The following is a 224,582-nucleotide window of genomic DNA, read 5'->3' as shown; positions in this document are numbered from 1 at the left end:
GTGGAGGGAACGCGGGGAAGTGAAACATCTCAGTACCCGCAGGAAGAGAAAACAACTGTGATTCCGGGAGTAGTGGCGAGCGAAACTGGATGAGGCTAAACCGTATGTGTGTGAGACCCGGCAGGGGTTGCATGTACGGGGTTGTGGGAGTTCTCTTGTCCGGTCTGCCGGCCGGTCGGCGAGTCAGAAATTGTTGATGTAGGCGAAGGGTATGCGAAAGGCCCGGCGTAGAGGGTAAGACCCCCGTAGCTGAAATGTCAGCAACTTGTTTGAGGACCACCCGAGTAGCATGGGGCCCGAGAAATCCTGTGTGAATCTGGCGGGACCACCCGTCAAGCCTAAATATTCCCTGGTGACCGATAGCGGATAGTACCGTGAGGGAATGGTGAAAAGTACCGCGGGAGCGGAGTGAAAGAGTACCTGAAACCGTGTGCCTACAAGCCGTGGGAGCGTCGCGTGCCAAGCTTGCTTGGTGCGTCGTGACTGCGTGCCTTTTGAAGAATGAGCCTGCGAGTTTGCGGCATGTTGCGAGGTTAACCCGTGTGGGGGAGCCGTAGCGAAAGCGAGTCCGAAGAGGGCGGTCTGAGTAGCGTGTTCAAGACCCGAAGCGGAGTGATCTAGCCATGGGCAGGGTGAAGCGGAGGTAAGACTTCGTGGAGGCCCGAACCCACCAGGGTTGAAAACCTGGGGGATGACCTGTGGTTAGGGGTGAAAGGCCAATCAAACTCCGTGATAGCTGGTTCTCCCCGAAATGCATTTAGGTGCAGCGTCGTGTGTTTCTTGCCGGAGGTAGAGCACTGGATAGGCGATGGGCCCTACCGGGTTACTGACCTTAGCCAAACTCCGAATGCCGGTAAGTGAGAGCGCGGCAGTGAGACTGTGGGGGATAAGCTCCATGGTCGAGAGGGAAACAGCCCAGAGCATCGACTAAGGCCCCTAAGCGTGTGCTAAGTGGGAAAGGATGTGGAGTCGCAGAGACAACCAGGAGGTTGGCTTAGAAGCAGCCATCCTTGAAAGAGTGCGTAATAGCTCACTGGTCAAGTGATTCCGCGCCGACAATGTAGCGGGGCTCAAGCACACCGCCGACGTCGTGTCACTCCAACGTGAAGGGCTAACGCCTGTTGGGGTGGGTAGGGGAGCGTCGTGTGCCGGGTGAAGCAGCACCGGAAGGTAGTTGTGGACGGTATGCGAGTGAGAATGCAGGCATGAGTAGCGATACATGCGTGAGAAACGTGTGCGCCGATTGACTAAGGGTTCCTGGGTCAAGCTGATCTGCCCAGGGTAAGTCGGGTCCTAAGGCGAGGCCGACAGGCGTAGTCGATGGATAACCGGTTGATATTCCGGTACCCGTGGCAGTGCGCCAGCGCTGAATCAGGTGATGCTAAGCCCGTGAAACCCCCGGTCGGATTCTTCGGAAAACGGCTGGTGTGGTGGAGCCGGCGGTCCGAGTCTGTAGTAGGTGAGTGATGGGGTGACGCAGGAAGGTAGTCCAGCCCGGGCGGTGGTTGTCCCGGGGTAAGGGTGTAGGGCGTCATGCAGGTAAATCCGCATGGCACGAAGCCTGAGACCTGATGCCGAGCCGATTGTGGTGAAGTGGATGATCCTATGCTGTCGAGAAAAGCCTCTAGCGAGTGCTGTTGCGGCCCGTACCCTAAACCGACTCAGGTGGTCTGGTAGAGAATACCGAGGCGTTCGGGTGAACTATGGTTAAGGAACTCGGCAAAATGCCCCCGTAACTTCGGGAGAAGGGGGGCCACGGCCGGTGAAGAGTCTTGCACTCGGAGCTGGTGGTGGCCGCAGAGACCAGCGAGAAGCGACTGTTTACTAAAAACACAGGTCCGTGCGAAGCCGTAAGGCGATGTATACGGACTGACGCCTGCCCGGTGCTGGAACGTTAAGGGGACCGGTTAGTCACATTTCGGTGTGGCGAAGCTGAGAACTTAAGCGCCAGTAAACGGCGGTGGTAACTATAACCATCCTAAGGTAGCGAAATTCCTTGTCGGGTAAGTTCCGACCTGCACGAATGGCGTAACGACTTCTTGACTGTCTCAACCATAGGCCCGGTGAAATTGCACTACGAGTAAAGATGCTCGTTTCGCGCAGCAGGACGGAAAGACCCCGGGACCTTTACTACAGCTTGATATTGGTGTTCGGTTCGGTTTGTGTAGGATAGGTGGGAGACTGTGAAGCATTCGCGCCAGCGGGTGTGGAGTCGTTGTTGAAATACCACTCTGATCGTGCTGGATGTCTAACCTGGGTCCGTGATCCGGATCAGGGACAGTGTCTGGTGGGTAGTTTAACTGGGGCGGTTGCCTCCTAAAATGTAACGGAGGCGCCCAAAGGTTCCCTCAGCCTGGTTGGTCATCAGGTGGTGAGTGTAAGTGCACAAGGGAGCTTGACTGTGAGACTGACGGGTCGAGCAGGGACGAAAGTCGGGACTAGTGATCCGGCGGTGGCTTGTGGAAGCGCCGTCGCTCAACGGATAAAAGGTACCCCGGGGATAACAGGCTGATCTTCCCCAAGAGTCCATATCGACGGGATGGTTTGGCACCTCGATGTCGGCTCGTCGCATCCTGGGGCTGGAGTCGGTCCCAAGGGTTGGGCTGTTCGCCCATTAAAGCGGTACGCGAGCTGGGTTTAGAACGTCGTGAGACAGTTCGGTCCCTATCCGCTGCGCGCGTAGGAGTCTTGAGAAGGGCTGTCCCTAGTACGAGAGGACCGGGACGGACGGACCTCTGGTGTGCCAGTTGTTCTGCCAAGAGCATGGCTGGTTGGCTACGTTCGGGAGGGATAACCGCTGAAAGCATCTAAGCGGGAAGCCTGCTTCGAGATGAGGACTCCCACCCCCTGTGTGGGGTTAAGGCTCCCGGGAGATGACCGGGTTGATAGGCCGGATATGGAAGACCCGTGAGGGTTGGAGTTGACCGGTACTAATAAGCCGAGGGCTTGACCACACATGCTTCGCGTCCACTGTGCAGTATCTGAAACAACAACCCCCGCACCCCGCACCAAGGGGTTGTCGGCCGGTTGTTAAGTGAAGAGTGCGCTGACACAACACAGAGAACACAGAGTTTTCCCCCACCCGTGTGTGGGGGTGTGTTTCGGTGGTCATAGCGTGAGGGAAACGCCCGGTCACATTCCGAACCCGGAAGCTAAGCCTTACTGCGCCGATGGTACTGCATGCGGGAGCGTGTGGGAGAGTAGGACACCGCCGAACTACCAGTAGAAGAAGCCCCGTTGGAATGGGAACACCACCCACACCAACGGGGCTTCTCTGCGTACGGAGCCCCTTGTCGGGCTGTCGTGCATGGGTGGCAGCGGGAGGGGCAAACGGAGGGTCTGGGAGTGCACAAGGCGGGGTCGGCGAGGGGCGCCGGCCCCGCTGCTTCGTGGCCCAGGTGCAGCGCAATTCGCTATTGCCGGGTGGGGGCGCTGAGGCAGTATCAGGCCATGACGTACAAGATCCGGGCAGTTCGGGCCGAGGACTGGCAGCAGCTGCGTGAGCTCCGGCTGGCGGGGCTCGCGGATCCTGCGGCGTCCGTCGCCTTCAACGAGACGTACGAGAACGCTGCCGGGCAGAGCGACGAGTTCTGGCTTCGTCGTGCCGCGCAGGGAACGCAAGGCACTTTGGCGGAGACGTTCATCGCGGAGGACGAAGAGGCCGGTGGCCGCTGGGTGGGCAGTGCGGCCGTGCTCGACGAAGGCGAGAGCGCGCATGTCGTGGGCGTCTACGTGCGGCCGGAGCACAGGGGGACCGGGCTGGCGGAGGGGCTGCTGCGGGCTGTGGAGGATTGGGCCGGTGAACGTCCGCGTGTGACGCGGATGCTGCTGCATGTCCACGAGCACAATCCGCGGGCGGAGGCCTTCTACCGGCGGATCGGGTATGTGCGTACCGGAGGGTTCGTCAGCGATCCGAAGGCGCCTGTGCTGAAGGAGTACGAGATGGTGCTGCAGCTGCCCGGTCGGCCCCGGCCAGGGCGCTGAAGGAGCCCTCCTAGAGGGGGAGTTGGAGAACCGCGGTGAGTGGTGGGCCGAGCCGGCCGGGGGATGACCGTGCGGCCACGCGGCGGCCGTGCTCGACCACGCTCTGGGCCAGCGCGTTGAGGATCGGCATCAGTTCGGGGTCTTCGCCCACTACATAGAGCGTGCCCGTTTCGTCGATGAAGGATTCCAGTGCGACGCGGTCGGCGCGTGCCGCCGTGCACGCGTTGCGTACGTGGAGCTGGGACAGCGGGGAGAGGGCGCGGCGCACGAGTTCGGTGGCGTGCCTGCGGCGTTCGGGGTGGCCCGTGAGTGTGGCCTCGAGCTCGCCGGCGGCTCCGGGCGACGCCTTGGGGTGGGTGCGGAGCGTCTGGACAGGGTCTGCCGGGGTGGTCTTGGCGATGGCCCAGCGGTGCACTTCGCGGAACGGGCGGTCGTCCAGGGCGGCCGCGTGGAGCCAGCAGCGCAGGAGTGTCTCCGCGGCGGAGTGCATCTCGGCGTCGATGGGACGGGACGAGCGCAGCGGTGCGAGCAGGGCCGCGGCGCGTGACGCGGCCGTGGCACGGTCGGCGCAGCCGTGGTGCGGGGACCAGCGCAGACGGTCGGGGGTGTCGCAGAGCTGGCCCGGGTCGAAGAGGTGGACGGGCCCGAGTTTGGCCCTGGCGTCCTTGGTCGCTGCCCACAGCGCGGTGTCGGACGTGGCGACGAGGACGGCGCCGGGAGCGTCCTGAATGCGGGCCTGCGGGACCGCCGTTTCCTCGTCGCCCGCCTGGGAGCCGGGGACGACAGGGTCGGTGCCCGCGTCGACGGGGCCGGCGGGCACCGGTTCGGCTACTCGTTCGACGGCCGGTGCGCTAATGGGAGCGGACGGGGCGGCCGGGTCTGCCGACTCCTCCTCGACGGGGGGAGCTTGAGCGGGCAGCGGCCGTACGTCCGTGCCGGAGGGCGCGGCCTCCTGAGTCCGGTGTGAGCGGCGGGCCGCGCGAACCGCGCGGGCGCGGGTGACGGTGCCGACCGCGAAGACGGTGAGGACGGCGAGAATGAGCAGCTGTCCGATGAACAGGCCCCAGAAGAGCCCGTATCCGGACAGGTGGGAGGGGTCCACACCGGGCCAGGCGGCTGCGAGGTCCCGGGGGTCGGCCGCAAGGTCCCGTATGGCCATGGGTGTACGGGTGAAGGAGACCCCTTCGGGCCAGGAGCCGTGAGCGAGGAGCCCGGCGAGGCCGGTGGCCGTCCAGATGAGGACGGTGGTGCCGAGGAGCAGCGCGAGCCCGCCGAGGAGCAGGCCGTCCGGGATGCCGCCTCCGCCGGTGCCGCCGCGGACCGGGCCCCGGCGAGGAGGGCGGGACGGACCGCCGTACGGGTGCCGCCGCCAGCTCTCGGGCCGTCCGCCGTCGTGGGGCCTGCCGTCGGTGTAGCCGCGTCCGCCTTCGTCGTCGTAGGCCGAGCCGTGGTGGTCGTATCCGTACGACATGGCTAGGCGACGGTGGAGTTGGAGGACGGTGACTGTTCGACGGCGAGGGCGCGCGCCTCCGCCTCGGCCTCCAGGTCGGCCTCCAGCGAGGCGTCGAAGTCCTCCGGCCCGGCCGAAGCCTCGGTCATCGCGCGGTCGGTGAAGACCAGCGGCCGTTCCGCCTCTGTCACCAGGTGCTTGACGACCTGGACGTTGCCGTTGACGTCCCACACGGCGATGCCCGGCGAGAGGGTCGGGATGATCTCGACGGCCCATCGGGGCAGGCCGAGGACCTTGCCCGTGGCGCGGGCCTCGTCGGCCTTCTGTGCGTAAATGGTCCGTGTAGAGGCCATCTTGAGGATCGCGGCGGCCTCGCGGGCGGCGGCCCCGTCGACCACGTCGGAGAGGTGGTGGACCACTGCCACGAACGAAAGGCCCAGCCGGCGGCCGAACTTGAGCAGACGCTGGAACAGCTGCGCGACGAACGGGCTGTTGATGATGTGCCAGGCCTCTTCGACCAGGAAGATGCGCTTCCTGCGGTCCGGACGGATCCAGGTGTGTTCCAGCCAGACGCCGACGATGGCCATCAGGATCGGCATGGCGATGGAATTGCGGTCGATGTGGGAGAGGTCGAAGACGATCAGCGGGGCGTCGAGGTCGATGCCGACGGTCGTCGGGCCGTCGAACATGCCGCGCAGGTCGCCGTCGACGAGGCGGTCCAGGACGAGAGCGACGTCAAGTCCCCAGGCCCGCACGTCGTCCAGCTCCACGTTCATCGCTTCCGCCGACTCCGGCTTGGGATGGCGGAGCCGCTCGACGATGTCGGTCAGGACGGGCTGGCGGTCGGCCGTGGTGGCGTTGACATAGCTGTGCGCCACCTTCAGCGCGAAGCCCGAGCGCTCGTCCAGGCCGTGGCCCAGGGCGACTTCGATGATCGTACGGAGCAGGGCGAGCTGCCCGGTCGTGGTGATGGACGGGTCCAGCGGGTTGAGGCGGATGCCCTGGTCCAGCGCGGCGGTCGGGTCGAGGCGGATGGGGGTGATGCCCATCTCCTCGGCGATGAGGTTCCATTCGCCGACGCCGTCCTCGCCCTGTGCGTCGAGCACGACGACCTGGCGGTCACGGAAGCGGAGCTGACGCAGCACGTACGTCTTCTCCAGCGCCGACTTGCCGTTGCCCGATTCGCCGAGGACGAGCCAGTGCGGGGCCGGGAGTTGCTGGCCGTAGAGCTGGAAGGGGTCGTATATGTAGCCCTTGCCGCTGTAGACCTCGCGGCCGATGATGACGCCGGAGTCGCCCAGACCGGGGGCGGCGGTGGGCAGATAGACGGCCTGTGCCTGGCCCGTGGAGGTGCGCACGGGCAGTCGCGTCGTCTCCGTCTTGCCGAAGAGGAAGCTCGTGAACGCGTCGGTGATCGCTGTCAGTGGATCGTGCGAGGCCATGGGAGATCTTTCAGCCCCTTCCGCGGCGGATGCCGGTTGCCGACGTCGAGAGGGCCGTCCGAGCCGCCGGCGTCCCCGTCGTCCGTCCGGTCATTGCCGCCGGCAGCGCGGACGCCGCTGTACGGGCGGAGGGCCCTGTGCCTGAGGAAGCACCGTCGATCGGGGTACGCGGGAGGCCCGCAGGGCTGTGGCCCCGGCTGCGGTCCCGGCTATGGCTTCCGCTGTGGCTCCCGTCCAGGTGGCCGGGGCGGGTCGTCCGGCGGTCCGGACGACTGCCGTGCGGGCAGCGGCCGTTGATCATGTCGCGCGTCCTCCTCAGCGGCGGATGCCGGTTGCGAACGGCAGCGTGTTGACGAACGCCCGGTGATGCTCCCTGTCGCACCACTCCAGCTTCAAGTAGCTCTTTCCGGCCGACGCGCGGATCGTGCGCTTGTCACGGGCGAGCGAATCAGCGGAGCGCGAGGAGACCGTGATGTAGCCGACGAGGTTGACGCCTGCCGCACCGGACGCCAGATCCTCGCCGCGCTGGTCGACACGGCCGTGTGCGGCGACGTCGCGCGGATCGATCGTGCGGTTCATCTTCGCCTGCCGGCTCGCCTCGGCGTCGTCGTTGGTCTTCTCGGTCAGCATTCGCTCGATGGCCAGTTCCGTCGGCTCCAGATCCATCGCCACCGAGACCGTACGGATCACGTCCGGGGTGTGAACGAGCAGCGGTGCAAGGAAGTTGACGCCGACGGGCGTCATCGGCCACTCCTTCACCCACGCCGTGGAATGGCACCACGGTGCACGTGTCGAGGATTCCCGCGTCTTCGCCTGAAGATACGTCGGTTCCATCGCGTCCAGCTCGGCAGGCCAGGCGTTGCGCTTCGACATCGCCTGCAGGTGGTCGATGGGGTGATCCGGGTCGTACATCGAGTGGATCAGCGACGCAAGACGGGCCTGGCCGAGCGGCTGACGGACGCGGATGTCCGCCTCCGTCAACCGGGCGCAGATGTCGGTCAGTTCGCGGGCCATGATGATCGCGAGGCCCTCGTCCTTGGTCAGCCTGCGCCCCGAACGGCCCGCGGAGCGCTGCGCCGCCTTCGCGATCGTCGCGCCCTCGGCGGCCAGTTCACGCCCGTAGTGCATGCAGGCGACGAGATACGCCCGGTGCTGCTCGCTGGACGTCGAGACCATCGACTGGAGCTGGTCGTAGGAGTCACGCAGCCAGGCCGAGGAGCGCTCGTCGCCCCGCTGCTCGACGTCCTTGGCGTGTGCGTCCGGGTCGGCGGGCAGCGTACGGGCCAGGATCTGCAGGCGGGTGACGAAGCCGTCGCCGTTCGCCACGTGCTTGAGGAGCGTGCCGAAGCGGTCGACGAGGGCCTCCTGGTCCTCGCTGTCGCGGAGCCCCACGCCGGGCCCCTCGATCTCGATGCACGCCGTGACGGTGCGGCGGTCGGCGTGCAGCAGCACCGCCAGCTCGTCCGGACCGAAGGGCGCCGTGAGCCAGTTGATGCGCCCGACGCCGGGCGGCGGGCCGATCTCCACCTCGCGGCCGTCCAGCCCGATGCCGGCCTCCGCGGCGTCCGAGCGGTACGTGGCGCCGCCCTTGCGCAGCATCCTGCGGTACGAGCGGTTGATCTCGAACCACTTGTAGAACGTACGGCCCTTGTACGGCACGTAGATCGCGGCCAGCGACAGCATCGGGAAACCGACCAGGGCGGGGATGCGGAACGCGAGCACGGGGATGAGCAGGCCGCTCATCATGCCGAGGAACGCGCCCGCGATGATCAGGCCGATCTCACCGGTCTCCCGGTTCTTGCCGATCGCCGCGTTGGGCCGCGCCCGGCCGATCATGTACGTGCGGCGTGGAGCGGCGGCAGTGTGGGACGCCGTCGTCACCTGCGGTCACCTCCGGTACGGTTCCCGCCGCCGTTGCCGGCCGGGCGGGATGGTGCGGAACGGTCGTACGTACGGGGCGCGGGCGGCGCCTTGGGACGCGGGGCGTCGCCGCCGCCTCCGCCGCCACGGGAGCTGTGCGCGGCGACACCGCCGGAGACCTGGCCCGCCGGCTGCTGCCTGGCGCCGCCGCCCTCGCCGCCGGACCCGGACTGGCCGCCGCCTCCGCGGGCGCTGTGCGTGTTGATGCCCTGGCGTACGAGCGCGGCCGGCGAGGAGACGACCGCCGCGGCCGAGCGGGAGGCGGGATCGCGGGAGGCGTTGCGGTGGCCAACGATCTCGTCGCCGAAGCCGGGGACGAAGCGGTAGATCATGGCGCTCGCGAAGATGGCCAGGATGATGATGGAGAGGCCGGAGACGATCGCGGAAAAGGCGTCCGGACCGTCCGACGAGGAGAGCGCCCCCGCCAGCCCGAGCACGATGACGATCACTGGTTTGACGAGGATGACCGCGATCATGATGCCCGCCCAGCGGCGGACGTGGCCCCACATGTTCTTGTCGACCAGGCCCGCGTACACGGCCGTGCCGAGCAGCGCGCCCACGTACAACAGGGCGGCCCTGACGACGAGTTCGAGATAAAGGACGCCTGCGGCGAGCACCGAGATGAGCGAGACGACGATCAGCATGATCGGGCCGCCGCCGATGTCGTCGCCGTTCTTGAGCGCTTCGGAGAACGTGCCGAAGAACTTGTCCGTCTGATCGGACGTGCCCGCCGCGACCACGTCGGTCACCGCGTCGGTCGCCGAGACGACGGTGTGGAGGATCAGCGGTGTGAAAGCCGACGCGATGACGGTCAGCCAGAGGAAGCCGATCGCCTCGGTGACGGCCTCGACGAACGGCACGCCGCGGATCGCGCGCTTGGCGACGGCGAGCAGCCAGATCGTGAGCGTGAGGATCGTCGACGCGGCGAAGACCACGGCGTACTGGCGCAGGAACTCGGGGTTCGTGAAGTCGATGTTCGTCGTCTTGTTGACGAGATCGGAGAGCTCGTCGACGGTCCAGGCGGCGGCTTTGGCGCAGCCCTTGGCGAGGGACGAGAGCGGGTCGAGGGTGCTCGCGGCGTCCGGGGCGCCGCCGCCCCCGCCTCCGCTGCTGCCGCCTCCGCCTTCGTCGTTGGCGTCCTCGCAGACTTCCCTTACGGGGCCGCTGACGGTGGAGCAGGGATCTTCTTCGCTGGGCGGATCCGGTGCTGCGCTCGCGCGGGATGCCAGCAGGATGAGGGCAGCCGGCAAGGTCGCCGCGAGACCTGTCAGTTGAAGCATCCGGTGGCTACGACTAGCGCGCATAGGTGAAGCCTCCGAACTCGTCGACCGCCTTGCTGATCTCCTCGGCCCCTGAGATCGGGCTGTCACCGTTCACGGGAGTCGGGCCGTTCTTCTGCCGGGAGTCGACGACCTTCCAGTCGCCGTCCGTCCACTTCAACTTGAACGTGACGGTGAACCAACTGTTCTTCACCGGCTTGGTCGAGTCCTCCCCGGCGACACCGAAGAGCCCCGAGCACCAGACGGCAACGGTGGCCGCATCTTCGTCGAAGCTCCTCACCGTTGTGCCTGCGGGCATCGTCCGGTTCACGAAGGTCGACCCTGACGGTGCCTTGCCTTCGTCGTCGATGCCGATCTTCTTGTTCAACTCCTCGCTGTAATCCGCGTCGAAGCCCTTTTGCAGCTTGCTCAGTGAGGAGGGGGCGCTGACAGCCTCGACGATCTCGTGACGGTCGTCCTTGCTGAACATCCCGTCACCACCCAGCGCCACCGCGTAGTTCGCCGCCGCGCTCTCCGCGCCCTGTTCGGACTGCGGGAAGCCGGAAGCGATGCCGCCCTTGCCGCCCTCGACCGGCTTCTGCCCCGTCGGCGCCGTCGGCTGCGCCTCGCCGCCCTGCTTGCCGCCGGCGCCGTCGTCCCCGCTGTCACCGCCCTGGTTGGCGAAGGCGATCGCCGCGATCAGCAGGACCACGACACCGACGACGGTGACGACGCTGCGTCCTGGGCGTGCGGGCGGTCTTCCGCCGCCCTCACTGCCCGGGAGCCGTGTGCGGGTCGTGGTGAGGCCGGCCGGGCCGCGGCCGTGGCCTCCGGCCGCGCCCTCGTCGCCCGTACGGTCGCGCTCGCCGTACCCCTCGCCGCCGATGCTCATCCCGGACGTGCCCCCTCGAACCTCATACTCAGTCAACTGTCGTCATTGCATTGTCTCCTCAAACGAAGGTAGCTGTGTCACTGGCCGTACGGGGGGCCTGTGGACAACGGGTGACTGACCGTCTTGCCATGCGGTACGCCTGACGCCCCGTGCATCTCACCAGTCACGTCCGCCTCGTGGCCTCCCCGTCTGCCCCAGGGGCGCATCCCGGGGCGTACGGAGGCGCAGGGGTCCCCATGCGGATACGTGACCGAGTAGTTGTACTCATGTGCACCGCCGTGCCGCCCGGCACCCTGTGCGGGACAGGCAGGAGGTGGAGGAGATGACGAGCAAGGTCGACAGGGCGCGCGTCGACAAACTGCTCACGGAGCAGGACCCGTTCGAGCAGGGGCGCCTCTGACACGGCTTCCGGGCTTCCTCGCCCGCCCCCGCACGGGGCAGCGGTAAGGCGCCAAGTAGATTATGGGGCTGTTGAGTTGGGACGTGCGGAGGTCAGGCGGCCTCGCGCCGTCGACGGGGACGATCAACCACCGGAAGAGAAGTGAACAACGTGTCGCAGCCGCCTCCGCCCGGGCACGGCTTGCCGCCCTCCTACGGTCCGCCTCAGCCGAGCGGCCCTCAGCCGAGCGGTCCTCCGCCTTCGCCGTACGGGTACGGGTACGGGCAGGCGCCCGTACCTCCGCCGCAGGCCGGTCACACCGGAACCGCCGGACACGCCGGTCCGCACGGGGCGCCGCAGCAGCCGTACCCCGCTCAGCAGCCGCACCCCCCGCAGCAGCCGTACGGGCCGTACCCCTACGGACCGCAGCCTCCGGGGCCGGGATGGGGACCGCCGCCTCCGAAGAAGAGCAACGCGGGCAAGGTCGTCGCGATTGTCCTGGGGTCCCTCGTGGTGCTCGGCGGGCTCGCTCAGATCGTCAAGTACAGCGCCTCGGGCAACCGCGGCCCGGATGCCTCGGCGGCGAAGTACGAAGTGAGCATGCCCAGGACGCTGTTGGACGGGAAGTACAAGCTCACCCAGGACATGAGCGACGAGGCCGGCACCCGGAACACGGACCTCGCGGCCGGCGACGAGCAGTACGTGGGGATGTACAGCGGCGGCTCCGGGAAGGAGCAACTCCTCTACTCAGGACTCAACTCCGAGGCCACCGGTGGGGAAGGGTCCGACGACAAGCTCCTGGACGGAATGAGCCAGGCGTCGGGGACGGATGTGGCTGTGCCGCGTCGCGAGATCGTTCCCGCGGGCGGGGACGAACCGCTCACCTGTGAGGTCATCACCAAGTCGCGGGGCGGCGAGGAGCTCACCATCGCCACCTGCGCCTGGAGCGACCCCGGTTCGGTCGCGAGTGTCGCCGACAACAGCCCGGAAACCCTCAGCTCCGACCCGGACGAGGTCGACCTGGAGGCCCTTGCCGGTCAGGTGGACACGATCCGGGACGAGGTGCGTTCGCCTGCCGGGTGAGCCGGTACGGCGGGGGCAGCGGCGCGGGCGACGGCGTGGGGCACGGCGCGGGCGGCGGCGCGTTTCTCAGTCGTCCGCGGCTCTCAGTCCGCAGAGCCCAGGTGTACGCGGCCGGTTGCGTCGACGGACCAGCCCGGGTTGTGGCAGACCTCCCAGATGACGCCGTTGGGGTCCGCGAAGTGGCCGTGGTAGCCGTCGAACACGGGGACTGGCTCGGGTGACTTGACCAGGCGCGCCCCTGCGGCGACGGCGGCGTTCACCACCTCGTCGACGGCTTCCCGGCTTCCCACGTTGTGGGACAGCGTCACGCCCGAAGTGCTGAGCTCGGAGACGGCGCCCGCCACGTCCTCGCGGAACTTCTCAGCGACGAAGAATCCCAGCACCAGCCCCGGACCTGTCTGGAAGAAGACGATCTCGCCCGGCACGTCCGCCAGCGGCTGCCAGCCGAGTCCGTCCCGGTAGAAGGAGCGGGAGGCGTCGAGGTCCGGCGTCGCGAGCGTGATGAAGTGAGTGCGCTGGTCCATGCGGTGAGTTTGGCACGGTTGTGGCGGTGATCCGCCGATGTCGCCCGTGACCTCACCACTGAGGTGGCACAGTACGGCGGACAGGCTCACGGGGCCGGTGTCGACCGCACACAGCACGCACCGCACGCACCACACAGCACACAACGCCCGTACGTGACACCGGACCTGACGCCTAGCCTGACGCGGGACCCGGCACTTTGGCCTGACACCGGATCCGACACGGGCCTGCCGGCCTGGCGGTGAACTCCCCGGTTCCGGTGGCGCGTTGCTCATCCACAGGCTGTGGATATCGTCGGGCGCGCTCAGCCCGGGAAGTCACACATGGCCCGCAGGGATTCGTGGCGCGTCCCGGGGCGTGCCGTCCCCTCCACGATCACCACTTCCTGGCCGTCCTCCAGATGGACGGTGATCTCGTCGTTGAGCGGAAGGTTGCGTGCGGCGAGCGAGCCGGTGCTGAACCAGAAACCGTCATCGAGCCATACGCCCCACACCGGCCGGCAGTGCGGACGGCCGCCCGGACGAGTGGTGGCGATCCAGTAGTTGTGTGCGGCCGCCAGGCGCTGCAGGGCCCACTGCCACGGCAGGAGATCTCCCGGGGGAGCGGGCACACCGAACATGACCGGCGGTGACGCCTCAGGTACCGGCAGAGCATTCATGACAGGTCATCTCCTTCGTCCCCCGGCGAGTTCGGCCGCGGCCCCGGTCGCCGACCGCCGACCGCCGGCTTCCGGCCGCGGGCTTCCGGCCGCCGGCATCCGGCAGCCCGTATCCGGCCGCCGCCCGCAGACCCTCGGCCTCGTCCCGGGCCGGCCGCCTGCTAGAAGCCGACCCGCTCCAGCCAGAAGTCCAACAGCCGTGCGTCGCCCAGCACTTCGACCTCGCCGCTGCCGGGCGGCCGACGGCGGAAGAGGACGAGAAGCAGCTCCGAGAGGGGCCCGCGTACGGCGGTCGTGGCCTTCTCGTGGGCCCGCAGCCAGCTGAACCCCCCGCCTTCGAGACGCACGAGCCACTCGGCCGCGTCCGAATCCGGGGTGTCGGTCGCATGGAGGTGGAGCGTGTCACCGGAGCGGTCCGCGAGGCTGCGCAGCCCGGGCAGCTGTGCCATGGCCTCGGGGCTGGAGGTGAGTTCGAGGAACTCGTCCACGCAGTCGGCCGCCAGGCCGTGCGGCGCCTCGAATCCGGAGCCCTTGGCCAGGGCGGCGTCCGCGCGGTGCACGAGGGTCTCGTGCGTCCTGCGCCGTGCCCAGAAGGACGCACGGTGCTCGCCGGTGAGCGTCCAAGCACGCGAATCCTCGCCGGCTACCCGCAGTTCGTCCGAGACGAGCTGTGCGCTCTCGGAGAGCCATGCGCTGAGCGCTTCCGTGAAGGCCTCGGGGGCGACGGCCGCCTCCGGGAGGTCGGCCGGCCCACCGTAGCCGGGGACGTTCTCGGCGCGGATGAACGAGGTGGCCCTCTTCCGTACGACCTCCGCGGCACGGCGGTGGCCGTTGCCCAGGTGCACTGCCAGGTCCCGCAGGGTCCAGTCCGGACACGTGGGTACGCGGGTGTCGAGCTTGACGCCCTTGAGGGTGTCCCGGAAGAGGCGGGTCTGCTCGATGATCTCGGCGCAGTAGCGGTCGAAGACGAGGGCGTTGGTCATGCCCGAAGCCTATGAGCAGTCAGGACGGGGAGCGCCCGCGCCCATGGCGAAGCGGCTTCGGACTCGTCATCCCGCAGGACCGTCACGCACGCGCGCCCCGCTTCGCCCGCGTGACCGCGACGACCGTCGTGACCGCGACGACAGCCGTCATCGCGACTGCCGTCGTCACCGCGCGAACGCCGTCGTCACCGCTTCCGTGCCAGGGTGACGCCGTCGCGCATCGGCAGCATGACCGACTGCACGCGGCTGTCGGCCGTGATCGTGTCGTTGATCTGCCGGATGGCCCGGTCCGCGGCGTCCTGCGCCGAAGGGTCGACGACGCGGCCGCCGCGCAGGACGTTGTCCAGAACGATCAGACCGCCCTGGCGCATCCGCGGAACGAGCTCCTCGTAGTACGTCGGGTAGCCGGTCTTGTCGGCGTCGATGAAGGCGAAGTCGACGGCCTGCTCCGTGGGAAGAGCGCGCAGAGTCTCCTCCGCGGGGGCGATGCGCAGGTCGACGCGGTCCGTCAGACCGGCGCGGTCCCAGTAGCGGCGGGCGACGGAGGTCCACTCCTCGGAGACGTCGCACGCGAGCAGGCGGCCGTCCTCGCGCAGCCCGCGCGCGATGCAGATGGACGAGTAGCCGGTGAAGACGCCGATCTCCACGGCGAAGGAGGCCTGGGTGAGCCGCACGAGCATCGTGAGCAACTCGCCCTCGTCGTGCGAGATCTGCATCGTCGTGCCCGGCTCCAGCTGATGCGTCTCCTCGACGAGGTCGCGGAGGATGTCGTCGGCGGGCGAGGCGTGGGCGAGCAGATAGTCCTCGAGGGCGGGGTTGATGATGTCCATGCGTTTCCGGGATCCGTCCTACGTGGCGTGAAGGCGTGAAGGCTTGAAGCGGCCCGAGGGCCCAAGTGGCTCCGGCACAGCGGAGATCGGCTCACCGGGCTGGACGGACCTGACCGGACCGGACACGACACCGTGCACCGGGCCCCGCACCTGACCGGCACCGGCACGTACGGGCAGCCACCGGCAGGCGCGCCGGGCCGGCCCCGCGGTGGTGCGGGCCCGGGTGACCGAAGTCACCCGAAGTCCCCCCGTGGGTAGGGCTATACGGCCATCCCGTAGACGATGGTGAAGAGCGTGCCGAGCGATCCGATGATGAAGACGCCGGTGAGACCGGCGACGATGAGCCCCTTCCCCTGCTCGGCGCTGAAGGTGTCGCGGAGGGCCGTCGCGCCGATGCGCTGCTTGGCCGCGCCCCAGATGGCGATGCCCAGACAGAGGAGGATGGCTATGGCCATCACGACCTCGATCATGATCCGGGCCTCGTTGCCGAGCGACCCGAACGGGCCCCAGTCGGGCGCGATTCCGCCGATGATGGTGGTGATATCGCCCTTGTCGGCCGCCAGAAACATGGTGAACTCACCGCCCCATGTCGGAGATTGAACGTGCACTCGGGGAATGAAAGTCGAGTGAGGATGCGGCGCGCCTGTCGGGCACGCCCAATCGGATTCTGTCATGAGTCGGACGGGATGGGCAGTGAACCACGCCCGCATGAGGGATGGTTGAGTGGTGCGGATGCGTGGTGCGGGACGTAGGAAAGTCTGGCTGCTGGGTGTCGGAGGCGGGTTAGGGCTGCTCGCCGGCTTCGTGGCGCTCCTCGTCGTCGGTACGTATGTGGCGGCTGCGCACCTGGGTGCCGGCGGAAGAGCCGTGGGGCTGGCCAAGGGCGCGGTGCCGACGGCGTATCAGAACCTGGTGCAGAAGTGGGGCGCGCTGTGCCCGGCGTTGAATCCGGCGCTTCTCGCGGCTCAGCTCTACCAGGAGAGCGGCTGGCGGCCGGACGCGCAGAGCGGGGCGCAGGCGCAGGGCATCGCCCAGTTCATTCCCGGGACTTGGGCGACACACGGCATAGACGGCGACGGTGACGGCGACCGCGACGTGTGGGACCCGAAGGACGCGATCCCCTCCGCCGCGAGCTACGACTGCAAGCTGGCCTCCTATGTGAAGGACGCGCCGGGCGACCCCACCGAGAACATGCTGGCCGCCTACAACGCGGGCGCCTACGCGGTGATCAAGTACGGCGGGGTGCCGCCGTACCGCGAGACGAAGAACTACGTGTCGACCATCAGGAAGATGGAGCAGAGCTTCGCCTCCACCAAGGGCCGCGTCGATCCGTCCAAGCGGGCCGCGGGTGCCATCCACTACGCGCAGCAGAAGCTCGGAACGCCGTATCTGTGGGGCGGGAACGGCACTCCTGAGCAGGGCGGCCGGTTCGACTGCTCGGGTCTGACCCTGGCCGCGTACAGGAGCGTCGGCGTCCAGCTGCCGCGTGTCGCCAACGACCAGTGGAACAGCGGCCCGCACCCGGGGCGTGACGAACTGCTCCCCGGCGACCTGGTGTTCTTCGGCACCGACATGAACAACTCACGTTCCATCGACCACGTGGGGATCTATGTCGGCGGCGGCCACATGATCAACGCCCCCTACACCGGGGCCAAGATCCGCTTCGACCCGATCGACACACCGAACTACTTCGGCGCGACGAGGCCGACTGCCGACGGGTGACTGCCGACGGGTGCCGGGTCGACAAGTGCCGGGTGACGCGGAACACGTGAACCAACGCGGATGACGGTACGTCACACCCTCGGACAGGTGTGCTGCGGGTGGAACCCGGCAAAGCCGCGAAGTGGAAGTGCAGAAACGTGTAATCATTGCGGGACGGTGAGTAGTCGGTATCCCCTGAGCTGGGAGAACCGGTCACCCTTCGATAACGTCCGGGTGATCGTTCGGTAAGTCCCGGAACGGGCCGGACACCAACTGGCGTTTCCTGTACGGCGGAAGGACACTTCCCGCTTCCGCGGCATTCACGGTCACGGGCCCCGGGGTCACCGGCCCTGGGGGAGCACGGGTTCACGGGGGCCGGCAGCGGCAAGCGATCACGAACAGAGCAGAGCGAGGTCAGCATCACGATGGCAGTTTGGGACGACCCGGACGTCGATCTGCTCTACGAGATCAACGGCCTCGCCGAGTCCGCCCCGACCTGGGCCGACCGGACCATGCAGTACGTCGGCGAGTACGGCATCGTCGCCGGGCTCGTACTGCTCGGGCTCCTCGCGTGGTGGCGCGTGGTCCGCCGCAAGGAGACCCGTGAGGAGGCGGTCACGGCTTCCGCGGGTCTGATGTGGGCGCCGGCGGCCGCAGCGATCGCCGTGCTGGTGAACATCCCGATCAGGGCGATCGTCGAGCGGCCGCGTCCGTTCACCGAGCACAAGGGCCTCGAAGTGCTCATCCAGGGCAAAGGCGACTACTCGTTCGTCAGTGACCATGCGACGCTCGCAATGGCGCTGGCCGTGGGCATCTTCATGGTCCACCGCCGGTACGGGCTGCTGGGCATCGTGCTCGCCGTGCTCGCCGGCGTCAGCCGCGTCTACATGGGCGTTCACTATCCGACGGACGTGATCGGAGGGCTCGCCCTCGGCGCGGCCGTGGCGTTGCTGCTGGCCCCCGTGGCCATGTGGGCCCTCACGCCGCTGATGCGTTCGCTCGCGAACTCCCCGCGTACGGGCGCCGTGGTGTGGGCGGGGCCGGCCAGGCGCGTGGGGCGTGAGGAACGCGGCGACGCCGCTTCGCAACCGCGGGAGGAGGCGGGGGCTCAGGCGTCCGACGGCTCCCGTGCGCATGCGCCGGCAAGTGAGCAGGACGACCGCGACGACCGCGATCTGGCGGCGTGAGCGGGCGAGTACGGGAATGAGCGCCCTGGGCCCGGCGGGCGCAGAGAGTTCACCGGACTCACCGGACTCACCGGACTCACCGGACTCGGCGGGTTCAGCTCGCTCGGCGGGATCGGTCCGATCCGAGCGAAGCGCCTTACGGCCCGTCGGGATTCAGTCTGATCCTTCGAAGCCGTCGGCCCGTTCAGAGGGAGCCGCGGACGCCCCCGGGGTCCGCGCCGTCGATGTCGGCGCCGTCCGTGCCGTCCGTGCCGTCCACGTCCGCTCCGCGGTCCCGTTCGTGCCTCTCGGAGTGGGCCGTCGCGTCCGCGCGTGACATCTCTCTCGCCCGCCGGGCGGGACCGAGCCAGCCGCACGTGCAGCGGGCGTGGCTGAACGCGCCGCGATCCACGGTCGACGAGCGGTGTCCGCCCTGGTCATCGCTCTCGTCGTGTCCGGTTCGATGTCGCACCCGCCAACCGTATCCGTCCCCGTGACGGGCGCCCCCGGCCTGTCGTTAAGGGATCGAATCCCGGAAACAGAACGCTTGTTGGGGGCCGGCAGACCATGGTGGCGCACTGGCTGGGGGCATTCCTCCCAGCTCCTCCCCCACGCGGGCCGCGAGGCCCAGGGGGAGGGTGCGGGCGCGTCCGCGTCACCGTCGCCGCCGCCCTGGCCGTCGTTACGGCGCTGATGCTGGCCACGGGGTGTTCGGAGGACGGCACGACGGCGGCGGGCGACCGGAACCAGGACGGTTCGTCCGCAGGCCCGGGGTCGAACGCGTCGCAGGACGGACGGCGGGGAGTGCACGGAACGGCCGGTGTGTCCGGTTCGTCCGGCACCTTCGGACGGAGCGGTCCGGGCGCGCTCCCCGCGCCTGCCGATCCGCGGAAGGCCGTGCGGGAGGCCGCCGCCGCGCTCGCCGAGTCCGGCACGTCACGGACCCGTACGTCCATGTCGATGGCGAGCGGCGGCACCCGTATCGCCATCGAGGGCGAGGGCGGCTTCGACTACCGCGAGGGCAAGGGCGCCCTCACCGTGCGGCTCCCGGAGGGGACTTCGGGCGCGCGGCCGGGTGAGCGCCGCACGGTCACGGAACTCGTCGTGCCCGGCGCGCTCTACATGAAGAACCGGGGCGCGGGTGTGCCCGCCGGGAAGTGGGTGCGGGTGGACACGGAATCGCTCGCCGACGGGAATCTGATCACCGCGGGCGCGACCGACCCGGTGAGTGCGGCGGAACTGCTGCGCGGCGCACGGAAGGTGACGTACGAAGGCACCGCGAGGACCGCGGGCGGCACGGTCGTACGGCGCTACCGCGGCACGCTCGACCTGACGGCCGCGGCGCGGGCCGCGTCGCAGCACCGGCGCGGGCAGCTGGAGTCTGCGGCCCGCGGTTTCTCCGAGGTGGCCGTCCCGTTTGACGCGCAGATCGATGGGCAGGGGCGCCTCCGGAAGGTTCGGCACCAGTTCACCTTTGCGGGCGGTGCGCCGAGCGGTCCGGACGGGACGAGGTCCGGCACCGGCGGTGGCGCCGCGGCCGGCGCCGTGGGCGGCGGCGGGCACGGAGGTGACGCCGGTGACGACCATGGCGGAGTCGCTGTCGCGTCCACCACGTGGTTCTACGGCTACGGCGCACCCGTGGAGGTCGTGATGCCCGAACCGGATGACATCTACGCGGGAGAGATCGCGCCGTTCTAGGCGTCTTGGACCGGGTTCGCACAGCACGTTCCGGCTGCGGTGACGGGTGCGAAATGGTTCGGAATTGCCATGTGCGGAGGGTGCGCCTGTCCCTACTGTGGGGATACACGAGGAGGTGGTGCGTGTGCCTGGCAGCGTTCCCGGTGTGCCCGGTCGTGGTTCGCGGGGTTCTGTGGTCCAGGATCACGTGGCCCTCGCCGAGATCGAGCTGTGCGGCGAGCTGATGATCGCGGCTTCCGCCGCGGAGGAGGCCGGTGAGGAGCGGTTGAGCCTCGCGCGTATCGACGAGGTGCTCGGCACGGTTCCCGGCGAGGTGGACGAGACCGCCTGGCAGTCGGTGCCGCGGCCGGTGCCGCGGTGCTCCGCGTCCTCCAGACCCGCGCAGGCCGCCCGGTCCACGCATGCGTCGGGGCATCGGAGTTGAGCGGCAGCGGCCTCCGAGGCCCGCGTTCCACCGTGTGTTGAGTCACCGGGATAGGTGTGCCGTCCCGGTGACGGCAGATTCTCCGTCAACGAACGTCAGCAGACGCCTCGCCCATGGAGGCCTCGTGCCTGCGGACGCCTTGTGCTCTACGTGCGCAGCAGACGGGCTATGGCGGCCGTGGCCTCTTCCACCTTGTCGTCCATCTCCGCGCCGCCCTCCTTGGCGGCGTGGGCGACGCAGTGCCGCAGATGCTCTTCGAGCAGCCGCAGGGCGAAGGACTGCAGTGCCTTCGTCGAGGCTGAGACCTGGGTGAGGACGTCGATGCAGTAGACGTCCTCCTCGACCATGCGCTGCAGGCCCCGCACCTGGCCCTCGATGCGGCGGAGGCGCTTGAGGTGCGCGTCCTTGTCCTTGCTGTAGCCGTGTTCGCCGGTGGCCGCGTGCGCGGCGCAGTGGTCGTCCGCACTGCCGTTGCCGCTGCCGGCGGCGCTCGGGATGCCGGAGGCGCCGGTGGTCGTCATGGGTCCTCCGTGGGGTCGTCCGGCGGTCCTGTGAGGGCGTCCGGGAAAGGCCGCCGATGGCCTGAAATGTACGGTGACGGGGCCCTGGCTCGCGTCCTCACCGGGCCGTCTCACCTGCGTAAAATATACCCCTCGTGGGTATATGATAGCGGATTCGGGGAGGGCGGTTCAGGGCACAGTCAGCTATGGGCGACACTGTCTGAGGCCGCCTCGCTGTGGCCGGATGATGCACTTAGCATCAGCGAGACCGTTTCCGATGCACCCCGAGGAACTCCAGTGCGCTTTCGTCTGACCCCCAGGGAGACGAGCTTCTACGACATGTTCGCGGCCTCCGCGGACAACATCGTCACGGGCTCAAAGCTCCTCATGGAACTGCTCGGGGCGGAGTCCTCCGCTCGCGCCGAAATCGCCGAGCGTATGCGGGCCGCGGAACACGCGGGCGACGACGCCACGCACGCGATCTTCCACCAGCTCAACTCCTCCTTCATCACGCCCTTCGACCGGGAGGACATCTACAAGCTGGCCTCCTCGCTCGACGACATCATGGACTACATGGAAGAGGCCGTCGATCTTGTCGTCCTCTACGAGATCGAGGATCTGCCCAGGGGCATCGAGCAGCAGATCGAGGTTCTCGCGCGGGCCGCCGAGCTGACCGCCGAGGCCATGCCGCACCTGCGCACGATGGACAACCTCACCGAGTACTGGATCGAGGTCAACCGGCTGGAGAACCAGGCGGACCAGATCCACCGCAAGCTGCTCGCGTACCTCTTCAACGGCAAGTACGACGCGATGGACGTGATGAAGCTCAAGCAGGTCGTGGACGTGCTGGAGGAGGCCGCGGACGCTTTCGAGCACGTGGCGAACACGGTCGAGACCATCGCGGTCAAGGAGTCCTGACCCCCTGTGGACACGTTCGCTCTGGTCGTGACCATCGGGGTCGCGCTCTTCTTCACGTACACCAACGGCTTCCACGACTCGGCGAACGCCATCGCCACATCCGTCTCCACGCGTGCCCTGACGCCGCGCGCCGCGCTGGCCATGGCCGCCGTGATGAACCTCGCGGGCGCCTTCCTCGGCAGCGGGGTCGCGGAGACGGTGAGCAAGGGCCTGATCGAGACGCCCACCGGGCAGAACGGGATGGCGATCCTCTTCGCCGCCCTGGCCGGCGCCATCGTGTGGAACCTGATCACCTGGTACTTCGGGCTTCCGTCCTCCTCCTCCCACGCGCTCTTCGGCGGCATGGTCGGTGCCGCGCTGGCCGGCGGCACGGCGGTCATCTGGACCGGCGTCGTCGAGAAGGTCGTACTGCCGATGTTCATCTCGCCGCTGGTCGGGATGGGAGCCGGCTATCTGGTGATGTGCGCGATCCTCTGGATGTTCCGGCGTTCCAATCCGCACCGGGCGAAGCGTGGATTCCGTATAGCGCAGACGGTCTCCGCGGCGGGCATGGCACTCGGCCACGGTCTGCAGGACGCGCAGAAGACGATGGGCATCGTTGTGATGGCCCTGACCATCGCGGACGTCCAGGAGGACAAAGGCATCCCGCTGTGGGTCAAGATCGCCTGCGCGACGATGCTTTCGCTCGGTACGTACGCCGGCGGCTGGCGCATCATGCGGACGCTGGGGCGCCGGATCATCGAACTCGACCCGCCGCAGGGCTTCGCCGGGGAGACCACGGCGGCGTCCGTGATGTACACGGCGTCGTTCATCTTCGACGCGCCGATCTCGACGACGCACGTCATCACCTCGGCGATCATGGGTGTCGGGGCGACGAAACGTGTCTCCGCGGTGCGTTGGGGCGTCGCGAGGGGCATCGTCATGGGGTGGTTCATCACGATGCCCGCCGCGGCCCTCGTGGCGGGCCTCTGTTACGGGGTCATCCTGCTCTTCTTCGGCTGACGCGCCGCTTCCGCGGCTCACGTGCCGCCGCGGCGCGTGAAACATGTGCGGGCTCGCCCCCGGTGGTGTCGGGGGCGAGCCCGCCGCCTTGCGGTGGCACCGCCATGCAGCACCGCGAGGCTGTATGAACGGCAGCCGGTCTGCCGGAGACGGTTCAGCCGAAGCGGCCGGAGATGTAGTCCTCCGTCGCCTGGACCGAGGGGTTGGAGAAGATCCGCTCGGTGTCGTCGATCTCGATGAGCTTGCCGGGCTCGCCGACCGCCGCGAGGTTGAAGAAGGCCGTACGGTCCGAAACCCGCGCCGCCTGCTGCATGTTGTGAGTGACGATGACGATCGTGAACTTCGACTTCAGGTCCGCGATGAGGTCCTCGATCGCCAGCGTCGAGATGGGGTCGAGCGCCGAGCAGGGCTCGTCCATCAGCAGCACCTGCGGCTCCACGGCTATGGCGCGGGCGATGCACAGGCGCTGCTGCTGACCGCCGGAGAGGCCCGAACCGGGCTTGTTCAGGCGGTCCTTGACCTCGTTCCAGAGGTTGGCGCCCTTGAGGGAACGCTCGACGGTCTCGTCCAGCTCCCGCTTCTTCTTCTGGCCGTTCAGGCGCAGGCCGGCGGCGACGTTGTCGTAGATGGACATCGTCGGGAAGGGGTTGGGGCGCTGGAAGACCATGCCGATCGTGCGGCGTACGGACACGGGGTCGACCTGCGGGCCGTACAGATCCTCGGAGTCCAGCATCACCTTGCCGTCGACGCGGCCGCCGGGGGTGACCTCGTGCATGCGGTTGAGGGTGCGCAGGAAGGTGGACTTGCCGCAGCCGGAGGGGCCGATGAAGGCCGTGACGGAGCGGGGTTCGACGCTCATGGAGATGTCGTCGATGGCCCGGTGCGAGCCGTAGAAGGCTGTCAGGCCGCTGACGTCGATGCGCTTGGCCATGGTGTCAGTCGCTTTCTGAGTGCGGGGAGTACGAGAAGTTCGGGGCGTTCGCGCGTACGGGCACGGATGCGCGCACGGGTGCGGACGCGGACGCGGGCGCGGTCGCAGGCGTTGGTGCGGACGCGGCGGGGGGCATCAACGGCCTCCCGCCTTGGGCGCCTTCCAGCGGGCGATGCCGCGTGCCAGCAGGTTGAGCAGCATCACGAAGGCGATGAGCGTGAGCGCTCCGGCCCAGGCCCGGTCGATGCTCGCCGCGTTGCCGAGCTTGTACTGGTTCCAGACGTACAGCGGCAGGGACTCCTGCGCGCCCGAGAACGGGTTCGGGTTGATGAGCGTGTTGCCGAAGACGAGCAGCATGACGGGCGCGGTCTCGCCCGTGATGCGCGCGACCGCGAGCATCACGCCGGTCGTGATGCCGCCGATGGACGTGGGGATCACGACCTTGAGGATCGTGAGCCACTTCGGCACGCCGAGCGCCAGTGACGCCTCGCGCAGCTCGTTCGGTACGAGCTTGAGCATCTCCTCGGTGGAACGTACGACGACCGGCATCATCAGGATCGCCAGTGCCATCGCGCCGGCGAATCCGGACGGGCCGAAGCCGAGCCCCAGGTTCCAGAAGGCGAGGACGAACAGGCCCGCGACGATGGACGGGATGCCCGTCATGACGTCCACGAAGAACGTGACGGCGCGGGCGAGGCGGCCACGCCCGTACTCGACGAGGTAGACCGCGGTGAGCAGGCCGACGGGTGCCGCGATGAGCGTGGCGATGCCGACCTGTTCGAGGGTGCCGAGCAGGGCGTGGTAGACGCCGCCGCCCTCCTCGAGGTTGGTCATCCCGCCCATGGAGTGGGAGAGGAAGTATCCGTCCAGGAGCTTCGCGCCGCGGCTGATCGTCGTCCACGCGAGGGAGACCAGCGGTACGACGGCGACGGCGAAGCAGACCCAGATGACGCTGGTGGCCACCTTGTCGCGCGCCTGCCGGCGGTCCTCGACGAGTGCGGTCACCCCGTAGGTGATCGCGACGAACAACAGGGCGCCGATCAGGCCCCATTGGATGCGGCTCTGCCAGCCCGCGGCGTTGCCGATTCCGATGCCGAGCCCGGCCGAGACCAGGGCGACGGCGATGGGGGACCAGCGGGGCAGACGGCGGCGCGCAAGGGCCGGAGAGGACGGCGGCGGGTCGGTGACCTGCGGCTTTTCCAGGACTGTATTGCTCATGCGTTGGCCCCCGAGTACTCCTTGCGGCGCGCGATGATCCAGCGGGCCGCGCCGTTGACGAGCAGGGTGATGACGAAGAGGACGAGGCCGGAGGCGATCAGTGCGTCACGGCCGAAGTCGTCCGCCTCGTTGAACTTCGCGGCGATGTTCTGCGCGAAGGTCCCGCTCCCGGGGTCGAGGATGTGCCAGGTGAAGAGGAATCCGGGGGAGAGGACGGTGGCCACGGCCATCGTCTCGCCCAGCGCACGCCCGAGGCCGAGCATCGAGGCGGAGATGATGCCGGAGCGGCCGAAGGGGAGCACCGAGGTGCGGATGGTCTCCCAGCGGGTCGCGCCCAGGGCGAGAGCCGCCTCCTCGTACATCTTCGGTGCCTGCAGGAAGACTTCGCGGGAGACGTTGGTGATGATCGGCAGGATCATGATCGCGAGCAGGATGCCGACCGTGAAGATCGAGCGGGCCGGGCTGCCCGGGTTCGACATCTCGAACACCGTCGTCCAGCCGAAGAACTGGTCGAGCCAGCGTGTGAGCCCGTCGAGGTACGGGACGAGGAAGAGCGCGCCCCAGAGGCCGTAGATGATCGAGGGCACGGCGGCCAGCAGGTCGATCACGTAGCCGAGCGGGGAGGCGATCTTGCGGGGTGCGTAGTGCGAGATGAACAGGGCGATGCCGACCGCGACGGGCACCGCGATGACCATCGCGATGACCGAGCTGACGACGGTGCCGAACGCGAGGATGCCGATGCCGAAGGCCGGCGGGTCGCCCTGCGGGTTCCATTCGAAGGCGGTCAGGAAGTTGACCGAGTTCTGGGACACGGCGATCGACGCGCGGTAGGCGAGGAACCCGGCTATCGCGGCCATGATCACGAGCAGCGTGATGCCGGAGCCGCGGGAGAGGCCGCGGAAGATCCTGTCGCCGGGACGTACTGCGTTGCCCTTGATGGGGGCGGGGGCCGGGCCGCCCGCGCCCGCGCCGCTGCCGTCGGCCGGTGGGCCGGTGGGCGGCGGTGCCTTCTCGGATGTGCTGGTGGTGTCCATGATGTCTCCGGTCTGGTCGGGGACGGTTCCCCTGGCGGCGGTGCACCGGATGGGTTGCTGGTGTCGGGTGGGTTTCTGTCAGCCGGCCTGCGGGCCGGTGGCCCTGTGGCCCCGGTCCGTACGGCCGGCCGGCCGTACGGGTGGGAGACGGACGGACGTGGCGCGGGGCCGGCCCGGCGGGCCGGGCCGGCCGTTCACGCGTCGTGCGCCGTGGCCGTCGCTGTGGCCTTGGCTGCGGTGGTCAGGACAGCTCCGGGATGGTGCTGCGGACCTTCTTCGCGACCTCTTCGGGCAGCGGGGCGTAGCCGAGCTTCGAGAGCTCCTTCTGGCCGTCCTCGCTGGCGGTGTAGGTCAGGAAGGACTTGGTGGCGTCGAGCGTCTTGCTCTTGTTGCCCTTGTCGCAGGCGATCTCGTAGGTGACGAGGATGATCGGGTAGGCCCCCTCGGCCTTGGTGTCGTAGTTCAGGTCGAGGGCCAGGTCCTTGCCCTTGCCGGCGACCTTGGCGTCGGCGATGGCCTTGGAGGCGTTCTCCGAGGTGGGGTCGACGGGCTCGCCGGCGCCGGTGTCGATCTTGACGCTGTCGAGGTTGTTCGCGGTGGCGTAGGACAGCTCGAAGTAGCCGATGGCGCCCTCGGTCTGCTTCACCTGCTGCGCGATTCCGGCGGAGCCGGACGCACCCTGGCCGCCCTTGGCGGGCCAGGACTTCTCGTCCGGGTACTTCCAGTCGTCCTTGGCGGCGGTGCCCAGGTACTTGCCCAGGTTCTGCGTCGTGCCCGACTCGTCGGAGCGGTGGAAGGCCTGGACGTCGGTGCTGGGCAGCTTCGCGTCAGGGTTGAGCTTCTTGATCTCCGGGTCGTTCCACTTCTTGATCTTCCCGTCGAAGATCTTGGCGACCGTGGACGCGTCCAGGGCGAGGTCCTTCACGCCCGGGAGGTTGTACGAGATCGCGATGGGGCCGCCGAGCATGGGCAGGTTGATGCCCTGGCCGCCCTTGCAGATCTTCTTGGACTTGGCGACCTCTTCCGGCTTCAACGCGGAGTCGGAGCCTGCGAAGGCGGTGGTGCCCTGCAGCCACTCCTCGATACCGCCGCCGGAGCCGATGTCCTTGTAGTTGATCTGCGTCTTCTTGCAGGCCGTCTGGTAGTTCTTCACCCAGGCGTCCACGGCGTTCTTCTGGGCCGAGGAGCCGGACGCGAGCAGCTTGCCCTCGCCGTCGCACTTGATGTTCTTGGCCGCCTGCTGGGCGTCCTTGCTGGTGTTGGTGTCCGAGCCGCAGGCGGTGAGTACCAGGGCGCCGGAGACCGCGACGGCGCCGAGAGCGAGGGCGCGCAGTCGGTTCGTGCGCTGAAGCATCACTTCGTTCGGTTCCTTCCTGGAGCCCGCCGTTGGGGGCGGCGCGCGAGGCTTGATTTGTGGTGCTTGTCGGCTTTCGAGAGGGCGCAGGTTCGCGCTCCGTAAGGCTGAAATTAGACAGATCAGGTGAAGCGGCCCACGAAGGTGAATGAACGCACGGTGAACCTCGGCGGTCGGCCCAGTGGCACTGTGCGCGGCGGTGACGTGGCCCGTACGCGCTGCTTCCGCACCGTACGGGCAGGTGGCCGCCCATGCCGTGACGTGCGGCGGCGGTGGCTTGAACCCTCGATCCCCGGTCCGGATGCGGGGCCGCGGGCCGCTCGCCGCCCTGTCGGATTCCACCGGCGCGTGGCAACATCCGCTGGGTCGGCGGTGGTTGACCGGAGCCGACGGTGGCAGAACTGATTCGAAGGGGTCGTATCCGAGGGCCCGGACCGGCGGTGCCGGGGCCCGGCCGGCGGATACGTCCGGCACGCACGGGCACAAGGCACACACGCACGGGCACGAGGCACGAGGCACGAGGCACGACGGAGAATCCCGGAGACGGACTACGGCGAGGGGGCCACGTGGGCGGGACGGGGAAGCGCCGGATGCTGGTGGCGGCCTGCACGCTGGGGCTGCTGGCGGGGCCCGCGGCGGGCAGCGCGTACGCGGATCCGGCGGACCCGGGCGACGGCGGGATGCGCGGCCTGGAGCAGGTGGGCAAGGAGATCGACCGCCTGCACGAGGCGGCCGAGTCGGCGACGGACGCCTACAACGGCGCCCAGGAGCGGGCCGAGAAGCAGCAGAAGGCCGTCGACGAGCTCACTGAGAAGATCGACTCTCTGCGTGAGAAGCGGGGCAAGTACACGAAGACGGCCGGAGCCCTGGCGCGTGCCCAGTACCGCAGCGGCGGAATGCCCGACGAGGCCCATCTCATACTGCGCAAGACCCCCGAGGCGTTCATGCACGACGCGGTGATCATGCGCAAGGGGCAGCAGGCCACCAAGGGTGTCATCACGACGCTCGCCGCGACCGAGTCCCGCCTCGACGAGTACGCCGCGGAGTCCTCGAAGAAGCTGCGCAAGCTGGAGGCGAACAAGAAGCGCAAGGCGGCCGCGAAGAAGAAGATCGAGAAGGATCTCGAGCGTGCCGAGGACCTCGAATCGCAGCTCGCGGAGAAGGAGTTGGAGCGGCTCCGCGAGCTGGAGGACGAGGCGGCGAGCGCGCGGCAGGCGAAATGGCTGGAGTCCGGGGTGCTGGACGAGATCTCCGGCAAGGCCTCCAAGGCCGGCAAGAAGGCCATCGGCTACGCCACGAACCAGATCGGCAAGGACTACGAGTGGGGCGCCGAGGGCCCGCGTACGTTCGACTGCTCCGGGCTGACGCTGCGGGCCTGGCAGGCGGCGGGCGAGGAGATACCGCGGACCTCGCAGGAGCAGTGGAAGCAGCTCGAGCACGTGCCGATCAGGAAGATGCGCCCAGGCGACTTGATCATCTACAAGCGTGACGCAAGCCACGTCGGGATGTACGTGGGCGGCGGAGAGATGGTCCACGCACCCCGTACGGGCCGCCAGATCACGGTCGCGGGAGCGGGCTCCCTGCTGATCAAGGGCGTCGTCCGCCCGGACGAATAGGGGCGAAGCGGCCGGAGGCCGCAGGCATATGACAGGGGCGGATGGCCCTCAGCCATTCCGTACGTGCGTACGGGGGCGCTAGGGTCCCCTGGACAGCCCGGTCGTGCAGGCGCGCAGGACCATCGCCGCCGCACCGGGCCTGGTGGTGTGCCGGCTGGCTCACGACCGCGCCCTCGGGGGGAGGGAAGGAACGCACATATGCCCGTAGGCGTGCCACGCGAGGACGCTGTGTCCGCGCGGCGCCGCGCGTCGGTGCCTCAGCAGAGTGACGGATCGCACGAGCGGTCCGGGGGGAACGTGAAGAGTGGCCTGACGTTGCTCGTCATCGAGGACAGCCTCGCCGGGGGCCGGAGCGTGCCGGAGATGCTCGACGCGGCGAGCGGATACCTGCCCGGTGACGCACATTCCGGTACGTCCGGCGAGCGCATCAAGGTCCGTACGGCCCGGAATCTGACCGAGGCCGAGCGCCTCCTGACCGATGACGTTCAGTGCATCCTGCTCGACCTGGCGCTGACCGGTGCCGTCTCCGGGGTCGTCACCGGTGCGGGTTCGGGTGGCGCTTCTGGTGCCGCTTCCGGCGTCGGCGGGGCACCGGCGGGGGCGGAGGCCGCCGAGGCCTCCGCGTCTGCCGCGTCCGCGGGTTCCGGCGCGTCCGCCGGTGCCGCTGCGGCCGCCGGTTCCGGCGGTTCCGGCCAGGGCACCGCTTTGCCGGGGCTCGACGCCGGAGGCGGCGCGGCCACCGGCGAGCTGGAGATCCTTCGCCACGTGCTGCGGCTGGCGCCCCGGCACGCCGTGATCGCGCTGACGGACGGAGCCGACGCGGAGCTCGCCGCCGAGGCCGTACGGGTCGGCGCCCAGGACTACCTCTTCCGCGACGAGCTCGACGGGCGGCTGCTCAGCAGGGCCATCCGTTACGCCGTCGAACGCAAACGCGCGGACCTCGCCCAGCAGCAGCTCACCGAGTCCCGGCTGCGCGCCCAGGAGAACGCCCGGCTGGAGCGCGGGCTGCTCCCCACGCCGCTGCTGGCCGGCAGCGAGCTCCACTTCGCCGCCCGCTACCGCCCTGGCCGCTCCCGCGCACTGCTCGGCGGGGACTTCTACGACACGGTCCGTACCGCGGACGGCACCGTTCACGCGATGATCGGCGACGTGTCGGGGCACGGCCCGGACGAGGCCGCTCTCGGCGTCGAACTGCGCATCGCGTGGCGTGCGCTGACCTTCGCGGGCCTCTGCGGCGACGAACTCCTCGGAACGCTGCAGAGGGTGCTCGACAACGAGCGGGCCAGCGATGAGATCTTCGCCACACTGTGCACGGTCGAGATCGCCCCCGACGGCCGCAGTGCCGGAGTCTGCCTGGCCGGGCACCCCTCGCCGCTGGTCGCCGGAGCGGGCGGCTCGGTGCCGCGGCTGCTCCCGTACGACTACAGCGGCCCGGCGCTCGGTGTCGTACCGAACGCGCGCTGGCCGCGCCGTCAGGTCGAACTCGGCCGTGCCTGGAGCCTGTTGATGTACACGGACGGGCTGATCGAGGGGCACGTCGGCGAGGGCCGGCAGCGCCTCGGCCAGGACGGGATGATCGACATCGTGACCGGGCGGATGGCGCAGGGCATGGACGGCGAGCGGCTGCTGGACGCGACGATGGAGGACGTGCGGCGGCTGAACGGCGGCGAACTCGCCGACGACGTGGCCGTGTTGCTGCTCGACCGGAGGTGACGCGGGCGGGCGGGTGTGTGTGCCCGGCCCGGGGGTGCGCTCAGCGGGCCCGTCCCGTGCGCGCGCTCAGCGGCCGTTGAACGGTCCGTACGGGCCGTCGCTGCTGCTGCCGCCCCACTTCGGACCGCCGCCCATGACCTGCTTGAGCGCGGGACGCACGTCGACGATGTAGACGATCGTGGCGATCGCGCCCGCGATCTGCAGGAAGACGATCTGGAAGTAGTTCGCGGGGAGGGTCAGGCCGAGGATGATCAGCCAGAACACCTTGGTCTGCTTGCCGGCGGCCGTGTAGGCGTCCGTCCGGCGCATCGCACCGTCGATGAACGCGAACACCGCCATCGCCAGCAGGACCAAGGTGATGATGAGAAACAGCGGCCCTAGGGGTCCCTGCGACATGTCGTCCACATCCCTGTGAGTCCGTGATCACTGCCGGGGCCTCGCAGCCCCGCCGGCGGCCTGCTGTGGTGCCGCTCGTCAGCCCACCGTACCCGTTCGCCGGACCGGGAATCCGGGCCCGGCGAACGTCTGGACAGAGGACCCGGCCGGGGCCCGGCGGGACCCGGCCAGGAGGGACGACTGCCGTTTCCGGTTCAGGAGCCGGACTTCGGGGGCGTCTTCTTGCCTCCGTTGGACTGCGCGGTGCCCGGCTTCGTGGAGTTGGACTTCGCGGTGCTCGTCCTGGCGGTGGTCGTCTTGCGGGCGGTGCTCTTCTTGGCGGCGGACGCGGAGCCCGCGGAGCCCTGGCCGGTCTGCGTCGTGCCGCCGGCCGTGCTCGCCGTACCGCTCGTGCTGCCGGGGCCGCTTGTGCTGCCGGTGCCGCTCGTGCCCGCCTTGCCGGACTGCGTGCCGCCGCGCGGCTGGGCCGGCGGCTCGGCGACCTTGACCGGCTCACGCTCGACGGTCACCTCGGGGGTGCCCGCGTCCTCGCCGCGCCAGTTCTTCACGGCGCCACGGCCGCGGTCGGCCAGCTCGTCGTACGCCTCGCGGGCCTTGACCGCGTACTCGGCGGCGACGCCCACGCTCTGCAGCGCCAGGTGCTGTGCCTGCTCGCGCAGCTTCTTGATGTCGGTGTCGATGCTGCCCAGGGTCTCGCTGACCTTCGCCTGCGTCTCCTTGGCCTGCTTGGTGAAGCGCGCCTGTACTTCCTTGGGGTCGGTCGCGCGTACGGCCGCGATGCGCTCCGGGGCCTCTTCGCGGATCTTGTCGATCACTCCGGCGGCGAAGTAGAGCGGCTTGGGGTCGGTGAGGGTGCTGCGGATGTCGTTCGTGCTGGGCATGAGAGGTCTCTCCCTGGTGGACTGACTGCTATCGGGCGTCGGCCTCTGTGGCCTCGGCTTCGTCCTGTTCGGCGTCCTTGGCGTGCTCGGCGGTCCGGGCGTCCTTGGCGTGCTTCGTGGTCTTGACGGCCTGGACGCGACCCTTGTCCTTGGCGGGCCCGGTGCCCTCGGCGGCGGTGCCGGACTCGTCCGGCTGCGCCGCCGCGTTCTCCTTGCGGAAGGACTCGTAGATCTGCAGCAGCGCCTGCTTCTGGCCCTCGTTGATCGACGGATCGGCGAGGATCGCGGCCGGCACCTGCAGCAGGTCGTCCCGCTCCCGCTCGTCGAGGATTCCGGCCTGCACATACAGCGTCTCGGCCGAGATCCGCAGGGCCTTGGCCAGCTGCTGCAGGATGTCGGCGCTCGGCTTGCGCAGACCGCGCTCGATCTGGCTCAGGTACGGGTTGGACACCCCCGCGGCGTCCGCGAGCTGCCGCAGCGAGAGCTTGGCGTTGCGCCGCTGCTCGCGCAGGAACTCGCCGACATTGCCGACGTTCAGGGAAGCCATGGCTCAACCATGCCTCGTCTTGCTAACTATTGCAAGCGCCCTGCTTGCAAGTGTGTTTCCCCAGGGTTACGTCTGCTCCTGTGGATTGCACGTAGTTGTCGTGTTCGCAGGGCAGCTGTCGTGCCATCGCGTGACGGGAACGGCCTGGAACGGCCGTCCAGTTGTGGCTACTGAGCTTCGCCGACCCGTTGGGGAGAGACCTGTGCTGCCTGCCGCGGTGTGCCGCCGAGAGCGAGCGCTGCGGCGACTGCCGAGACGGCGGCGAGGGTGAGGAAGAGTGCCGGGTAGCCGCCGAGGGGGCCGGCGAGGGCGGCGCCGGTGAAGGGGGCGAGGCCGGTGGCGATGGTGACGGGGGCGGTGAGGATGCCGCTGAGTTTGCCGTAGTGCTGGGCGCCCCAGCGGTCGGTGACGGCGGTGGCCTGGAGGAGGGTGAGGTTGCCGCGGACCATGCCGACGCCGATGGCGAGGGCGATCAGGAGCGTCACGGGTCCGGGGACGACGGCGAGGGCCGCGGTGGTGACGCCGCCGGTCGCGATGAGGACGCTGGTGCGGGTGGTGACGCCGGTGCGGCGCGCGAAGGGTGCATAGAAGATGCGGCCCAGGGTCTGGCCGAGGCCGCCGAGTCCGAGTGCCCAGGCTGCCTGTGTGGAGGTGGCGCCGCGTTCGTTCAGCAGGGGGACGGTGCCGATCACGACGGCGAAGGAGGAGAGCGCGGAGAGCGTCAGCGCGATGGCCAGGAGCACGAAGGGCCGGGTGCGTGCGACCGGCCTCTTGGGCCTGGCTCCTGTGTCGGGTTGTCGAGCCGCGTTGGGGGAGTCGGGTGCGGGTGGCCATGGGGCTCGCAGGGCGAGCGTGTGGGCGGGGATGGTGATCGCGGCGAGGATCACGGCCAGGGTGACGTAGGTGGCGCGCCAGCTCATGTGCTCGATGAGTGCGGCAGTGATCGGTGCGAAGACGGTGCTGGCCAGTCCGCCGGCGAGGGTGAGGATCGTCAGGCCGCGGACGCGGTGACCGCCCCACCAGCGTGTGACGGCGGCGAAGGCGGGCGGGTAGAGCGTTCCGGCCATGGCCGCTCCCGCACATAGCCAGGCCCCGGCGAATACAAGGAAGTTGGGGGCTGCGGCGATGGCCAGGACGGATGCCGTGCCCAGGAGCGATCCGGCGGTCATCACCGCGCGTGGGCCGCGGCTGTCCAGTACGCGTCCCACGGGGATTCCCACGAGGGCGCTGACGAGGAGGGCGCCGGAGAAGGCGCCCGTTGCTGCGGTGCCCGACCATCCGGTCTCGGCTGTCAGGTGGGGCAGGAGGACGGGGAAGGCGTAGTAGAGAACGCCCCAGCTGGTGATCTGGGTGGCGCACAGGGCGGGCAGGACGAGGCGGGGTCGCGGCCGGTCCCCCGTACCGGTCGCGACCTCATCGGTGTGGGGGCGCGTCATCCGCACGTCAGCAGCAGCCTCCGGTGGTGGCGGCAGGGACGGTTTCCGTTTCCGGCTGGGCATGGGACTCGGCGCAGCAGGTGCTGCCCTGCTGCTTGGTGAGGGAGTCGGTGTCGGCCTTGACGGCGTAGACCTCCCAGGGCTCCTTGCCGGGCCCGTGGACCCAGACCTTGTCCTGGAGGGCGTAGCAGCAGGTCGTGTCGTTCTCCTCTTGTGTTGCCAGGCCCGCTTCGCTCAGGCGGGCGGTGGCGGCGTTCACCGCCTCGGAGGAGCCGACTTCGACTCCCAGGTGGTCCATGCGGGTCTCCTCACCGGCCTCGCCCTCGATGAGGACGAGTTTGAGCGGCGGCTCCGCGATGGCGAAGTTGGCGTATCCGTCGCGGAGTTTCGCCGGCTCGGTCCCGAAGAGCCGGGTGTAGAAGGCGATGGACGCCTCAAGGTCAGGGACTCGGAGTGCGAGTTGCAGGCGTGACATGGTGCGCCTCCTCAAGGGGTGGTGTTCAGCAGCCGCCGGATGCGGTTGGGGCTCGGGAGCCTCCGGGTTGCCCGGTGTCCGGAGCGGCGCAGCATCCGCCGCCGTCACCGTCGGCTTCTTCCTGCTGGGTTTCGGGTTCGTCGAAGAGTCCGGCGCCGCCGCACACTCCGGTCTCCGGCAGCGTCAGCTCGACTCGCTCGGCGGCTTCCTGGTCTCCGGCGAGCGCCGCTGCGATGGAGCGCACCTGTTCGTAGCCGGTCATGGCGAGGAAGGTGCGTGCGCGGCCGTAGCTCTTCATCCCCGCCAGGTAGAGGTGCGGCTCCGGGTGCGCCAGCTCCTTCTCGCCATGGGGGTAGACGGTGCCGCAGGAGTGGACGTTCGGGTCGATCAACGGGGCCAGTTGCACAGGGGCTTGGAGCCGCTCGTCCAAGCCGAGACGCACCTCGTCGAGGAAGGACAGGTCGGGGCGGAGACCGGTCAGCACGATGACCTCGTCGACGGGTTCCAGGCGGCGGCCGTCCTCGGCGACAAGCACCAGCCGCCCGTCCGCACCCCGGTCCACCGTGCTCGTGCGGAATCCGGTGACGGTCTCGGCGTATCCGTCGTCGACTGTTGCTTTGGCGCGCAGTCCGAGCGCACCGCGGGCGGGCAGTTCGTCGGCCTCGCCGCCGCCGAAGGTGCTCTCGCTGACACCTCGCCGCAGTACCCAGGAGGTGCGGGTGCCCGGGTGTTGCTTCGCGAGATCGGCGAGACCGGCAAGGGCGGTGAAGGCCGAGGTTCCGGAGCCGATCACGGCCGTGCGCCTGCCCGCGTAGCGGTCCCGTACGGCGGGGTTCTTGAGATCCGGGACGCGGTAGGCGATCCGGTCAGCCGCGGCGCGCTCGCCGAGAGCGGGAAGGCCGTCCGCGCCGAGCGGGCTCGGAGTCGACCACGTACCGGAGGCGTCGATGACGGCCCGTGCCGTCACGCGTTCCTCGACGCCCTCGGCTGTGAGGAGGTGGACGGTGAAGGGCTGCTCCTCCCGGCCGGCGTCGACCACGCGGTCCCGCCCGCTGCGCGAGACACCGGTGACGCGGCATCCGTAACGGACGCGGTCTCCCAGGGCGTCCGCCAGCGGCTGGAGGTAGAGCTCGGTCCAGTCAGCACCGGAGGGGTAGGCGGTTCCGTCGGGGCGGACCCACCCGGTGGGAGCGAGGAGCTTCTCGGCTGCCGGGTCGACGACTTCCGCCCAGGGGGAGAACAGTCGCACATGGCTCCACTCCCGCACGGCCGTACCGGCACTGGGGCCGGCCTCCAGGACCAGCGGATTCTGGTCCCGCGCGACCAGGTGGGCAGCGGCAGCCAGGCCGACCGGGCCGGCTCCGATCACCACGGTGGGCAGTGCGGCGGTGGGCTCGTTCACGGCGACTCTCCTACTTGCTTCGACGTTCGTCTATGGCTTGCACTGTCACCATCCCATCTGCTTCGATGAGTGTCAACATAGACATTCATCTAACCAAGGACTGGTGATGGAGTACTCCGACGTGGTGATCATCGGTGGTGGGCAGTCAGGCCTGGCCGCCGCGCATGCTCTGCGGCAGCGCGGACTGCGGCCGCTCGTGCTGGAGGGATCCGGGCAGCCGGCCGGGTCCTGGCCGCGCTACTACGACAGCCTCACCCTCTTCTCCCCGGCGCGGTACAGCTCGCTGCCCGGCCTGCCCTTCGGTGGGAATCCGGACCGCTACCCGCACCGGGACGAGGTCGTCGCGTACCTCCTGCGCTACGCCGACCGGTTGGACGCGGAGATCCGGACCAGGCAGCGAGTCAGAAGCGTCCGCCGTGACGGCGAGGGATTCGCAGTCGCAGTCGAGGACGGAACGGAGTTGGGCGCGCGGGCCGTCGTGGCCGCCACAGGCAGTTTCGGCCGCCCCTACCGCCCTGACCTGGCCGGGCTGGATTCATTCACCGGCACCGTGCTGCATGTCGCGGACTACCACGCCCCAGAGCCCTTCGCTGGTCAGCGCGTTGTCGTCGTCGGCGCCGGCAACTCCGCCGTGCAGGTCGGGACCGAACTCGCCGCCCATGCGCACGTCACTCTTGCCGGCAGGGCTCCGGTCCGCTGGGCAAAGCAGCGTCCCTTCGGCGGCCGTGACCTGCACTTCTGGCTCTCTGTCAGCGGCCTGGACACCGCGCCTCTGGGGCGCTTCGTACGCACCCCGCCCACGCAGATGGTCATCGACGACGGCCGCTACCGAGCCGCTCTCGCCCGCGGCGCACCGGACGTGCGCCCGATGTTCACGGGCATCGAAGGCTCCAAGATCACCTGGAGCGACGGCAGCGTCGAAGACGTCGACGCTCTCGTGTTCGCCACCGGCTACCGTCCGGACCTCGGCTACCTCGCGCCCTTCGGCGCCCTGGACCGGCGCGGTCTCCCCCTGCGCCGCGGGGATGTCTCGCCGGCCGGTCCCGCACTCGCGTACGTGGGCCTGGAGTGGCAGCGCAGCCTCTCCTCGGCCTCCCTGCGAGGAGTCGGGCGCGACGCGGATCGCGTGGCCCGGCGCCTGTCCGCGCATCTGGCCAGTACGTAGAGGCCGAGCGCCAGCCTGTTCGATGTATGTCAAAATAGACGTATGTCGAAAGCGAAGGCGTTGCCGCTGATGGAGACGGACGTTGCGGCGTGCTGCCCGCCGCTGGACGAACGGGCGTTGACCCCTGAGGAAGCGGAACGGGCCGCCGCGATGTTCAAGGCGCTCGGCGACCCGGTGCGGCTGCGTCTCTTCTCCCAGATCGCCTCCCACCCCGGAGGTGAGGCGTGCGTGTGCGACATCTCCGACGTCGGGGTCTCGCAGCCCACCGTCAGCCACCACCTGAAGAAGCTGCGCGAGGCGGGGCTTCTGACCTCGGAGCGGCGCGGCACGTGGGTCTACTACCGCGTCGCGCCGAGCGTGATGGCTTCGATGGCGCGCAGCTTCTCCGTCTCCGGATGACGACAGCCGAGGCGGCAAGACGACAGCCATGACAGCCAAGGCGGCCCGTCCACACGGCTGTTGACGGTCACCGGCCCACGACGACGAAAGGGCGGGACCCGCTTACCGGGTCCCGCCCGTTTCGCGCTGTGTGCGCCGGCCCGCCGCGCTCTCGCGACGTCAGTTCTTGCCGGGCTTCGGTTTCGCCGTGCCGGGTGCGGAGTCGACGGCGTCGCAGCTGGGGACGGTGTTGGGCGGCGCGCAGTTCGTCGGGTGGTTCTTGAAGACGGCGCTCTTGATGAGCTTCACCTCGGGCGTCTGTTTCGTGGAGCTTCCGGCCTTGCCCTGCTGACGCTCGGTGCTGCCGGAAGGGCTGATGACGACGCCGAAGAGGCGGCCGTCGTTGTTGATGCCGCCGCCCTGGGTGGGACCGCCGTTCGCCGTGTTGCGCGTGACGGTGCTCTTGTAGAGCGTCGTCAGCTCGTGCGCCCCGATGAAGATGCCGCCGCCGGACGTCTCGACGATGTTGCCTCTGACGGATGTGGAGTTCAGGCGCAGCGGGCCGGTCTGGATCCCGGAGCCGCTGCTGCTGCTCATGGTCATGATGCCGCCGCCGAGGCCGCCCCTGCCTTCGCCGACGTTGTTGCCGGCAACGGAGACCCCGTCCAGCTTGGTGTTGCCCGAGTTTGCGAGGCCTCCGGCCCAGGACGCGGCCGTGTTCTCGTTCAGGGCGCCGCCCCGCATCGTCATCGTCCCGCTGGTGGCCACGGCGCCGCCGACGTCACTGGTGTTGTCCCTGACGCGGGTGTTCCTCAGCGTGAGGGTGCCCACGTTGTTCCAGATCCCGCCGCCGAGGAATTCGGACCGGTTGTTCCTCACCGTCGAGTCGGTCAGTGTCAGCCGGCCGCGGTCGTTGAGGAGACCCCCTCCCGCTGCGGCGAAACCGTTGCCGGATGCGTCGCCGCCGCGGACGGTGAGCGAGTCCAGGCTGAGGTTGCCCGTCTGCGTCACGTGGAAGATGCGGAAGGCCCCGGTGGCGTTGGGAGCGCGCTGAATGATGGTGCCGTCTCCGGTGATCCGCACCTTGCCGGTGATCTCGGGAAGGCCGTCGTCGGTGTTGTCGGCCGCGGTGAGGCTGTACGTGCAGCGGGGCGCGAGGGCGATGCTGCCGCCGCCGGTGTTCGCGTTGTTGATCGCCGTCTTCAGCGCGGCGACGTCGTTGCAGGGTACGCGGGTGGGCGCCTGCGCATGTGCTTGCCCGGCGGGCAGGAGAGTCAGGCACAGGCCGAGGCCCGTGACGGCGGTGAGGCATACGCGTCTGAGCGTGTCAGTCATGCGGCTTCCCTTGGCTATGGGGAGGGGGACGGACAGGAAGACGGGACAAACCTCGTGACGCCCGGTCAGCGAGCAGTCGTCGTCGCCGAGCGCCACTGATCGACAGTCCGAGATCTATCCGAGGCAGGCATCGGGCGCATGTGGGGATCGACTGTCTGGCCGTCCCTGCCCGAAGCCGTATCCGGGTCGGCCGGAGCGCTTCCATGGCTCCCGGCCCCGCGGCCGTGCACGGCCGAAGCCGAGGGCGCCTGAGGGTGCATGAGGGGCCTGAGGGTGCCTGGCAACGGCTGACCCGACCGGGGCCGCTGAGTGGCGGGTGCCGGCCGTCCATACACTGGTGTGTGCTGCTCGTTGCGGGGCTGGACCAGGGGGAAGGCCTCATCAGTTGGAGGTCGGAGGGGCCATCGATCACGTGTCCGCAGCTGAGGCTGCCCGGTCCCGGTCCCGGTCCCGGTCCCGGTCCCGGTCCCGGTCATGAACGGCCTCGAGGACATCGCGCTGCTGGCCGCCGCAGGACTCCTCGCCGGGGTCGTCGGGTCGGCGGGCGGCATCACCTCCTTGCTCTCCTATCCCGCCCTTCTGGCCGTGGGCCTTCCCGCCCTCTCGGCGAACGTGACCAACCTCGTCGCCGGGGTCGCCTGCTGGCCCGGGGCCGCTCTCGCCTCACAACCCGAACTGGCGGGCCAGGGACGGTCGTTGCGCCGCTGGGTGCCGATGTCAGCCGTGGGCGGGGCGCTGGGCTCGGTGCTGTTGCTGTCCACTCCGCCCGGCACGTTCGCCCGCGTCGTGCCGTTCCTGGTGGCCGCCGGTTCGCTCGCCCTGGTCGCCCAGCCCTGGCTCGTACGTGACCCCGCGAAGGACCAGCGTGGTCGCACATCCGGGGCACGGGGTGCGGTTCTCCCGCTGGGGCTGATGGCGGTGTCCGTGTACGGCGGCTACTTCGGGGCCGGGTCCGGCGTGATGACCCTCGCTCTCCTGCTGATCACGGCTGAGCCCCACATGGCCACTGCCAATGCCCTGAAGAACATGCTCATCGGTGCCCTGGCACTCGTCTCGGCGCTCGTCGTCGCCGCGTTCGGCCCCGTCGACTGGACGGCGGTACTGCCGCTGGGGCTCGGCATGTTCACCGGCTCGACGCTCGGCCCGCGGATCGCCCGCCGGCTGCCGGCCGCCGTGCTGCGCTGGCTGGTCGCACTGGTCGGTATCGGCCTGGCAGTCCAGTTGTGGATCAATCCGGGTGAATGACGCCGACCGGCAGCACGCTGACGAAGGGCGCCGGGTGCGCCGAGCGTGGCGGTCGTCGGCGTCATCAGGCAGATGCCGCGTCGGACGGCGTGAACTTCCGCCGCCAGGCGAGCGATACGTACACCAGGGCCACCAGGACCGGGACCTCGATGAGGGGGCCGACGACGCCGGAGAGTGCCTGGCCCGAGGTGACGCCGAAGGTGGCGACGGCCACGGCGATGGCGAGCTCGAAGTTGTTGCCCGCCGCGGTGAAGGCCAGGGTCGCGGTGCGGTCGTAGGGGATGCCGAGGGTCCTGCCGAGGGCGAAGGAGCCGAACCACATCAGCGCGAAGTACACGAGCAGCGGCAAGGCGATACGGGCGACGTCCAGGGGCTGTGAGGTGATCGTCCTACCCTGGAGGGCGAACAGGATGACGATCGTGAACAGCAAGCCGTACAGGGCGAACGGTCCTATCTTCGGCAGGAAACTGCCCTCGTAACGTTCGCGGCCCAGTTTCTTCTCGCCGGTTCGGCGGGTGAGGAACCCGGCCAGCAGCGGAATGCCGAGGAAGATGACGACGTTCCAGGCGATCTTCCACATGGAGATGTCCAGCTGCCCGCCGCCTCCGAGGCCGAGCCAGCCGGGCAGCAGGTCCAGGTAGAGCCAGCCGAGCAGGCCGAAGGCCAGGACCTGGAAGAGGGAGTTGAGGGCGACGAGGACGGCTGCGGCTTCGCGGTCGCCGCAGGCCAGGTCGTTCCAGATGATGACCATCGCGATGCAGCGTGCGAGACCGACGATGATCAGGCCGGTGCGGTACTCGGGCAGGTCCGGCAGGAAGACCCAGGCCAGCGCGAACATCACGGCTGGCCCCAGGAGCCAGTTGACGACCAGCGAGGAGACCATGAGCTTCCGGTCGCCGGTGACCGCGTCCAGCTTGTCGTAGCGGACCTTGGCCAGCACGGGATACATCATCACCAGCAGACCCACGGCGATGGGCAGCGAGATCCCGCCGACTTCGACCTTGCTGAGCATGCTGTTCAGGCCGGGGACGGCGCGTCCGAGACCGAGCCCGAGAGCCATCGCGATCACGATCCACACCGCCAGGAAGCGGTCCAGGGTGGAGAGTCCGGCGACGACCCCGGGCGCAGGCACCGGGGTCGTGGAGGTGGTCGCTTCGGTGCGGGTCACGGACAGGCCCTCTTCTTGTCGGCGGCGGTCGTCGCACGGGCAGTGGCGGCGAGGTCGGAGAAGGAGCCGGCCACGGCCTCGATGACCTCGGGCCGCAGCTTGTAGTAGGTGAAGCGGCCGCACGGCTCTGTATCCACGACCCCGGCGTCCCGCAGCACCTTCAAGTGGTTGGAGAGGTTGGTCTGACGGGCGCCGGTCTCCTCCACCAGGTGCGTCGTACAGAGGGTCTCGTGGGCCAGCAGGGTCACGATGCGAAGCCTGAGGGGGTCCGCAAGAACCCGGATCAGCTCAGTGTCGACTGACGTCAGCATGCGCTGATACTGTCACATCAGTCAGCGCTGACACCAGCGGTCGCTGATTCGCAGATCTCGCGAAGGCGGTCCGATGGCGCCCTGCACCACAGAGGGAAGGACCCGATGGCCACCACACCCGTCGCATCCGTGCTGTTCGTCTGCGTCCACAACGCCGGACGCTCTCAGATGGCGGCCGGCTTCCTCTCCCACCTCGCAGGTGGCCAGGTGGAAGTGAGGTCGGCGGGATCGCTGCCCGCCGAGCAGGTCAACCCCGCCGCCGTCGAAGTCATGAATGAGGTGGGCATCGACATCTCCGGCAGCGCACCCAAGCTCCTCACCACCGACGCGGTACAGGCCTCCGACTACGTCATCACCATGGGCTGCGGCGACGCCTGCCCGGTCTTTCCCGGCAGGAAGTACCTGGACTGGGAGTTCGACGACCCGGCCGGCAAGGGCGTCGAAGACGTCCGGCGCATCCGGGACCAGATCAAGGACCGCGTCGAGTCACTCGTCGCCGGTATCCGTCAGGAGGGCCACTCGGGCCGAGCCGACCCGTAGGCCGGCTCGACGCCGCGACGGCCTGGAGCCGGGGTCTGCCGGGAACCGGGGCTGTTCGGCCGTAGGCCAAGTGAGGCCGCTGCGGCCGCGGTTACGGATGAGACGTCATCGCATCAATCCGGCTGACCGGCGTGGTTGCCGGGTGCCGGTGATGCGCCGTTTCACTCTCCAGCGTCGAGGGAGTCGCAGTGATGAAGATCATTTTGCGGTCCGGGGCCGTGACCGCCGCGGTCGGTGTGGGACTGTCCCTTGCGGTCCTGCCGGCGGGTCCGGCCAACGCCGCCGGGGGGACCCACGTGCGGTGCAACGACATCACCGGCCTGGTGAACGCGATCAACCAGGCCAACGCCAATGCCAACGGCGGTCGCATCATCCTCGCGCCCCGCTGCACCTACACCCTTACCGCGCCCGAGAACGCCGACGACGGGCTTCCGGAGATCACCGGGAACGTGACCGTCTCCGGCCGTGACACCACCATCCGGCGCGGCCCGGACGCGACGCAGGACTTCCGCATCCTCCACGTCGCGTCCGGCGGCACCCTCACCCTGAACTCGCTCAAGATCAGCGGCGGCAGCCTGGGTACCGGCCTCTCCGGTGGCGGTGTCTCGAACAACAGCGGAACGCTGAACCTGAACCGCACGGTCGTCAAGGGGAACACCGCCGACACGGGAGGCGGCGTCTTCAGCTTCGGCGGCCGGCTCAACCTCGTTCGCAGCACCGTCGAGGGCAACACGGCGAACAGCTTCGGGGGCGGCGTCGTCAACGACGGCGTCGGCACGATGACGATGAAGGACGGTGCCCTGCTCAGGAACCGGGCGGTCACCAGCAACGGCGGCGGTCTGGAGAACATCCTGGGCACCGCGTCCCTGGAGTCCGTCTCGGTCAGAGGGAACACCGCCGTTGTGGGTGGCGGCATCCGTAACACGAACGGCTCCACCCTGCGCCTGAAGTCGACCACCGTCCGCGACAACGTCGCGGTGTCGGGCGCGGGTATTTCGAACAACTCCCTGCTCGGCAGCAGCACCGTCACGCTGGTACGGAGCCTGGTGACCCGCAACACGGCGATCGGCGCCGGGGGCGGCATCCTCAACGAGCCGGGCGGCCAGGTCACGCTCAAGGCCAGCAGGGTCATCCGCAACTTCCCGGACAACTGCAGCCCTGAGGGCAGCGTCCCCGGATGCACCGACCCCGCCGGCACCGTCACCCCGCCGGACTCGGAGTTCACCCCGCCCGCCGACGACATCAAGCCCCGCAAGTGAGCCGTCTCCCGGGCTGAGGCCCACGAGCCACACGCCGGTGTACGACGCACAAGGGCGGGACCCGCTCCCCGGGTCCCGCCCTTGTGCACGTCGCGGTCGCGGGAGCCCACCCCTGTCCATGTCCCGGGAGCTGCGCCATCATGGGCGGCAGCCATGATCACCGTTTGTTCGAAGCACTGATGACGACCTGCCAGGACCCGCCCTCCGCACAGCCCGTCACCGGGCCTCCGCGCGCCCTGTCGGCCGCGACGTTCGTGAGCAGCTTCGACCGTTTCGTGATCAGCCCGATGCTGGTTCTGATCGCTTCCGGGCTGGGTGTGCCGCTCTCGACGGTCGTCGTCACCGCGAGCGGCTACTTCCTGGCGTACGGGCTGTCGCAGCCGCTGTGGGGAGTGCTCTCCGACCGCTTCGGGCGGGTCCGCGTCATACGCGCGACGCTGCTGGCCGCCGCACTGGCCGGAGCGGTCTCCGCGGCCGCCCCCGGCCTGGTGTCGCTGGCGGCGTCGCGGATCGTCGCGGGCGCCTTCTTCGGTGCCGTGGTGCCGACGTCGCTGACGTACGTGGGTGACACCGTCACCGCCGGGCGGCGTCAGCGGGCGCTGTCGGACCTGATGGCCGCGATGGCGACGGGCACCGCCCTGGCCACGGCCTTCGGCGGCGTGCTGGCTCATCTGCTCGACTGGCGTGCGGTGTTCGCCACGTCTGCGGCGTGCGCGGCGCTGTGCGCGTTCGCGATGCGCGCGCTGCCGGAACCGCCGCGCGCACCCGTCGCCGGAGTGGGCCGGCACCTGGGTACGGTGCTGCGCGACCGCTGGGCCCTGCTGGTGTTCGGGCTGGCGTTCGTGGAGGGCGCCGTGCTGCTCGGGACGATGACCCTGCTCGCCGCCGCGCTGCAGGCGAACGGGGTCAGCGCGGCGGTCGCCGGCCTGGCCACGGCCGCCTTCGGGGTCGGAGTGCTGGGCTTCTCGCTGCTGGTGAAGAGGCTGGCCGGACGGATGCCGGTGTGGTCGCTGATCGCCGTGGGCGGCGCGCAGATCTGCCTGGGCTACGGAATCGTCGCCGGCCGGATCGGTCTGGCCACGGTCGTGGTCACGGCGCTGCTGCTCGGCGGCGGCTGGTCGTTCATGCATTCGTCGCTGCAGACGTGGGCGACTTCGGTGGCGCCGCAGGCACGCGGCACGGCGGTCGCCTTCTTCGCTGCCGCGCTGTTCATCGGCAGTTCGGTCGCGGTGACCGCCGCCGGGCCGTTGGCCCAGCACGACCGGTTCGCGCTGCTGTTCGGCATCGCCTGTGCGCTGTCGGTTCCGCTGACCCTCACCGCCGTACTGTGCCGGCGCCGCTGGCCGGGAGCGACGTCATGATGGACGGCGTGACCGCAGAGCAGACAGAACCACCGGTCGTGATCGAGGCGCTGACGGCCGCACACGCCGATGAGGTCCTCGCGATCTACCAGGCCGGTATCGACGAGGGGAACGCGACCTTCGAGACGGCCGCTCCCGCCTGGGAGGTCTTCGACGCCGCGAAGCTCGCCGAGCACCGGTTCGTCGCCCTGGACCCGGAGGGCGGCGGGGCCGGGACCGGGAGCGCCCGTACCGGCGGGAGCGGGCGGGTGCTCGGCTGGATCGCCGTCGCCCCCGTCTCGCCCCGTGCCGTCTACGCGGGCGTGGTCGAGCACTCGGTGTACGTGCATCCCGGGGCGCGTGGCCGGGGAGTCGCCCGTGCCCTGCTCGACGCGCTGATCGCCTCGACGGAGGCCGCGGGGATCTGGACGATCCAGGCCGGCGTCTTCCCCGAGAACACGGCCAGCATCGCCGTCCATCTGCGCGCGGGCTTCCGTGCCGTCGGCGTCAGCGAACGCGTGGGCCGCCACCACGGCACCTGGCGCGACGTACAGCTCCTGGAGCGCCGCAGCCCCGTCGTCGGCTGACCGCGGACGCCCCGCGCCGGCTGCTGGCCTCCCCGCGCACCCGGCGCCAAGTGCCGCCCACCTCGCGCCGGATGCCGTACGGGCCACCGGTGGCGGTCCCGTACCGGCATCCGCGTCAGTAGGAGCGCACGGCGATGGTCATGCCCGCACCGCGGAGACGGCCCACGAGAGCGTCCCCGATGCCGGTGGCCGGAGTGAGCACTCCGCCGCCGCCCTCGACGTGCGGCAGCCCGGCCCGGTCCAGTACGAGGGCGAGGGCCGACTCGCCGAGCATCACGGCGGTGGCGTTGTATCCGGGGTCGCCCTGTGCCCTGAAGCGGGCGGCGTAGCGGGCACCTGTCGTCGTGACGGCGAAGGTGTCGAACGTGAAGTGCCCCCTCTCGCGTGTACGGCGGCCGGGGCCCTCACCCGGCTCCGGCAGGGCCTTGTCCATCAGAGGGCGGGTCGGACGCAGCGCCAGCCCCGTGAAGAGGGCGCCCATCACCCCGGCCGCCCCGACCGCGACCAGCGGCGAGACCAGCGGGGAGCCGAGGCGCATGGCCTCGCGGTAGCGGAAGCGGGCGCCGTAGGCGTGGCCTCGCAGCGCGGCGCTGCGGCGGACGATCCGGGTGTTGAAGGGGGCCATCGGGAAGGGGGCGAGGACACCGCGCAGCGGCGTACCGGACTTGGCGGCGCGGGCCATGAACAGGTCGTCCTGGCGGCCGAGTTCGGGCTCGGCCGTGCGGTCGGGGCTGAGCGTGTACGGGTCCATGGCGAGGCGGCGGGCGTCCCGGTCCCGCTTCATGACGTCGATCTGCTGCCGCACCGAGTCGATCGTGCCGCCGCTCACTCCGCCGCTGACCGCGGTGAGGACCGCGGTGGTGTCGGTGAGTTCGCCGTTGCCGTCCGCACGGACCTTCTCGTGCAGGAGGTGGACGTTGACGTCGGACGGGACCGAGTCGAATCCGCAGGCATGGACGATGCGCGCGCCCGCGGAGGCGGCGGCCTCGTGGTGCGCGTCGATGCTCTCGCGGACGAACAAGGCCTCACCGCACAGGTCGACGTAGTCGGTGCCCGCCCTCGCGCAGATGCCGACCAGGTCGCGGCCGTAACTCGCGTACGGGCCGACGGTGGTGATGACCACGTGTGCCGCTCCCGCCATCTTCTCCAGCGCGGAGCGGTCGTGCGCCTCGGCGACGAACAGGGGCCAGTCGCGGGCGCGTTCACCCAGGCTCTCCCGTACCGCCGTGAGCTTCTCCTCGCTGCGTCCGGCCAGCGCGATCCGGGTTCCTTCGGGGGCCGTCCGGGCGAGATGGTGAGCGACGAGCGAGCCGACGAAGCCGGTCGCACCGTAGACGGTGACGTCGATGTCGCGTGCACCGCGACGGGGAGTGCTGTCGGTGGTTTCCCTGGCGTCCGTCATGGGCGGGTCCTTCCGGGCCGGGCGGTGGGCGTGGGCGAGTGCCCGCTCCCGGGAACGCCGTCGGGGCCACTCTCGCCTCCGGTACTCCGGCTCCGCGGGTACGGACGTACTCACGGGTAAACCTATCCGTGCGGGAGGCCCGCGCGCCCGGCGCCCTGCCGCACCGCGGCGCTCACCGCTCCGACCGCGTTCACCGCTCCCGTCGCTCTGAGCGCTGTCACACGGGTGCTCGGCCGGCACCTTCCTTGCCTTCCGCCCGCTCCGCAGCGGCGGAGGAACGGGCGGGCGTGGCCCGGAGCGTGAGCGCGACCAGCGCGGACGCCGCGAATCCGCCGGCGAGGTAGGCCGCGACCCAGTACCACTCGCCGCCGCCGAAGGCGACGAGGGCCGTCGCGATGAACGGCGTGAAGCCACCGCCCACGGCGCTGGCCACCTGGTATCCGAGTCCGGCGCCGCTGTAGCGGTACTCGGCGCCGAACAGCTCCGTGAACAGCGGCTGCTGGACGCTGACGATCAGGTCGTGGGCGATGTTGACGAGCAGCACGGAGGTGACGGCCAGCAGGACGGTGGAGCCGGACTCCATCGACATGAAGTACGGGACGGCGCCCAGCACCCCGATCAGCGCGCCCGTCATGAAGACCGGCTTTCGCCCGTACCGGTCCGAGAGCCACGCGAAGGCCGGGATGGTGACGATGCCGATCCCGCCGACGAGCAGCCCGATGTTGAGCATGAAGCCGGAGTCGAAGCCGTGCTTGTCGGTGGCGTACGAGAGCGCGAACGTCGTGACGACGTACATCGACACCAGCTCGCCCAGGCGCATGCCGATGATCTGGAGGAAGGCGGCAGGCTGTTTGCGCAGGGCCTTCACCACGGGGAGCCTCGTGCGCTTCTGCGGCTGCTGCGCTTCGACCTCCTCCTTGAAAACCTCGCTCTCGGGGACGCCGGCACGAATCCACAGGGCGAGTACGACGAGCAGTGCGCTGATCAGGAACGGGACCCGCCAGCCCCAGTCCTGGAAGCCGTTCTCGCCGACGGCGGACTCCATCAGCGCCACGGCGCCTGTCGCGAGGATCAGGCCCACCGAGTAACCGACCTGCACGCCCGAGCTGTAGAAGGCCTTGAGCTTCGACGGCGCGGACTCGACCGCCATGAGCGCGGCGCCGCCCCACTCGCCCCCGACCGCGAACCCCTGGAGGGCGCGGAGGATCACCAGGAGCAGCGGCGCCCACCAGCCGATGCTGTCGTACGTGGGCAGCGCGCCGATGAGGGCCGTGGAGACGCCCATCAGCAGGACCGTCCACACGAGCATCCGCTTGCGGCCCAGCTTGTCCCCGAAGTGCCCGAAGACGAGACCGCCCAGCGGGCGGCAGACGAATCCGATGCCGAAGGTCGCGAAGGCCGCCAGCGTGCCCGCGAGAGGGCTGACGCCGGGGAAGAAGGCCTCGTTGAAGACGATCGCGGCGACGATTCCGTAGAGCAGGAAGTCGTACCACTCGACGACGGCCCCGATGGAGCTGCCGATCGCGGCTCGCGTCTGCTTCCGCGGCGCCTGCTGCTCTGGTGTGGCTGGCATGAGACCTCGGTCCTCGCTCTGTGCGCTAAGTGCACGGATGTGCGTGACTTGAACGGCATGGTGTACGCGCCGGGCGGCCGGGGTCAATACGTCGTTCCGGATGAGCTGACGGGTCTCACGTTCCGGACGTCGCCGCGACACCTGTGCCGCGCCGTGGCGACCGCGTCCGCTACGGTGGCGCCATGCGTACGTACGTGCGTATCGCGCACAGTCACTCGGTACAACCGTGGAGAGGGCGGAACCCATGAGAGCAGCGGCATTGACGGCGCCCGGACGGGTCGAGATCGTCGGCGTGCCCGAGCCGGTCTGCGGACCCCACGACGTCATCGTCCGCATGACCGCCGTGGGGCTGTGCGGCACCGATGTCGCCGTGGTCCGTGGCGCCCGCCCGGCGCCGCGGCTGCCGTGGGTGCTGGGACATGAGGGCGTCGGCGAGATCGTCGAGGCCGGCGAAGCAGTCCATGGCGGGCGGGCGGTCGGAGAACGCGTCGCCATAGAACCCAACTACTGCTGTGGCGGCTGCGCGGCCTGCGACGGGGGATTCACCTCGGGCTGCGCCGGCCGCGTGGCCGTCGGTCTCGCCGTGCCCGGAGTGCTGGCGGAGTACGTCCGCGTGCCCGCCGAGTTCGCCCACCCGGCGGCCGCGCAAGTACCGACCCGCGATCTGGTGTGCGCCGAGCCGCTGGCCGTGGCGCGCACGGCCGTACGGCGTTCCGGTGCCGCCCCGGGCGACACCTGCCTGGTGGTGGGCGCCGGCTCGCAGGGCCTGTTCGTGTGCGCGAGTCTCGACGCCGCCGGGATCACCCCGTATGTGCTGGAGCCGCACGACGGGCGCCGGGCGCTGGCGGTCTCGATGGGTGCCGTGCCCCTGGAGCCCGCGGGGAGCGAGCCCGCGGGGAGCGAGGCCGAGCAGCCGGTGCGGGCCGCCCACGTCTTCGAAACCGCGGGGGTGCCGGCGGCCCTGACCTCGGCGCTACGGCACGCGGCGCCCGGCGGGAAGATCACGGTCATCGGGATGAGTGGTGCGCCCCTGGAGCTGACGCCGCACGAACTGGTCAGCAGGCAGCTCACCCTGACCGGCTCGCTGATCTACGACCACCCGCACGACTTCGCCGGGACGGTTGCGGTGATGGAGGCGGGTGCGATGGCGCCGCACCGTGTGCTGGGTGCGGAGTTCGCATTCGAGGACGCGGCCGCGGCGTTCGACGCCGTCGCGACGACGCCGGGCAAGTGCTGGATCAGCTTCGGGGGAGGGGGCGGACCGGTGACGCCCGCCCCCGTCAGCGCGCCACCGCGCTGACCAGGTCCGCCTCGATGAGCCGTACGGTGCGCAGGATCATCGGGATGTAGTCGCGTTCGACGAGCTCCGGTGTCGTACGCCCCGCGTGGACCGAGACGTTCGCGGCCGCCACGACCTGCCCCCCGCGGTCGCGGACGGGCGCCGCCGCGCCCCGCAGCCCTTCCTCCAGCTCCGAGTCGACCAGCGACCAGCCCTGCTTGCGCACCCTGTCGATCTCGTCGCGCAGGGTCCGCGTGCTGCGGATGGTGTGGTCGGTCCTGGCCTCCAGCTTCAGCCGCGCGAAGCGTTCGTCCAGTTCGGCGTCCGGCAGTCCGGCCAGCAGAACGCGGCCCATCGACGTCGTATAGGCGTCGAACCGCGTGCCGACGCTGATCTTCACCGCCATCAGCCGGGTGCTCTGGACGAGCGAGACGTAGACGATCTCCTCGCCGTCGAGCACGGCCAGCGCCGCTGTCTCGTTGAGCTCGCGGGCCAGCGACTGAAGATGCGGCTGTGCGATCTCGGGCAGCGACATGCTGGAGAGGTACGCATAGCCCAACTCCAGGGTGCGCGGGGTGAGTTCGAAGGCGCGGCCGTCGCTGGCGACGTAACCGAGGTCGGCGAGGGTGAGGAGCAGCCGCCGGGCGGTCGCGCGGTCGAGGCCCGTCTGGCGCGCGACCTCGGTGAGAGTCTGCGAGCGGCGTTGCGCGGTGAACGAGCGCATCACCGACAGCGCCCGTGCCACGGACTGGACGAAGTGCGGTCCGTACTCCTCGCGGCCCTTCAGCACCGGTTCCGACAAAGCCTCACTACCTCCCGTACGGGCCCGGCCCGCCGATTCCGCGCGCTTGTGCGCATCACGCACAGCCTACAGGGCAGCGCGGGCGCGGCGCCACGTGGGCCCATTGCACGGGGGTGGGACCCGGAGTCGATGGTTCGCGGAGTTGTCTGCACACCGATTGACGCGTCCGGGAGGTCGCTCGTAGCGTGCGCGATGTGCATCCAGGTGCGGCATACGAACAATCTGAAGCGTGAACCAGCGAACCATCCCCTGGTCCGGAGACCTCCGCCGTGGGAAGGAGCACAAGTGAGCCCGTCACCGTCACCGCAGCCCAGCAGCCCCCGACCGCACCCCCGTCCCCGTGCGCGCAAGGGCGTCGCGACGGTCTGCCTCTCCGGAATGCTGGAGGACAAGCTGCGAGCGGTGGCCGCGGCCGGGTTCGACGGTGTGGAGATCTTCGAGAACGACCTCGTCGTATCGGCCATGACGCCGGAGAGCGTCCGCGCGCTCTGCGCGGACCTCGGCCTGACCATCGACCTCTACCAGCCCTTCCGCGACTTCGAGGCCGTCCCCGACGGCCTGCACGCCGCCAATCTCCGCCGCGCGGAGCGGAAGTTCGACCTGATGGAGCGTCTGGGCGCCGGCACCGTGCTCGTGTGCTCCACGCTCTCGCCCCACGCCGTCGACGACGACGGACTGGCCGCGCAGCAGCTGCGCGCCCTCGCGGACCGTGCGGACGCGCGCGGCATACGCGTCGCCTACGAAGCCCTCGCCTGGGGGCGCTTCGTGAACAGCTGGGAACACTCCTGGCAGATCGTCCGCCGGGCCGACCATCCCGCGCTCGGGCTCTGCCTGGACAGCTTCCACGTGCTCTCCCGCGACCCGGCCCCCACGGGCGTCGACACGGTGGACGCCGCCAAGCTCTTCTTCCTCCAGCTGGCCGACGCGCCCCGGCTCGACATGGACGTACTGCAGTGGAGCAGGCACCACCGGCTCTTCCCGGGCCAGGGCTCCTTCGATCTGCCGGACTTCCTCGCCCAGGTGCTGGCCGCCGGGTACGAGGGGCCGCTGTCGCTGGAGGTGTTCAACGACGTCTTCCGCCAGACCGATCCGGGTCCCGCCGCGGTCGACGCCATGCGTTCGCTCGTCGCGCTCGAAGAGGCCGTCTCCGAGCGGGAGTACGGATACGGGGCCGCAGGACGGGCCCGCCCGCGCGTCGAGCTGGCCGCGCCGCCGCCCGCCCCCGGACTCCTCGGCCACGCGTTCGTCGAACTGACCGTGGACGACGAGTCGGCACCGCAGATCACCTCGGCACTGTCCGCACTCGGATTCGCGCACACGGGACGCCACCGCTCCAAGCCCGTGGAGCTCTGGCAGCAGGGCGGGAGCAACGTCGTACTGAACCGGGACGGAAACACCACGGGAACGGACGGCACCGGCACGGCGGAAGTCGTGGCCCTGGCGGTCGAGAGCCGGGACCCCGGACAGTCCGCGCGGCGCGCCGAAGCGCTCCTGGCCACGCCCCTGCCCCGCAGGCGCGGCCCGGAGGAGGCCGAGCTCACCGCGGTCGCCGCCCCGGACGGCACCCAGCTGTTCTTCTGCCCGGGCGGCGAGGCGCGCGGTCCGGACTGGCGGGCTGACTTCGCGCCCGTCGCGGCCGGGGAAGGCGTAGCCGCCGATCCCGGCCCCCCGCGCCCAGGCCGCCTCGGGCGCATCGACCACGTCGCGCTGGCGCAGCCGAACGACCAGTTCGCCGGTTCGATGACCTTCTACCAGTCCGTACTCGACCTGCGCGAAAGGGACTTCGCCGAGTACGGTGCGCCCTTCGGCCTGGTCCGCAGCCGTACGGTCGGCAACGTGTCCGGCGAACTCCGGATAGCCATGCACGGGGCGCTGCTGCGCCGCGGAGGCTGGGCGCCCTCGGTGCCGGACCCGGAACACATCGCGTTCGCCACCGACGACGTATTCGCCGCGGCTCGGGACGCGCTGGAGCGCGGCCTGGAGATCCTCCCCATCACGGACAACTACTACGACGACCTCGACGCGCGCTACGCGCCGGAGCCGCGGCTCCTGGAGACGATGCGCGGGCTGAACATCCTCTACGACCGCGACGAGCACGGGGAGTTCTTCCACTTCTGCACCGGCCTCCTCGGCTCGCGCGTCTTCTTCGAGGTGGTCCAGCGGGTGGGCGGCTACCGCGGCGACGGTGCGGTCAACGCACCCGTACGGATGGCCGCGCACCGGCAGGCCCGGCACGTGCCGGAGCAAGCAGCGTCCGCGTGACCGGGGACCGTGTCCCGGACCACACCCTCCGCCCGCCAGGCCCTCTTCCCCGCCGGGCAGGACCGGCGCAGGCTGAGGCCATGCAGAAGACCACGACGGCCACCACCGGAGCCGAGGGGCGGGCCCGCCTCGCCCTCGCGCAGGCCGAGTTCGAGCCCGATGTCGTCTACCTCAACACCGCTGCGCTGGGCCTCCCGCCGCGGCGGTCCCTGGACGCGCTGCAGTCGGCGCTGGCGGAATGGCGCGAGGGCAGGGCGAACCCGGCGGCCTACGACGCCCCGCTCGCAGCGGCACGTGCGAGCTACGCCGGGCTCGTCGGCGTCGACCCGTCGTGCGTCGCGGTCGGCAGCCAGGTCAGCGCCTTCGTGGGCCTGGTCGCCGCCTCGCTGCCCGGCGAGAGTGAAGTGCTCACCGCTGCCGGGGAGTTCACAAGCGTCGTCTTCCCCTTCCACGCCCAGGCTCCCCGGGGCGTACGGGTGCGGGAGGTGCCGCTCGACTCCCTCGCCGAGGCGGTGACGCCCCGTACGTCGCTGGTGGCGGTGGCGGCCGTGCAGTCCGCGGACGGGCGCTTGGCCGACCTCGACGCGCTCACGGCCGCGTGTGAGGCGAACGGGGCGCGCGTGCTGCTCGACACGACCCAGGCCGTCGGCTGGCTGCCCGTCGATGCGAGCCGCTACGCCTACACCGTCGACGGCGGTTACAAGTGGCTGCTGGCCCCGAGAGGCACGTGCTTCTTCACCGTGCGGCCCGAGCACGCGGACGGTCTCGTCCCGCACTCCGCCGGCTGGTTCGCCGGCGAGGAACGCTGGGAGAGCCTCTACGGCGCGCCCCTGCGGCTCGCGAAGGACGCCCGGCGCTTCGACACCTCCCCGGTGTGGCACGCGTGGGTCGGCCAGGCGCCGTCCCTGGATCTGCTCACCGGCATCGGTACGGACGTACTGCACGGGCACGCTCTCGGCCTCGCGAACCGCTTCCGCGCCGCCGTCGGGCTGCCGGAGGGCGACTCCGCGATCGTCAGCGTGGCCGTCGCCGCGGACACTCCCCGGGAGCTGGAGCGCGCGGGTGTCGTCGGCAGCACGCGGGCGGGGCGGCTGCGGCTCGCGTTCCACCTCTACAACACGGAGGCCGACGCGGACCGCGCCGCCGAGGCCGTCGCCGGAAGGCTGACCGGGGAGGAGCGCTGACCGGGGAGCAGTGAGGCGGCCACGGCCGCCGGCGTGCGGCGGTCAGCCGGCCTTCTTGACCGTGATGGAGCCGTTGGTCGTGGTCAGGTCGAGCTCGTGGTCGCCGGACGGGTCGTCGCGCAGGCCGATGTGCTTGTCCCCGTTGCTCGTCCGCGCCGACACCTTGTAGCGGCCGTCCGGCGCCGTGACGGAGACCGCGCCGTTCGAGGTCTTCGCCCGTACGTCCTGCGGGGTGCTCAGATCGAGGTCGATCGCGCCGTTGGAGGTCTCGGCGCGGATGCTCTCGCCCTTCAGACCGCGTCCGTTGATGCGGCCGTTGGTCGTGCGTACCTCGACGGTGCCGTCCACGTCGTCGAGGTCGACCGCCCCGGAGTTCGTGGTCACGTCCACCTTGCCCGCACCGGAGACGCTGATCCCGCCCGACGAGGTGCCGCCGCTCACGGAGACCCTCGGCGGCAGGTCGACGGTGTAGCTCACCGAGCAGTCGTCACCGCAGCCGCGGAGCACGAGCACGCCGTTCTCGACGTCGTACGTGCGCTTCGCCGGCTTGTCCCCGTCGTACTCGATGCTCCGGTGAACGGCGGTCTTCGTGACCGTCTGCTTGCTGCGCAGCCGGACGGCGCCCGAACTGCTGTCCAGGCGCACGGAGTCGACCTTCTCCGACAGCTCCGCGCGGTCCTCGAACGTCTCTCCCGGGACCAGCCCGCACGCGCCGAGCGTGCCGAGGGCGGTCCCGGTCGCGGCGAACGCCGCGAGGAGGCGGAAGTGCCTGCGCATGGTGTTCTCCCCGTTCCGCTGGAATCCGCCGACACCGCACCCGCACCGCACTGCCGTGCGAGGTGACGAGCATTCAGGTACCGGCATTCTCTGGTCGATGCCCGAAGAGGCTATGGCACCCGCGACGGCGCAGCCATGAGGCAAACCCCCGGGTCCTCCCCCGGACTCCGTCTGGGAGGTGCCCCCGGGCTGCCGCCCTCCGGAGGCTTCAGCCGGCAGCGATAAGCGCCGTCTCCGGCCCGCGGCGGGGGCAGGCTCGTCACATGGGACTCGGATTCGGCGGCGACGTCGCCACGTACTACGCACGGTTCCGCCGCGGCTATCCGGCCGGGGTGCTCGAAGACCTGCGGGAGACCTTCCAGTTGACGCCGGACGACACGGTCCTCGACCTGGGGTGCGGCACAGGGCAGCTCGCCGTGCCTCTCGCCTCCCGTGTCCGCCACGTCGTCGGCATGGATCCCGAGCCGGACATGCTGCGCCTCGCCGCGGAGACGTCCGCGCGGCACGGCGTGACCAACGCGTCCTGGGTCCTCGGCTCGGACACCGACGTCCCCGCGCTCGGGGCGCTGCTGCACGGCCGTCCCCTGGCGATGACGGTGATCGGACAGGCCCTGCACTGGATGCGGCACGAGGTCCTCTTCGCGGAGCTCTCCGGTCTGCTCCGTCCGGGCGGCGGAGTCGCGGTGCTTGCGAACGGCACCCCGGCCTGGCTGCACGACACCGACTGGTCGCGTGCCCTGCGCGGCTGCCTGGAGGAGTACTTCGGTACGGAGCTGAAGGCCTCGTGCGGCACGGCGGGCGAGGACCGTGAGCGGTACGCGCGGGCTCTCGCAGCCGCGGGATTCGGCGAAGTGCGCCACAGGGAGGTCTCCTACGCGGAGGAGCTGACGTTCGAGGAGCTCTTCGGCGGGGTCTGCTCCGCCGTGCCCGAGGACATGCTTCCCGCTCCGGCGGAACGGCCCGCGTTCGCCGAGCGCATCCGGCAGGCGCTGCCCCACGGCACCTTCACCGAGCAGGTGCGCGTATCGGTGCTGACAGGGAGGACCGCCCGCGCCCGCCACTGACAGAGGCTCTGGCGGCCTGCTTCGGGGCGGTGCTTGACCTTGTCCTTGGGGGAAGCCGCAGCATCAGGCGGACCGGGCGAGGTGCCCGGTGTGAGGGAGGGGAGCGGACATGGGAGAGAGCGCCGGGGCGGCGGGTACGGGCGCGGGGCTGGGGCTGCTGACGATCGGGGCGTTCGCGAGGGCGTCCCGGCTGTCGCCGAAGGCGCTGCGTCTCTACGACGAGCTCGGGCTGCTGCCCCCTGCCCGCGTCGATCCGGAGACCGGCTACCGCCTCTACGCACCCGGGCAGCTGGAGCACGCCCGGCTGGTGGCGTGGCTGCGCCGCCTCGGCATGCCGCTGGCCCGCATCCGTGAACTGGACGGACTGGACGGGCCCGCGGCCGCGCGCGAGATCCGGGCCTGGTGGGCGCACTTCGAGAACGACGTGGCCACCCGGCGCGACATGGCCGCCTTCCTCATCGACCACTTGTCACGGAAGGACGCCACGATGCCGCACAACGACAGACCGCTCGCGATCCGCTACGCCGCACTGACCGACGCCGGGCTCGTACGGGAGGGCAACCAGGACGCGGCGTACGCCGGTTCGCGTCTGCTCGCCGTGGCGGACGGATTCGGCGGCAGCGGCGGCCCCGCCAGCGCGGCCGCGGTCGACACGCTCAAGCAGCTGGAGGAGGGAGACCTTCCGGCGGCGGACCTGCTCAACGTCCTCGACGACACCATCGCGCGCGCCGACAGCGCGGTCGGCGACGTCGTCGCCTCGTCGGCGGACGGCAGCGAGGCCGGCACCACGCTCACCGCGATGCTGTGGACGGGGTCGCAGCTCGCACTCGTGCACATCGGCGACACGCGCGCGTACCTCCTGCGGGACGGCGGCTTCTTCCAGATCACCCACGACCACACCCTCGTGCGTTCGATGGTGGACGAGGGCCGGATCAGCGAGGAGGAGGCCGCCTCGCACCCGAAGCGCGCGCTGCTGATGAGGGCGCTCATGGGGCGGCGGGACGACAGGCCGGACGTGCGGCTGCAGAACGTGCTGGCAGGCGACCGCTATCTGCTCTGCTCGGACGGGCTGACGTCGGTCGTGCCGGAGGAACAGGTGCGGGGCGTGGTCGCCGGGACCGCCGGGCCGGAGGAGACCGCCCGGGAACTGGTCGGGCTGGCGCACCGGTCGGGCGGGCCCGACAACGTCAGCTGTGTCGTCGCGGATGTGGTGGAGGAGCCGCGGTAGGTCTTCGGACGCGGAACGGACGCGAACCGGTGCGGGTCCGGCTTCGAGAGCGGACGCGCACCGGTCGGTCGGCACCGGTCCGCAGCGGGCTCGCACCGGGCACCCGTACCGGACCCGCACCAGGCGCACCGGGCCCGGTGCCCTGTCACCCCGGAGCCGATGACCGGCGGCTACGCGCTCTCGCCGAACAGCTCCAGCAGCTCCTTCTTCTCGAACATCCGCGCGGTCTCGACCGCCGACGGCTCGCCCGCCCGCGGGTCCGCTCCGGCCGCCAGGAGCACACGTACGACCTCGTCCTCGCCCTTGAAGACGGCGCCCGCGATCGGCACCTGGCCGCGGTCGTTGGGCTTGCCGGGGTCGGCACCGCGGTCGAGCAGGGCCCGAACGGCGTCCGCGTGGCCGTGATAGGCCGCGAGCATGATGAGGGAGTCTCCGCTGTCGTTGGTGAGGTTCACGGGGACACCCGCGTCGACGTAGGCCGCGATCGTGTCCGTGTCGCCGTGCCGTGCCAGCCCGAAGATCTTCTGGGCGAGCTCCATCACCTCGGGGTCGTGTGCCGGCTCGTTGCTCGCGGGCATCGGGGCGTCGGTCATCGCGTCCTCCTCGTGCTGCTGCGCCGGGCGGCCGGGGAGTGTGCGCCCGGCACGGTGCCACTGCTTCCCACCTTACGTACGCTTCACCGCATGCCCGTCTCCGCGCCCCGCACCCTTCCCGTCGTGGCGGCGCTCGTCGCGGCCGTGGTCTGGGCGGTGTGGACCTTCCTCGTGCGCGGCGACGTGGAGACCTCACCCGGACGTCAGGCCGCCGGGTGGGCGCTGACGGTGGTGGGCTGCGTGGCGCTGCTGTGGCGGCACAGGTGGCCGGTGCCCGTGGCGGTCCTTGTCCTGGCCTGTGCCGGGGTCTACTTCCCCCTCAGCGGTGAGGACGTGCCGCTGCTGGTGCTGGCCTTCGGCGTGGCCCTGTACACCGTCGCCGCCGAGGGCCGTCTCGTCGCCGCCGTGACGATCGCGCTGGTGACCCTGCTGGCCGTGGCCTACGGCGAACTGGGCCTGTCCGGCCGGGCCCGGCACGTCGACGACTCGGCCCTGTTCCTGCTCGTCGGCTGGTTCGTGGGGCTGGTCGCAGCCGGGTACGCGCACCGCACGCGGCAGGCGTATCTGCACGAGGCGGAGCAGCGGGCCCTGGCCGCCGAGCGGGAGAAGGACGTACGCGCGCGGCAGTCGGCGGCCGAGGAACGGCTGCGTATCGCAAGGGAGTTGCACGACGCGCTGGGCCACAGCATCTCGCTGATCAACGTGCAGGCGAACGCGGCTCTGCACCGGCAGGCCAAGGACCCTTCCCGTACGGGGGAGTTGGTGGAGGCCATGGAGTCCGTGCGGGACGCCGGACGGGACGCCCTGCGCGAACTGCGCGCCACACTGGGGGTGTTGAGACAGGTCGACGAAGCCGCCCCGAGGTCGCCCGCGATGCCCGCGGGGCGGGAGGGGCTGTCGCCCGCGGACGTCGAAGGGCTGGCCGGGGGTGCGAGGAGAGCGGGCATCGACGTACGCGTGGAGGTGGACGTACGCGCTGAACTGCCGCCGCAGGTGGGGACGGGCGCGTACCGCATCGTGCAGGAGTCGCTGACGAACGTCGTGCGGCACGCGAGGGCCCGCACCGTACGGGTACGCGTGTGGGACGAGGACGCAGGTGAGGACGGGCGCGAGAGTGAGGGGGAGCCGGCCGTACTGCGGGTACGGATCGAGGACGACGGTCAGGGGGCCGCGCCCGGAGCGACGCCAGGGGCGACGGACGCCGGAGACGGCGGAGACGGCGGAGACGCCGGAGACGGCGGCGCAGGCGGTCGCACCAGCGGAGGCAGCGGAAGCGCCGGAGACGCCGGGGAAGGCAGCGGCATCAGCGGCATGGCGGAACGGGCGCGTGCGCTCGGCGGGACGCTGACGGCGCGGAACGCATACGCCCCGCCCGGCGGCGCGGGTGCCGGTGCGCCGGGTGCGGCCACCGGCTTCGTCGTCGAGGCGAGGCTGCCGCTGCGCGACTTCGGGGAGGGCATGTGATCCGCGTACTCCTCGCGGACGACCAGACGCTCGTGCGCGCGGGCTTCCGTTCGATCCTCGTCGACGAGGACGACATCGACGTCGTCGGAGAGGCCGCCGACGGAGCCGAAGCGGTGCGTCTCGCAAGGGAGTTGAGGCCCGACGTCGTCCTGATGGACATCCGCATGCCGGACCGGGACGGTCTCGAGGCCACGAGGGACATCGCCGGCGACGAACGTCTGGCGGCCGTGCGCGTGGTGATCCTCACGACCTTCGACGTCGACGACTACGTCTACGGGGCGCTGCGCGCCGGGGCCTCCGGCTTCCTCGTCAAGGACACCGAGCCCGAGGAGCTGCTGCACGCGGTGCGGGTCGTCGCCCGGGGCGACGCGCTCATCGCGCCCTCGGTCACGCGCCGTCTGATCTCGGAGTTCGCGGGCCGTGTGCAGCGCCCGGAGCCGGGGCCGCGGCTGAACGCGCTCACGGAGCGCGAGCGCGAGGTCATGGCGCTGGTCGGGGCGGGCCTGACGAACGACGAGATCGCCCGGCGGCTCGTGCTCAGCCCTGCCACTGCCAAGACCCACGTCAGCAGGCTGATGACGAAGCTGGACGTACGGGACAGGGCCCAACTGGTCATCCTCGCCTACGAGTCGGGCATGATCACGCCCGGCTGGCTGGACTGAGCCCGGCGGCACCGGGGCGGTCCGGGCGGTCCCGGCCCGGTCCGGGCCCCCGCCCCGGCTGCGGAGGTCCGGCGGCCGTCTCAGGGTGCTCGTCAGGGTCGCCCTCGGGGACCTCTCGGGGCCGCTCGCAACCGGTGGGGTAGGCCCGCCGCTGCCGGAGCAACCAGCGCGGTACTCCAGGTCACAGCCGTGGGCCGACGCCGGGGCGGTCTCCTCGCGCGCACGCTTTCCGACGTGAACAACGCCGGATCCTCTCCCATGGAGCGTGCAGTGTGATGCACCGTACGGACACGGGGCCGCCGCACGGCCCCACCGACCACGACGACACGTCTCCCGAAGGCACATCCCGCGACGGCACGTCCCGCCACGACGGAAGGGGCGTCTTCGCACGCGTCGCCGGGCTCTCCGCGCGCCGCCGCTGGTGGGCGCTGCTGCTCTGGATCGCGGTTCTCGCCGGCACGCAGATGCTTGCCGGAGCCGTCGGCGACTCCTACCGCAACGACTTCTCCCTCCCCGGCACCGACGCCGACCGTGCCCTGAAGGTGATGCAGGAACACGGCTCCGCGCAGGCGGGCGACAGCGTGCAGATCGTGCTGCACGACGAGGGCGGAGGGGGCGTACGGGCCACCGCCGTACGGGAGCGCGTCGAACCGATGCTGAAGGAGGCCGCCACGCTGGAGGGCGTCTCGCAGATCAGGAGCCCCTACCAGGACCCGTCGGCGGTCTCGCGGGACGGTGCGACCGCCTATGCGACGGTCGTCCTCGACAGCAAGGCGGAGCACATTCCGACCGAGCACACCAAGCGCATCCTGGAGGTGGCGAAGAGCGTCGAAGGGGACGGTCTCCAGGCGGAGTTGGGCGGTGAGGCGGCCCGTGCCGCGGAGGAGTCCGAGGGCGGCGCGGCCGAAGGCGCCGGAATGCTGGGCGCGTTGGTGATCCTGGTCTTCCTCTTCGGGTCGCTCGTCGCGGCGAGCGTTCCCGTGCTGACGGCGGTCTTCGCGGTGGGCACGGCGCTCGGGCTGATCGTCACCGCCTCGCACGCCTTCACGATCGCCGACTTCACTCCGTACGTCATGATGCTCGTCGGGCTCGGCGTGGGCATCGACTACGCGCTGCTGATCTTCTCCCGGTACAGGTTCGAGCTGCTGCGCGGGGCCGACCGTGAGCGCGCGAACCGTATCGCGATGGACGCCGCGGGCCGCACCGTCTTCTTCGCCGGCTGCACGGTGATCATCGCGCTGCTGGGGCTCGTGGTGCTGGGGCTGGGGTCGTTGCAGGGGGTGGCCCTGGCGGTGGCGCTGACCGTACTGGTGACGATGCTCGCGTCGCTGACGCTGCTGCCGGCGCTGCTCGCCGTCGCGGGCCGCCGCATCGAACGCAACGTCGCCCGGCGGGCGGCCCGGCGGCAGGCGCGACCCGCCGGAGCGCCCGGCGAACGTGCCCCCGTCGACCCCGTCGACCCCGTCGACCCCGCCGATCCTGTCGACCCCGCCGATTCCGTACCCCCCGCCGGCTCCCAGGCGGCGTATCTCCCGGAAGGCGCACGCTGGCGCCGCTGGGCTGCCGCAGTGCAGCGCAGGCCCTGGGCGTCCCTGCTGGTCTCGGTGGTGGCGCTCGGCGCACTCGCCGCACCGGCGCTCGACATCCGGCTGGGCTTCGCGGACTCGGGCACCGACCCGGAGACCAAGTCGAGCCGCGCCGCGTACGACCTCCTCGCCGACGGCTTCGGGCCGGGCTTCAACGGCCCTCTCGTCATCGTGGCCGAGAGCGGCGACGGCGAAGGGGACGGTACGGCCGCCGACGCCGCGGCCGCGCTGCGCGCCGAGGTCTCCCGTACTCCCGGCGTCGCGGGTACGACCCCGCCCCTCCCCGCGCGGGACTCCGGAGCCGCAACCGTTCTCGCCTTCCCGGACTCGGCGCCCCAGGACGAGGCCACCTCGCGGCTGGTGACCTCGCTGCGTCAGGACGTACTGCCACCGCTGGAGGAGCGGACCGGCGCCGCCTTCCACATCGGCGGCCCGACGGCGGCGTCCGAGGACTTCGCCTCGACGGTCGCGGACCGCATGCCGCTCTTCGTCGCCGTGGTCGTGGGCCTGTCGGCACTGCTGCTGATGGCCGTCTTCCGGTCCCTGCTGATCCCGCTGAAGGCGGCGGTGCTGAACCTGCTGAGCATCGGGGCGTCGCTCGGCGTGATCACGCTCGTCTTCCAGCACGGCTGGTTCGGCGCGCAGCCGGGGCCGGTGGAGGCGTTCATCCCCGTGATGATCTTCGCGATCGTCTTCGGGCTCTCGATGGACTACGAGGTCTTCCTGCTCTCCCGTATCCACGAGGAGTGGGTACGTACGAAGGACCCCGCGCTCGCGGTACGCGAAGGGCTCGCCCACACCGGCAAGGTGATCACAGCTGCGGGCGCCATCATGATCGTCGTCTTCGCGGCGTTCGTACTGAGCCCGGACCGCATGCTGCAGCAGTTCGGCCTGGGCCTGGCGGTGGCGATCCTGCTGGACGCCGTCGTGATCCGGTGCCTGGTCGTGCCCGCGGTGATGCAGCTGCTCGGGCGCGGCGCCTGGTGGCTCCCGGCACCCCTGCGCAAGGTGCTGCCGAAGGTCGAACTGGAACATCACGAGCGCGAAGCCTGACCCGGTGAAGCCGGTACGGACGGGCCCGGCGGCGGCCACGGTGGCGCCGCGCCGCCCCGTTCGTACCGGCTCACACGTGCGCGCGCGGGTCCACGATCACGAGGATGCCCCGCAGGGAGTCGGTGACGTGCTCCGCGCCCGCCTCACGGAGCTGCTCCTCCTTGCGCTCGTCGCGCGCGTAGCCGAGAAAGGCCACCCCGGCGGCGCGTGCCGCCTCCAGGTCGCGTGGCGCGTCCCCGATCATCAGCGCCTCCTGTGCGGGCGTGCCCGTGGACTTCAGGGCGCGCAGCAGACAGTCGGGGTCGGGCTTGAGGCGCAGTGAGCCGCCTTCGGCGTCGCGCCCGTGGATACGTCCCGCGAACAGCTCCTCCGTCCGGCGCGTCTCCAGGTAACGCTCCACCGCCTGCTGCGAGTTGTTCGTCGTGACGGCGAGCTGGCGTCCGGTGGCGGCGAGCGTACGTACGAGGGCGTCCGCGTAGGCGGTGGGGAAGGCGTGGGGAGCCGCCTCGACCTCCTCCTCGGTCAGCGCACGCTCGATGTCCCGCGCGACACCGCGCTCGACGAGATCCGGCTGGTCGAAGGCGGCCCGCAGTATCTCCAGCGGATCACCGGTCTGCGGCAGCCGGCCGCTGCCGGTGTCCGCGGCGGCGAGCTGCCGCAGCCGCTTCGCGATGTCGGACGAGGGGCGTGCCTGGAAGAGGTGGCAGACGGGTCCGTCGAAGTCGAAGAGCACAGCCTTCGCGGCTTCGATGAGTTCGCGCATTTCACTCCTCGTACCAGGTCCGCGGCGGGGCACCGTCCCCTGCCTACCGGCGGGACACCCCAATATCCCCCGCGCGGGCCACGGCGTACAGCGGTGATCGGGCCCCGGAACGGCCGGAACGGTCCGCGAGGTCAGCTCGTCGGGCAGTACGCCCTGTATGCGTCCTTGATCTCGGTGGTGCCGGGCACGGACGACACCCCCAGGCACTCGCCGGCGTCCGCGAGCACGCTCCCGACGGCCTCCGCGCTCTCGTCCAGCTGCTTCTCCCGCTCCTCGGGAGCCGCACACTTGCGGATCTTGATGGCGTGCCGCATGACGTCTGTGTAGACGGACTGGGTGCGCTTGTACGCGAGATAGCGGGGCAGATCGTCCGCCAGGCCCGCCGAGGCCCCGGGGAGCACCTTCTCCATGGTGGTCTTCCACCTCTCCGTCACCTTCCGCCGCTGGTCGTCGGGGTAGCGCATCAGGTGAAGGTGGGTGGCCAGGTCGTAGAGCGGGTCGCCGAGCGTGGCCAGCTCCCAGTCGATCGTCCAGAGCCGGTTCTCGTTGTCGACGATGAAGTTCGCACGGTGCAGGTCGCCGTGGAGCAGGCAGAACGGACGAGCCGTCAGTCCGGCCGCCTCGTGCACGAGATGCGAGTCCGGTGCGACGGCCCTGCCGCGGATGCCCAGCCGGCGGAAGAGCTCGCCGAACTCCGGCTCTCTCTGCTCGTAGACCTCTTCACGGGTGAAGCGGATCAGGCTCTGGAGGAACTGCGCGCTGTCCTTGAGCCCGTCTGTCCTGGTGCTGATCTGCCACTGCAGAACGGTCCCGGGCAGCACCTGCCCCAGGGCCGAGAAGACCTCCATGATCTGGTCCACGACGGCCGGTGTCACGGAACTCCCGGCAGACGAGCGCCGGTTGAGCGGATCTCCTTCGATGAAGTCGAGGATGACCGGGCCGGGAGAGCCGACACGCTGCACCGGGGGGACGCGCGGCACGAGCCCGTGAAGCCGCAGCAGCAACTCCTCCTCGGAGGTGAAGGAACGCCGGTCGAACCAGAGGACGTCCTCCCGTGGCTGCCCCACCTTGAGTCTGGACACGCCGCCCTTCGCGCCGTCCGGGCTCACCACATACCACTCGCGGTGATGTCCCTGCAGCGGGCCGTCGATGGTCCCGGTGCTTGCGGCCTGCTGATACGTGTGGGACGTCATCGGTTGCGCGACTTTCCTGTACGGGCAGTTCCGGCGTGGGTGGAGGAACCTTAGCGGCCGGGAGGCAGGTTTCTCGCGCGGAGACGCCGAATCGCCACACCCTCATCACCCGTAACGGCCGTCAGACGGGTCCAGCGGTGTGGCGATCGTGTCCCACAGCGAATCGAACCATTCCTGACAGTGCTTCATGAATGCGACGTCCTGCTTGTCCTGCCTGTCCGGAGCGCCGGAGAAGTGGAAGAGGGAGCTCTCGAAGCCGAGGACGTCGAACATGTCCAGCCTCTCTCCCCGGTAACTCACTTCGTCACGCACCACGTGGTAATAGCCCATGAGCGCTTCGGTGCCGTTGAGGATGTAGAGCTTCTGCAGGGGAGTTGCGGCCACCGTCCGGATCTCGCAGGAGACCTCAGGAATCTCGTAGCGGTCGCGGAACGTACTGAGGCTCATGCGCAGCGCCGTCGCCCATGTCCTCTGCAGCTCGTGCAGGCGGTCCAGCGGGCGGCGGTCATCGGGATCGTCGACGAGCCTGGGCAGGGCAAGGTATGCCTCCGGGCTGGGAATGATCACCCGCATCGTGATGGAGCGGGGGGCCAGATTGCCGTCGACGATCGAGCGGTGCGGCCGGGCGAGGGCGTTGTTGAGCGTCTCCGTCGTGAGGGAGTACGTGTCGATCGTGACGTCCTCGGCGCGGAAGGCCTCGTAGAGACGCTCGGCAAGCTCGGTGCCCGCAGGCTTCGGTGCCTCGTGGGAGGCGCCCGCCCGTGCGACGGTCGGCGGTGCGCCGCGGCCGGTGTCGGTGAGGAGGCCGTGGCGCTTGAGCTCGTGGAGGGCCTGGCGGACCGCGGTGCGGTTGACGCCGAACTCGCCGGCCAGGTCCTTCTGCGTGGGAATGCGGCTGCCCGCGGGCAGTTCGCCGGAGTCGATTCGCTCACGTAGCGCTGCGGCGACCACTTCGTGCGGGGGCCGTGCGCCTTTCGCGGGGCTCGTCCTGTTCACACCAAGACGGTACAACTTCGGGCCAAGCACCGGGAGTTGTTGGTCAACTGTTTTCAATCTCCGGCCAAGTGGGAAGACTTCGAATAAGTTGGCGGACAACTTCGCACAGATGGTGGACAAGTTCGGCAGGTATCGCCAAGTGGGCGTGGCTGCCCGCCAACACAGAGCGCTCCGGTTCCCGCCTGTCCAACGACGTACGGGCCCGTGCTCGACGAAGGGGGAATGCCATGCCTGTGTTCGCTCTCGCTCTCGCGGCCGCCGTGATCGGACTCGAGCGACTGGTGGAGTGGCAGTTCGGTGCCCTCGGGGTCATCGGCTGCGTACTGCTCAGCGTCGGTGTGAAGGCGAAGAACATCACCTGCAGCTGTATCGGCGCCGTCGTCCTGACGATGCTGATCGTCTGACCACGCGGCGCGCGGTTCCAACCCACGCCATCCGCGCGCCGCGTGCCCGTCTCCGGTGTCCTGCGTGACGGCCGGCTGCCCTGTGTGGCGCCTCCGCGCGTCAGAAGATGTCCGGGCACCAGGCCCGGCGCGGCGTGCGGAAGAGGGTGTCGGCCAGTTCGGCGGCACCCTCGCTGCGCTCCTCGGCCCGTCCCAGGGCCGCGAGCCGCACCGCGGACTCGTCGCCGAGGAAGAGGGTGCCCAACTCGGCGATGTCCAGGGCGAGATCGGCACTGTCCCCGGTGGTCTTGCAGGCGGCGCCGTCCGGCCCGGCCTCCAGGCGGTAGCGGCCGCCGGCGAGCCCCGCGGGGTCGTGCAGATCGAGCACGAGCGCACGGTCGACGGAGTAGCGGCGGCCCTCCAGCATGCGCGGCACGTCCAGGGGGCGCAGCCACAGGAAGTCCGCGAGGGTGTCGAGCCTGGCCGCGCGCGGGTCGGGCAGCAGCAGTGGCAGCACGTCGTCGGGGGCCCGGTGTCCGGAACGTACGCGGACGATCCAGTCGATCGAGAGCACGAAGTGCCACAGGGCGCGCTCCGCGGCGGGCGTGAGGGCGGTGAGGCACTGCACCTCGGCGGTGTTCTGCGGAAGCTTGGATTCCCAGCGCTCGCGCACGGTCCACGACACGAAGCCCTGCGGCTCGCCCCGCCCGTCACGGTGGACGGCGTGGAAGGGCGGGCTGAACTCGTCTCCCGGGAAACGGCGCTGGCCCGTGTGGATGCGCCACCAGCGGTCGGGACGGTCGATGACGCCCTGGGAGTGCGGCAGGGCGCGGTGACGCTCGTGCAGCGTGGGCCCGACGGTGCGGATCTCCTCGTCGTCCGCGAGATCCACCCGCCCGCCGTCAGCGGGGCCGGAGTGGCGTTTGTCGAGCCCCGCGCGGGCGATGTCGACCTCCCACTCCGCGGTCCAGGCGGCGGGGCCGAAGCCGTAGCGCCCGTAGATCGGGTACTCCGCGGAGATCAGTGAGGCGAAGGCGTCGCCGCGCTCCTTCGCGGCCGTGAGCGCGCTGCCCATCATGCGCGTGAGCAGGCCGCGGCGCCGGTGGGTCGGGGAGACGGTGACGTTCGTGACCGCGCAGGACGGAAGGGCCGCGCCGCCGGGAACCGTCATCTCCTGCGCGAAGGTACGGAAGGTGCCCACGCACCTGCCTCCGTCGAACGCGCCCTGCGTACGGTCCATATCGATGTCGGGGGTGCGGACGGCCACCTCCTCCTCGGACACGGTCCCGCCGCGCAGGAAGCCGACGTTGACCGCGCGGAACCAGCCGGGCAGCTCGTCGCGGGAGGTGAGGGTGCGGATCTCCAGGGCCATGCAGGTCACGTTATGCGGGGGCGCCGGAGCACCGCACCTGGATTACGTCCCCGCCCGGCGCCCCGCCCCGAGGCCGGGCCTCAGAACGCCGCGCGCACCTCGCCGACCCGCTGACCGCCGCCCAGCAGGGGCGAGTCGGCGATACGGGCCAGCACCGGGGAGTCGACCCCGAGCAGTTCGAGCGTGCGGGCCAGCACAGGTCCCACGGCGCGGTTGCCGCCGTCGTGGATCTTGAATGCGAGGGCGCGGCCGTCCGCCAGTGCGGCCCCCTGTACGGACTCAGCTCCCACCTTCGCGACCGCTCCCGACACCTCGCTCATCAGCCATGTGTCGATGCGCCGCGTCCCCGCCACGTACTCGGGGTGCTCGCGCATGGCTGCGGCGACCCTGCCCTCCGGGCTGTCCGCGGGTGCGAGCGCGAGGGCGCGGAAGACGCGGGCCAGCCCCGCCGGGGTGATCGCCATCAGGGGAGCGCCGCAGCCGTCCGTACCGACGTGGGTGACGGGGTCGCCGGAGAGGGATTCGAGGGTCTCCGCGACCAGTTGCTGCAGCGGGTGCGACGGTTCGAGGTAGGTCTCCTGCGGCCAGCCGTTCGCCGCGCAGGTGGCGAGCATCGCGGAGTGCTTGCCGGAGCAGTTCATGGCGACGCGGCTGCGGGCCGCCTCCTCGGAGCCCGCGCCGGCGACGGCGCGTGCCGCCTCGGCCTGGTCGAGGGGGAGTTCGGGCGGGCACTGCAGAAGTTCCTCGGTCAGCCCGTGCTCGGCGAGCATCTTCCGTACGAGGTCCTGATGGAACGGTTCTCCTGAGTGGCTCGCGGTGGCCAGGGCCAGCCGGGGCCCGGAGAGATCCAGCCCGGCGCGGAGCATGGCGGCGGCCTGCACCGGCTTGTTGGCCGAGCGTGGGAAGAAGGGGGCTTCCGGTTCGCCCATCGACAGCTCGGTGCTGCCGTCCGCGGCGAGCACCACGAGCGAGCCGCGGTGTTGTCCCTCGACGAAACCGGAGCGTACGACTTCGGCCAGCACCGGGGGTGTCCCGTACGGCATGGGCAGGGGCCTTTCAGTTCACCACCCCCGCCCATGGCGCAGCCCGGAGCCCCTCGCAGGGCCCGGCCGCACACAGGTCAGGGGAGCAGGTCGTCGACTTGCGCTTCGCCCTCACGGTACCTGCGTGCGATTTCCCTGCTGCACCCGTCCGCCGTGCGCTGCGTCACCTGCCGCCGCTGCGAGACGTGCTGCTCGTAGCCGACGAGGCGGGCCATCGCCTCCTGCAGCTCCTCGTCCGTACGTGCGGTGAGGTCGCTCAGCTCGACCTGCGCCAGCATCCCCTCGGCCAGGGAGCGGTATTCGTCGCTCTGCGGCGTGCCCAGTGTGACGTGGCGGGCGGAGCTGCGGTGGTTGGAGGGGCCGTCGGCCAGGATCTGCGGGAGCAGGTCGAGCAGCGGCGAGCCGGGGGCGCTGCGCCGGGCGAGTTCGGCACGGAGGATGTCGATGCGCCCCTGGAGGAGCCGCCGTACGTAGCTGAGTTCGCCTTCTTCCTGCTTGGCGTCGCGCAGGAGCGTGCGCAGTTCGGGCAGCCGCAGCCCGTGCAGGTCGGGGACTTCGCCGTCGCCCTCGCCGTCGCCTGCGCGGGTCGCCGCGGTCGGGGCCGGGCCGGTACGGGCGGCCGGCAGATCCCCGGGGGTACCTCCCCCTGGGCCTTGCGGCCCGGGTGGACCCCCAGGGCCGAGAGGCCCAGGGGGAGTACGGGCGGCGCCGGTAGCGCTCATGGAAGGTGTCCCCTTCTTCCTTATTGCCGCAATGGCGTTGAGAGCAGCGGTACGTACCGCGTGTACGCATCGTGCCACTGCGGAGCGTTCCTGCGCAGCGATGTCGCACCCATCCGGACCATATGAACTCCCCCTGGGCCTTTCGGCCCTGGGGGAGATACCGCGGCCGGGCCGCACGGCATGATGGCTGCCATGCGAGCTGTGGTGCAGAGAGTGAACGGCGCGAGCGTCGTCGTGGCCGGGGAGACCGTCGGGGAGATCACCGGCGAGGGGCTGTGCGTACTGGTCGGCGTCACGCACGACGACACTGCGGCCAAGGCGGCCCAACTCGCCCGCAAACTCTGGTCGGTGCGGATCCTGGAGGGTGAGAAGTCCTGTTCGGACGTGGCCGCGCCGCTGCTCGTCATCAGCCAGTTCACGCTCTACGGGGACGCGCGCAAGGGCCGCCGCCCCACGTGGAACGCCGCCGCACCCGGGCCGGTGGCGGAACCTCTCGTGGATGAAGTGGTCGCACAGCTCCGCCAGTTGGGTGCCGAGGTCGCGACGGGCAGGTTCGGCGAGCAGATGAAGGTGTCCCTGACGAACGACGGCCCGTTCACGGTCCTGCTCGAGGTCTGAAGGGCATGGTCCGACGCATCCCCTGGTGGACCCGGTCCGAAGGGCCGGGTCCCGGGGGCCGGCCGTCGACGGGCGCCGACGGCCCGCCGGCTCCCCGGGATTCCGGCGGAAGGCCCCCGGGGATTCCGGACGAACGGAGGCGGCTCAGGGCTTCGGTTCGCCGGGGTAGTAACCGAAGGACCAGAGGTTGCCCTCGGGATCGCTGATGGTGAACTCCCGGTTCCCGTAGTCCTGATCGGACAGTTCGCGCGTGAAGGTCACGCCCGCGGCCTTCACCCGCTCGTACAGGCCGTCGACGTCGTTCGTGACGACGTAGGCACCGAACGTGCCCGGAGGTCTGCTCCACTCGGTGTCCGGCTTGTATGAGCCGAGCATGATCCCGCCGCCCTCGGGCCAGTCGAGCTGGCAGTGGGCGACCTGGCCGCCGTCCTCGTACACGGCTGTGCGGAGGAAGCCGATCTTCTCCACCAGGAAGTCGATCAGCGCGTGCGCGTCGTGCGCCTGAAGGACCGGCCAGACGGTCGGTGCGGGGGCCGGGGCCTTGCCCGCGCCGGTGCCGGTGTGCGTCGTGTTCGTCTCGGAGTCGCTCATGTGTCCCACTCTTCGCCGTTGCGGTGTCCTCCCGCTTGGATATTCCGGCGCTCTTCGGCGATCCACCCGCTCGGGCTCAGGTCTGTGTAGTGCTGGAAGTCGCGGACCAGGTGCGAATGGTCGTAGAACCCGCACCGCGCGGCGATCTCCGAGAGGTCCAGCGCGGCCTCTCCCGCCGCCCGCCCGGCGGCGGGCTCCTCCGCGACCGCCGAGGCCACCTCCTGCCGGGCCCGCTCGAACCGCATCAGCCGGCTGACCTGTTTCGGCCCGGCACCCACCTCGCGTCGGAAGAGAGTGGTCAACTGCCGTCGGCTCAGCGCCACATGACGCGCCATGGCGTCCAGCGACCCGGCCCCCCGGTGGCAGGCCATCCACCGCCAGGCCTCGGCGACTTCGGGCCGCACCTCCGCGCGACGCCCGCTGTCCTCCGCCTTCTGCCGCAGGTAGCCGGTCAGGATGGCGAATCGCCCGTCCCAGCTCCCGCTCTCGCGCAGCCGCTCGTGGACCTCCACCGCCGGCCGGCCGAGGATGGAAGCGCCGTCCCCGGCCGACTGCCTCAACTCGGCCGTCGGCATGCCGAACAGCGCCCGTGCCGCCAGCGGGTGCACGGCCAGCTGCACCCCGGTCTGGCGGGAGGGCTGGACGATGTACGCGGGCCGCTGATGCAGCCCGCCGACGATGATCTCCTCGCGATAGGCCTGCGCCCCGAGCGCCTGATCCGGGGTGTCACCGCCCACGACCGGACCCTCGAGGGAAAAGATCAACGTGAGCCAGGGAGCGGGCAGCCCCCGGTGCAGCTGGGGAGCGGCGTCCTCCGAGCGGTATCCGACGGTCGACGCCACCATGGCACCCAGCGTCCGCGGCGCCCGTACGAACTCGTACGGGGCCGCGGTGGGCGGCCCGGCCGCCCGCTCGCTGCCCTCCGCGAAGGCCATGTGTCCAGCCTACGCAGGCCGGGCGGGGTTCACACCGTGCCCGTCAGGGGGCGACCACGACCTCCTGGGCCGCCGCCGTCGCCTCGTCCCCGACCGTGAGCGCCGCGTCCACGGGGACGTTCCGCTTCACCAGAGCCATGGCGATCGGGCCGAGCTCGTGGTGCCGGGCGGAGGTGGTGACGAAGCCGAGCTTGCGCCCGTCCGGTCCGTCGTCGGCGAGCCGTACGGCGTCGCCGTGCACGGGCAGGCGCACCTCGCTGCCGTCGAGGTGGAGGAAGACGAGGCGGCGTGGCGGCTTGCCGAGGTTGTTCACGCGGGCGACCGTCTCCTGGCCCCGGTAGCAGCCCTTGTCGAGGTGGACCGCGGTGCCCAGCCACCCCAGCTCGTGCGGGATCGTGCGGTGATCGGTCTCCATGCCGAGCCGGGGCCGGTGGCCCTCGACGCGCAGCGCCTCGTACGCGAGCAGGCCGATCGCCGGAGGCCCGGACTCCGCGAAGGACTTCAGGGCGGGGCGGGGCAGGAAGAGGTCGCGGCCGTGCGCCGTCTCCCGTACGACGGTCCCTTCGGGAGTCTCGGCGATGGAACCGGCCGGGAGGTGTACGACCGCGAACTCGTCCGTGCGGTCGGCGATCTCGACGCGGTAGAAGAACCGCATGCTCTCCAGATAGGCGATCACCGCGCCCTGCTTGCCGGGCTCGGTGTGCATCCACACCGTCTCCCCGTCGTCGACGAGGTAGAGGGCGTGCTCGATGTGCCCGTGCGCGGAGAGGATCAGGGCCTCCGTGGCGTGCCCCGGCGGGAGTTCGCTGACGTGCTGCGTCAGCAGCAGATGCAGCCAGGACAGCCGGTCCGCGCCGGAGACGGTGACGACCCCGCGGTGGGAGAGGTCGACGAAACCGTCGCCCTCGGACAACGACCGCTGCTCCCGGAAGAGATCGCCGTAGTGGGCGGCGACGCCTTCGTCCTGGCCCTCGGCGGCGACGGCGCCGGGCAGCGAGAGGAGGGGGGAGTTCATGCGGCATCACCGGGCTGCACGAGAAGGGGGCGGATGGGGCTGTCGAAGCACATACGACCAGACTACGACGGGCTCGAGCCGCCGTTCGAGGAGCGCTCCCCCGGCTCCGGCTCCCCCGCCTCCGCTTCCCGCTCCTCCGGTGACGGTGCCTGCTGCGCCTGGTGTTCCTGGTGCCCCTGGCGGGCCTGCGCGGTGCAGCCGGCGCAGCGGCCGAAGATGGCGAAGTGCTTCATGTCGGTGTCGAAGCCGAAGGCCGCGAGGAGGCTCTCGGTGAACGGTTCGGCCACCGACAGGTCCGCCTCGATCACCTCCGTGCAGTCCCGGCAGACGAGATGCATGTGGTGGTGCCGGTCGGCGAGGTGGTACGTCGGCGCCCCGTGGCCCAGGTGGGCGTGCGAGACGAGGCCCAGCTCCTCCAGCAGCTCCAGGGTCCGGTACACGGTGGAGATGTTCACGCCGCCCGCCGTGCGGCGCACCTCGGCGAGGATGTCGTCCGGCGTGGAGTGTTCGAGCTTGTCGACCGCTTCCAGCACGAGCTGGCGCTGCGGAGTCAGGCGGTATCCGCGCGCTCTCAGGTCGCTCTGCCAGTCGGTCGTCACCACATCGACAGTGTAGAACCGCGGCTCACTTGAAGAACGCGATGCCGTCGTCCGGCAGATCGCCCTGGTCCTGCTCGCTCAGGCTCTTCGCGACCTCGCGCAGATCGACGGCCTTCTTCAGCTGCGCCGACATGTACGGCTGCAGCGGCACCCCGGGGGCGGCGCGCTCGCCGACCCACATCAGGTCGCCGTTCACATAGCCGTACAGGCGCTTGCCTCCGCTGTACTCGGCGGCGGACGCCGTGCGCGCGATGGCGTCGGTGGCGAGGTCGATCTGCGGCTTCTGGTCGGCCAGCTCGCCGTACCAGACCTCGGCGACTCCCTGGTCGCGGATCATGACGACCTCGACCTTGCGCCCGGAGTCGATGCGCCAGTAGCCGGTCTCGGTCTCCAGCGGGCGGACCTTCGCGCCCTCGTCGTCGAGCTGCCAGCTGTGTGACACGTACTCCAGGAAGTCACGGCCGTCGTGGCTGAACGTGACCTCCTGCCCGAAGTTGCACTTGCCGGTGCCCGGTCCGTCCTCTCCCCCAGCTACCGCTGGGAGGGCGGCGACGCCCGCGCCCTGCCAGTTGCCGAGCAGGAAGGCGAGGGGGACGAGGTCCGGGTGCAGGTCGGACGGGATCTCGATCATGGGAACTCAGTCGGTCGGTGGGGACGGTTGGCCGGGTGGGGCGCGGGGCGCCGGCTCAGCGCTGGCCCTGGTAGAGCTTCTTGAAGGCGAGGCCGGCGAAGGCCGCGGTGCCGACGCAGACCAGGACCATCAGAGCGGTGAAGAATGCCTCAAGCACGGGGATGTGCTCCTCGGATGTCGCGGCGAGTGCCGTTGACTTGCGTATGACGTACGGGACCGAGTCTAGTCGCCGCACCGGGCGCCCCCGTACACGGCCCGGGACGGCGGTGCGGGGAGCGTGCGGGTCAGTAGACGAGCGCCTGTACGCCCTCGCCCATGATCTCGCTGACGAAGACCTGCGCGCCCGCGATGCGGACCCCCTCCAGGACGTCCTTCTCCTCGATGCCGCGGCGGGCCGCGCACTGCGTGCACAGGGTGATCCGCCCCTCCCCGAGGACGCCGGAGATCAGCTCCGGCAGCGGCGCGGCGTGCGGCAGTTCGAACTCGGCGGCGCGGCCGGGCAGCGCGAACCACGCCGACTCCCCGGTGAGCCAGAGTGAGACCTCGACGCCGCTGGCGGCGGCCACCGCGGCGACGGTGAACGCCTGTGAGCAGCGCTCCGGCGCGTCCGTGCCCGCCGTCACCTTGATCACGAGCTTCTTGCCTGCTGTCGCTGTTCCGGGTGCCATGCGGCAACCCTATGCCGGGCCGCGCACGCCGCGAGGCCGCGCTCCGGGCTGGTACGCCCGGGGCACGGCCTCACATGCGCTGCGCGGCTCACGGGCCGCGTCCGTCACACGGCGATGGCGACCTCCGCCAGACCGCCGTCCTGCGCGACGACGGTACGGTCCGCGCTGCCGCCCGGCACGAGCGCCCGTACGGTCCAGGTGCCCTCGGCCGCGTAGAAGCGGAACTGTCCTGTGGCGGACGTGGGGACCTCCGCCGTGAACTCGCCGCCGGCGTCCAGGAGCCGCACGTATCCGGTGACTGGCTCGCCGTCGCGGGTCACGCTGCCCTGGATCGTCGTCTCACCGGGCTTGATGGTGGAGGCGTCGGGGCCGCCTGCCTGTGCTCCGCACATGGAACTTCCCTTCGGTTCTGTTCAGGTCGGGTCCGGGCCCGGGGGGACGCCCCCTGGCTTCGCCGGGGGACCCCCACCCGGGTCCCTGGGCCCAGGGGGAGGTCAGTCTTCGGTGCCGACGGCGACGGGGACGCCGACCAGCGAGCCGTACTCGGTCCACGAGCCGTCGTAGTTCTTGACGTTCTCCTGGCCCAGCAGCTCGTGCAGGACGAACCAGCTGTGGGCGCTGCGCTCACCGATGCGGCAGTAGGCGATGGTGTCCTTGCCCAGGTCGACACCCTCGCCCTCGTACAGCTCCTTCAGCTCCTCGTCGGACTTGAAGGTGCCGTCGTCGTTGGCCGACTTCGACCACGGGATGTTGCGGGCGCTGGGCACGTGACCCGGGCGCTGCGACTGCTCCTGCGGAAGGTGGGCCGGGGCGAGCAGCTTGCCGCTGAACTCGTCGGGCGAGCGCACGTCCACCAGGTTCTTGGTGCCGATCGCGTCGACGACCTCGTCGCGGAACGCCCGGATGGAGGTGTCCTGCGGCTTGGCCTTGTAGTCCGTCCTCGCGCGGCTGGGCACCTCGGCGACCAGGTCGCGGGAGTCGAGCTCCCACTTCTTGCGGCCGCCGTCGAGCAGCTTCACGTCCTGGTGGCCGTAGAGCTTGAAGTACCAGTAGGCGTACGCGGCGAACCAGTTGTTGTTGCCGCCGTAGAGCACGACGGTGTCGTCGTTGGAGATGCCCCTCTCGGAGAGCAGCTTCTCGAAGCCCTCCTGGTCGACGAAGTCGCGGCGGACCGGGTCCTGCAGGTCCTGCTTCCAGTCGATGCGCACGGCGTTCTTGATGTGGTTCTTGTCATAGGCCGAGGTGTCCTCGTCGACCTCGACGATCACCGTCTTCGGGTCGTCGATGCGGTCCTGGACCCAGTCGGCGTCTACGAGGACGTCACTGCGGCTCATGGTTTCTCCTCCGGGCAGATAGCGGATGAAGCTCGGCGTGGGGTGCGGTGTGGGGGAGTGGAGTGCGGATGCGCACGTACCTCGGGGACCGGCCGCCGGGCGCACGCGCGCCGGGGCCGTGCGGCAGCCCTACTGGTAGCCGGCACGTGGGGCGGCGGCGGGGACGGAGCCGTGCGGGCGGGGCGTCGTCCGCACGGGCTGCCCGGACTCAGGCGGGGCCTGGCGGGCCGGCAGCCGTCAGGAGGGAATGCGACAGAGCATCGCGGCGACGCGGCAGAGGTCGACTGCACGCCGTTTCGTGAGGTCCGCCTGTCGCTTCATGAGGACGATCGTAAGGACGGCGGAGGCCTTGTGTCACCGCGAATCCACATCGTGAGACGTGTCCGACCGCGATTTGGGACGCCGGGTCCTTCCGCCGTGGCGGCGGGGGCCGGTGCGGGCCACCCGGGGAGCACCTCCGGCATGGTCCGCGGACGCCGCCGTCTCGTGGAGTGGGACGGGAGGTCCCCCTGTCGGTCCTGGTGGCGCAAAGGAACGGCCCCGGTGAGGCCGTGACTCCACCGGGACCTCCTCCGCACGTCACTTGCTCAGCTTGACGTCCTTGCCGCGCACGGACAGCTCGATGCCCTCCGGGGTGGGCTCGACCTTCTCCAGCTCGATGCCGTCGGGGAGTCCCGCTATCTTCCTGGAGAAGTCGATCCTGCCCCTTATCGCGTCCTCGAGGCCGGGGATGTTCCCGCCGGGCACCTTGTCGGCGCGCACCCTCACCGTGTCGCCGCCGACGACGCTCACCGAACTGGTCACGCTGCGCTCGAAGGTCTGGCCGAGCACCGTGACGCTGCCGCTCACCTTGAGCCGCCCCTTGCCGCTGCCGTCCTGGCCGCCCCAGCCGACGTCCACGCCCTCCAGGGCCGCCTTCGTCAGGTCGTCGTACGAGACGAGTGCCGTGCCTCGGGCGCTGTTCGCGACGCCCGAGGAGTAGTCGTCGTTCAGACGCACGTCCTGCAGCCGCGCGCTGATGCGGCTGACCTTCAGTTCGCCGCCCGGCGCCTCGGCCTTCATGCCGCTCATGTCGGCATCGATCTGGCTCAGTTCCTTACCGGCGACCTGGGTGAGGAAGGGGAAACCCTTGATGTCGATGGAGGTCTTCCCGGCGGAGGCGATGCCCTGCGCGCTCTTGATCTCGTCGGCGGCCTTGTCCTCGGCCAGCTTGACCGCCAGCCGGTCGGCGGCCACGAACAGCACCGCGAGGACGAAGAGGACGATGAGCCCTCTGCGTAGTGCGCGCATCTGCGATTACTCCCATGCTCCCGGGCTGCGGTGCTGTGCTGGGGGTCCCCCCAGGTCCGGGGGGCCGAGGGTGTGGGTCCCCCCAGGTCCGGGGGGCCGAGGGTGTGGGTCCCCCCAGGTCCGGGGGGCCGAGGGTGGGGGTCCCCCCAGGCCCGCAGGGGCCGAGGGGGAAGGTCTCCCGGACTTCAGCGAGCCTAACCCGGCGGCACTCAAACGAAGGCTCTGCCGAACAGATACACGGCTGGTGCCGCCAGGGTCAGCGGCAGCGCCACGCCCGCAGTCATGTGCACGAAGCGCGACGGGTAGTCGTAGCTCGCCACCCGCAGACCGAGCAGCGCACACCCGCCCGTGATCAGGCCCAGCACGCTGCCGGCGGCCGCGGGCGCGGTCGCGGCGCCGGCACCTCCGAGAACGGTGAGCTGTCCGGCCGCCACTCCCGCTCCCGCCGCGGCGAGAAGCGCGACGGCGGGGGAGACGAACGGCGGCAGGGGCAGCGCACGGGCGAGCGCGGCGACGGCGACGGCGACCGCGCCGACTGTCACCGCGTCGGCGGTCGCCGCATCGAGGGAGGCGAGGAAGCCCGCGGCGACGACGGTGAGGGCCGTCGCCGTGAACGCGGCCGTCAGGGCGTAGAGGCGCTCGTCCGGGCCGGATCCGTTACGCAGATGGAGCGTGAGCGTCAGTACGCACCACGCGCCGAGCGTGCCGATGATCACGGCGGGCGCGCGGCCCTCGTCGGCGAGCAGCAGGGACACGTCCGTGGCCACCCCCGCGAGGAAGGCGAGCGCGATGCCCTGCCGCGCCGGCCACATCCCGTTCAGCCGGAACCAGCCCGCTGCCGTCACCGCCTGGAGCAGCGCCACGGCCACGGCGAGTGCCGCACCGCCGACCTGTGCCGTACCGGCCACCAGCAGCGCGAGCGCGCCGGTGACGGTTGCGGGGAGCAGGCCGGGCGCGATGAGCGGCGAGCCCTTGGCGCGGGTGGGGGCTGCGTCCGGGCGGGCGGCGCCGCCCGCCCCCTGGGCCCTCGCGGCCCCGGGGGTCCCGCCGGTCGCCGCAGGCGGGACGGCGGGGGCCGGCAGCGGCCGGGACCGGGAGTGCTGCTGGTGCTGCGGCTGCTGCTGGTGCTGCGGCTGCTGTTGGGGCTGTGGCTGTGGCTGTGCGCCCGGGCGGGTGCGGGAGTGCTCGCTCATGCGCTGCCTCCTGCGAACGGCGGGAGCACCTCGACCGTGCCGCCGTCGCTGAGCCGCACATCGTCGTGCGCGCGCTTGCCGACGGGGTCGCCGTCGACGAGGAACGAGCAGCGCAGCAGCACCCGCGCGAAGTCCGGGCGTTCGGTGTGACGTTCGCGTGCGCTCTCCAGCGCGTCGGCGAGGGTCCCCGCCTCGTACTGCTCCTCGGCCGTCCCGGCCGCGGCCTTGGCCGCCGCCCAGTAACGGATCGTGCCACTCGCCATCGTGGTCCTGCCCTCTCAGCCTGTCCGTCCCGCGCCGCACCCCTGGCCTGGACGGCCTGACGGTCCGTCCGGCCGCCTCGGCGTGCCCGGCACCGCCTTGCCCTTCCCGGCCGAGCAGCGCCTTGCCCTGCCCGGCTGTGCCGGACCGTCCCGCTGCCGGGGCCGTCGGCCGTACATGCGGATCGCGCGGTGTTGCGCGACCCATCATGCCGGGCCGTCGGGCGGCGCCGGCCACCGATCGCCCACCCAGCTCCCGATCCGGTGCAGCAGCGCGGGCCCGGCCGCGTTCTCCGCGTGGCCGAAGCCCTCGACGAGCCACAGGTCGGTGCAGTCCGGATCGCCCGCGGCGGCGAGCGAGTGCGGGTGGTCGACGGGGAAGTACGGGTCCTGGTCGCCGTGCACGACGAGCAGCGGGGTCGGCGCCAGCAGCGGCGCCGCGGCGACGGGGGAGAGCGGTACCGGATCCCAGTCGCGCGGGTGGATGCGGGTGCGCAGGCCGTACCGGGAGACGAGCCGCCCCACCGGGCGCTGGATGACCCAGTGCAGCCGCCGCATCGGTGCGGTGCCGCGGTAGTACCAGCGTGCGGGGGCGCTGACGGCCACCACGGCGTCGGAGTGGTCCGCGTGGGTACGGGCCGGGCCGGCCGCATCCCCGATGCCCGGGGAGCGGCCGATGTCTCCGGGCCTGCCGATGTCATCGGACCCGGAGATGCCCATGGCGCCACCGAGGTGCCCCGTGCCGGGATGTGCGTCCGTGCGCCCCTCGTGCGCCTCGGGACGGTGGAGCGCCCCGTGCCGGACGACGACGGAGCCGCCCATGGAGAAGCCGACGGTCGCCACCCGCGCGTGCCCGAGGGAGCGCGCCCAGCCCACCGCCGCCGCGAGATCCAGGACCTCCAGATCGCCGACCGTCGAGTGACCGCCGGAGCCGCCGTGCCCGCGGAAGGAGAAGGTGATCACGGCTCCGTACTGCACGAACACCTGCACGGCCCGGCGCAGAGCGGGTCTGTCCACCGAGCCGCTGAATCCGTGCGCCAGCACGATGGCTCCCGGGGCCTGCTTTCTCCCGCCGCCCTCGTACGGGTCGTACGCGGCCTCGATCGGCACCCCGTCCGAGGCCCGCAGCACCGTCCTCTCCCTGGGGCCCGGCCGGCCGGGCCGCGCGCCGCCGTCCCCGCTCACGGTGGTGGCGTCGGCAGCTGAGCGACCGAACTCACACTCCGCATCGTCACCCATGTCGGCTATTCTGCTCGGAGTGAAGGATCCGGGCAGCGTGGCCCCCGGGTCCTTTTGTGCTTTCAGGAGCACTGTGCCTCCGGGAGCGCCGGGCTTTCCGGAGTACCGGGTTCAGCCGGGCTTTCCCGGGCGCAGTGTGCTTTCAGGAGGCATCCGTACGAAGCAGTGCCGTCCCGTACCGAAGTCCCCGAGGGGACCGAGGAAGGAACTGACGTGAGCTCGCTACTCCTGCTGACGAACGCCCTCCAGCCGTCCACCGAAGTGCTCCCCGCGCTCGGGCTGCTCCTGCACAACGTGCGCGTGGCACCCGCCGAGGGGCCCACCCTTGTGAACACCCCCGGCGCGGACGCCATCCTCATCGACGGACGCCGCGACCTGCCGCAGGTGCGCTCGCTGTGCCGGCTGCTGAACCAGACCGGCCCCGGCTGTCCCCTCATCCTCGTCGTCACCGAGGGCGGCCTCGCCGCCGTCACCGCCGACTGGGGCATCGACGACGTGCTGCTGGAGAGCGCCGGCCCCGCGGAGGTCGAGGCGCGGCTGCGTCTTGCCACCGGCCGGATGCAGAGCGGCGCGGACGACGAACCGACCGAGATCCGCAACGGCGACCTCTCCGTCGACGAGGCCACCTACAGCGCGAAGCTGAAGGGCCGGGTTCTGGACCTGACCTTCAAGGAGTTCGAGCTGCTGAAGTACCTGGCCCAGCACCCCGGCCGCGTCTTCACGCGCGCCCAGCTGCTCCAGGAGGTCTGGGGCTACGACTACTTCGGCGGCACCCGCACCGTGGACGTGCACGTACGGCGGCTGCGCGCGAAGCTCGGCCCCGAGCACGAGTCGCTGATCGGCACCGTGCGCAACGTCGGCTACCGCTTCGTCTCGCCGGAGAAGGAGAAGTCGGCCGAGGAGAAGCGGGCGAAGGCGGACGCACGCGCCGTCACCGACGCCGCCACCCGTCTCGTACGGGAGGCCGCGGGCGAATCAGCCGGCGGGACCGCGGGCTGAGGACGGCGGGCCGGGGCGGCGGGCTGCCGCCCCGCCCGAGGCCGCACGAGGGCTGCGCGAGGCGGCGGTGCGAAGGCCCACGGGGCGGGCTGCGCCCGTAACCCCTGGGCCCCTCAAATGCAGTACGCATCCCGCGTAGACTGCGCGGGTGGCCAGGGTGACGCGGGACGATGTGGCAAGGCTGGCGGGTACGTCGACCGCGGTCGTCAGCTATGTGATCAACAACGGGCCGAGGCCCGTCGCGCCGGCCACGCGCGAACGCGTGCTCGCCGCCATCAAGGAGCTGGGCTACCGGCCCGACCGGGTCGCCCAGGCCATGGCCTCGCGCCGTACCGACCTCATAGGCCTGATCGTTCCCGACGCCAGGCAGCCCTTCTTCGCGGAGCTCGCACACGCTGTCGAGCAGGCGGCCGCGGAGCGCGGGAAGATGGTCCTCGTCGGCAACTCCGACTACCTCGACGAGCGCGAGGTGCACTATCTGCGGGCCTTCCTCGGGATGCGCGTCTCCGGTCTGATCCTCATCAGCCAGGGCCCGAGCGAGCACGCCGCCGTGGAGATCGACGCCTGGGACGCCCGCGTCGTGCTGCTCCACCGCCGTCCCGAGGCCATCGACGACGTCGCGGTCGTGCTGGACGACGTCGGGGGCGCGCAGCTGGCCACCCGTCACCTGCTGGAGCACGGCCACGAGTACGTCGCCTGCCTCGGCGGCATCGACTCGACGCCCGAGTCCGGCGACCCGGTGACCGACCACGTGGAGGGCTGGTCCCGCGCGATGGGGGAGGCCGGGCGTCCCGTGGAGGGCCGCCTCTTCCAGGCCCCGTACAACCGGTACGACACCTACCGGCTGGCGCTCGAGATCCTGGGCGGTCCGGACCGTCCCACCGCCGTCTTCTGCGCCACCGACGACCAGGCGTTCGGCGTGCTGCGCGCGGCTCGCGAACTGGGTCTCGACGTACCGCAGGATCTGGCCGTCGCGGGCTTCGACGACGTGAAGGAGGCGGGCCTGACGGACCCGCCGCTCACGACCGTCGGCTCCGACCGCGAGGGGATGGCGAAGGCGGCGGTCGACCTGGTGCTCGACGACGGTCTGCGGGTCGCCGGCTCCCGGCGGCAGCGTGTACGGCAGTTCCCGGCGGGGCTCGTCGTGCGGCGCTCGTGCGGGTGCGGGAGCCCGCCGAAGCGTTAGGGCGTGTCCGCCAGGTCCCACCCGGTCCCCGGTCCGGGTGGGGTCCCCGGGGACCCTGCCTGGGGGAGTGCCCCCGGCGCGCACCAGACCTCGACGCCCCCGGTCCGCGGCCGGAGCGACGCCACGTCGAGACACCCGCAGGTGGTCCTGGCGCCCCCGGGGCCTTGCCCGGCCTGTGTGACCGGCCTGACACGTCGCCCGCCCGCACACGATGCGAGGCTTGGGTCCATGGTGGCCATGAAGGTGCTGATCGTCGACGACGAGCCCGCCGTCCGTGACGCGCTGCGCCGCAGCCTCACCTTCGAGGGGTACGGGACCGAACTCGCCGAGGACGGATTCGAGGCGCTGGAGAAGACCGCGTCGTACGAGCCTGACCTGATCCTGCTCGACGTGCTCATGCCGGGCATGGACGGGCTGACCGTAGCCCGCCGGCTGCGCGACTCGGGCAGGCGGCTGCCGATCCTGATGCTGACCGCCCGTGACACGGTCGGTGACCGCGTCACGGGCCTGGACGCGGGCGCCGACGACTACCTCGTGAAGCCGTTCGAGCTGGACGAGCTCCTGGCCCGCATACGGGCGCTGCTGCGGCGCACCTCGTACGCGCAGGAGCAGGCGGGCGCGGGGCACGGCACCGGCGGGAACGCCGCCCAGGGCGCGGGTGCGGCCGCGGCGGGAGGCCCCGGCACGGACTCCCTCGCCTTCGGCGACCTGCGCATGGACCTCGGGACGATGGAGGTGACCAGGGGCGCGCGCACGGTGGAGCTGAGCCGTACCGAGTACATGCTGCTGGAGATGTTCCTCTCGCACCCGCGCCAGGTCCTCACGCGCGAGCAGATCCTCAAGGCCGTCTGGGGCTTCGACTTCGAGCCGTCGTCCAACTCCCTGGACGTGTACGTGATGTATCTGCGCCGCAAGACCGAGGCGGGCGGTGAGACGCGCCTCGTGCAAACGGTGCGCGGCGTGGGCTACGTGCTCAAGGACGACGGGGCGTGAAGCTGCCGCGGATGCCGGGGTCGCGGCGCCGCGACCCGCTGGAGGCGAGGGCCGGGCGCGCGGAGACCCCGCGGGGGAGAAGGCGCCTGCGGGCGCCCGCGCTGCGCTCACGGCTGGCCATGCTGGCGGCCGTGACGGTGGCGCTGGCGGTGGCGGCGTGCGCGACGGCCTGCTGGTTCCTCGTACGGGCACAGCTGATCGGTTCGCTGGACGAGTCGCTGCGCAACAACAGCCGCGTCGACCCCAGCTTCGTCGTGGGGCAGCTCAGCTCGGGCCAGTGCTCGCCGGCGGACGAACGCGCCCCGAACCCCTTCGACGCGACGGTCCAGGTCGTCGACCGGGACGGCAAGAGCTGCGTGATCGTCGGCAGCAGGCTGGGGGTCTCGCCGAGCGACGAACGCGTGGCCGAGCACCGCCAGGACGAAGCGGTGCACACCTCACGCAGCGAGGACGGCTCCGGCACCGACTACCGGGTGCTGACCACGCCCGTCGAGGGCACGGACCTCGCCGTGTCGGTGGCACGGCCGCTCACCGAGACCGACAGGTCGCTGCGGAACCTCGCCCTGATCCTGGCGCTGGTCGGCGGTACGGGCGTGCTCGCGGCGGCGGGCGCGGGCGTGGTGCTCGCGCGGGCGGGGCTGCGGCCCGTCGACCGGCTCACCGGCGCCGTCGAGCACATCGCCCGTACGGAGGACCTCGGCGTGAGCATCCCCGCCGAGGGGGACGACGAGATCGCCCGCCTCTCCCGTTCGTTCAATTCCATGACCGAGGCGCTGGCCTCCTCCCGTGAGCTCCAGAAGCAGCTGATCGCCGACGCGGGGCACGAGCTGCGTACGCCGCTGACCTCGCTGCGTACGAACATCGAACTGCTCGTGCGCAGCGAGGAGACGGGGCGCTCGCTGCCGGGGGAGGACCGGCGGGCGCTGCTGGAGTCCGTCAGGGCGCAGATGAGCGAACTCTCCGCGCTCGTCGGGGACTTGCAGGAGCTGTCACGCGAGATGCCGCCGACCGGCGGGCCGCTCGCGGGCATCGCGCTGCACGACATCACCGAGCGGGCGGCGGAACGGGTGCGGCTGCGCAGCGGCGGGATCACGGTCGTGGTGCGGGCCGAACCCTGGTACGTGCGGGGTGAGCCGGCAGCACTGGAGCGTTCCGTGGTCAACCTCCTGGACAACGCGGTGAAGTTCAGCCCGGAGGGCGGCGTGGTCGAGGCGGTACTCCACGGCGGGGTCCTGCGGGTGCGCGATCGGGGGCCGGGCGTCGATGAGGAGGAACTGCCGTACGTCTTCGACCGGTTCTGGCGCTCACCGTCCGCGCGGAGGCTTCCGGGGTCGGGGCTGGGGCTGTCCATCGTGGCCCGTACGGTGCGGCAGTCGGGCGGCGAGGTGGCCCTGGAGCAGGCGGACGGCGGGGGCACGGTGGCGGTGCTGAGCCTGCCGGGTTCGCCGGAGCCGGAGCCGGAACGGTCCCCGGGTTCGGAGCCGGAGCCGGGGGCCGGGGACTGGGACCAGCGCGGGGCCGGGGACGGGCAGCGGACCGGGCCGGGTGGCGACACGGAACCCGGCCGGGGGAGAGAGGCTTGACTTCAACTTAACTTCATGTTTGAGCCTGGGGTCAGCTGCCGCCGCAGCCGCACGCCGCACAGCGTGCGCATCACCGCTGAGTCCGAGGAGAGAGACCCCATGAGCCCCATGACCACTGCGAACATGACAAGCACGGCAAGCATGACCGGCACGGCACCGGGCAGGCCGGACCTTCTGCGCCTCGCCGTCATCATCGGCAGCGTCCGGGAGGGCCGGTTCGGGCCGGTCGTCTCGGAATGGTTCGCCCAAGAGGCACGGAATCACGGCGCCTACGACGTCGACGTCATCGATCTCGCCGAGGCCGAACACGAACTCCCCGTCGCCTTCCCGGAGTTCGACAAGCCGCTGCCGCCCGCCGTGAAGGCCGTGCACAGCGCCCTCTCGCGGCGCCTGGAGGCCGCCGACGCCTTCGTGGTCGTCACCCCCGAGTACAACCACAGTTTCCCCGCTCCGCTGAAGAACACCATCGACTGGTTCCACGCCGAGTGGCAGGCCAAGCCCGCGGGATTCGTCTCGTACGGCGGAATGGCCGGCGGGCAGCGGGCCGTCGAGCATCTGCGGCAGGTCTTCGCCGAACTGCACGCCGTCACGGTCCGGGACACGCTCAGCTTCCACATGGCCTGGGAGCGCTTCGACGAGAGCGGCCGTCCCCGCGACGAGGGGAGCACCGCCGCCGCCGAGGGGATGCTGCGTCAACTGGAGTGGTGGGGCAGCGCGCTGCGTGAGGCGCGCGCGAAGTCCCCGTACGGTTCGGCTGTTTGAGACCTGTCCGTACCCGGCCGCCGTCGCGAACCACGGGCACTCGGCGCCTTGTTCGCGACGGGCGGGGAGGTGGAGCGCGCCCCGCGTCTCGTAAGGTCGTGTCCCATGAGCGACGTGGTGGTTGTGGACGAGGCGTCGGCCGAGGTCGTACGGGACGTGCAGTTGCTGATCGACGAGTCGGCCCGTACGGACGGGCAGTCCCCCCTCTCCGAGCAGGGCCGGCTCCAGCTCCGCGGCGGCCGGCGGCCCGGTGTACGGCATCTTCTGCTGCGCAGGGACGGCGAGCTCGTCGGCTACGCACAGCTCGAGGACACCGAACCCGTCGAGCCGCCCACCGGTGAGCTGGCCGTGCACCCTTCGCACCGCGGGCGCGGCTACGGACGGCAGCTCGGGCAGGCGCTGCTGAAGGAGTCCGGCAAGCGGCTGCGTGTGTGGGCGCACGGCGGCCACCCCGCGGCCCGGCACCTCGCGCAGGTGCTCGGGCTCAGCCTCTTCCGCGAACTGCGCCAGATGCGGCGGCCGTTGACGGAGAGCCAGGCTCCGCCGCTGCCCGAGCCGGTGCTTCCGGAGGGCGTGACCGTACGTACGTTCCGTCCCGGTGAGGACGACGCGGCCTGGCTGGCGCTGAACGCCTCCTCCTTCGCGCACCATCCCGAGCAGGGCAGCCTCGCTCAGCGCGACCTGGACGACAGGAAAGGGGAGCCCTGGTTCGACCCGTCGGGGTTCTTCCTCGCGGAGCGGGAGGGAAGGCTCGTCGGCTTCCACTGGACGAAGGTGCACAGCGCGGAGCAGCTCGGCGAGGTGTACGTGCTCGGTGTCGCCCCCGAGGCGCAGGGCAGCGGTCTGGGCAAGGCCCTCACAGCGATCGGCCTGCGCCACCTGGAGCTGGACCGCGGGCTGCCCACGGCGATGCTCTATGTCGACGCGGACAACTTCGCGGCGGTGAGCGTCTACGAGCGGCTGGGCTTCGCGACGTACGAGACGGACCTGATGTACCGCACGGAGAGCTGACGCGGCATCCGTCCGGCGTCCTCCGCCTGCGGCGTCCGGCTGTGCCCGTCCCGTGGGCGGTCCTCGGCGGGGCGGGACCCGCACCCCGGCCCTGCCCCGGACCCGTAGCCCTGCCCCGGACCCGTACTACGGAAGACGTGCCGGTGGTCCGCCGCTCGCCCGGTGGCCATGTGTGCGTAACCGCTGATTAAGACGAGCTTGTGAGCATCACGGAATGCAACTCCCCGCTCGTCGCTTCCGTGCCCCTGGCGCCGTCACCCGCGCGGGGAACAATGGGGCCATGAGCGAGCCCACCTCGCGTGCCGCATCCGCATCCCCCGTCCCCTTCGATCCCCATTTCGATCACCATCACGACGCCGACGACGAGACCCGGCACGACGTCGCCCGGCACGACGTCGCGTACGCCGCACCCCCGGGGGGACCCGCCGACCGCTCCGGCGGCGGCACGGTGCCCGACCTGGACCCGGACCTCGACTCCGACCCCGACATCGCGGCCGATGCGCTCTCCTCGGAAGGCGCACCGGACGATCTTCCCCTGGACCGCTTCCTCGACCGTGAGCGCAGCTGGCTCGCCTTCAACGAGCGCGTGCTGGAGCTCGCCGAGGACGAGGACGTGCCGCTGCTGGAGCGCGCCAACTTCCTCGCGATCTTCGCCGGCAACCTGGACGAGTTCTTCATGGTCCGCGTCGCCGGCCTCAAGCGCCGCATCGCGACCGGCGTCGCCACACGCTCCGCCTCGGGGCTGCAGCCGCGCGAGGCGCTGGAGCAGATCTGGACGCGCTCGCGCGAACTGATGGCGCGGCACGCGGACTGCTACCAGCGGGACATCTCCCCGGCACTCGCCGCGGAGGACCTGCACCTGATCCGCTGGGACGGGCTGACCGAGAAGGAGCAGGCCCGGCTCTTCACGCTCTTCCGGCAGCGGATCTATCCGGTGCTGACGCCGCTGGCGGTCGACCCGGCCCACCCCTTCCCGTACATCTCGGGGCTCTCGCTCAACCTCGCCGTCGTCGTGCGCAACCCGGTCAGCGGGCACCAGCACTTCGCACGTGTGAAGGTTCCGCCGCTGCTGGCCCGCTTCCTGGAGGCCTCGCCGCACAGGTACGTCCCCGTCGAGGACGTCATCGCCGCGCACCTGGAGGAGCTGTTCCCGGGCATGGAGGTGCTGGGGCACCACATGTTCCGGGTGACGCGCAACGAGGACCTGGAGGTCGAGGAGGACGACGTCGAGAACCTCCTCCAGGCCCTGGAGAAGGAGCTGCTGCGCCGCCGCTTCGGCCCTCCGGTGCGACTGGAGGTCGAGGAGTCGATCGACCCGTACGTACTGGATCTGCTGGTGCGCGAGCTGAACGTCTCCGAGGCCGAGGTCTATCCGCTGCCGGGCCCGCTGGACCTGACGGGGCTGTCCGGGATCGTCCCCGCCATGGACCGGCCGGACCTTAAGTACCCGAAGTTCGTGGCGGGCACGCAGCGCGGGCTTGCGCAGGTGGAGTCGGCCCAGCCGCCGGACATCTTCGCCGCGCTGCGCGAGCGAGACGTACTCCTGCACCACCCCTACGACTCCTTCTCCACCTCCGTGCAGGCGTTCCTGGAGCAGGCGGCGGCGGACCCCGACGTACTCGCGATCAAGCAGACGCTCTACCGCACCTCCGGCGACTCACCGATCGTGGACGCCCTCATAGACGCCGCCGAGTCGGGCAAGCAGGTGCTGGTGCTCGTCGAGATCAAGGCACGCTTCGACGAGCAGGCCAACATCAAGTGGGCGCGGAAGCTGGAGGAGTCCGGGTGCCACGTGGTGCACGGGCTCGTAGGGCTCAAGACGCACGGCAAGTTCTCGCTGGTGGTGCGGCAGGAGGGCGAGACGCTGGTCCGCTACGCGCACGTCGGCACCGGCAACTACCACCCGAAGACGGCACGGCTGTACGAGGACCTGGGGCTGCTCACCGCCGACCAGCAGGTCGGCGCGGACCTCTCCGACCTCTTCAACCGGCTCTCCGGCTACTCGCGGCGCGAGTCCTACCGGCGGCTGCTCGTCGCCCCCACGTCGCTGCGGGACGGACTGGTCTCGCGCATCCACCGGGAGATCCGCCGCCACCGGGCGGGAGAGCCGGCGTACGTGCGTTTCAAGCTCAACTCGATGGTCGACGAGACCGTCATCGACGCGCTCTACCGGGCCTCGCGCGCCGGAGTGCCCGTCGACCTGTGGGTGCGCGGAATCTGCGCGCTGCGGCCGGGAGTCGAGGGACTGAGCGAGACGGTGCGGGTGCGCAGCATCCTCGGACGCTTCCTGGAACACTCACGGATCTTCGCGTTCGCGAACGGAGGCGATCCGGAGGTCTGGCTCGGCAGCGCCGACATGATGCACCGCAATCTGGACCGCCGCATCGAAGCGCTCGTGCGCGTGCCGGACCCCGCACACCGGGCGTCGCTGACGAGGCTGCTGGAGACCGGAATGGCCGACGACACCGCCTCCTGGCACCTCGGCCCGGACGGCGGGTGGACGCGGCACGCACACGACGCGGAGGGGCAGCCGCTGCGCAACATCCAGGAGTCGCTGATCGAGGGCCGCAGGCGGCGGCGCGGGCCTGCGCCCGGCTGAGGGGCCGGACTGAAGGCGGGACGGGCGGGTCCGGCGGAGCGGACGGGACAGGCCGGCGGTGCCGGAAGGACGAGCAGACGGGCGGACGAGCAGGCGGACGGACAGGCAGGCGGGCGGGCGGACGGGCAGGTTTCGGAGTTTCGGAGTTTCGTTTCGGAGTTCGGAGTCACGGATTTGCGGAGTGACGGGGGTGATGGGGGTGACGGAGCCGTGAGGGGACAAGCGGGCGGGCTCGCCGGGCCCACCGGTCCCGCCGTGCCGGCGGCCGCGCTGGAGACGGCGGACGCCGCGGAGGTGCTCAGCGGGTGTCTGCACGCCTGGGCTGCCGACTTCCTACGCAGCCTGCGCATGCACGAGGAGAGCGCGGGCAGCGCACAGACCGCGCCGGCGGCGGCCGAGGCGGTACGTCAGCTGCGCGCTGCGTCCCGGCGTATCGGCTCGGCCCTCCTCACGTACCGTCCGCTCGTGGACGCCGCCTGGGCGGACGAGCTGAGCGGCGAGCTGCGCCGGCTCTCCGGCACGCTGGCCCGCGAATACCGCTGCGGCGCGCGTCAGGCCCGGCTGCTCGCGGCGCTGCACCGGCTCGCGGTGGAGGGCGTGGGCGGCGACCGTGCGGCGGCGCTGCTGGAACGGCAGCACACGCTGGCCCGCAGCAGAGCGCATTCGGCCGCGCTGGAGACTCTGGTCTCCTCCCGCTTCCACGCCGTCGCGGACGCGGTGGCCGTACTGGCCTACGAGGTCCCGTTCGCGGCTGACGCGCCACGGGGGCGGGCCGGTGCGGTGCTCGTACCACTGGCGGAACGGGCGCGGGAGCGTCTCGTGGGCGCCGTCGAGGCGCTGCCCCGTACCGGGCGGATTCCGGCGGCGCCGACGGCGCCGGAGGGGCGGGGCGGCCACGACGCGCAGAGCAGGCAGGACGCGGCCTGGTTCGAGGTGCGGATACTGCTGCGGCACCACCGGTACGCGCAGGAGGTGCTGTACGCGGCGGGGGCGCCGCCCGCGGGCGCCGGTCCGGACGTGGTCCGGACGGACGCCGGCCGGGGCGCGGGGTCCGGCGCGGGGCCCGGCGGTGAGGGAGGCGGCGAAGGCGGCGTCGGCACGCGGGAGGCGGACGGTCCTGCGCAGCGGCTCGCGGCGGCGAGCACCGCGCTCGACCGGCACCGCGACGCGGTGGAGGCGGCCGAGGCCGCGGCCACGGCGGCCCGCACGCCCCGTATCGCACCCGCCACGGCGTACGCGCTCGGTGTGCTGCACGCCGGGCAGCGCCAGGAGGCGGAGGCGGCCCGCCAGGAGTTCCGCAAGCTGTGGCAGCAGGTGGAGAGTGGCAAGCGCGAAACAGCAGGACAGGCCCTCTGAGCTGGTGAGAGAGCTTGGTTGAGTCTCATGTTGTCAACTTTCCTTGGGTTGAGGTATATAAGAAAGCACAGGGCATCGCACGGAAGTGCAATCCATGGAAGGAGATGACCGTGATGCTCATGCGCACCGACCCGTTCCGGGACTTCGACCGCCTCACCCAGCAGGTCTTCGGGACGCGGGCACGGCCCGCGGGCATGCCGATCGAGGCCTACCGCTCCGGCGACGAATTCGTGATCCACTTCGATCTGCCGGGGGTCGCCCCCGAGAGCATCGATCTGGACGTGGAGAGGAACGTGCTCACCGTCCACGCGGAGCGCCGCTCGCCCGCTCCCGAGGGTGCGGAGCTGATTGCCGCGGAGCGTCCCGCGGGCCAGTTCAGCCGCCAGCTCTTCCTCGGTGAAACCCTGGATGCCGACCGGATCGACGCCGCGTACGACGCAGGCGTCCTGACCGTCCGCATCCCGGTGGCCGAGAAGGCGAAGCCCCGCAAGATCGAGATCAGCGGAGGTGGGGGCTCCCCTCAGCAGGTAGGGGAAGGGTCCGACCGGCAGCTCACCGGCTGACAGCCGGGCCGACGACTCCGTGGCAGAGCCGGGGCGCTCTGTGACATTCCCCTCTGCCGCACATCGGGTGGCCGCTCTCCGGGCACTACGGAGGGCGGCCACTCAGGCCAGCCTCATGAAAGGAAAGGGACGGACAGGTATGCAGTGGAACGAACTCGTGACCCGGGTCCGTGAGTACGGCCGCTACGCGACGGACGCGGAGACGAAGCAGGTCATCCGAGTTGTTCTCTCGGCCCTCGGCGGCCACCTGACGAACGGCGTCCGCGAGCGCGTCGCCGGGCGGCTGCCCGCGACGGCCGCCGAGACGCTGAGGTACCAGCTGCCCGCGACGAAGCCGCTGACGGCCGCCGAGTTCGTCGAGACCGTCGCGCGCCGTCTCGACGGGGCTACGTCCGCCACCGCTCGCTGGGACGTCAGCTCGGTGCTGGCGGTGCTGGCAGAGGTGTGCGGCGACGACCTGACAGACCAGGTTCTCGCCGATCTCCCGGAGGGCTACGCACTGCTCTTCGGACGTGGGCAGCTGCTGCACGCGGCCTGAGGGGCCCGGTGGGGAGCCGGGCCGGAGCGTGGCTGACGGATGACAGGTGACAGGTGACGGCTGACAGATTTCGCCATCTGTTATCTGTCAGCCGTCATCCGATATCCGTCATCCGATATCGCCTACTCGTCAGCCGTCAGCCGTCAGCCGTCCCCTGTCAGCGTCAACCGCCGCCCCGCGGGGCGAGCGCATCCCAGCTCACGGTGACCTCGCCCTGACGCCAGCGGTGCGGTCCTCCCGTCACGGGCCAGGTACCCGACAGTGCCCGCACCGCCGTCATCCAGCGCTGCCGCGCGCTCAGCGCGCCGTACGGCGCCGCCGTCGCCCAGGCCCGGTCGAAGTCGCGGAGGAACGCGTGCACCGGCTCTCCCGGGACGTTGCGGTGGATCAGCGCCTTCGGCAGCCGCTCCGCCAGGTCGGACGGCGCCGTGAGCGACCCCAGCCGGGCGGCGAAGGTGACCGTACGGGGCCCCTCGGGTCCCAGCGCCACCCACACATGGCGGCGTCCGATCTCGTCGCAGGTGCCGTCGACCAGCAGCCCGTCCGGTGCTGCGAGCCGCCCGCACAGGCGGGCCCATACCGCGGCGACCTCCGCCTCGTCGTACTGGCGCAGCACGTTGGCGGCGCGGATCAGTACGGGCCGCACACCGCCCGGCAGCGGCACCTCGAAGCCGCCGTGCAGGAAGGTCAGTCCGTCACGTTCGTACGGGAGCGCGGACGCGACCCGCTCGGGGTCGATCTCGACACCGGCCACGCACACGTCCGTACGGACCTTCCGCAGCCGCTGCAGCAGTTCGACGGCCGTCCAGGGCGCGGCCCCGAAGCCGAGATCGACGGCCAGCGGGGACCGGGCGTCCCACCCGGGACGGTCCCTGTCCCACCCGGGACGGTCCTGCCCGGGCTGCGGGCCCCGGGGGAGCGAGCGGCGCAACGCCGGCGCGTGTACGGCGGCTATCCAGCGGTCCATGCGCCGCAGCCGGTTGGGGCCGGTGGTCCCGCGCGTCACGTTGCCCACGGGCCGGGAACGCGGCGCGTTCGCAGCAGGGCGGAAGGGGGAACCGGTGGCCATGCCACGAGCGTAGGGCCCGCCGAGTCCCGGAATGCCCGCCCCGGAATCCCGCCCGCCCTCGGAGGCGCCCAGGTCCTCCGGGCCGTTGTCACGATTCGGCAAAGCCGAAATGGGAACCAGGCCCTCCGGTGTTCACGGTTGTGGGGCGTCAGTCTCCGCGCAGGTATGTCCGAAGCCGGAATCCCCGCAGCGGATACGTGCCCGCGTCGCAAACCGACCGCGGCGTCCATGGCAGTTCGTGGCAGCCATGGCACTCCCGCACCCCACCTGCACCGCGGCAGGCACTCCACACGAGGAGGCAATCGCCCGTGAGCCAGTACATGGCGCGGCTCGGCCAGCTCCGCACCCTCCCCCGGGGTCTGGGCGTACCACCCGGCCGACGGTCCAGGGGAAGGCCCGGGCGGGACCCCGTGCCGCAGCAGCGGCCGCGGCTGAGGCTCGGCCCCGCGCGCCGGCCCCGCAGGGTGGCCATGCTGAGCGTGCACACCTCCCCGCTGCACCAGCCGGGGACCGGGGACGCGGGCGGGATGAACGTCTACATCGTCGAGCTCGCCAAGCAGCTCGCCGCCCACGGCACCCAGGTGGAGATCTTCACGCGCGCCACGGCCGCGGCGCTCCCGCCCAGCGTCGAGCTGGCCCCCGGTGTGCTCGTACGGCACATCGACGCGGGCCCCTACGAGGGCCTGGCGAAGGAGGAACTGCCCGCGCAGCTCTGCGCGTTCACACACGGTGTGATGCAGGCCTGGGCCGGACACCGGCCGGGCCACTACGACCTGGTGCACTCCCACTACTGGCTCTCCGGGCACGTCGGCTGGCTCGCCGCCCAGCGCTGGGGCGTGCCGCTCGTCAACGCCATGCACACCATGGCCAAGGTGAAGAACGCCGCCCTCGCCGACGGGGACTCACCGGAGCCGCCCGCCCGGGTCATCGGTGAGACGCAGATAGTGCGCGCCGCCGACAGGCTCATAGCCAACACGGCGGAGGAGGCGGACGAACTGGTACGGCACTACGAGGCGGATCCGGCCCGCACCGTCGTGGTACACCCGGGCGTCAATCTGGAGCGTTTCCGGCCGGCCGACGGGCGTGCCGCGGCCCGGGCCCGGCTCGGGCTGCCGCAGGACGCCCTGATCCCGCTCTTCGCGGGACGGATTCAGCCGCTGAAGGCGCCCGACATCCTGCTTCGCGCGGCGGCGCTGCTCGTCGGTGAGGACCCGTCGCTGCGGGGCCGTCTGCTGGTCCCGGTCGTGGGCGGGCCGAGCGGGAGCGGACTCGCCAAGCCGGAGCGGCTGCACAAACTGGCCGCGAAACTGGGCATCTCGGACATGGTGCGCTTCCATCCACCGGTGGGGCAGGAGGAGTTGGCGGACTGGTACCGGGCCGCGAGCGTCCTCGTCATGCCGTCCTACAGCGAGTCGTTCGGGCTGGTCGCCGTCGAGGCCCAGGCGTGCGGCACGCCGGTCATCGCGGCCGCCGTGGGCGGACTGCCCGTCGCGGTCCGGGACGAGGTCAGCGGCTTCCTCGTGGACGGCCACGAGCCGCGGGCGTACGCGCGTGCGCTGCGTCGCTTCGTCACCGGCGGACCGGCGGAGGGCTCCCACGGCCCGGCCGACCGGATGGGAGAGGCCGCGGCGCGGCACGCAGCCGGGTTCGGCTGGGACGCAGCCGCGGCAGGCACCCTCGACGTCTACGCCGACGCGATGCACGACCAGCGCCGTCGCCTACGATCGGCCCATGGCTGACCCTGAGGCCCCGGAAGGCACGCCGCGCGCCGACCCGGTGCGCCGAGCGCGGAGCACCGTCGAACAGGCCCTGCGCGAGGCCGAGTTGGAGTGGGAGAGCCCCGCCGAAGGCACGTACGTCGTCACGCTTCCCGGCACCCGCAAGCTCTCCACGACCTGCTCGCTCGCCGTCGGGCGCCACTCGCTCTCCGTCAACGCCTTCGTCGTCCGCTGCCCCGACGAGAACCACGCGGCCGTGCACCGCTGGCTCCTGGAACGCAACACCCGCCTGTACGGGGTGAGTTACGCCCTGGACAAGCTCGGCGACGTCTATCTGGCCGGCCGCCTCCCGCTGGCCGCCGTCACCGCCGAGGAGGTGGACCGGCTGCTGGGAGTGGTGCTGGAGAACGCCGACGGCTCCTTCAACACCCTGCTGGAGATGGGCTTCGCATCGGCGATCCGACGCGAGTACGAGTGGCGCACGTCGCGCGGCGAGTCGACCCGCAACCTCGACGCGTTCACGCATCTGACGGGAGGCACCCCGGGCGGCGGCGGCAAGCGAGCCTGACGTCCGTCGTCCGGAGTGCCCCCGGGAGACACGCGAGGATCACCGGTGCACCGGGATCAGCCGATCAGGGGAGACCGGCCGATCAGGGGAGATCAGCGGATCAGAGACCTCTCCCGTGTCCTGCTCCGAGCCCTCGACCTCGAAGGTGACAGGGATGTTGGTCTGCTTCCCGTCCACCTCCGCCTCCAGGTCGCCCGTCCTGACCGACTCGTTCTGGGTCTGCATGTCGACCGCGCCGGCGTGGTTCTCGACCTCGTGCGCGGCGTTGTCGCCCGGTCCCTGCTCACTGACGACGCGGCCGTCGTGCATGACGTAGTAGACGTTGACGGTGACGGGGCGTCCGGAGGCCAGGGCCGCCTTCACGGCCGTGGACTCCGCCGGCGCCGCGGAGGAACGGGCGGGCTTCGAAGACGCCTGAGACGAGGTGGAGTCGGCTTCGGTCGCGGGACCCGTAGATGCGCGCTCCCCCAGAGGTGTGAGCGGCCCACGTGCACGGTTGTACGCGCACGGCCGGCACCTCAGGGGGAGCGCTCGGGGGGCGGGGAGGGACCTTCGTCAGCCTCCCAGCCCCCAGTCCGCGGTGATGTGCTTGGTGGAGCAGATGGTGTCGAGGAAGTGCTCGCCTGCCTTTCCGCAGCCCTCGTCCGGCTTCACGGGGGTGCCGTGCGGCATGCCGTCCACGCTGTAGTCGCGTACGACGACGGCCCCGTCGCCGTTCTGGTAGTCGGATCGGGTGGTGCCGCCCTGCAACTCCTCGGTGGCGTCGGCCTCCTGGTCGGCTCCGAGCGCGTCCGTCCACTGCTTGACGGACTCGTCGGCGTTCTTCGGCACCACGGTCGTGTCACCCGTGCCGTGCCAGACGGACACCGCCGGCCGGGCGCCCGAGTGGTCCGGGGCGGCCTCCCTCACCAGATCGCCCCACTCGGCCGCCGACTTGGAGACACCCGGATTCATGCAGGTGAACGCCTCGGCGACACTGGCGGCGCAGCCGTGCGGCAGGCCCGCGACGACCGCGCCGCCCTTGAACACGTCCGGGTATGCGGCGAGCATCGACGCCGTCATGGCACCGCCCGCCGAGAGGCCGGTGATGAAGACGCGCGAGGGGTCGGCGTCGAGATCGGCGACCGTACGGTCCACCATCTGCTTCACCGACAGGGCCTCGCCCTTCTCCCGGCCGACGTCGCCGGACTGGAACCAGTTGAAGCACTTGTTGACGTTGTTGGCCTGTTCCTGCTGCGGCGCGACGACGGAGAAGCCCCCGGCGTCCGCGGCCTGCTGCCAGCCGGCTCCCTCGAAGTACGTGGCCGCGTCCTGCGTGCAGCCGTGCAGCACGAGGACCACGGGGCTCTTGGCGGGCAGCCCGTCCGGGGCGTAGCGGTACATGCTGAGCGCTCCGGGGTTGGAGCCGAAGTCGCCGACCTTCTCAAGACCGGCCGCCGCCGCCTCGTCGCCGGCGGCCTCCGAGCCTCCCGAACCTTTCGCACTTTTTGCGGCTTCTCCGGGTTTCATCTCTCCCGCGTCCACCGCCTGAGCCACCGGGACCGCGGCCAGGGACGTCTCCCCGGTGACGGCGGTGAGTCCCGCGGTGGTGAGCGCGGTCATCGCGACGGTCGCGGTCAGTAACAGAGCGGCTTTCGAGCACGGTGCCTTCATGGCGCTCCTTCTGTGGGGGTGTCCCGTCGGGGACGCATCGAGCGTTACGCCGAACGGTAGAAGCCCTGAAGGCGCCGTCCGAACGTGTCGTACGTCCAGCGGTCGCCGGGCGCGAGTGTGGCGCCACCACATTGGGCGGCCACACGCACCGGCCTAGCGTTGCCGCATGACCGAGCAGCTGACACCGGGCCCGGGCCCCGCCGGGCCGCACTCCGTCGCCCTCGACCTGACCGGGCGCACCGCGCTGGTCACCGGTGCCGCGAGCGGCATCGGCCGCGCCTGTGCCCTGAGACTGGCGGCGGCGGGGGCGAAGGTCCGGGCGGCCGACCGCGACGCCGAGGGGCTCCGTGCCCTGCAGGACGCCGAGTCGGGCGGCGGGGCGCAGCCGTACCCCCTCGACCTCACCGACCCGGACGGGCTGGACGCCGCCGAGGAGGCGGCGGCCGGGGCCGACATCCTCGTCAACGGCGCGGGCGCCCAACTGGTCCGTCCCATCGAGGAGTTCCCGCCCGCGGACTTCCGCAGGCTGCTCACGCTGATGCTGGAGGCGCCCTTCCGGCTGGTGCGCGGCGCGCTCCCGCACATGTACGAGCAGGGCTGGGGCCGGATCGTGAACATCTCCTCCGTGCACGGGCTGCGCGCCTCGCCGTACAAGTCGGCCTACGTCTCGGCCAAGCACGGCCTGGAGGGCCTCTCGAAGGTCACCGCGCTGGAGGGCGCCGAGCACGGCGTCACGTCCAACTGCGTCAGCCCCGCCTACGTACGTACGCCCCTGGTGGAACGGCAGATCGCCGACCAGGCCGCCGCCCACGGCATCTCCGCCGACCGGGTCGTCTCGGAGATCCTGCTGGCTCATTCCGCGCTCAAGCGGCTGCTGGAGCCGGAGGAGGTCGCCGAGTCCGTCGCCTATCTGTGCACACCGGAGGCGTCGTTCATCACCGGTGCGTCGCTTCCCCTCGACGGCGCGTGGACCGCCCACTGACCGGTCCCCGTGGGCGTCGTCCCACCGGGCCGCCTCGCGCGGGCGGGTGCCGGCGGCCCCGTACGGACGCTCGCCCGTGGCCCCGTACGCATGCGCGCCGGCGGACCCGTACGCCCGTGCGCCGGTCAGCCTCCCCCACGGCTGCGCGTGGGGTGGGGTCTCCCCGGCGAAGCCAGGGGAAGTACCCCCGCCATCCGCCCCTGGCGTCACGCACCCCACCGCGGGTAAGCCTGTGACCATGCCCGAAGCCCGCCCGTCCCACGCCGCCTACCTGGACCTCCTCGCCCGCCGTGCGCCCGCCGAGGAGTACGACGAACCCCTGGTCCGCGCCCGCGAGGCCGGGGCATCGCCCGGCGAGCTCGCCGCCCTGGAGAGCGGCAAGCTGCAGGCGCTGCGCATCCGGGCCGAGCTTGAGGGACGGCGGCGGCGCGAGGCCGAGCTGACGGCGCTCATCGAGACCGTCCACGACCTGGCGGGGCTGCGCGACCTCGACGACGTGCTCCGCGCCATCGTGCAGCGGGCGAGGTCGCTCCTGGGCACCGAGGTCGCGTACATGACCCTCACCGACCACGAGCGCGGCGACACCTACATGCGCGTCACCGAGGGCTCGGTCTCGGCCCGCTTCCAGCAGGTGCGTCTCGGCATGGGCGAGGGGCTCGGCGGACTCGTGGCGCAGACCGCACGCCCGTACGTGACCGACAACTACCCGGCGGACGAGCGCTTCCGGCACACGGGCGCCATCGACGCGGCCGTCGGCGAGGAGGGCCTGATCGCCATCCTCGGTGTGCCGCTGCTGCTCGGCGGACGCGACGTCATCGGCGTCCTGTACGCGGCCGACCGCCGCGCACGCGTCTTCGAGCGCGAACAGATCGCGTTGCTCGGCTCGTTCGCGGCACACGCGGCCGTCGCGATCGACACCGCGCGGCTGCTCTCCGAGACCCGCGACGCCATGGCGGAGCTGGAGACCGCCAACGAGACGATGGAACGCGCGAGCGACGTCCACGACCGGCTCACCGAACTTGTGCTGCGCGGCGGCGACGTGACGGACGTCGCCGCCGCGGTCTCCGAAGTGCTCGCCGGCCGCGTCGAGTTCGTCGAACCGGCGACCGCGTCCGCCCGTCCCGCCGTGGAGCGCTCACGCAGCGCCGGATACGCCATGCGCGACGGCGGCACCTGGGTCACCGCCGTCTCCGCGGGCGGCGAACTGCTGGGCGCCCTGGTGCTGCACGGACATCCCGCCCTCGACCCCGTCGACCAGCGCACCTTCGAGCGTGCCGCGATGGTCACGTCCCTGCTGCTGCTCGCACGCCGATCCGCGGGTGAGGCGGAACAGCGCGTGCGCGGCGAACTGCTCGACGACCTCCTGGACTCCACGAGCCACGACCCGCGTCTGCTGCGCGACCGCGCGGCACGGCTCCAGGCGGACCTAGACGCACCCCACGTACTGCTCAGCGCCCGCCTCGAAGGGCACCCCGAGTGGGAGAAGAACGCCGGCGGGGAGAAGGAGGAGAGCCTGGGAAGGCAGCGCCTGTGGGCCGCCGCCTCCCATCTGGCCGCGACCCGCCACGGGCTGGCCGCCGCCAGGGACGGCGGCATCGTGCTCCTGCTGCCGCTGCCCGCCGGCGGCACCCCCTCGGGCACCGCCCAGGACATCGCCCCGCAGCTCGGGCACTCGGCGGGCGCACCCGTCACGGTCGGCGCCTCGGCCCCGGTCCCGGCACCCGCCGCCGTGTCCGGGGCCGTGGCCGCGGCGTACCCGGAGGCGCGGCGCTGCGTGGACGCGCTGCGGCTCCTCGGACGCTCCGGACAGGGCGCCGCCGCCGAGGACTTCGGCTTCATCGGCATGCTGCTCACCGACAGCCGTGACGTCGGCAGCTTCGTACGCCGCACACTCGGGCCCGTACTCGACTACGACGCACGCCGCGGCACCGACCTCGTGGCCACCATGGACGCCTACTTCGCGTGCGGCATGAGCCCCGCACGCGCCAAGGACGAGCTGCACGTGCACGTCAACACCGTCGCCCAGCGCCTGGAGCGTGTGGCCAGGCTGCTGGGCGACGACTGGCAGTCCCCGGAGCGCGCCCTCGAGACGCAGCTCGCGCTACGGCTGAACCGGCTCGCGGGAGCGGTCGGAGGCTGAGCCCGCCCCGGGCGCGGTGCCGGCCGCCGCGCCCGCCGCCGGGGTGTGTTCGACGGCGTCGTCCTGGCCGATCTTCGTCAGGTCCTGCCGGCTGGTCTCCTTCGCGCAGACGATGGCGATCACCGTGAGCAGCACCGCCGCGATCACGTACAGAGCGATCGGTGTCGAGTTGCCGTAGTCCGCGAGCAGCGCGGTGGCGATCAGCGGCGCCGGCGCACCGGCCGCCACGGACGAGAACTGCGCGCCGATGGATGCACCGGAGTAGCGCAGCCTCGTGGCGAACAGCTCCGAGAAGAAGGCCGCCTGCGGGCCGTACATCGCACCGTGCAGCACCAGACCGACCATCACCGCGAGCACGATCGCACCGAAGCTCTTGGTGTCCAGCAGCTGGAAGAACGGGAAGACCCACAGGCCGGTGCCGACGGCTCCCAGCAGATAGACGGGACGCCGCCCCACCCGGTCGGAGAGCGCACCCCACATGGGGATCACGGCGAAGTGCACCGCCGAGGAGATCAGCACGGCGTTGAGCGCGGTCTGCTGGGACAGTCCCAGCTCCTTGGTGGCGTAGACGAGGATGAAGGCGGTGATGACGTAGAAGGTGATGTTCTCCGCCATCCGCGCACCCATGGCGATGAGCACGTCCTTCCAGTGGAAGCGCAGCACCGCGACCAGCGGCATCTTCTCCACCTGCTTGTCCCCGCCCGTCATCGCGGCCTCCGCTTTGCGGGCCTCGGCGCGTTCGCGGGCCTCCTTGAAGACCGGCGACTCGTCGACGGCCAGCCGGATCCAGAGCCCCACTCCGACCAGCACGCCCGACAGCAGGAACGGCACGCGCCAGCCCCAGCTCACGAACGCCGCCTCCGACAGCAGCGCCGTCATCACCGCCAGCACGGCCACGCCCAGCAACTGCCCGGCGGGCGCGCCCGTCTGCGGCCACGAGGCCCAGTAGCCGCGGCGCTTCGCGTCCCCGTGCTCGGAGACCAGCAGCACCGCGCCGCCCCATTCGCCGCCGAGTGCGAAGCCCTGCACCAGGCGCAGCACCGTCAGCAGTACGGGCGCGAGCGTGCCGATCGCGGCATGGCTGGGCAGCAGCCCGATCGCGAAGGTCGCACCGCCCATCATCAGGAGGCTGAGCACCAGCAGCTTCTTGCGGCCTATCCGGTCGCCGTAGTGCCCGAAGACCAGCGCCCCGATGGGGCGTGCGGCGAAGCCGACCGCGAGGGTGAGGAACGCCAGCAGGGTGCCGACCAGCGGGTCGGAGCTCGGGAAGAAGACCTTGTCGAAGACGATTGCTGCGGCCGAGCCGTAGAGGAAGAAGTCGTACCACTCGATGGTCGTACCGACGAGGCTCGCGGCGACGACGCGCTTCAGCGACGAGGACGGCGGGGGCGACGAGGACGACGGTGCCGGCGAGGCCGGCGACGAGGACGCGGACGAGGGCGTCGGGCTCTTGTCAGCTGCGGGATTCTCGGGGGTCATGGCGTGACCGTAGGGACGAACCGGCCGCCGACACATGTGCGCGGGAGCCACACCGCGTCGGCCGGATATCGCCTCCGAACACACCGGCGGACACACCCAGTAGGGTGCTCCGCATGGCCGACGCACCGTACAAGCTGATCCTCCTCCGGCACGGAGAGAGCGATTGGAACGCGAAGAACCTGTTCACCGGCTGGGTGGACGTGAACCTCACCGAGAAGGGCGAGAAGGAGGCGGTCCGCGGCGGCGAGTTGATCAAGGACGCCGGGCTGCTGCCCGACGTGCTGCACACCTCGGTGCAGAAGCGGGCGATCCGCACCGCACAGCTCGCACTGGAGTCCGCCGACCGGCTGTGGATCCCGGTCCGCCGCTCCTGGCGGCTCAACGAACGGCACTACGGAGCCCTGCAGGGCAAGGACAAGGCGCAGATCCGTGACGAGTTCGGCGAGGAGCAGTTCATGCTCTGGCGCCGTTCGTACGACACCCCGCCGCCCGAACTGCCCGACGGCTCCGAGTTCTCGCAGAGCGACGACCCGCGCTACGCGGCCGTCCCGAGCGAGCTGCGCCCGCGCACCGAGTGCCTCAAGGACGTCGTGGCGCGCATGCTGCCGTACTGGTTCGACGGCATCATCCCCGACCTCCTGGCCGGGCGCACCGTCCTGGTCGCCGCGCACGGCAACTCCCTGCGCGCCCTCGTGAAGCACCTCGACGGCGTCTCCGACGACGAGATCGCGGGCCTGAACATCCCCACCGGCATCCCCCTCAGCTACGAGCTGGACGCGGACTTCCACCCGGTGACGCGGGGCGGCACGTACCTCGACCCGGAGGCGGCGAAGGCCGCGATCGAGGCCGTGAAGAACCAGGGCAAGAAGTAGCGGTACGGGCACGCCCCCGTGCCCGTCCCGTACCGCAGAGCGCAGAGCTGAGGGCCCTGCCCCGTCGAACCGGGCAGGGCCCTCGGCGTCTGCCCTCACTGGGGTGGCAGCCGGGTGCAGCCTCGGCAGGACGTGGACCGAGACCGCGGCGGACACCGCCTCAGCCGCAGGCGCCGCCGCACTGACACGGCCCGCCGGACTGGCATCCGCAGCCGCAGCCGGGCCCGCACCCGCACGCCCCCAGTACGTGCAGGGACGGCCGGTCCTCGGACTGCGCGGGGGACAGGGCCCGATCGCTGTGATCAGCCATGACTTCCCTCCTTTTCCCTCCCCGGTCTCCTGCCCACACTCGGACCGGTTCCATGGGCGCATCAAGGGCGCGTCGTTGCACATGGCGCATCACGCGCGCAGTCTGCGGGCTTTCCGTGACCGGCCCGCCCGCTATCCCGCAGGATCGGGCGCTCCGGCGCTCCGGTGCTCGGTCGGCCGGTCGCTGAGGCGCGCTCAGGCGCCTTCGACCGGTGCCGTGCCGTCGCCGGCCGCCGCCGTCGCCGGGTCCATCTCGTCGGCGTAGTCCCCGGTGACCAGGTAGACCACTCGGCGCGCCACCGATACGGCGTGGTCCGCGAAGCGCTCGTAGTAACGGCCGAGCAGCGTCACGTCCACGGCCGTCTCGATGCCGTGGTGCCAGCGGTCGTCCATGAGGTGCTGGAAGAGCGTGCGGTGCAGGTCGTCCATCGCGTCGTCGTCCTGTTCCAGCTGCAGCGCCAGATCGACGTCCTTGGTGATGATGACCTCGGCGGCCTTCGCCATCAGCCGCTGCGCGAGCTGTCCCATCTCCAGCAGCGTCGCCTGCAGGTCCTTCGGCACGGCCGAGTCCGGGAAGCGCAGCCGCGCCACCTTCGCGACGTGCTGTGCCAGGTCGCCGGAGCGTTCCAGATCGGCGCTCATCCGCAGCGAGGTGACGACTATCCGCAGGTCGGTGGCGACGGGCTGCTGCCGCGCCAGAAGCTGGATCGCACGGGCCTCCAGGTCGCGCTGGATGTCGTCGACCTTCTCGTCCGCGGCGATGACGCTCTCTGCCAGCTTCAGATCCGCGTCCAGCATCGCCGTCGTGGCGCGGCCGATCGCAGAGCCGACGAACCGGGCCATGTCGACCAGGCTGTCGCTGATCGAGTCCAGCTCCTCGTGGTACGCGTCACGCATGGCTGTCCTTCCCTCGCATGTTTCTCTCGACAGAGGGCCCTGAGGCCGGGCCTGGGCCCTCCACGCTCCCACGCTCCGTCCGGAATGCGTCCGTCGCCGACCTCACGGGTGAACCGGCCGGGGCCTGAAGGTGAACTCTGGGAGACGAGTGTTCGAGGTCTCCTGCTTCCCCTGGGGCGCTGTCGGCGAGCGCGCATAGCCTGGAGACATGAACGTGAACGCGGCGGTCGCCGCAGCGGCAGCGATCGCCGGAGTGCTGACCGGTGTGATCGCGATGCTGGCGTTCCGCTGGAGCGAGCGCGACCAGGCCCGTCCCACGCGCTCGTCGCTGCACACCGAGGCCGTCCTTCCGCCCGGCGTGGACACCGTGCTCTCCGTGCTGCGCTCCTCCGCCGTCGTCCTCGACGAGGCGGACGAAGTGGTCAAGGCCAGCTCCGCCGCGTACGCGCTGGGGCTCGTCCGCGGCGGCACCCTCGCGGTGGGGCCGATGCTGAAGATGGCCCGCGACACCAGGCGGGACGGCGAGATACGGCAGGTCGACCTGGACCTCCCACGCCGGGGCACGGGCCGGGGAGACGCCCTCGCGGTCTCCGCGCGCGTCGCCCCCCTCGGCTCGCGGCTGGTGCTGCTGCTGGTCGAGGACATGACGGAGGCCCGCCGCATCGAAGCCGTACGGCGCGACTTCGTCGCCAACGTCAGCCACGAGCTCAAGACCCCCGTCGGCGCGCTCTCCCTGCTCTCCGAGGCGGTCCTGGACGCGGCGGACGACCCGGAGGCGGTCGAGCGCTTCGCGGGGCGCATGCAGTACGAGTCGACGCGGCTGACGAGCCTCGTCCAGGAGCTGATCGACCTCTCCCGCGTGCAGAACGACGACCCCATGGGGGACTCCGAGCGGGTCGGCGTCGACGAGCTGATGGCCGAGGCGATAGACCGCTGCCGCCAGTCGGCGGGCAGCAAGCACATCACCCTCGTCGCGGGCCGTACGAGCACGGGCACGGGCACGGGTGCCGGCTCCGGCGACGACGGCGGGCTCCACGTATGGGGCAACCGCAGCCAGCTCGCTGCGGCCCTCGGCAACCTCGTCGAGAACGCGGTGAACTACTCGCCCGCCCGCACCCGCGTCGGCATCGCGGGCCGCAGGGTCGCCGCCCCCGGCGGCGACCTCATCGAGATATCGGTCAGCGACCAGGGCATCGGCATCTCCGAGCGGGACAAGGACCGCGTCTTCGAACGTTTCTACCGCGTGGACCCGGCCCGCTCACGTGCCACCGGCGGCACCGGCCTGGGGCTCGCCATCGTCAAGCATGTGGCCGCGTCGCACGGCGGCGAGGTCACCGTGTGGAGCGCCGAAGGACAGGGCTCCACATTCACGCTCCGGCTGCCGGAGGCCGGCAGCGCGCGGAGCCGGACCGAGGAGGCGGCGCGCGGGAGCGGCCGTCCGTCCGGAATCCCCGTGGAACCGGCGGACTTCGACTACGGGGACGACCCGGAGGCCGCGGACGAGCTCCCGGCCCCGGCCGACTCCCCGGCCCCGGCTGACTCCCCGGCCCCGACCGGGGCACCGGCTCCCGCGGACCGTCCGGACTCCGACGGGCCCGAGGAGCCCCGGCAGTTCCGGAACCTGTCGCGGGGATCCGCCGGATACGCGGCTTCCGCACCCGGTGGTACGGGCCGCGGCGCCACGCGCTCCGAATCCCCTCCCAGTGCTGCTTCCGCTTCCGTCTCCTCCCCTCCCCCCTCTTCCGCTCCCACTCCCCGTTCCTCTCCCCATTCCTCCAGTTCCCCGTTCTCACCGCCGCGCGGGCTGCCGCGCGCCCCTGAAACCGCCCCGGAGGTCCTCCCGTGACCCGAGTGCTCGTCGTCGAGGACGAGGAATCGTTCAGCGACGCACTGTCGTACATGCTGCGCAAGGAAGGCTTCGAAGTCGCCATCGCGTCCACCGGTCCGGACGGGCTCGACGAATTCGAACGCAACGGCGCCGACCTGGTGCTGCTCGACCTGATGCTGCCGGGCCTGCCCGGCACCGAGGTCTGCCGCCAGCTGCGCGGCCGTTCCAACGTCCCCGTCATCATGGTCACCGCCAAGGACAGCGAGATCGACAAGGTCGTCGGCCTGGAGATAGGGGCCGACGACTACGTGACCAAGCCCTTCTCCTCGCGCGAACTGGTCGCGCGGGTACGGGCCGTGCTCCGCCGCCAGGGCGAGCCGGAGGAGGTCACACCCGCGGCCCTGGAGGCCGGGCCCGTCCGCATGGACGTCGACAGGCACGTCGTCACCGTCTCCGGCAGCAAGATCGACCTGCCGCTGAAGGAGTTCGACCTCCTGGAGATGCTGCTCAGGAACGCGGGCAGGGTGCTGACGCGTATGCAGCTGATCGACCGGGTCTGGGGTGCCGACTACGTGGGCGACACCAAGACCCTCGACGTCCACGTCAAGCGTCTGCGCGCCAAGATCGAGCCCGACCCGGGCGCACCCCGCTTCCTCGTGACGGTCCGGGGCCTGGGCTACAAGTTCGAGCCGTAGGCCGCACTCGCGTTCGGGTTCCGGCCCCCGGCCCGCGCCCGAACGCCCCCGAAGCGGAAGCCGCATGACGCGTGAGGCCCCGTCCGTACGGTCCGTACGGACGGGGCCTCACGCATGTTCCGGTGGCCGGAGGGCGGATGGCTGCGGACAGCTCAGTGCCCCGAGGCGTGACCTTCCGCCTCGGCCTCTTCGCCTTCGTGCTCGGACCCGGCCTCGCCCGCGTCGTCCGTGTCGTCGTCACCGGCACCCGGCGACTCGGCGCCCGCGGCCTCCTCGGACGGGCTGCCCGGCGACGACTCCGACGGCGAGGACGACGGGGAGCCCGAGGGCGTGGCGGAGGTCGTGCTGGGCGAGGGAGCGACCGTCGGGCCGAAGTGCTTGTAGTCGCCGTGCGCGGGCACCACCGTCGCCCGCAGCGTCACCTTGCCCGTACGGCTCAGGTCGAACGAGATCGGCTGTGCGTTCCCGTCCTGCACGGCACCCGCACCTGCCTCGGGCAGTTCGGCGGAGGCGTTGCCCTTGCCGCCCAGTGCGAGCGAGCCGCCCGCCGGCACCGTCAGCTTCTGCTCGCCCTTCGCGGGGCGGAGCTTCACGCGCGCACCGGCGCCCTTGACGGTGATGGCCGTAAGAGTCTCGTCCTTGGAGCCCTCGTTGAAGATCCGTGCCGTCACGGCGGAGGGGCCCGGCCCGGAGTCGGGCGTGATGATGTTGACGTTCTGGACCTTGACGGAGCCGACGGACGTCGCGGCGTTGTCCGGCTTGATCTCGAGGGTCTCCGCGTCATGTCCGGCTGCGCAGGCGGACAGTGTGACGACGGCGAGCGCGAGGGCGGTGGCGGCAAGGGTGCCGCGTCGAATGCTGCTGCTCACGGCGGCGGCAACTCCTGGGCGAGCTCTGGCGGCCGAACTACGTGCCGGTCGCGGACGGATACGGCGATCTGTCATCTGTCATCTGTGACCTGATCTGTGGCGCCGCTCAGGTTACCGAGCGCCCGGCGGCGCTCCGCACGCGGCCCTCCCGCCGCGCGCCGCGCGGGCCCGCTCGTACGCGGGAGCGCGTGCCGGCCACATCCGGCTAGGCCGTTTCCCGGTAAAGAATGCGAACGGCTTGTGAATTGATCAGCGGAACTGCTGATCAATTCTTGGGAAAGTCCGGGAAGGGGCGAAGAGAGCCGAACGGGCGACGACTTACAGTCGGACAAAACGGACAGCAGATGCTTTCTGAAGCACCTTCTTCACGCGTGTCCGTTGTGTTTCGAGCCGCGTACAGAAGTGCCCCCACCTGCGAATACCCGTCCCGGGGCGGTGCCCGCAGCACGTAACAGGGCCGCTTGTCAAGCCCCGAGATGCGGTCTGACCTGCGAAAACGCCATTCAGAAGAGCCCGATTCCGTGTTACTCTGGATAGTCACGGAAGGGGTACCTGACACATGACGTTCAAGGTTGGCGACACCGTGGTCTATCCCCATCACGGGGCCGCGCTGATCGAGGCTATCGAAACTCGCCAGATCAAAGGCGTGGACAAGACCTACTTGGTTCTGAAGGTTGCGCAGGGCGACTTGACGGTTCGTGTGCCGGCGGACAATGCGGAGTTCGTGGGCGTACGAGATGTGGTCGGTTCGGACGGGCTGGACAGGGTCTTCGAGGTGCTCCGCGCACCGTATGCCGAGGAGCCGACCAACTGGTCCCGGCGCTACAAGGCGAATCTCGAGAAGCTGGCGTCCGGCGACGTGATCAAGGTGGCGGAGGTCGTGCGTGACCTCTGGCGCCGTGAGCGCGAGCGCGGGCTCTCCGCCGGTGAGAAGAGGATGCTCGCCAAAGCCCGCCAGATCCTGGTGAGCGAGCTCGCTCTCGCGGAGAACACGAACGAGGACAAGGCCGAGGCGCTGCTCGACGAGGTCCTCGCGTCCTGACCGCTCGGGAGCCGAGAGAGCAGAGCCGGCAGGGCAGGCCGTTCACCCCGCCTCGCGGTAAGCAAGCCCGCAGTGAGCAAGTCTGAGCAGTAGTAGAGCAAGGCTGTGCCGCAGTGCCCGAGTGACGTCGTCACGTCGCCGGGCGCTGCGGCATGTCCGCACATGTGTCCGCACTGCGGTGCTCGCGCACTGCCTTGCCTCCACCTGTGCCGGCGGCCCCGGGCTGCGTTCAGTAACCTCAAACCTGCCCGGTGTGCTGTGCTCAGTCACGTTCACTCACAACTGCCGTGAGCGTGCCGGGCCCGGGCAACCGCCTCGACCAGAAATCACGGAAGGGCCGGTCAAGGCTTCGCGCCCGGCACGCCCCCAACCTACGGCTGGGGGTACCCCAGGCCATACCCACACCGGCTGAGGACACAAACCTGAACGTGGAACCGATGTCAATGCAATCCGCGGGCGAGTCGCATCAGGGCCACCCGGAAGGAGCAGGCGGGGGCACTCCCGCCGGCGATTCCGGCCACCGCACCGCCGCCGTCATCCCCGCCGCGGGCCGTGGCATCCGCCTCGGCCCGGGCGCCCCCAAGGCGCTGCGTGCGCTGAGCGGCACGCCGATGCTGGTGCACGCCGTGCGGGCGATGGCCCGCTCACGCGCCGTCTCCCTGGTCGTCGTGGTCGCACCGCCGGACGGCGCCGACGAGGTCCGTCGCCTGCTGGACGAGCACACGGGTCCCGCGGAGACCTCGACCGACATCGTGGTCGTCCCCGGCGGCGAGACGCGTCAGGACTCGGTGCGTCTGGGTCTCGCGGCGCTGCCGGACGACGTCGACTCCGTGCTCGTGCACGACGCCGCCCGCCCCCTCGTGCCCGTCGAGACCGTGGACGCGGTGGCGGCGGCCGTACGGGAGGGAGCACCGGCCGTCGTACCGGCGCTACCCGTGTCCGACACCGTCAAGGAGGTGCAGGTGCGCGGGAACGGGGAGGCCGAGCCGGTCACCGGCACCCCCGAGCGTTCGCGGCTGCGGGCCGTGCAGACTCCGCAGGGCTTCGAGTTGAAGGTGCTCGCCGCCGCGCACGCCCAGGTGGTGCGCGAGGGCGACGGGGCGACGGACGACGCGGGCATGGTGGAGCGTCTCGGCGTCGAGGTGGTCGTCGTCCCGGGGCACGACGAGGCGTTCAAGGTGACCCGGCCGCTGGACCTCGTACTGGCCGAGGCCGTCCTGGCGAGGAGGCGCGCGACCGATGGCTTCTGAGCCGCGAGAGCGGGCGCGGACGGAGGCGCAGGCGCGTGCGCGGGCCCAGGCCCAGGCACAGGCGACTCAGGGCGGGCCGCCGCTCGTCCCCCTGGTCGGCATCGGCACCGACGTGCATGCCTTCGAAGAGGGACGCGAACTGTGGTGCGCCGGTCTGCTCTGGGAGGGCGAGCGCTACGGGCTCGCCGGGCACTCGGACGGCGACGTCGCCGCGCACGCCGCGTGCGACGCGCTCTTCTCCGCGGCCGGCCTCGGCGACCTCGGCGCCCACTTCGGCACGGGCCGCCCCGAGTGGTCAGGCGCGTCCGGGGTGGCCCTGCTGACCGAGGCGGCACGGATCCTGCGAGCGGAGGGCTTCACCGTCGGCAATGTCGCGGTCCAGGTCATCGGCGTACGGCCCAAGGTCGGCAAGCGGCGGGACGAGGCACAGCGGACGCTGTCCGCGGCGGTCGGCGCCCCGGTGTCCGTGTCCGGGACGACGACGGACGGGCTCGGCCTGACCGGTCGCGGCGAGGGCCTGGCCGCGACCGCGACCGCGCTGGTGCTGCCGCCGCACGTGTGAGAAGGGGCTGCTGCCCGGAACACCGGGTGCCGTAAGGGTGTTGAAGGTGAGGCGGCCGGCGCGCGGCCGCGGAACCGACGATCCTCCGAGAGAAGGCGACAGCCTTGGCAGCAGCACAGCTCTCCGACAACCTCAGGCAGGTTCTGGACACCCCCGTTTTCGTCAGCATCGCGACGATCCAGCCCGACGGAAGCCCGCAGGTCTCACCGGTATGGGTGAAGCGTGACGGCGACGAGTTGCTGATCTCCACCACGTTGGACCGCCGCAAGACCCTCAACCTCAAGCGGGACCCCCGCGTGACGGTGATGGTGCAGCCCGCGGACGCCCCGTACACGTACGCGGAGATCCGCGGCACCGTCACCCTGACCACCGAGGGCGGGCGCGAGCTGATCGACGAGCTGGCCCAGAAGTACGTCGGGAAGAACTACGCCGAGTTCAACCCGCGTTGGGAGCAGGACGCCGAGCGAGTGGTGGTGCGGGTGAGCCCCAGGAAGGTCGCGGGGCGGCTCTGACAGATTCTGAAATCTGTCATCTGTTACCTGTCACCCGTCAGCTGATATCCGTCAGCTGTCAACTGTCCGCTGTAACCGGCACCCGGCACCCGGCACCCGGCACCCGGCCTCCAGCACCCGAAGGCGCTGACACCTGCCGTCGCCGCCGTCCGCCGCCGGTCCGGCGCACCTTGCCCGGTGTGCGGGGCACCCGGTCTCACGGGCCCACTACCCTGGTCGCGTGAGCATTCGCCTGTACGACACCAGCAGCCGGCAGATCCGCGACTTCGTCCCGCAGACGCCGGGCCATGTCTCGATCTATCTGTGCGGCGCCACCGTGCAGGCCGCCCCGCACATCGGGCACATCAGGTCGGGCCTCAACTTCGACATCATGCGCCGCTGGTTCACCCACCGCGGCTACGACGTCACGTTCGTGCGGAACGTGACGGACATCGACGACAAGATCATCGTCAAGGCCGTCGAGCAGAACCGCCCCTGGTGGGCGATCGGCTATGACAACGAGCGCGCCTTCACCGCCGCGTACGACGCCCTCGGCTGCCTGCCGCCCACGTACGAGCCACGCGCCACGGGCCACGTCCCCGAGATGATCGAGATGATGCGGAAGCTCATCGACACGGGCCACGCCTACGCGGCGGACGGGAACGTGTACTTCGACGTCCGCTCGTACGAGGACTATCTCCAGCTCTCCAACCAGGAGTTGGACAACCTCCTGCAGCCCGAGAGCGAGGGCGAGACCGGCAAGCGCGACCCGCGCGACTTCGCCATGTGGAAGGCCGCCAAGCCCGGCGAGCCGAGCTGGGAGACGCCGTGGGGCCGCGGGCGTCCCGGATGGCACCTGGAGTGCTCGGCCATGGCGCACAAGTACCTCGGCCCCTCCTTCGACCTGCACGGCGGCGGCGTCGACCTGGTCTTCCCGCACCACGAGAACGAGATCGCGCAGTCGAAGGCGTACGGCGACGCATTCGCCCGCTACTGGGCGCACAACGCCTGGGTCACCATGAGCGGCGAGAAGATGAGCAAGTCGCTCGGCAACTCGGTGCTCGTGAGCGAGATGGTCAAGCACTGGCGCCCCATCGTCCTGCGCTACTACCTGGGTTCGCCGCACTACCGCTCGACCATCGAGTACAGCGAGGAGTCGCTGCGCGAGGCCGACCACGCCTTCGGCCGCATCGAGGGTTTCCTGCAGCGCGCGGGCGAGACGGTCGGCGACACGCCTCCGGCGGACGATGTCCCCGCCGCCTTCGCCGAGGCGATGGACGACGACTTCGCCGTCCCGCAGGCGCTGGCCGTCCTGCACACGACGGTCCGGCACGGGAACGCCGCGATGAGCGAGGACGACAAGGAGGCCACGGCGAAGGCCTTCGCGGACGTACGGGCGATGCTCGGCATCCTCGGTCTCGACCCGCTCGACGCGCGCTGGCAGTCCACGGAGACCGACGCCGGCCGCGGCGGTGAGCTGCGTGACGCCGTGGACTCGCTGGTCCGCCTCGTACTCGCCCAGCGGCAGGCCGCGCGCGAGCGCAAGGACTACGCCACGGCGGACGCGATCCGTGACGAGCTGAAGCAGGCGGGTCTCGTCATCGAGGACACCCCGTCCGGTCCGCGCTGGGAGCTCGGCGGCAGCGGCGGCCACTGAACGGCGGCCACCCGGCCGCGGGGCTGAACGGCGGCCACCCGGCCGCGGCCGCTGGACGGCGACCGCCTCGCAGCGGTCCGCGGAGCACCCCTCTTCCCTTCACGACGGGGCCCTGGGGGCGGCTGCGCCCTCCGCCGATGATCCACTTCTTCGGTACGGCCTGCCCTCCGGAATAATGGCGGCAGCCGGTCCCCACGCCGGCGCCCCGCGTGTACCGGGTGCATGCCGCAGCGGACCGGACGCATCAGACGCCCAGCAGCCCAGCAGCCCAGCAGCCGAACCAGCCGAACCAGCCCAGCAGCCCAGCAGCCCAGCAGAGAAGAAACAGGTGCCCGATGGCCGGGAACAGCCAGCGCCCCAACCGGCGTACGTCCAACAAGAAGGGCGCGCAGGTCGGCAGCGGCGGCAAGCGGCGCCGCGGGCTGGAGGGCAAGGGCCCAACGCCGCCCGCCGAGATGCGCAAGGGCCACGCCAAGCAGCGTGCCGCCCAGGCCAAGGCCCGGCGCGCGCAGGGACGTCCGCAGCGCAAGGGGGGCGGCAGGAGCGCCGCGGAGCTGGTCGTCGGCCGCAACTCGGTCGTCGAGGCGCTGCGCGCGCACGTACCGGCGACGACGCTGTACGTGCAGCAGTTCATCGACAACGACGACAGGGTGCGCGAAGCGGTGCGCCTCGCGGGCGAGGACGGCGGCATCCATCTGATGGAGGCGCCACGGCCTGAGCTGGACCGCATGGCCAGGGGCCTGCACCATCAGGGTCTCGTGCTGCAGGTCCCGGAGTACGAGTACGCACATCCGGACGATCTTGCGGCGGCCGCGCTCGAAGACGGCGAGGACCCGCTGATCGTCGCGCTCGACGGGATCACCGATCCCCGCAACCTCGGCGCGGTCGTCCGTTCCGTGTCGGCCTTCGGCGGGCACGGCGTCGTCGTACCCGAGCGGCGGGCCGCGGGGATGACGGCGGGTGCCTGGAAGACCTCGGCGGGCACGGCGGCGCTCACGCCCGTCGCGCGTGCGGCCAACCTCACGCGTGCGCTGGAGAGTTACCAGAAGGCCGGGATGATGGTCGTCGGCCTCGCGGCGGACGGCGACGTCGAACTCCCGGATCTGGACGTGCTGGACGGGCCGGTGGTGGTCGTCGTCGGCAGCGAGGGCAAGGGCCTGTCGCGTCTGGTGGGCGAGACCTGCGACGTGCGCGTACGGATTCCGATGCCGGGCGGCGCCGAGTCGCTGAACGCGGGTGTGGCCGCGGGCGTCGTGCTCTACGAAGCGGCGCGGCGGCGGAGCTGAGAGCCGGGCTGCCCGGACACCCGGACCCGGACACCCGAACACCCGAACACCCGAACACCCAGACGTCCGGACGCCCGCCCGCCGGGCCTGGCGCCTGACCCGGCGGGCGAGCCGGGCGCAGGTCACCGGGGCCGCCGCCGGCCTTGACGGGCCTCGGACAGATCGGGGCGGTCAAGGCAGTGTCTTAAGTGTCCGTCACTCGGTTAGTGGAGTGTGGACACCAGAACACCCCGCACGCCCGACCCCTCGGGCCGGCGTCCTGGGGACACCCAACAGGGCGGCCCGAGCGGTTTCTTCGACGACGAACCCGGGCTGAGCACGGTCAAGGTCCCCTCTGATCCGGCTGAGGTCGTCGTCACACACGCGAGCTTCCGGGTGCAGCTCGCGCCGCCCGCCGCCGAGCCCGTCGTCACCGGACACATTCCCGCTGTGTCCGGCATGCCCACCGCAGCACCGTCGGTCGCGGGACCGTCCGTCAACGGGCCCTCCGACCCGCCTGTGACGCCCGTCGTGTGGGGCGTCCACACCGGCCCCGAGGACACCGGGGCGACCCGGCTGTCGCATGTGGCGTATCCCGGTGCCCGGGACGCGGCGGAGCCAGCGGGCTCCACCACGCAGGTGCTCCCGCGGATCGACGAGGACACCCTTCCGCCGCCGTCGGTCGTCGGCCCGCGCGGGCCGCGTCCGCCCGAGTCGACACAACCGCATCCGCGGTCGCTGCTGTACGGGGTGCGCCCGGCGCGCGGGGCCTTCGACGGCCCGGAGCCCGGCGAGTACGACCCGTACGGCCGGCGCGGTGAGTACGGCCGCGAGTACGGCGAACACGGCGAGCCCGGCGCCTTCGGCGACCAGGGTGCACGCGGCGGGCACGACGACGACTCCCTGCGCGGCGAACGTCCCCTCGCACAAAGGGAGTTCGAGGAGGACGAGGCCGACGTCCGGGCCGGCTCCCGGGGGGCGGCGGTCGTCGGCACGGGCCGTCAGGCGTACTACCCGGGCCGCCGCATGAGCCTCGGCGTCGTGCTGCTGCCCATGCGGATCTTCCTGGGCTTCATCTCGGTCTACGCGGGCATGGGCAAGCTGTGCGACCCGGTCTACTTCGACGGTGACGCGCGCGGCTCGATGGTGACCTGGCTGCGCTCCCTCGAACCCTGGGCCATTGCCTCCCCGCTGCGGGACTTCGCACTGGCCCATCCCGTCGGCTCCGGGCTGACAGTGGCGTTTCTCCAGATCATCATCGGCGTACTGACGGTGTGCGGCCTCTGGCAGCGGCTCGCCGCCTCCGTCGGCGTGCTGCTCTCGGCCGCACTGCTGATGACGGTGAGCTGGAGCTCGGGACCCGCGTACGAGACGCCGGACATCATCTATCTCGCCGCGTGGAGCCCGCTGGTCATCGCGGGCGCGCCCGTCTACTCCGTTGACGGCAGGCTCGCCGCCGACGCGTGGCGCAAGCTGGGGCCGCGGGCCGAACTGCGGGACCTGCGGCGGCGGGTGCTGCAGCGGGGCGCCGTGATCGTGTCCGTCGTCGCCGGGGTCGCGATGCTGACCGGTTCCATGCTGGGCGGCGCGGTTCGTGCCTCGCACACCGCCAAGATGCCCGAGCCCGGGGAACCGCCGACGAACCGGCTGCCCGGCTCGCCTCTCCCCGAGGAGCCGGGTGCCCGTACCGACAGCGGACGTCCCGCTGACGGGCGCACGGCGGGCGCGGACGCCGGCGCCGACAGCCGCCGTTCGGGCGGGCCTTCGACGTCGGCGTCGCCGGGCGAAGGGCGGCGGGGCGATTCGTCCACGCCGAGCCAGCGGGAGACCGTACAGGCGCCGCGGCAGACCGTGCCCGGTGCGCAGCCGCCTCGGCACTCGGCGCCCGGCACGCGCGCCACACAGGGCGGAGGCGGCACCGCCACCGGTGGCGGCACGGGTGGCGGAGGCGCGAGCGGCGGCTCCAACTCCGGTGGCGGGAGCGGTGGTTCGTCCTCGGGCGGTGGAGGCGGCTCGTCCTCGGGCGGCGGGGGAGGCCTGGGCGGCCTCCTGGGCTGAGGGGGCAGCGGAGCGACGAGAGAGGGGCCCCGGCCGGGGCCCCTCTCTCGTCGCGGGGACGAGACCTGTCTCTTGCAGCGGGGACGGGAGCCGCCGGGCCTGCCGGACTGCTGGATTGCCGGGCTGCCGGACCGGCCGGGCCTCACCGCTCGTGTGCGGCCTCGCGCACCGTTCCCTGCCCGGCCTCCTGACCCGGCTTCTGCCCCGTCCCCTGTGCGTCCTTCAACTCCTTTGCGGCTTCCTCCAGATCCTTGGCGGTGTCGATGGCCCGCCAGTACGCCCCCTGAGGCAGCTGAAAGCCCGCGAGCAGGCGCTGGCGGGCGAGCCGCGGGAACGTCGTGCGCTCGTGGTCACCGCGGTCGGGAAGCATCGCAGTGAAGGACGAAGAGAACACGTACACACCGGCGTTGACGAGATAGGGCGACGGCGGGGCCTCGATGAAGTCGAGGATGTGACCGAACGGATCGGTCTCCACCGCCCCCCACGGGATGCGCGGGCGGGCGAGCGCGAGCGTGGCGACCGCGTCCCGCTCGCCGTGGAACGCGGCCATCTCGCGCAGTGCGAACCGCGTCCAGATGTCGCCGTTGGTGGCGTACCAGGGCTCGTCGGGCCGGGGCAGCGAGGCCGCCGCGTACTTCAGCCCGCCGCCACGGCCGAGCGGTTCCTCCTCCACAACGACCCGGGTCCGCAAGGCACTTCGTCCCGCGGCGCCCGGAAGCTCGGCCGTCGTCAGCCAGTTGCCCAGCACGTCGGCCAAGTGGCCGCAGGAGACGACGACATCGGTCACGCCCTCAGCTGCCAGCCACGCGAGCTGGTGCCCGATGATGGGGGTTCCGGTGCCGGGGATCTCGACCATCGGCTTCGGACGGTCGTCGGTGTACGGCCGCAGCCGTGTCCCCTGGCCGCCGGCCAGGATCACGGCTTGGGTGGGGAGCTGCATCATGCAGCGCACCCTATGCGGCGTACGCCCGCGGAGCCGTCGTCGGCAGGCGGGCGGTCAGCACATCGGGGGCGTACGGCTCGGGAGCCCGTACGGCCCGGGAGCCGCACGGCTGAGCGCGGCCTGCGACTCAGCGGTCTGCGAGGGAGCGGCCGTCGACTGAGCGGCCGTCCGGCTCAGTGGTGATGGGGCTCGGTGGTGGTGTGGCGGCTCAGCGGTCGAGCATCCGGGACGCGCCGGTCGCGAACGACGTGTCGCAGACGGGCCGCGACCAGCTGCTGGCGCGCTGCACGCTGCCGTACTTCTGCACGGCGGCACGGCCGAGGGCCCGCGCGAGCGACGCGCAGTGCCTGGCCAGCGACGGGCGTTCCGACATCTCCTGCTGGAGGCTGGTCAGCGCCACACCGGGGTCCTTCTCCTGCAGCTCGGCGACGAGACGGTCGCGGAGCGCGTCCTGGGGCGCCCGGTACGTCGCTTTCGTGGACGCCCTGTGCTCGGACGCCGTGAGCATCTGCGTACTGGAGGAGGACGACGAGCTCCATGGCACGCGGACGACTGCGAGCGTCCCGGACAGGACGAGTACGACTGGGAGAACGAGGGCGAGAGATCGGCCGATTCGGCGGGCAATGTGGTTCACGCCGGCGATCGTAGCGAAGAGTGGTGATTTGGCGACATTCGGTCACTCCGGCGAGCGACGGCGCACAGGCGCGTCCGTGACGGATGTTGACGCCGTGCACGAAAATGCCCGGAAAGACGCGAAAAGGGGCCGTATGCCCGGCTGTTGTGCAGGCATACGGCCCCTGCGCGCTGAGCGGCGCGGCCGGGCGGCGGATCAGTCGCTGAGGCGCTCGCCGGTGGAGGTGGAGAAGACGTGCGTCTCGCCACCGCGCGGCACCACGTTCACGACGGCGCCCTTCTCGGGCACCTTCCGGCCGGAGACGCGGACGACGAGGTCGCAGTCCTCGCCGCCGACCTTGGCCGTGCCGTAGATGTAACCGTCCGCGCCGAGCTCCTCGACGACGTTGACCGTGACGGCCACGCCCGCGGGCTCGTCCTTGGACACGGCCTTGTCGGAGCCCTCGCCGTTGACCACGTCGAAGTGCTCGGGACGGACGCCGACCGTGACGGTCTTGTCGCCCTTGTCGACGGCGGCCGACAGCGCCTCGCGCTCGACCGGCACGACGCTGTTGCCGAACTTCACGCCGCCGTCGGTGATCGGCACCTCGACGAGGTTCATGGCGGGGGAGCCGATGAAGCCGGCGACGAAGAGGTTCGCGGGGCGGTCGTACATGTGACGCGGGGTGTCGACCTGCTGGAGCAGCCCGTCCTTGAGGACGGCGACCCGGTCGCCCATCGTCATGGCCTCGACCTGGTCGTGGGTCACGTACACGGTGGTGATGCCGAGGCGCCGCTGCAGACCGGCGATCTGCGTACGGGTCTGGACGCGGAGCTTCGCGTCGAGGTTGGAGAGCGGCTCGTCCATGAGGAAGACCTGCGGCTCCCGGACGATCGCACGGCCCATCGCCACGCGCTGACGCTGACCGCCGGAGAGTGCCTTGGGCTTGCGGTGGAGGTAGTCCGTGAGGTCGAGGATCTTCGCCGCGTCCTCGACCTTCTTGCGGATCTCGGACTTGTTCACACCGGCGATCTTGAGCGCGAAGCCCATGTTGTCGGCGACGCTCATGTGCGGGTAGAGCGCGTAGTTCTGGAACACCATGGCGATGTCCCGGTCCTTGGGCGGCAGGTGAGTGACGTCGCGGTCGCCGATGCGTATGACGCCTTCGTTGACGTCCTCGAGGCCCGCGAGCATCCGCAGGGAGGTGGACTTGCCGCAACCGGAGGGGCCGACGAGTACGAGGAACTCGCCGTCCTCGATACCGATGTCGAGCTTGTCGACGGCGGGCTTGTCGCCGCCCGGATAGATCCGGGTGGCCTTGTCGTACGTGACCGTAGCCATGCTGTTGTCTCCTTCACCGGCAGGTACGTGCCGGACGATCCGTCGTAAAGGGGAGTACGTTTCACTCCTGTGAACGTGCGGTGACGCTAACCCGCCGGTACGCGTCTTGTCAGCAGTCGGGCAGCAACGAAACCGCATCGCGGACCCCCTGGCCGGGGTGGGTAGACTGCACGGGCACGCTGGTCCCCTGCACGTACGCACAGGCGGGCCGGGCCCGCCGCCTTAGCTCAGCTGGTTAGAGCATCTGTCTTGTAAACAGAAGGTCGTCGGTTCGAATCCGACAGGCGGCTCCAAGGAAGCAGCAGCTCATAGGCCCCGTTCCATGATCGGAACGGGGCCTCTGTGCGCTGTACAGCAGCGAAGTACAGCAACTGGGGTTCTTGCTGTGTGGGCCGAGGGTCACAGACTGCTGGAGCTGCCGGGTGGCGCACTGACGGACGGGGCCGGTTCCACGGATTCGCTCGCCGTGTCGGGCGTGCCATACGCGTACTCGACGCGGTGCACCTCGGAGAGTGCTTTCTTGGTGATCACTTTTGCGAGGTACCCGGAGCCCAGAGCTACGTTCATCAGCACGTACCAGAACTTCTCGGCCCCCGTCATCTCGATCAATCCGTACTCACTGAGCGCCTTCTTGGCAGGCACCTTTGCGAAGTAGGAGGCTCCCAAAGCTATGCATCCGAGTACATACCAGAATGACTCGGCGCTCGTGGTGCGTCCGTTGCCGATAACCAGTTGCGCCATGAATTGCCCCTCTCCAGAGCTGAGCCATGCAGGCCCGTATCCGCATGTGCCGGATCCAGGGGTGGAGTGAGGTGACTCACCGCCCGCCCGAGTTCTCCAGTTCTAGCCCTATTGCGAGCATGTAGTCGCATCGATGCTGAAATGTGTGCAGAACTTTGCCAGTTCGACTCCAGTAGCCAAGTCCCCAAACCCCGAGAGGCCCCGTTCCATGGTGGGAACGGGACCTCCAACAGGAGCCGTCTGTCGCGGAGAGCAGCGGCCGACGTGATTGCTACTGACTGATCGTCATGTCTGGCTTTTGGCCGAAGCCGGAGGAGAGCCGTTGCAGGGCGTCACGGATCTCCTCGTCGCTCGCCTCCGAGTACACGTCGAAGGTCATCGTGAACTTGGAGTGCCGCAAGATCCGTTGCGCCACCTTGGGGTGGACCTTGAGCGCGACGAGCAGGGAACCGGCGGTGTGCCGGGTATTCCTGAGCGGGATCGGTCGGACGCCGGCCTGGCGGATGCGGACGGCGAAGGCGCGGGTGAGGTTGCCGGGCTCGATCGGGGTGCCGTAGCGGGTGGTGAAGATCAGGCCGTGTGAGTCCTGCCAGCGATCACGGGCCGCTTTCCGGTCAGCGTCTTGCTGCTGACGACGTCGCTTCAGTGCCGCGAGGCAGAGATCCGGGAGGGGCAGGAAGTCCTCCGAGTCCTCCGTCTTGGTCTCGCGGTGCAGGACCTCACGGCCGGCCCGCTGGAGCTGGTGGTCTATGTACAGCTCTCCGGCCTCGAAGTCGATGGACTCCCATGTGAGGCCCAGGATCTCCCCACGTCGCAGGCCCAGCGTCAGCGCCAGGACCCAGGCCGCGTAGAGCGAATCGTCGGCCGTGACAGCGTGCTCCAGGAAACTGCTCGCTTCCCCGACGGACCACGCCTTGACCTTCCGCCGCCGCGGCTTCGGGACGCGTACGAGCTTGGCGACGTTGCGGGAGACCTCCTCTTCGAGCATCGCCTGACTCAGCGCCGCGCGGAGCGTGTCCCGCGCGATCTGCACCACGCGCCCGCTCGGGTACTGCTCGCAGCACTTCCCGATGGCGCAGCACCGCCGCCGCTCAGCCGGGCGTTTCTTGTCCTTGCGCTGCGCACAGCACTGGCAGGTGTCGGCGAGCTTCGTCAGCCACTCGCGCACGTCCCGCACGGTCAGTTTGTCCAGGCGTTTGGTGCCCAGGTGCGGAGCGATGTAGAGGCGGGCGGCACCCTCGTACGCCACGTACGTCAGGGGAGCGAGGTTGGGCTTCACGACAGAGCTCAGCCAGTAATCGAGGAAGCCGGCCACAGTTCGGTGCCGCGTGGCGACCGGCCCCTTTCTCGCCTCGGCGTGGAGCTTGACCCACTTCTCATGGACCTCGGGGCGCGTCTTGCCGTAGACGTACTTGCGCTTGCCGTCGGGCGTCGTGACCCAGGCGTACGCAGCGAAGCCGTTGCGGTACGGGTAGATGGCTCGCATCTTGAGGATGGAAGGAGAAGAGGACCAGACCACCAGCCGGGCGGTCGACGCAGCTTGCGGCGAGGGCGAGATGCGTCGTGACATCCGTGTGCCTTCGCGTCGCGAAGCCAGGGGCTCGGTCCTTGGGCCGTCTCTGGACCGTGCGAGGTTGGCCGAAGCTGACAGTCGATGCCGGATGGTGACTGTCGTCCCACCGCTCTGGCCTGGGCCACCCTCACCGGTCTGCGAGACTTGTACGGCTATGCCGAAGCCCGGAGAACACACCCCGCGAGGAAGGCACCGCGTGACAGAGGCGTCCCCTCTAGCGGACGAACTGCCCTTCGTCGACCGAGCCAAGGCATGGATACGCGATTGGCCACGGCGGCCTCGCCGGCCGCTCACAGCTCAGGACTTCCTCCCGCACACAGGCTCCCTCTTCCTCCCGACCTACCTGAGCTTCTTCCTGCTGTACGGCGGAAGTTGGGTGCTCTTCGGCCCCAACCAGACCTTCCGCCTCGGCGGCTTCCTGGCACTGCTCGGCGGCGCCGGTCTGACAACACTGATCGTTCTCTATATCCGGCGCCCATCGACGCGACGCCGGTAGCCACCCCGTCACGGCGCAGCAGCGAGCCCGCACCGTCTGTGTCACACACACATCAGACGGGAAGCCACGGGAAGCCTGGCGATGAGTTGACCGACGTCAGGCCCGTCCACATGCTCACAGGTGATCGTCGGCGCGCCCACGTCATAAAGGGCACACTGCCTGACCATCCGAGGTAGCGCCTGGGTAGTGCCGTCACCGATGGGCTTCTCAGAGGACGACGTGCGCTCTTGGGCGGGTGGTGTGAGCCGGCTGCACGAGGGGACCGTGCACAGTCAGGACGGGATAGCAGCTGGCCAGGCCGCAGCGATGCTGATGTCGGGCGGCGGGTTCGTTCATGAGCCGGTGGAAGTGCTCACCATGTTGACCCAGGCCATCGAAGTCGGATACGCGGCGGCACTAGCAGACCTGAGAAACGGGCGCCTGGAGGATCGCATCGCAGAGATCCACCCGAGCTGTACGACCAATAGCGCCCCTCGACGGCCCCACACGTCGATGCAGCAGATGCGGACCAGAAGTGGCGGTATATCACGGACGATGCGGGCCACGGCGACGTGAGCGGCGAGCGAGGACACTCAGCATTTCTGCCAGCCCGCCGGTCAACTGGCCCGATCTGCAGGGTGATTCCCAAGCTCGTGAGTCTGTCGACAGCATCAGGACGTAGTTTCTACACCGGTAGGTCGGCTCCAGGAGGCTTGTGTGCACGCTGCTGCTCTGACCAGTCCGGGTCGACTCTGGTCGGCCACAGAGGTCTTGTCGCTTCCGGGGCCGGTGCCTCGTGTGGCCGGCGTGTACGGGTGGCATTTCGAGGAGCCCCCGCATCCGAGTCTGCCGTCAGGTCGGCTCCTATACGTGGGTATCGCGCCGCGGCACATGACGAGCCGGACGAGTACGCAGAATCTGCGTAAGCGGGTGCGGTATCACTTCCGGGGAAACGCCTATGGCTCCACGTTGCGGCTCACTTTGGGGTGTCTGCTGGGCTTGGAGTTGCGCCGCGTCGGCAGCAGCGGCAAGCGGATGACGTTCACCAAGGCCGGCGAGGCGGTTCTGAGCGAGTGGATGGCCGAGCACGCGCGTGTGTGCTGGCTGGAGCATCCGGAGCCGTGGACGGTCGAGGCAGACCTGATCAGTCGCTTGGACCTACCGCTGAATCTCGATCAGAACCGGCACAACGCCTTTCACCCGCGTCTCACCGAAATACGTGCCCAAGCACGACAGCGAGCCCGGGAGATGCCGGTCACCACGTGACCAGACCACGTCGAGGAACGCCGCCAGCGGGGTTGCTGTACATCAGCGAAGTACAGCAACCCTGCTGACCGTTGGCAGCCGCAAGCCCCTGGAATCGTCCCTCGGGGGACCACTCCGACCGCAGATGTCCGAGCTGTCCACAGCTTGTAAACAGAAGGTCGTCGGTTCGAATCCGACAGGCGGCTCCGGAGAAGTAACAGGTCAGAGGCCGGTTCCGATCACGGAACCGGCCTCTTTGATCTTGCTTGCTGATTTGTTCGCTAATTCTGGGCCAGAGGCCAGGCGGTTTGGAGGCCCAAACTTGGGCTGGCTGCAAGGATCGTCAGATACGGAGCGTGACCAGGCTTTACCTGCCGAGCACTGCCACCCGGAGCCGGCTTGGCTCCGGGGCAGTGCTCGGAGCAGCAGGTGACCAGAACCATCGCAGGGGAGCGCGGGGAGCCCGGTGCTGCCCGTCGTGACCACTGGGGTGGAACGGGAAGGCGGCGGGTTCAGCTATGCCGCATGCTCCGCCGTGCGTCGCTTCTGACGGCGGGTGGCCGGGCGCCATTTCGCCTCGCTCAAGCGCATGCCCACGACGGTGCAGAGGACGATCACGACACCTCCGGTCTGAACGAGTTCCTTGCCGCCGCCCACGGGGAAGGCGGCTGTCGCAGCCGTGGCCAGCCCCGCGAGGCCCAGCCACACCATGGCGCCCAGGCGCGCACGTGGTGGTCGCATCCCGCCCGAGTCCAATGGCCGTACCGGTGGGCAGGACTCGCGGCTGATCGCTCCCAGGCGACGTCCCTGGGCGACAGGCCAGTCCGGTTCGCGTGGCATCCATCCGCGTACGTAGCGTGCTTCGTCGCCGCTGCCGAGCACCAGGACGGCGGGCAGCATCTCGCCTTTCCGTCCGGGGCGTCCGCGTGGTGGTTCGCTTTGGGGCCGTGCCCAGTACAGCCATGCGGTGTGGCCGTAGAGGAGGTCGGCGAGATGCTCGCTGTCGACGAACCGGCTGATGTACAGCCTGCGTTCTCCGTCCTCGGCCTGCAGGTTCAGGCCCACTCCCAGCTCGCGTCTGCCTTCCTCGGCCGTGCCTCCCAGCGTGACGGCGAGCGCCTGCGCACCACTTGTGTGCAGCGTCTCCGCGACGGATTCCTCGTCCTGGGACGGCTTCACCTTGCGCCGAAGCAACAGGACCAGCCCCAATGCGGCCACGGCTGCACAGATGCCGAGCAGCATGCCGGAGGGGCGGGTACCCCCGTCCCGCAGAGCTTCCAGCTCGCCCCGGGTCTCCGTCAGCTGTGCTGCCTCTTTGCCGGCACCTGGGGTGTAGAGGGCCCACAGCTTGTCGGTGGGCCCCACCGAGTCGGAGGTCTTGATCCTGCCGTGCAGCGGTTTGTTGCCGGTGCTGCCTTTGGCCGCTTTGAGCGAGAGCTCGGAGGTGTAGGTCGTGCCTCCGCCGCGCACTGGCGTGGATCGCTGTGCGGTCACCTCGACGACGGTCACCGGGACGATCCGTGCGGATCCGCTACGGGCGTCGGCCAGTTGGGGCGTGACGTGCTGGGCGGAGCCGAACAACAACAGGCCGACGGACAGCAGCATCAGCAGGACACCGAGATGCTGCCGCTGGGTACGTCCGGGGCGCCAGACGCCGACGAGACGGAACCCCGCGGGTTCCACCGGGGCAGGTGACGGTGGGACGTCCTCCACCGGCGCAGCCGCCTCACGCCGGGTCCCTGCCCAGGACAGCATCAGCCCGAGCAGGGATATCCCGAGACAGGTCAGGACGTCCCACCGGGGGGCCGGTTCGACGTATCGCAGCAGCAGGCATGCAGCGACACCCGCGAGACCGCCCCAGCCCAGAATCTTGCCAACATCAGACAGCCTGATGGTCATAGCCTCCGCCCGGTTTCGGGAACGCCTTCACCGCGTTCAGATTCCCGTCCAGCACCGCACCCCCTGCACCGAAGGTGGCGTTGATGCTCGCGTAGAGCGCTGACAGAGCATCGATGATCTTCGACCACTCGCTGATCATCTTCGCCGCCTGACGAGCAATCAGCGCAGCCGCTCCACCTGACACGATCAAGCCGACCCCGGTAGTCGCGGCGCCGGTTGCCACGGCTATCTCGACACCAATCGCGATAGCCATGTCGCTGATGAGGATCAACCCCGCCTTGAGGCCGTCCGCGAACTGCTGGATTGACCGGCGACGTCTTCGTAGGCCGCCTTGAGGTTGGCGAAGGCGTCGTCCGTGTCGTTCATCTTCGTGGTGAGCCGGTCGAAGTAATCCCAGCGTGTGTCGGCTGCGTTGCCGTACCAGGTTTGACTTAGGAGGTCGTTCCCCTTGTCGACATTGGTGGCCATGCTGTTCAAGAAGTCGCCCAGCGAGCCCCATGCATTGGCGCAATCCCCGTAGCTTTCCCAGTCGCCGGACAGCATCTTCGCCGCTTCGCCGAAGATGTCGACGTTGAAGACGAACTTGACGGCCTCGTTGACGAGGGTCGACGGGCTCAGCAGGTCGAGACCGATACCAAGGAGTCCCAGCGCGGGGTTCTTTCCCTCGCCGGTGACGGAGTCCACGCGGGACCAGACAAGCCCGTCCATCCGTTCCGAGGCACCTTGCTGGATCTGCTCCCAGACACTCCCCCGTGATTCTCAGTAGACAGACCAGCCGCGCCCGCTGTGCCGGGCCTTCGATCCGGAGTTCTCGGCCCCGCGGCGCTGTTCTGCCTCCATCTCAAGACGCTTCGCTTCGTACTCCCGCTCTCCTTCCGCTGCCAGCCGCTCGCGCTCCGCGGCGGAAAGCTTGTCCCACTCTTCGCGGAAAGGACGTCCGCCCTCGATGAGGGCCTCGCTGTAGGCAGGTACGGCCACGGCATCGCGAAGTCCGATGCGCCCCGCAAGGACCTCCTTCGCCATCTCCTTGAGCGTGTCGTTGGAAGCGCCTCCGGCGAGTTTCTCCAGCGATTCCCGCAGTCTTCGCGCATCCACCGGGTCTCTGGCGATCTCCAGGAGCTCCGTCTCGTCCACACGCTTCGACGCATCGTGTCCACCCGTAGCCACGGCGCTGCTTCCCCCTGCATTCACGTAGTCAGGGCCCGACTGGGCCACCAACGAACCCTAACGGGAGGGGGGTTGGAGGTGACTGAGTACTGCTACTCAGTCATCTATCCTCCCTTGCTCTCACAGAGCGACTACCGCGCCGAAGTGGGACCTCACCGTTCGAGAGCTACTGCCCTGTGGCGCAAAGGCCCCCGAGACGTTGAGCTCGCAGTTGTGTTCCCTTCATTGGGACGTCATCCCGAGTCGGACCGGCCTGGCCCTGGAGCAGCAGCTTCCCTCGCCGCAAGCGTCCGCGCGAAGGTGTCGGCGACATTGGCGTTCGGGCCACTGATGACGTGCGCGTACACCCGCAGTGTGACCGAGGATCGCGATGTCCGAGGCGTGCGGCCACTACGTGAACGGGGACGCCTGCGAATAGAAGCATCGTGGCGTGCAGGTGCCGCAGATCGTGAAGTCTCGTTTTCGGCAGCGGCGCCATCGGCTGCCGCGTCATGGGTTTCCTTGTTACCCCACAGCGCGGCCGATGAGTTCGTGGCTGCCGGCCGGTCAAAGGTCGTGACACAACCTAGGAAAGGCCACTGCCATGTCGGAGCTTCTCGTCGACTTCATCACCTCCCTCGACGGCCACGCGTCGGGAGAGGGATGGCCCGGGTTCTGGGGCCTCGAGGGCCCGGAGTACCTCGCATGGCTCGGTGAGCAGCCCGAGAGCACCCATCTGATGGGAGCGAACACCTACCGCCAGATGTCGGGCTTCGCCGCCGGCGAGGTCCCGAGTGGCCAGGATGAGTTCAGGCCCGAAGAAGAGGCGTCCGTCGACGAGCTCACGCGAGCGTCCAAGGTGGTGTTCTCCTCCTCAATCGAGGAGCCACTGACGTGGGCCAACTGCACGCTCGTCCGGGACGACGCCGTCGAGGCGGTCCGCGCCATGAAGGCGGGTGGCTCGGGGCTCCTCAGCACGATCGGCAGCCTGAGCCTGTGCCGGTCCCTGCTGCGTGCCGGACTCGTCGACCGCTTCCGGGTCGTGATGTTCCCGGTGATCACCGGGGCCACGGGCGCGGAACGCATCTACGACGGCTATCCGGACGTCGCCCTCGAGATGACCGAGCACCGCACCTTCGACGGCCGCATCCAGCTGGTCGAGTACAAGCCCCGAGTGCTCGAGCACCCGCCGCTCTTCGCCCCTGCGTGACGTTGCCCCGTCCACCTGTCCGGACCGCCGCCAGGCACCCTGGCCACTGTCAGTTCCTGCAGGCACACAGCAGCCTTCGATTCAGGCGACATGCACTGCCGAAGTCAGGGCAGGCCTTGACTGCACAGCTCTTGGTCACGCACCCGTCGAGTGCTGGAAGGTGCCCGTGCGGAGGCGGTGGAGATCTCCGGACACCGCCCCGACGGCGCACGATCTACGGACGGCGTACCTCGTACTGGAAGCAGCCGTACTCGACGGCCCGGACGTGCACCAGGGCCACCTCCGGGTGGCTGAACGCTTCCCTGAACGCCTGGTCGAGGCCCGCCTCGGCGTCGTCGGGGATCTTGAGCAGGCGGCCCCCGGCGATGCGGCCCACGGCGTCGTAGCGACGGATGGTGAACAGTGCCCCCGGCCGGGCGAGCGGGTAGCCGGGGGTCTCGCGCGGCCGTGGCCCCCCGCATTCCCCGGCGTGGATGAACACCGGTCCCGACTCGTCGTACGCTCCGGGGTCGGCACCGGTGGCCGCCGCCCAGCGGCGTAGCGGCGCGTACGACACGAGCGCGACCCGTTCACCGGGTTCGATCGCCCGCAGGCAACAACGCAGGGGACTGCCCACGCAGTTGAGGGGAATGCCGTCCTCACGCGCGGTGCAGGGCCGGAGGGGCTGTGCGGCGTCGTCGGAATCGCGGAGTTCTTTCAGAGCAGCGGGAGGGATGGGGAGCGGTGTGTATGCCGTCATGCGTTCCAGCGTCGGCTGGCGGCCCTTGATCTGCTGGCGGAATCCAGACGCGACGGCAGGCCGGCGCAGCCTGTGGTCTGGGGGATCTGGGGGGAGACCTGCGGTTGGCTCGCAACCACGCGCCGCCGTCCGGATGGTGAGGTGACAGCGTGACCGACAACGATGAGGCGGCGTCTGTCCGTCCGTTGACGCTGGCTTGGGTGAACCGGCACCTGGAGGTCGGTGAGCGGATCGCCGGAGCGGAGGCGTTGCACGGCGGCATCAGCGCGGAGATGCGGAGGCTGACCATCGGCGCGCGGGACGGAGGCACCCGTGACCTGGTGCTGCGGACCTTCGTCGGTGTCGAGGACGCCGAGGACTCTCTGGACAGGGAGGCCGGGGCCCTGACCCAGCTCAGGGGGACCGGCGTGCCGGCTCCCCGGCTCGTGGCGGTTGATGCGACCGCCGCGCATTGCGAGTATCCGTCGCTCCTCATGACACATCTGGCGGGCCGTACGGTCCTCGACGAGGAGGGACTTGAGACGCGCGTTCCTCTGCTGGCCCGTCAGCTTGTGGCGATCAACGCGCTGCGTCCTGCCGAACGGCCGGGCGTGTATGTGGCGTTGACGACCGCCGACACCGTCGTGACTCCGAAGGGCGCCGACGCTGCGGCGTGGGCCGGGGCGATCGACGTGATCCGCGGGCCCGCGCCGCCCTACGAAGGGCGGTTCCTGCACCGGGACTTCCACCCCGGCAACGTGCTGTTCGACGTGCCGCCCTCAGGACCGGCAGGTGCCCGGATCACCGGTGTCGTCGACTGGGCGGCTGCCTCCTGGGGCCCGGCGGATCTCGACGTGGCGCACTGCTCCACGAATCTCGCGTTGCTGCACGGCCCGGGGTGGGGTCTGCGGTTCGCCGAGGCGTACGAGGAGGCCGGCGGGGTGCTGGCCGCGGCCGCGAGCGAGCGGCTGTACTGGCGGGTGCGGGACGCGCTGGCGTTCTCGGAGGAAGTGCGGTCTGTGTCGCGGCCCTGGCGGGAGGCGGGGCGGACGGAGCTGACGACGCGAGCCGTGGAGGAGCGGCTGGATGCGTATGTCACCGCCGTGATGGACGCTCTGGGCTGAGCCGGCCTCGCCCTCTCCTGCGCTCACCCGGCACGAGGGCCCTCCGCTGAGCGCCGAAAGCTCTACGAAAGTTTCCTGGCGCTTCCGTTAGGGTGGCCCGCGAGCAGAGCATCAGGGGCCAGGGTCCAGCACCCAGGGGCCAGGGGTCACAGGAGGTCGGAACGTGGCCGCACCGCACACGGCGGGCGAACGCGCGGAAGGGGCGCGGGCGCGCAGTCGCCGCGAACGCGTCACCATCAGCGACATCGCCCGCGAAGCCGGCGTTTCCGTCCCCACCGTCTCCAAGGTGCTCAACGGGCACGCGCACGTCGCCGCCGGTACGCGCCGCAAGGTCGAGCGGCTGCTGGCCAAGTACCAGTACACGCGCCGCACCAAGCGCCGGGAGGGTCAGGCGCGGCTCGTCGACCTCGTCTTCAACAATCTCGACAGCGAGTGGTCGGTGGAGATCATCCGCGGGGTCGAGGCCGTCGCGCACGAGTCCGGGCTGGGCACTGTCGTCTCCGCCATCCACGGGGAGACGACCGAGGAGCGCAGGTGGCTGGAGAACCTCACCGCGCGCTGGTCGGACGGGATCATCCTGGCCGTCACCGAACTCAGGCCGGCGCACGAGGAACAGATCCGTGCGCTCGGCATCCCCATGGTCATCATCGACCCGGTCGGCCAGCCCGACCCTCAGGTCGCCTCCGTCGGTGCGACGAACTGGAACGGCGCCCTCACCGCCACCGAGCACCTGATCTCCCTCGGGCACGAGCGGATCGGCCTCATCGGCGGGCGGCCCGAGCTGCAGTGCAGCCGAGCGCGGCTGGACGGCTACCGTTCGGCCCTGCGGTCGGCGGGCCTCCCGGTCGACGACGGCCTCATCGCCGAGGGCGACTTCTACGCACCGCGAGGCGAACAGGCGGCACGTGAACTGCTCTCCTCCCCGCACCCGCCGACCGCGATCTTCGCGGGCAACGACCAGCAGGCGTTGGGTGTCTACCGCACGGCTGAACGCCTCGGTATGCGCGTCCCGGACGACCTGAGCGTGGTCGGATTCGACGACCTGCCCGCCGCCGGCCTGGCCTCACCGCCGCTGACCACCATCCGGCAGCCGGTGGCGCAGATGGCGGCGCAGGCGATGCGGATGCTGCTGCGCTGTCTGGAGACCGGCTCCTTCGAGACCCGCAGACTGGAGCTGTCCACGGAACTGGTCGTACGCGACAGCACGGCTCCTCCCCGGCGGCACTGACCCGAAGCCGTCCCGCCCGCCCGTCCGTTTCGCCCCGGCGTCCGTTTCACCGGTACTCGGTCACCCGCACGGGAGTCCGCAGCACCCGGTCGTGTCCGGCCGGCCGCGGTGCCGTACCCGCGATACGGAACGAGCCCTCCAGCGGTGTGTCCGTGCTCGACCTGCCGATCCGCACCTCGATCAGGCCTGGTTCCACCACGCGCCGTCCGTCCCGCCCGGTGAAGGCGGTGCGGTCCGTGTGCAGGGCGAAGGTGACACGGCGGCTCTCGCCCGGAGCGAGTTCCAGCCGGGCGAACCCGGCCAACTGCCGCCAGGGGCGGGTCACTTGGGCGACCGGGTCGGTGAGGTAGAGCTGCACGACATCGGTGCCCGCCCGCTCGCCCGTGTTGGTGACCGTGCAGGAGATCTCCACCGTGCCGTCGACCGGTACTTCGTCGCTGCTCAGCGTCAACTCCCCGTAGCGGAAGCGCGCGTAGGAGAGTCCGTGCCCGAACGGGTAGAGCGGCGTGGGGTCTTGGGAGCTCACCTCGCCGGCACGTCCCAGCGGTGCGCTCAGGTAGGTCGCCGGCTGGCCGCCGGGCAGGCGCGGCACACTGACCGGCAGCCGGCCGGACGGGTCGGCCCGGCCGGTCAGCACGTCCGCCAGCGCCGGCGCACCCTCCTCGCCGGGGAAGAAGGTCTGCACGATCGCCGCCGCCCTTCCGGCTGCCGGACCCAGCGCGTACGGACGCCCGCTGACCACGATCAGCACCACCGGGGTGCCGCTCTCCAGCAGCTCCTCAAGCAGTTCGGACTGCACTCCGGGCAGGGACAGGTCGGGCACGTCGCACCCTTCGCCTGACGTGCCGCTCCCGAAGAGCCCTGCCCGGTCGCCCAGTACGGCCAGACAGACGTCCGCCTCCTGCGCGGCGGTCACCGCACGGGTGAAGCCGGAGCGGTCCGTCTCCTGTACGGGGCAGCCCTGTTCGTACGTGATCCGGTCGGCACCCAGGCTCTCCCGCAGCCCCTGCAGCACGCTCGGTACGGCTACGCCCATGTCCCATTCCGGATGGCGCACCCCGACGTGCGCGGGGAAGGAGTAGCAGCCCTGCAGCCCCAGGGCGTCGTCGGCGAGCGGCCCGACGACGGCGACCCGTCCGGGTTCGCCGAGCGGCAGCAGCCCGCCGTCGTCGGCGAGCAGTACCACCGACTCACGGGCCAACTGCCGGGCCAGCGCACGGTGTCCGGGCGGATCGAGATCGGGCTCGCGCACCGGCGGCTCGGGGCTCCAGTCCGGGTCGAGCAGACCCAGTTCGCACTTCTGCCGCAGTACGCGCGTCAGCGCACGGTCCACCAGCGCCTCGTCCACCGTGTGTTCGCGCACCTGCCCGGCCAGCGGCCGCCCGTAGCAGCGTGCGGTGGGGAGTTCCACGTCCACACCGGCCGTCAGCGCCTGGGCGGCGGCCTCGCCCGGGCTGCCGGCGGTGCGGTGCAGCAGTTCGAGGAACGAGATCCCGAAGTAGTCGGCGACGACGGTCCCTTCGAAGCCCCACTCATCGCGCAGCACGCCGGTCAGCAGCGCCTCGTCGGCAGAGGCGGGGACGCCGTCGGTGTCCGTGTAGGCGGCCATCACCGAGCGGGCGCCCGCCTCCCGCAGCGCGGTCTCGAAGGGCGGCAGCACCACGTCCGCCAGTTCGCGCGTTCCCATGCTCACCGGCGCCAGATTGCGTCCCGCCCGGCTCGCCGCGTACCCGGCGAAGTGCTTGAGCGTGGCGATGATCCCGGCCGACTCCAGCCCGGACACGTAGGCGGAACCGATCTCGCCGACGAGATACGGGTCCTCCCCGATGGTCTCCTCGACCCGGCCCCAGCGCGCGTCCCGTACGACGTCCAGCACCGGTGCCAGCCCTTGTTGCACGCCGACCGAGCGCATGCTCTGCCCGATGGCCTGCGCCATGCGCCGCACCAGCGCCGTGTCGAAGCTGGCCCCCCAGGCCAGGGGTACGGGAAAGACCGTCGCACCCCACGTGGTGAACCCGGCGAGGCACTCCTCGTGTGCCACCGCGGGGATGCCGAACCGGTTGGCCGCCATGACCTCGCGCTGACTCGCGGCGAGGGCCTTCGCGCCGGCAGCCGGTGTCACCGGGCGCGTGCCGAAGACGCGGGTGAGCTGCCCGAGCCCGTCCCTGATCAGCTCCTCCCAGGACGGCGACTCCCCGGCCAGGTCGTCCTGGTGCGGGGCGACTCCGCGGCCGTCGTGGGTGGCGCCCACCCACACGCCGACCAGCTGGGCCAGCTTCTCGTCGAGGGTCATCCGGGCGATCAGGTCGGCGACGCGGGCGTCGGCCGTCAGCCGCTTGTCGCGCCACGGCGCCGTGCCGCCGTGGTCGTCCGGGTTGCCCGAGTGGTGCGCTTTCTGTTCCATCGTCACCTCGTCGAGTGGAGCGGATGCAGCGGATGCTACTCGATGATTTCGGAAACTTTCTACGTCATGAGTTCTCCTGTCCTGCTGCAGGCCGGAACTTGTGTCGGGCAACTCCTGCACTGCTATTGACGGCCCTGCTGTGCCCGCTCTAGGTTCCACGCCAACCTCTTGATTTCGGGATTCACCGAAAGTTTCTGGAGCGGAGGCGTCATGGCAGACACGGCGACGCGACCGGCGCACAGCCGGCGTCGCTTCCTGGCGGGCCTCGCCGGCATCGGAGCCGCCGGCATGGGCGCGGCCCCCCTCACCGGCTGCTCGGCCCTGGGCCTCGGCACCGGAAGAGAGGCCCGCGGTCTGGACGTGTGGACCCTCACCGACCCCGTGCAGAACAAGATCCAGCGCGCCGCCCTCGCCCGCCTCCGGCGCAGCCACCCCGTGCCTGCCAAGCTCACGCCGTTCCCCAACACCGGCTACACGCAGAAGCTCCGCATCGCCATGGGCACTTCGGACGGGCCGGACGTCTTCTGGAGCTGGGGCGGCGAGTCGCTGCGCCCGTACCATGACGCCGGACTCGTGGTCGACCTGGCGGACCGCTTCGGCAAGGACACCCGGTGGCGCGACGCGTTCCTGCCCGCGGCCCTCCAGGCCGCCCGCGTCGACGACCGCGAACCGCTCGGGCTGCCCGTACGCGGTATGCAGCCGGTCATCCTCTTCTGCAACCAGACCCTCTTCGACGAGCACGACCTGCGCCCGCCCCGTACCTGGGACGAACTGCTCGACGTCGTCGACGCCTTCGTCGACGCGGACGTCCTCCCCGTCTCGCTCGCCGGGGCTGAAAGCTGGTGCGAGCTGATGTGGTTCGAGTGCATCACCGGGCGGCTCACCGGCGCCGGAGCGCTGCGGAAGATATTCGCGGGAGAGCGCGGCAGCTGGCGGCACCCCGCCATCGAGGAGGCCCTGGACCGAATACAGAACCTCGTGCGCCGCGGCGCGTTCGGCCGTGCTTTCGGATCCGTCAGCTACGGCTCGGGCGGGGCCAGCGCACTCTTCGCGAAGGGCCGGGCCGCCATGCACCTGATGGGTTCGTGGGAGTACTCCAACCTGCGCAACGACCACACGCGTTTCACCGAGGAGGGCCTGAGCTGGGTGTCCTTCCCGGAGATCCCCGGCGGCACGGGCGACCCCCGCGCCCTGGTCGGAAACAACACCAACTACTTGTCCATCAACGCCAGAAGCTCCGACATCGACGCGGGTCTCGACCTGGTCGGCACCCAGCTCGCCGCGCGCCCCTTCATCGACGCCCTCATCAAGGCGGGTGACGTTCCCGCCGCCGTCGGCATCGAGGACCGGCTGAGCGATCTCGCCCCCGACCCGGACTTCGCGCTGCATGTCTACCGCATCGTCTCCGAGGCCCCGGACTTCACCCTCTCCTGGGACCAGGCGATGCTCCCTGCCGTGAAGGAGGCGATGCTCTCCAGCCTTCAGCAGATCTTCCTGGAGGAGCTCTCGCCACGGCAGTTCGTCGACGCGATGGAGGTCATCCAGTGACCGCCCCGGCACCGGCGCCCGCCCGCCCAGCGTTCCTCGGCCGTACGCGCGCCGCCTCGCACACCGACAACGCCGCCCGGCCGGGCGCCCTTTACGCCGTCCCCGCCATACTCGTCTTCGGTGTCTTCGCCCTCGTACCGCTCGTCCTCGTCGGCTGGCTCTCCTTCACCACCTGGAACGGCCTCGGCGACCCCCGCTGGACCGGGCTCGGCAACTGGCGGGACCTGATCACCGATCCCGGTCTGCTGCACTCACTGCGGATCACCGCCGTACTCACCATCGCCGGCTGGGCCGTACAGACACCGCTCGCACTGCTCCTCGGCGTATGGGCGGCCGGCGCACAGCGGGGACGTGCGGTGGCCTCCGCCCTGGTCTTCCTGCCGCTGCTGCTCTCCGGTGCGGCGACCGCCCTGGTCTGGAAGGCGCTGCTCGATCCCAACTTCGGCCTCGCCGGCAGTGTCGGCCCGTGGGTCGGCATGCCCGACGGCAACCTGCTCGGTACGGCCGGCGGCGCGCTGACGGCCATCATCGCCGTCGGCGCCTGGCAGTTCGTGCCGTTCCACATGCTGATGTACCAGGCCGCCGCGCGTAACGTACCCGCACATCTCTACGAGGCGGCCACCATCGACGGCGCCGGCCGCGTGCGGCAGTTCTGGTCGATAACGCTGCCCCAGCTGCGCAACACCGTCGTCACCTCCTCCACGCTCATGATCGTCGGCTCGATGACGACCTTCGAGACGATCCTGATCCTCACCGACGGCGGTCCCGGCGCGGGCACCCAGTCCATGCCGTTCCGCATGTACCAACAGGCCTTCAAGAGCTTCGAGATGGGGCCGGCCTCGGCGCTGGCCACCGTCCTCGTGCTGTTCGGCACAGCGCTGTCACTGCTGATCGTCCGCTTCAGCGGCTTCAGCAGAATGCGCTCCACCCTGGAGGGGATCTGATGGCCACCGCCCCCGCTGCCGCACCCGGACAGACCCGCACGCCCGCCGGGCCGGGGCCCGGGTCCGGCGGCGGCCGTGGAAGCACCAGGGCGAGGGGCGTACGCCCCCGTCCGCTGTTCGCCCGCGCCAACATCCCTGCGGGCGCCGCCTCGTTGATCTGGCTCCTGATCGTCCTGGTCCCGCTGTGGTGCATGCTGAGCTGGAGCGTGCAGAGCCGCGACGGATTCCTCGACAACGGACCGCTCAGCCTGCCCCGCCAGCTGACCTCCGGGAATCTGACGACGGTTCTGGAAGGCGGATTCACGAACGCCTTCGTCAACACCGTGATCGTCACGGTCGTCAGCGTCGCCCTGACCCTCGTGTGCGCCGTACCCGCCGCGTACGCGGTCGTACGTTCCACCAGTCGCTTCGTCGCCGGTGCCTTCTCCGTATTCCTGCTGGGGCTCGCGATCCCCGCCCAAGCCGTCATCATCCCCGTCTACTTGATGATCGTCCGGATGGGCCTGTACGACACCAAGGCCGCCATCATCCTGCCCACCGTCGCCTTCGGGCTGCCGTTCGCCGTCCTGATCCTGGCCGGTTCGCTGCGCGACGTGCCGGGCGAGAACTACGAGGCCATGACGCTCGACGGAGCCGGCCCGATGCGCACGCTGTGGTCCCTCGTCATCCCGATGTCGCGCGGCAGCATCGTCGCCGTCGGCATCTACGCCGCGCTCCAGGCATGGAACGGGTTCCTGTTCCCGCTGATCCTCACCCAGTCCGAGGAACAGCAGATCCTCACCCTCAATCTCTGGAACTTCCAGACCGAGTACGGCGTGAACGTCCCCGGACTGATGACGGCCGTGCTGCTGTCCGCCGCCCCCGTCTTCATCGCGTACGTCCTCGCCCGCCGCTGGATCGTCGCGGGGCTTGCGGGGCTGGGCGGCAAGTAGGCCTGGCCTGCGGCTGACAGCTGCCGGCAGACCTCGACGCCGAGCCTTCCGCGTGCTCCGCTCACCCAGACCCGCATGGGGAGCAGGGTAGGGAGCCCGCAGGCCGGCCCGCACACAATCCCGCCCGCCGCCCGGAGCGTTGTCCGCAGGTGTGTCAGGCGTCCTGCCGCAGGCCGTCCAGTTCGTCCGCGATGCTGCTTCGCAGCTTGTCGTGCCGCGGGCCGAGGGCGAACCGTCCGTCGCGCCAGTTCTCCGCGGGGTACAGCCACACCGGTCGGCCGACGAGATGAGCGGGCTCCCACTCGAAGCGCGGCCACACATGGGCGTGCAGCATGGCGTCCGTGTTGCCGAGGATCTCGAGGTTCACGCGCCGGAAGCCTGGGTCCGACTTCCGGCTCGCCCGTTCGACGGCCTCGCCGAGCTGATCCATGCTGCTGAGGAACGCCAGGCGCCTGGAACGCGGAAGGTCTGTCAGCCGCTCCACCTGGGGATCGTCGGCCAGCAGCACGCAGTACCCGGGCAGGAACTGGACGTCCCCGATCACAGCGAAGCCCGCTTCCAGCCGCCGCAGAACAGTGGGATTCTCCCCCCGCAAGGCGCTTCCGATCCGGTCCTTGCGCCAGTCGTCAGTCATGCCGTCGGACGTTACCCGAGCCGAGTCGGCAGCCGGAGGTGTACGGACCGCGTAAGGGGCCGCGGGGACACGTGCCGGGGAAGCCCAGGTCTTCCAGCGCGGCCGGGCGAGACGTCGCCGACGATGTATTGCCTGACCGGGCCAAGTCCGGGAGGGTTCGGCCCATGCGGTCCCTTCCCCTCTTCCCCGCGTCGCTGGTCGGCAGCTACGCCCAGCCCGAGTGGCTCATCGACAGGGCGAGACTGGCCGGCCGTTTCCCTCCGCGGGTACGCGCCCGTGAGCTGTGGCGAGCGGCCCCGGAGCATCTGGCCGAGGCACAGGACGACGCCACGCTGCTCGCGATCCGGGCGCAGGAGCGCGCCGGTCTCGACGTCGTCACCGACGGCGAGATGCGCCGTGAGAGTTACTCCAACCACTTCGCCACCGCCCTGGAAGGCGTGGACGTCGACAACCCGGGCGAGGCGCTGGACCGCAGCGGCCACCCGAATCCGGTACCGCGTGTCGTGGGCCCGGTCCGGCGGCCCGAGCCGGTGCAGGCCGGCGACGTGCGCTTCCTCCGCGCCAACACCGACCACGTCGTCAAGGTGACGGTGCCGGGCCCGTTCACGATGTCGCAGCAGGCGCAGGACGATCACTACGGCAGCCCTGAGGCCCTCGCGATGGCCTACGCGGAGGCGGTCAACGCCGAGGTGCACGACCTGTTCGCCGCCGGGGCCGACATCGTCCAGCTCGACGAGCCGTACATGCAGGCACGTCCCGAGCCCGCGCGGGAGTTCGGGCTGAAGGCTCTGAACCGGGCGCTGCAGGGCGCACCGGGAACGACGGCGGTGCACATCTGTTTCGGCTATGCGGCGATCATCCACGAGCGGCCTTCGGGCTACTCCTTCCTCCCCGAACTCGCCGACTGCGCCTGTGATCAGGTCTCGATCGAGACCGCGCAGTCCGGTCTCGACACCTCGGTTCTGAGGCATCTGCCGGACAAGACGGTCATCCTCGGTGTCATCGACCTCTCCGACCCCGCCGTGGAGTCCGCCGAGACGGTGGCGGCCAGGGTCAGGAGCGCGCTGCCGTACGTGGACCCGGAACGCGTCGTGGTCGCGACGGACTGCGGGATGAAGTACCTGCCACGGCAGTCCGCCGAGGGAAAGCTGCGCGCGATGGCCGGGGCTGCCCGGATTCTGCGTGCGGAGGCCGTCGGCTAGGCCCTCTCCGAACAGGACACCTCGGCGTTCGGGTACGCAAGCTTCCTCGACGGCCGCCAGACCGTCCGATAACCGGTTGCGGTCGGGGATCGAGGTCCGCGACGCTTCCCGCGTGGACATGCATCCCGACCAGCTGAACATCCCGCACAGGACCGTACGGGAGTTGGTGGACGGTCAGTTCCCCGAGTGGCGGGAGCTGCCGGTCCGCCGCGTCGCCTCGCAGGGGACGGTCAACGCCATCTTCCGCATCGGCGACGGCTTCGCGGCCCGGTTCCCGCTGCGCGGGAGTGACGCCGCCGCGACACGTCGTTCGCTGGAGTCCGAGGCGGAGGCAGCCCGGGAGCTGGCAGGCCGTACGCCCTTCCCCACGCCCGAACCGGTCGCTCTGGGTGAGCCGGGCGCGGGCTACCCGCTGCCGTGGTCGGTGCAGACCTGGCTGCCCGGCGTACCGGCCACGGAGGAGGACCCGGGCGGGTCGGTCGCGTTCGCGCACGACGTCGCCGGGTTCATCCGCGGTGTGCGCTCGATCGGTACGCGCGGGCGCTCGTTCGACGGAGAGGGGCGCGGCGGCGATCTGCGGGACCACGATGAGTGGATGGGAATCTGCTTCGGGCACACCGAACAGCTCCTGGACGTGGACGTTCCGCGGCTCAGGCGAATGTGGAAGGCCATGCGGGAGCTGCCGCGTGTCACGGAGGACGTGATGACCCACGGCGACCTCATCCCGGGCAACGTCCTCGTCTCCCATGGCCGTCTGGCCGGCGTCATCGACGTCGGCGATCTGGGGCCGGCCGACCCCGCGCTGGATCTGGTGGGCGCCTGGCATCTGCTGGAGCCCGGCCCGCGGCAGGCGCTCCGCGCCGAACTCGGGTGCGACGAGCTGGAGTGGGAGCGCGGCAAGGCGTGGGCCTTCGAGCAGGCGATGGGCGCCGCCTGGTACTACGTGGAGAGCAATCCCGCGATGGGCCGGATGGGCCTGCGCACCCTGGAACGCCTCATGGCGGACGAGTCGTCAGCCGCGTGAGCCCGGGCGGGCCGGTATCGGAGGGGTCTGCCGGTGCCGGGGCGGTCCGCCGGTGCCGGGGCGGTCCGCCGCCCGACCGTGCACCGCACCTCTCCCTGCCCGTACGCACAAGGGGGCACCTCCCCCCGCCCGTACGGACAAGAGGAGGTGCCGTGCGCGTCAGTACAGCCGCTTGCGTCCCCACCAGAAGACGAACACCGCGAAGGCAGCCGTGAGCGCCAGCATGATCGCCGACCCCGTCCAGAGGACGGCCGGCAGTTCGGACTGCGGCAGATACTCCACGGACCAGCCGACGACGTCCTTCTTCTCCAGGCACGCATTGGTCGCCTGCTCGGTCTGCTCGGCGCAGCTGCCCCAGCCGATGAGGTCCCCCGAGCCGGTGAGGTAGGACTGGTCCAGGTCGTAGGCGGCTTCGGGCAGCTTCGGGAACGCGCCCTCGCCGACGCCGTCGTGGGTGGTGACCGTCCTCGCGTCGCCGAGCCGCAGCCAGTTGGCGGCCCAGAGGACCTGGACCGTCACGGCGAAGCCGAAGGTGACCGCCATCGACAGGAGCGTGCGGCGCAGGACCATGCCGATCGCCACACCCCCGACCATCGTCAGCAGGGTGAGCGCCACCGGCACCGGGCCGGTCGCGCTGCCCGCGACCCAGTAGAGCTCCTTGTCCGCCTCGGCGACCGGTTCCAGCCACCAGCCGTACGCGGCGGAGAGAGCCGTGGTGCACAAGGTGACGACCGCCACGGCCATGCCGACCTTCGTCGTCAGCCAGCGGCCACGGCTCACGGCCTGGGAGGTGACGAGCTTTCCGGTGCCCTGCTCCAGGTCGTTCGCGATCAGCGGGGCGCCGAGGAAGACGCCCACCAGTACGGGCACGAGGAGGCCGACCAGTGACGAGGTGTCGCCCAGCCGGGAGCTGTACTCCTGGAAGCCGTTCTGCAGCGCCCACGACTTCGACTCGGGCCAGCCGGTCCTTTCCAGGTACGCCATCATGCTCGCGCGCTGGTAGGCGAACCATGCGAGCGCCGCCACGGTGACGGCGAGCCCCGTCCAGAACGCGGCCCGGTGCTGACGCCAGACCAGCCAGGTCAGGCCGCTGAGCCGCGGTATGCGACGGGATGTCAGGGAGGCTCCGGAGGCTGCGGGCGGAGCGGAGGTAGGCGTCGTTGTCGTCATGCTGCTGCCACCTTCGGGTCGGCCTGGGCACTGGGGCTGATCAGGGGTGGTGCGTCGGGGGAGCGGAGGTAGGCGAGGAGGACCTCTTCGAGGCTGGGCGCGTCGGCCTGCCAGGTGCCGGCGACGGGGCCGTCGGGCCGGACGAGCGCCGTGATCTGCCGCCCGCTGGTACGGGATTCGACGACGGTGTGCCGGGCGAGCTCCTGGGGGACGCCCTCACCTGTGCCGGCCCCGGTGAGAAGGGTGTGACAGGTGAGGAGTTCGTCGACCTCGCCCGCCATACGGACGCTGCCGGCGGCGATGACGAGGAGGTAGTCGCAGATGTTCTCCAGGTCGGCGAGCATGTGGGACGACATGAGCACGGTGGTGCCGTGCTCGGCGGCCCCGGCCATGAGGACGGCCATGAGTTCGTGCCGTACCAGCGGGTCGAGGTCCGACATGGGCTCGTCGAGGATGAGCAGGTCCGGGCGCCTGCCGAAGGCGAGGGCGAAGGCCACGCGGGTGCGCTGGCCGCCGGAGAGCGTGCCGACCCGGGCGCCCATGGGAACGTCGCCGGACCGGACGATCTCCTCGGCGGTCCTCTGGTCCCAGCCCGGGTTCAACTCCCGTCCCATGCGCAGGGTTTCGGCGACGGTGAAGCGCCGGAACAGCGGCTTCTCCTGAGCGAGGAAGGCGGTGCGGCGGCCGGCGTTCTCAGGTCCCGGGGTCTCGCCGAAGACCCGCACGGTGCCCGCCGTCGGCTTCAGCAGGTTCACCGCCATTCCCATCAGCGTCGTCTTGCCCGCGCCGTTCGGGCCGACGAGACCGCAGATGCGCCCGGCGGGCAGCCGGAACGAGCAGTCCTTGAGCGCCCAGCCGCGCCGGAATCGCTTCCCGAGGCCGTACGCCTCTATCGCGGGCTCCTCCGCGGCGCCCCTGTTGTCCATGACCGAACTCACTTGAGCTCCTCGCTTTCACCGCTGTGACTGCTTCCGGTGCGACTGCTTCCGGTGTGGCTGCTTCGAGTGGTCGCCGGGCTCTCGGCGTACCGCTCCTCCAGGACCGACGCGACCAGGGCGGTCACGTCGTCGCTTTCGAGACCTGCCGCGCGGGCGCGGTCCATCCAGGCCGCCAGCTCCCGGCGCAGCGGGGAGTCGGCGGCGGCCTGGGGCTGGGCCAGTGACTGGCGTACGAACGTCCCGACACCGGGGCGCGGTTCGACCAGCCCCTCCCGCTCCAGCTCCCGGTAGGCCTTGAGAGTCGTGTTCGGGTTGACCGCGCTGGACTCGGCGACCTCCTTGGCCGTCGGCAGCCGGTCGCCGGGCAGGAGGACGCCGAGCCGCAGGGCCTGCTTGGTCTGCAGGACGATCTGCTGGTAAGCGGCGATCCCGCTCCGTCTGTCGATGCGGAACTCGATCTCCTTCACCACCATTTAGCTAGTTAGTTAGTGGAATGATGATGGAGGGCGGCGGGGGTCTCGTCAAACGAACTGGTCAGTGAGGCCCCGCAGTTGAGAAACCGCCTGCCGGACTCCCGGGAGACGGCGGCCGGTACCGACGGGCTCAGGGCCCAGGGCCCAGGCCGAGGGCGGTGCGCATGGATGAAACCGGGAGCGACTGCCCGGCGCACAGGGCGACTTGGCGGGGCCGTGCGCAGCGCCTTCGATGGCGCGTGAGCGAGCACGGGAACGCGGGAACGCGGGAACGTGGAACGTGGGAGTGTGCGTGAAAGACGTCGCCCTCCCCTGCCTCCCTGCGCGCGCCGGCGGCAGGCGAGGTGGGAGGGCTTGCGCCGGCCGCGGCCGGCCGCCAGGCCCGTGCCGTACGGCGGGGAGGCGCCGGCCACGGGGCGGGCGGCGCGGCTTCGCGCGCCAACTTGCAGGGACGTTTCGTCAGTTGAGGGTCAGCGGCAGGCTCTTCAGGGACCGGAATTCCAGGTTGGAGTTCCATTCGGGCTCGCCCGCCAGGCGTATCCGCGGAAAGCGTGCGAACAGCGCGGCGAAGAACCACTTGATTTCGAGGGCGGCGATCTGCCTGCCGAGGCAGGAGTGCACACCGAGCCCGAACGAGAGATGCCTGCCGCTGTTCTGCCGGTCGAGATCGAATTCGTCAGGCCGCTCGAACACGCTCGGATCGCGGTTCGCGGCGCCCAGGAAGAGGGCCAGGTTCTGTCCTTCCTCGATCTTCACGCCGTTGATCTCGACCGGCGTGGACGCGACGCGCCATGTGAACTGATTCGACGCGTTGTACCGGACGACCTCGTCGGCCACGTTGTCCGCGCACGCGCGGTCGGCCAGGAAGCGTTCGATCTGCGCCGGATTCCTGGCGAACGACAGCATTCCACTGCTGGCGGAACCGGGGGTGGTGGGCGCGAAGAGCGCGATGAAAAGCAGGACGAGCTGGTGCACGGTCTGCTGCAGCGTCGCCTCGGTCCCGTCCGCCTGGCCGGCCGCGAGACGTGCGATCACCGTGTCCGGAACGACTGCGCCACGCCTTCCCTCCAGGAGCTCCTGCGAGTACGTGTGCAGATCCGTCAGGTGCTCCAGCAGCAGATCGAGCTCCACCGGCTGAGCCTGCGGGCCTGACCAGTACGTCATGAGGGTGTCCACCCGCGGTGTGACGAACTCCAGATCCTCTTCCGGAACCCCGAACGCGCTGACCGCGGCATTCACCGGGAGTTTCGCCGCCAGCGCGGAAACGGCGTCGATCTCCGTCGTTCCGCGGGGAATCGAGTCGACCAGTTCGTACGCCACACGCTCGATGACCCGGCTGTAGTGCTCATGTGCGGCGCCGGTGAATCCCGGGCGGGTGGACCTCCTCAGCGCGTCGTGGAGAGGAGGGTCGGTGTACATCATGACGTTCTTCGTGAACCGGTGGTAAATGCTGTCCGGTGGCAGCGGCCGGTCCGGGAATTTGGCATGAAGGATCTCCTCCATTCGCTCGGCCTTGAGCCGGGAATCCTTCAGCGCGGCCGCGCAGTCCCGATACCTCATCACCGCCCAGGCGTTCAGGCCCTCGCACCAGTGAACCGGCTCATGCTCCGCCAGACCGGCGTAGACGGGATAGGGATCGGGAACTATTCCCGGATCTGCTAACGGTGATGCTGTGTGTGCTGCAAGCACGGTGACTCCTTCGGACGTGCATTTCCAACGTCGGTCCGCCCACGGCGTACCGGGGTGAGACTTGCACGATAACCAGGCCCGACCGGCAGTTGGCCGCCTTCCCCAAAGTGATCCACATCAGCCTGTACGGTGCACCCGGGTCCCGCCCGGCCCGTCGCCCGGCGTGAACTCGCCGCGGACGGGGGCGGGTTCACGCCGGATTCACTCCGGTTCACGCCGGACGCCGATGCCTCACCGTGAGCCGAGCATCCCGGGTTCGCGGGCCCGGAACGATTCGTGAGCCCGCGACCCGGTGCTTCCCGCGCACGACGCGCTCACCGCCCCGTGCGCCGCCGCGGCGAGCGAGCGGCGGTCGTGTCCGTACGGCCACAGCGGCGCGCACACCCGGACTCGCGCGCCGAGCGCGTCCGTTGCCGCGACCCTCCGCAGCGAGGACGCGAAGGTGTCGTCCCCGACGTAGGCGGCTGCCGTGCTGGACCTGCCCTCCCGCGTGAAGTCGACCGCCACGGGCCGCACCGGCGCCCCCGCGTCGAGCGCCGCCTGGAAGGTGGCCCGGCGGAACGGGCCACCCGGTGCCGTGCACCACGTGGTGGCCTGGGGAAACACCGCCACCGTCTCCCCGTCCCGCAGGCGGGCCGCCAAGTCCCGTACGACACACGGAAGTTCGCGCAACGCCTCCCTGTCGATGAACCATGTGCCCGTGCGGCGGGCCAGCCCGCCGACCACCGGCCAGGCAGCCACCTCCCGCTTTGCGATCAGCGGAACGGGTTCGACCGCCAGCAGTGCCACGACGTCCAGCCACGAGGTGTGGTTGGCGACGACGAGCGTCCCGGTGACCGTGCCCGGCACCCGCAGCGGACCCGCGGCCTCCAGGCCGATGCCGAGCCCGTCGAGTACGGCGCGGGCGTGCCGCTGCAGCGCCTGCGGCTCGGCGATCCGCCCTCCGGCGGCCATGGCGCGGGAGACCGCGGCGGCGAGCGCCGCGTACCTGCGGAGCACGGTGCCCCTGGGGGAGCGGGCCACCGCACCGCGCGGCACGGACGGCGGCGACGGGCAAGGCGAGGCGGCGGCCCAGGCGTTCACCGGGTCTCGCCCAGGAAGTAGCGCCGGTACCGGTCGTTCATCCGCTCCATGTCGAGCAGTACGAAGAAGTCCGCGTCACCGAAGTCCCTGTCGTGTGCGGGCGCACCGCACATCCAGGCGCCGACCCGCAGGTAGCCCCGCAGCAGCGGCGGCAGCGCGGCGTAACTCGGGTTCGCCACAAGGGCGTCGAGCGGCTGCCACGGCTCGTGCGGGTGCACGCGCAGCTCGGGCGGAGCCGCGTGCCTGGTCGTCCCGAGCAGCCAGGTGTCGGCCGCCGACTGCCCGCCGTCGGCGAGCGGTACGGAGGCGCAGCCCGCCAGATAGCGGTGCCCGGACAGCAGCAGGTAGCGGGCGAGTCCGCCCCACATGGCGTTGATGACCGCGCCCGAACGGTGATCCGGGTGCACGCAGGCGCGTCCGGCCTCGACCATCGCGGACCGTACCCGTACGGGCAGCCCTTGCAGGTCGAACTCGCCGTCCGAGTACAGCCGCCGGCTCCGGCCGGGGGGCAACAGCCGGTAGGTGCCGACGGTTTCGCCCGTCGCGCGATCGGTGACGACGAGGTGGTCCGTGATGTCGTCGAAGCCGTCGACGTCGTGACCGGGCACCGGCGTACGCAGCCGGGCGCCCTTCTCCTCGCGGAAGACGCGGTAGCGCAGCCGCTGGGCGGCCCGTATCTCGTCGTGCGTGGAGGCGATGGAGGTGACGTACGAGCCTGGGGCGGCCGATACGCTGGAAGCAGTGGGCATGGGTGATCTCCCTGTGTGGAAACGCGGCACCCGCGCGGACCGTTGCCAGCGATCTCCGCGAGGGTCTGCCTCCAGCCAAGCGGCTGCTCATGTTCCACATGGGGCCGCCGAGTTACCGCTCGGCGGCCCCTCTGCGTCGGACGGGTGGCGCCGCCACCGCCCCACCGCCCCAGGGCCTCCGGGGCCACGCGCCGGTGTCCCGAGGGGCCGGGCTCACAACTTGTCGTAGACGAGCAGCCCGTCGTCACGCAGCCGCGCGCCCGGCGCGAGCGGGTGCTGGGTGAGCCGCCCGTCGTGCGCCAGGTGAAGTACGGGTGTGTCCCGCGCCAGCACGGCGAAGTCGGCGATGATCCGCCGGTGGCAGCGCCACCACAGGGACTCGGCGCACATCACTGCCGTACGTTCCAACCGGGCCGCCTGATCCAGCAGTTCGTCCACGGCGTCGAGGAATCCGGGATCACGGGTCCAGCCCGCGTAACCGCGGAACTGCTCGTGCTCCCAGAAGACGTCGGGCGAGTCGGGCGCCGGTTTGCGGAAGCCGCCGAGCCGCTTCTCCCACCGGTACTCCAGCCCCGCTCGGGGCATCCACTCGGTCAGCTGCTCGCGCCGTGCGTCGGGGTTGCGCCGGCTGCCCGGTGCGGTACGGACGTCGACGACGGCGGCGACGCCCGCGCCGTCGAGGAGGGCGGTCAGCTGGTCGCGGGTGGCGGTGCCGTGGCCGAAGGTCACCAGCGGGGCGGCCGTGGTCACCGGGGTCCGGCGATCGGCGGCGGCACGGCGGCGCGACGTCGGGGGTGTTCCCGTACGTGAGCGTCCGGCGAGAGCATTCGCATGGGACCGAGTCTGCCAGCGCCACCTGGCTCCACGCCCACCCCCGCCCGAAGGAGAGCCGAAGGACAGGCGACGGCCGTCCGACGTGGAACGGGCACGCAGGAGAGCGGCCGGTGGAGGAAGGCGGGCACGGAGGTCAGCGGACGCGGACGAGAGCCCCGGAAGTGCCGAGGCAAGCAGAGGAGACAGACCCGGATGTCACCGTCCACGCCGCCCGAGGACGACCCGGGCTTCCCCGCGGCCACGGCCCCGCACACAGCCACCGCCGCCGGGCTCGACGCGGCCGTCGCCACGTGCCGTGCCTGCCCCCGGCTGGTCGCCTGGCGCGAGGAAGCGGCCCGTACGAAGCGGAAGGCCTATCTCGACTGGGAGTACTGGGCCCGGCCGGTCCCCGGATTCGGCCCGGCGGACGCCGCGCTCGCGATCACCGGGCTGGCACCGGCAGCTCACGGCGGCAACCGCACCGGACGGGTGTTCACCGGTGACCCCTCCGGCGACGCGCTCTTCGCCGCACTGCACGACGTCGGCCTCGCCTCTCAGGCCGTCGCGACGCACCGCGGCGACGGCCTGGAGCTGTACGGCGTACGGATCACCATGCCCGTGCACTGCGCGCCTCCCGGCAACCGGCCCACCACCGCCGAGCGCGACACCTGCCGTCCATGGCTCGCCCGCGAACTGGAGCTGCTGCGGCCCACTCTGCGCACGGTCGTGGTGCTCGGCGGGTTCGCGTGGCAGGCGCTGCTGCCGGTCCTCGCGGGCGCGGGGTGGTGCCTGCCGCGTCCGCGCCCGGCCTTCGGGCACGGCACCGAAGTCCTGCTCGTGGACGTACGGGGGCGGGACCACGGGGAGCTGCGGCTGGTCGGCGGCTACCACCCGAGCCAACGGAACATGTTCACGCGCACGCTGACGCCCGCGATGCTGCGCGACGTCCTGCAGCGCGGCGCGGAGACCGCTGGGCTGCCGCGGCGCTGACGGCGAGCCGTCCGGCCTGGCCCGGGCGACGTGGCGTCAGGCCGGGCCCGCACACGTGGAGTCACGCCCTGGCCCGGGCGACGTGGCGTCAGGCCGGGCCCGCACACGTGGAGTCACGCCCTGGCCCGGTCCCGGTGCGCGGTTCCGGCCTCCGTGAGCGCGCACCGGCGAGGCGTCCAATTAATACGTTTTTCTACCGATACATTCGAGGATGCTGCTTGCGCGACTCATCGACATCTACGGAGGCACGCATGCCCCTGCCCAGGTCCGGCCCCACGCGCCGCGCCGTCCCCGGCACGGCGAGGACCCCCGCTGTACTTCTCACCGCTCTCGCCCTCCTGTTCGTACTCCCGGGAATCGCCGAGGCGGCGGCCGACGACGAGCGGCCGGCTCACCCGGAGAAGGACTGGATGGGCTCCACCCTCCAGGCCAACGAAGGACGCGCGCCGGCGACCCCGTCGTCCTCGCGGACCCTGACCGCGTCCGTCGAGGGCGTCGACGTCTCCAGCCACAACGGCAACGTGCCGTGGTCCACGCTCAAGAAGGCCGGTTCGCGGTTCGCCTACGTCAAGGCGACCGAGGGCACGACCTACCGCAACCCCTACTTCACCCAGCAGTACAACGGCTCGTACAAGAGCGGAATGATCCGGGGCTCCTACCACTTCGCCCTTCCCTCGAACTCCAGCGGCGCCGCGCAGGCGAACTACTTCGCCTCCCACGGCGGCGGCTGGTCCCGGGACGGCAAGACGCTGCCGGGCGCTCTCGACGTGGAGTACAACCCGTACGGCTCGGCCTGCTACGGCAAGTCCCACAAGGGCATGGTCGACTGGATCAGCGACTTCGTGCGTACGTACAAGACGCGGACCGGGCGCGACGCGGTCATCTACACCTCCGCCACCTGGTGGAAGCTGTGTACCGGTAACTCGACGAAGTTCAGCAGGACGAACCCGCTGTGGATCCCGAGCTGGGGCAAGTCGGTCGGCACCCTCCCGGGGGGCTGGCCGTTCCACACGTTCTGGCAGTACACGTCGACGGGGAAGACGGTCGGCGACCACAACCGCTTCAACGGCTCGTACACGCGGCTCAAGGTGCTCGCCAACGGGTGAGTGTCCGCTCACCCCGCCTGCGGCCCCCCGGGAACCGAACCCCGGGGGGCCGCTCTTTTCGCGGCTCCTGGGGGCACTCCCCCTCGCTGCGCTGGGGGGACCCCCACCCGGCCGGAGGCTGGGGGAGGGTGCCTGAATCTCTTCCTCCGGATGTTCGCCGCTTCGGCTTCCGCAGTCGCACCATGGAACGAGCGGGGATGATTGGAGGGAAACCTCATGATCGAAGTCAAGACGGTCGACAAGGCGGACGAACGGCGAGACTTCCCACGCGGGCACATCGAAGCCCTTCACCTCAGCGGACTGGATTTCGCGGTCGCCACATTCGAACCCGGCTGGCGCTGGACGGAATCACTGCGTCCGATAGCGGGGACGGACTCCTGCCAGGTCCACCACAACGGATTCATGGTCCAGGGCCGAATGCGCGTCAGGATGGACGACGGCACCGAGACCGAGGTCGGGCCGGGCGACGTGTTCGTGTGCCCGCCCGGGCATGACGCCTGGGTCGTCGGAGACGAGGCGGTCGTGATGTACGACTTCGCCGGCCAGATGGCGTCCGAATACGCGAAGGGCTAGCTCAGGACGGGGCCGCGGGCGACGCGGAAGCCGGGACATCGGCGTCGCCCGCGGTCGCCGCGTGAGAGACGGTGCGGGGCCGTTGCCGGTGGCCCGGTGCACGATGTCGGGATGACGAGGACGAGGACGACGACGGGCAAGGCTCCGCGTGCGCTCAAGGCCCCGCGCAGACCGGAGGTGGACCTTCCGGAGCTGCGCGCGCAGGAGTCCGGGCCGGTCCCGGACGGGGACTACGACGGGGTCGGGTTCGAGGGCGCCGACCTGGGCCGCACCGACGCCTCGGGGGCACGATTCCTGGAGTGCCGCATCCGCGACTGCTCGCTGGACGAGGCCCGTTGGGAACGTGCGCGGCTGCTCGACAGCGTGCTGGAGGGCGTGACGGGAGCCGGTACGGATCTGGCAGGCGTGGAGCTGCGGGATCTGGAGTTGCGGGACGCCCGGCTGGGCGGCGTTCAGGTGCACGGTGCGCGGCTGTCCAGGGTGCTGGTGCACGGAGGGAAGATCGACTTCCTCAATCTCCGGCAGAGCAGGCTGCTGGACGTCACCTTCGAGAACTGCGTGCTGGTGGAGCCCGACTTCGGCGGGGCCGTTCTGGAGCGGGTCGCGTTTCCCGGTTGCGTGCTGCGCGGGGTCGACTTCTCCTCGGCCGAACTCACCGACGTCGATCTGCGGGACGCGGCGGAGCTGGACATCGCCGCGGGCGTCGGGCAGCTGGGCGGAGCGACGATCAGCTCGGCCCAACTGATGGATCTGGCACCGGCGTTCGCCGCCGAACTCGGTGTACGGGTGGGCGGCTGACCACATCCGGCTCCCCGCAGCCGCCGGGCCCACGGCAGCCGCGCCCACGGGCCCCGAACCCCCGGACGCCGGACCCAAGGACCCCGACCCCCGGACGCGGCCCGTCAGACTCGGGGGAAGCGGGCCCCCAGCGTCCACACCGCGGGGTTGTCCGCCAGCCCTTCGTGCATGTCGGTCAGATCCGCGAGGAGGTCGTGCAGGAAGTCGCGGGCCTCACGGCGCAGCTCCGCGTGCCGGCAGGTGAGCGGCGGCTCGCCCCTCCCGGTCCAGTCGGCGGTGATGTCCACCCAGCCGAACCTCCGCTCGAAGCGCATCCGTTGGGTGCTCTCGGTGAAGTCCACCTCCGCGTGCTGCGGGCTCGCGGCGCGGCTGCCGCGAGGGTCGGCGTCGATCGCCTCCACGGTGTCGCACAGCGCCCAGGCGAAGTCGAGGACGGGCAACCATCCCCAGGCTGTGGACAGTTCGCGGCCGGTCTCCGTGTCGGCGATGTGGACGTCCCCGCTGAACAAGTCGTGACGCAGGGCCCGTACGTCCGCCCTGCGGTAGTCCGTCTGCGGAGGGTCGGGGAAGCGCCGGGAGAGCGAGTAGCCGATGTCGAGCACGGGGCGATCGTGTCACGGCGCGTACGGGGCACCCCCGGCGCCTGCGCAGTGCCCCCGGCGTGTCCGCCGTGCTTCCCGGCGGCCCGCACCCGCCCGCGGACACGACGAGGGCGGTGCTCCTCCCGTGTGGGCGAGCACCGCCCTCGTTCCGCACGCGTGAACGCGCGCCGGTCACGGAGACACGTCAGACGTTGACCCCGAAGTCCTGCGCGATGCCCACCAGGCCGGAGGCGTAGCCCTGGCCGACGGCGCGGAACTTCCACTCCGCGCCGCTGCGGTACAGCTCACCGAAGACCATGGCGGTCTCGGTGGCGGCGTCCTCGCTCAGGTCGTAGCGGGCGATCTCGGACTCGTCGGCCTGGTTGACGATGCGGATGAAGGCGTTCCGCACCTGGCCGAAGTTCTGGCTGCGGCTCTCGGCGTCGTAGATCGAGACCGGGAAGACGATCTTGTCGACGTCGCCGGGCAGCCCGGCGAGGTTGACCTTGATCTGCTCGTCGTCGCCCTCGCCCTCACCGGTGATGTTGTCACCGGTGTGCAGGATGCTCTGGTCCGGTGTCGCCTTGTTGTTGAAGAAGACGAAGTGCTGGTCGGAGTAGACCTTCCCGGTCGGGTTCACCGCGATGGCGCTCGCGTCCAGGTCGAAGTCGGTGCCAGTGGTGGTGCGGACGTCCCAGCCGAGGCCGACCGTGACGGCGGTCAGGCCCGGTGCCTCCTTGGTGAGCGAGACGTTGCCGCCTTTGGACAGGCTTACAGCCATGGGGATGCCTTCCGTTGATGAGATTCCATGGGGAATCGGCCGGTAGCGGATCGATGGAATTCGCTCTGTGGAGCTCGTTCCTACCCCTGCACAACGCAACGCGTCCATGGCGGGGTTCCAGGTGGCCGGTGGAAAAAGGCCGTGACCCGGATGTGGCCGGGGAGCGACCATGGATGACATGTCACCGTCCCCTTCCGCGTCCCCTTATGTCATCCGCGGTTCGGTTTCCCTGCCGGAAGCCGAACTGATGTGGCGTTTCACGCGCTCCTCGGGGCCCGGCGGGCAGCACGTCAACACCAGCGACACCCAGGTCGAGCTGCGCTTCGACCTCGCGGCCACCGACGCGCTGCCGGAGGTGTGGAAGGAGCGCGCCCTGGAGCGGCTCGGCGGTACGGGCAGACTCGTCGGCGGCGGCGTCGTGGTCGTACGGGCGAGTGACCACCGCTCCCAGTGGCGCAACCGCGAGGCCGCCGCGACCCGCATGGCCGCGCTGCTCGCGGAGGCGACGGCACCGCTGCCGCGCCCCCGCCGCAAGAAGAAGGTGCCGCGTGGCGTGAACGAGCGGCGGCTCCGCCACAAGAAGCAGCGCGGCGACCTCAAGCGGGGCCGCTCGGGACGCGACTGGTGACCGGACCGCCCCGACGACCGGACCGCCCCGACGACCGGACCGCCCCGACGACCGGACCGTCCCGACGCCGTCCTGAGCCGATCTCCCCTGACCTGCTCCGACCGGTCAGGAACCGCCCTTCGCCAGCGAGTGGTAACGCCCCCTGTAGTACGTGAGCGGCCCGCTGTCCGGAGCGTGCGGCAGCCCCGCGGCCAGTACCTGCCCGATGACCAGGGTGTGATCGCCCGCCCGTACGCGCTGCTCGGTCCGGCACTCGACCGTCGCCAGGGCCCCCTCCACCAGCGGCGCACCGGAGGCCTCCCCCCGTACGTGCGGGAGATCGCGGAAGAGGAGCCGGTCGCTGAGGCGACCCTTCATGGCGAAGCGGCCCGCCGTCTGGCGCTGGTGCTCCGTGAGCAGGGAGGCGGCCCAGAAGGGCTGCCGCTCCAGCAGCTCGTCCATGCGGGAGCCGTCGCGGACGCTGACCATGGTCAGCGGCGGTTCGAGGGAGACGGACATGAAGGCGGTGGCGGTCATGCCGACGTCCGCGCCCTCAGGGCCGTCGTCGGGGTCGTAGGCCGTCACCAGCACCACACCGGCCGCGAGTCTCGCCATGGCCGCCCGGAACTCGTCCTCGCTCACCCCATCAGCATGGGGCATCGGGTGGTCCGGCGCCGGGCTCGTCTGCTGCTGCACTGCGTGTGACACGTCAAAAACGCTAACCGCTGGTACGTGCCTCCCGCATCGGGCCCCAGGACCAGGACCTGGGACCCATGACCGGGAACCCGCCCTTCCGGCAGACCCGTGACCGGATTGTGGTTCTTGTGTGTACACGAGGCAGACGGCCGGTGACGGGGCTGTGACCAGGGCGGCAGGCTGCCGGAAGGTCAAAGTCCGCCGCGGCGGCGGATGTTGGGGCGCGCGCCTGCCGCAAATCGGGGCGTGAATTGGGGCGCATTCGACGTTCTACGCTCCGGTAAGGCCGTACTGTCTCATGACCGGTCATTCGGTCGAGAGTGCCGACCGAGGCCGGGCGCGTGTGCCAAGCTCACACGGAGAGGAGTCAACGGGCTGCACACAGTTGTGACTTGAGTCACAGCGGGCAATAATTGTTGACCCTGTGTACCTGGAGCACAGCTCGCTGTGATTCAGTGGCCGTGGCAGTCGGACAATGACGTCCCGCGAACACCTGGAGTTGACGGACGAGGCTCAGGGGGAGGGCGATGGAAACCGAGTCGGAGCCCTATGTCCGCCTTGCCAGCCTGCGTCAGCTCCACCTCGTCGTGGCACAGCTGAGCACCGCCCGCAGCCTCGCCGACACCCTGCAGACCGTCGCCGACGGCGTGGTCGAGGGCCTCGGCTTCGAGATCGCCGCCGTCAATCTCGTACGTCCCGAGGGCGATCTCGTCGTCGCCGCCGTCGCCGGCAGCCAGGGCGCCGAAGCGATGATGGCCGGCCGCGTCGGATCGCGCGCCTCGTGGGACCGCCGGCTCTCGATGGGGGAGGCGTGGGGCAACCTGCGGTTCATCCCCTACACGGAGGGCTGGGTCCTCGACGACGACGACGTCCCCCAGTGGCACACCGCGGGGCCCGCGCCGCAGGGGCCCGACGACTGGCACCCCATGGACCGCCTGTTCGCGCCGCTGTACGCGTCCGACAGCGAGCTGCTGGGAGTGCTCACCGTCGACAAGCCGCGCAACGGGCGCCGCCCCGGCGCATGGGGGCGCGAAGCCCTGCAGCTGTATTCGTCCCAGGCCGCGATCGCTCTCAGCAACGCCCGGCTGCGCTCCAACATGCAGCGCGCGCTGGTACGGCTGGAGCGGGAGCAGTCGGCGCTGCGCGCCAGCGAGGAGAGCTTCCGGCAGGCCTTCGAGTACGCACCGAGCGGGATGGCCGTCGCGGAGATGGGCGGCGACCAGCACGGCCGGCTGATACGTATCAACGACGCGCTCTGCAGGCTGCTCGGCCGTCCCGCCTCCGCCATGCGGCGCTACTCCTTCTCCGACATCGTCCATCCCGAGGACATCGGGACCCTGCTCCGTACGTCGGCGGAGGGCGGCCAGGCCGAGCTGCGCCTGGCCCGGCGCGACGGCTCGTACGTGTGGGTCTCGCTGCGCAACTCAGTGGTCGCCGACACCGCCGACGGGCCGCGCTTCCTGCTGACCCACGTCGAGGACATCGAGGACCGCAAGCGGCACGAGCTGCAGCTGGCCCACCGCGCGAGCCACGACTCCCTCACCGGCCTGCCCAACAGCGCCGAGCTGCGCGCCCGCCTCAACGGCCGGCTCTGTGCCCGCGCCGCGCCCACGATCTCCGGTGTGCTGCACGCGGAGGCGGGCGGCCCCGGGGAGGGCAACGGATTCGGTCCGGGGTTCCAGTTCGAGGACGCGGGCTCCGGAGTCCTCGCGTCCACGGGGATGTACGACCCGCACCACACGCACGCGGTGCCGCCGACCGGCACCATGCAGGGTGAGAAAGGTCTCGCCGTCCTCTTCTGCGACCTCGACGGCTTCAAGTCGATCAACGACCGCTTCGGGCACAACTGCGGCGACGCCGTCCTCGTCGAGGTCGCCCGCAGGCTCTCCGCCGGTGTGCGGGACAACGACACCGTGGCCCGTATGGGCGGCGACGAGTTCGTGGTGCTCACGGACGGGGTCGGCCCCGCGGAGGCGCAGGACCTGGCGGTCCGCCTGCGGAACGCGATCATCCCGCCCATCCGCGTCGACGGCCGCGCGGTGCGCGTGGGGGCCAGCTTCGGCATCGGCTGGGCGGGCTGCGGAATGACGGCCGAGGAAGTCCTGCAATCGGCCGACCAGCGGATGTACGTGGAGAAGCGGTCCCGCTCGAAGGGCCAGCGAAGAGCGGGCTAGGCGCCGGTGGGGCGGCGGCTCTCACGGGCCCGCAGGACCGGGCGTGGAGCCCCCGCGGCTTCTCCCCCTGCCGTCAATTGCGCGATCATTCAGCGTTGGCGTAGCCCTCACCCGGGAGAGGTAGGCTCGGCCGGATACGTGACGCAGTTGGGAGTGACAGGGGATGACCGCCGAGAACGACGGCACCGGTGCGACGCCGGAAGGCGACGACCCGTTCGCCTACCTCTACCGCCAGGAGGGCGGTGAGGGCGCTCCGGCACCTCAGGGCGGCCCCAGGCGCTCCTACAACCAGGTCCGTGCGGTCGGCGAGCGCCAGTACGGCGGATACAGCAGCCAGTACGGGCCCGGCACCCAGCAGACGGCCGCCTTCGGGCAGCAGCCCAACGCGCACTATGCGGCGCCGGAGACGATGCCCGGCGGCCGTGCGGCCGCTCCGCAGCACCACGGCGGCAACGGCGGCGGGCACGGTCACGGTCCGGGGCACGGTGGTTCCGGCGGCGGGCGGAGCCGTAACGGCCTGCTGGTCGGTGCGCTGGCCGTCGTCGCCGCCGTCGTGATCGGCATAGGCGCGGCGATCTACTTCAACTCCTCGGGCCAGAGCCAGGCCGATAACAGCGGTGCCGCCTCAGCGGGAGCGGGCGACGGCGGTAAGCAGAAGCCCGGCGGTGAGAAGCTGCGCAAGGGCAAGCCCATCGGCAAGAAGCAGGACGCCGCCACCTTCCAGCTCGCGGGCGGCGCGGCGGCGGCGAGCGACGTCCCGGGCTCCGCCAGCAGCGGCGGTTCCTACGTCGGTTCCATGAACACCACGGGTGCCTCCGCGACCTGGACGGCGGACAACGTGCCGAAGGCGGGTCTCTACACCCTCTACGTGCGTTACGGCGTACCGGGCAAGGACGCGAATTCGACGCTCTCCGTCAACGGCAAGCCGAGGTCGCAGCCGCTGAACATGTCCAACTTCGGCGGAGCCGAAGAGGGCGACTGGGAGAAGGGCTGGACCCGGACCTACGCCTATGTCGATCTGAAGCAGGGCTCCAACACCTTCAAGATCTCCTGCGAGGACGGCAACAACTGCGAGTTCAACCTCGACCAGGTCTGGCTGAAGGCGGGCAAGCTCCGCTGACGCCGGGGGCGGCGCACGGGGAGCGTGCGCACCGGAGCCTCAGTGCCGGAGCCTCAGCGCCGGAGCCTCAGCGCCGGAGCCCCCATGCCCGAAGCGCGCGAGGTCACCCCGGTGCGGGTTCGCTGCTCTCCTCGACCGTCACCTGCGACAGCAGGTCAGCGTGGAGCCCTTCGTCGAACTCCCCTGCCGTGGGCGCCCGTACGGTCGCCGCCGACAGCGCGACCGCACGCGCCAGCATCTCGGGCCACGGCACCCCCTCGACGAGCCCTGCCAGCAGGCCCGCCACCGCGGAATCTCCCGCTCCCGTGGGGTTGCCCGTGAGGGAGCGGGGCGGACCCGCCTGCCACATGCCGTCCGGGGTGACCAGCAGCATGCCCTCCGGCCCGAGTGAGGCGGCCACCGAGCGCGCACCGCGACGCTGTGCCGCCCGCGCCGCGTGCAGCGGCTCGGCCGTGCCGGTGATCCCCGCGAGCTCCTCGGCGTTGGGCTTGACGAGGTCGGGGCGTGCGGCGAGGCCGCGGCGCAGCGGTTCGCCGCTGGTGTCGAGCACGACGGGCACCCCGGCGGCGTGCGCCTCCTTGGTGAGCTGCGCGTACGCACCCACGGGCACGCCCGGCGGCAGGCTCCCGCACAGCGCGACGGCTTCGGGAGCGCCACCGTCACCGCTGCCGCTGCTACCGCCGTTCTCCAGCAGCCGCGCGTACACCTCCTGGAACGCCGACCACTCCTCGGGAGAGATGTGCGGACCCGGCTCGTTGAACTGGGTCGAGCCGCCGCCCGATTCGTCGACGACGCCGACGGTGCGCCGGGTGCTGCCGGCGGTCGTCACCAGTTCGTCCTCGATGTTCCGTTCCCGCGCGAGGAGTTCGCGCAGCTCCGATCCCGTGAGACCGCCCGCGAATCCGGTGACGACGGTCCGGTGGCCGAGAGCGGCGAGCACGCGTGCCACGTTGAGGCCCTTGCCGCCCGGGCGTTGCACCACTTCCCGCACCTGGTGGGAGCCGTGCACGTCGAGACGGGGCACCCGGTAGGTCAGGTCGAGGGCGGTGTTGAGCGTGACCGTAAGGATCACGGGAGACCACTCCATGGGGGGACGGGGCGGGGACGCGCGTAGATGGTGTGACGGCAACCGCCCGAGCGATCATGCCACTTGATCCACGGTGCCGCGACCCCTGCTGACCGTCCGGCGGCGCCGTGCCGCGCCGCCGGACGTACCAGTGGTCACCCCACGTCAGGCCGTACGGTCCACTCGCCACGGCGCATCACGCCCACCACCTCGAACCCGCCGTCCAGCACCACCAGATCCGCGTACTTGCCCGCTTCGAGCGAGCCCGTACGGTCGTACACGCCGAGCAGCCGGGCCGGGTTCGCCGACAGGGCCCGCACCGTGTCCTCCACCGGCAGCCCGTCGACCGTCACGGCGCGGCGGAACGCCTCGTCGAGGGTGAGCGTCGACCCGGCGATCGAGCCGCCCTCGGTGAGCCGGGCGACCCCGTCGCGCACCTCCACCTCCAGCGGCCCGAGCGGGTAGCGCCCGTCGCCCATGCCGGCTGCGCCCATCGCGTCGGTGATGAAGGCGACGCGGCCGGCGCCGGCGCGGTGGAAGGCCAACTCCAGTACGGCGGGGTGCAGATGGGTGCCGTCGTTGATCAGCTCGACGGTGATCCTCTCGTCCTCCAGCAGCGCCGCGACGGGTCCCGGCGCGCGGTGGCCGAGTGCGGGCATGGCGTTGAAGAGGTGGGTGGCAACGGTCGCGCCCGCCTCGACCGCCTCCGCCGTCGCGTCGTACGAGGAGTCGGTGTGGCCGATCGCGGCGATGACTCCGCTGTCCGCGAGCATCCTCACCGAGTCCAGCCCGCCGGGGAGTTCGGGTGCGAGCGTCATCATCCGCGCGGTGCCGCGTGCGGCGTCGACGAGCTTGCGCACCTCGGTGGGGTCGGGGTCGCGCAGCAGCTCGGGGTCGTGTGCGCCGCAGCGCTGCGGGGAGATGAACGGACCCTCGAAGTGGATGCCCGCGAGGTCGCCCTGCTCGACCAACTCGCTGAGCGCGGCGGACTGCTGGGCCAGGTCGCCGAGTTCGCCCGTCACCGTCGAGGCGACCATGGTGGTCGTGCCGTGCCGCCGGTGGGTGGCGATGACCTTCAGCGCCTCCTCGGCCGTCCCCGCGGAGAAGGAGGCGCCGCCGCCGCCGTGCACGTGCATGTCGACGAAGCCGGGCACGATCCAGTGGCCGCTCAGGTCGAGGGACCGTGAGTTCCCGGTCGAGTCCCCGGCCGTACCGCCCCGTGAGTGCCCGGCGATCAGCCGTCCCTCGACGGTCAGCGCGGCGTCCTCGGCCACGCCGTCCGGCAGTACCAGCCGGGCACCGGTCAGTACGGTGCGCTCGCTCATCGGGCTCATCGGGCTCGTCGGGCTCATCGGCTCGCAACCTCCGCGGAGAGTAGATCTCGGGCGAGAAGCCCCGCGCCGAGGGAGCCCGCGGCGTCCCCGAGGGCCGCCGGGACGATCGTGGGGAGATGCTGGAAGGTGACGCGTGCGCGTATCGCCTCCCGCAGCGGTACGAACAGGATGTCGCCGGCCTCGGCCAGCCCGCCGCCGATGATCACGGTGCGCGGATCGAGGAGCGTGACGGCGGTGACGAGCCCCGCGGCGAGGGCGTCGACCGCGTCCCGCCAGATGGTGATCGCGCGGTCGTCACCGGACTCGACCGCTCTGGCGGCGTCGGCCGCCGTCGCCGCGGCGTCGCCGCTCGCGGCTGCCCATGCGCGTCCCACGGCGGACGCCGAAGCGAGTGCCTCCAGGCAGCCGTGCTGTCCGCATCCGCACCGCGGTCCGCCGGGCCGTACGACGATGTGGCCGATCTCGCCCGCGCTGCCGTGCGCCCCGGGCTCGACGCCGTCCTCCGTGCCGATGGCGCCGGCGATGCCCGTGCCCAGGGCGACGAAGAAGAATCTGCCGGCGCCACGGCCGGCGCCGATGCGGCCCTCCGCGAGTCCGCCCGTACGCACGTCGTGCCCGAGCGCGACCGGGATGCCGCCGAGGCGTTCGGCCAGCAGCGCACGCAGCGGTACGTCGCGCCAGCCGAGGTTGGCGGCGTAGACAGCGGTGCCCGTGGCCTCGTCGATCATGCCCGGCACGGCGACGCCGGCGGCCAGCGGCTCGGTGCCGAACTTCTCGACGCCGTGCGTGCGCAACTGCGCCGCGAAATCGAGGATTCCCTCGACGACCGCCTCCGGGCCGCCGTCGCGGCCGGTGTCGCGGCGGGCCTCGTGCAGCAGTTCGCTGCCCGCGTTTCCGGGGCCGATGAGGGCGGCCTTCATGCCGGTGCCGCCCACGTCGAGGGCGATGACGTACTCCGGTTTCCGGGGACTGGTGCTCACGGGATCAGTCTCCCGTGTCATCCCGCAACAGGTCTAGTCCACTTCTGCCATCTGTTTGAGTTTTCCGAGGTGACGGGCGTGCCGGAGTGTCCTGGTCTGGTACGGAAAACTGCCGCGTCCGCGCTCTTCGCTGCATGTACCGGATGAAACGGGAGGGGCTGTCGCGAAAGCGATTCGGTCCTTGGCCTAGACCTTTAGCGCCGCCCGGTGGACACTCCTGTCCTGTACACGTCCGGACGGACCGGACGCGGGGGGTGGGACGGGAACACGGCATGCGCCGTGTGCATGGGTTGAAGGGTGGAGGCCGTGGAGCGTCGCAGATTCCTCGGGCTGGCAGCGGCCGCGGGAGCGACGGGTGCGACCGCCGTCGGCGCCTTCACGGCCGCGGGCTGCGGCACCGGTACGGGAACGCAGAGCGCGGCCCTCACGGTGGTCGCGGCCGACTACGGAGATCCAGGACGCGGCAACGGCTCCCAGGCGTACTGGAACTCCCTGGTGAACGCCTTCCAGCGCAAGCATTCCGGCATCGCCGTCGACGTGCAGGTGCTCAGCTGGAAGGACGTCGACAGGAAGGTGGCGGCGATGGTCGCCGCGGGGCGCCCGCCGGACATCGCACAGATCGGCGCGTACGCCGACTTCGCCGCGCAGGGCAGGCTCTACAGCGCCCGCGAGGTGCTCTCCATACCGGTACAGGCCGACTTCCTCCCCCCGCTCGCGGGGGCGGGCGAGGTGCGGCGGGTCCAGTACGGGATGCCGTTCGTCGCGAGCACGCGCCTGCTCTTCTACAACAAGACGCTCTTCGCACGTGCCGGGCTCGACCCGGACGCACCGCCCAGGACCTGGGAGCAACTGGCCCGCGCCGCGGCCCGGTTGAAGGCAGCGGGCGTGAAGATCCCGTACGGGCTGCCGCTCGGGCCTGAGGAGGCGCCGGCCGAGACGCTCCTGTGGCTCCTCAGCGGCGGCGGCTCGTACACCGACAAGGTCGGCAACTACACGATCGACGCCGCGGCCAACATCAAGACCTTCGACTGGCTGCGGGACAGGCTCGTACGGCGCAAGCTGACCAACCGCGATCCGGGCGGCACCGACCGCCAGGAGCTCTTCGACGCCTTCGTCCGCGGTGAGGTCGGCATGCTCAACGGCCATCCCACGCTGCTGGAAGAAGTGCGGCGCCGCGGGGTGAAGTACGGCACCGCGGTGGTGCCGGGCGCCGAAGGGCCCTCGGACGGCACGCTCGGCGTGGCGGACTGGGTGATGGCGTTCAGGCAGAACGGCAGACGCGAAGAGGCGGGCCGCTTCCTCGACTTCCTCTTCAGCGAGAAGAACCACTACGCCTTCGCCGACCGCTACGACCTCCTTCCGGTGACGACGTCCGCTAACGAACGGATGCGCGGGCACGCCGAGCACAAGCCGCTGCGGCGCTTCCAGGACGAGCTGGTGAGCGCCGAGTTCTACCCGGTGGGCAAGGTCTCCTGGGCGAAGGTGAGCGCGGACCTCAAGAAGAGCATCGGCAAGGCGGTCGGCGAGGGCCCCGGCCCGGCGGGCGTGCTCGGTGCGATCCAGCGCCGCGCGGAGGCGCGGGATTCCGAGGCAGAGGTGCCCTGAGCGGTTCGTGCCTCCTGGCCGCCGGGGTCGGTCGTCGTACGCGGGCGGTAGCTTGGACGGATGAGCGACGAGGTCCGCGACACCGGCGACGACGGACCGGAGGCACCGGCGCCCGAAGGTCCGGTCGGGGAACCGCCGTCCGGGCTCTCCGAGCGCGACCTGTCCGTGCTCGCCGTGGAACGCCGCGGCTGGTCCGGGCCCGGCGCGAAGGAACGGGCGATACGCGAGCAGCTGGACATGTCGCCGACGCGCTATTACCAGCTCCTCAACGCGCTGCTCGACGACCCCCGCGCCCTCGCCCACGACCCTGTGACGGTCAACCGCCTCCGCCGCCGCCGCGACGCCCAACGGGCCCGCCGCTGACGGGAGTCGGGGCCCGTCCCCCGGTCGTACGCGTCACTAGGATCACGGCATGACCGCTCCCGAGCCGACGATCCTGGCCACCTCCGGCGGACATCTCGTCGGCAGCCGCAACAGAGTGCTCTTCGACGCGCTGGTGCACCACGCGGTCGAGCTGTCCGGCGTGCACGGCCGCCGCCCGAAGGTGCTGTACGTCGGCACGGCGATCGGCGACGCCGAGCACTTCGCGTTCCGCATGGCCGAGGCGGCCCGGGTGGCGGGCTTCGACCTGATGCCGCTGAACCTCTTCCCCATGCCCAACGTCGAGGACGTCGAGGGCACCGTCCTCGATCACGACGTCGTCTGGGTGATGGGCGGCTCCGTCGCCAACCTGCTCGCCGTCTGGCGGCTGCACGGGCTCGACACCGTGCTGCGTCGCGCATGGGAGGCCGGCGTGGTTCTCAGCGGCGTCAGCGCCGGCTCGCTCTGCTGGTTCAAGGGCGGCGCAACCGACTCCTTCGGCCCCGAACTGCGCCCGCTCACCGACGCGTTGGGCTTCCTCCCGTACGGCAACGGCGTGCACTACGACAGCGACCCGGGCCGCCGTCCCCTCATGCACCGGCTCGTCGCCGAGGGCAACCTGCCTGCCGCACACTGCACCGACGACGGAGTGGGCCTCGTCTACCACGGGACGCGGCTGACCGAAGCCGTCACGGAGATCCCCGGCAAGGGCGCATACACCGTGGTGAGCGAAGGGGGCGCGGCCGTCGAGGAGCGCATCGAGCCGCGCGAACTGCCGCCCGTCGGCCGGTAGTCTCGCGGCATGGTCGCCCTACCGACACCTCGTACCGACGCGGGCCGTGAAGGGCTCGCCGCGATCCTCGACGAACCTGAACGCGCCCTCGCAGCCTTCGACTTCGACGGCACCCTCGCCCCCATCGTCGCCGACCCCGCGGACGCCCGCGCACACCCCGACGCCGTGCCCGTGCTCTCCCGCCTCGCCACGCGCCTGTGCGCGGTGGCGGTCGTCACCGGCCGCCCGGCCGAGGCGGTCGTCCGCAACGGCGGCCTCGCGGGCGCCGAAGGTCCCCCCGGCCCCGCCGGGTGGGGGTCCCCCCTGGGGGTACCTTCCGGCGAAGCCAGGGGGAGCAGCGAGGGGCAGTACCCCCTGGAAAACCTCACCGTGCTCGGCGCGTACGGGGCCGAGCGCTGGGACGCCGCCACCGGCACCCTGAGCGCCGCGCCGCCGCCTCCCGGCGTCGCCGCCGTACGGGCGGAACTTCCCGGCCTTCTGGCCGACTTGGGCGCCCCGCCCGGCACCTGGACGGAGGACAAGGGGCGGGCTCTCGCGGTGCACACCCGCCGCACGGACGACCCGGTGGCCGCATTCGAGCTGCTGCGTTCCCCGCTGTACGCGCTGGCCGAACGGCACGGACTCATCGTCGAACCGGGCCGCATGGTCCTGGAGTTGCGCGCACCCGGCGTCGACAAGGGCGCCGCGCTGACCGAGCACCTGCGCGAAGTCGGCGCCGGAGCCGTGCTGTACGGGGGCGACGACCTGGGCGATCTGGCGGCCTTCGCGGCCGTGGAGAAGCTCCGCGGCGAAGGTGTGCCCGGCCTGCTGGTGTGCAGCGGCGGCGGCGACACCGGCGAGTCAGTGCCCGAGATCGCCGGCCGCGCGGACCTCGTCGTGGACGGCCCGGCCGGTCTGGTCCGCCTGCTCGGCGGCCTTGCCGACCTGCTCGCTGAGCGGAGCGACTAGGGCTAGGGCTAGGGGTGTCTCGAAGTGGCGGCCTCCGGCCGCGCCGGGCCGGGGCCGCGGCGTCCGGCCGTCGCCCTCATCGCCCTCATCGCCTCGTGGCGGTGCCGCGCCCCGCCTGCCGCCATCCGTTCACCGCACGGATGCGGGAGCACCCGCAAGAGGGTCCGGCAGCGTGTCCGGCGCCCGCAACGAGTGCGCGTGTCCCCGCCGCGGGGGACCGCGCTACGCGTCCCGCAGCGCGTGCAGCTGGTCCAGGAACCAGCGGGTCGGTGGCAGCGCCGTCGCCGCCGCGGCCAGCCGCTTCGTACGCTCCGCCCGGCGGCCGTGTTCCATCGTCAGCGCCTCGTGCAGTGCGCGTGCGGTGTCCGCGATGTCGTACGGATTGACCACGAGGGAGTCCTCGCCCAGCTCCGCGTACGCGCCCGCCTCGCGGGAGAGGACCAGCGCGCAGCCGTCGTCGGAGACGACCGGGACCTCCTTGGCGACGAGGTTCATGCCGTCCCGGATCGGGTTGACCAGTGCCACGTCCGCCAGCCGGTACGCCGCCAGCGAGCGCGCGAAGTCGTCCTTGAGGAAGAGCACCACCGGCGTCCAGCTCTCCGTGCCGTACGTGGAGTTGATCTCTTCAGCGACGCGCGAGACCTCGCTCATGTAGTCGCGGTAGACCGCCAGGTCCTGCCGGGAGGGGTAGGCGAGCGCGAGGTGCACGACGCGCTCGCGCCACTCGGGACGGTCCGCGAGCAGACGCCCGTAGGCGTGCAGCCCGCGCACGATGTTCTTGGAAAGCTCGGTGCGGTCGACCCGTACGAGCGCCCGGCGCGGCCGGCCGTCCCTGTCGCTGCCGATCTGCTCGCGGAGTATGGCGATCCGCTCGTCGACGTCGTCCCTTCCGGCGCGCTCCCGCAGGAACTCCGCGTCCGCACCAAGGCCGTGCACTCCGAGACGGGTCGTACGGCCGTCGCAGGTGACCTCCAGCTCGCCCGTCGACTCGTCCTCCGCGACGGCGGCGCCCAGCACCGCGACGCAGCAGTCCGCGAAGCCGCGTGCCCAGCGACGGGTGAGGAAGGCGGCGCGGTCGGCGCCCAGGACGCCGCGAAGCACCTGCTCGGCGACGGCGTCGGGCAGCATCCGGTAGTAGTCCGGCGGCGCCCAAGGCGTGTGCGAGAAGTGCCCGATGCGCAGGTCGGGGCGGCGCTCGCGGAGCAGCGCGGGCACCAGCGTCAGGTGGTAGTCCTGCACGAGCACCGTCGCACCCTCGGCGGCCTCGTCGGCCAGTGCGTCGGCGAATGCCGCGTTGTACCGCTCGTACGACGCCCACTGCTGTTCGAACTCCGCGCCGAAGGACGGCTCCAGAGGCGTCTGGTAGAGCATGTGGTGGACGAACCAGAGCACGGAGTTGGCGATGCCGTTGTAGGCGTCGGCGAAGGTGCCGGCGGGGATGTCCAGCATCCGTACGGACTGGCCGCCGGTGTCGGCCCGGTCGAGCTTGCCGCCGGAGCGGCGCACGGCCTCGCGGTCGCCGTCGCCGAGGGCCGCGCAGACCCACACGGCGTCGCCGCCGGAGTCCTCCGTGGCGATGGCGGAGAGCCCCGAGACGAGACCGCCGCCGCCGCGCTTGGCGGAGAGCGAGCCTCCCCCAGCGCCTCCGGCCTGGGTGGTTTCCCCGGCGACGGAGTAGGAGACGGGCCCTCTGTTCGAAGCGACCAGTACGTCGGCCAGGGCCTGCGATGCGCGTTCGACGACCATGGCCCGAGCTTAGCCGCGCCCGGATCCACGCAAACGTGACGCGCCTCGCGCCTCCGGCACGCCCGTGGCCCCGCTTCGTGCCCGCCTCGAGTGGGCTCCGGTGCCCGGGTTCGGGCCGGGTCTTTCCGGGCGGCGCGCCGGTGCTCCCGCCCCTGCGTTCGGCGGGGAGTGCTGTGCGTGTTCCGCCAATGCGCCGTTGTTCTGGGGCCGCCCGTTGGGCGTGCCAAGTCCCGGTCGAGAGGCGGGAGTTGCCTGCGAGGGCGACCGTGCGCGGCGCGCCCCTGGCCCCGCTTCGTGCCCGCCTCGGGTGGGCTCCGGTGCCTGGGTGCGGGCCGGGTCTTTCCGGGTGGCGCGCCGGTGCTCCCGCCGCTGCCTTCGGCGGGGAGCCCTGCGTGCGTTCCGCCGTAACCGTTGTCCTGGGCCGCCTGGTTCTGGGCCGCCTGCTGGGCGGCGGCGCTGCACGCCCGTGGCACGGCTTCGTGGGCTCCTGTGTCGGGGGCCGCCGGTCCCCGGGGGCCGGGCCGCGTCCGGTCCCGTGAGGGAGGGGGTGCGGGTCGGGCCGGCGGGGCGTGCTCGTACTGCAGCCGAGCGCCAGGTCTGCCGCCTGTGGGCCGTGCCAAGCCCCCGGCAGGGGGCGGGAGTTGTCGACGGACGGATGGCCCGGCGCCCGGCGCCCGTGGCCCCAGGCCCCCGGCCCCGGGCTGGGTGCGTGCCCGAGACGCCCGACCCGGTCGGCGCAGCCGCGCGCGTCCCGCGCGGCTGCGGCCCCTACGCCGCCCGTCGGGCCGCGTACTCCGCGATCTCCCGCATCGGGGGCCGCTCCACCGTGTCGACGGCGTGGCTGCGCGGCGCGAACCCCCCGGAGCCCGCCGCGCCGCCCGCACCCCCCGCACCGTCCACGTCCCGTTCGAACTGCGTCAGCGTCGGACTTACGAGGCGGCTGCCGCGTGCCATGCGCAGCTGTGCCGTGTGATGGATCGCCGCGGCCATGCGCCCCAGCGCCTGCCCGTCCTGGTGCCGGTGCCGCCGGACGCCGACGTCGACCTGGGCGAGCGCGTCGAGCCCCGCGGTGTGCAACGAGTCGATGAGCAGCCCCAGTTCGACGCCGTAACCGACGGGGAAGGGGAGCTGCTCCAGCAGCGTGCGGCGGGCCGCGTACTCGCCGCCGAGCGGCTGCACGAAGCCCGCGAGCCGGGGCCAGTGCAGGTTGAGCAGCGGCCGTGCGACCAGTTCCGTGACGCGGCCGCCGCCGGCCGGATCGTCGCCCAGCGGCCGGTCGTACATCGCCTTGACCAGCCGCAGCCGCGGATCGGTGAGCAGCGGCCCGACGACGCCGGAGACGAAGTCGGCGGAGAAGTCCTCCAGGTCGGCGTCGGCGAAGCAGACGATGTCGCCGCTCGTCACCAGCAGTGAACGCCACAGCACCTCGCCCTTGCCGGGCAGCGCGGGCAGCCGCGGAAGCACGTCGTCGCGGTGCACGACCCGCGCGCCCGCCGCCTCGGCGACCGGGGCCGTACGGTCGGTGGAGCCGGAGTCCAGCACCACCAGCTCGTCCACGAGAGCCGTAGGGGAGGCCGTCATCAGCTCGTGCCGGATCACCGAGACGATCCCGCCGATGGTCCGCTCCTCGTTCAGCGCGGGCAGTACGACGCTGACCCGGGACCCCGTGGCCCGCTTCGCCGCGAGCAGCTCCGTCAGCGGGCGGTCGGTGCACGAGAAGGACCGGCGCCTCAGCCACTGCTCGACTTCCTCCAGCACTCGGCCACTCCCTGTGATCCATCTCGCGGTACGGACGCCTGTCTCAATGCGCAGGCCTGTCGGTTACAGTCTTGAACAACGCGGAACGCGATCGCATGCCGGGTCCGGCCCGGCGGCGGCCACCGCGCCGCTCACAACTTCACACCGCTCATCCAGAGGGGCAGAGGGAACGGCCCGTTGAAGCCCCGGCAACCCTCCGGCCGGTCTCGCACGAAGCGACGTGACATCGCGAGGCTCCCGGCTCGGGAAGGTGCCAATTCCGTCTCGTGGCGAGATACGTCCCGAGGAAGATGAGGAGAAAGGGCCTCGCCGAATCATGGCTGTTCAAGCCGCTCAAGCCGCCTCCGGCACGACCGTGGACTCCCCGGCCGGTGGACCCGGCACCGTGCTCGGCCCCGCTGCCGCGCTCTCCTGCCGCGAGTGCGGGGAGCGCACGCCGCTCGGCCCGGTCTTCGCCTGTGAGGCGTGTTTCGGGCCGCTGGAGATCGCATACGAGTTCCCCGGCGGCGGCACCTCAGGGCCCGCGGGGCTCCGTGAGCGCATCGAGGCAGGCCCGGACAACATCTGGCGGTACGCGCCGCTGCTGCCGGTTCCCGCCGACGTCGCCGCGAAGCCCAACATCAACCCCGGTTTCACCAAGCTCGTCCAGGCCGACCGGCTCGCCCGCGAACTCGGTGTCACGGGCTCCCTGCACATCAAGGACGACTCGGGCAACCCGACGCACTCCTTCAAGGACCGCGTCGTCGCCATAGCCGTCGAGGCCGCCCGCGCCTTCGGCTTCACGACGCTCTCCTGCTCCTCCACGGGCAACCTCGCGGGCGCCGTCGGCGCCGCTGCCGCCCGCGCCGGCCTGCGCTCGTGCGTGTTCATCCCGCACGACCTGGAACAGGGCAAGGTCGTCATGGCGGCCGTCTACGGCGGAGAACTCGTCGGCATCGAGGGCAACTACGACGACGTGAACCGGTTCTGCTCGGAGCTGATCGGCGACCCCGCAGGCGAGGGCTGGGGCTTCGTCAACGTCAACCTCCGCCCGTACTACGCCGAGGGCTCGAAGACCCTCGCGTACGAGATCTGCGAACAGCTGGGCTGGCGCCTGCCCGACCAGCTCGTCGTCCCGATCGCCTCCGGCTCCCAGCTCACGAAGATCGACAAGGGTCTGAAGGAGCTGATCGCGCTCGGCCTGGTCGAGGACAAGCCGTACAAGATCTTCGGCGCCCAGGCGGAGGGCTGCTCCCCGGTCTCCCGCGCCTTCAAGGACGGGCACGACGTCGTACGCCCGGTCCGCCCCGAGACCATCGCCAAGTCGCTGGCCATCGGCAATCCCGCCGACGGTCCGTACGTCCTGGACATCGCCCGCCGTACGGGCGGCGCCGTGGAGGACGTCGACGACCCGCGGATCGTGGAGGCGATCAAGCTGCTGGCGCGCACCGAGGGGATCTTCGCCGAGACCGCCGGCGGCGTCACCGTGGGCGTCACGAAGAAGCTGATCGAGGAGGGCCGTCTCGACCCGGCCCTCACCACCGTCGTCCTCAACACGGGCGACGGCCTGAAGACCCTGGACGCGGTGGCTCCCACCACCGGTATGTCCGCCGTCATCCGCCCCAACCTGGACTCGTTCCGAGAGGCTGGTCTCGCATCATGAGCGTGAACGTCCGTATCCCGACCATCCTGCGCACCTACACCGGAGGGCAGGCGGAGGTGAGCGCCGAGGGCGCGACCCTCTCCGAGGTGCTGGCCGACCTGGAGAAGAACCACACCGGCATCGGTGCACGAGTGCTGGACGACTCGGGCAAGCTGCGCCGCTTCGTCAACGTCTACGTCAACGACGACGACGTCCGTTTCGAGCAGGGCCTGGAGACGCCCACCCCGGACGGCGCGGGTGTCTCCATCATTCCCGCGGTCGCGGGCGGATGCTGAGTTCGCTGAGGTCTCGGCCCTGCTGAGGTCTCGTGAGAGGTCGGTGAAGGCCCCTTGCGGCCGGTGCTGATCCCCTTACGGTCGAACCGCCTCCTCCGGGAACACATGAACGAAACGGAGGGGGCGGTTCCGCGTGTGGGGACGCGATAGGGTTGCGAAGAATCCCACCCCAGTGACTCCCCGGTGCGTGCCGGGCGTCCATGAGAACGCGACAAGTTGTGCCCGGAATCGGTGCGGCAATTGTCGCGTTGGCGGCGCTTTGCCCGGCCTTGCTTGCCCTGCTTCCTCGGAGAATGCGGGCTTTTGCGCCCTCGATCGTTGCTCAGAATTCTCGTCTTCGTGACCTGTTGCAGAGGGCGTCCGTACAGATACATTCAGCCGCGGTCGACGCGTTCCGGCTTACGCATCCGCATGTCTGCGGTGCCGTGCCGGAGGTGAGGTCTGACCCGGGTTCGTGAAGTGCGGGCTCGTGCAAGGGCCAGTAATAGGGGAGTTAGGGATGGCTCAGGGCACCGTCAAGTGGTTCAACGCGGAGAAGGGATACGGCTTCATCGCGGTCGACGGTGGTGCAGACGTATTCGTCCACTACAGCGCGATTCAGATGGACGGCTACCGCACCCTGGACGAAGGACAGCGGGTCGAGTTCGAGATCTCGCAGGGTCAGAAGGGGCCGCAGGCGGACATGGTCCGTGTGACTGCCTGAGCACCCGCAACACTGCGCAGAGCTGCAACAGCCGTAACAACAGCCGTACGAGGGGCCGTACTCCGCGGAGGAGTACGGCCCCTCTGTGCTGTCCGCGCGGCCCTGACCCGCAGGCCCCGCAGGTTGCGTACGTCCCGGCCCGGTGTGATGTCCTGGGGGCGCTTGCACTCGCAGGGGTCGAGTGCTAATCATTGCGTTAGCACTCTCCGAGTGAGAGTGACAGTCAAGGACCGGGTCGGTGAGGCTCGTTCGCCGGGTGGAGCAAGGAACCACGCGGCTTCCGGGTCGTCCGTCGCGGGCGCCAGCGCGGTCCGGTATACCCGTCCCCTGGTTGTGCAGGGGGATCCCCAGTCCGGGAGGGACCACTTCACATGGCCAAGATCATCGCGTTCGACGAGGAGGCGCGGCGCGGCCTCGAGCGCGGGATGAACCAGCTCGCCGACGCCGTCAAGGTCACGCTCGGCCCCAAGGGCCGGAACGTCGTGCTGGAGAAGAAGTGGGGCGCGCCCACGATCACCAACGACGGTGTCTCCATCGCCAAGGAGATCGAGCTCGAGGACTCCTACGAGAAGATCGGCGCCGAGCTGGTCAAGGAGGTCGCCAAGAAGACGGACGACGTCGCCGGTGACGGCACGACGACCGCGACCGTCCTCGCCCAGGCGCTCGTCAAGGAGGGCCTGCGCAACGTCGCCGCGGGCGCCAACCCCATGGCCCTCAAGCGCGGTATCGAGCGTGCCACCGAGGCCGTCTCCGCCGCCCTGCTGGAGCAGGCCAAGGACGTGGAGACCAAGGAGCAGATCGCTTCCACGGCCTCCATCTCCGCCGGCGACCCGCAGATCGGCGAGCTGATCGCCGAGGCGATGGACAAGGTCGGCAAGGAAGGCGTCATCACCGTCGAGGAGTCGCAGACCTTCGGGCTCGAGCTGGAGCTCACCGAGGGCATGCGCTTCGACAAGGGCTACATCTCCGCGTACTTCGCCACCGACATGGAGCGCATGGAGGCGGAGCTCGAGGACCCGTACATCCTCATCGTCAACTCCAAGATCGGCAGCGTGAAGGACCTGCTGCCGCTGCTGGAGAAGGTCATGCAGTCGGGCAAGCCGCTGCTGATCATCGCCGAGGACGTCGAGGGCGAGGCGCTCTCCACGCTCGTCGTCAACAAGATCCGCGGCACCTTCAAGTCCGTCGCGGTCAAGGCTCCCGGCTTCGGCGACCGCCGCAAGGCCATGCTCGGTGACATCGCCATCCTCACCGGTGGCACGGTCATCTCCGAGGAGGTCGGCCTCAAGCTGGAGAACGCCGGTCTGGATCTGCTGGGCCGCGCCCGCAAGGTCGTCATCACCAAGGACGAGACGACCATCGTGGACGGCGCGGGCGACAGCGAGCAGGTCGCCGGCCGTGTCTCGCAGATCCGCGCCGAGATCGACAACTCCGACTCGGACTACGACCGCGAGAAGCTCCAGGAGCGTCTGGCGAAGCTGGCCGGCGGCGTGGCCGTCATCAAGGCCGGTGCCGCCACCGAGGTCGAGCTCAAGGAGCGCAAGCACCGCATCGAGGACGCGGTGCGCAACGCCAAGGCCGCCGTCGAGGAGGGCATCGTCGCCGGTGGTGGCGTGGCTCTGCTCCAGGCGTCCAGCGTCTTCGAGAAGCTGGAGCTGGAAGGCGACGAGGCGACCGGCGCACAGGCCGTGAAGCTCGCGCTGGAGGCACCGCTCAAGCAGATCGCGGTCAACGCCGGCCTCGAGGGCGGCGTCGTGACGGAGAAGGTGCGCAACCTGAAGCCCGGTCACGGCCTCAACGCCGCCACCGGTGAGTACGTCGACATGCTCGCCGAGGGCATCAACGACCCGGCGAAGGTGACCCGTTCCGCGCTGCAGAACGCCGCCTCGATCGCGGCGCTCTTCCTCACGACGGAGGCCGTCATCGCCGACAAGCCGGAGAAGGCGGCCGCCGGCGGCGGCGACCCGACCGGTGGCATGGGCGGTGGCATGGACTTCTGACCGCAGCGCGGTCGGAGGTTCCGTAGCCTCCCGGCACGGATCAGGACCGAGGGCGGCATCCCGGAAGGGGTGCCGCCCTCGGCGTGCGCGGGGCACGTGTGCCCCGGCCGGCACACTCGCCGATCGCCCTACACGCGCGCCCCGTTGTCGTGCGGGGAGCGGCGGGTCCTCGCCCGGGCGCTGCCCGGTCCGGACCCGCGCCCGCCCGTGCGGCGGGCCGGCGTGTGCGGGCTGCGGTTCTCGAACTCGACGGCGAGCGGGGCACCGACGAACAGCGACGAGTACGAACCCACCACGATGCCGATCAGCAGAGCCAGCGCGAAGTCGCCCAGCGAGTCGCCGCCCAGCACCGCGAGGGCGGAGATGATGAACAGAGCTCCCATGCCGGTGTTGAGGGTGCGCGGCACCGTCTGCACGACCGCTCTGTTGACCACGTCCCGGAACGACCTCTTCGGTGCCGTCGGGGACGGCCGGTGCGGCTCCTGCTCTTCGGAGCGGACCCGGTCGAAGATGACGACGGAGTCGTTGACCGAGTAGCCGATGACGGTCAGCAGCGCCGCCAGGAAGACCCCGTCGACGGGCCTGCCCAGCCAGGCGAAGGCACCGATGAGGATGACCGTGTCGTGCACGAGCGACAGCACCGTCGAGGTGCTGAACGTCCACCGGAACCGGAAGGCCAGGTAGAGCAGCTGCGCGCCGAGCGCGACCGCCAGCGCGATCAGGGCGTGTCGCCGCAGTTCGTCGCCGAGGCTCGGTCCGAACATCTCGTCGCGCACCTGCTCGGCGTCCCCGCCGAGTTCGGCAAGCGCGGAGCGGACCGTCCGCTCCTGGTCGTCCGTGAGCTGCTCGGAGCGCACCGTGATCCCGTCGGCGGCGCCTTCGCCCCCGCCGGAGCCCTGGACGACGGCGTCCGGCAGCCCCGCGTCGGCCAGTGCCGCGCGGGCGGCTTCGGGATCGACGGCCTGACTGGTGGAGTACTCCACGAGCCGTCCCCCGGTGAACTCGACGCCGAAGTCCAGCCCGCGCAGCACGATTCCGGCAACGGCGAGGACGACGGCCGCGGACGAGACCGCGAGCCAGCGCCTCCCGTACCGCATCCAGTCCGGATTGCGTCGCGTCAGGCGCGTACGTACGCGTCCCAGCCCGGCGAGTCCCGAGATCCGCGGACGCGCCCGTACGGCACGGCGGCCCGCGGCGAATTCCACCAGCACCCTCGTGACGACCAGCGCGCTGACCATCGAGGCGAGCACGCCGATGGAGAGCGTGACGCCGAAGCCGCGCACCGGCCCCGAGGCGAGCGTGAAGAGCAGCAGGGCCGCGAGGAGCGTGGTGACGTTGGAGTCGACGATCGCGCTGAACGCACCGCGGAAACCCTTCGCCGACGCGGTGCGCAGGCTTCTGGCCCGTCCGCCGCGTTCGTACTCCTCACGCCCTCGTTCGAAGACGAGGACGTTCGCGTCGACGGCCATGCCGATCGCCAGTACGAAGCCGGCGAGGCCCGGCAGCGTCAGCGTCGCTCCGAACGCGAGCAGCGCGGAGTACGCGATCAGCCCGTAGCACAGCAGGCCCACGGCCGCGAGGGCGCCGAAGAGCCGGTAGACGAAGACCACGGAGGCCGACGTGAGGGCGGCACCGATCACGGCGGCCCAGCCGCTCGCCTCGATCGCCTCGGCGCCCAGCGTCGGTCCGACGGTGTGACGTTCGATCACCTCGACCGGGACGGGCAGGGCGCCGCCCTCGACGAGGGTGGCCAGCTCCTTGGCCTCCTCCTCGCCGAAGTCCCCGGTGATCTGGGTCTTTCCGCCTCCGATGCCGGCTCCGCAGGAGACGGACGGGTCGACCTGCGGCGACGAGATGACCTTCTCGTCCAGGACGATCGCCACGCGACGCTGCGGGTCCCCGGCCGGGGAGCAGGCCGCCTTGCCCGTCAGGTCCTTCCACTCCTTTCCGCCCTTGTCGCGGAAGCCGAGCTCGACGAACCAGCCGGACCCGTTCTGCTGGTCGAGGGTGGCCTTGGCCGACTCCACCTCGACGCCCGTCATGGCGGTGTCCCCGAGTTCCACGGGACGGCCGGACTCGTCCTTCCCGGCGCCGCCCTCGCCGGGCCGTTCCCCGGCCTCCGGGGCGCCCTCGACGGGATGGAAGGTGAGCTGGGCGGTCCGGCCGAGGACCTCTGTGGCCTCCTTCGGGTCGGTCAGGCCCGGGAGTTCGACGATGATGCGGTTGTCTCCGGAGCGCACGAGGTTGGGTTCGGCGACTCCTAGCGCGTCCACGCGCCGGCGCAGCACTTCCATCGTGTCGTCCGTCGCGGACGGCGTGGCTTTCGCCGACTTCGAGTCCCGGGTCTCCAGGACGATCTGTGTTCCGCCGCGCAGATCGATGCCGAGGCGGGGTTCCTTGGTCATGGCGAGGACCGCGGCGAGGGCCGTTACGGCAAGCGCGATCACCGCCCGCACCCTGTTGGCGCGAGTCATGGGTTGCCTCCTGTACAGGCACACCGCATCCGCCCGGGGCAGGGCCCGGGGGCAGCGGTGGTGAAGGTGACGGCACCGGGGCGCGCCCCGCGGCCGGGTGCCGTTTGTCAGGTCGGATCAGGTCTCAGATGCCTGTACGGGCCGGGGGAGCGCGCCCCTGCGGCGGTGACCTGTGTGTGAGGTGCGTGGCGGAGAGCCGCGGGCGCTCCGGCCGTACGGAGCCGGGCTCCGCCTCGGGGCCGTTCTGTCCGACGGCGGGAAGCAGCGGGAGAGGTGCGTGGGTGGCGGCGTGCGCGGCGTGCGCGATCGCGCCCTGGAAGTGCTGCGGCGGGTCCTGCTGGTGGGCGCCCGCGGACTGGCCCTGAGCGGGGGCGCCCTGGGCGTGCGGCTGCTGCGCCATGGCGGCGGAGCCGCCGGACAGCACGAGCAGGACCGCGAGGAGGATGCCGGGCAGACGCGGCGTGGTGCTGCGTACGCGGCGTGCCATCATGCCCCTCCTCACCTGGCTCGGTCTCACCTGCATCGGTCCCTCAACCGGCCCGGCGTCCGCCCGTACGGGCGGGGATGCGGGCGGGCACGCTGCACAGCCTGCCCCACGAACCTCCGCGCTTCAACGGCGTTCCAGGCAGCCGGGAGACGGCGCGCCGAGTGTCAGCGAGAAGCGCTGGGCGGCGGCGGCGACGGCTCTTCCGCACCGGGTCAGTGACGCCTCGTCCGAGAAGCTGCTCAGGGTGACCGCGCTCATGCCGCCGACGGCCAGCCCTGAGTGGTCCAGGACGGGCGCTCCGACGGCGACGACCCCGGTCTCGTTCTCCTCGCGGTCCTCGGAGTATCCGCGTTCCCGTACGGCGGTGAGTTCGCCGAGCAGCTCCGCCGGGTCGGTGTGGGTGTGTTCCGTGTGCGCGGGCATGCCGGTGCGCTTGAGGAGCGCGAGGACCGACTCGTCGGGCAGCGTCGCGAGTACGGACTTGCCCACCGAGGTGGAGTGCAGCGCGAGGCTCATGCCGACGCGTGAGGCGAGCCGGTAGGGCTTGTCGGCCTCCAGCTTGGCCGCGTAGACCGCCTCGTCGCCGCTGAGCAGGGCGAAGTGGACCGTCCAGTCCGTCTCTTCGCGCAGCGCCTCCAGGACGGGTCGCGCCTGGTCGGGCAGGTCGCCCTCGCGCTGGTGTGCGCCGACGAGGGTGAGGATGCGGGGGCCGCTCGCGTAACTGCCGCGGCCGAGGGGGCGGGCGAAGCCGCGTTCGACGAGGGTCTGCAGGATGCGGTGGACGGTGGGCTTGGGCAGCGCTGTGACCTCGGAGATCTCCGCGACGCTGCGGTGCCCGGCCAGCGCTTCCAGCACGTCGAGTGTCTTGTCCGCCGCAGTGCGGTGCCGCTCGCTGGCCATCGGCCCAGTCTAAGCAGCGGGATCGTTGCGGGGGCGTGGTCCGGATGCGCCCGGGATGCGCTTGGGGTGGGGCCCGGGGCGCACACGGTTCCTGTGTCCAGGTGTCCAGGTGTGCGCACGGTTCAGGTGTGCTCCAGGTCTGCCGGTCCGCTGCTGCCGCGCGGGTTCACAGCCCCGGAGGGCTGTGGCAGCATTCCGGAACCCCGGGTCGGTTTCCGGAACAGAGTTCCGTCAGGCGAAACGATGGTGAGGTGGGCCGGAATCCGGCCGGGGCGGCCAAGGCGGCAGGGACGGATGAATCGAGACGGCGATGTCCGAGGAACCACCACCCACCAGGATCACGACTCCCACCCCCGACCCGGACGACCCGGCGTCCACGGGCGCGGCCCCCGCGGCGGAGACCGGGGCCACGGCCCCGCCCAGGAACATGCGGACCGACCGTGAGCTGCGGCGCGTGGTCACCGCGTCCGTCGTCGGTACGGCGCTCGAGTGGTACGACTTCTTCATCTACGGCACGGCGGTCGTGCTCGTCTTCAACGACCTGTTCTTCGTCCAGGACGACCCGGCGGCCGGCACGCTGATCGGCCTCGCGACCTTCGGCGTCGGCTTCGTCTTCCGCCCGGTGGGCGGGTTCTTCTTCGGCGCCCTCGGCGACCGCATCGGCAGGCGGGCCACGCTCGTACTGACGACGCTGGTGATGGGGCTCTCCACGGGCCTGATCGGCCTCCTGCCGACGTACGCGTCGATCGGCGTCATGGCTCCCGTGCTGCTCACGCTGATGCGGGTGTGCCAGGGGCTGGGCGCGGGCGCCGAGTTCGGCGGTGCCTCGACGCTGCTCGCCGAGCACGCGCCGGCCCAACGGCGCGGCTTCTACGCGTCGTTCGCACAGATGGGCGTGCAGGCGGGGCTCGTGCTCGGGATGGTCGTCTTCCTCTTCGTCGGGATGCTTCCGCAGGCGAGCCAGCAGAGCTGGGGCTGGCGGCTGCCGTTCCTCTTCAGCTTCGTACTGATCGGGGTATCGCTCTATCTGCGGCTGCGCGTCGCCGAATCCCCCGTCTTCCGGCGGATGAAGGAGAACAAGAGCGTCGTGAAGCTGCCGGTGCGTGAGGCCCTGCGGCGCTATCCGCGCAGCTTCCTGGTCGGGATCGGCGCGCACATCTGCGACACCTCGGTCGTGTACATCTACGCGACCTTCTCCGTGTCGTATCTGACCGTCCAGGTCGAGCAGCCCAAGTGGGTCGCGCTGACCGGGGTGATCTCGTTCGGGCTCGTCGTGATCGCGCTGCAGCCGGTGTACGGCGCGCTGTCGGACAGGATCGGGCGCAGGCCGCTGAACCTGTTCAGCGTCGTCTTCACCGGCCTGTTCGCGTATCCGTTCTTCCTGCTGCTGGACACGGGCGTCCCCGTGGTCATCTGGCTGGCGATGATCGTTGCGACCTCGCTCGGGCTGGCGCCGATGATCGCCGTCCAACCGGTCTTCTACGCCGAGCTGTTCGGGGCGCGCGTGCGCTACACCGGGTTCGCGGCGTCGCGCGAGACGGGTGCGGCGCTCGCCGGTTTCTCGCCGTTCATCGCGGCGGCGCTGCTCGGGTACGCGGACGGCGACCCCTGGCTCGTCGCGGTCTTCATGGCGGCGACGGCGGCGGTCTCGCTCGTCGCGTTCCTGTACTCGAAGGAGTCGCGTCAGACGGACGTCGGACTGGAGGAGCACGCGCCGGCCGCCCCTTCGTAGCGGGCGGGCGCGTCAGGTCGCGCGGGGCGCCCGCCCCGCGCGCAGCAGCGCCGCCAGTACGGAGCCGGCGAGCGCGGCGACGAGCAGGCTGAAGGCGATTCCCGCCGCGCGGAGCCCGAACAGATCGGCCGCCACACCCACGCCGATCACGGGCAGTGACAGAGCCACGTAGAGCACGACGAAGTACGTGGAGGCCACGTTGGCACGCTGGGCGACAGGAGCCTCGGCGTTGACGGCCGCCAGTCCGGCGCGGAAGCTCATGCCCTGACCGCCTCCGGCGATCACGCCTCCGGCGACGAGCAGTTCGAACGACCGCACGGCGAACCCGGCCGTCAGCAGGCACATCCCCACGACGAGTCCGGCGCACCCGAGAGGCAGTGACGCCTCGCCGAACCGCGGCACCAGCACGATCTGCCCCACGGCGGACGCCGCGAACACCCCGAAGATCACGCCGCCGGCGAGCGCGAAGCTGTCCATGCCCAGCAGCTCGCCGAGGAACGAGGGCGACACGGCCGTGAACAGCCCCAGCACAGCGAAGCCCGCGAACCCGGCGATGCCCGCCCGTACGAAAGTGCCCCGCATCCCCTGCGGAACCCCCGGTTTCGTCACCCGCATCCGGGGACGCCGCACGGTGCCGGCCACGGGTTCCGGCATGAACCACAGACCGGCGGCCACCAGCACGAGCAGCGCCAGGTCGACCGCGTACGGGAGACGCAGCGGCGCCGGTGCGGCTTCGGCGAGCACGCCGGCCAGCAGCGGGCCGCTGCCCAGGCCGCCCATCTGCACCACCGTGGCCACCAGGCTGCCCCGGCCGGTGCTCCTGGCGTCGGCCAGGTCGACCAGGGCGGCGGTCGCCGTGCCGGTGAAGATGCCCGCGGACAGACCCGACAGCAGCCGTCCGGCGAAGAGCAGTTCCAGATTGTGCGCCACGAGGAAGACGACCGCGCTGAGCATCGACAGTGCCAGCCCCGGCAACAGCGTCCGGCGGCGGCCGACTTCGTCCGAGACATGGCCGACGAGCAGCAGCGCGGCCAGCACGCCCGCCGCGTACGTCGCGAAGACGACGGTGACCATGAGGGTGGAGAAGTCGAGTTCCCGCTGGTAGACGACGTACAGCGGGGTCGGCAGTGTCGTCCCCAGCATCGTCACCGTGAAGGCGGCGGCCACCAGCCAGAACGCCACGGGGCGCGTGAGGGTGCGGCGTTCGCGTGTCGCCGTGCTGCCGGAATCCGGTTCGGTGTCACCGCTCATGCACCCATGATCCGCTCCGCCGTGGCCGTCGTCCCGGCGTTTGCGGACGGACGGCGCGGCTACCCGGAGGCGAACTATCCGCTACGAGAAGAAAACTCGGGGTGGGCACAGTGTCATCAGTTGTGATCATTGTTCTGATAGCGGCAGTTGCCGTAGTCGTGGCCGGCGCGCTCTTCGCGGGTGTCGGCAAGCCCGGCGGTGGAGGCGGCCTCAGGCGCCGCTTCGGGCCCGAGTACGGGAGGGTGCTCGCCCGCCACAACGGCGACACCAAGGCGGCGGAGCGCGAACTGACCGCCCGGGTACGCGCGTACGGCTCCTTCACGCCGCACCCGCTTCCGCCGCAGGTGCGTGAGCAGTACCTGAGCCGCTGGACGGCGGCGCAGGAACGCTTCGTCGAATCGCCGCGGCACGCTCTCGCAGAGGTGCACCAACTGCTGGGCGGCCTGGCTCAGGCGCGCGGCTTCCCCGGCCCGGAACGCCATGGCGAGCACATGGACGCGCTCTCCGTGCACCACCCTCATCACATCGAGGGCTACCGGCGGATGCACGCGGCGGCGACGGCGGGCACGGCGGGTACAGAGGGCACGGCTGGTGCTCCCGGCACGGCCCCAGCCGTCGGTGCGCCGGGTGCCGCGGGTACGCCGGGTGCTCCGGGTGCTCCGGGTGCTCCGGGTGCGGAGGCCGCCGCCGGTACCGAGGACATGCGTGTGGTCATGCTCCAGGCCCGGGAGTTCTTCGACGTGCTGGCCACCGAGCACCCCGAGCCGAAGGCCGGGCGGGCCCGGTGGACCGGCCGGGCGCCGCAGACGGCCCGTCCGCTGACCCACGACGGCACAGCGGGCCCGGCCCGGGGCCTCTTCCCCGGCCGCCGTCCCACGAAGGGACGTGAGGCGTCGTGACGTCCCGCGAGACTCACCGCGGCTCCGCCGATCCGGGCTCGTTGCGGGGCACCCCGGCCGCCGCCAACCCGCCCGCGGTGCCGCCCGCTCCGCCGGGAGCACCTGCCGACCCGGCGGCGACCGGTACGGGGCCGGGCCACGGCCTCGTACCGCCGACGGCGGAACAGCGGCGGCGGACCCGGTCTGCCGCCGCCCGGCAGCACTCGGAGGAGGACGGCGCCGCCCCGCTCCTGGACCGCGACGAGCGCGACCGCCTCACCGCTCGCCTGCACCACGCCGTCAGCGGCTTCGTGGACGGGCCGCGGCGCGCGGTCGAGCAGGCGGACGACGTCTTCGACGAAGCCGCACGCCATCTCGAACAGGCCCTGGCCCAGCGGCGCCGCGCACTGCGCGAGCCGTGGCAGCACGCGAACGGCCCGGGGCGCACCGGAGGAGCCGGGCGACCCGGCCGGCCCGGACTCCGAAGCGGGAACGGAGCAACTTCGCCTGGCCCTGCGCCGGTACAAGCAGGCGACGGAGCGGTTGCTGAGGCTGTGAAGCCGGTGGCCCTCCGGTCACCCACCGTTGTCAGTGCCCTCTGCGAGGGTGAGTTCATGGCGATCTCATCCGGCGAGGGCTCCCACTCGAAGACCGTCCACGGGTCGACGTACGAGCAGGCCCGCGTACGCGCGGACGAGGCTGCGGGCCTGCCGTATGAACGGCCGGCGCCGCCCCCGCCACCGGGGTGGCACCGTTTCGATCTCATCCACTGTCCGCCGGTGGAAGTGCCGCCGCTCGACGACCCTCGTTTCGCCGCTCTCCGGGTGAGCCCCCCGGAAGGCTGCGTCGCCGCGGACTTCGGGGCGTACTTCGGGCTGAAGTGCGAGCGGCCCGGGCCGAGGCTCCTGGATGCGGTCGCCCAGGTGTGCGCCGAGATCAGATCGGAGCACGGCTTGCAGATGACCGATCTCGGGATCCAGAAGATGTGGGAGTGGTGCAGCGACGGTACGGATGGGTGGGGGGCGGAGATCGTCGGTCAGTTCCTCCTCATGGCCGCGGACCGCGGCACGGAACTCGGCTACAGCGTGGAGGACTTGGTCGCGTTCCTGCGCAAGTCCTCCGGCGGGGCTTCTTCAGCACGCCAGGTCAGCCCTCCGTGACGCGGGCCAGCGCGCCCGATTCGAGTGCCGTCCAGATGGCGCCGTCCGGGCCGGGCGTCAGGCCGTGCGGTTCGGCGTGCGGGGTGTGCAGCGGGGTGTCGGTGAAGGTGCCGTCGGGGGTGATGCGGCCGATGCGGCCCGTGCCCCATTGCGTGACCCAGCACGCTCCGGCGGCGTCGACGGCCACCGCGTGAGGACGCGCGGACGGGTCGGGAAGCGGGAATTCGGTGATGTCCCCGGAGGCGGTGACGCGGCCGACCGCGCCCGCGCCGATCTCCGCGAACCACACCGCGCCGTCACGGGGATCGGCGGCGATGCCCACCGGCGCGGCGCCCTTCGTCGGCAGTGGGAAGGACGTGATCTCGCCTGCCGTGGTCATCCGGGCGACGACGTCTGCCTGGTTCAGCGTGAACCAGAGCGCGCCGTCCCGCCCCGCCGTGATGGCCGAGGGATATGCGCCCCGTACGGGCAACGGGAACTGCGCCGTCTCCCCGGACGTGGTGATGCGGCCGATCCGGTCCGCCCCGGGCTCGGTGAACCACAGCGCGCCGTCCGGCCCCGCGGTGATCCCGTACGGGCTCGACTCCGGTGCGGGCAGGGCGAATTCGCACGTACGGCCCTCGGTGTCCATGCGGCCGATGCGGTGGTCCTTTGTACGGCAGAACCACAGCGCGCCGTCCGGCCCGGGAGTGATGACGGTGGGGCCGCTGTCCGGGGCATGGAGCGGGTGGAAGCTGAACTTCCCCGCGGGCAGCTCAAGTCGGCCGATCACGCCCGTGTGCACGAGGGTGAACCAGAGGGCGCCGTCAGGTCCCGCCGTGATGCCGTACGGGCCCGCTCCCGCGTCGCCGCCGTCCGCCGGTATTCCGGTCTCTTCCACGATCAGCGTCTTCGTCACGCCTGCTCACCCCGTTCTTCGAGTACCTGTACTTGTGTGTCCGCTCCGGATACTTGTGTGTCCGTTCCGGATTCCAGCTCGCCGCCGTGCATGCGCACCCGGGCTCCCCTGAAGCGGCGTGCGAGCGTGCGGTCGTGGGAGACGACGACGAGGGCGCCCCGGTACGAGTCGAGCGCCCGCTCCAGCTCCTCGACGAGCGTGGGGGAGAGGTGGTTGGTCGGCTCGTCCAGGAGCAGCAGTTCCGTACCGGCGGTCAGCAGCCTCGCGAGGGCGAGCCGTTGCCTCTGGCCCACGGAGAGCCGTCCGACGGGGACTTCGAGGGTCTCCTCGCGGAACAGGCCCAGGGACAGCAGCCGTTCGCGGTGCTCGTCGGCGCTGCCCGCACGGCCGGCCGCGAACGCGGCAAGGAGGGAGCGGCCCCTGCCGTCGCTCGCCTCGTGGAGCTCCTGGGCCAGCAGCCCGGCACGTCCGCTGAGACGCAACGTGCCGCTGTCGGGGCGCAGTTCACCGGCGAGGAGGTGGAGGAGGGTCGACTTGCCCGCGCCGTTCGGGCCGTGCACGAGAAGCCGCTGCCCGTGTGCGATGCGCAGTTCCGGAACGTGGAGGCGGTCGCCGACGCGCACGTCGTGCAGGGAGGCCCGGATCGCGTCGCCCCCGCCGTCCGCCTTGTCCGCTCCGGTGCCGCCCGTGTCGTCGGTGCCGTCCTCGCCGCGGGTGCCGGACGTTTCGAACTCCCCGTTGAAGCTGAGCAGTTCGGGCGGCCGGGGCACCGCCTCACGGTGCAGTCTGCGCAGCCGTTCCTGCGCCTGCCGGACGCGGCTCGCCACCGAGCTCTGCACGCGCCCGGCGTCACGCGCGTAGGCCATCTTGTTGCCGTCCTTCATGCCGCGTCCGGGTGCCACACGGCGTGCGGTGGTGGCGATGGCGCGCTCGGCCTCCCGTACGGCACGGCACCAGTCCTCGTACGCCTGCTCGTGACGCTGCCGCACCGCCGCCTGCTCCTTGAGATAGCTGCGGTAGCCGCCGCCGTACCGGGTGACGCGGCCGTTCTCGACCTCCACGATCGTGCCGGCGACCCTGTCGAGGAACATCCGGTCGTGGGAGACGGTCACCACTGTGCCGCGGTGTGCGCGGAGTTGGTCCTCCAGCCAGCTCAGCGCGTTCCCGTCGAGGTGGTTGGCGGGTTCGTCGAGCAGCATCAGCTGCGGCGCGGAGGCCAGCAGGCAGGCAAGGCCCAGCCGCGCGCGTTCGCCGCCGGACAGGCTCGCGAGCTGTCTGCCGCGGTCCGTGGCGCCCAGGCCGAGTGCCTGCAGCGCCCTGTCCGTACGGGAGTCGGCCACGTATCCGCCGCGGGCCTCGTACGCGGTGAGCAGGTCGCCGTACTCGGCCATCCGCTCCTCGCTGAGGTCGGACTCCAGCTCCCGCAGGCGCCGTTCCATGGCCCGCAGCCCCGCGAGCGCGTCGTCGACGACCTCGCGCACGGTGCGGGTGCCCGGCGGGACCGGCGTCTGGCCGAGGTGCCCCACACCGCCGCCGAGGGCGCCGGCGGGAACGGAGACGGTCACGGTGCCGTCGTCCGGCGGTTCCTGACCGGCGATCAGCCGGAGGAGCGTGGACTTGCCCGAACCGTTGTCACCTACGACGGCTACGTGTTCACCGGGTCTGACCGTGAGCGAGATCCCGTCGAGCACGGGGCGTCCGGCATACGACTTCGTGACGTCCTTGAGCGTGAGCTGGGCGGGCAAGGCGGTGGACCTCCGGGGCGCGGGGCGGCGGCTGGCAGGGCGAGTGCGCCGGGACGGCGGTGTGTTCCCGGGCCTGGACTCGGTCCATGTCTGCTGCACTCCCTCGAGGTCTCTGCCTGATCTGTGTCTCGTCCGCGTCTCCGCGGCTGCCGGCGTCGTGTCCGGCGCCGCTTCAGGCGTCCTGCAAATGCGACAGTGTTGCGTTAAGGTGAGCGTGACACAGGGGGTGCGACCATGCAACGCGATTACCTGGGCGGCCCTTGACGCCCGGCACGAGCCCCGGGCACGGGCGTCACCGGGAATCCACGCCTCCCGAACCGGAGCCCGGGCCTCCCGAACAGGGACGTACGCGCCCCGGCGGTCGTACGGCACGCACGCGCGAGGCCGTGCGGGAGGCGACGCTCGCCGAGATCGCCGACCAGGGCTACGGCGGACTGACGGTCGAGGGTGTGGCGGCACGTGCGGGCGTGCACAGAGCCACCGTCTACCGCCGCTGGCGGAACGCCGCCGGGCTCGCCGCCGACGCCCTCGATCTCGCCTCCGGTGAGCCGTGGCCCGTGCCCGACACCGGCGACGTCCGCGGCGACCTGCGGGAACTCACCTCGCTCGTGGTCGCGCACTTCAACGACCCGCATGCCGGCACAGTCTCGCGTGCGCTCGTCTCGGCCGCGGTCCACGACGAGGTGACCGCCCGCGCCCTCCACGGTTTCCTCGCCGCCCGTCACCGCCGGGCGGCGTCCGTCGTCGTACGGGCGGTGGAGCGAGGGGAGCTGCCGGAGGGCACGGACGGGGAGGAGACCGTACGCGCGGCCGTCGCCCCGCTGTACTACCGGCTGTTCATCTCGGGCGAACCCGTCGACGCGGAGACGGCGGCGCGGGCCGCGGAAGCTGCGCTCGCCGCGGCCCGCGCCGGGGTGTTCGTTGAACCGGGGTGTTCGTAGAAGGGTCCGCCCGGGCCGTTCCGGTTCCGGACTGCCGGCCCCGGTCCGGCCCCGGCTGCCCCTTACGGTCAGACGCCGGCCGGCTGCTTCGGCTCGCCGCCGCTCCCGCCGCCCCCGCCGTGACCGCCGCCGCCCTCGTCCTCGATGCCGCCGCTGTCACCGTCGTCGTCCTCGTCCCGCGTGCCGGTGGTGCGCATGGCAGGGCGGGCGTCCTGCCGTACGGAGGGCGACCCTGCCGCGACGACCCGGCTCGGCGCCGCGGCGGTCTCGTCCCCGGGACCGGCGTTGAGTTCCGTCAGCATCTGCTTGCTGAAGCCGAAGAAGTACGTCACGAGGAAGCCCGCCAGATATCCCGTGCCCATCCCCAGCGCGTAGACGGCGGCTACGGCGCCGAGCCCCTGATTGCCCTTCAGCAGCGGGAACAGAGCCCACCCGGACGGGCCGATCGCGGTGGAGCCCACCGACGTGCCGAGCTGGTGGAAGAGCCCCACGGCACCGCCGCCGACGGCTCCTCCGACGCAGGCGGTGATGAAGGGACGGCCGAGCGGCAGCGAGACCCCGTAGATCAGCGGCTCGCCGATGCCCATCACCCCGGCGGGAAGCGCCGACTTGATGGTCTTACGGATCGAGGTGTTGCGGCGCAGCCTGACGTATACGGCGATCGCCGCACCGACCTGTCCGGCGCCGGCCATCGCGAGGACGGGAAGCAGGACCGTGAAGCCGTCCTGCTCGATGAGCGTGGTGTGGATGGGGATGAGCGCCTGGTGCAGCCCGAGCATCACCAGGGGCAGGAAGAGACCGCCGAGGACGAAACCGGCGACGCCTCCGCCGTGCAGGAGCAGCCAGTCGGCGAAGTGGCCGATGCCGGTGGAGACGAGCCCGCACACGTACATCAGGCCGAAGAGCGTGACGAGGCCGGAGACGAGCACGGTGACGGTGGGCGTGACCAGTACGTCGACTGCCTCCGGCACCCGGCGGCGGCACCACCTCTCCACGTACACCGCGAGCAGCGCCGCGAAGAGCGCGCCCAGCACGCCGCCCTGCCCGGGCGCGAGCTTCTCCCCGAACGCGGAGACCTTCGAGACCCCGGCGAAGACGATCACGGCGGCGGCCGCGCCGCCGAGGACGGGCGTACCGCCGAACTCCGCGGCCGTGTTGATGCCGACGAACACGGCGATGAGCGACATGAACCCCGTGGAGATCGCCGTCAGCGCCGGGACCATCCCGGATGCCCACTGGGCGCTGCCGCTGCTGACCAGGTTCGTCAGGATGCCGTTGATGCCGGCGACGATGCCGCAGCCGATGAGTGCCGGGATGAGCGGGACGAAGATGTTGGCGACCCGGCGCAGCATCTGCTTCACCGGTGTGGCGTTCTTACGTCTGCGCGCGGCACGGATCGCGTCGCCCCGCTCGGCCAGCTCGCCTGCGGTGACCGGGGACGGGCCGTCGGCGGTGCCCCCACCGGCCGGCGGGCCGGCAGCAGCGGCCGCGGGACCGGCCGCCGTGGCGGCACTCGTACCGGCCGGCGTACCGGCGCCCGGGTCCTGCCGGGCGATGGCCTGGAGTTCGGTGGTGACCCGGGCGACCTTCCCCGGGCCGAGCACGATCTGGTACGTGTCGTCGTCCTCGACGACGCCCACCACGTCCGGCAGCGCACGGAGCGCGGCGTCCTGGACCAGCGAGCGGTCGGCCAGGCCGAGCCGCATCCGGGTCATGCAGTGGGTGACGGAGACGACGTTCTGCGAACCCCCCACGAGGGGGAGCAGAGCCTCGGCGATCTGGCGGTTCTTGTCTGTGCTCATGGGCGCGGTCGCTCTCTGGCGGTCCGGGGGGCCCGGAACGTGGTGCGGTCGAGCCAGTGCCCCTCCGGCACTGGCTAGCCGCAGGCGGCGGCGGCCAGCCGCTTGGCATCCACTGTCAGCCCTCGCCGCCCGCCGCGCGGAGCGCAGCTCGCAGATGACCGTCGGCGTCGTCGAGCAACCGGGCCGCGCTGCGGCCGTCGACGCCCGCGAGAATGATCAGAATGGCGTTCTTGACCTCGTCGCCCGCTTGGGTGAGAGCGGCCTCGATCGTCTCGTCCCCGGCACCCGTCGCGAGGGCGACGATGCGGCGTGAACGCGCGCGCAGCTTCTCGTTCGAGGCCCGCAGGTCGACCATCAGGTTCCCGTAGGTCTTGCCCAGACGGATCATGGTGATCGTCGACAGCATGTTCAGGACGAGCTTCTGCGCCGTACCGGCCTTCAGGCGGGTCGAGCCGGTGAGCAGCTCCGGGCCCACCACGACCTCGATGCGCAGATCGGCCGCGTCCCCCAGCGGCGAGTCCGCGTTGCAGGAGAAGCCGACGGTGAGCGCGCCGTGCGTGTGGCGCGCGTGCTCGACGGCGCCGACCGCGTACGGGGTGCGGCCGGACGCGGAGATGCCGACCACCGTGTCGTCGGACGTCAGCTGCAGGGCGTCGAGGTCGGCGGCGGCCAGCTCCTTGCTGTCCTCGGCGCCTTCGACGGACCTGCTCATCGCGCCGGGGCCGCCCGCGATCAGGCCGAGCACGTCGGACGGATCGGTGTTGAAGGTGGGCGGGCACTCGCTGGCGTCCAGCACGCCCATCCGGCCCGCGGTGCCGGCGCCCGCGTAGACGAGACGGCCGCCGCGCGCCATCCGTTCGGCGGTGGCGTCGATGGCGGCGGCGATCTGCGGGAGCTGCTCGCCGACGGCACCGGGCACGGTGGCGTCCTCACCCTGCATGATCCGGGCGATCTCCAGGGTGGGCAGCTGATCGATTTCGGACAGTTCGCTCCGGAACGCCTCCGTGGTCAGCGTCTCCAGCTGCGCACGCAGCTCGCTGTAGGAGGGGGGAGTGTCGGCGGTGGAGGTCATGGGGAGGTGGGGCTCTTTCTGGCTCGCGCGGACGCGGATGCGGATGCCGTTTCGGACGAGAACTCGGACTCGGGCAACGGACACGGACACGGTTCGGCACGGACGCGTGGTCCGGCCCGGATAACGGGCACCGACGCGTTTCGGACACGGGGCGCCTTTCGGACACTGACGCCTTTCGGGCGGGGACAGGGACACGGACCCGCACTCGGGTGCGAGTCCGGACGGCCGCGCAGCCGGCAGGCCGTGCGCGTACGTGCCTGCCCGTACCGGCAACCTGCCCGTCACCGACGACCAGCCCGGGCCGGGATCCGGACTGGAGGTGCGGGCTCAGCGCGGGCGCGGCGAGTGCCGGTGTGCGAGTGCCTCGTAGGAGGCGGAGAGCGCGGGGGCCGCGCTCTCGTACGTACGTTGGGCCACGCCGATGAACAAACAGTCAACGACGAGCAGTTGGCTCGTACGGCTCGACATCGCCGCCGGCCGAAGCTCGCTCTCGCGCGCCGTCGACGTGGTCAGCACGTGATCGGCGTACTGCGCGATCTCGCCGTCCGAACGCCCCGTGATGGCGATCGTCGTCGCACCCTGGTCGAAGGCGGCCCTGAGCGGTTCGATCACGTCGACCGTACGACCCGAATGAGTGATGGCTATCGCCACGTCACCGGCGCCGAGCTGCACCGCGGTGGTGACGGCCAGGTGGGGGTCGGCCTCCGCGTGCGCGACATGGCCGATGCGCAGCAGCTTCTGCGCGAGGTCCTTGCTGACGAGCCCGGAGGCCCCCACTCCGTACACGTCGACGCGGCGTGCGCCGGCGACGGCGGTGACGGCCGCCTCCAGCTGCACCGTGTCCAGGCCGGCGGCGGTGTCGGCGAGCGTCTGCCGCTCGTCGTGCGCCAGCTTGGCCACGACGTCCGCGATCGGGTCGTCCACCGCGATGTCGGCCGTGACGGACGGGGCCGCGCCGGACTCCTGCTGTGCCGCGAGGCCCGCGAGCGCGAGGCGCAGATCGCGGTACCCGGGGTAGCCGAGCAGACGCGAGGTGCGTACGACCGTGGCCTCGCTGGTCCCGGTGCGTTCGGCGAGCCCGGTGACCGTGAGCTGGGCGCACCCTGCGGGGTCGCTCGCGACGGTCTCGGCCACGCGCTGCATCGAGCGCGTCATGGACGGAGCCATGGTGCGCACCTTGGCGGCGAGAGCGCCGGGAGCGGGGGGTCCGGGCCGTCCGCCGGGCGCAGGGCGCGCGGCGGGCTGGGGTGCGGCGGCTGCGCCGCGGGACCCGGGGGTGTGGGGCGGGCCTGAGCGGGGTGTGCTTCCGGTGGGGGAGCCGCCGCCGGGTCTGGGATGCGTACGGCTGTTTCTGGCGAAACTTTCCTTCAGATACGTGGTCATCGATGGAAGATATTTTCCCGCCGTGCCCACGTCAAGAGGTGTGTACGTGGGTCCGTCATGGTTCCTTCTCCGGTTCTTTTCGCGGTGAACGCCGGTCCCGCGGGTGGCCGGGACCACCGCACAGCCCGTCACCTGTTTGGTGCAATGGAGGCATGGACCAGCTTGAGCAGACACTTCACACGGCCCGGGCCCTCGTACTCGCCGACCTCGAGGCGGGCAAGGTCGCGGAGGCGGACGTGGTCTCGCTCGTCGAGGAAGCGGTCTCGCACCGGAGGTGGTGGGTGGAGCAGTGGCCCGAGGGGATGGGCTTCGTGAGCGGCCTGGTCGCCCAGGACGTACAGGACGCCCTGCTCGACCGGTACGGGCGCTGGCCGCTGTGCCCCGTGTGCCTCGGCTCCGATCCGCATGCGCTGGAGATCGAACCCGCGCTGGGCGAGGACCCGCACTGGGTCTGCAGCGAGACCACGACGTCCGTCTGCCGCGTGGGAGCGCTGAACAAGTGGCTCTGACGGGACGCGGTCCGAGGGGGCGCGGTCCGACGGGACCGGCTCCGACGGGCAGGGCTGCCGGTGAGGGCCGGACCGCCGGCCGCGGGCGGCGGTCGGAGGCGCGGTGACCGTATACATCGACCCGCCCGTCTGGCCGGGCAAGGGCCTCGTGTGGTCGCACCTGGTCAGCGACGTCTCCTACGACGAACTCCACGCCTTCGCCGCCGCGATCGGCTGCCCGCGCCGCGCCTTCGACCGCGACCACTACGACGTGCCGAGCGCCCGCTACGCGGCGGCCGTCTCGGCAGGGGCGGTCGAGGTCGGCAGCAAGGAGCTGGTGCGGCGCCTCACCGACGCGGGGCTGCGCCGCCCGAAGAGGCGAGGGCCGTCGCAGCCGGGGCGGCGGCGGTCCGGCGACGGGCCCGCCGCTGTGTGAGCGAGGCGAGAGCCGTCGTGACGACGGCGCCCGCCGCGAGCGCCGCGCCGGTCCATGCCACTGCCTGGTATCCCCACCCCGCACTGATGACCAGGCCGCCCAGCCAGGGACCCAGGGTGTTGCCGATGTTGAAGGAGGACGTCGTGGTGGCGCCCGCGAGCGTCGGCGCGGCATCCCCGAGGTTGAACATGCGGGCGTTCAGCGCCGGGGCGGTCATGAACGCGGTGACGCCCAGCAGCAGCGAGAGCCCCACCGCCGCAGCCGGGATGCGGGCGAACAGCGCCAGCAGTGCCAGTGCGCCCGTCGATGCCGCGATGCCGCCGTACATCGTGCCGAACAGGTGCCCGTCCGAGATGCGTCCGCCGATCGCGGTGCCTATGAGCCCGCCGAGTCCGAAGAGCGCAAGGACCGTCGGAAGCCGGTTCTCCGCCATGCCGGCGACGTCGGTCAGCAGCGGGCCGAGATACGAGAAGACGGCGAAGACCGCGGCGGCGTTGAGGGCGATCGTGACGACGTTGAGCCACACCAGCTTGTCGGCGTAGATCCGCAGCTCGCGGCGGAGCCGAGGCCGGTCCGCGTCCTTCGCCGGCTCCGTACGCGGTACGAGCGCGATCACCCCGGCCAGCGCGACCGCCGACATGGCCGCCACCGCCCAGAACGCCGACCGCCACCCCGCGTGCTGACCCAGCAGTGAACCGGCGGGCACGCCCACGATGTTGGCGGTGCTCAGCCCGCCGATCATGACGGCCATGGCGCGGGCCCGAGTGTTCACCGGCACCAGCGACATCGCCACCGCCGCACCCACCGCCCAGAAGCCCGCGCAGGCCAGAGCGCTGATCACCCGGGAGGCGAAGAGCACCCCGTACGTGGGCGCGAGGGCACCCGCGACCTGGCCCAGCCCGAACACTGCCAGCAGCGCGATCAGTGTCACGCGGCGCGGCAGCCGCAGCGTGGCGGCCGCGAGGAGCGGGGCTCCCACGACCATCCCGACCGCGAACGCGGAGACCAGCAGCCCGGCCCGTGGAATGGAGACGCCCAGATCGCGGGAGAGCGGCTGGAGAAGCCCGGAGAGCATGAACTCGGAGGTGCCGAGCGCGAAGACCGCCAGGCCGAGGACGTAGACGGAAGGTGGCATGCGCTCGCGTGACCGGGCGGGGCGCGGGCTGACGCCGGCGCCCTCCCCGTTGCCGGCTCCTCCTGCTTGGTGCGGCACGGCCGGCGGCCCGGTGTGCGGCGCCGCGGAGGGGCCCGCTGTTTCGGCTGGCATCACACGCGTCAACCACGGGGCGACGGCCCGCATTCCGCGCTGTCACCCACGACCGGGTGCCGTTGCGCACCGGCGAGGGCCGGCCCTCCGGCCGCGGGCGGCGGCCGGAGGCGCCGTGACCGTATACATCGACCTACGGGGCGGCCGTCCCGGCCGGAGCGGTCGAGGCGGCAGCAAGGAGCTGGTGCGGCGCCATGCAAGGTGTCCGGCCTGAACAGTCAGCCACCCAGCCGCTCGTGCGTATTGCGGTGCGTCAAGGGCTCTGGCTCGTCGACTTCGCCCTCGCGCCATGCCTGCCGAGCTTTGCGCCAGGACTCGAAGAGCTTTGGGAGCTGTTCCAGCAGTCCTCTCAGGACGGCAATTACCAGGCCTAGAACTCCGAAAATTCCGATGATTACCTGGGTGATGTTCTCGACCACCGGACAACGCACCTTCCAGGGGTAGTGGTGATGACTCGGGGTGGGAATTCTGGTCGGTTCCACCCAGCCTTTCGGCCTGGCATTCGGCGATGACCCTGTCTCGCAGGGTGAAGCGAGTCCTCCTCACTCCTTCTTGAACCTATTGTTCACTGCCGAGTCGATCGTGGAACCATCATGTGGATCCAGGCAGCCGGCAACCAAGAGACAGGCGATGTCTCCAAGCAGTGAATACGTTGGGCTCTTCGGTACTTGCTCGTCGTCCTCCTCGTCCTCCCCCATCCACATACACATGGTCGTCCCGAGGTCGGCGCAATGCAGGATGCGGGTGAACGTCTGAAGCGGCAGGTCGTGGCGTAACTGCACGCCGCGCGCCTCGAAAACTTCGGCATACACCTCAGACCACAGCTTTTCGACCAGTGCCCGAGTCTCTCCGAGTGCCCGCTGAATTCCTTCATCGGCATCTGCGAAAGCAGTGAGGACTCCCTGGAGTCGATGCAGATCGCTGGCGAGTGCCTGCTGCTGGTTAAGGTAGGCAACTTTGCGAATGGCTCGCGCGATGTTTTCGTCGGTCTTCAGCTGTTCCAGTACTTCAGGGTTCCTTGCCTCGTGAAGGGCCCAGTGTTTGCGGTAGAGGGCATAGCTCAGAAGGTCCGCGATGTAGTCGTGTGCGATTTCCCAACGGGTCTCAAAGGTCTTGCGCGTGAATTCCTTGTCGGGGCTCCATTTCTTGTTGATGGCTTCTACGACCTGATTGAAAGCCAGCATCGACCTGATGCGGCAGTCTGGCAGATTCGATGACCCCCTGCCTTGCCCGCCGATCCCGATCAGCGGTTTATGGAATGCTCGTTCGAGCTGAAGCATGCCACCCATAATGCACAGGCGGGTCCTTGGGTCCTCGACCTTCTTGCGCCGGGCCTCTTCATCAGGGCCGGTCACGCGTCTGACGATCGGCCACATCGATTCTTCGTTCTCGTCCATTCGCCTAGAGTCCACCTCCCCGTTGCCGATGACAAGGGGAATCAATCCCCCCTGGTACCGGCATCACCATTGGGGCACTTGAGGCAAATGCGACGACGCAGCCGCCGCTGCAGCTGAGGGCTAATCGAAGACCAGTGCTCGGCGAGGGTTGGCGTCGTGATTTGTGCGGCTTCCTGACCCCTCCATCACCTGCTCCTGGGCAATGCGACATGACGGGACGGTGGCCCTGGCGGACCTGCCGACCGTACGCAGAGCTTTCTGGTCCCGTGAAATTCCCCTGTGTGATGCGGGCCCGTCAGTGGCTGTTCTCGGCTGGCTTGGTGACGTCAATGTGGAAGGGCAGCAAAGTGTTGCTTTCGCCAGTGTGCATTTCCTCCAACAGTCACACGCGACAATCCGCGGCTGCGCTCAGCGGCCGTGCTCAGGGATGGCGGCCGAGGAGTGCCACCAGCCGGTCCTGCGGCACCGCGTCGTCCGGCACGTCCACCGGGGGATCGAAGATCCCGGCCTCGTGCCAGCTGCCGGCCTGCGGCGCGATGTGGTCGTAGACCGCGTCGGCGAGCTCGTCGTGCATCCGGGACGGTACGCCGATGCCCTTCGCCAGATCCCAGCCGTGCACCGCGAGGTCGGTCGTCATCTGCCAGCCGTACTCGGCGGCCGGTGTCTTCCCTCCGGTGACGTGCACGTCGCCGCGGAGGGCCCCCTTCCGGTGGAACGCGGAGCGTGAGCCGCTGCCCGCCTGCTCCCACATCGCGACCGGGGCGTCGCCGACCACGTCGCCGTCGTAGCGGTCGCCGACCTCGGCGAGCGTCTCGCCGTTCAGCAGATGCGGCGCCCAAAGGTGTTCGCCGACCAGGTGATTGACCAGGTCCCGTACGTTCCACTCGCGGCACGGCGTGGGGTCGTCCCACTGCTGTTCCCCGACTTCGTGCACGAGCCGGTCCCATTCCTTGAAGGCCGTCTCGAAGGCGTCGATCAGTTCCATGCGTCAATGGTGCGCCCGTGCGCCCGCGCGCGCGAGGGGGGATTGTGACGCACGTCTCACTGACAAGTGTCATACGGGAGGCCGTCGCCGTACGTGTACCGGATGTCCCTGCTCCGATGGAGGCAGGAACAGCGCGGTCCGCGTGGCCGCGCGCACTCGGGGGAGTGCCGGGGCGCCGGCGGTGGGGGACGTGGCCTGCGGGCCGCAGATCATCCGCCCGGCGTCCCGACACCGCGCCGCCGGCGTCAGTTGCCGTACGGCCGGGGCTTCTCCCCGTCGGCACAGAGCCGCACCTCGGTCGTGTTACGAGTACGGACACCCGGCAGCCAGCCCTCGAACCGCTTGCCGTCGCCGCCTTCGCCGGCCCTCTCCACCCGGTACCAGCGAGTGGAGGAGACGCCCTTCTCGTCCGTCACCATCTGACCGTCCGTGACCACGCAGGCCGCGGTGAGCCTGTCGCCGTGCCAGACCCGCCCCGCCGAGTTGCCGGGGTCCGCGTACAGCTCGTACGGGCTCTTCGCGACGCGCAGCGCGCACTCCAGCGTGCGCAGCTCCTGGCACGCCTTCTCGACGTTGTGCACCCGCAGCGTGATGGGGCGCGAGTCCCGCGAGTCCTCCGCCGTCCCCGAGTCCCCGGACGAGTCGGCCGAGGAACCCTGGACGGCCCCGGGCAACGTGGACGGCGACATCAGCCACCACGTACCGCAGACGACGAACACGACCGCCGCTGCGGCCACCGCGATCACCGTCATCGGCAGCGGTCGGCGGCGGCCGCCGGGCAGCTCCCGTGACGTCGCCGGCGTGACGTCCTCGCGCGGCTCACGCACCCGCTCCCACAGACCCTCCGGGGCCTCGATCACGGCGTCCGCCGCCTGCAGTTGCTCGCGGAGGGCGGTGGCCGTCTCCTCACGTCGCTCAGCACGCATGGCGTTCCCCTCCCGAGCGGTCCGGGCGGTCCGGGCGGTCCGGTCGATCTGTGCGGCCCTTGCGCTCCGACCGGCCCTGGTGCCCAGGGCGTTGGCGCAACGCGCCCCGCAGCTTGTCCAGCGCCCGTCGCCGTGTGAGAGCCACCGTCCCGCGATGCAGGCCGAGGATCTTCGCGGCCTGGTCGATGGTGTAGCCGTCCAGGTCCACGAGTACGACGACACCCGCCTGCCGTACGGTCAACTTGCGCAGCAGGCGGACCGTTTCGAGCTCCGACGCCCGCCGCTCCAGACCGCCGTCGTCCCAGTGCGCACCCGGCGGCGGAGCGGCCCCGCCCCCGCCCCTGTCCGGAAGGCCGCCCTCGCCTGTGAACTCGACGTCCGCGACGAGCACTTGACGCCGCTCCCGGCGCCAGCTGTCGCGGACGACGCTGAGGAGCGACGAGAAGGCGTACGCGTACGGCTCGGGGTGCGCGAGGAAGTTCTCGGGCCGGGCGGCCAGTTTGAGGTAGACCTCGTGCACCGCGTCCTCCGCCGACTGCCGCGATCCGGCCAGCATTGCGGCCCGCCGGTAGAGCCGGTGCAGCAGTTCGCAGAAGACGTCGTCGAACGACGGGTCGGGAGAGTGGGCGTCCTTGCCGGTGGTGGAGGAAGAAGTGACCACGTGGCCTGCGATCCTCTGTGAGTGGCCTCTTGGTGTTGTGGAGATCGGGACGTCTCGGCCGTGGGGGGATCGGCTTCGGCCGGGCCAAGCCGGGCAGTTCAGGGTCCTAGCAACGTCGGCCGGTCGCAAGTCGGTCGTGCGCCAATCGCGCGTCAATCGCCTCTGACGAGCAACTCCATCTCCGTCTCCAGGTTCCGGCGCGCCACGTGTTCCCAGCGCTCCTGCCCGTACGGGGTACGGAACAGGCGCGGCAGACCGAGGAGTTGACGCAGCACCTCCGCCCGGCCCTTGAGGAAGAGGGCGTCCGGCACGAAGCCGTACTCCTGGCGCACGGCGGCCGCGTACCGGGCGTACTCGCCGGGTGAGCCCGCCAGCACCGCGAGATCCGCGTCGCACAGCAGCTCGCCGTTGACGTCGCCGGGCGCCGGGTCGTGGCTGACGGTCAGCCGCACCAGACGGGCGACTTCGTCCGTACGGGCCTGTGACACTCCCGCCTCGGGCAGGGCGCGTTCGGCGAGGGCGGCGCTGCGTTCCTCGTTCTCGCTGCGGTCGGGGCGGTAGACGGCGTCGTGGAACCAGACGGCCAGCAGCACCGCGTCGACGTCGGCCCCGGTGGTGTGCGGGGCGAGTTCGTCGACGCGGTTGAGCACGTCAAGCAGGTGATGGACGGTGTGATAGCGGCGCTGCGGCTCCGACCAGCGTCCGATCAGGTTCCGCCCGTACGGGACCGGGTCCGGTTCGGGGCGGCCGCCACGGGCGCTGACGAGGAGAGCGTTCCAGCGTGAGAGCAGGCGGTCGCGGGTCTTCCGGTCGGGGTCGTCGTGCGCGGGGTTCGCCGGACCGGTGGACTCTGCCGGTCCGGCGGGTTCTGCCGGTCCGGTGGGTTCTGCCGGTCCCGTGGGTTCGGCCCCGGAGTCGTCGTTTGTCGCCATGGGGGCGATTGTGCCTCCGGGGCGCAATGCCGACTTCCGGTGAGGTCCCGCATGTGACACAGTACAGACATGTCTAGACCAATTTTCGGGGAAGCCGCCCTTCCGGAGCCGCCCCGCTCGGGAGCCGTACGGGCGAGGCCGGTTCTCGAAGTGATCGCCCTCGACGCGGAGGACGCACGTGCGGCGCGCGAAGGAGGCGCCGACCGCCTCGAACTGGTCACCGACATGGCCGCCGACGGGCTGACCCCCTCCCGGGAGACCTTCGCCCGCGTACGCGCCGCCGTCGACCTGCCGCTGCGGGTCATGCTGCGGGGCGGTGCCGGATTCACGGCGGGCGGCGACGCGGCGCTGGACGCGCTCTGCGCACAGGCACGGCGGCTGCGCTCCGAGGGCGCCGACGAGTTCGTGCTCGGGTTCCTCGACGAGGCGGGCGGACCGGACCTGCGCGCGATCACCGCCGTCACCGACGTGATCGACGGATGCCCCTGGACCTTCCACCGGGCCATCGACCGCGCCGCGGACCGCGAGGGCCTGCGCAAGGCGCTCGCGGATTTCGCGGACTCCACGGGGTCCGGGGACTTCGCGGACTCCACCGGGCTTGCCGACGCCGGGGAGGCGGGACGCGCGGATCGCGCCGGGCGCCGCGCGTCGGCGGTGGGACCCGGGCGCGGCCCGGACGGCTATCTGACGGCCGGTTCGCCGCATGGCGTGGACGCCGGGATGGACGTGCTGTGCGCCGAGGCCGCGCGAGCTGCCGCGGCCGAACCGGGTTACGTGCCGGGGAACATCGCCGGCGGCGGACTGCGTCTGGAGCACGTGGCCTCACTCGCCGCCGCGGGCGTCGGCGCCTTCCACATCGGCGGCACCGCCCGGCGCGGCGGCTGGTCCGGTCCCGTCGACGCCCGTCTCGTCGGTGAATGGCGCGCGGCGCTGGACAGCTGAGCGGAACGGACGTCGCCGTCCGGGGCGGCCCGGGGATCACAGCGGTGCGGTGATCGCCCACCGGTCGTGGTCGCGCCACTCGCCGTCGACGAGCTGGAAGGCGGGCGAGTGCCCTTCGTGCCGGAACCCCAGACGCTCGACGAGCCTGGACGAGCGGGTGTTCCCCGGCTGGACGTTGGCTTCGAGCCGGTGCAGCCCCAACTCCTCGAAGGCGTAACGGATCACGAGCCCCAGGCCCTCCGTCATGTAGCCGCGGCCCGTGGTGGACGCGTAGGCAACGTAGCCCAGAGCACCGCTCTGCAGGGAGCCGCGGACGATGTTGTTGATGTTGACGGAGCCGACGATCTCTCCGCTCTCGCGCAGGCAGATCACGAACCCTTCGTGGGTGGGCTGCCCGATCCTGGCGAGGTAGTCGGCGAACGCCTCAGGCGTCGTCTCCCGCTGTGGGATCCAGGGCCGGTGAAGCCCGGTGCTCCGGCGGGTCAGCGCGGTGAGCTCGTCGTAGTCCGCCGAGGCCGGGTGCCGGACGTGGACCAGGGGACCGCAGCGCAGGGCGGCCTGGCTGCGGCCCCCCGTGGAGGATGACGTCACGAGTCAGGTCACCGGCCGGTCAGGTGGGCGGAGACCTGTTGTACGTAGACCGTGTAGAGCTTGAGGGCCTTCGGAATGGCACCGGCCAGGATCGAGAGGTCGATGGTGACGTACTCGTGAGTGAGAATGTTGCGAAGCCCGGCGCTGGGGGCCAGATCTGCGGCCAGTTCTTCGGTGATCGCCCCGGTCGCTGCCGCCGCTTGGAAGGAGTCGCGGTAGGTCGAAGGTGCCTGTCCTGAAGTGGCGGCGACGATGTGGCTGTTAACGGACACGGATAGATCCACAAGCTGCGTCATGATGCGCTCGACAGCGTGGCGGACGATTCTTTCCCGGCTCAGGCGGTTCTCGTCCACCGTGCCGATGTCATCGAGGTCCTGGAGCAGGTCCCTGATGTGGCGCAGTCGCTCTTCCACGACCTCAACGTCCACGGGCCATCAGCTCCAGGTTCAGACGCCGCAGCCAGGCGGTGTCCATTCGTTCCGTGATCGCGTGCATTTGTTCGCGGGCCAGGGCGCCGGGGGTCAGTTCAACGAGCGTGATCCCGCCGACAAGTGCGCGCTCACGCGCAACGGGGCCCGCACGGCCGAGATCCATGAGATCGATGACGGTGCTCTGGGCCAGAGTGCTCAATCCGTCAAGGAATCCCAGCAGATCGGGTCGCGTTCCGTCTCGGCGGAAGAGTACGGCGATGTCGAGGTCCTGCGGCTCGGAGCCCGTACGTACCGCGCTGCCGAAGGCGACAAGGAGCTCCGCACCGAACGCGCGGCAGAGCGAATCCAGTTCGCCGTCTGCGGCTGCGACGGCGAGACGCCGCAGGGATTCCCGTGGATCGGCCATGCACACACCGTAGCCCTGGTGATGGGCCGCAACCACTCCGATTCCGGTGACGGGCCTGCGGGAGGCGCCGCCTCGGGGCGCAGCTCCCGCAGACGCGGGTCCCATGGCCTACATGGACGGCTTCAGTACGACGAAGTCCGCGCCGAACGGGTCCAGGCAGACGGCCATGCGGCCGACCCCTTCCGCGTCCTCCGGGCCCATGACCACGCGGCCGCCGAGCCCGGTGACCTTGGCGATCGTCGCGTCGCAGTCCGTGGTGTGGAAGACCGGATGCCAGAACGGGTTGCCGCCGGCCGTGGAGAGGACCTCGGCGGGGACCTGCATCAGGCCGCCGTGCATCCGTTCCTGGGGCGCGGAGGAAGGGCCGATGATCGTGTACGTGCCGGACTCCTCGCCGGGCATGGGCATGTCCGAGAAGTCCCAGCCGTACAGCCCCTTGTAGAAGTCCTTCGCCCGGGCCGAATCGCTGGTGTACAGCTCGACCCACATCAGCGAGCCGGGCTCGTCCACCTTCTCCAGGCCGGCCGTCTTGCCCGGCTGCCAGGCGCCGAACTGGGCGCCCTGCGGATCGGTGAACTGCGCCATGCGGCCTTGGTCGTTGACGTCGAACGGGTCGACCCGCACCGTGCCTCCGGTCTCGCGGACCTTCGCGGCGGCCGCTTCCACGTCGGGAGTGCTGAAGTAGATCATCCAGGCCGAGCGGGCGTCCTCGTCGAGCGGGCCGAGTGCCGCGACGTTCCTCCCGTCGGACTTGAAGAAGCCGAACTCCTCCTCGCCCGATCCGAACGGCTGGAACGTCCAGCCGAACACCCCGCCGTAGAAGGTCTTCGCGGCGGCGGAATCCCGCACGCCCAGGTCGAGCCAGCACGGGGAGCCCACGGAAAAGTCAGTGGTGATCATGGTGATTCCCTTCGGAGGTCCCTGACAAGGATCAGACTCCCACCGCCCACTGACACTCGCTCGCCGAGCAGCCGGCCGACGGCCCGTGACCGGCGCGGATGACCGGCAGTCACCCCCGGCTCACCGCGCGCCGGGCCCCTCCGTGCTCTCGCGTGGCTGGAGCACCGTGCGCAGAACCACCGTCTGCAGCGGCTTGCCGGACCCCGCCAGCCGGTCCTGCAGTAGTGCGGCGGCCGAGGCGCCCAGGTCGTACGAGGGCAGCTGGACGGTGGTGAGCGGCGGCCTGACCAGCGAGGCCCAGGGGACGTCGCCGAAGGAGAGAATGCCGAACTCCGGTGGCTCGATGCCCGATTCGCGCAGCGCCTTGAGGGCGCCGACCGTCATCAGGTTGTTGGCGACGAACACGGCGTCCGGGGGCGTACGGAGCGAGAGCAGTTCGCGCATGGCCGCGTGGCCCCCGTCGACACGGAAGTCGGCGTGCCGGGTGTGGGCCCGGGTCCAGTCGTCCGGGACGCCGGCCTCGTGCATCGCGGCGCGGTAGCCGGCGAGGCGGTCCTCCGAGGTGGAGGCGCCGGCGGGCCCGGTGATGCAGGCGACCCGCTCGTAGCCGCGTTCGAGGAGGTGGGCGGTGGCGTCCTCGCCGCCGTGCTGGTTGTCGACCATCACCGCGTCGACCTCGGCCGCGCGCGGGCGCCGGTCGACGGCGACGACGGGCATGCCGCGGGCGGCGAGCGCGGAGAGGTCGGTGCGCCGGCGGGAGGCAGCGGCGACGATCACGCCGGCCATCTGCTCGGCGACTGCGATGTCGAGGTAACGGCGCTCCTTCTCGACGTCCTCGTCCGTGTTGCAGAGCACCACGGAGAGGTTGGTGCGCTGGGCGACGTCCTCGACGCCGCGGGCGAGCGAGGTGAAGAACGGGTTCTCGATGTCCGGGATGAGCAGGCCGATGACGCTGGCGCGCTGCATGCGCAGCGAGCGCGCGACCCGGTTCGGTGAGAAGCCGAGGTCGGCTGCCGCCTTGCGGACCCGGTCGGCCCGTTCCGCGGTGACGCGGCCGCCGTTGAAGACCCGGGAGACGGTCGCGGGGGAGACCCCGGCGGCCCGCGCCACGTCGCTGATGGTTGCCACCGGGTCTCCTTCGTACGCTGCGCACCGGCTGCGGGGGCCGCTGTGCCCAACCTCTTCACACGTTTCCGCAGTGAACCCTACTTTCGCGTGAAATGGATTTCAAAGAATCGTCGAAGCAGACCGAAAGCCCCCCAGCAGGTCCCGGCTGCCGACGCCATCCCCTTGCCATGTGGTCCGGGCGTCGCAGCGAGGATTGAGAGATCGATTTCACCACCTGGGTCCAGCCGGTACGTACGGCGTCTTCTACCTCCCGGCCGGCGGCGCGTCCGTGCAACACCTCGCCGAACCGGGTGAGATGACCTTCGCACGGCTGACAAGGCTGGACGGCGCGTACCGTATGCACGTCATGCACGGCGCCTTCGACCACTACGACGACGAGACCAACGAGCGCATGATGCGCGCCTCCACCTGGGAATGGCCGCACGCCTTCGCGTCGCTCGGCTGCGAGGCGGAGGAGTTCCTCCCCAGGTTCGGCGCCAACCACATCCACGCGGTGCCCGGCGACCACGTCGCCGAGCTGCGCGCCGTGTGCGGTCAACTCGGCATCACATACGACGGGTTCGGAGACGCCGCCTGATGACACTTCTGCTCGGGATCGACATCGGAACCGCCAGTTCCAAGGGCGTACTCACGCGCGACGACGGGCAGCTCGTCTCCCAGGCAGTGCGCGAGCACCGCACGTCGAGCCCCCGGCCGGGCCATGTCGAGCACGACGCGGAGGAGGTGTGGTGGCGGGACTTCACCGGGATTGCGGCCGAACTCCTCGCCGGCGCACCGTCCGGGGAGCGCCTCGCGGGCGTGGGCGTCAGCGGAATCGGGCCGTGCCTGCTGCCCGCCGGCGATGACGACTCGCCGCTGCGCCCGGCGATCCTCTACGGCGTCGACACCCGCGCGGGCGACCAGGTGGCCGAACTGACCGCCCGCTACGGCCAGGACGAGATCATGCGGCGCTGCGGGTCCGCGCTGACCAGTCAGGCCCTCGGCCCCAAGTTCGCCTGGGTGCGGCAGCGCGAACCCGGCGTGTACGGGCGCATGCGCCGCTGGTACATGGCCAGTTCGTTCCTCGTGCGCCGCCTCACCGGCGCGTACGTCCTCGACCACCACTCCGCCAGCCAGTGCGACCCGCTCTACGGCATGCGGGACGGCGGATGGATCGAGGAGTGGTGCGATGACGTGGCACCGGGCCTGGAGTGGCCCGAACTGGTGTGGCCGGCGCAGGTGGCGGGCGAGGTGACCGCCGAAGCGGCCGCCGCCACCGGCATCCCCGCCGGCACTCCCGTCGTGGCGGGCACGATCGACGCCTGGGCGGAGTCGGCCGCGGCCGGCGCGACCGGCCCGGGCGACCTGATGCTGATGTACGGGACGACGATGTTCCTGGTCGACGTCGTCCGAGAGCCGGCCGTCGACCCCCGGCTGTGGTCCACGGCCGGAGCCTTCGAGGGGACGTCCTGCCTGGCGGGCGGCATGGCCACCTCCGGTGCGGTCACGGCCTGGCTCCGCGACCTGACCGGCACGGGCTACGGCACGCTCACCGAGGAGGCGGCGGCGCTGCCGCCGGGCGCCGAAGGGCTGCTGATGCTCCCGTACTTCGCGGGGGAGCGCTCACCGCTCTTCGACCCCGACGCGCGCGGTGTCGTCGCCGGCCTGACCCTCCGGCACGGCCGCGCCCACCTCTACCGGGCAGCCCTGGAGGCCACGGCCTTCGGCGTACGGCACAACCTGGCGGCGATGCGCGAGGCGGGCGGCGACCTGCGGCGGCTGGTGGCGGTCGGCGGCGGCGCGCGGGAGCTGTGGACGCAGATCGTCTCGGACGTGACGGGCCTGGAGCAGTCGGTGCCGCGCCACACCGTCGGCGCTGCGTACGGTGACGCCTTCCTGGCAGCCGTCGGCACGGGCCTCGCCCGGCGCGAGGACATCGCCGAGTGGAACCCGGTGACCTCGACGGTCCTGCCGGACCCCGCACGCGGCCGTGTCTACGACGAGCTCTACGAGCACTACCTCGCGCTCTACACATCCACGCGCGCGACGGCCCACGCGCTGGCGGCGCGGCAGCACGCCGACGGCTGAAGACGGGGGTTCACCGCCGACCGCCGACCGCCGACCGCCGTCCGGCCGACGGCTCAAGTGGCCTGCCACGGCCCGGCGTCACGGGGCGCGGACCCCGTCAGTCGCGGCGCTCGATGCGGCCCTCCGTGACGAGCGCGTCCACGGCCTCCTCGATCGCTTCGAGCGCGGTGAAACGCGGCCGGTGGCCGAGCAGCCTGCCTGCCTTCTCCATGCTCCGGTGCGGGCTGTGCGCGATGTGGCTGTACGTCGCCTCGGCGTCCGCCTCGTCGACCGTGGCGCGCCACTGCTCCCACGGCACGAACTTGAGCCGGGGCTCCTGCCCGAACCATCCGGCGACGGCCTCCGCGTAGCCGCGAAGCGTCACGGCCGTGGGCGCGACGGCGTGGAAGCTCTCGCCGACTGCCGCCGAACGATTCGCGATCGCCGCCGTGAAGACCTGTGCGACGTCGTCCGCGTGTACGTGATGGAGGGTCTCCAACCCCAGGTTCGGAAGGGCGACTTCGGCCCCGTCTGCGAGGGTCTGGAACACACCCGGGTTCAGATTCCCGGCCGGATTGACCGGCACCCAGCCGGGCCCTGTGATGTGGCCCGGGTGCACGACCGTCGCCGGAAAGCCGTTCCGGCGTGCCTGGTCCAGCAGATACGCCTCGATCGCCGCCTTGCCCCGGCCGTACTCCTCCAGAGGCCGCCTCGGCTCGGACTCGGGCGCGGGGACCTGTCCGCTCGGCCCGTACACCCAGATCGTCCCGCAGTGCAGGAAGTGCTGTACGCGCCCGGCGAGCGCCTCGACCAGGTGACGTGCGCTCTCCTCGCGGAAGCAGATCATGTCGATGACGACGTCCGCGCCCAGCGCGGCGATCGCGGGCCCGAACGACCCGTCTGCCTCCGCCGCCTCGCGGTCGGTCACCATCCTCGTGACGCGCCTCCACGCACCATGCGGACGGTACGGCTCCCGTTGCCCCCGGCTGACGACGACGACATCGTGGCCCTCCTCGACCAGACGTGGAACGAGGAAGGAGCCGACATGTCCGCTGCCGCCGAGCACCGCGACCTTCATGCGTCGCGCCGCCCGTCCACGGGGAAGACGAAGCCGCGCATGGGACGGCCGTCGTGCCGGCCGGGAGTCTGCGGCGGGCCGCCGCGGGCTTCGTCTTGCGTCACGGGGCGCCCTTCCAGCCCGCGCTCTTGGGCTTGGGGATGGGAGTGACGGGACCGTTCGGCCCGCCGCTGTGCTGACAGTCTGCCGCGACAGAGCCGGCGTTGTCTGCCGGAGCGGTCCACCGTTCGGGCGCGGCCCCGCCCTCACACCCACTCAGCCCTGCAGCACCAGCGCCCACGCCAAGCAGCCGAACGCCGCCGCGTTGACCGCCGTGCGGACCGTGTTCCAGCGGACCCAGGAACGCTCGAACTCGGCCCGCAGCGCCGCGAGTCCGGCGTCGTCCTCGGGTCGCCCCCCGGCGTCGAGCCTGTTGTTGAGCGGCACGTTGAAGCGCATCGTGATGACGAGGACGGCCGAATACAGCACGAGCGCCGCCACCGTCCACGCCGCCCCCGTACCGCCGCCGCCGGCGAACTGCAGCGCCGCGGCGGCGGCCGTCAGCACCAGCGATCCGAGGAAGAGGAGCATGAACCAGCCGTTGATGATGGCCGTGTTGATCCGCTGCATCGTCTCGACGAACGTACGGTCCGCGGACCGCGCCAGCCCCGGCATGACCGCGCAGGCGAAGCCGTAGTACAGGCCCGCGCTCAGACCCGTGGTCAGCGTGGCGGCGACCAGCGTCCCCGCCTGGATCTCCTGCAACACGGCTGCCTCCGCTCTCGGGCTCTCAGGATGACAGGGGTTCCGGCAGCGGTGCCGAATGCAGCACCGCGAGGCCGGAGACCGCACGCGTGAGGCAGACGTACAGGCGGCGCAGGCCGGTGCGGGTGCCGGGTTCGGCGGCGGCGATCGCGGTGGGCTCGTCCAGTACGACGTGGTCGTACTCCAGCCCCTTGGCGAGTGTCGCCGGGACCAGCGTGAGCCGGGAGCCCTCGCTCGTCTCAGCGCCCGGCGCGAGATGGGACAGGCCCGCTGCCTCCAGGGCGCGCGTCAGCGCGGGCACCCGGGCGTCCGCCGCGATCAGGCCGACCGAGCCCTCGCGCCGCAGCGCCGCACGGCAGGCTTCGACGACCGCGGCGTCCAACTCCCCGCGCGCGCAGGCACGTACGGAGAAGTCGCCGGGCGACTCGCGGACCGACGTGGCCTCGCGCAGATCCGGTGCGATGCGGGGCAGCAGCCTGGACGCGTACGCGATGACCTGACGCGGCACACGGAAGCCGAGCGTCAACTCCTCGACGGCCGCACCCGGTTTGCCCAGATGGTGCAGCGCCTCCTCCCAACTCGGCGTCGACCAGGGTGTCGTGCCCTGAGCGATGTCGCCGAGCACGGTCACCGATCCGGTCGAGCAGCGGCGGCCGACCGCCCTGTACTCCATCGGGGAGAGGTCCTGCGCCTCGTCGAGTACGACATGCCCCAGCGAGGGCGTGCGGCTGACCAAGTCGCGGGCCTCGTCGACGAGTACGGCGTCGGCCGCCGTCCATGGCGCCGACCCGGGACCGCGCGCCGGCTTCGCCCACAGCACCGCCCGCTGCTCCTCCTCCGTGAGCACGCCCTCGGCCTGCTCCGCGAGGAACGCGGGATCGGACAGCAGCCGCAGCACCAGCTTCGCCGGATCCCACGCCGGCCAGCAGGACTTCACCACCGCCTTCACCGCCGCGTTCCGCGCCACTGCGTCCTGCACCCGGTCGTCCGGAGCCTCGCCCGCCTGCTCCATGCGCACCAGCACCGCGTGCGCGATGCGCTGCGGCAGGGCCTCGCGTGCCGCCCCGTACCGCATGTCGCGGGCCAGCAACTCCCCGATCAGCTCCGCCAGTTCGTCCGCCTGTACCCGCCAGCGGCGTGAGCCCCGCACCACCACGCACGGCTCCTGCGGCATCCTCACCCCGGAGCGCAGTGCGCGCCGCAGCACCCTCGCCATGCGGGCGTCGCCCTTGATGCGGGCGGCCTCGGGCCCGTCCTCGCCCCGTACGGGGACGTGGGCGACCAGACCGGCGACCGTCGTCTGCCGCACCGACATCTCCCCGAGCGCCGGCAGCACCTGCGCGATGTAGTGCAGGAACGAGGAGTTGGGGCCGACGACGAGCGTGCCGGTGCGGGAGAGCCGCTCCCGGTGCGTGTAGAGGAGATACGCGACGCGGTGCAGGCCCACGGCCGTCTTGCCGGTGCCCGGCGCGCCCTGCACGCACAGGGAGCCCTCGACCCCGGCCCGTACGATCTCGTCCTGCTCGGGCTGGATCGTCGCGACGATGTCCCGCATCGGACCGACGCGGGGGCGTTCGATCTCCGCCTGGAGCAGCTTGGAAGTTCTCCCCGGGCCCGCGTCGCCCGTGGCGGTGAGATGTTCGTCCTCGTACGCCGTCAGCTCGCCGGCCGCGAAGCCGAACCGGCGGCGCAGCGCGACGTCCTGAGGGTCCATCTTCGACGCCCGGTAGAAGGGCTGTGAGACCGGCGCCCGCCAGTCGATCACCATCGGATCGCCCTCCGCGTCGTGGACGTGGCGGCGGCCGATGTAGAAGGTACGGGCGGGCGTCGCGGCCGTTTCGTAGTCGAGGCGGCCGAAGAAGAGCGGGGTGTGGGCGAGGTCGGCGAGGGATCTGACGCGTGCGTCGATCCCGGCGCGCAGCACCTCAGCGTTCACCCAGTTGGCGGCGACATCGGTGATGTCGAGGGCCTCCGCGTCCTCGCGCATGGCGCGCAGCGCGGCGCGGGAGGCCGCCAGATGGGCCCGTTCGTCGTCGAGGGGGTTGCGGGCGTGACCGGGGACGGAATGGGCAGGGGCGGACACGGGTTTGCCTCCGGGCGGGATGCGCTTGGTGAAGCGTCTCGTGAGGGTCCCTCGCGAAGACGCCATGTCGAGGACGCCTTGCAGGGACGCTTCGTGAGGTCGCTCCGTGAGGAACGGAAGGCCGACCGGTTTCCGAGCGGTCGGGGGTCCTCCCCGGACCGGGAGGCGGCAGACGCGGAAGCCTAGCTCCGCGGCAGTGCAGGGGGCCAATGGATTTCCCGCCGGCACGGGCAAGCACAATCACGGGGGACGACAGGACCGAAGAACCGAAGAACCGAAGTACCGGAAGACGGACCGACGTACCGAAGTACCGGATGATCGACGACCGGACCGGAGCGGAGAGGCGGCGCGGTGACTCGCGGGACAAGGGGGGAGCGGGCGGCTGCCGCACTGCTCGTGCTGTCGCTGACCGCGCTGGCGGTGCTGTGCGTCGTCGAGCGCTTCCCCATGGCGGATCTTCTGGTCTACCGGGCGGAGGGCGAAGCCGTTGTGAACGGGAGCGACCTCTACGGCTTCACCGTCACCGAATGGGATCTCCCGGCGACGTATCCGCCGTTCGCCGCCCTGCTGTTCGTACCGACCGTGTGGCTCTCCCCGGCGGTCGCCAAGGCCCTCTTCCTCGCCGGCAACGCGGCCCTTCTCGCGCTCCTCGTCCACCTCTCCCTGCGCATGGCGGACGACCTGCCGGGTGCGGCGCGCCTGCCCGGCGCGGAGGGCCGATGGAGCGGGCGCGGCCGCGGGTGGAGCCGTCCCGCCGTCGTGCTCGCCGCGACCGCCGCCGCGCTGTGGCTGGAGCCCGTCTTCCAGACGCTCGTCTTCGGGCAGATCAACCTGCTGCTCGTCTGCCTCGTGATGTGGGACCTGGGACGCCCCGACGGCGCACGCGCCAAGGGCCTCGCCATCGGCATCGCCTCGGGCATCAAGCTCACACCGGCGGTCTTCGCCGTCCACCTTCTGCTGACGGGGCGTGTACGGGCCGGGCTCACGGCGCTCGCGGGCTTCGCCGGCACGGTCGCGGCGGGAGCGCTCGTACTGCCGTCCGCCAGCTGGGAGTTCTTCACGCGGCGGGTCTTCGAGACGGCCCGGGTCGGCAAGGCGTGGATCGTCGACAACCAGTCCCTGCAGGGCGTCGCCGCGCGGCTCGCGCACACCGCCGAGCCGGGTCTGCTGTGGGTGCTGCCCGCCGTCGTCGTCGCCGTGGCGGGGCTGATGCTGGCACGCCGTGTGCACGTGCGGCACGGCCAGCCCGGCTGGTCGGTCATGGTCAGCGCGTTCACGGCGCTGCTCGTCTCCCCGATCAGCTGGTCGCACCACTGGGTGTGGTGCGTGCCGCTGCTCGTGCTGCTCGCGGCGGAGCGGGCGCGCCTGGGCGCGGGCCAGGGCCTCGTGCTGGCGGTGGCGGCGGTCTTCTCGGCGCGCACGCTGTGGCTCGTACCGAAGCACGGGGCCGACGACTTGAGACTCCAGTGGTGGATGCAGCCCTTGGCCTCGCCCTATGCGCTGCTGACGCTGGGGCTGCTGGCAGCGGCGGCCGTCCGCTGCTACTCGGTCTCGCTGTCGGGCGCGGCCTCCGGCTGGGCCGTGAGCAGGTCCTGGGAGTCGACGATGCGGTAGGCGTAGCCCTGCTCGGCCAGGAACCGCTGCCTGTGGGCGGCGAAGTCCTGGTCGACGGTGTCGCGGGCGACGACCGAGTAGAAGCGCGCCTCGTGGCCGTCGGCCTTGGGGCGGAGAATGCGGCCGAGCCGCTGTGCCTCCTCCTGCCGTGAGCCGAAGGTGCCGGACACCTGGATGGCGACGGTCGCCTCGGGCAGGTCGACGGAGAAGTTGGCGACCTTGGAGACGACGAGCGTGCTCAACTCCCCCTCGCGGAAGGCGTTGAAGAGCTTCTCGCGCTGCTTGTTCGTGGTGTCGCCCTTGATGACGGGTGCGCCGATGTGTTCGCCGAGTTCGTCGAGCTGGTCGATGTACTGGCCGATCACCAGGGTCTGTTCGCCCTCGTGCCGCCTCACCAGCGCCTCGGTCACGCGCCGTTTGCTGTCGGTGGTGGCGCAGAAGCGGTACTTCTCCTCCGTCTCGGCCGTCGCGTACGCGAGCCGTTCCGAGTCGGTGAGGCTGACGCGCACCTCCACGCAGTCGGCGGGCGCGATGTAGCCCTGCGACTCGATCTCCTTCCACGGCGCGTCGAAACGCTTGGGCCCGATGAGGGAGAAGACGTCGGACTCGCGGCCGTCCTCGCGTACGAGCGTCGCGGTCAGGCCGAGACGGCGGCGGGCCTGGAGGTCCGCGGTGAACTTGAAGACGGGCGCGGGCAGCAGATGCACCTCGTCGTAGACGATCAGGCCCCAGTCGCGGGAGTCGAACAGCTCCAGGTGCGGGTAGATGCCCTTCCGCTTCGTCGTCACCACCTGGTACGTGGCGATCGTGACGGGACGGATCTCCTTGCGGGTGCCGCTGTACTCGCCGATCTCGTCCTCGGTCAGCGACGTACGCCGTACCAGCTCCGACTTCCACTGCCGGGCCGCGACGGTGTTGGTGACCAGGATCAGCGTCGTCGCCTGCGCCCGCGCCATCGCCCCGGCGCCCACCAGCGTCTTGCCGGCGCCGCAGGGCAGCACGACGACGCCCGAGCCGCCGTGCCAGAAGCCCTCGACGGCCTGCTGCTGGTACGGGCGCATCGACCACTCGTCCTCCTCCAGGCCGATGGGATGCGCCTCACCGTCCACGTAACCGGCCAGGTCTTCGGCGGGCCAGCCCAGCTTCAGCAGGATCTGCTTGATCTGGCCGCGCTCCGAGGGGTGTACGACGACGGTGTCCGCGTCGATGCGCTCACCGGTGAGCGGCTGGATCTTCTTCGACCGCAGGACCTCCTCCAGCACCGGCCGGTCGCTGGTCTCCAGGACCAGGCCGTGGGTGGGGTGCTTGAGCAGCCGCAGCCGCCCGTAGCGGGCCATCGTCTCGGCGACGTCGACGAGCAGGGCGTGCGGCACGGGGTAGCGGGCGTGCGCGACGAGCGCGTCGACGACCTGCTCGGCGTCGTGCCCGGCGGCGCGCGCGTTCCACAGGCCGAGCGGCGTGAGCCGGTAGGTGTGGATGTGCTCGGGTGCCCGCTCCAGCTCGGCGAAGGGAGCGATGGCGCGGCGGCACTCGTCCGCCTGTTCGTGATCGACCTCCAGCAGCAGCGTCTTGTCGCTCTGGACGATCAGGGGGCCACCGTTCACGCGTCTTTCCTCCGTCTCGCGGTGCGGTGCGGTGCGGACGCATCCGGATGCGCTGGGGCGTCTCCGGTACGACCGGGTCAAACGTCCAGTGTGCCGCATGGGTCCGATCGGGGGCTGTGGAGCTGCGGTGGAGGAGCGCGCACGGGCAGCCCGCGCGCGCCGGCGCCCGCCCGCGGGCGGGGCCGCGGGCGGGTTCTCGTGCGTGTGCCGGACTCCCGTCCGGTTACAGCAGAGCCGAGGCCAGAACCGGCAGCAGGATGATGATGAGCAGTGCGCCGATGATGTCGAAGGAGAAGCCCGAGCGGATCATCTTGGTGATCGGTACGGTGCCGGATCCGTAGACGATGGCGTTCTGCGGCGTGGACACCGGGAGCATGAAGCCGAACGACGCGGCGAACGTGGCCGCGAGCGCCGGCGTCAGCGGGTCGACCCCGGCGGCGACGGCCAGCGGGATGACGATCGGCACCACGACCGCCGCGGACGCGGTGTTCGAGGTGGTCTCGGAGACCACGATCGCGAGCAGGGCGGCGAAGACCGTGATGGCGACCGCGCTGCCGATGTTCAGGGCACCGAACGCGCCCTTGCCGATGGTCTCCGCAAGCCCCGTCTCCTCCAGCAGCGTGCCGAACACCACGCCGGAGCCGAACAGCACGATTGTGCCCCAGTCGATCCTTGCGGCGTCGCTCCAGCGCAGCGTGAACTCGCGCGTCCTCCAGTCGGTGGGGAGTACGAAGAGCAGGGCCGCACCGAGCACCGCGGCGACGCCTTCGTCGAGGTTGTTCGACACCGTCTCGTAGGCGCCGGAGCCGGTTCCCGCGACCAGGCCCACCACGGCCGGGAAGACCCACAGGACGACCGTCACCGCGAACGCGACCAGCGTGTTCTTCTCGGCGCGGCTCATCTTGCCGAGCGCCTCCCGCTCCCGGCGGACGTAGTCCTCGACGCCCGTGAGGTGCCGGATCTCCGGACGGTTGAGCAGGAGCAGTACGACGGCCAGCCCCACGAACATCAGGGCGCAGATCGGGAACGCCATGGCCATCCACGTCCCGAAGGGGATGGGCTTGTCGGTGGCCTTCTCGATCAGCTCGCGGCCGATGAGGTTGGGCGGGCTGCCGACGGGGGTGAGCAGGCCGCCGACGCTGGCGCCGTAGGCCAGCATCAGCATCATCGCGAAGCCGATGCGCATACGGGTCGGGTCGAAGCGGTGCACGGTGCCGTCGGCCTGGTGCTTGTCCTGGACGAGGTTGCCGATCACGCCGAGGATTCCGACGGCTGTCGGCATGAGCATCGCGACGGTCGCGGTGTTGGAGATCCACGCGGAGGCGAGGGCGGTGATGAGGCCGAAGGCGATGACGATGCGGAAGGAGCTGCGGGCGACGCCGGGTATCGACAGGACGCGGAAGGCGAACCGCCTGGCCAGTCCGTGCACGAGCATGGACTGGGCGAGGATGAAGGCGCCGATGAAGGTGAAGACCGTCCCCGAACCGAACGGCGCCAGCACACCGTCGGCGCCCTCGTCGCCGCCGACGCCGAGCAGCACCAGCAACGAGGCGCCGATGAGCCCCGACACCGGAATGGGGACGGGCTCGGTCACCCAGGCGACGATCACTCCGGCCAGAACCGCCGCGACGTTGTGCTGGGTCTGCGGCAGGTCCAGCGGCAGCAGGAAGACCACGATCGCGGCCAGCGGCGCCAGTACGAATCCGGCCGTACGCCGGGCCTTCTCGAACCGCTCCTCCGCCGGGGACAGTTTCTGCTCGGCCAGCCCGCGGTAGGTGGACCCGCCCAGCAGGGCCTTCTCGACGTCGACACGCTCTGGTTGGTTGCTGGGTTTCGACTGATCGCCGGTGATGGCCATGTCATCTCCTTGAGCTCTCGGGTCCCCCAGGAATTCCGGTGACGCGGCATCGGGCTGCGAGCTGGCTCCGCCCCGGTGCCGGCCGGGTGGTCGGCTTTGCGGGTGGTCGGCTGTGCGGCTGGTCGGCGGTTGGGTTCTGGCCGTGGTGAGACTGCCAGCTCGCGGGCTTGTTCGGAATGGGCCGTCAGCCGTTGTCCAGATGGCCGATGACGGCGTCCGTGACCTCGGCGGAGGTCGAGGTGCCGCCGACGTCGCGGGTACGGATGCCGCTGCCCGTGGTCGCCTCGATCGCCCGGCGTACGGTCTTCGCCTCGTCGCCGAGACCGAAGTGCTCCAGCATGAGCGCGGCGCTGCCGATCGCCCCGAGGGGGTTGCACAGCCCCTGACCTGCGATGTCCGGAGCCGAGCCGTGCACCGGCTCGAACATCGAGGGGAAGCGCCGCTCGGGGTTCAGGTTCGCGCTCGCCGCGAGGCCCAGGCTCCCGGTGATGGCGCTTCCGAGGTCGGAGAGGATGTCGGCGTGCAGGTTGGAGGCGACGACCACCGACAGATCCTCGGGACGCAGGACGAACTTGGCGGCCATCGCGTCGACCAGGACGCTTTCGGTCTCGACGTCGGGGTAGTCCGCGGCGACCCTCTCGAAGACCTCGTCCCACAGGACCATGCCGTACTGCTGGGCGTTGCTCTTGGTGACGCTGGAGACCTTCTTACGAGCGCGGGTCCGCGCGAGATCGAAGGCGAAGCGCATGATGCGCTCGCACCCGGTCTCCGTGAACAGCGCCGACTGGACGGCCACTTCCGATCCGGCGCCACGGGCCGCGAGGTTGCGCCCGCCGAGCCCGGCGTACTCCCCCTCGGAGTTCTCGCGTACGACGACCCAGTCGAGATCGTCGCGGTCGGCGGTGCGCAGCGAACTCGGTACGCCCGGCAGGAATTCGACCGGACGCACATTGGCCCACTGGTCGAAGTTCTGGCAGATCCTCAGGCGGAGTCCCCAGAGGCTCACGTGGTCGGGGACGGTGGGCCACCCCACGGCACCGAAGTAGACGGCGTCGAACGCCTTGAGCTGTTCGAGACCGTCGTCGGCCATCATCTTCCCGTGCTCGGCGTAGTAGGCCGAGCCCCAGGGGAATTCGGTCCAGTCGAAGGCGAAGCGGCCGTTCGAGCGGGCCGCGAGCGCGTCCAGGACTGCTCGTCCGGACTCGACGACCTCGATGCCGACACCGTCGGCGGGGACGGCGGCGATCCGGAAGGTTTGCTCAGCGGTCACTGGTGATCCTCCAGCGTGTCGGCGTCGCGGGTTCACGGGGGAGTGAACCGCGTGACTTCCCGCGGCGTCCAAGACGGGCTGCTGATCCCGGTGATAGGCCCTGCCTATGGGTTACGCCTCATGGTGGCGGGTGCCGTCGGGCAGCTGTGCGGCGTACCGCTCGACGTGCGCGGCGAAGGCCTGGGCGGCCGGTGTCAGCGCGGTGTTGCGGGCCACGAAGACGATCCGGAGCAGGGAGACCGGCTCGATGTGGCGGACGAGGGCGCCCGCCCTCTCTGCGAGCTGGGTCCAGGACGAAGGCATCACGGCGTGCCCCACGCCTGCCAGGACCATGGGCAGGATCGACGTGCGGTGCTCGACCTCTACGACGATCCGGGCGTTCACGCCGCTGGAGAGCACGTCGTCGACGAGTTGGCGCATGAGGCTCCCGGGCTTGCTCACGACCAGCCGCATCGCGTCGAGCTGCCCGCGCCGGATGGTCCCGCCGGGCCCGGTCCCCGGCCGGGTTCCCGGCTGTGTCTCCTCGTGCTGTCCCGTCCGCTCGTGTCCCTCGTCTCCGGACTCCCGACTGCCTGCGCCGGGGGGCGAGATCAGCACCAAGGGCTGGTCTTCCACGTGCAGGACCTTCAGCCCGTCGGTCAGGGGTGTGGCAGCCGCCCCCAGCAGACCCAGTTCCGTCCGCCCCGTCTTGACCGAGTGGATGACCTCTTCCGGCGTGAACGCGGCTTCCACGGTCACCGAGACAGCCGGGTGGGCGCCGGTGAAGTCACTCATGATCGTGGCCAAGGGCTCCATTCCGGGGCTGGGCATGGACACCAGCTCGACGCGTCCTCTCTGCAGGCCCCGTACGGACTGCACGGCGGCCTTGGCCGAGTCCACGTCCCGCAGCACCTGACGGGCCGGCTCGACCAGCTGCGAACCCGCGTCGCTCAGCACGATGCCCCGGCCCACGCGGTGGAACAGCGGTACGCCGAGTTCGCGTTCCAGGGTTCTGATCGCCTGCGAGAGCGACGGTTGCGCGATACGGAGCTGCTCGGCCGCGCGGCCGAAGTGCTGGTGCCGGACGACGGCCAGGAAGTAGGCCAGCTGCCGAACGTCCATGTGCCACCTCCGACAACGGATAGGCGCAGCCTACTGACGGCGCCGGTGACCGCCGGGCCAGGGACGTGGCCGCAGGTCCGCGACGGCGGCTGCGTCCGGTCCGCGACGGCGGCTGCGTCGACGTCCGCGGCGGTGCGCTCGGCCCGCCGCGCAAGGGCGAGGGGCCACACGGGCGCCTGCCGTGCGTGTGGCCACGCCTGAAGTCCAGGCGCCTATACGGTTATACGTCCGCACACAAGGTGTAGTGGTCCGTATGAGATGCGTGACCGTATCCGAGGGCGCGTTGAACGGAACTGACGAAGGAGAGCGACCGGGATGGCGACGAAAGTTGCGGTAACCGGGCACATGGAGCTGTCCGAGGAGACGGTGCCGCTGGTACGGGCGGAACTCGAGCGACTGCTGCGCATGTTCGAGCCCTCCGGGCTCGTGGGGCTGTCGTGTGTGGCGGCCGGAGCGGACTCGCTCTTCGCGGAGTCGGTGCTCGCGGCGGGCGGACGGCTGGTAGCGGTGCTGCCCAGCCGCGACTACCGGCAGGCCACGGTGAAACCGGAACATGCCGAGACCTACGACCGGCTCACCGCGGCGGCGGACGAGGTGCTGGTGCTGCCGTACGCGAACGCCGACCGCAAGGCCTACGAGGCGGCGAACGCGGTGCTGCTGGAGCGCGCTGACCGGCTGGTCGCCATCTGGGACGGTCAGCCGGGCTCGGAGGAGAAGGCCGGTACGACGGCCGACGTCGTCAACGGGGCACGGAGCGCCGGGCTCGCCGTCGACATCGTGTGGCCGGCGGGCGCGAGCCGCGGCTGACACCGCCGACGTCCGCCGGCTGCCGCCCGCCTCTGTCGGCTTCCGTGGGCGCCGCGCGGCTGAACCGGAGGCCCCGGCCCGGAACCCCCGGACCGGGGCCTCCGGCATGTCCGGCGCCCGGCCCCGCGCCCGGCCCCGCGCCCGGCCCCGCGCCGGGCTTCGCCCGCGCCCCGCGCCCCGCGCCCAGACGCGGGCGGAACCCCGTCCCCGCTCATCCCTCGTCCGCGAGCTCCGCGATCACCTGCGCGTGGCAGGGCTCGGGAACGCACCAGCACCCCAGCCGGCGGCCGCGCAGGCCGGGCAGGAGCGCGAGGAGGTCCGGGCGCCCCAGGAGGTGTTCGCGGTACTGCTCCAGCACCTCCTCGCGGGAGCCGTCGCGGCCCGGGCGGAAGGGGCTCGCCAGCGGCGAGCCCTCCAGGTGCCATCCGCCGCGGTGCATGGGACGGCCGACGTAGACGACGTCGGCGTAGGCGGGGTCGTCGCGGTGCCCCTTGAGGTTGACCACCGTCGTGGCTGCTGCCGTGCCGCTGCTCATGTGCTCCCTCTCCGCCTGCTCGGGGCCTGTGCCCGCCAGCTCTCCGCCTGCTCCCGGCCTGTGCCTGTGCCCGCCTCCTGAGCGTCAGCCCGCCCGGGGCGCATCGAAGACCAGGCAGGTGGTGGTGCCGTGCGCGTACAGCCTGCCGTCCGCGGTCCCGGTCACCCGGGCCTCTGCGGTCGCGGTCGTACGGCCCACGTGGAGGACGGTGCCCTCGCAGCGCAACGCCGGTGTGTCCCCGAAGACCGGGCGGACCATGTTCACCCCCAGCTGGACCGTGGTGTAGGCGCGGCCGGCGGGCAGGGTCGTCATGACCGCCGTGCCGAGAGCGGAGTCCAGGAGGGTGGCGAGGAATCCGCCGTGCACGGTCCCCATCGGGTTGAACAGGTGCTCACCGGGATCACCCTCGAAGGCCGCCCGGCCCTCGTCGGCCTCGACGAGCCTGAAGCCGAGGGTGCCGCAGATCGGCGCCGAGGGGAGATGCCCGTCGAGGCTGAGACGGACCAGTTCGAGGCCGGGGCGGTCGCCCGCGTCCAGGTACGTGGTCGGGGCCTCCCAGGTGTGGGTGCGCGAACGCGTGGTGCTGTCGCCGGAGGCCGGCCGGGCGGTGGACTGCGCCATGGTGTGTGTGCTCCAGGTCAGTGGCAGTTCAGTTGCTGTCGTACACAGCGAACCTACGACCGTGGCGCGGTCTTGCGGAGTGTCGCTTACGACGCTTTCGATACCGTTTCCGACATGGACATCGCCGTACTCGCCTACGACGGGGTCTTCGACTCCGGACTGGCCTCGGTCCTGGACGTGCTGGCCGCCGCCGAGGCCATGCGCGGCGAGCTGCCGCAGCCGCCGCCCGCCCGGGAGGTGACCACGGTCGGCTTCCGCCGCCGCGTCCGTACCGCGGCCGGGCACACGGTCACCACCGCTCCGGTCGCAGGGGCGGGGCGTCCCGCCCTCGAAGGCGCGGGCCTGCTGCTCGTGCCCGCGCTCGCCGAACGCCGGCCGAAGACGCTGATCGGCCATGTCTCCGGGCCGGACTCGGGCGCCGCGCGCCGGCTGGTACGCGAGACGCGCGAGCGGGGCGTCCCCGTGGCGTCGGCCTGCACCGGGACCTTCCTGCTGGCCGAGTCGGGGGTGCTCGACGGGCGCCGGGCGACGACGAGCTGGTGGCTCGCGCCGGTCTTCCGGGAGCGCTATCCGGCCGTCGGGCTGGAGGAGACGAGCATGGTGACGACCTCCCGTGGCGTGACGACGGCGGGCGCGGCCTTCGGCCACGTCGACCTCGCCCTGGCGGTCGTCCGCATGACCAGCCCGGCGCTGGCGGACCTCGTGGCCCGCTATCTGGTCGTGGACGAGCGGCCCTCGCAGTCCGCCTACACGATTCCGAGCGCCCTCGCACAGAACGATCCGACGGTGGCGGCGTTCGAACGGTGGGCGCGGCAGCACCTGGCGGAGCCGGCCGGCATCAAGCAGGCGGCGCACGATCTGGGAGTCAGTGAACGCACCCTCCAGCGGGCCGTGCGCCGTACGCTCGGCACCTCGCCGGTGCGCTTCGTCCAGGACCTGCGGGTCGAACAGGCCTCCCATCTGCTGCGGACCACCGGCCTCTCACTGGAGGCGGTCGCGCGGAGGGTGGGCTATGAGCACGCGAACACGCTGCGCGTCCTGCTGCGGCAGCGCACCGGGGCCACCGCGGGAACGCTGCGCGGGCAGCGGCGCTGAAGTGGTCCGAACCCGTTCACGGCCCGGCGAGTTCGGCGACGCCCGTGATGCGGTGCAGCGGGTACGTGCGGATCTCGTCCGCGGTGTGGTCGTACGCCGTCACGAAGCCGCCCTCCACCCGCACCGGGGCGATCACACGCTGGCTGGCGGCACCGTCCGCGTTGACGTAGCCGATCCACAGCGCGTCACCCGACGCGACCGCCGACCGCATCGTGGCGATCGTGTCCGCCGAGGTCGTACGGGGCGGGCCGCCGCCCGGAGTCGCCGGCGGCTTCGGTGCGCGCCCGGGCGCTCTGGACGGCTTGTGCTCGGCCGTCGCCGCGTGGTCGCCGGCTCTGATGGCCCGTACGGCAGCGGTGAGCAGTGCCGCGTCCGGCACCGGAGGCCCGTCGGGCACCGGCTCCGGCGCCGTGCGCGGCGGGGAGCGGTGGGCGTCCGCGCGGGCGATCAGCACGTCGCCCTCGGCGGATTCCGCGGCCGGTGCGTATCCCATCTCCCGCAGCTTCGCGAGCAGTTGGTCCGGCGGCAGCGGTGAGGCGAGCACCGTGGGCGCGAGCAGCCGCAGCCGCATCGGCGCGGAGCGCCTGTCCGCGGTGATCTCGGTCAGCAGGGCGTCGTCGTCGCAGCGTACGTACGAGGAGGCGGCGCCGACGCGCAGCCTGCCGTGCCTGCGGGCGACGTCATCGACGAGGTAACTCAGCGGCTGCGGCACGGGAGTTCGCGAGTGTGCGGCGAGGAAGGCGTGGATGTCGCTCGCGGTCCGTCCGGCGTCCAGGGCCCGTCGTACGGAGGCGGGCGTGAAGCGGTAGACGGTGGCTCCGCCCTTGGACTCGACGTCGGCGAGCACGCCCAGCATGGCGGCGAGCGGCCGCTCCAGCGGGCCGGGTGCCACCGCCGTCAGGTCGGCCTGGAGCAGGATGTGGTCGAGCGGCTCGGGGAGGAGCGGCGCGAGCCGGCCGGCCGTCCGCGCAGCGGCGGCCTCCAACTCGCCCGCGGTGCGGGCATCCCCAGCTACCGCTGAGGGTGCCCCCGGCCCGGGGAGCAGCAGCTCACGCGCGTACGAGGCGAGCGCCCCCCGGCCGGTCAGGCCCAGCAACTCGGCTTCGTGCAGGGCCCATTCGGCAAGCTGCGTCCGCAGGTCGCCCGAGGCCTCGCCGACGGCGCTTCCGGTACCGCGCAGCGGACGCTCCCAGCGCAGCTGTTCCAGCACGGAGTGCTGCGTGGGAGCCGAACCGGCGTCGAGAGACGCGAGCAGCTCCAGCGTGCGGCGGCGCACGTCGGCGGTGAGGCCGCGGTCCAGGCCCTGTCCGAGTGCGGTGAGGCCGCGCCCCTTGGCGTCGCGGGTGCCGACGAGGCCGGGCACGCGGGTGCCGGTGAACCAGTGGACGACGACGTGCGCCCAGCGTTCGTGTGGGGGACGGCGCAGCCACTCGTCGTAGGCGGGGGTGGGCGCGTACGCCTCGTCGGGTTCGCTGTCGGGGGCCAGCAGGCCCGCCGCGTAGGCGAGTTCGATCCAGAAGGCTGCCGTCGGCTCCGGCAGGTCGAGCACGGTGGCGGTGCGTTTGAGGTCCCGTACGCCGAGGCCGCCCGAGCGGAGCACGGACGGCGGGTCGGTCTCCCATTCGGACAGCAGGTCCTCCAGGGTGCCGAGGGCGGCGAGCGCCTGTCCTGCGGCCGTCTCGTCCACGGCCTCCTGCGGATACTCGCGCCGGACCACGGGCTCGGGCGGCAGCGGCTCGACCTCGCGGTGCGCGCGCCCGTCCCGCAGACGAAGGGCGACCTCGCGGGGGAGCACGACCGTGCGGGGCGCGGTCCTCACCAGCAGGCCCCGGTCGAGCAGCCAGGTCACGGGCGGTGAGGGCGTGTCGGTCTGCACCGAGCCGTACGGCGGGCCCCAGCGCAGCTTCTCCAGCATCGCCAGCGATTCGGGAGGCGCGTTCTCCAGGAGGTCCGCGGTGCGGCCGGCGTCCGCGAAGAGCGCGGTGAGGCCGGCCAGTGCGCTCACCGGGTCGTGGGTGGCGGGCAGTCCGGCGTTCGCGAGGATGTCCTGCAGCCTGCCCGGCGACATCCCGGCCGTGGCCTCCGTGAGCGTCGGACCGAGCCCGGTCGGTGACGGCGCCGAGGGGGAGGGAGTGAGCAACTCCCTTACGGTGCGCACGAGATGGAGCCTGTCGTCGCCGCCCCACAGCAGGGCCTGCCGGCGCAGGGTGCGCAGCGCGCGCGGCAGTTCGGCGGCGACGTGCCGGGCCGGGTCGCCCCGCCCCGGGTCGCCGCCCGTGTGCGGGTCGCCGGGCGTGCCCTGGCCCGGGCCAGGGTCCTCGCCGGCGAGGAGGGTTTCGAGGGTGGCGTACGCGCACGGGTCCGGGGCGACGGCGATGGCCTCGGCGGTCTGCAGCGCGAAGCGGTCCAGCCGTTCCACGGCCCGTACGACGGAGGCCCGGGTGCCGGCGCGGGTGGCGAGCTGAGTGAGGTCGTTCGGCACGGGTGAGAGCAGGTCCGGGCGGGCGCGGAGCAGCTCGGCGAGCGCCTCGTCGTCACGGGCGCGCAGATCGTCGGCGAGCGTACGGGGTGCGGCGGTGCTGCCGCCTCTGTGCTCGGGGCTCATCCAGCCCACGTTAGCGCGGGCGGCGCAGGGTACCGTCGTGGGCGAGCCTGGCAGACGCAGGGCAGGCGCCAAGGGCAAGCCGTCGTTGGGGAATTGGTGGGGATCGAGAGCGACAAGCTCGTATTCGATTATCTGAGCCGGATCGGCGACCTGGCCCACAGGACGCCGATGACGGCCGCGGAACGGGCACGCCTGGTGAGCGGTCTGCGGGGCCGGATCGACCGGATGCGGGCCGAGGCGGGCGGCGCCGAGAGCAAGGCGGCCGTGAAGAAGATCCTCACGCAGCTGGGGCGGCCGGAGGACGTCGTCGCGGCGGGCGGTGCGTCGGGCGGCGCCTCGGGCGCCTCGGGCGGCTCGTCCGGCGACCCGTCCGGCGGCGCCGAGGGCCCGAAGGTTTCGCTCGGCAAGGGCCCGTCGGCGCCGTCGGCTCCCACCGCTTCGTACGGCGCGTCCGCGCCCCACCTGGCCGGGATGGACGAGCTGGGCCCCGAGGAGTCCGACCCGGACTGGTGGCGGGTCGATCCCAGTCCGTACGGGGACGGCGGCGGCAGCCGCACCTTCGGCGAGCCGGTGCCCGGCTTCGTCGGCGGCATCGAGCTGCCCGAACTGCTCAAGCCCCCTCCGGGCGGCGGCGAGGAGGGCGATGCCGCACGGGCGGCGTCCCGGCGGCCGAAGGCCCCCGTGCCCACTGCCCGCAAGGCCCTCGACGACGAGACCGCCGACGCGGAGGCGGACGCCGACGCCGAAGCGGTCGTGGCGGGCGGGCGCCGCCGGCTGTGGCCGGGGCGAGCCCGCCTGGTGGCGGCGGGTCCCCGTGCGGGCGGCGTCGTGGAGTGGCTGGCGGCGGTGCTGCTGGTTGCGGGTGCCGCCATCGGATCGCTCATCCCGCTCGGCGTGGGCTGGCTGGCCGCGTGGTGGTCGCCGCGTCTGAGCCGTACGGAGGCCAAGTGGGCAGCGGCGGGCATGCCGGGGCTCGTCGCGGCGGGCACGCTGGTGTGGCTGTGGGGACGCGCCGATAGGCGGTGGGGCGAGCCGCTCGCCGCGGGCGGCGAGGCACTGGGCCAGGCCCTCACGGAGGCGGGTCCGGTGGCGCTGCGCGTGGCCGCGGTCGCCAGCGCGCTCTTCCTGGTCTGGCGCGCCCGGCGGCCCAGGCTCTGAAACGGCCCAGGCTCTGAAACGGCCAGGGCCTGGTAACCGCGTCGACCACAGCCGGGGGCCGTGGGAATCTGGGCGCCATGGCCAGGCTGACGGTGGCGACCTGCCAGTTCCCGGTGGATGCGGACATCGAGCGCAACTGCCGTTACGTCATGCGGCAGATGAGGACCGCGAAGGCGCGGGGCGCGGACCTCGCGCACTTCCCCGAGGCCGCCCTGTCCGGCTACGCGGGCACCGACCCCCCCGTCGTACGACGGATTCGACTGGGGCCTGCTCGAAGCGCTCACGCTGCGCGTCATGGAACTCGCGGGCGAGCTGGGGATATGGGCCGTGCTCGGTTCGGCGCACCCGCTGACCTGGGGGTCCCCCCAGGCCCGTCCGGGCCGAGGGGGAGGACACAAGCCGCACAACAGCCTGTACGTCCTCGACGACACCGGCGCCCTCGCCGACCGTTACGACAAGCGCTTCTGCTCCGGCGACCCGGAGGGACGCACCGGCGACCTGGCGCACTACACCCCCGGCGACCACCCGACGGTCTTCACCGTCAAGGGAGTCAGGTGCGGCGCGCTGATCTGCTACGACTTCCGCTTTCCCGAGCTGTACCGCGACTACGTGCGGCAGGGGGTGCAGCTCGTCCTGCACTCGTACCACGCGGCGAGGATGACTCCCGCGAAGGTCCGGGCGATCCGGGCCGCGATCGGTGAGGACGTGCTGCACCTCAACACCTCGGACACCTACCCCGGGATCACGATGCCCGCGACGATGACGGCTCAGGCGGCGGCGAACCACGTCTGGATCAGCTGTCCCAACTCCTCGGCACGGCAGAGCTGTTGGGGCTCGTTCTTCGTCCGCGCCGACGGCGTCACCACGGGACGGCTGCGGCGCGACCGTGCGGGCGTGCTGATCTCCACCGTCGACACGGAGGCGCCGCTGTACGACTCCACCCGGCACTGGCGCGCCAATGCCCTGTCCGGCGTCCTGAACAGCGGTACGCCCGTGCGGGACCCGCGCTCCGCGGACCGCACCAGCCTGTGACCGGCGGGGCGGGGTGCCCCGGCCCGTGGTGCACACGGCACGACCGGGCAGGATGACCGCCATGGCACCGCACGACCAGCAAACCCGGACCCACGCCGACGAGGGCCGGGGCCCCACCGTCGGCTTCGACCTCGACATGACGATCGTCGACACCCGCCCCGGCATCAGAGCGGCCTACGAGGCGCTGTCCGCCGAGACCGGCACGTACATCGACGCGGCCCTGACCGTGACGCGCCTCGGGCCGCCCCTGGAACAGGAGTTGGCGCACTGGTTCCCCGACGAGCGGATCGCGGAGGCCGCCGAGCGCTACCGCGAGCTGTATCCGCGGTACGCGATCGCTCCGTCACCCGCGATGCCGGGCGCCCGCCAAGCCGTCGCGGCCGTACGGGAATCGGGCGGCCGTGCCGTCGTCGTCACCGCCAAGCACGAGCCGAACGCCAAGCTGCACCTGGAACATCTCGGCATCGAACCCGACGCGGTGGCCGGCTGGCTGTGGGCGGAGGCGAAGGCGGAGGCGCTGCGCGAGTTCGGCGCGAGCGTGTACGTCGGTGACCACACCGGCGACGTGCGCGGGGCCCGCACCGCCGGCGCGCTCTCCGTGGCGGTGCCGACGGGGCCGTGCGATGCGGAGGAACTGCGCGAGGCCGGTGCAGATGTCGTACTGACCGGAGGGCTCGGCGACTTCCCCGGCTGGTTCGCCGACTACTGCTCGCGGCGCCAGAACCGTCCCCGCGGTGCGGAGGACGGTTCTTCCCGCGACGCCGGCTGAACCCTGGCCGACCTCACCAGCCCGGCCGCGGCCAGCAGGAAGCCCACGCCCATCAGCATGCACACGAAGTAGGCGGGCGCCGGGAAGGGCTCCGTGCCCAGGAAGAGCGGGGCCACGGTGACCACTGTGGCCAGTGCGCCGACGAGGAAGACGACCCCGCCTGATCGTACGAGAAGATCACCGGGGTGGGACGTTTCAGTGTTCACACGCCCAGGGTAGATCGGTGGGCAACTGCACGGAGGAACCGCTCGGCGGCTCCCCTGGGCCCTCAGGGGCCTGGTGGGGTACCCCGGCGTCAGCTGGGGGAGTACCTCAGCCACCGGGCACCGGGGGGATTAGCCTTGGTGTCCGAGCGGGTCATTCGGCCCGCTCAACTTGCTCTTCGGAGCCAGGTTCAGGACGAGATCACAGCTTTCAGGACGCAGCCGAGGCTGCCCGGCAGTACGAGGACGAGGACAGACGTGCCTACCGGCAAGGTCAAGTGGTTCAACAGCGAGAAGGGCTTCGGCTTCCTCTCCCGCGACGACGGCGGCGATGTCTTCGTGCATTCCTCCGTGTTGCCCAGCGGCGTGGACGCACTGAAGCCCGGCCAGAAGGTCGAGTTCGGCGTCGTCGCGGGGCAGCGCGGCGACCAGGCCCTCTCGGTGAGCGTGCTGGACCCCGCCCCCTCGGTCGCGGCGGCGCAGCGGCGCAAGCCCGACGAACTGGCCTCCATCGTCCAGGACCTCACCACGCTCCTCGACGGCGTCGCGCAGGGCCTCGAACGGGGCCGCTACCCCGACCGGCAGCACGGCCACAAGATCGCCGGGATGCTGCGGGCCGTCGCCGACCAGCTCGACGTCTAGAGCCGGCCCCTCGGACAGGGCCCCGGGCCGGCACCTCGCCGCGGCGGACTCGCGCGGTGGAGCCCGGCCTTCAGCCGAGGCCGCCGGGCGGCGGCGGGAAGGCCAGGGCGGTGTCGGGCAGGGCGGGCACCAGGCCTTCCGCTGCGGCACGGGTCAGCAGTCCGCGTACCGCCGCGATGCCGTCCTCGCCGAGGTCCGCGGTGAACTCGTTGACGTAGAGCCCGATGTGCTGGTCCGCGACGGCCGGGTCCATCTCCTGCGCGTGCTCCAGCACGTACGGGCGTGACGCCTCCGGGTCGTCCCACGCCATGCGCACCGACTCGCGTGCCGCTTCCGCGATCCCGGTCAGCGTCTCCAGGCCCAGCGAACGGCGGGCGATGATGGCGCCGAGCGGGATCGGCAGGCCGGTGGTGTGCTCCCAGTGCTCGCCCATGTCGGCGAGCTTGTGCAGTCCGTACTCCTGGTACGTGAAGCGCGCCTCGTGGATCACCAGCCCGGCGTCGACCCGGCCCGCGCGCACGGCCGGCATGATCTCGTGGAACGGCAGCACGACCACCTCGCCGACGCCGCCCGGCACCGCCTCGGCGGCCCAGAGCCGGAAGAGCAGATAGGCCGTGGAGCGCTCACTCGGCACCGCGACGGTCCTGCCCTTCAGGGCGGCAGGCTCGACCGGTTCCCTGGTGAGGACGAGCGGGCCGCAGCCACGGCCGAGAGCGCCGCCGCAGGGCAGCAGCGCGTACTCGTCGAGCACCCACGGAAGGATCGCGTACGAGACCTTCAGGACGTCGCCCTCGCCGCGCTCCGCCATGCCGTTGGTGACGTCGATGTCCGCGAACGTGACATCGAGCGGTGGCGCTCCCGGCACCCGGCCGTGCGCCCAGGCGTCGAAGACGAACGTGTCGTTCGGGCACGGCGAGAAGGCGATGCTCAGCGGGGATGCCGCGTTTCGGGGGCTGCCCGGTCCTTCGGTGCTCATGGCTTCCATGCTCGCAGCACCGGCAGCATCGCCGCGCAGCCGGTCCCGAGGGCGGCCAGCGCGCCGGGAATCCGCCACGCGGCGCGGTCGCGCGGGCCGACGGGGTTGGAGACGGTACGCAGCTCCAGCACGGGCACGCCCTGCGCGGCGGCAGCCTCGGCGACGCCGAAGCCCTCCATCGCCTCCGCGACCGCGCCGGGGTGACGGGCCGCCAGCTCCTGGGCGCGCGCCTGCGTTCCAGTGACCGTCGAGACGGTGAGCACCGGCCCGGACGCCGCGTCCGCCGCCTCGGCCACGTCCCGTACGAGAGCGGGGGGCGGGTGGTGCTCGGCCCTGCCGAAGCCGAGGTCGGCGACCGATGCGAAGCCGTCCGGCGTGACGGCGCCGAGGTCCGCGGCGACGATCGACGAGGCGACGACCACGCCGCCGAGTGGCTGCCCGAAGCCGCCCGCGATGCCCGTCGAGACGGCCAGCGTGAAGGGCCTGCCGCCCGCGGCTGCGGAGGTGAGGGCGCTCGCCGTGGCGGCGGCCGCGGCGGCAGGGCCGACGCCCGCGGCGACCACTTCGACGTCCGCGGGGGCCGCGTCCCGCTCCAGCCGCGACGTCACCGCGTCCCTCTCGGCGGTGACTGCGGTGACGACCAGGATTCGCGCTCGGCGCATGACCGCAGGCTACCGGCGTGCGGGGTGCGGTACGGCGTGCGGGCAGGTGCGTGGCCGTGCGCGTGGCCGGGGCGGGGTCGCGCGCGGGCGAGGGTTCGCGCGGCCGGTACGTGCGCGGGCGCGGCCGGTGCGTGGCAGGCGCCGGTTCGGGCGTGGCCGGTGCGCGGCGGGCGACGGTCAGGCGACGCGTGGGTGCGGGGTGCGGTGCCTGGCGGCGCGGAGCAGACTCCGTACGGAGAACACCGCGCCCGCGGCGATCACGACCGCGCCGACGCCCATCCCGAGGGGCGCGATCAGCGGCAGCGAGATGCCCAGCCCGCCGCCCACGACCCACGACATCTGCATCAGCGTCTCCGAGCGCGCGAACGCGGACGTACGGACCTCCTCCGGCATGTCCCGCTGGATCAGCGCATCCAGCGACAGCTTGCCGAGAGCCTGGGAGATCCCCGCGGTCAGTGCGACGACGGCGACCGTGACCGTGCCGTAGACCGCGGTGGCGGTGACGACCGCGGCCAGCGCGAACGCCAGCACACCCGCGATGATCACCTCCGGGCCCCGGGCCCTCAGCCACGCGCCGATCGCCGTACCCAGCGCGTTGCCGCCGCCGGCGGCGACAGCCACGAGGCCCAGCGACAGGGCGCCCGAGAGCCCTGTCAGCGGCTGGTCGCGCAGGAGGAAGGCGAGGAAGAAGGTGAGGAAGCCGGACAGGCCGCGCAGGGCGGAGTTGGCGATGAGGGCGCCGCGTACGGAGGCGCCCACGGTGCGCAGTCCGGGACGCTTCTCGCCACGGGCGCCGTCGTGGTCGTACGGGCCGTCCCGGCCGTTCCGGTCGTCCTGGCCGTGGGCGGAGCCGGGGGAGTCCGGGTCGTCCGCGGCCCGTGCCGGGGCGAGCCGGGCCTTTCTCTCGCCTTTCGCCGAGTCGACCTTCCCGGGCAGCGAGAACGACAGGAACGTGCCCACGATGAAGACGGCGAAGGCCCCGTACAGTGGCAGCGCCGGGCCCAACTGATGCAGCCCCGCACCGAGCGGCGCCGCCACACCGGTCGCGACCAGCCCGGCGAGCGTGACCCGCGAATTCGCCTTCACCAGCGAGAACGTCTGCGGCAGCAGCCTCGGCACAACTGCCGAACGCACCACCCCGTACGCCTTCGACGAGACCAGTACGGCCAGCGCCGCCGGATACAGCTCCAGTCCTCCCGAAGCCACCGCACCCGACATCGCCAGCGCGAGCAGCGCACGGGCGAGCATCGAGGCCGCCATCGCGGCACGGCGCCCGTGCGGCAACTTGTCCAGCAACGGGCCGACCACCGGGGCGAGAAGCACGAACGGTGCCATGGTGACGAGGAGGTACAGCGCGACGCGGCCGCGCGCCTCGCCGGTGGGCACGGAGAAGAAGATGGTCGAGGCGAGAGCGACCGTGATCAGCATGTCGCCCGCGGAGTTGACGGCGTGCAGCTCGATGAGCTTTCCCAGGCCGGACTCGCCCGCGCCCTCGGCGTGCGTGAGGCGGCGGAGCCGACGGGCAACCGCCGCGGGTGGCCGTCGTACGGCACGCGCGGCCCCGCGAAGCAGACGACGTCCGCGCCCAGGCTCTGCAGCCACGAGCTTCAGTTTGCCCCACCAGCGGTGACGGATGCGGACAGTCCACGCCGGACGGACAGTTCGTACGCGGTGCGCGGTGCGCGGTCCGCCGTGGGCGGTCGGCTGTGCGCGGTCGGCTGTGCGCGGGCGTGGGCCCGCTCGCGCGTGGGGCGTGGGGTGCGGGAACGCCGGCGCCGGGGGTGCGGTCGCCGGGCGTACGGAATCCCTCCGGGGCGGCTCGCCGAATCCGTGGGGTAGCGTGGTCGGCGGTGCGCTCCGCACGGCCCCGAGCGGGGCGCGGACGTTCGCAGCGGCTCCCCTGTTCCGCTCCGTCCGCAAGCCGCTTCCCCTACGCGGCCGCCGTACGGGAGTGCACGCCGATACCGGCGCTATGGCGTAGGAGAGACGATTCTTGTGAGTGCTGCATGACTGCCGCGACGCGAAGCGGCCGTACCCGCCGCGCCCCCGCACCCGACCGGCTCTGCGCCGAAGCCGTCGCACTCGCGCGTGAGGCCGTGGAGGCCGCGGCCGGGCCGGGGCAGGTCGGCGATCACATCGAGGCCGTCGCCGACGGGGACCGGGTCGTCACCCACTTCTTCGAGTGTCTCGAATCCGCCTACCGCGGCTGGCGTTGGGCCGCGACACTCACCCGGGCATCCAGGGCGAAAGCGGTCACTCTGGATGAAACCGTCCTGCTGCCCGGTCCCGACGCGCTGCTCGCGCCCGAGTGGGTCCCGTGGAGCGAGCGGCTCCGCCCGGGCGACCTCGGCCCGGGCGACCTGCTGCCGACGGAGGCGGACGACCTCCGGCTGGAACCGGGGGGCGTGCGCGCTGCCGCTGCCGCGGGTGTGGGTTCGGGCGCGGGTGCCGGTTCCGGTGCGGCCGTGGAGGTCCCGGCCGCGACGGAGGAGACCGAAGAGGTCGCCGAGGAGGTGGGTGCCGACCTCGAACCGGGTTCGCCGAGCGAGGTCGTGCCGCCGCCCGCCCGGGGCACCATCGCGGAGGTCGCGGAGGAGTTGGGCATGGGCCGCCCGCGCGTGCTCTCTCGCTACGGGCTGGACGTGGCGGCCGACCGCTGGGACGAGGAGTACGGGGCGGCGACGCCCATGGCCCAGTCCGCGCCGGCGAGTTGCGTGACGTGCGGCTTCCTGATGCCGCTGGCGGGGTCGCTGCGTCAGGCGTTCGGAGTCTGTGCGAACGAGTACAGCCCGGCTGACGGGCATGTGGTGTCCCTGTCGTACGGATGCGGGGGCCACTCGGAGGCGGCGGTCATGCCGAAGCCTCCGCAGCCGCCGCCTCCGGTGATCGACGAGACGCGGGCGGACGAGCTTTCGTAGGGGTGCCGTTGGGCGCCTCCGGTGCGTTTCTGGTTCCGGGGGCGTGCGTGTTCGCGTGCGGTGCGTTTCTGGTGCCGGGTGCGTGCGTGTTCGCGTGCGGTGCGTTTCTGGTGGCGGGTGCGTGCCGCTCCGGGGTACATGTCCGGACCCATGATTTACCTCCCTGAACCGCTCCGGCTGTTGCGGAGCCTTGCCTGTGCCGGTCGACAAATCACGGGCAAGCGTCCGGACACGCACCCCTGCGCGTCCCGCCCCCTCCCGTTTCGTCGGCGGCTTCCGGTTGGTGGCCACCGGCCGGTTGCCTCGTCCTCCCGTCGGACCTGCTGCCGCTCTCGGACCACTCCAGGATTCAACGGGCCCCTGAACACCGATGGTTGGAGCCGCAGCCACGTACACGTGCCGAAAGGTCCGCGCGGCAGCGACCCGCCGTCTGTCCGGGAACCACGAGGGGAAAGCCGCTAGGACGACCGGAGGGGGTGGGACGCGGAGGCGGTGGCTCCGGGAAACTCAAGCGTGATTTGTGGCCGCTGCGGGGCTCCACGG

Annotated in this window: 211 protein-coding genes, 1 tRNA gene, 2 rRNA genes and 1 riboswitch (1 of these 215 cut by a window edge); of the genes, 97 read left to right on the top strand and 117 right to left on the bottom strand. The window is 71.1% G+C overall.

The genetic code is table 11. From position 1 onward, the window contains the following. The 3 genes from AN215_RS10315 to AN215_RS10305 all read left to right on the top strand — a co-directional run. Positions 1-2,954: ribosomal RNA gene (locus AN215_RS10315) — 23S ribosomal RNA — on the top strand (it extends 175 nt beyond the left edge of the window). Between the two features lie 146 nt (positions 2,955-3,100). Beyond that, positions 3,101-3,217 (top strand): 5S ribosomal RNA (rrf, locus tag AN215_RS10310). A gap of 233 nt (positions 3,218-3,450) precedes the next feature. After that, the gene (locus AN215_RS10305) at positions 3,451-3,984 is read left to right on the top strand and encodes a GNAT family N-acetyltransferase (RefSeq protein WP_070012907.1); all 534 of its coding nucleotides are present in this window, start codon (positions 3,451-3,453) and stop codon (positions 3,982-3,984) included. A 10-nt stretch (positions 3,985-3,994) separates the two neighbouring features. Here AN215_RS10305 and AN215_RS10300 read toward each other — a convergent pair whose 3' ends face one another. The 5 genes from AN215_RS10300 to AN215_RS10280 form a co-directional block, all read right to left on the bottom strand. Continuing rightward, positions 3,995-5,455, bottom strand: a complete 1,461-nt coding sequence (locus tag AN215_RS10300; protein WP_245694379.1) for a site-specific integrase — start codon at positions 5,453-5,455, stop codon at positions 3,995-3,997. Between the two features lie 2 nt (positions 5,456-5,457). After that, positions 5,458-6,876 carry an ATP-binding protein gene (locus AN215_RS10295; protein WP_070012908.1) on the bottom strand — a complete coding sequence of 473 codons (1,419 nt, stop codon included), beginning with the start codon at positions 6,874-6,876 and terminating at the stop codon, positions 5,458-5,460. A 315-nt stretch (positions 6,877-7,191) separates the two neighbouring features. Next, positions 7,192-8,757 (bottom strand): SCO6880 family protein, encoded by a 1,566-nt coding sequence (locus AN215_RS10290; protein ID WP_070012909.1) that lies wholly within the window; start codon positions 8,755-8,757, stop codon positions 7,192-7,194. Then, on the bottom strand, positions 8,754-10,100 hold the full coding sequence (locus AN215_RS10285) for a hypothetical protein (protein WP_070012910.1): 1,347 nt from the start codon (positions 10,098-10,100) through the stop codon (positions 8,754-8,756). Before AN215_RS10285 ends, AN215_RS10290 begins: the two co-directional genes overlap by 4 nt. Beyond that, complete coding sequence (locus tag AN215_RS10280) at positions 10,090-10,947, bottom strand: DUF8175 domain-containg protein (RefSeq protein ID WP_070012911.1); 858 nt, start codon at positions 10,945-10,947, stop codon at positions 10,090-10,092. Before AN215_RS10280 ends, AN215_RS10285 begins: the two co-directional genes overlap by 11 nt. 550 nt (positions 10,948-11,497) lie before the next feature. On the opposite strand from AN215_RS10280, the gene AN215_RS10275 reads away from it, so the two are divergent. After that, positions 11,498-12,409 carry a hypothetical protein gene (locus AN215_RS10275; RefSeq protein WP_139140715.1) on the top strand — a complete coding sequence of 304 codons (912 nt, stop codon included), beginning with the start codon at positions 11,498-11,500 and terminating at the stop codon, positions 12,407-12,409. Positions 12,410-12,492: 83 nt separating this feature from the next. On the opposite strand, the gene AN215_RS10270 is transcribed toward AN215_RS10275, so the two are convergent. The 5 genes from AN215_RS10270 to AN215_RS10250 all read right to left on the bottom strand — a co-directional run bounded on the left by AN215_RS10270 (position 12,493) and on the right by AN215_RS10250 (position 15,971). Next, the gene (locus AN215_RS10270) at positions 12,493-12,933 is read right to left on the bottom strand and encodes a VOC family protein (RefSeq protein WP_070012913.1); all 441 of its coding nucleotides are present in this window, start codon (positions 12,931-12,933) and stop codon (positions 12,493-12,495) included. A gap of 302 nt (positions 12,934-13,235) precedes the next feature. After that, the gene (locus AN215_RS10265) at positions 13,236-13,589 is read right to left on the bottom strand and encodes a pyridoxamine 5'-phosphate oxidase family protein (RefSeq protein WP_070012914.1); all 354 of its coding nucleotides are present in this window, start codon (positions 13,587-13,589) and stop codon (positions 13,236-13,238) included. Positions 13,590-13,750: 161 nt separating this feature from the next. After that, positions 13,751-14,572, bottom strand: a complete 822-nt coding sequence (locus AN215_RS10260) for a maleylpyruvate isomerase family mycothiol-dependent enzyme (protein ID WP_070012915.1) — start codon at positions 14,570-14,572, stop codon at positions 13,751-13,753. Between the two features lie 185 nt (positions 14,573-14,757). After that, a complete protein-coding gene (locus AN215_RS10255) occupies positions 14,758-15,402 on the bottom strand; it encodes an O-methyltransferase (protein ID WP_070012916.1) in 645 nt (214 codons plus the stop codon). 260 nt (positions 15,403-15,662) lie between these two features. After that, positions 15,663-15,971 carry a DUF8827 family protein gene (locus tag AN215_RS10250; protein ID WP_028429910.1) on the bottom strand — a complete coding sequence of 103 codons (309 nt, stop codon included), beginning with the start codon at positions 15,969-15,971 and terminating at the stop codon, positions 15,663-15,665. Positions 15,972-16,134: 163 nt separating this feature from the next. Between AN215_RS10250 and AN215_RS10245 the strand changes: the two genes are divergently transcribed. Both AN215_RS10245 and AN215_RS10240 read left to right on the top strand, forming a co-directional pair. After that, positions 16,135-17,124, top strand: coding sequence for a C40 family peptidase (locus AN215_RS10245; protein WP_070013838.1), 990 nt, complete (start codon positions 16,135-16,137; stop codon positions 17,122-17,124). 404 nt (positions 17,125-17,528) lie between these two features. After that, on the top strand, positions 17,529-18,290 hold the full coding sequence (locus tag AN215_RS10240) for a phosphatase PAP2 family protein (protein WP_070012917.1): 762 nt from the start codon (positions 17,529-17,531) through the stop codon (positions 18,288-18,290). A gap of 184 nt (positions 18,291-18,474) precedes the next feature. Here the strand turns inward: AN215_RS10240 and AN215_RS28520 are convergent, their stop codons facing one another. Further along, positions 18,475-18,741, bottom strand: coding sequence for a hypothetical protein (locus AN215_RS28520; protein WP_070012918.1), 267 nt, complete (start codon positions 18,739-18,741; stop codon positions 18,475-18,477). A gap of 350 nt (positions 18,742-19,091) precedes the next feature. Between AN215_RS28520 and AN215_RS10235 the strand changes: the two genes are divergently transcribed. Next, positions 19,092-19,967: an SCO4651 family lipoprotein gene (locus AN215_RS10235; protein ID WP_245694378.1), complete on the top strand. Its 876-nt coding sequence runs from the start codon at positions 19,092-19,094 to the stop codon at positions 19,965-19,967. A 145-nt stretch (positions 19,968-20,112) separates the two neighbouring features. Beyond that, complete coding sequence (locus AN215_RS10230; protein ID WP_070012920.1) at positions 20,113-20,391, top strand: hypothetical protein; 279 nt, start codon at positions 20,113-20,115, stop codon at positions 20,389-20,391. A 146-nt stretch (positions 20,392-20,537) separates the two neighbouring features. Here the strand turns inward: AN215_RS10230 and AN215_RS10225 are convergent, their stop codons facing one another. Beyond that, entirely contained in the window at positions 20,538-20,912 is a 375-nt protein-coding gene (locus AN215_RS10225) for a metal-sensitive transcriptional regulator (protein ID WP_070012921.1), read from the bottom strand. A gap of 276 nt (positions 20,913-21,188) precedes the next feature. Between AN215_RS10225 and AN215_RS10220 the strand changes: the two genes are divergently transcribed. Next, a complete protein-coding gene (locus tag AN215_RS10220; RefSeq protein WP_070012922.1) occupies positions 21,189-21,809 on the top strand; it encodes a DUF47 domain-containing protein in 621 nt (206 codons plus the stop codon). A 6-nt stretch (positions 21,810-21,815) separates the two neighbouring features. Beyond that, positions 21,816-22,811, top strand: coding sequence for an inorganic phosphate transporter (locus tag AN215_RS10215; RefSeq protein ID WP_070012923.1), 996 nt, complete (start codon positions 21,816-21,818; stop codon positions 22,809-22,811). Between the two features lie 154 nt (positions 22,812-22,965). On the opposite strand, the gene pstB is transcribed toward AN215_RS10215, so the two are convergent. The 4 genes from pstB to pstS all read right to left on the bottom strand — a co-directional run bounded on the left by pstB (position 22,966) and on the right by pstS (position 27,351). Then, positions 22,966-23,742 (bottom strand): phosphate ABC transporter ATP-binding protein PstB, encoded by a 777-nt coding sequence (gene pstB, locus AN215_RS10210; protein ID WP_070012924.1) that lies wholly within the window; start codon positions 23,740-23,742, stop codon positions 22,966-22,968. Positions 23,743-23,877: 135 nt separating this feature from the next. Continuing rightward, on the bottom strand, positions 23,878-24,960 hold the full coding sequence (pstA, locus tag AN215_RS10205) for a phosphate ABC transporter permease PstA (protein ID WP_070012925.1): 1,083 nt from the start codon (positions 24,958-24,960) through the stop codon (positions 23,878-23,880). Next, the gene (gene pstC / locus AN215_RS10200) at positions 24,957-25,994 is read right to left on the bottom strand and encodes a phosphate ABC transporter permease subunit PstC (protein WP_079122868.1); all 1,038 of its coding nucleotides are present in this window, start codon (positions 25,992-25,994) and stop codon (positions 24,957-24,959) included. Before pstC ends, pstA begins: the two co-directional genes overlap by 4 nt. 241 nt (positions 25,995-26,235) lie before the next feature. Next, positions 26,236-27,351, bottom strand: coding sequence for a phosphate ABC transporter substrate-binding protein PstS (gene pstS / locus AN215_RS10195; protein WP_070012926.1), 1,116 nt, complete (start codon positions 27,349-27,351; stop codon positions 26,236-26,238). 563 nt (positions 27,352-27,914) lie between these two features. Here pstS and AN215_RS10190 point away from each other — a divergent pair. Both AN215_RS10190 and AN215_RS10185 read left to right on the top strand, forming a co-directional pair. Continuing rightward, entirely contained in the window at positions 27,915-28,964 is a 1,050-nt protein-coding gene (locus AN215_RS10190; protein ID WP_338057919.1) for a C40 family peptidase, read from the top strand. Positions 28,965-29,162: 198 nt separating this feature from the next. Then, complete coding sequence (locus AN215_RS10185; protein ID WP_070012928.1) at positions 29,163-30,677, top strand: PP2C family protein-serine/threonine phosphatase; 1,515 nt, start codon at positions 29,163-29,165, stop codon at positions 30,675-30,677. Between the two features lie 66 nt (positions 30,678-30,743). Here AN215_RS10185 and AN215_RS10180 read toward each other — a convergent pair whose 3' ends face one another. The 6 genes from AN215_RS10180 to AN215_RS10155 all read right to left on the bottom strand — a co-directional run bounded on the left by AN215_RS10180 (position 30,744) and on the right by AN215_RS10155 (position 35,814). Beyond that, positions 30,744-31,073, bottom strand: coding sequence for a DUF2516 family protein (locus AN215_RS10180; RefSeq protein ID WP_070013840.1), 330 nt, complete (start codon positions 31,071-31,073; stop codon positions 30,744-30,746). A 194-nt stretch (positions 31,074-31,267) separates the two neighbouring features. Continuing rightward, positions 31,268-31,954 (bottom strand): hypothetical protein, encoded by a 687-nt coding sequence (locus AN215_RS10175; protein WP_070031143.1) that lies wholly within the window; start codon positions 31,952-31,954, stop codon positions 31,268-31,270. Between the two features lie 28 nt (positions 31,955-31,982). After that, on the bottom strand, positions 31,983-32,501 hold the full coding sequence (locus AN215_RS10170) for a helix-turn-helix domain-containing protein (protein ID WP_070012929.1): 519 nt from the start codon (positions 32,499-32,501) through the stop codon (positions 31,983-31,985). A 167-nt stretch (positions 32,502-32,668) separates the two neighbouring features. Further along, the gene (locus AN215_RS10165; protein ID WP_070013841.1) at positions 32,669-33,937 is read right to left on the bottom strand and encodes an MFS transporter; all 1,269 of its coding nucleotides are present in this window, start codon (positions 33,935-33,937) and stop codon (positions 32,669-32,671) included. A gap of 7 nt (positions 33,938-33,944) precedes the next feature. Then, on the bottom strand, positions 33,945-34,412 hold the full coding sequence (locus tag AN215_RS10160) for an ArsI/CadI family heavy metal resistance metalloenzyme (RefSeq protein WP_070012930.1): 468 nt from the start codon (positions 34,410-34,412) through the stop codon (positions 33,945-33,947). Positions 34,413-34,437: 25 nt separating this feature from the next. Then, a complete protein-coding gene (locus AN215_RS10155; RefSeq protein ID WP_070012931.1) occupies positions 34,438-35,814 on the bottom strand; it encodes an NAD(P)-binding domain-containing protein in 1,377 nt (458 codons plus the stop codon). Between the two features lie 106 nt (positions 35,815-35,920). Here AN215_RS10155 and AN215_RS10150 point away from each other — a divergent pair, with 106 nt between their 5' ends. Together AN215_RS10150 and AN215_RS10145 are read left to right on the top strand one after the other, a co-directional pair. Beyond that, entirely contained in the window at positions 35,921-36,979 is a 1,059-nt protein-coding gene (locus AN215_RS10150; RefSeq protein WP_070012932.1) for a flavin-containing monooxygenase, read from the top strand. Between the two features lie 42 nt (positions 36,980-37,021). After that, positions 37,022-37,378 (top strand): ArsR/SmtB family transcription factor, encoded by a 357-nt coding sequence (locus AN215_RS10145; protein ID WP_070012933.1) that lies wholly within the window; start codon positions 37,022-37,024, stop codon positions 37,376-37,378. A 159-nt stretch (positions 37,379-37,537) separates the two neighbouring features. On the opposite strand, the gene AN215_RS29800 is transcribed toward AN215_RS10145, so the two are convergent. Further along, on the bottom strand, positions 37,538-38,692 hold the full coding sequence (locus AN215_RS29800) for a hypothetical protein (RefSeq protein WP_070012934.1): 1,155 nt from the start codon (positions 38,690-38,692) through the stop codon (positions 37,538-37,540). A 474-nt stretch (positions 38,693-39,166) separates the two neighbouring features. Between AN215_RS29800 and AN215_RS10135 the strand changes: the two genes are divergently transcribed. Further along, the gene (locus AN215_RS10135) at positions 39,167-39,937 is read left to right on the top strand and encodes a sulfite exporter TauE/SafE family protein (protein WP_070012935.1); all 771 of its coding nucleotides are present in this window, start codon (positions 39,167-39,169) and stop codon (positions 39,935-39,937) included. 64 nt (positions 39,938-40,001) lie between these two features. Here AN215_RS10135 and arsB read toward each other — a convergent pair whose 3' ends face one another. After that, positions 40,002-41,105: an ACR3 family arsenite efflux transporter gene (gene arsB / locus AN215_RS10130; protein WP_070012936.1), complete on the bottom strand. Its 1,104-nt coding sequence runs from the start codon at positions 41,103-41,105 to the stop codon at positions 40,002-40,004. After that, positions 41,102-41,416: an ArsR/SmtB family transcription factor gene (locus tag AN215_RS10125; protein WP_070012937.1), complete on the bottom strand. Its 315-nt coding sequence runs from the start codon at positions 41,414-41,416 to the stop codon at positions 41,102-41,104. Before AN215_RS10125 ends, arsB begins: the two co-directional genes overlap by 4 nt. A 105-nt stretch (positions 41,417-41,521) precedes the next feature. On the opposite strand from AN215_RS10125, the gene AN215_RS10120 reads away from it, so the two are divergent. From AN215_RS10120 to AN215_RS10105, 4 genes are all read left to right on the top strand, one after another. Next, positions 41,522-41,956 carry an arsenate reductase ArsC gene (locus tag AN215_RS10120; protein ID WP_070012938.1) on the top strand — a complete coding sequence of 145 codons (435 nt, stop codon included), beginning with the start codon at positions 41,522-41,524 and terminating at the stop codon, positions 41,954-41,956. 191 nt (positions 41,957-42,147) lie between these two features. Continuing rightward, a complete protein-coding gene (locus tag AN215_RS10115; RefSeq protein WP_070012939.1) occupies positions 42,148-43,215 on the top strand; it encodes a hypothetical protein in 1,068 nt (355 codons plus the stop codon). A 164-nt stretch (positions 43,216-43,379) separates the two neighbouring features. Then, the gene (locus tag AN215_RS10110; protein WP_245694377.1) at positions 43,380-44,576 is read left to right on the top strand and encodes an MFS transporter; all 1,197 of its coding nucleotides are present in this window, start codon (positions 43,380-43,382) and stop codon (positions 44,574-44,576) included. An 8-nt stretch (positions 44,577-44,584) separates the two neighbouring features. Further along, positions 44,585-45,142, top strand: a complete 558-nt coding sequence (locus tag AN215_RS10105; RefSeq protein WP_245694376.1) for a GNAT family N-acetyltransferase — start codon at positions 44,585-44,587, stop codon at positions 45,140-45,142. A gap of 115 nt (positions 45,143-45,257) precedes the next feature. Here AN215_RS10105 and AN215_RS10100 read toward each other — a convergent pair whose 3' ends face one another. Next, positions 45,258-46,544 (bottom strand): saccharopine dehydrogenase family protein, encoded by a 1,287-nt coding sequence (locus tag AN215_RS10100; protein ID WP_070012940.1) that lies wholly within the window; start codon positions 46,542-46,544, stop codon positions 45,258-45,260. Positions 46,545-46,761: 217 nt separating this feature from the next. Beyond that, entirely contained in the window at positions 46,762-48,117 is a 1,356-nt protein-coding gene (gene shiA / locus AN215_RS10095) for a shikimate transporter (RefSeq protein ID WP_070012941.1), read from the bottom strand. 244 nt (positions 48,118-48,361) lie between these two features. Between shiA and AN215_RS10090 the strand changes: the two genes are divergently transcribed. Beyond that, complete coding sequence (locus tag AN215_RS10090; RefSeq protein ID WP_070012942.1) at positions 48,362-49,417, top strand: zinc-dependent alcohol dehydrogenase; 1,056 nt, start codon at positions 48,362-48,364, stop codon at positions 49,415-49,417. Here AN215_RS10090 and AN215_RS10085 read toward each other — a convergent pair. Further along, a complete protein-coding gene (locus AN215_RS10085; protein WP_079122867.1) occupies positions 49,398-50,261 on the bottom strand; it encodes an IclR family transcriptional regulator domain-containing protein in 864 nt (287 codons plus the stop codon). The genes AN215_RS10090 and AN215_RS10085 overlap by 20 nt on opposite strands. 222 nt (positions 50,262-50,483) lie before the next feature. Between AN215_RS10085 and AN215_RS10080 the strand changes: the two genes are divergently transcribed. After that, complete coding sequence (locus AN215_RS10080) at positions 50,484-52,460, top strand: sugar phosphate isomerase/epimerase and 4-hydroxyphenylpyruvate domain-containing protein (protein ID WP_338057918.1); 1,977 nt, start codon at positions 50,484-50,486, stop codon at positions 52,458-52,460. Positions 52,461-52,540: 80 nt separating this feature from the next. Beyond that, entirely contained in the window at positions 52,541-53,644 is a 1,104-nt protein-coding gene (locus tag AN215_RS10075) for an aminotransferase class V-fold PLP-dependent enzyme (RefSeq protein WP_070012945.1), read from the top strand. A gap of 42 nt (positions 53,645-53,686) precedes the next feature. Here the strand turns inward: AN215_RS10075 and AN215_RS10070 are convergent, their stop codons facing one another. Next, positions 53,687-54,421 carry a DUF4097 family beta strand repeat-containing protein gene (locus tag AN215_RS10070; protein ID WP_070012946.1) on the bottom strand — a complete coding sequence of 245 codons (735 nt, stop codon included), beginning with the start codon at positions 54,419-54,421 and terminating at the stop codon, positions 53,687-53,689. Positions 54,422-54,684: 263 nt separating this feature from the next. Here AN215_RS10070 and AN215_RS10065 point away from each other — a divergent pair, with 263 nt between their 5' ends. Further along, positions 54,685-55,485, top strand: coding sequence for a class I SAM-dependent methyltransferase (locus AN215_RS10065; protein ID WP_070012947.1), 801 nt, complete (start codon positions 54,685-54,687; stop codon positions 55,483-55,485). Positions 55,486-55,594: 109 nt separating this feature from the next. Continuing rightward, on the top strand, positions 55,595-56,713 hold the full coding sequence (locus AN215_RS10060; RefSeq protein WP_070012948.1) for a MerR family transcriptional regulator: 1,119 nt from the start codon (positions 55,595-55,597) through the stop codon (positions 56,711-56,713). 170 nt (positions 56,714-56,883) lie between these two features. Here AN215_RS10060 and AN215_RS10055 read toward each other — a convergent pair whose 3' ends face one another. Then, complete coding sequence (locus tag AN215_RS10055; RefSeq protein ID WP_070012949.1) at positions 56,884-57,306, bottom strand: ankyrin repeat domain-containing protein; 423 nt, start codon at positions 57,304-57,306, stop codon at positions 56,884-56,886. A 90-nt stretch (positions 57,307-57,396) separates the two neighbouring features. Between AN215_RS10055 and AN215_RS10050 the strand changes: the two genes are divergently transcribed. The 3 genes from AN215_RS10050 (at position 57,397) to AN215_RS10040 (ending at position 62,071) form a co-directional block, all read left to right on the top strand. Further along, positions 57,397-58,770 carry a sensor histidine kinase gene (locus AN215_RS10050; protein ID WP_070012950.1) on the top strand — a complete coding sequence of 458 codons (1,374 nt, stop codon included), beginning with the start codon at positions 57,397-57,399 and terminating at the stop codon, positions 58,768-58,770. After that, positions 58,767-59,432, top strand: a complete 666-nt coding sequence (locus tag AN215_RS10045) for a response regulator (protein ID WP_070012951.1) — start codon at positions 58,767-58,769, stop codon at positions 59,430-59,432. The genes AN215_RS10050 and AN215_RS10045 overlap by 4 nt, the downstream gene beginning before the upstream one ends. Positions 59,433-59,896: 464 nt before the next feature. After that, entirely contained in the window at positions 59,897-62,071 is a 2,175-nt protein-coding gene (locus AN215_RS10040) for an MMPL family transporter (protein WP_216093877.1), read from the top strand. A 70-nt stretch (positions 62,072-62,141) separates the two neighbouring features. On the opposite strand, the gene AN215_RS10035 is transcribed toward AN215_RS10040, so the two are convergent. From AN215_RS10035 to AN215_RS10025, 3 genes are all read right to left on the bottom strand, one after another. Beyond that, positions 62,142-62,834 (bottom strand): HAD family hydrolase, encoded by a 693-nt coding sequence (locus tag AN215_RS10035; protein WP_070012953.1) that lies wholly within the window; start codon positions 62,832-62,834, stop codon positions 62,142-62,144. A gap of 131 nt (positions 62,835-62,965) precedes the next feature. Next, the gene (locus AN215_RS10030; RefSeq protein WP_070012954.1) at positions 62,966-64,027 is read right to left on the bottom strand and encodes a phosphotransferase; all 1,062 of its coding nucleotides are present in this window, start codon (positions 64,025-64,027) and stop codon (positions 62,966-62,968) included. 105 nt (positions 64,028-64,132) lie between these two features. Beyond that, the gene (locus AN215_RS10025; RefSeq protein WP_070012955.1) at positions 64,133-65,023 is read right to left on the bottom strand and encodes a winged helix-turn-helix domain-containing protein; all 891 of its coding nucleotides are present in this window, start codon (positions 65,021-65,023) and stop codon (positions 64,133-64,135) included. A gap of 227 nt (positions 65,024-65,250) precedes the next feature. Here AN215_RS10025 and AN215_RS29795 point away from each other — a divergent pair, with 227 nt between their 5' ends. Further along, the gene (locus tag AN215_RS29795) at positions 65,251-65,427 is read left to right on the top strand and encodes a hypothetical protein (protein WP_171904159.1); all 177 of its coding nucleotides are present in this window, start codon (positions 65,251-65,253) and stop codon (positions 65,425-65,427) included. Between the two features lie 100 nt (positions 65,428-65,527). Here the strand turns inward: AN215_RS29795 and AN215_RS10020 are convergent, their stop codons facing one another. The 3 genes from AN215_RS10020 to AN215_RS10010 form a co-directional block, all read right to left on the bottom strand. Then, on the bottom strand, positions 65,528-66,778 hold the full coding sequence (locus AN215_RS10020) for a GNAT family N-acetyltransferase (RefSeq protein WP_070012956.1): 1,251 nt from the start codon (positions 66,776-66,778) through the stop codon (positions 65,528-65,530). A gap of 80 nt (positions 66,779-66,858) precedes the next feature. Continuing rightward, positions 66,859-67,821 carry an asparaginase gene (locus AN215_RS10015; protein ID WP_070012957.1) on the bottom strand — a complete coding sequence of 321 codons (963 nt, stop codon included), beginning with the start codon at positions 67,819-67,821 and terminating at the stop codon, positions 66,859-66,861. Positions 67,822-67,898: 77 nt separating this feature from the next. Beyond that, on the bottom strand, positions 67,899-68,543 hold the full coding sequence (locus tag AN215_RS10010; RefSeq protein ID WP_070012958.1) for an RsiG family protein: 645 nt from the start codon (positions 68,541-68,543) through the stop codon (positions 67,899-67,901). 192 nt (positions 68,544-68,735) lie between these two features. Between AN215_RS10010 and dtd the strand changes: the two genes are divergently transcribed. Further along, positions 68,736-69,161, top strand: coding sequence for a D-aminoacyl-tRNA deacylase (gene dtd, locus AN215_RS10005; RefSeq protein WP_070012959.1), 426 nt, complete (start codon positions 68,736-68,738; stop codon positions 69,159-69,161). A gap of 144 nt (positions 69,162-69,305) precedes the next feature. Here dtd and AN215_RS10000 read toward each other — a convergent pair whose 3' ends face one another. The 13 genes from AN215_RS10000 to AN215_RS09945 form a co-directional block, all read right to left on the bottom strand. Then, complete coding sequence (locus tag AN215_RS10000) at positions 69,306-69,752, bottom strand: VOC family protein (RefSeq protein ID WP_070012960.1); 447 nt, start codon at positions 69,750-69,752, stop codon at positions 69,306-69,308. Then, entirely contained in the window at positions 69,749-70,687 is a 939-nt protein-coding gene (locus AN215_RS09995) for a helix-turn-helix transcriptional regulator (RefSeq protein ID WP_079122866.1), read from the bottom strand. Before AN215_RS09995 ends, AN215_RS10000 begins: the two co-directional genes overlap by 4 nt. Before the next feature lie 43 nt (positions 70,688-70,730). After that, positions 70,731-71,702 carry a CAF17-like 4Fe-4S cluster assembly/insertion protein YgfZ gene (ygfZ, locus tag AN215_RS09990; protein WP_070012961.1) on the bottom strand — a complete coding sequence of 324 codons (972 nt, stop codon included), beginning with the start codon at positions 71,700-71,702 and terminating at the stop codon, positions 70,731-70,733. Between the two features lie 62 nt (positions 71,703-71,764). Continuing rightward, positions 71,765-72,304: a Fur family transcriptional regulator gene (locus tag AN215_RS09985; protein ID WP_245694375.1), complete on the bottom strand. Its 540-nt coding sequence runs from the start codon at positions 72,302-72,304 to the stop codon at positions 71,765-71,767. A 22-nt stretch (positions 72,305-72,326) separates the two neighbouring features. Then, positions 72,327-72,932 carry a heme-binding beta-barrel domain-containing protein gene (locus tag AN215_RS09980; protein ID WP_070012962.1) on the bottom strand — a complete coding sequence of 202 codons (606 nt, stop codon included), beginning with the start codon at positions 72,930-72,932 and terminating at the stop codon, positions 72,327-72,329. 284 nt (positions 72,933-73,216) lie between these two features. Beyond that, complete coding sequence (locus AN215_RS09975) at positions 73,217-73,600, bottom strand: DsrE family protein (protein ID WP_070012963.1); 384 nt, start codon at positions 73,598-73,600, stop codon at positions 73,217-73,219. Positions 73,601-73,704: 104 nt separating this feature from the next. Continuing rightward, a complete protein-coding gene (locus tag AN215_RS09970) occupies positions 73,705-73,992 on the bottom strand; it encodes a DUF1416 domain-containing protein (protein WP_070012964.1) in 288 nt (95 codons plus the stop codon). Between the two features lie 102 nt (positions 73,993-74,094). Continuing rightward, the gene (locus AN215_RS09965) at positions 74,095-74,934 is read right to left on the bottom strand and encodes a sulfurtransferase (protein WP_070012965.1); all 840 of its coding nucleotides are present in this window, start codon (positions 74,932-74,934) and stop codon (positions 74,095-74,097) included. A 237-nt stretch (positions 74,935-75,171) separates the two neighbouring features. After that, complete coding sequence (locus AN215_RS30855) at positions 75,172-75,255, bottom strand: putative leader peptide (protein WP_368073287.1); 84 nt, start codon at positions 75,253-75,255, stop codon at positions 75,172-75,174. A 258-nt stretch (positions 75,256-75,513) separates the two neighbouring features. Further along, complete coding sequence (locus tag AN215_RS09960) at positions 75,514-76,224, bottom strand: LmeA family phospholipid-binding protein (protein WP_070012966.1); 711 nt, start codon at positions 76,222-76,224, stop codon at positions 75,514-75,516. Positions 76,225-76,433: 209 nt separating this feature from the next. Then, the gene (locus AN215_RS09955) at positions 76,434-77,417 is read right to left on the bottom strand and encodes a hypothetical protein (protein WP_070012967.1); all 984 of its coding nucleotides are present in this window, start codon (positions 77,415-77,417) and stop codon (positions 76,434-76,436) included. Beyond that, positions 77,414-77,680 (bottom strand): MoaD/ThiS family protein, encoded by a 267-nt coding sequence (locus AN215_RS09950; protein WP_070012968.1) that lies wholly within the window; start codon positions 77,678-77,680, stop codon positions 77,414-77,416. The genes AN215_RS09955 and AN215_RS09950 overlap by 4 nt, the downstream gene beginning before the upstream one ends. Before the next feature lie 204 nt (positions 77,681-77,884). After that, positions 77,885-78,916: an alpha/beta hydrolase family protein gene (locus AN215_RS09945; protein WP_338057917.1), complete on the bottom strand. Its 1,032-nt coding sequence runs from the start codon at positions 78,914-78,916 to the stop codon at positions 77,885-77,887. 213 nt (positions 78,917-79,129) lie between these two features. Between AN215_RS09945 and AN215_RS09940 the strand changes: the two genes are divergently transcribed. The 10 genes from AN215_RS09940 (at position 79,130) to AN215_RS09895 (ending at position 90,506) form a co-directional block, all read left to right on the top strand. Then, the gene (locus AN215_RS09940) at positions 79,130-79,915 is read left to right on the top strand and encodes a winged helix-turn-helix transcriptional regulator (RefSeq protein ID WP_070013846.1); all 786 of its coding nucleotides are present in this window, start codon (positions 79,130-79,132) and stop codon (positions 79,913-79,915) included. A 148-nt stretch (positions 79,916-80,063) separates the two neighbouring features. Next, a complete protein-coding gene (locus tag AN215_RS09935) occupies positions 80,064-81,101 on the top strand; it encodes a LacI family DNA-binding transcriptional regulator (RefSeq protein WP_070012969.1) in 1,038 nt (345 codons plus the stop codon). Between the two features lie 228 nt (positions 81,102-81,329). After that, positions 81,330-82,094: a response regulator transcription factor gene (locus AN215_RS09930; protein ID WP_070012970.1), complete on the top strand. Its 765-nt coding sequence runs from the start codon at positions 81,330-81,332 to the stop codon at positions 82,092-82,094. Positions 82,095-82,213: 119 nt separating this feature from the next. Then, positions 82,214-83,677 (top strand): HAMP domain-containing sensor histidine kinase, encoded by a 1,464-nt coding sequence (locus tag AN215_RS09925; protein ID WP_245694455.1) that lies wholly within the window; start codon positions 82,214-82,216, stop codon positions 83,675-83,677. Positions 83,678-83,776: 99 nt separating this feature from the next. Beyond that, positions 83,777-84,439 carry an NADPH-dependent FMN reductase gene (locus AN215_RS09920; RefSeq protein ID WP_420856216.1) on the top strand — a complete coding sequence of 221 codons (663 nt, stop codon included), beginning with the start codon at positions 83,777-83,779 and terminating at the stop codon, positions 84,437-84,439. 105 nt (positions 84,440-84,544) lie between these two features. Continuing rightward, positions 84,545-85,450 (top strand): mycothiol synthase, encoded by a 906-nt coding sequence (mshD, locus tag AN215_RS09915; RefSeq protein WP_070012972.1) that lies wholly within the window; start codon positions 84,545-84,547, stop codon positions 85,448-85,450. A gap of 280 nt (positions 85,451-85,730) precedes the next feature. After that, positions 85,731-88,049, top strand: a complete 2,319-nt coding sequence (locus tag AN215_RS09910; RefSeq protein WP_079122864.1) for an RNA degradosome polyphosphate kinase — start codon at positions 85,731-85,733, stop codon at positions 88,047-88,049. A 210-nt stretch (positions 88,050-88,259) separates the two neighbouring features. After that, positions 88,260-89,405 (top strand): CHAD domain-containing protein, encoded by a 1,146-nt coding sequence (locus AN215_RS09905; RefSeq protein ID WP_245694374.1) that lies wholly within the window; start codon positions 88,260-88,262, stop codon positions 89,403-89,405. Positions 89,406-89,518: 113 nt separating this feature from the next. Next, on the top strand, positions 89,519-89,968 hold the full coding sequence (locus AN215_RS09900; RefSeq protein WP_070013847.1) for an Hsp20/alpha crystallin family protein: 450 nt from the start codon (positions 89,519-89,521) through the stop codon (positions 89,966-89,968). Positions 89,969-90,107: 139 nt separating this feature from the next. Continuing rightward, a complete protein-coding gene (locus AN215_RS09895; RefSeq protein WP_245694373.1) occupies positions 90,108-90,506 on the top strand; it encodes a DUF2267 domain-containing protein in 399 nt (132 codons plus the stop codon). Positions 90,507-90,669: 163 nt separating this feature from the next. Here AN215_RS09895 and AN215_RS09890 read toward each other — a convergent pair whose 3' ends face one another. Next, positions 90,670-91,575 carry a methylase gene (locus AN215_RS09890; RefSeq protein ID WP_070012975.1) on the bottom strand — a complete coding sequence of 302 codons (906 nt, stop codon included), beginning with the start codon at positions 91,573-91,575 and terminating at the stop codon, positions 90,670-90,672. 308 nt (positions 91,576-91,883) lie between these two features. Between AN215_RS09890 and mshA the strand changes: the two genes are divergently transcribed. Next, the gene (gene mshA / locus AN215_RS09885) at positions 91,884-93,314 is read left to right on the top strand and encodes a D-inositol-3-phosphate glycosyltransferase (protein WP_245694372.1); all 1,431 of its coding nucleotides are present in this window, start codon (positions 91,884-91,886) and stop codon (positions 93,312-93,314) included. Next, positions 93,307-93,861, top strand: coding sequence for a type III secretion system chaperone family protein (locus AN215_RS09880; RefSeq protein ID WP_070012977.1), 555 nt, complete (start codon positions 93,307-93,309; stop codon positions 93,859-93,861). Before mshA ends, AN215_RS09880 begins: the two co-directional genes overlap by 8 nt. A 39-nt stretch (positions 93,862-93,900) precedes the next feature. On the opposite strand, the gene AN215_RS09875 is transcribed toward AN215_RS09880, so the two are convergent. Continuing rightward, a complete protein-coding gene (locus tag AN215_RS09875) occupies positions 93,901-94,224 on the bottom strand; it encodes a hypothetical protein (protein WP_070012978.1) in 324 nt (107 codons plus the stop codon). A gap of 192 nt (positions 94,225-94,416) precedes the next feature. Next, positions 94,417-95,514, bottom strand: coding sequence for an extracellular catalytic domain type 1 short-chain-length polyhydroxyalkanoate depolymerase (locus AN215_RS09870; RefSeq protein WP_070012979.1), 1,098 nt, complete (start codon positions 95,512-95,514; stop codon positions 94,417-94,419). Between the two features lie 166 nt (positions 95,515-95,680). Here AN215_RS09870 and AN215_RS09865 point away from each other — a divergent pair, with 166 nt between their 5' ends. Together AN215_RS09865 and AN215_RS09860 are read left to right on the top strand one after the other, a co-directional pair. Beyond that, positions 95,681-96,496 (top strand): 3-hydroxybutyrate dehydrogenase, encoded by an 816-nt coding sequence (locus tag AN215_RS09865; RefSeq protein ID WP_070012980.1) that lies wholly within the window; start codon positions 95,681-95,683, stop codon positions 96,494-96,496. Positions 96,497-96,734: 238 nt separating this feature from the next. Further along, a complete protein-coding gene (locus tag AN215_RS09860; RefSeq protein ID WP_070013848.1) occupies positions 96,735-98,636 on the top strand; it encodes a helix-turn-helix domain-containing protein in 1,902 nt (633 codons plus the stop codon). Here AN215_RS09860 and AN215_RS09855 read toward each other — a convergent pair. Beyond that, positions 98,598-100,115 (bottom strand): MFS transporter, encoded by a 1,518-nt coding sequence (locus AN215_RS09855; RefSeq protein WP_079122862.1) that lies wholly within the window; start codon positions 100,113-100,115, stop codon positions 98,598-98,600. The two genes, AN215_RS09860 and AN215_RS09855, sit on opposite strands and share 39 nt — an antisense overlap. 113 nt (positions 100,116-100,228) lie before the next feature. Here AN215_RS09855 and AN215_RS09850 point away from each other — a divergent pair, with 113 nt between their 5' ends. Then, complete coding sequence (locus tag AN215_RS09850) at positions 100,229-100,987, top strand: phosphoglyceromutase (RefSeq protein ID WP_070012981.1); 759 nt, start codon at positions 100,229-100,231, stop codon at positions 100,985-100,987. 504 nt (positions 100,988-101,491) lie between these two features. Here the strand turns inward: AN215_RS09850 and phoU are convergent. Next, positions 101,492-102,193 (bottom strand): phosphate signaling complex protein PhoU, encoded by a 702-nt coding sequence (gene phoU / locus AN215_RS09845; RefSeq protein ID WP_070012982.1) that lies wholly within the window; start codon positions 102,191-102,193, stop codon positions 101,492-101,494. Positions 102,194-102,401: 208 nt separating this feature from the next. On the opposite strand from phoU, the gene AN215_RS09840 reads away from it, so the two are divergent. Beyond that, positions 102,402-104,039, top strand: a complete 1,638-nt coding sequence (locus AN215_RS09840) for a sensor histidine kinase (RefSeq protein WP_338057916.1) — start codon at positions 102,402-102,404, stop codon at positions 104,037-104,039. Positions 104,040-104,044: 5 nt separating this feature from the next. Further along, positions 104,045-104,716 (top strand): two-component system response regulator PhoP, encoded by a 672-nt coding sequence (gene phoP / locus AN215_RS09835; protein ID WP_476755943.1) that lies wholly within the window; start codon positions 104,045-104,047, stop codon positions 104,714-104,716. Between the two features lie 152 nt (positions 104,717-104,868). On the opposite strand, the gene AN215_RS09830 is transcribed toward phoP, so the two are convergent. Next, the gene (locus AN215_RS09830; protein ID WP_070012984.1) at positions 104,869-105,585 is read right to left on the bottom strand and encodes a copper chaperone PCu(A)C domain-containing protein; all 717 of its coding nucleotides are present in this window, start codon (positions 105,583-105,585) and stop codon (positions 104,869-104,871) included. A gap of 559 nt (positions 105,586-106,144) precedes the next feature. Between AN215_RS09830 and AN215_RS09825 the strand changes: the two genes are divergently transcribed. From AN215_RS09825 to AN215_RS30050, 7 genes are all read left to right on the top strand, one after another. Next, complete coding sequence (locus AN215_RS09825; RefSeq protein ID WP_016472332.1) at positions 106,145-106,627, top strand: CarD family transcriptional regulator; 483 nt, start codon at positions 106,145-106,147, stop codon at positions 106,625-106,627. Positions 106,628-107,070: 443 nt separating this feature from the next. After that, positions 107,071-107,877 carry a 2-C-methyl-D-erythritol 4-phosphate cytidylyltransferase gene (gene ispD / locus AN215_RS09820; protein ID WP_079122861.1) on the top strand — a complete coding sequence of 269 codons (807 nt, stop codon included), beginning with the start codon at positions 107,071-107,073 and terminating at the stop codon, positions 107,875-107,877. Further along, positions 107,867-108,439: a 2-C-methyl-D-erythritol 2,4-cyclodiphosphate synthase gene (gene ispF, locus AN215_RS09815; RefSeq protein WP_245694370.1), complete on the top strand. Its 573-nt coding sequence runs from the start codon at positions 107,867-107,869 to the stop codon at positions 108,437-108,439. Before ispD ends, ispF begins: the two co-directional genes overlap by 11 nt. 104 nt (positions 108,440-108,543) lie before the next feature. Continuing rightward, a complete protein-coding gene (locus AN215_RS09810) occupies positions 108,544-108,951 on the top strand; it encodes a PPOX class F420-dependent oxidoreductase (RefSeq protein ID WP_070012985.1) in 408 nt (135 codons plus the stop codon). A 220-nt stretch (positions 108,952-109,171) separates the two neighbouring features. After that, positions 109,172-110,587: a cysteine--tRNA ligase gene (cysS, locus tag AN215_RS09805; protein ID WP_070012986.1), complete on the top strand. Its 1,416-nt coding sequence runs from the start codon at positions 109,172-109,174 to the stop codon at positions 110,585-110,587. A 335-nt stretch (positions 110,588-110,922) separates the two neighbouring features. Further along, positions 110,923-111,873 carry a 23S rRNA (guanosine(2251)-2'-O)-methyltransferase RlmB gene (rlmB, locus tag AN215_RS09800; protein ID WP_070012987.1) on the top strand — a complete coding sequence of 317 codons (951 nt, stop codon included), beginning with the start codon at positions 110,923-110,925 and terminating at the stop codon, positions 111,871-111,873. Between the two features lie 213 nt (positions 111,874-112,086). Then, positions 112,087-113,910 (top strand): DoxX family membrane protein, encoded by a 1,824-nt coding sequence (locus AN215_RS30050; protein WP_070012989.1) that lies wholly within the window; start codon positions 112,087-112,089, stop codon positions 113,908-113,910. A 142-nt stretch (positions 113,911-114,052) separates the two neighbouring features. On the opposite strand, the gene AN215_RS09790 is transcribed toward AN215_RS30050, so the two are convergent. Then, positions 114,053-114,853, bottom strand: coding sequence for a nucleotidyltransferase family protein (locus tag AN215_RS09790; RefSeq protein WP_079122860.1), 801 nt, complete (start codon positions 114,851-114,853; stop codon positions 114,053-114,055). On the opposite strand from AN215_RS09790, the gene AN215_RS29785 reads away from it, so the two are divergent. After that, positions 114,852-115,013 (top strand): hypothetical protein, encoded by a 162-nt coding sequence (locus AN215_RS29785; RefSeq protein ID WP_171904158.1) that lies wholly within the window; start codon positions 114,852-114,854, stop codon positions 115,011-115,013. The two genes, AN215_RS09790 and AN215_RS29785, sit on opposite strands and share 2 nt — an antisense overlap. A gap of 48 nt (positions 115,014-115,061) precedes the next feature. On the opposite strand, the gene AN215_RS09785 is transcribed toward AN215_RS29785, so the two are convergent. Continuing rightward, positions 115,062-115,487: a hypothetical protein gene (locus tag AN215_RS09785; protein WP_070012990.1), complete on the bottom strand. Its 426-nt coding sequence runs from the start codon at positions 115,485-115,487 to the stop codon at positions 115,062-115,064. 195 nt (positions 115,488-115,682) lie between these two features. Beyond that, positions 115,683-116,807: an ABC transporter ATP-binding protein gene (locus AN215_RS09780; RefSeq protein ID WP_070012991.1), complete on the bottom strand. Its 1,125-nt coding sequence runs from the start codon at positions 116,805-116,807 to the stop codon at positions 115,683-115,685. Between the two features lie 216 nt (positions 116,808-117,023). Here AN215_RS09780 and AN215_RS09775 point away from each other — a divergent pair. Continuing rightward, positions 117,024-117,100, top strand: a tRNA-Thr gene (locus AN215_RS09775). Positions 117,101-117,206: 106 nt separating this feature from the next. Here the strand turns inward: AN215_RS09775 and AN215_RS09770 are convergent. Both AN215_RS09770 and AN215_RS09765 read right to left on the bottom strand, forming a co-directional pair. After that, positions 117,207-117,548 carry a hypothetical protein gene (locus tag AN215_RS09770; protein WP_139140712.1) on the bottom strand — a complete coding sequence of 114 codons (342 nt, stop codon included), beginning with the start codon at positions 117,546-117,548 and terminating at the stop codon, positions 117,207-117,209. Between the two features lie 271 nt (positions 117,549-117,819). Then, the gene (locus tag AN215_RS09765; protein WP_070013852.1) at positions 117,820-119,034 is read right to left on the bottom strand and encodes a site-specific integrase; all 1,215 of its coding nucleotides are present in this window, start codon (positions 119,032-119,034) and stop codon (positions 117,820-117,822) included. A gap of 283 nt (positions 119,035-119,317) precedes the next feature. On the opposite strand from AN215_RS09765, the gene AN215_RS09760 reads away from it, so the two are divergent. Beyond that, entirely contained in the window at positions 119,318-119,617 is a 300-nt protein-coding gene (locus AN215_RS09760) for a hypothetical protein (protein WP_070012993.1), read from the top strand. An 849-nt stretch (positions 119,618-120,466) separates the two neighbouring features. After that, positions 120,467-120,862 carry a GIY-YIG nuclease family protein gene (locus AN215_RS09750; protein WP_245694368.1) on the top strand — a complete coding sequence of 132 codons (396 nt, stop codon included), beginning with the start codon at positions 120,467-120,469 and terminating at the stop codon, positions 120,860-120,862. Positions 120,863-121,357: 495 nt separating this feature from the next. On the opposite strand, the gene AN215_RS09745 is transcribed toward AN215_RS09750, so the two are convergent. Genes AN215_RS09745 through AN215_RS09735 form a run of 4 tightly spaced genes read right to left on the bottom strand, consistent with a single transcriptional unit; the run spans position 121,358 to position 123,874 of the window. Continuing rightward, a complete protein-coding gene (locus AN215_RS09745; protein WP_139140711.1) occupies positions 121,358-122,740 on the bottom strand; it encodes a hypothetical protein in 1,383 nt (460 codons plus the stop codon). Next, a complete protein-coding gene (locus AN215_RS29525; RefSeq protein WP_139140710.1) occupies positions 122,721-122,993 on the bottom strand; it encodes a hypothetical protein in 273 nt (90 codons plus the stop codon). The genes AN215_RS09745 and AN215_RS29525 overlap by 20 nt, the downstream gene beginning before the upstream one ends. Before the next feature lie 14 nt (positions 122,994-123,007). After that, a complete protein-coding gene (locus AN215_RS09740) occupies positions 123,008-123,448 on the bottom strand; it encodes a hypothetical protein (protein ID WP_070012997.1) in 441 nt (146 codons plus the stop codon). A 51-nt stretch (positions 123,449-123,499) separates the two neighbouring features. Next, positions 123,500-123,874 (bottom strand): hypothetical protein, encoded by a 375-nt coding sequence (locus AN215_RS09735; RefSeq protein ID WP_245694367.1) that lies wholly within the window; start codon positions 123,872-123,874, stop codon positions 123,500-123,502. A 616-nt stretch (positions 123,875-124,490) separates the two neighbouring features. On the opposite strand from AN215_RS09735, the gene AN215_RS09730 reads away from it, so the two are divergent. Continuing rightward, positions 124,491-125,096 (top strand): dihydrofolate reductase family protein, encoded by a 606-nt coding sequence (locus tag AN215_RS09730; RefSeq protein WP_070012999.1) that lies wholly within the window; start codon positions 124,491-124,493, stop codon positions 125,094-125,096. 214 nt (positions 125,097-125,310) lie between these two features. Here the strand turns inward: AN215_RS09730 and AN215_RS09725 are convergent, their stop codons facing one another. After that, on the bottom strand, positions 125,311-125,835 hold the full coding sequence (locus tag AN215_RS09725) for a DUF1203 domain-containing protein (protein WP_070013000.1): 525 nt from the start codon (positions 125,833-125,835) through the stop codon (positions 125,311-125,313). A 149-nt stretch (positions 125,836-125,984) separates the two neighbouring features. On the opposite strand from AN215_RS09725, the gene AN215_RS09720 reads away from it, so the two are divergent. Next, positions 125,985-126,938: a phosphotransferase family protein gene (locus AN215_RS09720; protein ID WP_070013001.1), complete on the top strand. Its 954-nt coding sequence runs from the start codon at positions 125,985-125,987 to the stop codon at positions 126,936-126,938. A gap of 163 nt (positions 126,939-127,101) precedes the next feature. Continuing rightward, positions 127,102-128,166, top strand: coding sequence for a LacI family DNA-binding transcriptional regulator (locus AN215_RS09715; protein WP_079122858.1), 1,065 nt, complete (start codon positions 127,102-127,104; stop codon positions 128,164-128,166). Between the two features lie 46 nt (positions 128,167-128,212). Here the strand turns inward: AN215_RS09715 and AN215_RS09710 are convergent, their stop codons facing one another. Continuing rightward, positions 128,213-130,570 carry a beta-xylosidase/alpha-l-arabinosidase gene (locus AN215_RS09710; protein ID WP_070013002.1) on the bottom strand — a complete coding sequence of 786 codons (2,358 nt, stop codon included), beginning with the start codon at positions 130,568-130,570 and terminating at the stop codon, positions 128,213-128,215. Positions 130,571-130,780: 210 nt separating this feature from the next. On the opposite strand from AN215_RS09710, the gene AN215_RS09705 reads away from it, so the two are divergent. The 3 genes from AN215_RS09705 to AN215_RS09695 are packed head-to-tail and all read left to right on the top strand — an operon-like array spanning position 130,781 to position 133,994. Beyond that, on the top strand, positions 130,781-132,118 hold the full coding sequence (locus AN215_RS09705) for an ABC transporter substrate-binding protein (protein ID WP_079122857.1): 1,338 nt from the start codon (positions 130,781-130,783) through the stop codon (positions 132,116-132,118). Next, positions 132,115-133,062, top strand: coding sequence for a carbohydrate ABC transporter permease (locus AN215_RS09700; RefSeq protein ID WP_079122856.1), 948 nt, complete (start codon positions 132,115-132,117; stop codon positions 133,060-133,062). Before AN215_RS09705 ends, AN215_RS09700 begins: the two co-directional genes overlap by 4 nt. Further along, positions 133,062-133,994, top strand: coding sequence for a carbohydrate ABC transporter permease (locus AN215_RS09695; protein WP_070013003.1), 933 nt, complete (start codon positions 133,062-133,064; stop codon positions 133,992-133,994). Before AN215_RS09700 ends, AN215_RS09695 begins: the two co-directional genes overlap by 1 nt. A gap of 154 nt (positions 133,995-134,148) precedes the next feature. Here AN215_RS09695 and AN215_RS09690 read toward each other — a convergent pair whose 3' ends face one another. Next, positions 134,149-134,628: an HIT family protein gene (locus tag AN215_RS09690; RefSeq protein ID WP_070013004.1), complete on the bottom strand. Its 480-nt coding sequence runs from the start codon at positions 134,626-134,628 to the stop codon at positions 134,149-134,151. Positions 134,629-134,792: 164 nt separating this feature from the next. Here AN215_RS09690 and AN215_RS09685 point away from each other — a divergent pair, with 164 nt between their 5' ends. Together AN215_RS09685 and AN215_RS09680 are read left to right on the top strand one after the other, a co-directional pair. Continuing rightward, the gene (locus AN215_RS09685; RefSeq protein ID WP_070013005.1) at positions 134,793-135,830 is read left to right on the top strand and encodes a uroporphyrinogen decarboxylase family protein; all 1,038 of its coding nucleotides are present in this window, start codon (positions 134,793-134,795) and stop codon (positions 135,828-135,830) included. 112 nt (positions 135,831-135,942) lie between these two features. After that, a complete protein-coding gene (locus AN215_RS09680) occupies positions 135,943-136,854 on the top strand; it encodes an aminoglycoside phosphotransferase family protein (RefSeq protein WP_070013006.1) in 912 nt (303 codons plus the stop codon). Positions 136,855-137,013: 159 nt separating this feature from the next. Here AN215_RS09680 and AN215_RS09675 read toward each other — a convergent pair whose 3' ends face one another. From AN215_RS09675 to AN215_RS09645, 7 genes are all read right to left on the bottom strand, one after another. Continuing rightward, positions 137,014-138,024, bottom strand: a complete 1,011-nt coding sequence (locus AN215_RS09675) for an ABC transporter permease subunit (RefSeq protein ID WP_070013007.1) — start codon at positions 138,022-138,024, stop codon at positions 137,014-137,016. Then, entirely contained in the window at positions 138,021-138,950 is a 930-nt protein-coding gene (locus AN215_RS09670; RefSeq protein WP_070013856.1) for an ABC transporter ATP-binding protein, read from the bottom strand. The genes AN215_RS09675 and AN215_RS09670 overlap by 4 nt, the downstream gene beginning before the upstream one ends. Before the next feature lie 8 nt (positions 138,951-138,958). Then, the gene (locus AN215_RS09665) at positions 138,959-139,435 is read right to left on the bottom strand and encodes a GntR family transcriptional regulator (protein WP_070013008.1); all 477 of its coding nucleotides are present in this window, start codon (positions 139,433-139,435) and stop codon (positions 138,959-138,961) included. A 459-nt stretch (positions 139,436-139,894) separates the two neighbouring features. Further along, complete coding sequence (gene txtE / locus AN215_RS09660) at positions 139,895-141,124, bottom strand: 4-nitrotryptophan synthase (RefSeq protein WP_070013009.1); 1,230 nt, start codon at positions 141,122-141,124, stop codon at positions 139,895-139,897. 231 nt (positions 141,125-141,355) lie between these two features. Next, entirely contained in the window at positions 141,356-142,123 is a 768-nt protein-coding gene (locus tag AN215_RS09655; RefSeq protein WP_070013010.1) for a lysophospholipid acyltransferase family protein, read from the bottom strand. A gap of 80 nt (positions 142,124-142,203) precedes the next feature. Next, entirely contained in the window at positions 142,204-142,956 is a 753-nt protein-coding gene (locus AN215_RS09650; protein ID WP_070013011.1) for a GNAT family N-acetyltransferase, read from the bottom strand. Positions 142,957-143,169: 213 nt separating this feature from the next. Beyond that, positions 143,170-143,706 (bottom strand): DUF488 domain-containing protein, encoded by a 537-nt coding sequence (locus tag AN215_RS09645; protein ID WP_070013012.1) that lies wholly within the window; start codon positions 143,704-143,706, stop codon positions 143,170-143,172. 276 nt (positions 143,707-143,982) lie between these two features. Here AN215_RS09645 and AN215_RS09640 point away from each other — a divergent pair, with 276 nt between their 5' ends. From AN215_RS09640 to AN215_RS09625, 4 genes are all read left to right on the top strand, one after another. After that, a complete protein-coding gene (locus tag AN215_RS09640) occupies positions 143,983-144,759 on the top strand; it encodes a uracil-DNA glycosylase (protein ID WP_070013013.1) in 777 nt (258 codons plus the stop codon). 251 nt (positions 144,760-145,010) lie between these two features. Further along, positions 145,011-145,865 (top strand): lysozyme, encoded by an 855-nt coding sequence (locus tag AN215_RS09635; RefSeq protein WP_070013014.1) that lies wholly within the window; start codon positions 145,011-145,013, stop codon positions 145,863-145,865. 216 nt (positions 145,866-146,081) lie between these two features. Continuing rightward, positions 146,082-146,438, top strand: a complete 357-nt coding sequence (locus AN215_RS09630) for a cupin domain-containing protein (protein WP_070013015.1) — start codon at positions 146,082-146,084, stop codon at positions 146,436-146,438. Positions 146,439-146,549: 111 nt separating this feature from the next. Further along, on the top strand, positions 146,550-147,236 hold the full coding sequence (locus tag AN215_RS09625; protein WP_079122855.1) for a pentapeptide repeat-containing protein: 687 nt from the start codon (positions 146,550-146,552) through the stop codon (positions 147,234-147,236). Positions 147,237-147,340: 104 nt separating this feature from the next. Here AN215_RS09625 and AN215_RS09620 read toward each other — a convergent pair whose 3' ends face one another. Both AN215_RS09620 and AN215_RS09615 read right to left on the bottom strand, forming a co-directional pair. Continuing rightward, entirely contained in the window at positions 147,341-147,838 is a 498-nt protein-coding gene (locus tag AN215_RS09620; protein ID WP_070013017.1) for a hypothetical protein, read from the bottom strand. A gap of 184 nt (positions 147,839-148,022) precedes the next feature. After that, entirely contained in the window at positions 148,023-148,598 is a 576-nt protein-coding gene (locus tag AN215_RS09615; RefSeq protein ID WP_070013018.1) for a TerD family protein, read from the bottom strand. Between the two features lie 169 nt (positions 148,599-148,767). On the opposite strand from AN215_RS09615, the gene arfB reads away from it, so the two are divergent. Continuing rightward, positions 148,768-149,226, top strand: a complete 459-nt coding sequence (gene arfB / locus AN215_RS09610; RefSeq protein ID WP_070013019.1) for an alternative ribosome rescue aminoacyl-tRNA hydrolase ArfB — start codon at positions 148,768-148,770, stop codon at positions 149,224-149,226. 105 nt (positions 149,227-149,331) lie between these two features. On the opposite strand, the gene AN215_RS09605 is transcribed toward arfB, so the two are convergent. Beyond that, a complete protein-coding gene (locus AN215_RS09605; RefSeq protein ID WP_079122854.1) occupies positions 149,332-149,865 on the bottom strand; it encodes a flavin reductase family protein in 534 nt (177 codons plus the stop codon). Between the two features lie 563 nt (positions 149,866-150,428). Between AN215_RS09605 and cdgB the strand changes: the two genes are divergently transcribed. Together cdgB and AN215_RS09595 are read left to right on the top strand one after the other, a co-directional pair. Further along, on the top strand, positions 150,429-152,075 hold the full coding sequence (cdgB, locus tag AN215_RS09600) for a diguanylate cyclase CdgB (protein ID WP_070013021.1): 1,647 nt from the start codon (positions 150,429-150,431) through the stop codon (positions 152,073-152,075). A 163-nt stretch (positions 152,076-152,238) separates the two neighbouring features. Continuing rightward, entirely contained in the window at positions 152,239-153,195 is a 957-nt protein-coding gene (locus AN215_RS09595; RefSeq protein ID WP_070013022.1) for a carbohydrate-binding protein, read from the top strand. 103 nt (positions 153,196-153,298) lie between these two features. Here the strand turns inward: AN215_RS09595 and AN215_RS09590 are convergent, their stop codons facing one another. The 3 genes from AN215_RS09590 to AN215_RS09580 all read right to left on the bottom strand — a co-directional run bounded on the left by AN215_RS09590 (position 153,299) and on the right by AN215_RS09580 (position 156,596). Further along, on the bottom strand, positions 153,299-154,267 hold the full coding sequence (locus AN215_RS09590) for a 1-phosphofructokinase family hexose kinase (protein WP_070013023.1): 969 nt from the start codon (positions 154,265-154,267) through the stop codon (positions 153,299-153,301). Between the two features lie 149 nt (positions 154,268-154,416). Then, positions 154,417-155,586, bottom strand: coding sequence for an N-acetylglucosamine-6-phosphate deacetylase (gene nagA, locus AN215_RS09585; RefSeq protein ID WP_070013024.1), 1,170 nt, complete (start codon positions 155,584-155,586; stop codon positions 154,417-154,419). A gap of 23 nt (positions 155,587-155,609) precedes the next feature. Then, a complete protein-coding gene (locus AN215_RS09580) occupies positions 155,610-156,596 on the bottom strand; it encodes an ROK family protein (protein WP_070013025.1) in 987 nt (328 codons plus the stop codon). A gap of 285 nt (positions 156,597-156,881) precedes the next feature. Between AN215_RS09580 and AN215_RS09575 the strand changes: the two genes are divergently transcribed. From AN215_RS09575 to AN215_RS09560, 4 genes are read left to right on the top strand one after another with little or no spacing between them, the layout of a single operon-like run. Next, positions 156,882-158,180 carry an extracellular solute-binding protein gene (locus tag AN215_RS09575; RefSeq protein WP_070013857.1) on the top strand — a complete coding sequence of 433 codons (1,299 nt, stop codon included), beginning with the start codon at positions 156,882-156,884 and terminating at the stop codon, positions 158,178-158,180. 60 nt (positions 158,181-158,240) lie between these two features. Next, the gene (locus AN215_RS09570) at positions 158,241-158,543 is read left to right on the top strand and encodes a DUF3263 domain-containing protein (RefSeq protein ID WP_070013026.1); all 303 of its coding nucleotides are present in this window, start codon (positions 158,241-158,243) and stop codon (positions 158,541-158,543) included. Between the two features lie 49 nt (positions 158,544-158,592). After that, positions 158,593-159,333, top strand: a complete 741-nt coding sequence (locus AN215_RS09565; protein WP_070013027.1) for a Type 1 glutamine amidotransferase-like domain-containing protein — start codon at positions 158,593-158,595, stop codon at positions 159,331-159,333. A 9-nt stretch (positions 159,334-159,342) separates the two neighbouring features. Next, on the top strand, positions 159,343-160,281 hold the full coding sequence (locus tag AN215_RS09560; protein ID WP_070013028.1) for a trehalose-phosphatase: 939 nt from the start codon (positions 159,343-159,345) through the stop codon (positions 160,279-160,281). Between the two features lie 222 nt (positions 160,282-160,503). Here the strand turns inward: AN215_RS09560 and AN215_RS09555 are convergent, their stop codons facing one another. Next, positions 160,504-162,027: an alpha,alpha-trehalose-phosphate synthase (UDP-forming) gene (locus AN215_RS09555; protein ID WP_070013029.1), complete on the bottom strand. Its 1,524-nt coding sequence runs from the start codon at positions 162,025-162,027 to the stop codon at positions 160,504-160,506. A gap of 768 nt (positions 162,028-162,795) precedes the next feature. After that, positions 162,796-163,785 carry a glucosyl-3-phosphoglycerate synthase gene (locus AN215_RS09550; RefSeq protein ID WP_070013030.1) on the bottom strand — a complete coding sequence of 330 codons (990 nt, stop codon included), beginning with the start codon at positions 163,783-163,785 and terminating at the stop codon, positions 162,796-162,798. Positions 163,786-163,930: 145 nt separating this feature from the next. Next, positions 163,931-164,082, top strand: a riboswitch (SAM riboswitch). A gap of 19 nt (positions 164,083-164,101) precedes the next feature. Here AN215_RS09550 and thrC point away from each other — a divergent pair. From thrC to groL, 4 genes are all read left to right on the top strand, one after another. After that, a complete protein-coding gene (thrC, locus tag AN215_RS09545) occupies positions 164,102-165,427 on the top strand; it encodes a threonine synthase (RefSeq protein ID WP_070013031.1) in 1,326 nt (441 codons plus the stop codon). Continuing rightward, complete coding sequence (locus AN215_RS09540) at positions 165,424-165,702, top strand: MoaD/ThiS family protein (RefSeq protein WP_070013032.1); 279 nt, start codon at positions 165,424-165,426, stop codon at positions 165,700-165,702. Before thrC ends, AN215_RS09540 begins: the two co-directional genes overlap by 4 nt. 499 nt (positions 165,703-166,201) lie before the next feature. Continuing rightward, a complete protein-coding gene (locus AN215_RS09535; protein WP_028429801.1) occupies positions 166,202-166,405 on the top strand; it encodes a cold-shock protein in 204 nt (67 codons plus the stop codon). Between the two features lie 371 nt (positions 166,406-166,776). Beyond that, entirely contained in the window at positions 166,777-168,405 is a 1,629-nt protein-coding gene (gene groL, locus AN215_RS09530) for a chaperonin GroEL (RefSeq protein ID WP_070013033.1), read from the top strand. Between the two features lie 128 nt (positions 168,406-168,533). Here the strand turns inward: groL and secD are convergent, their stop codons facing one another. The 3 genes from secD to AN215_RS09515 form a co-directional block, all read right to left on the bottom strand. Beyond that, complete coding sequence (secD, locus tag AN215_RS09525) at positions 168,534-170,879, bottom strand: protein translocase subunit SecD (RefSeq protein ID WP_070013034.1); 2,346 nt, start codon at positions 170,877-170,879, stop codon at positions 168,534-168,536. A 124-nt stretch (positions 170,880-171,003) separates the two neighbouring features. Further along, positions 171,004-171,366, bottom strand: coding sequence for a hypothetical protein (locus AN215_RS09520; RefSeq protein WP_141743667.1), 363 nt, complete (start codon positions 171,364-171,366; stop codon positions 171,004-171,006). A 123-nt stretch (positions 171,367-171,489) separates the two neighbouring features. Further along, positions 171,490-172,266, bottom strand: coding sequence for an IclR family transcriptional regulator (locus AN215_RS09515; RefSeq protein WP_070013036.1), 777 nt, complete (start codon positions 172,264-172,266; stop codon positions 171,490-171,492). 310 nt (positions 172,267-172,576) lie between these two features. Between AN215_RS09515 and AN215_RS09510 the strand changes: the two genes are divergently transcribed. After that, entirely contained in the window at positions 172,577-173,998 is a 1,422-nt protein-coding gene (locus AN215_RS09510; protein WP_216093864.1) for an MFS transporter, read from the top strand. Between the two features lie 12 nt (positions 173,999-174,010). On the opposite strand, the gene AN215_RS09505 is transcribed toward AN215_RS09510, so the two are convergent. Continuing rightward, complete coding sequence (locus tag AN215_RS09505) at positions 174,011-175,249, bottom strand: MFS transporter (protein ID WP_079122852.1); 1,239 nt, start codon at positions 175,247-175,249, stop codon at positions 174,011-174,013. 122 nt (positions 175,250-175,371) lie between these two features. Here AN215_RS09505 and AN215_RS29780 point away from each other — a divergent pair, with 122 nt between their 5' ends. Both AN215_RS29780 and AN215_RS30290 read left to right on the top strand, forming a co-directional pair. Continuing rightward, entirely contained in the window at positions 175,372-176,148 is a 777-nt protein-coding gene (locus AN215_RS29780; protein ID WP_171904157.1) for a hypothetical protein, read from the top strand. Further along, positions 176,145-177,287: a hypothetical protein gene (locus AN215_RS30290; protein ID WP_245694366.1), complete on the top strand. Its 1,143-nt coding sequence runs from the start codon at positions 176,145-176,147 to the stop codon at positions 177,285-177,287. The genes AN215_RS29780 and AN215_RS30290 overlap by 4 nt, the downstream gene beginning before the upstream one ends. On the opposite strand, the gene AN215_RS09490 is transcribed toward AN215_RS30290, so the two are convergent. Together AN215_RS09490 and AN215_RS09485 are read right to left on the bottom strand one after the other, a co-directional pair. Further along, positions 177,274-178,185, bottom strand: coding sequence for a Vgb family protein (locus tag AN215_RS09490; protein ID WP_079122851.1), 912 nt, complete (start codon positions 178,183-178,185; stop codon positions 177,274-177,276). The two genes, AN215_RS30290 and AN215_RS09490, sit on opposite strands and share 14 nt — an antisense overlap. Next, on the bottom strand, positions 178,182-179,930 hold the full coding sequence (locus AN215_RS09485; RefSeq protein WP_070013038.1) for an ABC-F family ATP-binding cassette domain-containing protein: 1,749 nt from the start codon (positions 179,928-179,930) through the stop codon (positions 178,182-178,184). Before AN215_RS09485 ends, AN215_RS09490 begins: the two co-directional genes overlap by 4 nt. Positions 179,931-180,316: 386 nt before the next feature. Between AN215_RS09485 and AN215_RS09480 the strand changes: the two genes are divergently transcribed. Further along, positions 180,317-180,871, top strand: a complete 555-nt coding sequence (locus tag AN215_RS09480; RefSeq protein WP_070013039.1) for a TetR/AcrR family transcriptional regulator — start codon at positions 180,317-180,319, stop codon at positions 180,869-180,871. Positions 180,872-180,939: 68 nt separating this feature from the next. Here the strand turns inward: AN215_RS09480 and AN215_RS09475 are convergent, their stop codons facing one another. From AN215_RS09475 to AN215_RS09465, 3 genes are all read right to left on the bottom strand, one after another. Beyond that, complete coding sequence (locus AN215_RS09475) at positions 180,940-182,673, bottom strand: PTS transporter subunit EIIC (protein WP_079122849.1); 1,734 nt, start codon at positions 182,671-182,673, stop codon at positions 180,940-180,942. 115 nt (positions 182,674-182,788) lie between these two features. Beyond that, positions 182,789-183,745 (bottom strand): N-acetylmuramic acid 6-phosphate etherase, encoded by a 957-nt coding sequence (gene murQ, locus AN215_RS09470; protein WP_070013040.1) that lies wholly within the window; start codon positions 183,743-183,745, stop codon positions 182,789-182,791. A gap of 327 nt (positions 183,746-184,072) precedes the next feature. Continuing rightward, positions 184,073-185,128 (bottom strand): MurR/RpiR family transcriptional regulator, encoded by a 1,056-nt coding sequence (locus AN215_RS09465; RefSeq protein WP_079122848.1) that lies wholly within the window; start codon positions 185,126-185,128, stop codon positions 184,073-184,075. 152 nt (positions 185,129-185,280) lie between these two features. Here AN215_RS09465 and AN215_RS09460 point away from each other — a divergent pair, with 152 nt between their 5' ends. Further along, the gene (locus tag AN215_RS09460; RefSeq protein WP_070013042.1) at positions 185,281-185,637 is read left to right on the top strand and encodes a DUF8819 family protein; all 357 of its coding nucleotides are present in this window, start codon (positions 185,281-185,283) and stop codon (positions 185,635-185,637) included. A 103-nt stretch (positions 185,638-185,740) separates the two neighbouring features. Next, positions 185,741-186,052, top strand: a complete 312-nt coding sequence (locus AN215_RS28495; RefSeq protein ID WP_070013043.1) for a DUF4031 domain-containing protein — start codon at positions 185,741-185,743, stop codon at positions 186,050-186,052. On the opposite strand, the gene AN215_RS09455 is transcribed toward AN215_RS28495, so the two are convergent. The 7 genes from AN215_RS09455 to AN215_RS09425 form a co-directional block, all read right to left on the bottom strand. Beyond that, positions 185,964-187,187 carry a Cmx/CmrA family chloramphenicol efflux MFS transporter gene (locus tag AN215_RS09455; RefSeq protein ID WP_070013044.1) on the bottom strand — a complete coding sequence of 408 codons (1,224 nt, stop codon included), beginning with the start codon at positions 187,185-187,187 and terminating at the stop codon, positions 185,964-185,966. The genes AN215_RS28495 and AN215_RS09455 overlap by 89 nt on opposite strands. Before the next feature lie 350 nt (positions 187,188-187,537). Further along, positions 187,538-187,738, bottom strand: coding sequence for a hypothetical protein (locus AN215_RS29505; protein WP_139140707.1), 201 nt, complete (start codon positions 187,736-187,738; stop codon positions 187,538-187,540). Between the two features lie 123 nt (positions 187,739-187,861). After that, on the bottom strand, positions 187,862-188,716 hold the full coding sequence (locus AN215_RS09445; RefSeq protein ID WP_070013046.1) for a hypothetical protein: 855 nt from the start codon (positions 188,714-188,716) through the stop codon (positions 187,862-187,864). A gap of 421 nt (positions 188,717-189,137) precedes the next feature. After that, the gene (locus tag AN215_RS09440; protein ID WP_070013047.1) at positions 189,138-189,701 is read right to left on the bottom strand and encodes a TIGR03086 family metal-binding protein; all 564 of its coding nucleotides are present in this window, start codon (positions 189,699-189,701) and stop codon (positions 189,138-189,140) included. Between the two features lie 245 nt (positions 189,702-189,946). Beyond that, positions 189,947-190,627 (bottom strand): hypothetical protein, encoded by a 681-nt coding sequence (locus tag AN215_RS09435; RefSeq protein WP_070013048.1) that lies wholly within the window; start codon positions 190,625-190,627, stop codon positions 189,947-189,949. Continuing rightward, entirely contained in the window at positions 190,617-191,288 is a 672-nt protein-coding gene (locus AN215_RS09430; RefSeq protein ID WP_070013049.1) for an RNA polymerase sigma factor, read from the bottom strand. The genes AN215_RS09435 and AN215_RS09430 overlap by 11 nt, the downstream gene beginning before the upstream one ends. A gap of 152 nt (positions 191,289-191,440) precedes the next feature. Then, a complete protein-coding gene (locus AN215_RS09425; protein ID WP_245694365.1) occupies positions 191,441-192,220 on the bottom strand; it encodes an HD domain-containing protein in 780 nt (259 codons plus the stop codon). Positions 192,221-192,289: 69 nt separating this feature from the next. Here AN215_RS09425 and AN215_RS09420 point away from each other — a divergent pair, with 69 nt between their 5' ends. Next, entirely contained in the window at positions 192,290-193,162 is an 873-nt protein-coding gene (locus tag AN215_RS09420; RefSeq protein ID WP_079122847.1) for a copper homeostasis protein CutC, read from the top strand. Positions 193,163-193,198: 36 nt separating this feature from the next. Here AN215_RS09420 and AN215_RS09415 read toward each other — a convergent pair whose 3' ends face one another. The 5 genes from AN215_RS09415 to AN215_RS09395 form a co-directional block, all read right to left on the bottom strand. After that, a complete protein-coding gene (locus AN215_RS09415; RefSeq protein ID WP_245694364.1) occupies positions 193,199-193,753 on the bottom strand; it encodes a GNAT family N-acetyltransferase in 555 nt (184 codons plus the stop codon). Positions 193,754-193,761: 8 nt separating this feature from the next. After that, on the bottom strand, positions 193,762-194,181 hold the full coding sequence (hepT, locus tag AN215_RS09410; RefSeq protein WP_070013051.1) for a type VII toxin-antitoxin system HepT family RNase toxin: 420 nt from the start codon (positions 194,179-194,181) through the stop codon (positions 193,762-193,764). After that, positions 194,171-194,590: a nucleotidyltransferase domain-containing protein gene (locus AN215_RS09405; protein WP_070013052.1), complete on the bottom strand. Its 420-nt coding sequence runs from the start codon at positions 194,588-194,590 to the stop codon at positions 194,171-194,173. The genes hepT and AN215_RS09405 overlap by 11 nt, the downstream gene beginning before the upstream one ends. Positions 194,591-194,698: 108 nt before the next feature. Then, entirely contained in the window at positions 194,699-195,490 is a 792-nt protein-coding gene (locus AN215_RS09400) for a VOC family protein (RefSeq protein ID WP_070013053.1), read from the bottom strand. A 120-nt stretch (positions 195,491-195,610) separates the two neighbouring features. Continuing rightward, the gene (locus AN215_RS09395) at positions 195,611-196,618 is read right to left on the bottom strand and encodes a LacI family DNA-binding transcriptional regulator (protein WP_070013054.1); all 1,008 of its coding nucleotides are present in this window, start codon (positions 196,616-196,618) and stop codon (positions 195,611-195,613) included. A 193-nt stretch (positions 196,619-196,811) separates the two neighbouring features. On the opposite strand from AN215_RS09395, the gene AN215_RS09390 reads away from it, so the two are divergent. Together AN215_RS09390 and AN215_RS09385 are read left to right on the top strand one after the other, a co-directional pair. Beyond that, on the top strand, positions 196,812-197,195 hold the full coding sequence (locus tag AN215_RS09390) for a hypothetical protein (protein ID WP_245694363.1): 384 nt from the start codon (positions 196,812-196,814) through the stop codon (positions 197,193-197,195). Continuing rightward, positions 197,195-198,685, top strand: a complete 1,491-nt coding sequence (locus AN215_RS09385; RefSeq protein WP_070013056.1) for an FGGY-family carbohydrate kinase — start codon at positions 197,195-197,197, stop codon at positions 198,683-198,685. Before AN215_RS09390 ends, AN215_RS09385 begins: the two co-directional genes overlap by 1 nt. 97 nt (positions 198,686-198,782) lie before the next feature. Here AN215_RS09385 and AN215_RS09380 read toward each other — a convergent pair whose 3' ends face one another. The 3 genes from AN215_RS09380 to AN215_RS09370 all read right to left on the bottom strand — a co-directional run bounded on the left by AN215_RS09380 (position 198,783) and on the right by AN215_RS09370 (position 202,635). After that, positions 198,783-199,742, bottom strand: a complete 960-nt coding sequence (locus AN215_RS09380; RefSeq protein WP_070013057.1) for an NAD-dependent epimerase/dehydratase family protein — start codon at positions 199,740-199,742, stop codon at positions 198,783-198,785. Positions 199,743-199,997: 255 nt separating this feature from the next. After that, on the bottom strand, positions 199,998-200,489 hold the full coding sequence (locus AN215_RS09375) for an anthrone oxygenase family protein (protein ID WP_338057915.1): 492 nt from the start codon (positions 200,487-200,489) through the stop codon (positions 199,998-200,000). Between the two features lie 22 nt (positions 200,490-200,511). Continuing rightward, positions 200,512-202,635, bottom strand: coding sequence for a HelD family protein (locus tag AN215_RS09370; protein WP_079122845.1), 2,124 nt, complete (start codon positions 202,633-202,635; stop codon positions 200,512-200,514). 324 nt (positions 202,636-202,959) lie between these two features. Here AN215_RS09370 and AN215_RS09365 point away from each other — a divergent pair, with 324 nt between their 5' ends. Continuing rightward, positions 202,960-204,183 (top strand): glycosyltransferase 87 family protein, encoded by a 1,224-nt coding sequence (locus AN215_RS09365; protein WP_079122996.1) that lies wholly within the window; start codon positions 202,960-202,962, stop codon positions 204,181-204,183. Here the strand turns inward: AN215_RS09365 and AN215_RS09360 are convergent. The 4 genes from AN215_RS09360 to AN215_RS09345 form a co-directional block, all read right to left on the bottom strand. Continuing rightward, complete coding sequence (locus tag AN215_RS09360; protein WP_070013060.1) at positions 204,111-205,787, bottom strand: DNA repair helicase XPB; 1,677 nt, start codon at positions 205,785-205,787, stop codon at positions 204,111-204,113. The genes AN215_RS09365 and AN215_RS09360 overlap by 73 nt on opposite strands. A 223-nt stretch (positions 205,788-206,010) precedes the next feature. Continuing rightward, on the bottom strand, positions 206,011-207,645 hold the full coding sequence (locus AN215_RS09355) for an SLC13 family permease (protein ID WP_070013061.1): 1,635 nt from the start codon (positions 207,643-207,645) through the stop codon (positions 206,011-206,013). 184 nt (positions 207,646-207,829) lie between these two features. Continuing rightward, the gene (locus AN215_RS09350) at positions 207,830-208,915 is read right to left on the bottom strand and encodes a tartrate dehydrogenase (RefSeq protein WP_070013062.1); all 1,086 of its coding nucleotides are present in this window, start codon (positions 208,913-208,915) and stop codon (positions 207,830-207,832) included. 111 nt (positions 208,916-209,026) lie between these two features. Then, positions 209,027-210,016, bottom strand: coding sequence for a LysR family transcriptional regulator (locus tag AN215_RS09345; protein ID WP_070013063.1), 990 nt, complete (start codon positions 210,014-210,016; stop codon positions 209,027-209,029). 315 nt (positions 210,017-210,331) lie between these two features. On the opposite strand from AN215_RS09345, the gene AN215_RS09340 reads away from it, so the two are divergent. Next, positions 210,332-210,823 (top strand): hypothetical protein, encoded by a 492-nt coding sequence (locus AN215_RS09340; protein WP_070013064.1) that lies wholly within the window; start codon positions 210,332-210,334, stop codon positions 210,821-210,823. A gap of 211 nt (positions 210,824-211,034) precedes the next feature. Here the strand turns inward: AN215_RS09340 and AN215_RS09335 are convergent, their stop codons facing one another. Then, positions 211,035-211,358, bottom strand: a complete 324-nt coding sequence (locus AN215_RS09335) for a DUF4326 domain-containing protein (protein WP_070013065.1) — start codon at positions 211,356-211,358, stop codon at positions 211,035-211,037. An 84-nt stretch (positions 211,359-211,442) separates the two neighbouring features. Beyond that, a complete protein-coding gene (locus AN215_RS09330; RefSeq protein ID WP_070013066.1) occupies positions 211,443-211,979 on the bottom strand; it encodes a PaaI family thioesterase in 537 nt (178 codons plus the stop codon). A gap of 114 nt (positions 211,980-212,093) precedes the next feature. Here AN215_RS09330 and AN215_RS09325 point away from each other — a divergent pair, with 114 nt between their 5' ends. Beyond that, a complete protein-coding gene (locus AN215_RS09325; protein WP_070013067.1) occupies positions 212,094-213,074 on the top strand; it encodes a GlxA family transcriptional regulator in 981 nt (326 codons plus the stop codon). Between the two features lie 16 nt (positions 213,075-213,090). On the opposite strand, the gene AN215_RS09320 is transcribed toward AN215_RS09325, so the two are convergent. Then, entirely contained in the window at positions 213,091-215,679 is a 2,589-nt protein-coding gene (locus AN215_RS09320) for a helicase-associated domain-containing protein (protein WP_070013068.1), read from the bottom strand. A gap of 96 nt (positions 215,680-215,775) precedes the next feature. On the opposite strand from AN215_RS09320, the gene AN215_RS09315 reads away from it, so the two are divergent. The 3 genes from AN215_RS09315 (at position 215,776) to AN215_RS09305 (ending at position 218,638) form a co-directional block, all read left to right on the top strand. Beyond that, positions 215,776-216,837, top strand: coding sequence for a hypothetical protein (locus tag AN215_RS09315; protein ID WP_070031139.1), 1,062 nt, complete (start codon positions 215,776-215,778; stop codon positions 216,835-216,837). Positions 216,838-217,104: 267 nt separating this feature from the next. Next, on the top strand, positions 217,105-217,869 hold the full coding sequence (locus tag AN215_RS09310) for a carbon-nitrogen hydrolase family protein (RefSeq protein ID WP_275521322.1): 765 nt from the start codon (positions 217,105-217,107) through the stop codon (positions 217,867-217,869). Positions 217,870-217,930: 61 nt separating this feature from the next. Beyond that, positions 217,931-218,638: an HAD family hydrolase gene (locus AN215_RS09305; protein ID WP_070013069.1), complete on the top strand. Its 708-nt coding sequence runs from the start codon at positions 217,931-217,933 to the stop codon at positions 218,636-218,638. Here AN215_RS09305 and AN215_RS09300 read toward each other — a convergent pair. After that, complete coding sequence (locus AN215_RS09300) at positions 218,572-218,844, bottom strand: hypothetical protein (RefSeq protein WP_070031138.1); 273 nt, start codon at positions 218,842-218,844, stop codon at positions 218,572-218,574. The two genes, AN215_RS09305 and AN215_RS09300, sit on opposite strands and share 67 nt — an antisense overlap. A 255-nt stretch (positions 218,845-219,099) precedes the next feature. On the opposite strand from AN215_RS09300, the gene AN215_RS30630 reads away from it, so the two are divergent. Next, on the top strand, positions 219,100-219,483 hold the full coding sequence (locus AN215_RS30630) for a cold-shock protein (protein ID WP_028436716.1): 384 nt from the start codon (positions 219,100-219,102) through the stop codon (positions 219,481-219,483). Between the two features lie 70 nt (positions 219,484-219,553). On the opposite strand, the gene AN215_RS09290 is transcribed toward AN215_RS30630, so the two are convergent. From AN215_RS09290 to AN215_RS09280, 3 genes are all read right to left on the bottom strand, one after another. Further along, positions 219,554-220,459, bottom strand: coding sequence for a 1,4-dihydroxy-6-naphtoate synthase (locus tag AN215_RS09290; RefSeq protein WP_070013070.1), 906 nt, complete (start codon positions 220,457-220,459; stop codon positions 219,554-219,556). Continuing rightward, on the bottom strand, positions 220,456-221,121 hold the full coding sequence (locus AN215_RS09285) for a futalosine hydrolase (RefSeq protein ID WP_070013071.1): 666 nt from the start codon (positions 221,119-221,121) through the stop codon (positions 220,456-220,458). The genes AN215_RS09290 and AN215_RS09285 overlap by 4 nt, the downstream gene beginning before the upstream one ends. Positions 221,122-221,298: 177 nt before the next feature. Then, entirely contained in the window at positions 221,299-222,723 is a 1,425-nt protein-coding gene (locus AN215_RS09280; protein ID WP_070013072.1) for an MFS transporter, read from the bottom strand. A gap of 404 nt (positions 222,724-223,127) precedes the next feature. On the opposite strand from AN215_RS09280, the gene AN215_RS09275 reads away from it, so the two are divergent. Beyond that, complete coding sequence (locus tag AN215_RS09275) at positions 223,128-224,039, top strand: DUF3027 domain-containing protein (protein WP_070013073.1); 912 nt, start codon at positions 223,128-223,130, stop codon at positions 224,037-224,039. Positions 224,040-224,582 lie beyond the last annotated feature (543 nt).

The sequence above is a fragment of the Streptomyces abyssalis genome (assembly GCF_001751365.1).
GTDB classification, from domain to species: domain Bacteria; phylum Actinomycetota; class Actinomycetes; order Streptomycetales; family Streptomycetaceae; genus Streptomyces; species Streptomyces abyssalis.
This window is presented reverse-complemented; position numbering and strand designations above follow the sequence as displayed.

Excerpts from the sequence above, each read along its gene's own strand:
- AN215_RS10305 (WP_070012907.1), top strand. The coding sequence starts at position 3,451 with ATGACGTACAAGATCCGGGCAGTTCGGGCCGAGGACTGGCAGCAGCTG.
- AN215_RS10300 (WP_245694379.1), bottom strand. The coding sequence starts at position 5,455 with ATGTCGTACGGATACGACCACCACGGCTCGGCCTACGACGACGAAGGC.
- AN215_RS10295 (WP_070012908.1), bottom strand. The coding sequence starts at position 6,876 with ATGGCCTCGCACGATCCACTGACAGCGATCACCGACGCGTTCACGAGC.
- AN215_RS10285 (WP_070012910.1), bottom strand. The coding sequence starts at position 10,100 with ATGCGCGCTAGTCGTAGCCACCGGATGCTTCAACTGACAGGTCTCGCG.
- AN215_RS10280 (WP_070012911.1), bottom strand. The coding sequence starts at position 10,947 with ATGAGCATCGGCGGCGAGGGGTACGGCGAGCGCGACCGTACGGGCGAC.
- AN215_RS10270 (WP_070012913.1), bottom strand. The coding sequence starts at position 12,933 with ATGGACCAGCGCACTCACTTCATCACGCTCGCGACGCCGGACCTCGAC.
- AN215_RS10265 (WP_070012914.1), bottom strand. The coding sequence starts at position 13,589 with ATGAATGCTCTGCCGGTACCTGAGGCGTCACCGCCGGTCATGTTCGGT.
- AN215_RS10260 (WP_070012915.1), bottom strand. The coding sequence starts at position 14,572 with ATGACCAACGCCCTCGTCTTCGACCGCTACTGCGCCGAGATCATCGAG.
- AN215_RS10255 (WP_070012916.1), bottom strand. The coding sequence starts at position 15,402 with ATGGACATCATCAACCCCGCCCTCGAGGACTATCTGCTCGCCCACGCC.
- AN215_RS10250 (WP_028429910.1), bottom strand. The coding sequence starts at position 15,971 with ATGTTTCTGGCGGCCGACAAGGGCGATATCACCACCATCATCGGCGGA.
- AN215_RS10245 (WP_070013838.1), top strand. The coding sequence starts at position 16,135 with ATGCGTGGTGCGGGACGTAGGAAAGTCTGGCTGCTGGGTGTCGGAGGC.
- AN215_RS10240 (WP_070012917.1), top strand. The coding sequence starts at position 17,529 with ATGGCAGTTTGGGACGACCCGGACGTCGATCTGCTCTACGAGATCAAC.
- AN215_RS10225 (WP_070012921.1), bottom strand. The coding sequence starts at position 20,912 with ATGACGACCACCGGCGCCTCCGGCATCCCGAGCGCCGCCGGCAGCGGC.
- pstB (WP_070012924.1), bottom strand. The coding sequence starts at position 23,742 with ATGGCCAAGCGCATCGACGTCAGCGGCCTGACAGCCTTCTACGGCTCG.
- pstA (WP_070012925.1), bottom strand. The coding sequence starts at position 24,960 with ATGAGCAATACAGTCCTGGAAAAGCCGCAGGTCACCGACCCGCCGCCG.
- pstC (WP_079122868.1), bottom strand. The coding sequence starts at position 25,994 with ATGGACACCACCAGCACATCCGAGAAGGCACCGCCGCCCACCGGCCCA.
- AN215_RS10185 (WP_070012928.1), top strand. The coding sequence starts at position 29,163 with ATGCCCGTAGGCGTGCCACGCGAGGACGCTGTGTCCGCGCGGCGCCGC.
- AN215_RS10180 (WP_070013840.1), bottom strand. The coding sequence starts at position 31,073 with ATGTCGCAGGGACCCCTAGGGCCGCTGTTTCTCATCATCACCTTGGTC.
- AN215_RS10175 (WP_070031143.1), bottom strand. The coding sequence starts at position 31,954 with ATGCCCAGCACGAACGACATCCGCAGCACCCTCACCGACCCCAAGCCG.
- AN215_RS10170 (WP_070012929.1), bottom strand. The coding sequence starts at position 32,501 with ATGGCTTCCCTGAACGTCGGCAATGTCGGCGAGTTCCTGCGCGAGCAG.
- AN215_RS10165 (WP_070013841.1), bottom strand. The coding sequence starts at position 33,937 with ATGACGCGCCCCCACACCGATGAGGTCGCGACCGGTACGGGGGACCGG.
- AN215_RS10160 (WP_070012930.1), bottom strand. The coding sequence starts at position 34,412 with ATGTCACGCCTGCAACTCGCACTCCGAGTCCCTGACCTTGAGGCGTCC.
- AN215_RS10150 (WP_070012932.1), top strand. The coding sequence starts at position 35,921 with ATGGAGTACTCCGACGTGGTGATCATCGGTGGTGGGCAGTCAGGCCTG.
- AN215_RS10145 (WP_070012933.1), top strand. The coding sequence starts at position 37,022 with ATGTCGAAAGCGAAGGCGTTGCCGCTGATGGAGACGGACGTTGCGGCG.
- AN215_RS29800 (WP_070012934.1), bottom strand. The coding sequence starts at position 38,692 with ATGACTGACACGCTCAGACGCGTATGCCTCACCGCCGTCACGGGCCTC.
- AN215_RS10135 (WP_070012935.1), top strand. The coding sequence starts at position 39,167 with ATGAACGGCCTCGAGGACATCGCGCTGCTGGCCGCCGCAGGACTCCTC.
- AN215_RS10125 (WP_070012937.1), bottom strand. The coding sequence starts at position 41,416 with ATGCTGACGTCAGTCGACACTGAGCTGATCCGGGTTCTTGCGGACCCC.
- AN215_RS10120 (WP_070012938.1), top strand. The coding sequence starts at position 41,522 with ATGGCCACCACACCCGTCGCATCCGTGCTGTTCGTCTGCGTCCACAAC.
- AN215_RS10115 (WP_070012939.1), top strand. The coding sequence starts at position 42,148 with ATGAAGATCATTTTGCGGTCCGGGGCCGTGACCGCCGCGGTCGGTGTG.
- AN215_RS10100 (WP_070012940.1), bottom strand. The coding sequence starts at position 46,544 with ATGACGGACGCCAGGGAAACCACCGACAGCACTCCCCGTCGCGGTGCA.
- shiA (WP_070012941.1), bottom strand. The coding sequence starts at position 48,117 with ATGCCAGCCACACCAGAGCAGCAGGCGCCGCGGAAGCAGACGCGAGCC.
- AN215_RS10090 (WP_070012942.1), top strand. The coding sequence starts at position 48,362 with ATGAGAGCAGCGGCATTGACGGCGCCCGGACGGGTCGAGATCGTCGGC.
- AN215_RS10075 (WP_070012945.1), top strand. The coding sequence starts at position 52,541 with ATGCAGAAGACCACGACGGCCACCACCGGAGCCGAGGGGCGGGCCCGC.
- AN215_RS10070 (WP_070012946.1), bottom strand. The coding sequence starts at position 54,421 with ATGCGCAGGCACTTCCGCCTCCTCGCGGCGTTCGCCGCGACCGGGACC.
- AN215_RS10065 (WP_070012947.1), top strand. The coding sequence starts at position 54,685 with ATGGGACTCGGATTCGGCGGCGACGTCGCCACGTACTACGCACGGTTC.
- AN215_RS10060 (WP_070012948.1), top strand. The coding sequence starts at position 55,595 with ATGGGAGAGAGCGCCGGGGCGGCGGGTACGGGCGCGGGGCTGGGGCTG.
- AN215_RS10055 (WP_070012949.1), bottom strand. The coding sequence starts at position 57,306 with ATGACCGACGCCCCGATGCCCGCGAGCAACGAGCCGGCACACGACCCC.
- AN215_RS10050 (WP_070012950.1), top strand. The coding sequence starts at position 57,397 with ATGCCCGTCTCCGCGCCCCGCACCCTTCCCGTCGTGGCGGCGCTCGTC.
- AN215_RS10040 (WP_216093877.1), top strand. The coding sequence starts at position 59,897 with ATGCTTGCCGGAGCCGTCGGCGACTCCTACCGCAACGACTTCTCCCTC.
- AN215_RS10035 (WP_070012953.1), bottom strand. The coding sequence starts at position 62,834 with ATGCGCGAACTCATCGAAGCCGCGAAGGCTGTGCTCTTCGACTTCGAC.
- AN215_RS10030 (WP_070012954.1), bottom strand. The coding sequence starts at position 64,027 with ATGACGTCCCACACGTATCAGCAGGCCGCAAGCACCGGGACCATCGAC.
- AN215_RS29795 (WP_171904159.1), top strand. The coding sequence starts at position 65,251 with ATGCCTGTGTTCGCTCTCGCTCTCGCGGCCGCCGTGATCGGACTCGAG.
- AN215_RS10020 (WP_070012956.1), bottom strand. The coding sequence starts at position 66,778 with ATGGCCCTGGAGATCCGCACCCTCACCTCCCGCGACGAGCTGCCCGGC.
- AN215_RS10015 (WP_070012957.1), bottom strand. The coding sequence starts at position 67,821 with ATGCCGTACGGGACACCCCCGGTGCTGGCCGAAGTCGTACGCTCCGGT.
- AN215_RS10010 (WP_070012958.1), bottom strand. The coding sequence starts at position 68,543 with ATGAGCGCTACCGGCGCCGCCCGTACTCCCCCTGGGCCTCTCGGCCCT.
- dtd (WP_070012959.1), top strand. The coding sequence starts at position 68,736 with ATGCGAGCTGTGGTGCAGAGAGTGAACGGCGCGAGCGTCGTCGTGGCC.
- AN215_RS10000 (WP_070012960.1), bottom strand. The coding sequence starts at position 69,752 with ATGAGCGACTCCGAGACGAACACGACGCACACCGGCACCGGCGCGGGC.
- AN215_RS09995 (WP_079122866.1), bottom strand. The coding sequence starts at position 70,687 with ATGGCCTTCGCGGAGGGCAGCGAGCGGGCGGCCGGGCCGCCCACCGCG.
- ygfZ (WP_070012961.1), bottom strand. The coding sequence starts at position 71,702 with ATGAACTCCCCCCTCCTCTCGCTGCCCGGCGCCGTCGCCGCCGAGGGC.
- AN215_RS09980 (WP_070012962.1), bottom strand. The coding sequence starts at position 72,932 with ATGATCGAGATCCCGTCCGACCTGCACCCGGACCTCGTCCCCCTCGCC.
- AN215_RS09975 (WP_070012963.1), bottom strand. The coding sequence starts at position 73,600 with ATGGCACCCGGAACAGCGACAGCAGGCAAGAAGCTCGTGATCAAGGTG.
- AN215_RS09970 (WP_070012964.1), bottom strand. The coding sequence starts at position 73,992 with ATGTGCGGAGCACAGGCAGGCGGCCCCGACGCCTCCACCATCAAGCCC.
- AN215_RS09965 (WP_070012965.1), bottom strand. The coding sequence starts at position 74,934 with ATGAGCCGCAGTGACGTCCTCGTAGACGCCGACTGGGTCCAGGACCGC.
- AN215_RS30855 (WP_368073287.1), bottom strand. The coding sequence starts at position 75,255 with ATGAAGCGACAGGCGGACCTCACGAAACGGCGTGCAGTCGACCTCTGC.
- AN215_RS09960 (WP_070012966.1), bottom strand. The coding sequence starts at position 76,224 with ATGCGCGCACTACGCAGAGGGCTCATCGTCCTCTTCGTCCTCGCGGTG.
- AN215_RS09955 (WP_070012967.1), bottom strand. The coding sequence starts at position 77,417 with ATGAGCGAGCACTCCCGCACCCGCCCGGGCGCACAGCCACAGCCACAG.
- AN215_RS09950 (WP_070012968.1), bottom strand. The coding sequence starts at position 77,680 with ATGGCGAGTGGCACGATCCGTTACTGGGCGGCGGCCAAGGCCGCGGCC.
- AN215_RS09945 (WP_338057917.1), bottom strand. The coding sequence starts at position 78,916 with ATGGGTGACGATGCGGAGTGTGAGTTCGGTCGCTCAGCTGCCGACGCC.
- AN215_RS09930 (WP_070012970.1), top strand. The coding sequence starts at position 81,330 with ATGGTGGCCATGAAGGTGCTGATCGTCGACGACGAGCCCGCCGTCCGT.
- AN215_RS09925 (WP_245694455.1), top strand. The coding sequence starts at position 82,214 with ATGCTGGCGGCCGTGACGGTGGCGCTGGCGGTGGCGGCGTGCGCGACG.
- AN215_RS09920 (WP_420856216.1), top strand. The coding sequence starts at position 83,777 with ATGAGCCCCATGACCACTGCGAACATGACAAGCACGGCAAGCATGACC.
- mshD (WP_070012972.1), top strand. The coding sequence starts at position 84,545 with ATGAGCGACGTGGTGGTTGTGGACGAGGCGTCGGCCGAGGTCGTACGG.
- AN215_RS09910 (WP_079122864.1), top strand. The coding sequence starts at position 85,731 with ATGAGCGAGCCCACCTCGCGTGCCGCATCCGCATCCCCCGTCCCCTTC.
- AN215_RS09900 (WP_070013847.1), top strand. The coding sequence starts at position 89,519 with ATGCTCATGCGCACCGACCCGTTCCGGGACTTCGACCGCCTCACCCAG.
- AN215_RS09895 (WP_245694373.1), top strand. The coding sequence starts at position 90,108 with ATGCAGTGGAACGAACTCGTGACCCGGGTCCGTGAGTACGGCCGCTAC.
- AN215_RS09890 (WP_070012975.1), bottom strand. The coding sequence starts at position 91,575 with ATGGCCACCGGTTCCCCCTTCCGCCCTGCTGCGAACGCGCCGCGTTCC.
- AN215_RS09880 (WP_070012977.1), top strand. The coding sequence starts at position 93,307 with ATGGCTGACCCTGAGGCCCCGGAAGGCACGCCGCGCGCCGACCCGGTG.
- AN215_RS09870 (WP_070012979.1), bottom strand. The coding sequence starts at position 95,514 with ATGAAGGCACCGTGCTCGAAAGCCGCTCTGTTACTGACCGCGACCGTC.
- AN215_RS09865 (WP_070012980.1), top strand. The coding sequence starts at position 95,681 with ATGACCGAGCAGCTGACACCGGGCCCGGGCCCCGCCGGGCCGCACTCC.
- AN215_RS09860 (WP_070013848.1), top strand. The coding sequence starts at position 96,735 with ATGCCCGAAGCCCGCCCGTCCCACGCCGCCTACCTGGACCTCCTCGCC.
- AN215_RS09855 (WP_079122862.1), bottom strand. The coding sequence starts at position 100,115 with ATGACCCCCGAGAATCCCGCAGCTGACAAGAGCCCGACGCCCTCGTCC.
- AN215_RS09850 (WP_070012981.1), top strand. The coding sequence starts at position 100,229 with ATGGCCGACGCACCGTACAAGCTGATCCTCCTCCGGCACGGAGAGAGC.
- phoU (WP_070012982.1), bottom strand. The coding sequence starts at position 102,193 with ATGCGTGACGCGTACCACGAGGAGCTGGACTCGATCAGCGACAGCCTG.
- AN215_RS09840 (WP_338057916.1), top strand. The coding sequence starts at position 102,402 with ATGAACGTGAACGCGGCGGTCGCCGCAGCGGCAGCGATCGCCGGAGTG.
- AN215_RS09825 (WP_016472332.1), top strand. The coding sequence starts at position 106,145 with ATGACGTTCAAGGTTGGCGACACCGTGGTCTATCCCCATCACGGGGCC.
- ispD (WP_079122861.1), top strand. The coding sequence starts at position 107,071 with ATGCAATCCGCGGGCGAGTCGCATCAGGGCCACCCGGAAGGAGCAGGC.
- ispF (WP_245694370.1), top strand. The coding sequence starts at position 107,867 with ATGGCTTCTGAGCCGCGAGAGCGGGCGCGGACGGAGGCGCAGGCGCGT.
- rlmB (WP_070012987.1), top strand. The coding sequence starts at position 110,923 with ATGGCCGGGAACAGCCAGCGCCCCAACCGGCGTACGTCCAACAAGAAG.
- AN215_RS29785 (WP_171904158.1), top strand. The coding sequence starts at position 114,852 with ATGCAGCGCACCCTATGCGGCGTACGCCCGCGGAGCCGTCGTCGGCAG.
- AN215_RS09790 (WP_079122860.1), bottom strand. The coding sequence starts at position 114,853 with ATGATGCAGCTCCCCACCCAAGCCGTGATCCTGGCCGGCGGCCAGGGG.
- AN215_RS09780 (WP_070012991.1), bottom strand. The coding sequence starts at position 116,807 with ATGGCTACGGTCACGTACGACAAGGCCACCCGGATCTATCCGGGCGGC.
- AN215_RS09770 (WP_139140712.1), bottom strand. The coding sequence starts at position 117,548 with ATGGCGCAACTGGTTATCGGCAACGGACGCACCACGAGCGCCGAGTCA.
- AN215_RS09765 (WP_070013852.1), bottom strand. The coding sequence starts at position 119,034 with ATGCGAGCCATCTACCCGTACCGCAACGGCTTCGCTGCGTACGCCTGG.
- AN215_RS09745 (WP_139140711.1), bottom strand. The coding sequence starts at position 122,740 with ATGACCATCAGGCTGTCTGATGTTGGCAAGATTCTGGGCTGGGGCGGT.
- AN215_RS29525 (WP_139140710.1), bottom strand. The coding sequence starts at position 122,993 with ATGGCTATCGCGATTGGTGTCGAGATAGCCGTGGCAACCGGCGCCGCG.
- AN215_RS09740 (WP_070012997.1), bottom strand. The coding sequence starts at position 123,448 with ATGGACGGGCTTGTCTGGTCCCGCGTGGACTCCGTCACCGGCGAGGGA.
- AN215_RS09730 (WP_070012999.1), top strand. The coding sequence starts at position 124,491 with ATGTCGGAGCTTCTCGTCGACTTCATCACCTCCCTCGACGGCCACGCG.
- AN215_RS09725 (WP_070013000.1), bottom strand. The coding sequence starts at position 125,835 with ATGACGGCATACACACCGCTCCCCATCCCTCCCGCTGCTCTGAAAGAA.
- AN215_RS09710 (WP_070013002.1), bottom strand. The coding sequence starts at position 130,570 with ATGGAACAGAAAGCGCACCACTCGGGCAACCCGGACGACCACGGCGGC.
- AN215_RS09705 (WP_079122857.1), top strand. The coding sequence starts at position 130,781 with ATGGCAGACACGGCGACGCGACCGGCGCACAGCCGGCGTCGCTTCCTG.
- AN215_RS09695 (WP_070013003.1), top strand. The coding sequence starts at position 133,062 with ATGGCCACCGCCCCCGCTGCCGCACCCGGACAGACCCGCACGCCCGCC.
- AN215_RS09690 (WP_070013004.1), bottom strand. The coding sequence starts at position 134,628 with ATGACTGACGACTGGCGCAAGGACCGGATCGGAAGCGCCTTGCGGGGG.
- AN215_RS09685 (WP_070013005.1), top strand. The coding sequence starts at position 134,793 with ATGCGGTCCCTTCCCCTCTTCCCCGCGTCGCTGGTCGGCAGCTACGCC.
- AN215_RS09675 (WP_070013007.1), bottom strand. The coding sequence starts at position 138,024 with ATGACGACAACGACGCCTACCTCCGCTCCGCCCGCAGCCTCCGGAGCC.
- AN215_RS09670 (WP_070013856.1), bottom strand. The coding sequence starts at position 138,950 with ATGGACAACAGGGGCGCCGCGGAGGAGCCCGCGATAGAGGCGTACGGC.
- AN215_RS09665 (WP_070013008.1), bottom strand. The coding sequence starts at position 139,435 with ATGGTGGTGAAGGAGATCGAGTTCCGCATCGACAGACGGAGCGGGATC.
- AN215_RS09650 (WP_070013011.1), bottom strand. The coding sequence starts at position 142,956 with ATGCCCACTGCTTCCAGCGTATCGGCCGCCCCAGGCTCGTACGTCACC.
- AN215_RS09640 (WP_070013013.1), top strand. The coding sequence starts at position 143,983 with ATGTCACCGTCCACGCCGCCCGAGGACGACCCGGGCTTCCCCGCGGCC.
- AN215_RS09635 (WP_070013014.1), top strand. The coding sequence starts at position 145,011 with ATGCCCCTGCCCAGGTCCGGCCCCACGCGCCGCGCCGTCCCCGGCACG.
- AN215_RS09630 (WP_070013015.1), top strand. The coding sequence starts at position 146,082 with ATGATCGAAGTCAAGACGGTCGACAAGGCGGACGAACGGCGAGACTTC.
- AN215_RS09625 (WP_079122855.1), top strand. The coding sequence starts at position 146,550 with ATGACGAGGACGAGGACGACGACGGGCAAGGCTCCGCGTGCGCTCAAG.
- AN215_RS09615 (WP_070013018.1), bottom strand. The coding sequence starts at position 148,598 with ATGGCTGTAAGCCTGTCCAAAGGCGGCAACGTCTCGCTCACCAAGGAG.
- arfB (WP_070013019.1), top strand. The coding sequence starts at position 148,768 with ATGGATGACATGTCACCGTCCCCTTCCGCGTCCCCTTATGTCATCCGC.
- AN215_RS09605 (WP_079122854.1), bottom strand. The coding sequence starts at position 149,865 with ATGCCCCATGCTGATGGGGTGAGCGAGGACGAGTTCCGGGCGGCCATG.
- cdgB (WP_070013021.1), top strand. The coding sequence starts at position 150,429 with ATGGAAACCGAGTCGGAGCCCTATGTCCGCCTTGCCAGCCTGCGTCAG.
- AN215_RS09595 (WP_070013022.1), top strand. The coding sequence starts at position 152,239 with ATGACCGCCGAGAACGACGGCACCGGTGCGACGCCGGAAGGCGACGAC.
- nagA (WP_070013024.1), bottom strand. The coding sequence starts at position 155,586 with ATGAGCGAGCGCACCGTACTGACCGGTGCCCGGCTGGTACTGCCGGAC.
- AN215_RS09580 (WP_070013025.1), bottom strand. The coding sequence starts at position 156,596 with ATGACACGGGAGACTGATCCCGTGAGCACCAGTCCCCGGAAACCGGAG.
- AN215_RS09570 (WP_070013026.1), top strand. The coding sequence starts at position 158,241 with ATGAGCGACGAGGTCCGCGACACCGGCGACGACGGACCGGAGGCACCG.
- AN215_RS09565 (WP_070013027.1), top strand. The coding sequence starts at position 158,593 with ATGACCGCTCCCGAGCCGACGATCCTGGCCACCTCCGGCGGACATCTC.
- AN215_RS09560 (WP_070013028.1), top strand. The coding sequence starts at position 159,343 with ATGGTCGCCCTACCGACACCTCGTACCGACGCGGGCCGTGAAGGGCTC.
- AN215_RS09555 (WP_070013029.1), bottom strand. The coding sequence starts at position 162,027 with ATGGTCGTCGAACGCGCATCGCAGGCCCTGGCCGACGTACTGGTCGCT.
- thrC (WP_070013031.1), top strand. The coding sequence starts at position 164,102 with ATGGCTGTTCAAGCCGCTCAAGCCGCCTCCGGCACGACCGTGGACTCC.
- AN215_RS09540 (WP_070013032.1), top strand. The coding sequence starts at position 165,424 with ATGAGCGTGAACGTCCGTATCCCGACCATCCTGCGCACCTACACCGGA.
- AN215_RS09535 (WP_028429801.1), top strand. The coding sequence starts at position 166,202 with ATGGCTCAGGGCACCGTCAAGTGGTTCAACGCGGAGAAGGGATACGGC.
- groL (WP_070013033.1), top strand. The coding sequence starts at position 166,777 with ATGGCCAAGATCATCGCGTTCGACGAGGAGGCGCGGCGCGGCCTCGAG.
- secD (WP_070013034.1), bottom strand. The coding sequence starts at position 170,879 with ATGACTCGCGCCAACAGGGTGCGGGCGGTGATCGCGCTTGCCGTAACG.
- AN215_RS09520 (WP_141743667.1), bottom strand. The coding sequence starts at position 171,366 with ATGGCACGCCGCGTACGCAGCACCACGCCGCGTCTGCCCGGCATCCTC.
- AN215_RS09515 (WP_070013036.1), bottom strand. The coding sequence starts at position 172,266 with ATGGCCAGCGAGCGGCACCGCACTGCGGCGGACAAGACACTCGACGTG.
- AN215_RS09510 (WP_216093864.1), top strand. The coding sequence starts at position 172,577 with ATGTCCGAGGAACCACCACCCACCAGGATCACGACTCCCACCCCCGAC.
- AN215_RS09505 (WP_079122852.1), bottom strand. The coding sequence starts at position 175,249 with ATGAGCGGTGACACCGAACCGGATTCCGGCAGCACGGCGACACGCGAA.
- AN215_RS09475 (WP_079122849.1), bottom strand. The coding sequence starts at position 182,673 with ATGAGCACAGACAAGAACCGCCAGATCGCCGAGGCTCTGCTCCCCCTC.
- murQ (WP_070013040.1), bottom strand. The coding sequence starts at position 183,745 with ATGACCTCCACCGCCGACACTCCCCCCTCCTACAGCGAGCTGCGTGCG.
- AN215_RS09465 (WP_079122848.1), bottom strand. The coding sequence starts at position 185,128 with ATGACCACGTATCTGAAGGAAAGTTTCGCCAGAAACAGCCGTACGCAT.
- AN215_RS09460 (WP_070013042.1), top strand. The coding sequence starts at position 185,281 with ATGGACCAGCTTGAGCAGACACTTCACACGGCCCGGGCCCTCGTACTC.
- AN215_RS09455 (WP_070013044.1), bottom strand. The coding sequence starts at position 187,187 with ATGCCACCTTCCGTCTACGTCCTCGGCCTGGCGGTCTTCGCGCTCGGC.
- AN215_RS09445 (WP_070013046.1), bottom strand. The coding sequence starts at position 188,716 with ATGGACGAGAACGAAGAATCGATGTGGCCGATCGTCAGACGCGTGACC.
- AN215_RS09440 (WP_070013047.1), bottom strand. The coding sequence starts at position 189,701 with ATGGAACTGATCGACGCCTTCGAGACGGCCTTCAAGGAATGGGACCGG.
- AN215_RS09435 (WP_070013048.1), bottom strand. The coding sequence starts at position 190,627 with ATGCGTGCTGAGCGACGTGAGGAGACGGCCACCGCCCTCCGCGAGCAA.
- AN215_RS09425 (WP_245694365.1), bottom strand. The coding sequence starts at position 192,220 with ATGGCGACAAACGACGACTCCGGGGCCGAACCCACGGGACCGGCAGAA.
- AN215_RS09420 (WP_079122847.1), top strand. The coding sequence starts at position 192,290 with ATGTCTAGACCAATTTTCGGGGAAGCCGCCCTTCCGGAGCCGCCCCGC.
- AN215_RS09405 (WP_070013052.1), bottom strand. The coding sequence starts at position 194,590 with ATGGCCGATCCACGGGAATCCCTGCGGCGTCTCGCCGTCGCAGCCGCA.
- AN215_RS09400 (WP_070013053.1), bottom strand. The coding sequence starts at position 195,490 with ATGATCACCACTGACTTTTCCGTGGGCTCCCCGTGCTGGCTCGACCTG.
- AN215_RS09385 (WP_070013056.1), top strand. The coding sequence starts at position 197,195 with ATGACACTTCTGCTCGGGATCGACATCGGAACCGCCAGTTCCAAGGGC.
- AN215_RS09380 (WP_070013057.1), bottom strand. The coding sequence starts at position 199,742 with ATGAAGGTCGCGGTGCTCGGCGGCAGCGGACATGTCGGCTCCTTCCTC.
- AN215_RS09370 (WP_079122845.1), bottom strand. The coding sequence starts at position 202,635 with ATGGCGTCTTCGCGAGGGACCCTCACGAGACGCTTCACCAAGCGCATC.
- AN215_RS09355 (WP_070013061.1), bottom strand. The coding sequence starts at position 207,645 with ATGGCCATCACCGGCGATCAGTCGAAACCCAGCAACCAACCAGAGCGT.
- AN215_RS09345 (WP_070013063.1), bottom strand. The coding sequence starts at position 210,016 with ATGGACGTTCGGCAGCTGGCCTACTTCCTGGCCGTCGTCCGGCACCAG.
- AN215_RS09340 (WP_070013064.1), top strand. The coding sequence starts at position 210,332 with ATGGCGACGAAAGTTGCGGTAACCGGGCACATGGAGCTGTCCGAGGAG.
- AN215_RS09335 (WP_070013065.1), bottom strand. The coding sequence starts at position 211,358 with ATGAGCAGCGGCACGGCAGCAGCCACGACGGTGGTCAACCTCAAGGGG.
- AN215_RS09330 (WP_070013066.1), bottom strand. The coding sequence starts at position 211,979 with ATGGCGCAGTCCACCGCCCGGCCGGCCTCCGGCGACAGCACCACGCGT.
- AN215_RS09325 (WP_070013067.1), top strand. The coding sequence starts at position 212,094 with ATGGACATCGCCGTACTCGCCTACGACGGGGTCTTCGACTCCGGACTG.
- AN215_RS09320 (WP_070013068.1), bottom strand. The coding sequence starts at position 215,679 with ATGAGCCCCGAGCACAGAGGCGGCAGCACCGCCGCACCCCGTACGCTC.
- AN215_RS09305 (WP_070013069.1), top strand. The coding sequence starts at position 217,931 with ATGGCACCGCACGACCAGCAAACCCGGACCCACGCCGACGAGGGCCGG.
- AN215_RS09290 (WP_070013070.1), bottom strand. The coding sequence starts at position 220,459 with ATGAGCACCGAAGGACCGGGCAGCCCCCGAAACGCGGCATCCCCGCTG.
- AN215_RS09285 (WP_070013071.1), bottom strand. The coding sequence starts at position 221,121 with ATGCGCCGAGCGCGAATCCTGGTCGTCACCGCAGTCACCGCCGAGAGG.
- AN215_RS09275 (WP_070013073.1), top strand. The coding sequence starts at position 223,128 with ATGACTGCCGCGACGCGAAGCGGCCGTACCCGCCGCGCCCCCGCACCC.